The organism is Pseudomonas entomophila (genome assembly GCF_018417595.1).
Lineage (GTDB): Bacteria > Pseudomonadota > Gammaproteobacteria > Pseudomonadales > Pseudomonadaceae > Aquipseudomonas > Aquipseudomonas entomophila_C.
Genome location: NZ_CP070982.1, coordinates 1 through 230,686 on the forward strand (window position 1 = coordinate 1; position 230,686 = coordinate 230,686).

Annotated in this window: 187 protein-coding genes, 3 tRNA genes and 4 rRNA genes (1 of these 194 cut by a window edge); 100 read left to right on the top strand and 94 right to left on the bottom strand. The window is 63.8% G+C overall.

Annotation, left to right across the window (positions count from 1 at the left end):
• Genes dnaA through gyrB form a run of 4 tightly spaced genes read left to right on the top strand, consistent with a single transcriptional unit; the run spans position 1 to position 6,215 of the window.
• Positions 1–1,527 carry a chromosomal replication initiator protein DnaA gene (dnaA, locus tag JYG34_RS00005; protein ID WP_213658976.1) on the top strand — a complete coding sequence of 509 codons (1,527 nt, stop codon included), beginning with the start codon at positions 1–3 and terminating at the stop codon, positions 1,525–1,527.
• A 40-nt stretch (positions 1,528–1,567) separates the two neighbouring features.
• A complete protein-coding gene (gene dnaN, locus JYG34_RS00010) occupies positions 1,568–2,671 on the top strand; it encodes a DNA polymerase III subunit beta (protein WP_011531460.1) in 1,104 nt (367 codons plus the stop codon).
• A 15-nt stretch (positions 2,672–2,686) separates the two neighbouring features.
• The gene (gene recF / locus JYG34_RS00015; protein ID WP_213658977.1) at positions 2,687–3,790 is read left to right on the top strand and encodes a DNA replication/repair protein RecF; all 1,104 of its coding nucleotides are present in this window, start codon (positions 2,687–2,689) and stop codon (positions 3,788–3,790) included.
• Between the two features lie 4 nt (positions 3,791–3,794).
• Positions 3,795–6,215 carry a DNA topoisomerase (ATP-hydrolyzing) subunit B gene (gyrB, locus tag JYG34_RS00020; RefSeq protein WP_213658978.1) on the top strand — a complete coding sequence of 807 codons (2,421 nt, stop codon included), beginning with the start codon at positions 3,795–3,797 and terminating at the stop codon, positions 6,213–6,215.
• A gap of 73 nt (positions 6,216–6,288) precedes the next feature.
• Here the strand turns inward: gyrB and JYG34_RS00025 are convergent, their stop codons facing one another.
• A complete protein-coding gene (locus JYG34_RS00025; RefSeq protein WP_213658979.1) occupies positions 6,289–7,590 on the bottom strand; it encodes a sigma-54 interaction domain-containing protein in 1,302 nt (433 codons plus the stop codon).
• A gap of 246 nt (positions 7,591–7,836) precedes the next feature.
• On the opposite strand from JYG34_RS00025, the gene JYG34_RS00030 reads away from it, so the two are divergent.
• The 3 genes from JYG34_RS00030 to JYG34_RS00040 are packed head-to-tail and all read left to right on the top strand — an operon-like array spanning position 7,837 to position 10,858.
• A complete protein-coding gene (locus tag JYG34_RS00030) occupies positions 7,837–8,721 on the top strand; it encodes an MBL fold metallo-hydrolase (RefSeq protein WP_213658980.1) in 885 nt (294 codons plus the stop codon).
• Positions 8,722–8,762: 41 nt separating this feature from the next.
• Positions 8,763–10,043, top strand: coding sequence for an NAD(P)/FAD-dependent oxidoreductase (locus JYG34_RS00035; protein ID WP_213658981.1), 1,281 nt, complete (start codon positions 8,763–8,765; stop codon positions 10,041–10,043).
• The gene (locus JYG34_RS00040) at positions 10,040–10,858 is read left to right on the top strand and encodes a sulfite exporter TauE/SafE family protein (protein ID WP_213658982.1); all 819 of its coding nucleotides are present in this window, start codon (positions 10,040–10,042) and stop codon (positions 10,856–10,858) included. The genes JYG34_RS00035 and JYG34_RS00040 overlap by 4 nt, the downstream gene beginning before the upstream one ends.
• Here JYG34_RS00040 and JYG34_RS00045 read toward each other — a convergent pair.
• On the bottom strand, positions 10,847–11,734 hold the full coding sequence (locus JYG34_RS00045) for a LysR family transcriptional regulator (RefSeq protein ID WP_213658983.1): 888 nt from the start codon (positions 11,732–11,734) through the stop codon (positions 10,847–10,849). The genes JYG34_RS00040 and JYG34_RS00045 overlap by 12 nt on opposite strands.
• A 251-nt stretch (positions 11,735–11,985) precedes the next feature.
• On the opposite strand from JYG34_RS00045, the gene JYG34_RS00050 reads away from it, so the two are divergent.
• Both JYG34_RS00050 and JYG34_RS00055 read left to right on the top strand, forming a co-directional pair.
• The gene (locus tag JYG34_RS00050) at positions 11,986–13,635 is read left to right on the top strand and encodes a GMC family oxidoreductase (RefSeq protein WP_213658984.1); all 1,650 of its coding nucleotides are present in this window, start codon (positions 11,986–11,988) and stop codon (positions 13,633–13,635) included.
• Positions 13,636–13,732: 97 nt separating this feature from the next.
• Positions 13,733–15,352, top strand: a complete 1,620-nt coding sequence (locus tag JYG34_RS00055) for an MFS transporter (protein WP_213658985.1) — start codon at positions 13,733–13,735, stop codon at positions 15,350–15,352.
• A 219-nt stretch (positions 15,353–15,571) separates the two neighbouring features.
• Here JYG34_RS00055 and JYG34_RS00060 read toward each other — a convergent pair whose 3' ends face one another.
• The 4 genes from JYG34_RS00060 to glyQ form a co-directional block, all read right to left on the bottom strand.
• Positions 15,572–16,342, bottom strand: a complete 771-nt coding sequence (locus JYG34_RS00060) for a lysophospholipid acyltransferase family protein (RefSeq protein ID WP_011531470.1) — start codon at positions 16,340–16,342, stop codon at positions 15,572–15,574.
• A 65-nt stretch (positions 16,343–16,407) separates the two neighbouring features.
• Positions 16,408–16,935 (bottom strand): D-glycero-beta-D-manno-heptose 1,7-bisphosphate 7-phosphatase, encoded by a 528-nt coding sequence (gene gmhB, locus JYG34_RS00065; protein WP_213658986.1) that lies wholly within the window; start codon positions 16,933–16,935, stop codon positions 16,408–16,410.
• Positions 16,936–16,939: 4 nt separating this feature from the next.
• Positions 16,940–18,994 (bottom strand): glycine--tRNA ligase subunit beta, encoded by a 2,055-nt coding sequence (glyS, locus tag JYG34_RS00070; protein WP_213658987.1) that lies wholly within the window; start codon positions 18,992–18,994, stop codon positions 16,940–16,942.
• Positions 18,991–19,938, bottom strand: coding sequence for a glycine--tRNA ligase subunit alpha (gene glyQ, locus JYG34_RS00075; protein ID WP_011531473.1), 948 nt, complete (start codon positions 19,936–19,938; stop codon positions 18,991–18,993). Before glyQ ends, glyS begins: the two co-directional genes overlap by 4 nt.
• A gap of 84 nt (positions 19,939–20,022) precedes the next feature.
• On the opposite strand from glyQ, the gene JYG34_RS00080 reads away from it, so the two are divergent.
• Both JYG34_RS00080 and JYG34_RS00085 read left to right on the top strand, forming a co-directional pair.
• Entirely contained in the window at positions 20,023–20,574 is a 552-nt protein-coding gene (locus JYG34_RS00080) for a DNA-3-methyladenine glycosylase I (RefSeq protein ID WP_213658988.1), read from the top strand.
• A 41-nt stretch (positions 20,575–20,615) separates the two neighbouring features.
• Positions 20,616–21,503: a lysophospholipid acyltransferase gene (locus JYG34_RS00085; RefSeq protein ID WP_213658989.1), complete on the top strand. Its 888-nt coding sequence runs from the start codon at positions 20,616–20,618 to the stop codon at positions 21,501–21,503.
• A 97-nt stretch (positions 21,504–21,600) separates the two neighbouring features.
• Here JYG34_RS00085 and JYG34_RS00090 read toward each other — a convergent pair whose 3' ends face one another.
• From JYG34_RS00090 to def, 5 genes are all read right to left on the bottom strand, one after another.
• Positions 21,601–21,915, bottom strand: a complete 315-nt coding sequence (locus JYG34_RS00090; RefSeq protein ID WP_213658990.1) for a tetratricopeptide repeat protein — start codon at positions 21,913–21,915, stop codon at positions 21,601–21,603.
• An 11-nt stretch (positions 21,916–21,926) separates the two neighbouring features.
• Positions 21,927–23,300, bottom strand: a complete 1,374-nt coding sequence (trkA, locus tag JYG34_RS00095) for a Trk system potassium transporter TrkA (protein ID WP_011531477.1) — start codon at positions 23,298–23,300, stop codon at positions 21,927–21,929.
• Between the two features lie 25 nt (positions 23,301–23,325).
• Complete coding sequence (gene rsmB, locus JYG34_RS00100) at positions 23,326–24,636, bottom strand: 16S rRNA (cytosine(967)-C(5))-methyltransferase RsmB (RefSeq protein ID WP_213658991.1); 1,311 nt, start codon at positions 24,634–24,636, stop codon at positions 23,326–23,328.
• A complete protein-coding gene (gene fmt, locus JYG34_RS00105; protein ID WP_213658992.1) occupies positions 24,633–25,565 on the bottom strand; it encodes a methionyl-tRNA formyltransferase in 933 nt (310 codons plus the stop codon). Before fmt ends, rsmB begins: the two co-directional genes overlap by 4 nt.
• A 63-nt stretch (positions 25,566–25,628) precedes the next feature.
• Entirely contained in the window at positions 25,629–26,135 is a 507-nt protein-coding gene (gene def / locus JYG34_RS00110; protein ID WP_011531480.1) for a peptide deformylase, read from the bottom strand.
• Positions 26,136–26,342: 207 nt separating this feature from the next.
• Between def and dprA the strand changes: the two genes are divergently transcribed.
• From dprA to JYG34_RS00125, 3 genes are all read left to right on the top strand, one after another.
• Positions 26,343–27,440, top strand: coding sequence for a DNA-processing protein DprA (gene dprA / locus JYG34_RS00115; RefSeq protein WP_213658993.1), 1,098 nt, complete (start codon positions 26,343–26,345; stop codon positions 27,438–27,440).
• 39 nt (positions 27,441–27,479) lie between these two features.
• Complete coding sequence (locus JYG34_RS00120; RefSeq protein WP_213658994.1) at positions 27,480–28,037, top strand: L-threonylcarbamoyladenylate synthase; 558 nt, start codon at positions 27,480–27,482, stop codon at positions 28,035–28,037.
• A gap of 450 nt (positions 28,038–28,487) precedes the next feature.
• Complete coding sequence (locus tag JYG34_RS00125; RefSeq protein WP_213658995.1) at positions 28,488–28,805, top strand: DUF3077 domain-containing protein; 318 nt, start codon at positions 28,488–28,490, stop codon at positions 28,803–28,805.
• Positions 28,806–28,931: 126 nt separating this feature from the next.
• On the opposite strand, the gene JYG34_RS00130 is transcribed toward JYG34_RS00125, so the two are convergent.
• Complete coding sequence (locus tag JYG34_RS00130; RefSeq protein WP_213658996.1) at positions 28,932–29,909, bottom strand: NADPH:quinone reductase; 978 nt, start codon at positions 29,907–29,909, stop codon at positions 28,932–28,934.
• 132 nt (positions 29,910–30,041) lie between these two features.
• Between JYG34_RS00130 and hemF the strand changes: the two genes are divergently transcribed.
• Together hemF and aroE are read left to right on the top strand one after the other, a co-directional pair.
• Entirely contained in the window at positions 30,042–30,953 is a 912-nt protein-coding gene (hemF, locus tag JYG34_RS00135) for an oxygen-dependent coproporphyrinogen oxidase (protein ID WP_213658997.1), read from the top strand.
• A gap of 25 nt (positions 30,954–30,978) precedes the next feature.
• The gene (gene aroE, locus JYG34_RS00140; protein ID WP_213658998.1) at positions 30,979–31,803 is read left to right on the top strand and encodes a shikimate dehydrogenase; all 825 of its coding nucleotides are present in this window, start codon (positions 30,979–30,981) and stop codon (positions 31,801–31,803) included.
• A gap of 39 nt (positions 31,804–31,842) precedes the next feature.
• Here the strand turns inward: aroE and JYG34_RS00145 are convergent, their stop codons facing one another.
• The 3 genes from JYG34_RS00145 to betC all read right to left on the bottom strand — a co-directional run bounded on the left by JYG34_RS00145 (position 31,843) and on the right by betC (position 35,998).
• On the bottom strand, positions 31,843–33,408 hold the full coding sequence (locus JYG34_RS00145) for a SulP family inorganic anion transporter (RefSeq protein WP_213658999.1): 1,566 nt from the start codon (positions 33,406–33,408) through the stop codon (positions 31,843–31,845).
• A 134-nt stretch (positions 33,409–33,542) separates the two neighbouring features.
• A complete protein-coding gene (gene choX, locus JYG34_RS00150) occupies positions 33,543–34,466 on the bottom strand; it encodes a choline ABC transporter substrate-binding protein (protein ID WP_213659000.1) in 924 nt (307 codons plus the stop codon).
• 14 nt (positions 34,467–34,480) lie between these two features.
• A complete protein-coding gene (gene betC, locus JYG34_RS00155; RefSeq protein WP_213659001.1) occupies positions 34,481–35,998 on the bottom strand; it encodes a choline-sulfatase in 1,518 nt (505 codons plus the stop codon).
• 109 nt (positions 35,999–36,107) lie between these two features.
• Between betC and JYG34_RS00160 the strand changes: the two genes are divergently transcribed.
• Positions 36,108–37,004, top strand: coding sequence for a choline sulfate utilization transcriptional regulator (locus JYG34_RS00160; protein ID WP_213659002.1), 897 nt, complete (start codon positions 36,108–36,110; stop codon positions 37,002–37,004).
• Positions 37,005–37,165: 161 nt separating this feature from the next.
• Positions 37,166–37,498, top strand: coding sequence for a DOPA 4,5-dioxygenase family protein (locus JYG34_RS00165; protein WP_213659003.1), 333 nt, complete (start codon positions 37,166–37,168; stop codon positions 37,496–37,498).
• Between the two features lie 47 nt (positions 37,499–37,545).
• Here the strand turns inward: JYG34_RS00165 and JYG34_RS00170 are convergent, their stop codons facing one another.
• On the bottom strand, positions 37,546–37,950 hold the full coding sequence (locus JYG34_RS00170) for a hypothetical protein (RefSeq protein WP_213659004.1): 405 nt from the start codon (positions 37,948–37,950) through the stop codon (positions 37,546–37,548).
• 22 nt (positions 37,951–37,972) lie between these two features.
• Here JYG34_RS00170 and JYG34_RS00175 point away from each other — a divergent pair, with 22 nt between their 5' ends.
• Positions 37,973–39,220 (top strand): IS256 family transposase, encoded by a 1,248-nt coding sequence (locus tag JYG34_RS00175; RefSeq protein ID WP_213657248.1) that lies wholly within the window; start codon positions 37,973–37,975, stop codon positions 39,218–39,220.
• Positions 39,221–39,341: 121 nt separating this feature from the next.
• Here the strand turns inward: JYG34_RS00175 and trpA are convergent, their stop codons facing one another.
• A complete protein-coding gene (gene trpA / locus JYG34_RS00180) occupies positions 39,342–40,151 on the bottom strand; it encodes a tryptophan synthase subunit alpha (protein ID WP_213659005.1) in 810 nt (269 codons plus the stop codon).
• Positions 40,148–41,365: a tryptophan synthase subunit beta gene (gene trpB / locus JYG34_RS00185; protein WP_110736082.1), complete on the bottom strand. Its 1,218-nt coding sequence runs from the start codon at positions 41,363–41,365 to the stop codon at positions 40,148–40,150. Before trpB ends, trpA begins: the two co-directional genes overlap by 4 nt.
• 214 nt (positions 41,366–41,579) lie before the next feature.
• On the opposite strand from trpB, the gene JYG34_RS00190 reads away from it, so the two are divergent.
• Entirely contained in the window at positions 41,580–42,476 is an 897-nt protein-coding gene (locus JYG34_RS00190) for a LysR family transcriptional regulator (RefSeq protein ID WP_213659006.1), read from the top strand.
• Here the strand turns inward: JYG34_RS00190 and JYG34_RS00195 are convergent.
• Positions 42,473–42,796: a DUF883 family protein gene (locus JYG34_RS00195; RefSeq protein WP_213659007.1), complete on the bottom strand. Its 324-nt coding sequence runs from the start codon at positions 42,794–42,796 to the stop codon at positions 42,473–42,475. The two genes, JYG34_RS00190 and JYG34_RS00195, sit on opposite strands and share 4 nt — an antisense overlap.
• Before the next feature lie 117 nt (positions 42,797–42,913).
• Here JYG34_RS00195 and JYG34_RS00200 point away from each other — a divergent pair, with 117 nt between their 5' ends.
• Positions 42,914–43,129: a dodecin gene (locus JYG34_RS00200; protein WP_011531496.1), complete on the top strand. Its 216-nt coding sequence runs from the start codon at positions 42,914–42,916 to the stop codon at positions 43,127–43,129.
• Positions 43,130–43,232: 103 nt separating this feature from the next.
• Entirely contained in the window at positions 43,233–43,454 is a 222-nt protein-coding gene (locus JYG34_RS00205; RefSeq protein WP_213659008.1) for a DUF1161 domain-containing protein, read from the top strand.
• Positions 43,455–43,584: 130 nt separating this feature from the next.
• On the opposite strand, the gene JYG34_RS00210 is transcribed toward JYG34_RS00205, so the two are convergent.
• On the bottom strand, positions 43,585–44,580 hold the full coding sequence (locus tag JYG34_RS00210) for an LLM class flavin-dependent oxidoreductase (RefSeq protein WP_213659009.1): 996 nt from the start codon (positions 44,578–44,580) through the stop codon (positions 43,585–43,587).
• A gap of 163 nt (positions 44,581–44,743) precedes the next feature.
• Here JYG34_RS00210 and JYG34_RS00215 point away from each other — a divergent pair, with 163 nt between their 5' ends.
• The gene (locus tag JYG34_RS00215; RefSeq protein WP_213659010.1) at positions 44,744–44,977 is read left to right on the top strand and encodes a DUF1161 domain-containing protein; all 234 of its coding nucleotides are present in this window, start codon (positions 44,744–44,746) and stop codon (positions 44,975–44,977) included.
• A gap of 59 nt (positions 44,978–45,036) precedes the next feature.
• Here the strand turns inward: JYG34_RS00215 and JYG34_RS00220 are convergent, their stop codons facing one another.
• Together JYG34_RS00220 and JYG34_RS00225 are read right to left on the bottom strand one after the other, a co-directional pair.
• The gene (locus tag JYG34_RS00220) at positions 45,037–45,450 is read right to left on the bottom strand and encodes a hypothetical protein (protein ID WP_213659011.1); all 414 of its coding nucleotides are present in this window, start codon (positions 45,448–45,450) and stop codon (positions 45,037–45,039) included.
• A gap of 55 nt (positions 45,451–45,505) precedes the next feature.
• Complete coding sequence (locus JYG34_RS00225) at positions 45,506–45,919, bottom strand: hypothetical protein (protein ID WP_213659012.1); 414 nt, start codon at positions 45,917–45,919, stop codon at positions 45,506–45,508.
• An 88-nt stretch (positions 45,920–46,007) separates the two neighbouring features.
• On the opposite strand from JYG34_RS00225, the gene JYG34_RS00230 reads away from it, so the two are divergent.
• The gene (locus JYG34_RS00230; RefSeq protein ID WP_213659013.1) at positions 46,008–47,078 is read left to right on the top strand and encodes an aminopeptidase; all 1,071 of its coding nucleotides are present in this window, start codon (positions 46,008–46,010) and stop codon (positions 47,076–47,078) included.
• A gap of 33 nt (positions 47,079–47,111) precedes the next feature.
• On the opposite strand, the gene JYG34_RS00235 is transcribed toward JYG34_RS00230, so the two are convergent.
• Positions 47,112–47,762 (bottom strand): HAD family hydrolase, encoded by a 651-nt coding sequence (locus JYG34_RS00235; RefSeq protein WP_213659014.1) that lies wholly within the window; start codon positions 47,760–47,762, stop codon positions 47,112–47,114.
• Positions 47,763–47,863: 101 nt separating this feature from the next.
• Positions 47,864–48,412: a gamma carbonic anhydrase family protein gene (locus tag JYG34_RS00240; protein ID WP_213659015.1), complete on the bottom strand. Its 549-nt coding sequence runs from the start codon at positions 48,410–48,412 to the stop codon at positions 47,864–47,866.
• 66 nt (positions 48,413–48,478) lie between these two features.
• Between JYG34_RS00240 and prlC the strand changes: the two genes are divergently transcribed.
• The 4 genes from prlC (at position 48,479) to JYG34_RS00260 (ending at position 54,109) form a co-directional block, all read left to right on the top strand.
• Positions 48,479–50,566, top strand: coding sequence for an oligopeptidase A (gene prlC / locus JYG34_RS00245; RefSeq protein ID WP_213659016.1), 2,088 nt, complete (start codon positions 48,479–48,481; stop codon positions 50,564–50,566).
• Complete coding sequence (locus JYG34_RS00250; protein ID WP_213659017.1) at positions 50,563–50,844, top strand: YheV family putative zinc ribbon protein; 282 nt, start codon at positions 50,563–50,565, stop codon at positions 50,842–50,844. The genes prlC and JYG34_RS00250 overlap by 4 nt, the downstream gene beginning before the upstream one ends.
• A gap of 130 nt (positions 50,845–50,974) precedes the next feature.
• The gene (locus tag JYG34_RS00255; RefSeq protein WP_213659018.1) at positions 50,975–52,984 is read left to right on the top strand and encodes a M3 family metallopeptidase; all 2,010 of its coding nucleotides are present in this window, start codon (positions 50,975–50,977) and stop codon (positions 52,982–52,984) included.
• A 66-nt stretch (positions 52,985–53,050) separates the two neighbouring features.
• Positions 53,051–54,109, top strand: a complete 1,059-nt coding sequence (locus JYG34_RS00260) for a PA0069 family radical SAM protein (RefSeq protein WP_213659019.1) — start codon at positions 53,051–53,053, stop codon at positions 54,107–54,109.
• 48 nt (positions 54,110–54,157) lie between these two features.
• Here the strand turns inward: JYG34_RS00260 and JYG34_RS00265 are convergent, their stop codons facing one another.
• Complete coding sequence (locus JYG34_RS00265) at positions 54,158–60,736, bottom strand: S8 family serine peptidase (protein ID WP_213659020.1); 6,579 nt, start codon at positions 60,734–60,736, stop codon at positions 54,158–54,160.
• A gap of 204 nt (positions 60,737–60,940) precedes the next feature.
• Between JYG34_RS00265 and JYG34_RS00270 the strand changes: the two genes are divergently transcribed.
• Positions 60,941–61,231 carry a hypothetical protein gene (locus tag JYG34_RS00270; RefSeq protein ID WP_213659021.1) on the top strand — a complete coding sequence of 97 codons (291 nt, stop codon included), beginning with the start codon at positions 60,941–60,943 and terminating at the stop codon, positions 61,229–61,231.
• A gap of 95 nt (positions 61,232–61,326) precedes the next feature.
• Here the strand turns inward: JYG34_RS00270 and JYG34_RS00275 are convergent, their stop codons facing one another.
• The 4 genes from JYG34_RS00275 to JYG34_RS00290 form a co-directional block, all read right to left on the bottom strand.
• Positions 61,327–61,851 (bottom strand): hypothetical protein, encoded by a 525-nt coding sequence (locus JYG34_RS00275; protein WP_213659022.1) that lies wholly within the window; start codon positions 61,849–61,851, stop codon positions 61,327–61,329.
• 186 nt (positions 61,852–62,037) lie between these two features.
• Entirely contained in the window at positions 62,038–63,453 is a 1,416-nt protein-coding gene (locus JYG34_RS00280; RefSeq protein ID WP_213659023.1) for an HlyD family type I secretion periplasmic adaptor subunit, read from the bottom strand.
• Between the two features lie 31 nt (positions 63,454–63,484).
• Positions 63,485–65,611 carry a type I secretion system permease/ATPase gene (locus JYG34_RS00285; protein ID WP_213659024.1) on the bottom strand — a complete coding sequence of 709 codons (2,127 nt, stop codon included), beginning with the start codon at positions 65,609–65,611 and terminating at the stop codon, positions 63,485–63,487.
• Positions 65,612–65,730: 119 nt separating this feature from the next.
• Complete coding sequence (locus tag JYG34_RS00290) at positions 65,731–67,152, bottom strand: TolC family outer membrane protein (protein ID WP_213659025.1); 1,422 nt, start codon at positions 67,150–67,152, stop codon at positions 65,731–65,733.
• 437 nt (positions 67,153–67,589) lie between these two features.
• Here JYG34_RS00290 and JYG34_RS00295 point away from each other — a divergent pair, with 437 nt between their 5' ends.
• Together JYG34_RS00295 and JYG34_RS00300 are read left to right on the top strand one after the other, a co-directional pair.
• Positions 67,590–68,309, top strand: a complete 720-nt coding sequence (locus JYG34_RS00295; protein WP_213659026.1) for a carbonic anhydrase — start codon at positions 67,590–67,592, stop codon at positions 68,307–68,309.
• Positions 68,310–68,498: 189 nt separating this feature from the next.
• Positions 68,499–70,034, top strand: coding sequence for a SulP family inorganic anion transporter (locus tag JYG34_RS00300; RefSeq protein WP_213659027.1), 1,536 nt, complete (start codon positions 68,499–68,501; stop codon positions 70,032–70,034).
• 157 nt (positions 70,035–70,191) lie between these two features.
• Here the strand turns inward: JYG34_RS00300 and JYG34_RS00305 are convergent, their stop codons facing one another.
• On the bottom strand, positions 70,192–70,833 hold the full coding sequence (locus tag JYG34_RS00305) for a hypothetical protein (protein ID WP_213659028.1): 642 nt from the start codon (positions 70,831–70,833) through the stop codon (positions 70,192–70,194).
• Between the two features lie 379 nt (positions 70,834–71,212).
• Here JYG34_RS00305 and coxB point away from each other — a divergent pair, with 379 nt between their 5' ends.
• The 4 genes from coxB to JYG34_RS00325 are packed head-to-tail and all read left to right on the top strand — an operon-like array spanning position 71,213 to position 75,433.
• Complete coding sequence (coxB, locus tag JYG34_RS00310) at positions 71,213–72,340, top strand: cytochrome c oxidase subunit II (protein WP_213659029.1); 1,128 nt, start codon at positions 71,213–71,215, stop codon at positions 72,338–72,340.
• 31 nt (positions 72,341–72,371) lie between these two features.
• Positions 72,372–73,961, top strand: coding sequence for a cytochrome c oxidase subunit I (ctaD, locus tag JYG34_RS00315; protein WP_213659030.1), 1,590 nt, complete (start codon positions 72,372–72,374; stop codon positions 73,959–73,961).
• Between the two features lie 10 nt (positions 73,962–73,971).
• A complete protein-coding gene (locus JYG34_RS00320; RefSeq protein WP_213659031.1) occupies positions 73,972–74,529 on the top strand; it encodes a cytochrome c oxidase assembly protein in 558 nt (185 codons plus the stop codon).
• Between the two features lie 16 nt (positions 74,530–74,545).
• Complete coding sequence (locus tag JYG34_RS00325; RefSeq protein WP_213659032.1) at positions 74,546–75,433, top strand: cytochrome c oxidase subunit 3; 888 nt, start codon at positions 74,546–74,548, stop codon at positions 75,431–75,433.
• An 82-nt stretch (positions 75,434–75,515) separates the two neighbouring features.
• Here JYG34_RS00325 and JYG34_RS00330 read toward each other — a convergent pair whose 3' ends face one another.
• Entirely contained in the window at positions 75,516–75,719 is a 204-nt protein-coding gene (locus JYG34_RS00330; RefSeq protein WP_011531515.1) for a twin transmembrane helix small protein, read from the bottom strand.
• Positions 75,720–75,782: 63 nt separating this feature from the next.
• On the opposite strand from JYG34_RS00330, the gene JYG34_RS00335 reads away from it, so the two are divergent.
• Genes JYG34_RS00335 through JYG34_RS00355 form a run of 5 tightly spaced genes read left to right on the top strand, consistent with a single transcriptional unit; the run spans position 75,783 to position 79,666 of the window.
• Positions 75,783–76,526 (top strand): SURF1 family protein, encoded by a 744-nt coding sequence (locus JYG34_RS00335; RefSeq protein WP_213659033.1) that lies wholly within the window; start codon positions 75,783–75,785, stop codon positions 76,524–76,526.
• Positions 76,492–77,070: a hypothetical protein gene (locus JYG34_RS00340; protein WP_213659034.1), complete on the top strand. Its 579-nt coding sequence runs from the start codon at positions 76,492–76,494 to the stop codon at positions 77,068–77,070. Before JYG34_RS00335 ends, JYG34_RS00340 begins: the two co-directional genes overlap by 35 nt.
• A gap of 9 nt (positions 77,071–77,079) precedes the next feature.
• Positions 77,080–78,153 carry a COX15/CtaA family protein gene (locus JYG34_RS00345; RefSeq protein WP_213659035.1) on the top strand — a complete coding sequence of 358 codons (1,074 nt, stop codon included), beginning with the start codon at positions 77,080–77,082 and terminating at the stop codon, positions 78,151–78,153.
• Entirely contained in the window at positions 78,138–79,037 is a 900-nt protein-coding gene (gene cyoE, locus JYG34_RS00350) for a heme o synthase (protein WP_213659036.1), read from the top strand. Before JYG34_RS00345 ends, cyoE begins: the two co-directional genes overlap by 16 nt.
• Positions 79,034–79,666 carry an SCO family protein gene (locus tag JYG34_RS00355; RefSeq protein ID WP_213659037.1) on the top strand — a complete coding sequence of 211 codons (633 nt, stop codon included), beginning with the start codon at positions 79,034–79,036 and terminating at the stop codon, positions 79,664–79,666. Before cyoE ends, JYG34_RS00355 begins: the two co-directional genes overlap by 4 nt.
• Positions 79,667–79,759: 93 nt before the next feature.
• On the opposite strand, the gene JYG34_RS00360 is transcribed toward JYG34_RS00355, so the two are convergent.
• The 7 genes from JYG34_RS00360 to zur form a co-directional block, all read right to left on the bottom strand.
• Positions 79,760–80,530 carry a MetQ/NlpA family ABC transporter substrate-binding protein gene (locus JYG34_RS00360; protein WP_213659038.1) on the bottom strand — a complete coding sequence of 257 codons (771 nt, stop codon included), beginning with the start codon at positions 80,528–80,530 and terminating at the stop codon, positions 79,760–79,762.
• 64 nt (positions 80,531–80,594) lie between these two features.
• On the bottom strand, positions 80,595–81,266 hold the full coding sequence (locus JYG34_RS00365) for a methionine ABC transporter permease (protein WP_213659039.1): 672 nt from the start codon (positions 81,264–81,266) through the stop codon (positions 80,595–80,597).
• Positions 81,266–82,273 carry a methionine ABC transporter ATP-binding protein gene (locus JYG34_RS00370; protein WP_011531523.1) on the bottom strand — a complete coding sequence of 336 codons (1,008 nt, stop codon included), beginning with the start codon at positions 82,271–82,273 and terminating at the stop codon, positions 81,266–81,268. The genes JYG34_RS00365 and JYG34_RS00370 overlap by 1 nt, the downstream gene beginning before the upstream one ends.
• 176 nt (positions 82,274–82,449) lie before the next feature.
• Positions 82,450–83,157 (bottom strand): PA5502 family lipoprotein, encoded by a 708-nt coding sequence (locus JYG34_RS00375; protein WP_213659040.1) that lies wholly within the window; start codon positions 83,155–83,157, stop codon positions 82,450–82,452.
• Between the two features lie 117 nt (positions 83,158–83,274).
• Positions 83,275–84,057, bottom strand: coding sequence for a zinc ABC transporter permease subunit ZnuB (gene znuB / locus JYG34_RS00380; RefSeq protein ID WP_011531525.1), 783 nt, complete (start codon positions 84,055–84,057; stop codon positions 83,275–83,277).
• Entirely contained in the window at positions 84,050–84,823 is a 774-nt protein-coding gene (znuC, locus tag JYG34_RS00385) for a zinc ABC transporter ATP-binding protein ZnuC (RefSeq protein ID WP_213659041.1), read from the bottom strand. The genes znuB and znuC overlap by 8 nt, the downstream gene beginning before the upstream one ends.
• On the bottom strand, positions 84,820–85,305 hold the full coding sequence (gene zur / locus JYG34_RS00390; protein ID WP_011531527.1) for a zinc uptake transcriptional repressor Zur: 486 nt from the start codon (positions 85,303–85,305) through the stop codon (positions 84,820–84,822). The genes znuC and zur overlap by 4 nt, the downstream gene beginning before the upstream one ends.
• A gap of 18 nt (positions 85,306–85,323) precedes the next feature.
• Between zur and JYG34_RS00395 the strand changes: the two genes are divergently transcribed.
• Positions 85,324–86,277, top strand: coding sequence for a zinc ABC transporter substrate-binding protein (locus JYG34_RS00395; RefSeq protein WP_286089044.1), 954 nt, complete (start codon positions 85,324–85,326; stop codon positions 86,275–86,277).
• 97 nt (positions 86,278–86,374) lie between these two features.
• On the opposite strand, the gene JYG34_RS00400 is transcribed toward JYG34_RS00395, so the two are convergent.
• Both JYG34_RS00400 and JYG34_RS00405 read right to left on the bottom strand, forming a co-directional pair.
• Positions 86,375–87,325: a homoserine kinase gene (locus tag JYG34_RS00400; RefSeq protein ID WP_011531529.1), complete on the bottom strand. Its 951-nt coding sequence runs from the start codon at positions 87,323–87,325 to the stop codon at positions 86,375–86,377.
• A 64-nt stretch (positions 87,326–87,389) separates the two neighbouring features.
• On the bottom strand, positions 87,390–87,680 hold the full coding sequence (locus JYG34_RS00405) for a DUF2782 domain-containing protein (RefSeq protein WP_011531530.1): 291 nt from the start codon (positions 87,678–87,680) through the stop codon (positions 87,390–87,392).
• 74 nt (positions 87,681–87,754) lie between these two features.
• On the opposite strand from JYG34_RS00405, the gene polA reads away from it, so the two are divergent.
• Complete coding sequence (gene polA, locus JYG34_RS00410; RefSeq protein WP_213659043.1) at positions 87,755–90,511, top strand: DNA polymerase I; 2,757 nt, start codon at positions 87,755–87,757, stop codon at positions 90,509–90,511.
• Positions 90,512–90,916: 405 nt separating this feature from the next.
• Here the strand turns inward: polA and yihA are convergent, their stop codons facing one another.
• Positions 90,917–91,549, bottom strand: a complete 633-nt coding sequence (gene yihA, locus JYG34_RS00415; RefSeq protein WP_011531532.1) for a ribosome biogenesis GTP-binding protein YihA/YsxC — start codon at positions 91,547–91,549, stop codon at positions 90,917–90,919.
• Positions 91,550–91,757: 208 nt separating this feature from the next.
• Here yihA and JYG34_RS00420 point away from each other — a divergent pair, with 208 nt between their 5' ends.
• The 7 genes from JYG34_RS00420 (at position 91,758) to JYG34_RS00450 (ending at position 99,055) form a co-directional block, all read left to right on the top strand.
• Complete coding sequence (locus JYG34_RS00420) at positions 91,758–92,060, top strand: c-type cytochrome (protein ID WP_011531533.1); 303 nt, start codon at positions 91,758–91,760, stop codon at positions 92,058–92,060.
• 31 nt (positions 92,061–92,091) lie between these two features.
• Complete coding sequence (locus tag JYG34_RS00425) at positions 92,092–92,709, top strand: c-type cytochrome (protein ID WP_213659044.1); 618 nt, start codon at positions 92,092–92,094, stop codon at positions 92,707–92,709.
• A gap of 174 nt (positions 92,710–92,883) precedes the next feature.
• Entirely contained in the window at positions 92,884–93,519 is a 636-nt protein-coding gene (gene dsbA, locus JYG34_RS00430; protein ID WP_213659045.1) for a thiol:disulfide interchange protein DsbA, read from the top strand.
• Between the two features lie 12 nt (positions 93,520–93,531).
• A complete protein-coding gene (locus JYG34_RS00435; RefSeq protein ID WP_213659046.1) occupies positions 93,532–94,386 on the top strand; it encodes an endonuclease/exonuclease/phosphatase family protein in 855 nt (284 codons plus the stop codon).
• A gap of 85 nt (positions 94,387–94,471) precedes the next feature.
• Entirely contained in the window at positions 94,472–96,451 is a 1,980-nt protein-coding gene (locus tag JYG34_RS00440) for a GGDEF domain-containing protein (protein ID WP_213659047.1), read from the top strand.
• A gap of 108 nt (positions 96,452–96,559) precedes the next feature.
• Entirely contained in the window at positions 96,560–97,336 is a 777-nt protein-coding gene (locus JYG34_RS00445; RefSeq protein ID WP_213659048.1) for an N-acetylmuramoyl-L-alanine amidase, read from the top strand.
• 99 nt (positions 97,337–97,435) lie between these two features.
• Positions 97,436–99,055: an EAL domain-containing protein gene (locus JYG34_RS00450; RefSeq protein WP_213659049.1), complete on the top strand. Its 1,620-nt coding sequence runs from the start codon at positions 97,436–97,438 to the stop codon at positions 99,053–99,055.
• Between the two features lie 120 nt (positions 99,056–99,175).
• On the opposite strand, the gene JYG34_RS00455 is transcribed toward JYG34_RS00450, so the two are convergent.
• Both JYG34_RS00455 and algB read right to left on the bottom strand, forming a co-directional pair.
• Entirely contained in the window at positions 99,176–100,954 is a 1,779-nt protein-coding gene (locus JYG34_RS00455; protein ID WP_213659050.1) for a KinB sensor domain-containing domain, read from the bottom strand.
• Positions 100,951–102,297 (bottom strand): sigma-54-dependent response regulator transcription factor AlgB, encoded by a 1,347-nt coding sequence (gene algB, locus JYG34_RS00460; protein ID WP_213659051.1) that lies wholly within the window; start codon positions 102,295–102,297, stop codon positions 100,951–100,953. The genes JYG34_RS00455 and algB overlap by 4 nt, the downstream gene beginning before the upstream one ends.
• A gap of 475 nt (positions 102,298–102,772) precedes the next feature.
• On the opposite strand from algB, the gene JYG34_RS00465 reads away from it, so the two are divergent.
• From JYG34_RS00465 to JYG34_RS00485, 5 genes are all read left to right on the top strand, one after another.
• Complete coding sequence (locus tag JYG34_RS00465; RefSeq protein ID WP_213659052.1) at positions 102,773–103,057, top strand: hypothetical protein; 285 nt, start codon at positions 102,773–102,775, stop codon at positions 103,055–103,057.
• 43 nt (positions 103,058–103,100) lie between these two features.
• Entirely contained in the window at positions 103,101–103,262 is a 162-nt protein-coding gene (locus tag JYG34_RS00470; RefSeq protein WP_011531543.1) for a DUF1328 domain-containing protein, read from the top strand.
• Between the two features lie 3 nt (positions 103,263–103,265).
• The gene (locus JYG34_RS00475) at positions 103,266–103,736 is read left to right on the top strand and encodes an inhibitor of vertebrate lysozyme family protein (protein ID WP_213659053.1); all 471 of its coding nucleotides are present in this window, start codon (positions 103,266–103,268) and stop codon (positions 103,734–103,736) included.
• Between the two features lie 730 nt (positions 103,737–104,466).
• On the top strand, positions 104,467–105,801 hold the full coding sequence (gene gltP, locus JYG34_RS00480) for a glutamate/aspartate:proton symporter GltP (RefSeq protein WP_011531545.1): 1,335 nt from the start codon (positions 104,467–104,469) through the stop codon (positions 105,799–105,801).
• A gap of 218 nt (positions 105,802–106,019) precedes the next feature.
• Positions 106,020–107,249, top strand: coding sequence for a nucleoside recognition domain-containing protein (locus JYG34_RS00485; protein ID WP_213659054.1), 1,230 nt, complete (start codon positions 106,020–106,022; stop codon positions 107,247–107,249).
• On the opposite strand, the gene JYG34_RS00490 is transcribed toward JYG34_RS00485, so the two are convergent.
• The 9 genes from JYG34_RS00490 to JYG34_RS00530 all read right to left on the bottom strand — a co-directional run bounded on the left by JYG34_RS00490 (position 107,231) and on the right by JYG34_RS00530 (position 117,504).
• Entirely contained in the window at positions 107,231–107,845 is a 615-nt protein-coding gene (locus JYG34_RS00490; protein ID WP_213659055.1) for an ABC-type transport auxiliary lipoprotein family protein, read from the bottom strand. The two genes, JYG34_RS00485 and JYG34_RS00490, sit on opposite strands and share 19 nt — an antisense overlap.
• The gene (locus tag JYG34_RS00495) at positions 107,842–108,780 is read right to left on the bottom strand and encodes an MlaD family protein (RefSeq protein WP_213659056.1); all 939 of its coding nucleotides are present in this window, start codon (positions 108,778–108,780) and stop codon (positions 107,842–107,844) included. The genes JYG34_RS00490 and JYG34_RS00495 overlap by 4 nt, the downstream gene beginning before the upstream one ends.
• A 3-nt stretch (positions 108,781–108,783) precedes the next feature.
• On the bottom strand, positions 108,784–109,575 hold the full coding sequence (locus tag JYG34_RS00500; RefSeq protein WP_213659057.1) for an ABC transporter ATP-binding protein: 792 nt from the start codon (positions 109,573–109,575) through the stop codon (positions 108,784–108,786).
• Positions 109,572–110,705, bottom strand: coding sequence for an ABC transporter permease (locus JYG34_RS00505; protein WP_213659058.1), 1,134 nt, complete (start codon positions 110,703–110,705; stop codon positions 109,572–109,574). Before JYG34_RS00505 ends, JYG34_RS00500 begins: the two co-directional genes overlap by 4 nt.
• Before the next feature lie 179 nt (positions 110,706–110,884).
• On the bottom strand, positions 110,885–111,907 hold the full coding sequence (locus JYG34_RS00510; RefSeq protein ID WP_213659059.1) for a DUF5924 family protein: 1,023 nt from the start codon (positions 111,905–111,907) through the stop codon (positions 110,885–110,887).
• 136 nt (positions 111,908–112,043) lie between these two features.
• Positions 112,044–113,447 (bottom strand): M16 family metallopeptidase, encoded by a 1,404-nt coding sequence (locus JYG34_RS00515; RefSeq protein WP_213659060.1) that lies wholly within the window; start codon positions 113,445–113,447, stop codon positions 112,044–112,046.
• Positions 113,448–113,478: 31 nt separating this feature from the next.
• The gene (locus tag JYG34_RS00520; RefSeq protein ID WP_213659061.1) at positions 113,479–115,137 is read right to left on the bottom strand and encodes a Na/Pi cotransporter family protein; all 1,659 of its coding nucleotides are present in this window, start codon (positions 115,135–115,137) and stop codon (positions 113,479–113,481) included.
• A gap of 216 nt (positions 115,138–115,353) precedes the next feature.
• Complete coding sequence (locus JYG34_RS00525) at positions 115,354–116,124, bottom strand: TerC family protein (protein ID WP_213659062.1); 771 nt, start codon at positions 116,122–116,124, stop codon at positions 115,354–115,356.
• Between the two features lie 72 nt (positions 116,125–116,196).
• Complete coding sequence (locus JYG34_RS00530; protein ID WP_213659063.1) at positions 116,197–117,504, bottom strand: CitMHS family transporter; 1,308 nt, start codon at positions 117,502–117,504, stop codon at positions 116,197–116,199.
• A gap of 268 nt (positions 117,505–117,772) precedes the next feature.
• Between JYG34_RS00530 and JYG34_RS00535 the strand changes: the two genes are divergently transcribed.
• On the top strand, positions 117,773–118,174 hold the full coding sequence (locus tag JYG34_RS00535) for a GFA family protein (protein ID WP_213659064.1): 402 nt from the start codon (positions 117,773–117,775) through the stop codon (positions 118,172–118,174).
• 131 nt (positions 118,175–118,305) lie between these two features.
• On the opposite strand, the gene JYG34_RS00540 is transcribed toward JYG34_RS00535, so the two are convergent.
• The 10 genes from JYG34_RS00540 to JYG34_RS00585 form a co-directional block, all read right to left on the bottom strand.
• Positions 118,306–120,264 (bottom strand): DUF4105 domain-containing protein, encoded by a 1,959-nt coding sequence (locus JYG34_RS00540; protein ID WP_213659065.1) that lies wholly within the window; start codon positions 120,262–120,264, stop codon positions 118,306–118,308.
• Positions 120,261–120,581 (bottom strand): DUF2388 domain-containing protein, encoded by a 321-nt coding sequence (locus tag JYG34_RS00545; protein ID WP_134689020.1) that lies wholly within the window; start codon positions 120,579–120,581, stop codon positions 120,261–120,263. The genes JYG34_RS00540 and JYG34_RS00545 overlap by 4 nt, the downstream gene beginning before the upstream one ends.
• A 33-nt stretch (positions 120,582–120,614) precedes the next feature.
• Positions 120,615–120,908, bottom strand: coding sequence for a DUF2388 domain-containing protein (locus tag JYG34_RS00550; protein ID WP_213659066.1), 294 nt, complete (start codon positions 120,906–120,908; stop codon positions 120,615–120,617).
• Positions 120,909–120,997: 89 nt separating this feature from the next.
• The gene (locus JYG34_RS00555) at positions 120,998–121,315 is read right to left on the bottom strand and encodes a DUF2388 domain-containing protein (RefSeq protein ID WP_213659067.1); all 318 of its coding nucleotides are present in this window, start codon (positions 121,313–121,315) and stop codon (positions 120,998–121,000) included.
• Between the two features lie 298 nt (positions 121,316–121,613).
• Entirely contained in the window at positions 121,614–121,826 is a 213-nt protein-coding gene (locus JYG34_RS00560; RefSeq protein ID WP_213659068.1) for a DUF1127 domain-containing protein, read from the bottom strand.
• A 397-nt stretch (positions 121,827–122,223) separates the two neighbouring features.
• Positions 122,224–123,717, bottom strand: a complete 1,494-nt coding sequence (locus JYG34_RS00565) for an acetyl-CoA hydrolase/transferase family protein (RefSeq protein ID WP_011531562.1) — start codon at positions 123,715–123,717, stop codon at positions 122,224–122,226.
• A gap of 186 nt (positions 123,718–123,903) precedes the next feature.
• Entirely contained in the window at positions 123,904–125,340 is a 1,437-nt protein-coding gene (locus JYG34_RS00570; protein WP_213659069.1) for an NAD(P)(+) transhydrogenase (Re/Si-specific) subunit beta, read from the bottom strand.
• Between the two features lie 2 nt (positions 125,341–125,342).
• The gene (locus JYG34_RS00575; protein ID WP_008097413.1) at positions 125,343–125,657 is read right to left on the bottom strand and encodes an NAD(P) transhydrogenase subunit alpha; all 315 of its coding nucleotides are present in this window, start codon (positions 125,655–125,657) and stop codon (positions 125,343–125,345) included.
• An 11-nt stretch (positions 125,658–125,668) separates the two neighbouring features.
• Complete coding sequence (locus JYG34_RS00580; RefSeq protein ID WP_213659070.1) at positions 125,669–126,790, bottom strand: Re/Si-specific NAD(P)(+) transhydrogenase subunit alpha; 1,122 nt, start codon at positions 126,788–126,790, stop codon at positions 125,669–125,671.
• A gap of 438 nt (positions 126,791–127,228) precedes the next feature.
• Positions 127,229–128,128, bottom strand: coding sequence for a LysR family transcriptional regulator (locus JYG34_RS00585; protein WP_213659071.1), 900 nt, complete (start codon positions 128,126–128,128; stop codon positions 127,229–127,231).
• A gap of 166 nt (positions 128,129–128,294) precedes the next feature.
• Between JYG34_RS00585 and JYG34_RS00590 the strand changes: the two genes are divergently transcribed.
• The 8 genes from JYG34_RS00590 (at position 128,295) to rrf (JYG34_RS00625) (ending at position 136,828) form a co-directional block, all read left to right on the top strand.
• Positions 128,295–129,476, top strand: a complete 1,182-nt coding sequence (locus JYG34_RS00590) for an acyl-CoA dehydrogenase (RefSeq protein WP_213659072.1) — start codon at positions 128,295–128,297, stop codon at positions 129,474–129,476.
• Positions 129,477–129,491: 15 nt separating this feature from the next.
• The gene (locus JYG34_RS00595; RefSeq protein ID WP_213659073.1) at positions 129,492–130,712 is read left to right on the top strand and encodes a CaiB/BaiF CoA transferase family protein; all 1,221 of its coding nucleotides are present in this window, start codon (positions 129,492–129,494) and stop codon (positions 130,710–130,712) included.
• Between the two features lie 728 nt (positions 130,713–131,440).
• A 16S ribosomal RNA gene (locus tag JYG34_RS00600) occupies positions 131,441–132,977 on the top strand.
• Between the two features lie 78 nt (positions 132,978–133,055).
• Positions 133,056–133,132: transfer RNA gene (locus JYG34_RS00605), tRNA-Ile, on the top strand.
• A 6-nt stretch (positions 133,133–133,138) separates the two neighbouring features.
• A tRNA-Ala gene (locus JYG34_RS00610) sits at positions 133,139–133,214 on the top strand.
• A 243-nt stretch (positions 133,215–133,457) separates the two neighbouring features.
• Positions 133,458–136,350, top strand: a 23S ribosomal RNA gene (locus tag JYG34_RS00615).
• A gap of 137 nt (positions 136,351–136,487) precedes the next feature.
• Positions 136,488–136,603 (top strand): 5S ribosomal RNA (gene rrf, locus JYG34_RS00620).
• Between the two features lie 109 nt (positions 136,604–136,712).
• Positions 136,713–136,828, top strand: a 5S ribosomal RNA gene (rrf, locus tag JYG34_RS00625).
• The 16S, 23S and 5S rRNA genes sit together here with 2 tRNA genes alongside, the layout of an rRNA operon.
• Positions 136,829–137,062: 234 nt before the next feature.
• On the opposite strand, the gene JYG34_RS00630 is transcribed toward rrf (JYG34_RS00625), so the two are convergent.
• The 6 genes from JYG34_RS00630 to JYG34_RS00655 form a co-directional block, all read right to left on the bottom strand.
• On the bottom strand, positions 137,063–137,530 hold the full coding sequence (locus JYG34_RS00630) for an SRPBCC family protein (RefSeq protein WP_213659074.1): 468 nt from the start codon (positions 137,528–137,530) through the stop codon (positions 137,063–137,065).
• A gap of 30 nt (positions 137,531–137,560) precedes the next feature.
• Entirely contained in the window at positions 137,561–140,992 is a 3,432-nt protein-coding gene (locus JYG34_RS00635) for an amino acid adenylation domain-containing protein (protein WP_213659075.1), read from the bottom strand.
• A 10-nt stretch (positions 140,993–141,002) separates the two neighbouring features.
• Positions 141,003–141,932 carry a diiron oxygenase gene (locus JYG34_RS00640; protein ID WP_213659076.1) on the bottom strand — a complete coding sequence of 310 codons (930 nt, stop codon included), beginning with the start codon at positions 141,930–141,932 and terminating at the stop codon, positions 141,003–141,005.
• On the bottom strand, positions 141,929–142,705 hold the full coding sequence (locus JYG34_RS00645; RefSeq protein WP_213659077.1) for a DUF3050 domain-containing protein: 777 nt from the start codon (positions 142,703–142,705) through the stop codon (positions 141,929–141,931). The genes JYG34_RS00640 and JYG34_RS00645 overlap by 4 nt, the downstream gene beginning before the upstream one ends.
• Before the next feature lie 579 nt (positions 142,706–143,284).
• Positions 143,285–143,860 carry a hypothetical protein gene (locus tag JYG34_RS00650; protein ID WP_213659078.1) on the bottom strand — a complete coding sequence of 192 codons (576 nt, stop codon included), beginning with the start codon at positions 143,858–143,860 and terminating at the stop codon, positions 143,285–143,287.
• A gap of 68 nt (positions 143,861–143,928) precedes the next feature.
• A complete protein-coding gene (locus tag JYG34_RS00655; protein ID WP_213659079.1) occupies positions 143,929–144,627 on the bottom strand; it encodes a GntR family transcriptional regulator in 699 nt (232 codons plus the stop codon).
• A gap of 268 nt (positions 144,628–144,895) precedes the next feature.
• Here JYG34_RS00655 and lapG point away from each other — a divergent pair, with 268 nt between their 5' ends.
• A complete protein-coding gene (gene lapG / locus JYG34_RS00660) occupies positions 144,896–145,597 on the top strand; it encodes a cysteine protease LapG (protein ID WP_240067204.1) in 702 nt (233 codons plus the stop codon).
• A 10-nt stretch (positions 145,598–145,607) separates the two neighbouring features.
• Positions 145,608–147,554 carry a cyclic di-GMP receptor LapD gene (lapD, locus tag JYG34_RS00665; RefSeq protein WP_213659081.1) on the top strand — a complete coding sequence of 649 codons (1,947 nt, stop codon included), beginning with the start codon at positions 145,608–145,610 and terminating at the stop codon, positions 147,552–147,554.
• Positions 147,555–147,665: 111 nt separating this feature from the next.
• On the opposite strand, the gene JYG34_RS00670 is transcribed toward lapD, so the two are convergent.
• Together JYG34_RS00670 and JYG34_RS00675 are read right to left on the bottom strand one after the other, a co-directional pair.
• The gene (locus JYG34_RS00670; RefSeq protein ID WP_213661087.1) at positions 147,666–148,007 is read right to left on the bottom strand and encodes a tryptophan synthase subunit beta; all 342 of its coding nucleotides are present in this window, start codon (positions 148,005–148,007) and stop codon (positions 147,666–147,668) included.
• Between the two features lie 162 nt (positions 148,008–148,169).
• Entirely contained in the window at positions 148,170–166,424 is an 18,255-nt protein-coding gene (locus JYG34_RS00675; protein ID WP_213659082.1) for an immunoglobulin-like domain-containing protein, read from the bottom strand.
• 350 nt (positions 166,425–166,774) lie between these two features.
• Here JYG34_RS00675 and JYG34_RS00680 point away from each other — a divergent pair, with 350 nt between their 5' ends.
• The 7 genes from JYG34_RS00680 to JYG34_RS00710 all read left to right on the top strand — a co-directional run bounded on the left by JYG34_RS00680 (position 166,775) and on the right by JYG34_RS00710 (position 175,755).
• The gene (locus JYG34_RS00680) at positions 166,775–168,112 is read left to right on the top strand and encodes a TolC family outer membrane protein (RefSeq protein WP_213659083.1); all 1,338 of its coding nucleotides are present in this window, start codon (positions 166,775–166,777) and stop codon (positions 168,110–168,112) included.
• A gap of 44 nt (positions 168,113–168,156) precedes the next feature.
• A complete protein-coding gene (locus JYG34_RS00685) occupies positions 168,157–170,313 on the top strand; it encodes a type I secretion system permease/ATPase (RefSeq protein WP_011531580.1) in 2,157 nt (718 codons plus the stop codon).
• A gap of 7 nt (positions 170,314–170,320) precedes the next feature.
• Positions 170,321–171,679, top strand: a complete 1,359-nt coding sequence (locus JYG34_RS00690) for an HlyD family type I secretion periplasmic adaptor subunit (RefSeq protein ID WP_213661088.1) — start codon at positions 170,321–170,323, stop codon at positions 171,677–171,679.
• 391 nt (positions 171,680–172,070) lie between these two features.
• The gene (locus JYG34_RS00695; RefSeq protein ID WP_213659084.1) at positions 172,071–172,970 is read left to right on the top strand and encodes a TauD/TfdA dioxygenase family protein; all 900 of its coding nucleotides are present in this window, start codon (positions 172,071–172,073) and stop codon (positions 172,968–172,970) included.
• Between the two features lie 18 nt (positions 172,971–172,988).
• The gene (locus JYG34_RS00700) at positions 172,989–174,008 is read left to right on the top strand and encodes an ABC transporter substrate-binding protein (protein ID WP_213659085.1); all 1,020 of its coding nucleotides are present in this window, start codon (positions 172,989–172,991) and stop codon (positions 174,006–174,008) included.
• Positions 174,009–174,014: 6 nt separating this feature from the next.
• Positions 174,015–174,878, top strand: a complete 864-nt coding sequence (locus JYG34_RS00705) for an ABC transporter ATP-binding protein (protein WP_213659086.1) — start codon at positions 174,015–174,017, stop codon at positions 174,876–174,878.
• Between the two features lie 13 nt (positions 174,879–174,891).
• Positions 174,892–175,755, top strand: coding sequence for an ABC transporter permease (locus JYG34_RS00710; protein ID WP_213659087.1), 864 nt, complete (start codon positions 174,892–174,894; stop codon positions 175,753–175,755).
• A 99-nt stretch (positions 175,756–175,854) separates the two neighbouring features.
• Here the strand turns inward: JYG34_RS00710 and JYG34_RS00715 are convergent, their stop codons facing one another.
• Positions 175,855–176,415, bottom strand: coding sequence for a WYL domain-containing protein (locus JYG34_RS00715; protein WP_213659088.1), 561 nt, complete (start codon positions 176,413–176,415; stop codon positions 175,855–175,857).
• A 207-nt stretch (positions 176,416–176,622) separates the two neighbouring features.
• Here JYG34_RS00715 and JYG34_RS00720 point away from each other — a divergent pair, with 207 nt between their 5' ends.
• From JYG34_RS00720 to rsd, 8 genes are all read left to right on the top strand, one after another.
• On the top strand, positions 176,623–177,435 hold the full coding sequence (locus JYG34_RS00720) for a tetratricopeptide repeat protein (RefSeq protein ID WP_213659089.1): 813 nt from the start codon (positions 176,623–176,625) through the stop codon (positions 177,433–177,435).
• A 218-nt stretch (positions 177,436–177,653) separates the two neighbouring features.
• The gene (locus tag JYG34_RS00725; protein ID WP_011531588.1) at positions 177,654–178,091 is read left to right on the top strand and encodes a MarR family winged helix-turn-helix transcriptional regulator; all 438 of its coding nucleotides are present in this window, start codon (positions 177,654–177,656) and stop codon (positions 178,089–178,091) included.
• The gene (locus JYG34_RS00730) at positions 178,088–180,175 is read left to right on the top strand and encodes an FUSC family protein (RefSeq protein ID WP_213659090.1); all 2,088 of its coding nucleotides are present in this window, start codon (positions 178,088–178,090) and stop codon (positions 180,173–180,175) included. The genes JYG34_RS00725 and JYG34_RS00730 overlap by 4 nt, the downstream gene beginning before the upstream one ends.
• Positions 180,172–180,384 (top strand): DUF1656 domain-containing protein, encoded by a 213-nt coding sequence (locus JYG34_RS00735; protein WP_011531590.1) that lies wholly within the window; start codon positions 180,172–180,174, stop codon positions 180,382–180,384. The genes JYG34_RS00730 and JYG34_RS00735 overlap by 4 nt, the downstream gene beginning before the upstream one ends.
• Positions 180,381–181,256: an efflux RND transporter periplasmic adaptor subunit gene (locus JYG34_RS00740; RefSeq protein ID WP_213659091.1), complete on the top strand. Its 876-nt coding sequence runs from the start codon at positions 180,381–180,383 to the stop codon at positions 181,254–181,256. The genes JYG34_RS00735 and JYG34_RS00740 overlap by 4 nt, the downstream gene beginning before the upstream one ends.
• Positions 181,253–182,671, top strand: coding sequence for an efflux transporter outer membrane subunit (locus JYG34_RS00745; protein ID WP_213659092.1), 1,419 nt, complete (start codon positions 181,253–181,255; stop codon positions 182,669–182,671). Before JYG34_RS00740 ends, JYG34_RS00745 begins: the two co-directional genes overlap by 4 nt.
• 214 nt (positions 182,672–182,885) lie before the next feature.
• On the top strand, positions 182,886–183,392 hold the full coding sequence (locus tag JYG34_RS00750; protein WP_213659093.1) for a disulfide bond formation protein B: 507 nt from the start codon (positions 182,886–182,888) through the stop codon (positions 183,390–183,392).
• A 231-nt stretch (positions 183,393–183,623) separates the two neighbouring features.
• Positions 183,624–184,094 carry a sigma D regulator gene (rsd, locus tag JYG34_RS00755; RefSeq protein ID WP_213659094.1) on the top strand — a complete coding sequence of 157 codons (471 nt, stop codon included), beginning with the start codon at positions 183,624–183,626 and terminating at the stop codon, positions 184,092–184,094.
• 1 nt (position 184,095) lies between these two features.
• Here rsd and JYG34_RS00760 read toward each other — a convergent pair whose 3' ends face one another.
• On the bottom strand, positions 184,096–184,761 hold the full coding sequence (locus JYG34_RS00760) for an FKBP-type peptidyl-prolyl cis-trans isomerase (protein ID WP_213659095.1): 666 nt from the start codon (positions 184,759–184,761) through the stop codon (positions 184,096–184,098).
• 224 nt (positions 184,762–184,985) lie between these two features.
• On the opposite strand from JYG34_RS00760, the gene JYG34_RS00765 reads away from it, so the two are divergent.
• Complete coding sequence (locus tag JYG34_RS00765; protein ID WP_213659096.1) at positions 184,986–186,038, top strand: AlgP family protein; 1,053 nt, start codon at positions 184,986–184,988, stop codon at positions 186,036–186,038.
• Here JYG34_RS00765 and JYG34_RS00770 read toward each other — a convergent pair.
• Positions 186,014–186,493, bottom strand: coding sequence for a TIGR02444 family protein (locus tag JYG34_RS00770; protein WP_213659097.1), 480 nt, complete (start codon positions 186,491–186,493; stop codon positions 186,014–186,016). The genes JYG34_RS00765 and JYG34_RS00770 overlap by 25 nt on opposite strands.
• A 50-nt stretch (positions 186,494–186,543) precedes the next feature.
• Between JYG34_RS00770 and JYG34_RS00775 the strand changes: the two genes are divergently transcribed.
• The 3 genes from JYG34_RS00775 (at position 186,544) to JYG34_RS00785 (ending at position 189,831) form a co-directional block, all read left to right on the top strand.
• Entirely contained in the window at positions 186,544–188,454 is a 1,911-nt protein-coding gene (locus JYG34_RS00775) for an ATP-binding cassette domain-containing protein (protein ID WP_213659098.1), read from the top strand.
• Positions 188,454–189,041: a mechanosensitive ion channel family protein gene (locus JYG34_RS00780; protein WP_213659099.1), complete on the top strand. Its 588-nt coding sequence runs from the start codon at positions 188,454–188,456 to the stop codon at positions 189,039–189,041. The genes JYG34_RS00775 and JYG34_RS00780 overlap by 1 nt, the downstream gene beginning before the upstream one ends.
• 157 nt (positions 189,042–189,198) lie before the next feature.
• Positions 189,199–189,831, top strand: coding sequence for a LysE family transporter (locus JYG34_RS00785; protein WP_011531600.1), 633 nt, complete (start codon positions 189,199–189,201; stop codon positions 189,829–189,831).
• 47 nt (positions 189,832–189,878) lie between these two features.
• Here the strand turns inward: JYG34_RS00785 and JYG34_RS00790 are convergent, their stop codons facing one another.
• Both JYG34_RS00790 and JYG34_RS00795 read right to left on the bottom strand, forming a co-directional pair.
• The gene (locus JYG34_RS00790; protein WP_213659100.1) at positions 189,879–190,631 is read right to left on the bottom strand and encodes a slipin family protein; all 753 of its coding nucleotides are present in this window, start codon (positions 190,629–190,631) and stop codon (positions 189,879–189,881) included.
• A 2-nt stretch (positions 190,632–190,633) separates the two neighbouring features.
• Positions 190,634–191,977 carry an NfeD family protein gene (locus JYG34_RS00795; RefSeq protein WP_213659101.1) on the bottom strand — a complete coding sequence of 448 codons (1,344 nt, stop codon included), beginning with the start codon at positions 191,975–191,977 and terminating at the stop codon, positions 190,634–190,636.
• Between the two features lie 96 nt (positions 191,978–192,073).
• Between JYG34_RS00795 and JYG34_RS00800 the strand changes: the two genes are divergently transcribed.
• The 3 genes from JYG34_RS00800 to JYG34_RS00810 all read left to right on the top strand — a co-directional run bounded on the left by JYG34_RS00800 (position 192,074) and on the right by JYG34_RS00810 (position 193,544).
• Positions 192,074–192,532 carry an aminoacyl-tRNA deacylase gene (locus JYG34_RS00800; RefSeq protein ID WP_213659102.1) on the top strand — a complete coding sequence of 153 codons (459 nt, stop codon included), beginning with the start codon at positions 192,074–192,076 and terminating at the stop codon, positions 192,530–192,532.
• Between the two features lie 60 nt (positions 192,533–192,592).
• A complete protein-coding gene (locus JYG34_RS00805; RefSeq protein WP_213659103.1) occupies positions 192,593–192,835 on the top strand; it encodes a DUF2789 domain-containing protein in 243 nt (80 codons plus the stop codon).
• Between the two features lie 70 nt (positions 192,836–192,905).
• Positions 192,906–193,544: an NADH:ubiquinone oxidoreductase subunit N gene (locus JYG34_RS00810; RefSeq protein WP_213659104.1), complete on the top strand. Its 639-nt coding sequence runs from the start codon at positions 192,906–192,908 to the stop codon at positions 193,542–193,544.
• Between the two features lie 3 nt (positions 193,545–193,547).
• Here JYG34_RS00810 and JYG34_RS00815 read toward each other — a convergent pair whose 3' ends face one another.
• The 6 genes from JYG34_RS00815 to JYG34_RS00840 all read right to left on the bottom strand — a co-directional run bounded on the left by JYG34_RS00815 (position 193,548) and on the right by JYG34_RS00840 (position 198,013).
• Positions 193,548–193,985: a CBS domain-containing protein gene (locus tag JYG34_RS00815; protein ID WP_213659105.1), complete on the bottom strand. Its 438-nt coding sequence runs from the start codon at positions 193,983–193,985 to the stop codon at positions 193,548–193,550.
• Positions 193,986–194,156: 171 nt separating this feature from the next.
• Positions 194,157–194,618 (bottom strand): DUF805 domain-containing protein, encoded by a 462-nt coding sequence (locus tag JYG34_RS00820; RefSeq protein ID WP_434011173.1) that lies wholly within the window; start codon positions 194,616–194,618, stop codon positions 194,157–194,159.
• A gap of 21 nt (positions 194,619–194,639) precedes the next feature.
• The gene (locus JYG34_RS00825) at positions 194,640–194,993 is read right to left on the bottom strand and encodes a DUF4190 domain-containing protein (RefSeq protein ID WP_213659106.1); all 354 of its coding nucleotides are present in this window, start codon (positions 194,991–194,993) and stop codon (positions 194,640–194,642) included.
• Between the two features lie 178 nt (positions 194,994–195,171).
• Complete coding sequence (locus tag JYG34_RS00830; RefSeq protein ID WP_213659107.1) at positions 195,172–196,902, bottom strand: dipeptidase; 1,731 nt, start codon at positions 196,900–196,902, stop codon at positions 195,172–195,174.
• Positions 196,903–197,029: 127 nt separating this feature from the next.
• Positions 197,030–197,857, bottom strand: coding sequence for an alpha/beta hydrolase (locus JYG34_RS00835; protein ID WP_213659108.1), 828 nt, complete (start codon positions 197,855–197,857; stop codon positions 197,030–197,032).
• A 79-nt stretch (positions 197,858–197,936) separates the two neighbouring features.
• A tRNA-Arg gene (locus JYG34_RS00840) sits at positions 197,937–198,013 on the bottom strand.
• A 295-nt stretch (positions 198,014–198,308) separates the two neighbouring features.
• Here JYG34_RS00840 and JYG34_RS00845 point away from each other — a divergent pair.
• From JYG34_RS00845 to JYG34_RS00865, 5 genes are all read left to right on the top strand, one after another.
• Positions 198,309–199,058: a GntR family transcriptional regulator gene (locus tag JYG34_RS00845; RefSeq protein ID WP_213659109.1), complete on the top strand. Its 750-nt coding sequence runs from the start codon at positions 198,309–198,311 to the stop codon at positions 199,056–199,058.
• The gene (locus JYG34_RS00850; RefSeq protein ID WP_213659110.1) at positions 199,055–200,779 is read left to right on the top strand and encodes a fumarate reductase/succinate dehydrogenase flavoprotein subunit; all 1,725 of its coding nucleotides are present in this window, start codon (positions 199,055–199,057) and stop codon (positions 200,777–200,779) included. The genes JYG34_RS00845 and JYG34_RS00850 overlap by 4 nt, the downstream gene beginning before the upstream one ends.
• Before the next feature lie 154 nt (positions 200,780–200,933).
• Entirely contained in the window at positions 200,934–201,179 is a 246-nt protein-coding gene (locus JYG34_RS00855) for a 4Fe-4S dicluster domain-containing protein (RefSeq protein ID WP_201167581.1), read from the top strand.
• A 22-nt stretch (positions 201,180–201,201) separates the two neighbouring features.
• Positions 201,202–202,170 (top strand): HEAT repeat domain-containing protein, encoded by a 969-nt coding sequence (locus JYG34_RS00860; protein WP_213659111.1) that lies wholly within the window; start codon positions 201,202–201,204, stop codon positions 202,168–202,170.
• Positions 202,167–202,442, top strand: coding sequence for a DUF971 domain-containing protein (locus tag JYG34_RS00865; protein WP_213659112.1), 276 nt, complete (start codon positions 202,167–202,169; stop codon positions 202,440–202,442). The genes JYG34_RS00860 and JYG34_RS00865 overlap by 4 nt, the downstream gene beginning before the upstream one ends.
• Positions 202,443–202,632: 190 nt before the next feature.
• On the opposite strand, the gene JYG34_RS00870 is transcribed toward JYG34_RS00865, so the two are convergent.
• Entirely contained in the window at positions 202,633–203,496 is an 864-nt protein-coding gene (locus JYG34_RS00870) for an ABC transporter ATP-binding protein (protein ID WP_213659113.1), read from the bottom strand.
• Entirely contained in the window at positions 203,493–205,076 is a 1,584-nt protein-coding gene (locus tag JYG34_RS00875) for an ABC transporter permease (RefSeq protein WP_249746203.1), read from the bottom strand. The genes JYG34_RS00870 and JYG34_RS00875 overlap by 4 nt, the downstream gene beginning before the upstream one ends.
• 298 nt (positions 205,077–205,374) lie before the next feature.
• Here JYG34_RS00875 and JYG34_RS00880 point away from each other — a divergent pair, with 298 nt between their 5' ends.
• The gene (locus JYG34_RS00880) at positions 205,375–206,424 is read left to right on the top strand and encodes an ABC transporter substrate-binding protein (RefSeq protein WP_213659114.1); all 1,050 of its coding nucleotides are present in this window, start codon (positions 205,375–205,377) and stop codon (positions 206,422–206,424) included.
• Positions 206,425–206,461: 37 nt separating this feature from the next.
• Complete coding sequence (locus tag JYG34_RS00885; RefSeq protein WP_213659115.1) at positions 206,462–207,367, top strand: TauD/TfdA dioxygenase family protein; 906 nt, start codon at positions 206,462–206,464, stop codon at positions 207,365–207,367.
• A 144-nt stretch (positions 207,368–207,511) separates the two neighbouring features.
• On the opposite strand, the gene JYG34_RS00890 is transcribed toward JYG34_RS00885, so the two are convergent.
• Positions 207,512–208,426, bottom strand: coding sequence for a LysR family transcriptional regulator (locus JYG34_RS00890; RefSeq protein ID WP_213659116.1), 915 nt, complete (start codon positions 208,424–208,426; stop codon positions 207,512–207,514).
• A gap of 193 nt (positions 208,427–208,619) precedes the next feature.
• Here JYG34_RS00890 and JYG34_RS00895 point away from each other — a divergent pair, with 193 nt between their 5' ends.
• The 5 genes from JYG34_RS00895 to JYG34_RS00915 all read left to right on the top strand — a co-directional run bounded on the left by JYG34_RS00895 (position 208,620) and on the right by JYG34_RS00915 (position 217,350).
• On the top strand, positions 208,620–210,953 hold the full coding sequence (locus tag JYG34_RS00895; RefSeq protein ID WP_213659117.1) for a TonB-dependent receptor: 2,334 nt from the start codon (positions 208,620–208,622) through the stop codon (positions 210,951–210,953).
• A 17-nt stretch (positions 210,954–210,970) separates the two neighbouring features.
• Entirely contained in the window at positions 210,971–212,644 is a 1,674-nt protein-coding gene (locus JYG34_RS00900) for an aryl-sulfate sulfotransferase (protein WP_213659118.1), read from the top strand.
• 327 nt (positions 212,645–212,971) lie between these two features.
• A complete protein-coding gene (gene gabD / locus JYG34_RS00905) occupies positions 212,972–214,414 on the top strand; it encodes an NADP-dependent succinate-semialdehyde dehydrogenase (RefSeq protein ID WP_213659119.1) in 1,443 nt (480 codons plus the stop codon).
• Between the two features lie 183 nt (positions 214,415–214,597).
• A complete protein-coding gene (gene gabT / locus JYG34_RS00910) occupies positions 214,598–215,875 on the top strand; it encodes a 4-aminobutyrate--2-oxoglutarate transaminase (protein ID WP_213659120.1) in 1,278 nt (425 codons plus the stop codon).
• 137 nt (positions 215,876–216,012) lie between these two features.
• On the top strand, positions 216,013–217,350 hold the full coding sequence (locus JYG34_RS00915; protein ID WP_213659121.1) for a response regulator: 1,338 nt from the start codon (positions 216,013–216,015) through the stop codon (positions 217,348–217,350).
• A gap of 959 nt (positions 217,351–218,309) precedes the next feature.
• Here JYG34_RS00915 and JYG34_RS00920 read toward each other — a convergent pair.
• A complete protein-coding gene (locus JYG34_RS00920) occupies positions 218,310–219,299 on the bottom strand; it encodes a GGDEF domain-containing protein (RefSeq protein ID WP_213659122.1) in 990 nt (329 codons plus the stop codon).
• A 139-nt stretch (positions 219,300–219,438) separates the two neighbouring features.
• Positions 219,439–220,623 carry a delta-9 fatty acid desaturase DesA gene (gene desA / locus JYG34_RS00925; protein ID WP_011531626.1) on the bottom strand — a complete coding sequence of 395 codons (1,185 nt, stop codon included), beginning with the start codon at positions 220,621–220,623 and terminating at the stop codon, positions 219,439–219,441.
• A 151-nt stretch (positions 220,624–220,774) separates the two neighbouring features.
• Between desA and dibA the strand changes: the two genes are divergently transcribed.
• Positions 220,775–222,670, top strand: coding sequence for a phosphodiesterase DibA (gene dibA, locus JYG34_RS00930; protein WP_213659123.1), 1,896 nt, complete (start codon positions 220,775–220,777; stop codon positions 222,668–222,670).
• 91 nt (positions 222,671–222,761) lie between these two features.
• Here the strand turns inward: dibA and JYG34_RS00935 are convergent, their stop codons facing one another.
• The 8 genes from JYG34_RS00935 to tcyL all read right to left on the bottom strand — a co-directional run.
• Positions 222,762–223,406, bottom strand: coding sequence for a methionine ABC transporter permease (locus JYG34_RS00935; RefSeq protein WP_125466000.1), 645 nt, complete (start codon positions 223,404–223,406; stop codon positions 222,762–222,764).
• Complete coding sequence (locus tag JYG34_RS00940) at positions 223,396–224,505, bottom strand: methionine ABC transporter ATP-binding protein (protein ID WP_213659124.1); 1,110 nt, start codon at positions 224,503–224,505, stop codon at positions 223,396–223,398. The genes JYG34_RS00935 and JYG34_RS00940 overlap by 11 nt, the downstream gene beginning before the upstream one ends.
• Position 224,506: 1 nt before the next feature.
• Positions 224,507–225,307, bottom strand: a complete 801-nt coding sequence (locus JYG34_RS00945) for a MetQ/NlpA family ABC transporter substrate-binding protein (RefSeq protein ID WP_213659125.1) — start codon at positions 225,305–225,307, stop codon at positions 224,507–224,509.
• The gene (locus tag JYG34_RS00950; RefSeq protein WP_213659126.1) at positions 225,300–226,691 is read right to left on the bottom strand and encodes an LLM class flavin-dependent oxidoreductase; all 1,392 of its coding nucleotides are present in this window, start codon (positions 226,689–226,691) and stop codon (positions 225,300–225,302) included. Before JYG34_RS00950 ends, JYG34_RS00945 begins: the two co-directional genes overlap by 8 nt.
• Positions 226,691–227,872, bottom strand: a complete 1,182-nt coding sequence (locus tag JYG34_RS00955) for an SfnB family sulfur acquisition oxidoreductase (protein ID WP_213659127.1) — start codon at positions 227,870–227,872, stop codon at positions 226,691–226,693. The genes JYG34_RS00950 and JYG34_RS00955 overlap by 1 nt, the downstream gene beginning before the upstream one ends.
• An 85-nt stretch (positions 227,873–227,957) precedes the next feature.
• Positions 227,958–229,199, bottom strand: coding sequence for an SfnB family sulfur acquisition oxidoreductase (locus JYG34_RS00960; RefSeq protein ID WP_213659128.1), 1,242 nt, complete (start codon positions 229,197–229,199; stop codon positions 227,958–227,960).
• Positions 229,200–229,510: 311 nt separating this feature from the next.
• Positions 229,511–230,272, bottom strand: a complete 762-nt coding sequence (gene tcyN / locus JYG34_RS00965; RefSeq protein ID WP_213659129.1) for an L-cystine ABC transporter ATP-binding protein TcyN — start codon at positions 230,270–230,272, stop codon at positions 229,511–229,513.
• Position 230,273: 1 nt separating this feature from the next.
• Positions 230,274–230,686, bottom strand: partial view of a cystine ABC transporter permease gene (gene tcyL / locus JYG34_RS00970; protein WP_011531635.1) — the 3' portion only. The gene runs 256 nt beyond the window's last position; only the last 413 of its 669 coding nucleotides appear in the window; its start codon lies beyond the right edge, outside the window — the gene reads right to left on this strand; the stop codon is at positions 230,274–230,276.

A 230,686-nucleotide genomic window follows, 5' to 3' on the forward strand; every position in this document is an offset into this window, starting at 1 on the left:
GTGTCAGTGGAACTTTGGCAGCAGTGCGTGGAGCTTCTGCGCGATGAACTGCCTGCCCAGCAATTCAACACCTGGATCCGTCCGCTACAGGTCGAAGCCGAAGGCGACGAGTTGCGCGTCTATGCGCCCAACCGCTTCGTGCTCGACTGGGTTAATGAAAAGTACCTGGGTCGTCTGCTCGAGCTGCTGGGCGAACACGGCAATGGCCTCGCGCCCGCTCTGTCTCTATTAATAGGCAGCCGCCGCAGCTCGGCACCGCGCGCCGCCCCCAACGCGCCAGTCAGTGCGGCGGTCGCCGCGACCATGGCGCAGCAGACACAACAGGCCGCGCAGGTCGTGGTTCCGAGTGAACCTATCGTCGTGCCGGTGGCTGAGCCTGTGCTGAACGAGGTAGAAGAGCCGTCCAGCCGGGACAGCTTCGACAGCATGAGCGATACGGGTTCGGCGCCAGCGGCCAGCGGCCGTGCCGAACAGCGCACCGTGCAGGTCGAAGGGGCGCTCAAGCACACCAGCTACCTGAACCGCACCTTCACCTTCGAAACCTTCGTGGAAGGCAAGTCGAACCAACTGGCGCGCGCCGCCGCCTGGCAGGTCGCCGACAACCCCAAGCACGGTTACAACCCGCTCTTCCTTTATGGCGGTGTCGGCTTGGGTAAGACCCACTTGATGCACGCTGTGGGTAACCACCTGCTCAAGAAGAACCCGAACGCAAAGGTGGTCTACCTGCATTCCGAGCGTTTCGTCGCCGACATGGTCAAGGCGCTGCAGCTCAACGCCATCAACGAGTTCAAGCGCTTCTACCGCTCGGTCGACGCACTGCTCATCGATGACATCCAGTTCTTCGCCCGCAAGGAGCGTTCGCAGGAGGAGTTTTTCCACACCTTCAACGCCCTGCTCGAAGGTGGCCAGCAGGTGATCCTCACCAGCGACCGCTACCCGAAGGAAATCGAAGGCCTGGAAGAGCGCCTGAAGTCGCGTTTCGGCTGGGGACTGACGGTGGCCGTCGAGCCGCCGGAACTGGAAACCCGCGTGGCGATCTTGATGAAGAAGGCCGACCAGGCCAAGGTCGAGCTGCCGCATGATGCCGCGTTCTTCATCGCCCAGCGCATCCGCTCCAACGTGCGTGAACTCGAAGGTGCCCTGAAGCGGGTAATTGCCCACTCGCACTTCATGGGCCGCGATATCACCATCGAGCTGATCCGCGAATCGCTCAAGGATCTGCTGGCGCTGCAGGACAAGCTGGTCAGTGTGGATAACATTCAGCGCACCGTGGCCGAGTACTACAAGATCAAGATCTCCGATCTGCTGTCCAAGCGTCGGTCGCGCTCCGTGGCGCGACCACGCCAGGTGGCCATGGCGTTGTCGAAAGAGCTGACCAACCACAGTCTGCCTGAGATCGGCGACATGTTCGGCGGCCGCGACCACACCACCGTGCTGCACGCCTGCCGCAAGATCAATGAATTGAAGGAATCCGACGCGGACATCCGCGAGGACTACAAGAACCTGCTGCGCACGCTGACGACCTGATGGCCGTCTGCGCAGCTAATTGAAGGCAAGGGACTAGACCATGCATTTCACCATTCAACGCGAAGCCCTGTTGAAACCCCTGCAACTGGTCGCCGGCGTCGTCGAGCGCCGCCAGACCTTGCCGGTCCTGTCCAACGTCCTGCTGGTCGTGCAAGGCCAGCAGTTGTCGTTGACCGGTACCGACCTGGAAGTCGAACTGGTTGGCCGCGTTCAACTGGAAGAGCCTGCGGAGCCGGGCGAAATCACCGTTCCGGCGCGCAAGCTGATGGACATTTGCAAAAGCCTGCCCAGCGATGCGCTGATCGATATCAAGGTCGATGAGCAGAAGCTGCTGGTCAAGGCCGGTCGCAGCCGTTTCACCCTGTCCACCCTGCCGGCCAATGACTTCCCGACTGTCGAAGAAGGCCCCGGCTCGCTGACCTGCCAGCTGGAGCAGAGCAAACTACGCCGCCTGATCGAGCGCACCAGCTTTGCCATGGCTCAGCAAGACGTGCGTTACTACCTCAACGGCATGTTGCTGGAAGTGTCCCCCGGCACCCTGCGTGCCGTGGCCACCGATGGCCACCGCCTGGCGCTGTGTGCCATGCAGGCACCAATCGACCAGGCTGATCGTCATCAGGTCATCGTGCCACGCAAAGGTATCCTCGAGCTGGCGCGTCTGCTGACCGATCCGGAAGGCACGGTCAGCATCGTCCTGGGCCAGCACCACATTCGTGCCACCACCGGTGAGTTCACCTTCACCTCCAAGCTGGTCGATGGCAAGTTCCCGGACTATGAGCGCGTACTGCCCAAGGGCGGCGACAAGCTGGTAATCGGCGATCGTCAGGCGTTGCGTGAAGCGTTCAGCCGCACCGCGATCCTGTCCAACGAGAAGTACCGCGGTATCCGTCTGCAACTGGCTGCCGGCCAGCTGAAGATCCAGGCCAACAACCCGGAGCAGGAAGAAGCGGAAGAAGAAATCAGCGTCGACTACAACGGCAGCTCGCTGGAGATCGGTTTCAACGTCAGCTACCTGCTGGACGTGCTGGGCGTCATGACCACTGAACAGGTTCGCCTGATTCTGTCGGACTCCAACAGCAGTGCACTGCTGCAGGAAGCTGGCAATGACGACTCGTCCTACGTTGTCATGCCGATGCGTCTGTAACCCATAGCAGGCGACATGTCCCTTCGACGTCTTTCGGTCACCGCGGTGCGCAACCTGCACCCGGTGACCCTCTCACCCTCCCCCCGCATCAACATCCTTTACGGCGCCAATGGCAGCGGCAAGACCAGCGTGCTCGAAGCCGTGCACCTGCTTGGTCTTGCTCGATCATTTCGCAGCACCCGTTTGAATCCGGTCATCCAGTACGAGCAGCAAACCTGCACGGTATTTGGCCAGGTCGAGTTGGCTGAAGGTGGTACGAGCAATCTTGGGGTATCCCGGGAGCGTCAGGGGGAGTTCACTATCCGCATCGACGGACAGAATGCGCGCAGCGCAGCACAGCTGGCCGAAATGCTGCCTCTGCAGTTGATCAACCCAGACAGTTTCCGCCTGCTCGAGGGTGCCCCCAAAGTTCGTCGGCAGTTCCTCGATTGGGGTGTGTTCCACGTGGAACCACGTTTCATGGCGACTTGGCAGCGCCTGCAGAAGGCCCTGCGGCAGCGGAACTCATGGCTGCGGCATGGTACACTTGACGCCGTTTCGCAAGCCGCCTGGGATCGGGAGTTATGCCTCGCCAGTGCGGAGATAGATGAATACCGCCGCAATTACATCAAGGCCTTGAAGCCTGTCTTCGAGCGAACCCTGAGCGAGCTGGTCGAACTGGACGGGCTAACCCTGAGCTACTACCGAGGCTGGGACAAGGACCGGGAACTCTACGAAGTCCTCGCGACCTCTCTGCTTCGTGACCAGCAAATGGGGCACACCCAGGCAGGGCCTCAGCGTGCTGATCTGCGCCTTCGATTGGGTGCGAACAACGCGGCTGACATTCTCTCGCGGGGGCAGCAGAAGCTGGTGGTGTGTGCCCTGCGGATTGCCCAAGGGCACCTGGTCAGCCAGGTCCGCCGCGGTCAGTGTATTTATCTGGTGGATGACTTGCCGTCCGAGTTGGACGAACAGCATCGCCGCGCCCTGTGCCGCTTGCTTGAAGAATTGAACTGCCAGGTGTTCATCACCTGTGTAGACCACGAATTTCTGAGGGAAGGCTGGCAGACGGAAACGCCAGTCGCTTTGTTCCACGTGGAACAGGGCCGTATCACCCAGACCCACGACCATCGGGAGTGAAGGCATGAGCGAAAATCAAACGTACGACTCCTCCAGCATCAAGGTGCTGAAAGGGCTGGATGCCGTACGCAAGCGTCCCGGCATGTACATTGGCGACACCGATGACGGCAGCGGCCTGCACCACATGGTATTCGAGGTGGTCGACAACTCGATCGACGAAGCCCTGGCCGGGCACTGCGATGACATCACCGTCATCATTCACACCGACGAATCCATCAGCGTCCGTGACAACGGCCGTGGCATTCCGGTCGACGTGCATAAAGAAGAAGGCGTATCCGCAGCCGAGGTCATCATGACCGTGCTGCACGCCGGCGGTAAGTTCGACGACAACTCCTACAAGGTTTCCGGCGGCCTGCACGGTGTAGGTGTTTCGGTGGTGAACGCCCTGTCCGAGAAGTTGGTACTCACCGTTCGCCGCAGCGGCAAGATCTGGGAACAGACTTACGTTCATGGTGTTCCACAGGCACCGATGGCCGTGGTGGGTGAAAGCGAAACTACCGGCACCCACATTCACTTCAAGCCTTCGGCTGAAACCTTCAAGAACATTCACTTCAGCTGGGACATCCTCGCCAAGCGCATCCGCGAGCTGTCGTTCCTGAACTCCGGTGTCGGCATCCTGCTGAAGGATGAGCGCAGCGGCAAGGAAGAGTTCTTCAAGTATGAAGGCGGCCTACGTGCTTTCGTTGAATACCTGAACACCAACAAGACCCCGGTCAACTCCCAGGTCTTCCACTTCAACGTCCAGCGTGACGATGGCGTGGGTGTCGAAGTCGCCCTGCAATGGAACGACAGCTTCAACGAAAACCTGCTGTGCTTCACCAACAACATTCCCCAGCGCGACGGTGGTACTCACCTGGTCGGCTTCCGTTCCTCGCTCACCCGCAGCCTGAACAGCTACATCGAGCAGGAAGGCCTGGCGAAGAAGAACAAGGTCGCCACCACCGGTGACGACGCGCGTGAAGGCTTGACCGCGATCATTTCGGTCAAGGTGCCGGACCCCAAGTTCAGCTCGCAGACCAAGGATAAGCTGGTTTCCTCGGAGGTGAAAACCGCCGTGGAACAGGAGATGAACAAGTACTTCGCCGACTTCCTGTTGGAGAACCCCAACGAAGCCAAGGCCGTGGTCGGCAAGATGATCGACGCTGCCCGCGCCCGTGAAGCGGCGCGTAAAGCACGCGAGATGACCCGCCGCAAAGGTGCCCTGGACATCGCCGGCCTGCCAGGCAAACTGGCCGACTGCCAGGAGAAGGACCCTGCCCTTTCCGAACTGTACCTGGTGGAGGGTGACTCCGCGGGTGGTTCGGCCAAGCAAGGTCGTAACCGCCGTACCCAGGCGATTCTGCCGCTCAAGGGCAAGATCCTCAACGTCGAGAAGGCACGCTTCGACAAGATGATCTCCTCGCAGGAGGTCGGTACGCTGATCACCGCGCTGGGCTGTGGCATTGGTCGCGAAGAGTACAACATCGACAAGCTGCGTTATCACAACATCATCATCATGACCGATGCTGACGTCGACGGTTCGCACATCCGTACCCTGCTGCTGACCTTCTTCTTCCGTCAGTTGCCGGAGCTGGTCGAGCGTGGCTACATCTATATCGCCCAGCCGCCGCTGTACAAGGTGAAGAAGGGCAAGCAGGAGCAGTACATCAAGGACGACGAGGCCATGGAAGAATACATGACCCAGTCGGCCCTGGAAGATGCCAGCCTGCACCTGGATGAGTCTGCGCCAGCCGTTTCGGGCGTGCAGCTCGAGGCGTTGGTGAACGAGTTCCGTGCCGTGATGAAGACGCTGAAGCGTCTGTCGCGCCTGTACCCGGAAGAGCTCACCGAGCACTTCATCTACCTGCCGGAAGTCACCCTGGAGCAATTGGCCAACCAGGCCACCATGCAGGGCTGGCTGACCAAGTTCCAGGAGCGCCTGAACAACAGCCAGAAGTCCGGCCTCAGCTATGTGGCCAGCCTGCGCGAAGACAAGGAGCGCAACATCTGGCTGCCTGAAGTGGAGATCACCTCCCACGGCCTGGCCAGCTATGTCACCTTCAACCGAGAGTTCTTCGGCAGCAACGACTACCGCTCGGTGGTCAACCTGGGCGCCAAGCTTGGCACTTTGCTTGGAGAGGGTGCCTACGTTCAGCGTGGCGAGCGTCGCAAGGCGGTCACCGAGTTCAAGGAAGGCCTTGACTGGCTGATGAACGAGAGCACCAAGCGTCATACCATCCAGCGATACAAAGGGCTGGGTGAGATGAACCCGGACCAGCTGTGGGAAACCACCATGGACCCGACCGTGCGCCGCATGCTCAAGGTGACCATCGAGGACGCGATCGCCGCCGACCAGCTGTTCAACACCCTGATGGGTGATGCGGTGGAGCCACGCCGCGACTTCATCGAGAGCAACGCATTGTCGGTGTCCAACCTGGACTTCTGATTAGCGGGCAGTACAAAAAAGCCAATCCCCAGGGATTGGCTTTTTTTTGCCTGCACAAATGTTCCACGTGGAACTATGAGATTCCCAGTGCCTTCAGCCGACGGTACAACGTGCGTTCGCTCATCCCCAGATGATCGGCCAACTCGCTACGGGAGCCATTGAAGGTTTCCAAGGCATGGGCCAGGTCGGCCATCTCATGCTTGCCCCGCCCCCGTGAACCTACTGGCTTTGCTGGCGGGTACATGTCCTCTGGAAGATGCTCAGGACGGATCAGCCCGTCATCCGCGAACAACCGGGCACGCTCCAGGATGTTCCTGAGCTCGCGTATGTTGCCTGGGAAGGTGTGCAGGTTCAGCCGCTCAAGCGCCTCAGGCGTAACCTTTGGCGGGTGTTTGCCAGCCATTCGTTGCAGCAGACTTTCACAGAGCAATGGCAAATCTTCGACCCGTTCGCGCAGTGATGGCAGGCGGATCGGGAACCCGCTGATACGGTAATAGAGGTCTTCGCGGAAGGTCCCTTCAGCAGCCATTTCTTTCAGTGGCTTGTGCGTGGCCGAGACCAGGCGAAAGTCCGAATGGACCGTACGTGTGCTGCCCACCGGACGAAAGCTGCCGGATTCGATCAGGCGCAGTAGCTTCACCTGCATGGCCAGCGGCACTTCCCCAATTTCGTCGAGGAACAGGGTACCGCCATGGGCAGCTTCGGCCAGGCCGATCTTGCGTTGGGTCGCACCGGTGAAGGCGCCCTTCTCATAGCCGAACAACTCACTCTCGAACAATGACTCGGTCAACCCGGTGCAGTCCACCACCACCAGGGGACCATTGGCGCGTGGGCTGCCCAGGTGCAAGGCACGGGCGAACAGTTCCTTGCCGGTACCAGACTCGCCCTGAAGCAATACTGGGATCTGAGCAGGCGCCGCACGCTGCAAACTGGCCACGGCGGCCTTGAAGGCAGGTGCTCGACCAACCAGGCCCTGTTGTTGCGGTTGAGCTGATGCCAGGGTGACGCTGGTCAGGCGCTCGACGAACGCCACCACCCTGCCCTCGTCGTCGAGGATCGGGCGCAGTTCCACATCGACATGTTCCGGGCCGCGGGGGGTGTGATGGATGTGCAGCACGCGCTCGGGCATCTTGCTGTCCAGCGATTTACGCAGCGGGCAGTGTTCACCGGCCTGGTCGCAGGGTACGGCATAGTGGTGCGAGACCCGATGACACTTGTCGCCAATCGGCGCGTGCTCCTCGTTGCCGAACTGGCGACGGTAGGCGGCATTGGCGGCCAGGATGTTGTAGTCGGTGTCCAGCACAATGCTGGGGAGCACATCGTGTTCGAGGTAGGACACCAGCGCGAGGATCGCGGGATGGGAAGCAGCTAGCATGACAGCACCAGATGAAGGACCTGGCGAGGGTAGCAAGGACTGCCAAACACTGCCATCGGCTGACAGTCGACTGCCAGGAACTGTCACCTTTGGCTGACAGACCGGGGGCTGCTGCGCAGCCCATCGCGGCTCAAGGCCGCACCTACAGGGGGCAGCGGTCGTCGAAAAGGTATGGCATGCATCTTGATAACGCACCCTTCACTGCCTATGCCTTCAAGGAGGCCCGGTGGATAACTGGAGAGTGCAATGATCATCGGTAACAACCTTCACGTCGAAGCGTTCTTCGACAAAGCGACCTGGACCATCAGCTACCTGGTCATGGATGGCGAGACGCGCCAGTGCGCGCTGATCGACAGCGTGCTGGACTACGATCCAAAGTCCGGACGCACCTGCAGCCGTTCAGCGGACCAGTTGATTGCCCGCGTCGAGGCGCTAGGCGCCAAGGTGCAATGGCTGCTTGACACCCATGTGCACGCCGACCATCTGTCTGCGGCGGCCTACCTCAAGCAGAAGCTTGGCGGCAGCATCGCCATCGGTGCGCAGATCACCCAGGTGCAGAAAGTCTTCGGGACCTTGTTCAATGCCGGGCCTGGCTTTGCCCGGGACGGCAGTCAGTTTGATGTCCTGTTCGAAGATGAAGAGGGGTTTCGCATCGGCAACCTGCATGCGCGAGCACTGCACACCCCTGGCCATACACCGGCTTGCATGAGCTACATGGTCGAGGACGCAGGCGAGATCGCCGTTTTCGTAGGCGACACCTTGTTCACACCCGACTATGGCACCGCGCGTTGCGACTTCCCTGGCGCCAGCGCGAGAACCCTGTACCGGTCGATCCGTCGCCTGCTCGCCTTCCCTGACCACACTCGCCTGTTCATGTGCCACGACTACCTGCCCGGTGGTCGCGAGCTGCGCTATGAAACCACCGTGGCCGAGCAACGCGCCGCCAACATTCATATCCATGAAGGTGTCAGTGAAGAGAGCTTTGTCGAGATGCGCGAAGCCCGCGACAAAACTCTCGACATGCCGGTGCTGATCCTGCCCTCGGTGCAGATCAACATGCGCAGCGGCCAATTCCCCGAACCTGAAGCGAACGGCGTGAGCTACCTGAAGATCCCGCTGAACAAGCTGTAAGCGTCGCCGCACCTATAACGAAGATCCAAAGGAACATCGCCATGCCTGCCTTGCTGTCCCCTGCCGATACCTCCCGTGCCGACCACCACAAAGTGGTGATCGTCGGCGCCGGTGCCGCCGGCATCGCCACCGCCTCCAGCCTGATCGCCCGTGACCCGTCGTTGGATATCGCCTTGATCGACCCTGCCGAAGTCCACTACTACCAGCCGGGCTGGACCATGGTCGGCGCGGGTGTGTTCAAGGCACCGAGCACAGCCCACACCATGGCTGCGACCCTGCCCCGTGGCGTGCGCTGGATCAAGGCACGGGTCGAAGGTTTCGACCCCCATGGGCAACTGGTGATGCTCGATGATGGCCGTGCCGTCAGCTATGAACAACTGGTGGTCTGCCCAGGGCTGAAGCTTGATTGGAATGCCATCGAAGGCTTGAGCGAAACATTGGGGCGCAACGGCGTCACCTCCAATTACCGGTACGACCTGGCGCCCTACACTTGGCAACTGGTGCAGAAGCTGAAGCACGGCCGCGCCCTCTTCACCCAACCACCGATGCCGATCAAGTGCGCGGGAGCACCGCAGAAAGCGTTGTACCTGTCCTGCGACCACTGGTTGCGCAATGGCCATCTTGGCAATGTCAGGGCCAGTTTCTTCAATGCTGGTGCCGTGCTGTTCGGGGTAGCGGATTATGTCCCGGCCCTGATGAGCTACATCGACAAGTACGCGGTCGACCTCAACTACCAGCATCGCCTGGTGGCGGTGGACGGCCCGAACAAGCGCGCCACCTTCATGCGTACCCTTCCCGATGGCAGCACCGAGACCCGCGTCGAGGCGTTCGACATGCTGCATGTGGTACCGCCGCAAGTGGCTCCGGATTTCATCCGCCAGAGCCCGCTGGCCGACGCCGCCGGCTGGGTGGACGTCGATCCACATACCCTGCGCCATCGCCAGTTCGGCAATGTCCACGCGCTAGGCGACGTGGCCAATACCACCAACGCCAAGACCGCCGCCGCCGCGCGCAAGCAGGCACCGGTGGTGGCCAATAATGTGCTGGTGGCGCTCGGCCGCTTGTCGGCCCTGGCGCAGTACGACGGCTACGGCTCATGCCCGCTGACGGTGGAGCGCGGCAAGATCGTCCTCGCTGAGTTCACCTACGGTGGCAAGGTGGCGCCGAGTTTCCCACGCTGGCTGCTCGACGGACGCAAACCGACTCGCCTCGCCTGGCTGCTCAAGGCCCGGATCCTGCCGCCGCTGTACTGGAAGGCGATGCTCAAGGGCCGTGAATGGCTGGCGCGCCCGCAACCCCTGGTGGTCGAGGCGCAGCAGTGATCGAGCATCAATTGCTGGGGGCTGGGCTCGGCGCGATCATTGGGGCGGTACTGGCCTTGACCGGTGCTGGCGGTGGCATCCTCGCGGTGCCGTTGCTGGTCTTCGGGCTTGGGCTGAGCATGGTCGAGGCGGCGCCGATCGGCTTGCTGGCCGTGGGGTTGGCGGCGGCGGTCGGTGGTGTGTTGGGTTTGCGCCAGGGCCTGGTACGCTACCGTGCGGCATTGTTCATTGCCGTGATCGGTATCGCCTGCGCACCGTTTGGCCTGATGCTCGCGCACCGTTTGCCCAACGCACCGCTGGCGCTGGTGTTCGCCGGAGTGCTGGTCTATGCCTGCCTGCGCATCTGGCGTAAAGCGGTCCGCGAGTTGCGCGGTGAATCGCCCTGCGGTGATCGGCAGATCATGCCCTGCGTGCTCAACCCGCTGCAGGGGCGGCTGCGCTGGACCCTGCCCTGCGCCCGGGCATTGGCGTTCACCGGTATGTTGTCGGGGCTGCTGTCCGGCCTGTTGGGTGTTGGTGGCGGCTTCGTGATCATTCCGGCATTGAACCGCTACACCAACCTGAACATGAAGAGCATCGTCGCCACTTCGCTGGCGGTGATTGCCCTGGTGTCCACCGGCAGTGTGGTCAGCGCCAGCGTGGCGGGCTTGATGCATTGGCGGGTCGGGGCACCGTTTGCCGTGGGCGCGGTAGTGGGCTTGCTGCTGGCGCGGCCATTGGCGAGCAAGCTGGCCGGCCCGCGCCTGCAACAGCTGTTCGCCGTGGTGGGATGTGGCGCCGCGGTGCTGCTGGCCGGCAAGGCACTACTCGGCTAGCAATTCGTCCTGCTCGGCGGCGCACAGCGCCAGCAGGTAGTCCCACACCACCCGCAGGCGTACCGACTTGTGCAGTTCACGACGGGTGCAGATCCAGTAGCTGCGCTGGATGGTTTCGCTGGGCAGCACGCGCACCAGCTTCGGGTCGTGCCTGGCCATGTAGTTGGGCAGCACGGCGATGCCCAACCCGGCCTGGGCGGCGTGCTGCTGGGCGATCACGCTGGTGCTGCGGAACACCACGTTGGGGGCCCGGCAGAAGCTGTTGAGGAACAGCAGCTCCTGGCTGAACAGCAAGTCGTCGACGTAACCTATCCAGCTGTGCCGGGCCAGGTCCTCGCGACTGTGCAGCGGCGGTGCACGGTCCAGGTAGTCCTGGCTGGCGTAGAGCGCCAGGCGGTAGTCCGTGAGCTTGCGGGTGATCAGCAGGTCGGCGTTGGGGCGTTCCAGGTGAATGCTGATCTCGGCTTCGCGGTTGAGGATGCTGACGAAGCGCGGCACGGCCACCAGTTCCACTTCAAGCCCCGGGTAGCGCTGGAACAAGGCTTTCATGCGCGGGGTGAAGAACATGATGCCGATGCCTTCGGTCACCCCCAGGCGAATCTTGCCCAGCGGCGTGATGGCCTGGGTGATCTCCTCCTGCGCCAGCAAGGCAACGTTCTCCATTGCCTCGGCGTGCTTGAGCAGAGCCTGGCCGGAGGGGGTGAGTTCGTAGCCCTGGGCATGCTGGACGAACAGTGCGGTGCCCAGGTGCTTCTCGATGCTCTCGATATGCCGGGCCACGGTGCTGTGGGTGGTATTGAGGCGCTTGGCGGCGCTGAGCAGGCGGCCGCTGCGCTGCAACTCGAGGAAAAACCGCAGATCGTTCCAGTCGAACATGCTGATCCTTGTGCCGTTCATCGGGCCCTTTCGCTGTAGGAACGGCTTTAGCCGCGATCATCCGCGAAGCAGATGGCAGGCACCGCGGAGGCTGCATCGCGGCTGAAGCCGCTCCTACAGGATTAGCGCCGATCATGGGTGCGGCGCTGTGCTAAAACGCACAACGGCTGCGCGAAATCTCGTGTTTCCTCGGCGAAATTAATCAATAAGATGGAGCGGGACAAGAATAATAATCAGGCGCGAGGTTGCACATGCCATCAGCCGATTCTGTCTACGACTACGTGGTCGTGGGTGCCGGACCCGCCGGTTGCCTGCTGGCCAATCGTTTGTCCGCCGACCCTTCGTGTCGCGTATTGCTGCTCGAGGCGGGTGGGCGCGACAACTATCCCTGGATTCACATCCCTGTCGGTTACCTCTACTGCATCGGCAATCCACGCACCGACTGGTGCTTCAAGACCGAGACCCAGCCCGGCCTGAACGGTCGCAGCCTGGGTTATCCACGGGGTAAGGTGCTGGGGGGCTGCTCGTCGATCAACGGCATGATCTACATGCGTGGCCAGGCCGCCGACTACGACCGCTGGGCCGAGCAAGGCAACGACGGCTGGGCGTGGAAGGATGTGCTGCCGTTGTTCATGGCCAGCGAGAACCACTTCGCCGGCGCCAGCGACAGCCACGGCGCCGCAGGGGAATGGCGGGTCGAACAGCAGCGCTACAGCTGGCCGATCCTCGATGCCTTCCGCGATGCCGCCGAGCAGAGTGGCATCGCCAAGGTGGCTGACTTCAACACAGGCGACAACGCAGGCTGTGGATACTTTCAGGTCAACCAGCGCAGCGGTGTGCGCTGGAACTCGGCCAAGGCGTTTCTCAGGCCTGTCCTCAAGCGATCGAACCTCACCGTCTTGACCGGTGTTCAGGTCGACCAGGTGCTGCTCGACAACACCCGCGCCCGGGCCGTGAAGGCCTTGTGGCAAGGCGCCTGGCATGAGTTCGCGGCTCGCCGCGAAATCATCCTGTGTGCGGGCTCCGTCGGCTCGCCCGGCATTCTCCAGCGCTCCGGTATCGGCCCGCGCAAGCTGCTCGAGGAGCTGGGCATCGGTGTGCGCCACGACATGCCAGGTGTCGGCGGCAACCTCCAGGACCACCTGCAGTTGCGCCTGATCTACCAGATCCAGGGTACCCGCACCCTCAACCAGATGGCCAACAGCCTGTGGGGCAAGCTGGGGATGGGCCTTCGCTATGCCTATGACCGCAGTGGGCCGTTGGCCATGGCGCCCAGCCAGTTGGGTGCCTTCGCGCGTTCGAGCCCCGAGCAGGTGACGGCCAACCTGCAATATCACGTGCAGCCATTGTCGCTGGACCGCTTCGGCGAACCGCTGCACCCGTTCCCGGCCTTCACCGCCTCGGTGTGCAACCTGCGCCCGGCCAGCCGTGGTCGAATCGATATCCGTTCGGCGGACATGAACACCGCGCCGCTGATCGACCCCAATTACCTCAGTGCTCCCGAGGACCTGCGCGTCGCCGCCGATGCCATCCGCCTCACCCGGCGTATCGTCCAGGCCCCTGCCCTCGCCGCCTTCGCCCCCCGTGAATACCTGCCTGGCCCTGCCCTGCAGAGCGAGGAGGATTTGCACCAGGCAGCCGGCCAGATCGGCACCACCATCTTCCACCCGGTGGGCACCTGCCGCATGGGCAGTGGGCCGCTGGATGTTGTGGATAACCAGCTGCGCGTTCACGGCATCCCGGGCCTGCGCGTGGCCGACGCCTCGATCATGCCGCAGATCGTCTCAGGCAATACCTGCTCACCCACGTTGATGATCGCCGAGAAGGCGGCACAACTGATCCTCAAGGGGGCCAATACCCAGACCAACCTCAGCGACGCCAGCGCGATACCGACGCCCTGACCCGGGTGTTTGCAACAGCGGCGGCTTGTGAGCGGAGGTCGCCGGCAGTGGAACAACAAGAATAATCACTGTGGCCTGCGGGCCGAGGACAGCAACGATGTCGGATTACATCCAGGAACAGGGCGCGGCGGCGAGCAGCCCCAGCCGCCGTGAAGAGCGCAAGATCATTTTCGCGTCATCCCTCGGGACGGTGTTCGAGTGGTATGACTTTTTTCTCTATGGCGCGCTGGCTGCTGTCATCAGCAAGCAGTTCTTTGCCGGCGTCAATGACACCACCGCCTTCATCTTCGCCTTGATGGCCTTCGCCGCCGGCTTCCTGGTGCGTCCGTTCGGGGCGCTGGTGTTCGGCCGTCTGGGTGACATGATCGGACGCAAGTACACCTTCCTGGTGACCATCGTGCTGATGGGGTTGTCCACCTTTGCAGTGGGCTTGTTACCGACCTATGCCAGTATCGGCATCGCCGCGCCGATTATCCTGGTGGTGTTGCGCATGCTCCAGGGCCTGGCGCTGGGCGGTGAGTATGGTGGTGCGGCTACCTATGTCGCCGAGCACGCGCCTCACGGCAAACGGGGTTTCCACACCGGCTTCATCCAGTCCACCGCCACGCTGGGCTTGCTGTTGTCGCTGACCGTGGTCCTGGCCAGCCGCTATATCAGCGGTGACCAGTTCGAAACCTGGGGCTGGCGCCTGCCGTTCCTGCTGTCGATCGTGTTGCTGGCGATTTCCACCTGGATCCGCATGAGCATGCACGAGTCGCCGGCCTTCGTGAAAATGAAGGCCCAGGGCAAGGTGAGCAAATCGCCGATCCGCGAGTCATTCACTTCCTGGCCCAACCTCAAGGTGGTGCTCACCGCGCTGTTCAGTATCAATGCCGGGCAGGCGGTGACTTTCTACACCGCGCAGTTCTACGTGCTGTTCTTCATGACCCAGATGCTCAAGATGGACCCGGCCCAGGCCAACACGCTGCTGATCATCAGCGTGGTGATCGGCGCGCCGTTCTTCGTGTTCTTCGGTTGGCTGTCGGACCGCGTGGGGCGCAAGCCGATCCTGATGCTCGGCCTGCTGCTGGCGACGGTGCTGTACTTCCCGCTGTTCAAGGCCCTGAGCCATTACGCCAACCCACAGATCGACGCCGCCAGCCGCCAGGCACCGATTATCGTCACCGCCGACCCCAAGGGCTGCACCTTCCAGTTCGACCCGGTGGGCAAGGCGCGCTTCGACAGCCCGTGCGACAAGGTCAAGACGTTCCTGGTCAAGCAGGGCTTGCCCTATAGCTCGGTGAATGTCGGCGGCAGCGAGGTGATCGTCAGCATCGGTGACAAGACCATCAATGGCTTCGACGAGACGGCCATGCGCAGCGCCATCGATGCGGCAGGTTATCCGGCCAAGGCAGACCCGGCGAACGTGAACCAGGTGATGGTGGTGCTGCTGATCGTCGTCATGATCCTGATCGCCACCATGACCTACGGGCCACTGGCGGCGGTGATGGTCGAGCTGTTCCCCACGCGTATTCGCTATACCTCGATGTCCCTGCCCTATCACATCGGTAACGGCTGGTTCGGAGGCTTCCTCCCGACGGTGTCGTTCGCGTTGGTGGTGTATACCGGGGATATCTTCTACGGGCTGTGGTACCCGGTGCTGATCACCGGGGTGAGCCTGGTGGTGGGGATCTTCTGCCTGAAAGAGACCCGGGATGTGGATATCGACAAGGTGTGAGGCCTGTTCGCCGGCAAGCCGGCTCCTGCAGGTATTCGCACGCCACTGATCCTGAGACACAAAAAAACCGGCGTAAAAGCCGGTTTTTTTATCGCGCAAAAAAACTTATGCACGATTTTCAGAAAAACGTCATACAGAGAAATAAATAGCTAATTCAACAGCTTAGCTATGTTCTGACACCCGTAATCCCAAAATTGCTAACAACTTATCCACAGAACGTCAGGCGTGCTGCTGTTCTGGATTTTCCGCCACCGGCGGCAGTGAACCCATGGCTCGCTGAGCCGCCTCGTTCCACGCCTGGGCGCGGTCGTTGAGCTCGGCAATGGCCCGTGGCCCCGTCCCTTCCGGGTACATCGGCGCGCCAATCACCACCTCGATGGTGCCCGGGCGCTTGCCCCAGCCTTCACGGGGCCAGAACTTGCCGGCGTTGTGGGCGATTGGCAGCACCGGCAGGCCGGCATTCACTGCCAGCGCGGTACCACCGCGGGAGAACTTGCCCATCTGGCCGTGGGGCACGCGGGTGCCTTCGGGGAAGATCAGCACCCAGGTGCCCTGCTTGAGCAACTCGTCACCCTGGCTGGCAACCTGGCGCAAGGCCTCCTTCGGGTTCTTCCGGTCGATGGCGATCGGCCGCAGCATGGCCATGGCCCAGCCGAAGAACGGCACGTACAGCAGCTCGCGCTTGAGCACCTGGCTCAGTGGCGAGAAGTATGCCGACAGGAAGAACGTCTCCCAGGTGCTCTGGTGGTTCGACAGGATCACGCACGGCACATCAGGCACATGCTCGGCACCGGTGATCTTGTAGTCGATCCCCAGGATCGTCTTCACCAGGAACAGCGCGCAGCGGCACCAGTACACGTTGATGAACTTGTAGCGCTTGGGGAACGGCAGGAAAGGCGCGACGAAGAAGCTCAGCGAGCACCACAGCAGCGAACTGGTGCCCAACAGCAGGTAAAAAAGAAAGATTCTGATCGCCTGCAGGATCGACATAGTGGCATATACCGTTGCGGGGCGTGCCCGCCTAATGAAAAGTGCGCCGTTCCTGGCGCACTCATTTAAATAAGTTCTCTGGCGATGGCTGCCAGATCGTCGAAAATCAGTGTAGTTTCCGGGACACCTTTTTCCAGGGTCCTTTCGCCCTTGCCGGTTTTTACCAGCACGGGTTGTGCATCGACGGCCAGGGCCGCCTCCAGGTCACCTTTGCTGTCACCGACGAACCATACGCCGGGCAAAGGCACCTGGTAGTGCTCGGCGATCGCCCGCAGCATGCCGGGCTTGGGTTTGCGGCAATCGCAGCCTTCGTCCGGGCCGTGCGGGCAATGCACGATCAAGCCGACCTCGCCACCCTGCTCGGCCACCAGCGCGCGCAGGCGCGCATGCATGGCCTCCAGCGTGGCCAGCGGGTAGTAGCCGCGGGCAATGCCGGACTGGTTGGTGGCAACAGTCACCGTCCAGCCCGCCTTGCTCAACTGCGCGATGGCCTCGATCGAGCCGGGAATGGGGACCCACTCCTCCAGCGACTTGATGTAGGCGTCGGAGTCGTGGTTGATCACTCCGTCTCGATCAAGAATCAGCAGTTTCAACGACTTACCCCAGCAGCGAGATATCGGCCACGCCCAGGAACAGGCCGCGCAGGCGGCTGAGCAGGGCATAACGGTTGGCGCGCACCTTGGCGTCCTCGGCGTTGACCAGTACCGCTTCGAAGAAGGCGTCTACCGGGTCGCGCAGGGCAGCCAGGCGGGCCAAGGCTTCGTTGTACTGACGCGCGGAGGCCATCGGTTGCACGGCCTGGTCGGCCTGCTGGATGGCCGAGTACAGCGAGAACTCGTTGGCGTTGTCGAAGTACTTGGGCTCGACCTGGTCGGCGATGGCGCCTTCGGCCTTGCCCAGCAGGTTCGACACGCGCTTGTTCGCCGCCGCCAGGGCGTTGGCTTCCGGCAGCTTGCGGAAGGCCTGCACGGCCTGTACGCGCTGGTCGAAGTCCAGGGCCGAGCCTGGTTTCAGGGCACGCACCGACAGGTAGGTGGCGACGTCGATGCCCTCGTCTTCATAACGCGCGCGCAGGCGGTCGAAGATGAACTCCAGCACTTGTTCGGACAGGCCGGCGGCCTTGACCTTGGTGCCGAACTGCTTGACCGCGAAGTCGACTGCGGTGGTCAGGTCGAGGTCCAGCTGTTTCTCGATCAGGATACGCAGCACACCCAGGGCGGCGCGACGCAGGGCGTACGGGTCCTTGCTGCCGGTGGGCAGCATGCCGATACCGAAGATGCCGACCAGGGTGTCGAGCTTGTCGGCGATGGCCACGGCGGCACCGGTGAGGGTCTGCGGCAGCTCGGCGCCAGCACCGCGCGGCATGTACTGCTCGTTCAGCGCCAGGGCGACGTCTTGCGGCTCGCCGTCGTTGAGGGCGTAGTAGTAGCCGGCGATACCCTGCATTTCAGGGAATTCACCGACCATCTCCGAGGCCAGGTCGCATTTGGACAGCAGGCCGGCACGGCCAGCGTTATTTGCGCTGCCGCCGATGTACGGGGCAATGAAGGCGGCCAGTTTCGACACGCGCTCGGCCTTGTCGAACACGGTGCCCAACTGAGCCTGGAACACCACGTTCTTCAGGCGCTCGTTGAAGCTTTCCAGCGGCTGCTTCTTGTCTTGCTTGAAGAAGAACTCGGCGTCGGTCAGGCGTGGGCGCACGACTTTCTCGTTGCCCTGCACGATCTGCTTCGGATCGCGGCTCTCGACGTTGGCCACGGTGATGAAGCGCGGCAGCAGCTTGCCTTCGCTGTCCAGCAGGCAGAAGTACTTCTGGTTGTCCTGCATGGTGGTGATCAGGGCTTCCTGCGGCACCTCGAGGAAACGCTCCTCGAACGAGCACACCAGCGGCACCGGCCACTCGACCAGGGCGGTCACTTCGTCCAGCAGCGCCGGCGGCACGATGGCCGAGCCTTCTTGCTGCATGGCCAGTTCCGCGGTGCGCTTGCTGATCAGCTCGCGACGCTCGGCGAAGTCGGCCAGCACGTAGGCTTTGCGCAGGTCTTCGACGTAGTTGGCCGGGGTGGTGATGACCACGTTTTCCGGGTGGTGGAAGCGGTGGCCACGGGATTCACGGCCAGCTTTTTGCGCGAGGATGGTGCAGTCGACCACCTGGTCGCCGAGCAGCATCACCAGCCATTGCGTCGGGCGCACGAACTCTTCACGGCTGGCGCCCCAGTGCATGCGCTTGGGGATCGGCAGGTCGTTGAGCGAGTCTTCGACGATGGTGGGCAGCAGGCTGGCGGTAGCTTTACCCGGGATGTGCTGCGAGAAACGCAGTTTCGCGCCGCTCTGGTCGATGTCCGACAGCTCCACGCCGCACTTCTTGGCGAAGCCCAGGGCAGCTTGAGTCGGGTTGCCTTCGGCGTCGAAGGCGGCCTGGCGGGGCGGGCCGTCGATGTTGATGCTGCGGTCAGGCTGTTGCACATCCAGCTGGCGAAGCAGCACGGCCAGGCGGCGCGGCGCGGCGTACACCTGCTTGCCGGTGTAGTTCAGGCCGGCGGCCTGCAGGCCTTTCTCGATGCCGGCGAGGAACGCGTCGCCCAGCGAGGCCAGGGCCTTCGGTGGCAGCTCTTCGGTGCCCAGTTCAACCAGGAAATCTTGAGCACTCATTGTGCAGCCTCCAGCTTAGCCAACACTTCGTCACGCAGTTCAGGAGAAGCCATCGGGAAGCCCAGGCGTGCGCGGGCTTGCAGGTAGCTTTGCGCCACGTCACGGGCGAGCGTGCGTACGCGCAGGATGTAGCGCTGGCGCTCGGTCACCGAGATGGCGCGGCGGGCGTCCAGCAGGTTGAAGGTGTGCGAGGCCTTCAGGACCATTTCGTAGGTGGGCAGCGGCAGGTCCAGCTTGATCAGGCGGTTCGCTTCGCTTTCGTAGAAGTCGAACAGCTCGAACAGTTTCTCGACGTTGGCGTGCTCGAAGTTGTAGGTCGACTGTTCCACTTCGTTCTGGTGGAACACGTCGCCGTAGGTGACCTTGCCGAACGGGCCGTCGGCCCACACCAGGTCGTAGACCGAGTCGACGCCCTGCAGGTACATGGCCAGGCGCTCCAGGCCGTAGGTGATCTCACCGGTGACCGGGTAGCACTCGATGCCGCCGACCTGCTGGAAGTAGGTGAACTGGGTCACCTCCATGCCGTTCAGCCAGATTTCCCAGCCCAGGCCCCAGGCGCCCAGGGTTGGCGATTCCCAGTTGTCTTCGACGAAACGGATGTCGTGAACCAGCGGGTCCAGGCCGATGGCTTTCAGCGAGCCGAGGTACAGCTCCTGGAAGTTGGCCGGGTTCGGCTTGAGCACCACCTGGAACTGGTAGTAGTGCTGCAGGCGGTTGGGGTTTTCACCATACCGTCCGTCGGCGGGGCGACGGCTTGGCTGCACATAGGCGGCGTTCCACGTCTCCGGGCCCACGGCGCGCAGGAAGGTGGCAGTGTGGAAAGTGCCGGCGCCTACTTCCATATCGTAGGGCTGAAGCACCACACAACCTTGCTCGGCCCAGTAGTTCTGCAGGGCGAGGATCAGGTCTTGGAAGGTACGCACGGCTGGCGTAGGCTGGCTCACGAAATTCACCTGTATCTGGGGATGCGGATGTAAAGAGCGGGAGTATAACCCGATTCGCCTCGCCCTCTACGTAATTGGAGCCTTATGCCACGCTGCTTTTGGTGTTCCGACGATCCGTTGTACGCGGCCTATCACGACCACGAATGGGGAACGCCGCAGCGCGACCCGGCGTTGCTCTTCGAGATGCTTTTGCTCGAAGGGTTCCAGGCGGGGCTGTCGTGGATCACCGTATTGAAGAAACGTGAGCGCTATCGTGAGGTGCTGCACGGGTTCGACCCGGTGAAACTGGCGCGCTTGAGCGACGAACGCATCGAGGAGTTGATGCTCGACGCTGGCATCATCCGCAACCGCCTGAAGCTCAAGGCCGTGCGCCGCAATGCAGAAGCCTGGCTGGCTGTGGATAACCCCGCCGAGTGGCTGTGGTCGTTCGTCGGCGGGCAACCGAAGATCAACCACTTCGCTTCCCGCGCCGATGTGCCGGCGGTGACCGACGAAGCCAAGGCCATGAGCAAGGCCCTGCAGAAGGCCGGCTTCACGTTCGTCGGCCCGACCATCTGCTACGCCTTCATGCAGGCTACCGGCATGGTCATGGACCACACCACCGACTGCGATCGCTACGCCGCGCTGGCGCGTTGACGGGGTACAATGCGCGCCTTGCTGAAATAAGGAATTCGCCTGTGGAAAAGTTCAAGGGCGCCCTGATGGTCGGGGTGCTGCGCCTGTTTGCCAAGCTGCCCTGGGGCGCTGTGCAGCGTGTCGGCGCCGGTATCGGCTGGTTGATGTGGAAAATCCCCAATGGCTCGCGCAATGTCGTGCGCATCAACCTGGCCAAGTGTTTCCCGGAAATGGACCCGGTCGAGCGCGAGCAACTGGTGGGCCGTGCGTTGAAGGATATCGGCAAGTCGTTCGTCGAGAGCGCCTGCGCCTGGATCTGGCCGCCGCAGCGCTCGCTGGAGCTGGTCAAGGAAGTGCACGGCCTGGAAGTGCTGGAGCAGGCCCTGGCCTCGGGCAAGGGCGTGGTGGGCATCACCAGCCATCTGGGTAACTGGGAGGTGCTCAACCACTTTTATTGCAACCAGTGCAAACCGATCATCTTCTACCGCCCGCCCAAGCTGAAGGCCGTGGATGACTTGCTGCGTGAACAGCGCGTGCAGATGGGCAACCGCGTAGCGCCTTCGACCAAGGAAGGCATTCTCAGCGTGATCAAGGAAGTGCGCCGGGGTGGCCAGGTGGGCATTCCCGCCGACCCGGAGCCGGCCGAGTCGGCTGGGGTGTTCGTGCCGTTCCTGGGTACCCAGGCGCTGACCAGCAAGTTCGTGCCGAACATGCTGGCCGGTGGCAAGGCGGTGGGTGTTTTCCTGCATGCCCTGCGGCTGCCGGACGGTTCGGGCTTCAAGGTGTTCCTGGAGGCGGCGCCGGAAGAAATGTACAGCGAGGATGTGACGGTGTCGGCGGCGGCCATGAGCAAGGTGGTCGAGCGTTATGTGCGCGAGTACCCGAGCCAGTACATGTGGAGCATGAAGCGTTTCAAGAAGCGCCCGGCGGGCGAAGCGCGCTGGTATTGAGGTTTCCACCATCTTCTGTGGGAGCGGGTTTACCCGCGAATGCGTCAGCAAATCCACCATCGCATTCGCGGGTAAACCCGCTCCCACAGGGACTGCATCAGCCTGACGTTTTATTGAGCTTCTTCAGGAACACGGTCATCTCTTTCTCGGCCTGCTTGTCGCCATGGGCCTGCGCCGCGACGATCCCCTCTTCCCAGGCCTTGTGTGCGCCAGCCAGATCGCCGCTGAGCTGATACGCCTTCCCCAGCAGCTTCCACGCCGCCGAGTACTTCGGATCCTGGAGCACACAAGCCGCCAGGTGCACCGCCGCTTCAGCCCCATTGCCCTCGTCCAGCCAGGCCTTGCCCAGCCCGAACCGCAGCAGCGGGTTATCCACACCCTTGGCCAGCATCTTTTCCAGCGATTCACGCATCTCGTCTCTCCCTAGAAGAAACTCAGGCCCACATGGAACAGCTTCTCCACGTCCCGAATCTGCTTTTTATCCACAACGAACAGGATCACATGGTCGCCCGATGCGATCACCGTGTCGTCGTGGGCGATCAGCACTTCCTCGTCGCGGATGATCGCACCAATGGTGGTGCCTGGCGGCAGCGAGATGTCCTCGATGGCCTTGCCCACCACCTTGCTCGACTTCGAATCGCCATGGGCCACCGCCTCGATTGCCTCGGCCGCGCCGCGGCGCAGCGAGTGCACGCTGACGATATCGCCGCGGCGTACGTGGGCCAGCAGGGTGCCGATGGTGGCCAGCTGCGGGCTGATGGCGATGTCGATCTCGCCGCCCTGCACCAGGTCGACATAGGCCGGGTTGTTGATGATGGTCATCACCTTGCGCGCACCCAGGCGCTTGGCCAGCAGCGACGACATGATGTTGGCCTCGTCGTCGTTGGTCAGGGCCAGGAAGATGTCGGCGTCGGCGATGTTTTCTTCGAGCATCAGGTCTCGATCGGACGCGCTGCCCTGCAGCACCACGGTGCTCTCGAGGTTTTCCGAGAGGTGGCGGCAGCGTGCCGGGTTCATCTCGATGATCTTCACCTGGTAGCGGCTCTCGATGGCCTCGGCCAGGCGCTCGCCGATCTGCCCGCCGCCGGCGATGACCACGCGTTTGTTGGTTTCGTCGATGCGGCGCAACTCGCCCATCACTGCGCGGATGTCCTTCTTCGCGGCGATGAAGAACACTTCGTCGTCGGCCTCGATCACCGTGTCGCCCTGCGGGGTGATCGGCCGGTCGCGACGGAAGATCGCCGCCACGCGGGTGTCGACGTTGGGCATGTGGGCACGGATCTGGCGCAGTTGCTGGCCCACCAGCGGGCCGCCGTAGTAGGCCCGGACCGCCACCAGTTGGGCCTTGCCCTCGGCGAAGTCGATCACCTGCAGCGAACCTGGGTGCTCGATCAGGCGCTTGATGTAGTTGGTCACCACCTGCTCGGGGCTGATCAGCACGTCCACCGGGATGTGGTCGTTGTCGAACAGCTCTTCACGGGTGAGGTAGGCCGACTCGCGCACCCGGGCGATCTTGGTCGGGGTGTGGAACAGCGAGTAGGCGACCTGGCAGGCGACCATGTTGGTCTCGTCACTGTTGGTTACCGCCACCAGCATGTCGGCGTCGTCGGCGCCGGCTTGGCGCAGTACCGTCGGCAGCGAGGCGCGGCCCTGCACGGTGCGGATGTCCAGGCGGTCGCCCAGGTCGCGCAGGCGCTCGCTGTCGGTATCGACCACGGTGATGTCGTTGGCTTCGCTGGCCAGGTGTTCCGCCAGCGTGCCGCCCACCTGCCCTGCGCCGAGGATGATGATCTTCATCCGCTACTCCCTACCCTTTTTGTTCTTACCCGCGCGAAGCGGCGATCTTGATCAGTTTGGCGTAATAGAACCCGTCATGGCCGCCCTCCTGGGCCAGCAGCTGCCGGCCGTGGGGCTGGCGCAGGCCGGCTTCGGTGGCCAGGTCCAGCTCGCGGGCGCCGGGGGTGCGGGCGAGGAAGGCGTCGATCACTTCGGTGTTCTCGGTCGGCAGGCTCGAGCAGGTGGCATAGAGCAGCATGCCGCCCACTTCCAGGGTCGGCCACAGGGCATCGAGCAGCTCGCCTTGCAGCGTGGCCAGGGCCGGAATGTCCTCGGCCTGGCGGGTCAGCTTGATGTCCGGGTGACGACGAATCACGCCGGTGGCCGAGCATGGCGCGTCGAGCAGGATGCGCTGGAACTGTTTGCCATCCCACCAGCTGGCGGTGTCGCGGGCGTCGCAGGCGATAAGCTCGGCGTCGAGCTTGAGGCGGTCAAGGTTTTCGCGCACACGGGCCAGGCGCTTGGCTTCCAGGTCGATGGCGACCATGTGGGCCAGGCCAGGTTCGGCTTCCAGCAGGTGGCAGGTCTTGCCGCCCGGGGCGCAGCAGGCATCGAGCACGCGCTGGCCGGGGGCCAGTTCCAGCAGGTCGGCGGACAACTGCGCGGCTTCGTCCTGCACGCTGACCCAACCGTCGGCGAAGCCCGGCAGGCCGCGCACGTCGCAGGCTTCAGCCAGGACGATACCGTCGCGGCTGAACTGGCAGGCGTTGGCCTGAATGCCGGCCTCAGCCAGCAGAGCCAGGTAGGCGTCGCGGCCGTGATGGCGACGGTTGACCCGCAGGATCATCGGCGGGTGGGCGTTGTTGGCGGCGCAGATGGCTTCCCATTGCTCAGGCCAGAAGGCTTTCAGCGACTTCTGTAGCCAGCGAGGGTGGGCGGTACGCACCACCGGGTCGCGCTCCATGCCGGCAAGAAGCTCCTCGCCTTCACGCTGGGCGCGGCGCAGCACGGCATTGAGCAGGCCCTTGGCCCACGGCTTCTTGAGTTTGTCGGCGCAACCCACGGTCTCGCCGATGGCGGCGTGGGCCGGGATGCGCGTGTAGAACAGTTGGTACAGGCCGACCAGCAGCAGTGCCTGTACATCGGCGTCTGCGGCCTTGAACGGCTTTTGCAGCAGTTGCGCGGCCAGTAGGTCCAGACGCGGCTGCCAGCGGGCGGTGCCAAAGGCCAGGTCTTGAGTGAGGCCACGGTCGCGCTCGTCGACCTTGTCCAATTGCGCCGGCAGCGAGCTGTTCAGCGAAGCCTTGCCGCTGAGCACAGCGGCGAGTGCACGGGCGGCGGCCAGGCGTGGGTTCATTGGCCGAGCACCTTGCCACTGGCGAACTTCTCGCGGCGGCTGTTGAACAGGTCGCTGAAGGCCAGCGCCTTGCCACCGGGCAGTTGCAGGCGGGTCAGGCTCAGGGCGCCATCACCGCAGGCGACGACCAGGCCGTCCTTGCTGGCGGAGAGGATCTCACCAGGGGTGCCCTTGCCTGTGGACAAGTTAGCGGCCAGCACCTTCACGCTTTCGCCGTCGAGGGTGCTGTGGCACACCGGCCACGGGTTGAAGGCACGGATCAGGCGCTCCAGCTCCACGGCTGGGCGGCTCCAGTCGATGCGCGCCTCGTCCTTGTTCAGCTTGTGTGCATAAGTGGCCAGGGCATCGTCCTGCACTTCACCTTGCAGGCTGCCATCGGCCAGGCCGACAATGGCCTGCACCACGGCGCCCGGGCCCATGGCGGCGAGGCGGTCGTGCAGGGTGCCGCCGGTGTCCTCGGCGCTGATCGGGGTGATCACCTTGAGCAGCATCGGGCCGGTATCCAGGCCCGCTTCCATACGCATCACGGTGACGCCGCTCTCGGCGTCACCGGCTTCAACGGCGCGCTGGATCGGCGCCGCACCGCGCCAGCGCGGCAGCAGGGAGGCGTGGCTGTTGATGCAACCCAGACGCGGAATATCCAGCACCACTTGCGGCAGGATCAGGCCGTAGGCGACCACCACCATCAGGTCTGGCTTGAGCGCGGCGAGTTCGGCTTGCGCCTCGGCATTGCGCAACGTCTGCGGCTGGTACACCGGGATGTCATGGGCCACGGCCAGCGCCTTCACTGCGCTCGGCATGAGCTTCTGGCCACGGCCGGCCGGGCGGTCGGGCTGGGTGTAGACGGCCACGATCTCGTACGGGCTGTCGAGCAGAGCCTTGAGGTGTTCGGCGGCAAACTCTGGAGTGCCTGCGAAGACGATGCGCATGGAGTTCTCGCTTCCTTGAAAAAGAAAAAGGCTTGCCGGAGCAAGCCTTCTGGAAGGTGGGGATCAGGCTTGCTGGCGGTGCTGCTTTTCCAGCTTCTTCTTGATCCGGTCGCGTTTGAGCTGGGACAGGTAGTCGACGAACAGCTTGCCGTTGAGGTGGTCGAACTCGTGCTGCACGCACACGGCCAGCAGGCCTTCGGCTTCGAGTTCATAGGGCTTGCCGTCGCGGTCCTGGGCCTTGACCCGCACGCGCAGCGGGCGGTCTACGTTTTCGTAGAAACCGGGCACCGACAGGCAGCCTTCCTGGTACTGGCCCATGTCGTGGGTCAGTTCCTCGACCGTGGGGTTGATGAAGACGCGCGGTTCGCTGCGGTCTTCGCTCAGGTCCATCACCACGACCTGCTTGTGCACGTTCACCTGGGTGGCCGCCAGGCCGATGCCGGGGGCTTCGTACATGGTTTCAAACATGTCGTCGATCAGCTGACGCAGGGCGTCGTCGAACTCCGTCACCGGTTTGGCGATGGTGCGCAGGCGCGGGTCAGGGAATTCGAGAATGTTCAAGATGGCCATAGGGGTCAGGCAGTCACTGTGCGGTCGGTTGAAAACTGAGCACACATAATAAAGGGAAATGGGGCGTTCGGCACCTGTGAAGCTTGGCTAGGGTGTGAATGGGCGCTGGAAAGCCCATTTCATGGACAGCTTGTCAAAGTATTATCAACAAAGTTATCCACAGGTTGTGCCACGCCGTTGGCCCCTGTCGATCAAGGAAGATCCTCTATGACCGAACCCCGTTCGTCGCCTTGTTCGCCTGCCGAACTCGAGGCGCGGTTGCGTCTGCATCGCCTTCCCGATGCCGGGCTGCGTCGTTTTCACACCCTTATCGAAGCCTTCGGCAGCGCCTCGTCGGCGCTCAGTGCGCCAGCCAGTGCCTGGCGTGCGTTGGGGCTGCCGGCAGCCAGCGTCGATGCCCGGCGCAGCCCTGAAGTGCGCGATGGGGCATTGGCCGCAATGGCCTGGCTAGAGCGGCCGGGCCAGTATTTACTGATGTGGGACGGGCCTGGCTATCCGGCATTGTTGGCCGAGATAGACGACCCGCCGCCCTTGCTGTTCGTCGCTGGAAACCCCGCTTTGCTGGAGCGGCCGCAACTTGCGATCGTGGGCAGCAGGCGTGCTTCACCTCCGGCGCTGGATACGGCGGGCGCGTTTTCCCGTTGTCTTTCCCTGGCGGGGTTCACCATCACCAGTGGGCTGGCGCTGGGTGTCGACGGCGCCGCTCATCGGGCCGCGCTGAAGGCCGGTGGGCACACGATCGGGGTGCTGGGCACGGGGTTGCAAAAATGTTATCCACAGCGCCATCGAGACTTGGCCAGGATGATGATCGACAGCGGTAGCGCGCTGGTTTCCGAGTACCCGCTGGACGCCGGGCCGCTGGCGGGCAACTTCCCACGGCGCAATCGGATCATCAGTGGCTTGTCGCTGGGTGTTCTGGTGGTCGAGGCGAGCCTGGCCAGCGGCTCGTTGATCACTGCACGGCTTGCTGCCGAACAGGGGCGGGAGGTGTATGCGATACCCGGCTCCATCCACCACCCCGGCGCCAAGGGTTGTCACCAGTTGATCCGTGATGGCGCCCTGTTGGTGGAAAGCGTGGAGCAGATCCTCGACAGCCTGGGCGGCTGGCAAAACCTGCCACCCGCCGTTGTGGATAAACCTGGGCATCCCCTTCTCGCCCTGCTCCATGCCGCGCCCCAGACCAGCGAGGGCCTGGCCCATAGCAGCGGCCTGCCGTTGGCCCAGGTGCTGGCCAGCCTGACCGAGCTGGAGCTCGAAGGCCGGGTCAGCAATGAAGCCGGGCGTTGGTTTGCCCGTGCCGGCTAAGTACACTGCGCGCACGGCGTTTATGCGGAGAGACGGAAAATGGTGAGCAGTTGGCGTGTGCAACAAGCCGCGCGCGAGGTGAAGGCGGGTGCGGTGATCGCCTATCCGACGGAAGCGGTCTGGGGCCTGGGCTGCGACCCGTGGAACGAGGACGCGGTGTATCGCCTGCTGGCGCTCAAGTCGCGGCCTGTGGATAAAGGGCTGATCCTGATCGCCGACAACATTCGCCAGTTCGACTTTCTGTTCGAGGATTTCCCGCAGGACTGGATCGACCGCATGAGCGCTACTTGGCCGGGGCCGAACACCTGGCTGGTGCCGCACCAGGACCTGCTGCCCGAATGGGTGACCGGGCAGCACGACACCGTGGCGCTGCGGGTCAGCGATCATCCACAGGTGCGGGAGTTGTGCGCGCTGGTGGGGCCGTTGATCTCCACCTCCTGCAACCCGGCCGGGCGGCCGGCGGCCAAGAGCCGGTTGCGGGTGGAGCAGTATTTCCACAATGAGTTGGACATGGTGCTGGGTGGGGCGCTGGGTGGGCGGAAGAACCCGAGCCTGATTCGCGACCTGGTGACCGGTGAGGTTGTGCGCCCGGGCTGATACCGCTGGCGAGGGCTTCGCCCTCGTTTCGCGACACAAGGCCGCTCCCACAGGTACAGCGCAGCTCTCAGGCTTGGCGCTGTAACCTGTGGGAGCGGCCTTGTGTCGCGAAAGGGCCGCAAAGCGGCCCCAGAATTCCGCGCCGATTTTTCTGATTTTCACCCAGATGGCTGCCCATTCTGAATTCAGAGAAATATCCTACGCAGTCTGTCGACTGCCATTACCTTCTCAGTGGGAACGCCTGCCTCTAGGCTCCAGACCGTCGCCGAATAACTTGGTGACCGGGTGTGGTAGCCCGGATGCATTCTTTCCATGACAGCCTATGGCGGCTGTGCGCGGGAGGCTTTCGAGCCTGCCTGGATTGGAAAATGCCCGGGTCTACCACCTCGCGTACAGCCGCCACCCATTCACGTGGTAGTGATTGGCAGTGGCTTAGAGGAGCATTTTCCAATGACTAGAAAAATTGTCCCCGATCCACCACTCCCCAATACCACCACCCACCCCTTCGGCCGCTGCGACGCCGGCCACCCTCCACTCTTCACCGTAAACCCCAACATCGAAGCCCACGACGCCCTGGTACACGTAGCGCTCTACCTGCGCTGTGCCTATGACACCGGCATCAAGGCCCTCGACCACCTGCGCGACGAGGGGCGTGTCATGTACTGGTCGAGTCTGCATTCGCTGGAAATGGCGGAGGGGTTGGTGGAGGCGATGCTCGATGGCATCGAGTCAGCGCCAGCACCTGGGAATTCACGGCAGGGCGGTTGATCACGTGTTGGCGGGCAAGTGCAGGGCGATAGTTTTGCAGGGCTCTTGAGATCGAGCGCCGCCCGCGCGGCGCTCGATCTCATAGGCGCCGCAACGCTCACGGCGAACACCCCGCAGGGCTGACCGTCAAGGCAGCAATACCGTCGAGCCAACGGTCCGCCGCGCCGACAACTCCGCCTGCGCCTTGGCCGCCTCGCTCAACGGATACCGCTGCTGGATATCCACAACCAGCTTGCCGCTGGCGATCATCGCGAACAGGTCGTCAGCCATGGCCTGGGTGTTCTCGGCGTTGTTGGCGTAGCTCCCCAGCGTCGGCCGGGTGACATACAACGACCCCTTCTGCGACAAAATCCCCAAGTTGACCCCGCTCACCGCCCCGGACGCATTGCCAAAGCTCACCATCAAACCGCGCGGCCTCAGGCAATCCAGCGAAGTCAGCCAGGTATCCGCCCCCACGCCGTCATACACCACTGCGCACTTTTGACCGTCGGTCAGCTCCAGCACACGCTTGGCCACGTCTTCATGGCTGTAGTCGATGGTCGCCCAGGCGCCGAGGGCCTTGGCCCGTTCGGCTTTCTCAGCAGAGCTGACGGTGCCGATCAGCTTCGCCCCCAGTGCCTTGGCCCACTGGCACGCCAGCGACCCCACACCGCCGGCGGCGGCATGGAACAGCACGAAGTCCCCCGGCTGCACAGCATAGGTCTGCTTGAGCAAGTACTGCGTGGTCAGCCCCTTGAGCATCACCGCTGCCGCCTGTTCGAAGCTGATCGCCTCCGGCAGCTTCACCAGGTTGGCCTCCGGCAGTGTATGCACCTCGCTGTAGGCCCCCAGCGGCCCACCGGCATAGGCCACGCGGTCGCCGACCTTGATCCGGCTGACACCCTCGCCCACCGCCTCGACCACGCCGGCCGCTTCGGTGCCCAGCCCGGAAGGGAGCGCAGGCGGCGCATACAGCCCACTGCGGAAATAGGTGTCGATGAAATTCAAGCCAATCGCATGGTTACGCACCCGCACCTGCTGCGGGCCGGGCGGTGCCGGGTCGAACTCCACCAGTTGCAGGACTTCCGGGCCGCCATGCTGGCTGAACTGAATACGCTTGGCCATCACACACTCCTGTCGTCGAGGGTCGCAAAGGCCTTCTATCGGACGCCTTTGCTTGACCGCCGTCAACTGCGACGCGGCGTCGGCCGGTGGTATGCTACGCGGCGAATTTTCCCGCTCCTTCCAGGTGACCCGATGACCAGCCGCACCGAGGCCGTAAAAGCCTACCTGCTCGACCTGCAAGACCGCATCTGCTCTGCCCTCGAAACCGAAGACGGCGGCGCCCGCTTCGTCGAGGATGCCTGGGTGCGCGATGCCGGTGGCGGCGGGCGCACGCGGGTGATCGGCGACGGCAAGGTGATCGAGAAAGGCGGGGTGAACTTCTCCCATGTGTTCGGCGCAGGCCTGCCGCCATCGGCCAGTGCCCACCGCCCGGAGCTGGCGGGCCGTGGCTTCGAGGCCCTGGGCGTGTCGCTGGTGATCCACCCGCACAACCCGCACGTACCGACTTCCCACGCCAACGTGCGCTTCTTCATCGCCGAGAAAGAGGGTGAAGAGGCGGTGTGGTGGTTCGGCGGCGGCTTCGACCTGACCCCGTACTACGGCAACGAGGAAGATTGCGTGCACTGGCACCGCGTCGCCGAGCAGGCCTGCGCGCCATTCGGCGCCGACGTCTACCCGCGCTACAAGGCCTGGTGCGACCGCTACTTCCACCTCAAGCACCGTGGCGAGCCACGCGGCATCGGCGGCCTGTTCTTCGACGACCTGAACGAGTGGGACTTCGACACCTGCTTCGCCTTCATGCGCGCCATCGGCGACGCCTACGTCGACGCCTATCTGCCGATCATCCAGCGCCGCAAGGGCACGCCGTACACCGCCAAGCAGCGTGAATTCCAGGAATACCGCCGCGGCCGCTATGTCGAGTTCAACCTGGTCTACGACCGTGGCACGTTGTTCGGTTTGCAGTCGGGCGGTCGCACCGAGTCGATCCTGATGTCGCTGCCGCCGCAGGTACGCTGGGGTTACGATTGGAAGGCGGAGCCTGGCAGCGAGGAAGCGCGCCTGACCGACTACTTCCTGCAGGACCGCGACTGGCTCGCCCAGTAAGCCTGTGGATAACCGAGGAGCCCCCATGGACCAGTACGTCGTATTCGGCAACCCCATCGGCCACAGCAAGTCGCCGCTGATCCACCGCCTGTTCGCCGACCAGACCGGCCAGGACCTGGAGTACGCCACCCTGCTGGCGCCGCTGGACGAATTCAGCGACTGTGCCCGTGGCTTTTTCAAGCAAGGCAGCGGCGCCAACGTCACCGTGCCGTTCAAGGAAGAGGCCTATCGCTTGTGCGACAGCCTTACCCCGCGTGCACAACGTGCTGGCGCGGTGAACACCCTGACCAAGCTGGCCGACGGCACCCTGCAGGGTGACAACACCGACGGTGCCGGGCTGGTGCGTGACCTGACGGTGAATGCCGGGGTCACGCTGGCTGGCAAGCGCATCCTCATCCTCGGTGCCGGTGGCGCGGTACGCGGTGTGCTCGAGCCGATCCTGGCGCACAAGCCGCAATCGCTGGTGATCGCCAACCGTACCGTTGAGAAAGCCGAGCAACTGGCGCGGGAGTTCGATGAGCTGGGACCGGTGGTGGCCAGTGGTTTCAGCTGGTTGCAGGAGCCGGTGGACGTGATTATCAACGCCACGTCGGCGAGCCTGTCGGGCGAGCTGCCGCCGATTGCCGATAGCCTGGTCGAGGCAGGGCGTACCGTTTGCTACGACATGATGTATGGCAAGGCGCCGACGCCGTTCTGCCAATGGGCCAGCAAGCTGGGCGCGGCCAAGGTGCTGGATGGGCTGGGCATGCTGGCCGAACAGGCGGCCGAGGCGTTCTTCATCTGGCGTGGGGTACGGCCGCAAACCGGGCCGGTGCTGGATGAGCTGCGTCGACAACTCGCTCGTAGCTGAGAATGTCGGGGCTGCAAAGCAGCCCCAGGATCTGGAAGGTCAATCATCGAACCGGATCGGACACAGCTCCACTCCTTCAAGCTTCTGTAATTCCTCGATCACCTGCGGCCGTGCCCGGTGCAGCGTCAGGCTGCCGCCAAGGCGCATCAGTCGTCGCGCCTCGCGGTGCAACATATCCACACCCGAGTAATCGATGAAGTTCACCTGTCGCGCATCGATCACCACATGCGGCCCCTGGCAGCGCTGTAAACGCACCTGCAGGTAATGCGCCGCGCCGAAAAAGATCGACCCGCCCACCCGCAACACGTCCGCCTCCCCTTCCCGGCTCTGCTGCACCCGCGGCCGCGAAGTGCGCTTGAGGTAGAAGAACAGCGATGCCAGCACCCCGGCGTAGATCGCCGTCTGCAGTTCCAGCAGCAGCGTCGCGGCGGCGGTCAGCGCCATTACCAGAAACTCCGGGCGGCTTACCCGAAACAACGCACGGATGCCGCGATGGTCCACCAGCCCCCAGCAGATCAACAGGATGCTGCCCGCCATCGCCGGGATCGGCAGATGGGCGATCAGCCCGGCACCAGCGACCGCGAACAGCGCCACCCACAGCGCCGAGAACACCCCGGCCAATGGCGAGCGGGCGCCTGCGTCGTAGCTGAGCCCGGAGCGGGTAAAGGAGCCGGAGGACAGGTAGCCGGAGAACAGTGCCCCCACGATGTTCGACAGGCCCTGGGCGCGGATCTCCTGGTTGGCGTCGATCAATTGCTCGGAGCGCGCGGACAGGGAACGGGCGATGGACAGGCTGGTGACCAGGCCGAGCATGCCGACAGCCACGGCACTGGGCAACAGGCGCAGCATCAGTTCCACATCGAGTAACGGCAGTGGGCTGAGCGGTGGCAACTGGCCGATGAAAGCGGGCACGCGTGGTACATGGCCGAACACGCGGGGCAACAGCCAGGCCGCCAGGCTCACCAGCAGCAGACTTATCAACAGCCCCGGCCAGCGTGGGCGCCACAGCTTCAACACCACTCCGATCACCAGGGTGCTCAGCCCCAGAATCAGCGATGGCATGTCCACCTCGCCCACATGGCCGGCCAGTTCCTGCACGGTCTTCAGGGCCGTGGCTTGGCTTGGCAGGCCCAGGCCCAGCAGGTTGGGCAGTTGCCCCAGCGCGATGACGACGGCGGCACCGAGGGTGAAGCCCAGCACTACCGAATGGGAGACGAAGTTGACCAGTGCGCCGAAGCGCAGCAGCCCCAGCAAGAGTTGGAAGATACCGCCGAGAAAGGTCAGCAGCAGCACCAAGGTCACGTAGTCGGCGCTGCCGGCCACGGCCAGTGGGCTGATGCTGGCATAGAGGACGATGGAGATGGCTGCGGTGGGGCCGCAGATCAGGTGCCAGGACGAGCCCCACAGGCAAGCCACCAGCACCGGCGCGATGGCGGCGTACAGGCCGTATTCGGCGGGCAGGCCGGCGATCAGGGCGTAGGCGATCGATTGCGGCAGGGCGAGGATGGCGCCGCTCAGACCCACCAGCAGGTCCTGGCGCAGGCTGCGGCCCGATTGGCGGGGGAGCCAGGTGAGGAAGGGCAGCAGGTGGGTCAGGCGGGGCATGGGGTGTCCTTGATAATGCACGATCTCTGTAGGAGCGGCTTCAGCCGCGATGCAGGCAACGCGGTGTCTGGCACCCACTGCGTGGGTGATCGCGGCTGAAGCTGCTCCTACAGGTGTTGTGGTCGCTTGTTAAGTCATAGTTTGGCCTTTATAGCCTCTTGTGCGTCACGACCGGATTTAGCGGTCACTCCGGCCAGCCATCCTTCCAGTACCTGCGGATGGTCCTTTAGCCAAGCCTTGGCCGCCTCGTCAAAGCTCACTTTCTTATCCACAACCTCGGCCATGATGCTGTTCTCCATACCCAGCGTGAACGTCAGGTTGGCCAGCAGCTTCGCTGCATTCGGGCACGCCTGTGGATATCCCTTGCGGGTCAGCGTGTACACATCGCCTTTGCTCCCAAACCATTTTTCGCCACCCGTGAGGTAGTGCATCTTCAACTTCACGTTCATCGGGTGCGGGGTCCAGCCCAGGAAGGTGATGAACTGCTGCTTCTTCACCGCCCGATCCACCTGGGCCAGCATCGCCTGCTCGCTGGATTCGACCAGTTTCCACTGCCCGAGCTCGAAGTCGTTCTTGTCGATGATCTCCTTCAGCGACAGGTTGGCCGGTGCGCCGGAGCCGATGCCGTAAAGCTTCTTGTCGAACTTGTCGGCGTACTTGTGCAGGTCGGCGAAGTCCTTCACGCCGGTCTCCCACACATAATCGGGCACCGCGAGGGTGAATTCAGTGCCCTCCAGGTTGCGCGCCAGCTGCCGCACGTCGCCATTGGCGATGAACTTGTCATGAAAGCCCTGCTGCGCCGGCATCCAGTTGCCGAGGAAGGCATCCACCCGGCCATCCTTCAAGCCTCCATAGATGATCGGCACGGCCAGGCTGTCGATTTTCACCTGGTAGCCCAGGCTTTCCAGGAGCAGGCGGGCGACGGCATTGGTGCTGGCGATATCGCTCCAGCCGGGGTCGGCCAGTTTCACGGTGCCGCATTGCGCGTCGTTGTCGGTGGCGTGGGCCGTGCCCAGGCTCAGGGCCAGGGCGAGCACGGCGGTGGAGAACTTCTGCATGGCGGCCTCTCTTCTCAATCCAGGGGGGCGGGCTGTGGATAACGTGCCTTGCGCTCGAGGTCGTCGAGATCGATGTGGTTGCGCATGTACTGTTGGCTAGCGTCCACCAGGGGTTGGTGGTCCCAGCTTTTCAGCGTGCCGATGGACAGCGCCTCGGCCACCAGGCGGCGGCGGCGCTGGCTGGCCAGCACTTGCTGGCGCAGGCTGGGGATATCCCAGCGCTGCTTCGCTTCATCGACCCATGCCTGCAGCAGCGCCTGGTGGTCCGGGCTGCCGGTGAGGTTCTCCCGCTCGTACGGGTCGCGGCTCAGATCGTAGAGTAAACAGGGGTCGTCCTCGCTGTACACGAACTTGTAGGCGCCGCGGCGGATCATCATCAGTGGGCCGACCGTGCCTTCGGCCATGTACTCGCCGATCACCTCGTCATGCCCGCCCTGCCCTTGCAGGTGCCCGAGCAGCGAGCGGCCATCCAGGTGCAGGTCTCTATCCACAGTGCCGCCGGCCAGTTCGACCAGGGTTGGCAGCAGGTCGCAGGTGGAAACGCTGGCGTTGATGCGCGCCGGTGCGAAGTGCTTGGGCGCATGGATCAGCAACGGTACCCGGGCCGACATCTCGAACCAGTGCATCTTGTACCAGAGCCCCCGCTCGCCAAGCATGTCGCCGTGGTCGCCGGAGAAGACGATCAGGGTGTCGTCGGTCAGGCCGCAGTCTTCCAGCGTCTGCAGAAGCAGGCCGATATTGTCGTCGATGTAGCTGCAGGCGCCGAAGTAGGCACGACGGGCGTCGCGGATCTTGTTCTCAGGCAGGGGTTTGTCCCACAGGTCGTAGACCTTGAGCAGGCGTTGTGAATGAGGGTCTTGCTGGTCCTGGGCGATCTCGTCGCGGGGCAGCGGGATATCCACAGCCTGGTAGAGATCCCAATAGCGTTTGGGAATGGTGTATGGGTCATGCGGGTGGGTCATCGACACGGTCAGGCAGAAGGGCCGGTCATCGTCTTCGCGGACATGGTCGTAGAGGTACTGGCGTGCCTTGAACACCACCTCCTCGTCGAAATCCAGCTGGTTGGTGCGCACGCACGGCCCGGCCTGCAGCACCGAGGACATGTTGTGGTACCAGCTCGGGCGTTCGTCAGGCGCGTCCCAGTTCACCGCCCAGCCGTAGTCGGCCGGGTAGATGTCGCTGGTCAGGCGCTCCTCGTAGCCGTGCAGCTGGTCCGGGCCGCAGAAGTGCATCTTGCCCGACAGCGCGGTGCGGTAGCCGAGACGACGCAGGTAGTGGGCGTAGGTCGGAATGTCGGCGGGGAATTCAGCGGCGTTGTCGTAGGCGCCGATGCGGCTGGGCAACTGGCCGCTGACCAGGGTGAAGCGCGAGGGCGCGCACAGCGGGCTGTTGCAGTAGGCGGCATCGAACACCACGGCCTGCTCGGCGAGGCGCGCCAGGTTGGGCATCTTGATCGGCGACGGGCTGTAGATCGGCAACAGCGGCGCGGCCATCTGGTCGGCCATGATGAACAGGATGTTGGGTTGCTTCATGGTGCCCTTCCATCGTCGAGGGTTATGGTGAACGCTTGCAATCCAGCATGGTGCTGTGGATAACCTTGGTAAAGCCCACGTCGGGCAATGACTGGGATTAGCCAAGCTTATGTTTGAGCACCTTGCCGACCTGTCCCTCGATGCCTTGCGCGTGTTCGAGGCCGCCGCACGCTTGCGTAGCTTCACGGCTGCGGCCCTTGAGCTGGGCACAACCCAGCCGGCTGTGAGCCAGCAGGTCAAGCGCCTGGAGGCGCAACTGGGGACGCGGTTGTTCGACCGTATCTACCGGGGCATCGAGCTGACCGAAGCGGGCCAGCTGCTGTTCGAGCAGGTACATCAAGGGCTTCAGGCCATGGACGATGGTGTTGCCTTGGCCAGCGGGCGTGGTCAGCGCGAGGTATTGCAGGTGGCCTCTGACTTCGCGTTTGCCGCGTTCTGGTTGATGCCGCGTCTGCAGCGTTTCCATGAGGCTTATCCACAGGTGGATGTAAGCCTGGTGACCGGCGAGCGCAGCCAGGGGATGTTGCGCCCGGACATCGATGTGGCGGTGCTGTTTGGCGATGGGCGCTTCCATCAGGGCGAGAGTCGCTGGTTGTTCGACGAGGAGGTCTTCCCGGTCTGCAGCCCACGGCTGACTCATGGCAAACCCTTGTCAGCCGTGGCTTTGCAACGATTGCCGTTGCTGCATCTGAAGGGTGAGCAGGCTAGTCGCTGGTTCGATTGGGCGGGAGTGTTTCGTGGTCTTGGTGTGGACAGCCCGCCTCCGTCCGGGCAGTTGCGATTCGATAACTACACGCTGCTGATCCAGGCCGCGATTGCCGGGCAAGGAGTGGCGATTGGCTGGGCGCATCTGGTCGATGGGCTGGTCGAGCAAGGATTGTTGTGTCGGCCTATGGAAGGCAGTTTGCGGTCGGCGCGCGGGTATTACGTGGTGCTGCCGCCGCGCAAACGGCGCGGGGCGTTGATCCAGCGGTTCGTAGACTGGCTGGAGCAGGAGCGGTTGTAGGAGCGGCCTTGTGCCGCGAAAGGGCTGCAACGCAGCCCCTACAATGTTTCAGGAATGCTTAAATCTGGGGGCCGCTTCGCGCCCCTTTCGCGGCACAAGGCCGCTCCTGCACGGATGGCGTAGACTTCAAGATGTTCGCATTACCGCAATCAGGAGCTGCCGTGCAAAGGATCAAGGGCTATCACGCCCACGTGTACTACGACGCATCGACCATGGAACAGGCCCGTGAGCTGTGCGAGGAGGCGACGCGCCTGTTCCCCGTGACCATGGGGCGCATGCACCAGAAACCGGTCGGCCCGCACCCGGACTGGAGCTGCCAGCTGGCCTTCGGGCCGGAGGTGGTGGGTGTGGTGCTGCCGTGGCTGGCGCTGTATCGCAAGGGGCTGGTGGTGTTCCTGCATCCTGAGACCGGCGATGAGCTGGCGGATCACCGCGATCATGCGATCTGGATGGGGGCAGTAAGGCCGTTGGATCTGTCGATTTTTCAAGGTTGAACACTGCAAGAGAGTGGTGGCAGGCAGTGCCTGCCACCACTCTTTCGCTATTTTTTATGCACCAAGTTCAAACCGCCAACGACCTCGACATACTGGCAGATGGTGGAACCGTTGACGACTTTCGGGTTTGGGTTTTCGTCGGTTGTCGGTGCCAAGATAAGGTTGGAGACCTTCTGAATGCCTTTGGTACCTTTTTCATCCTCATTAGGTACAAAGCCGTTCCAGCCCGGACCAGCCGTGTATGCATAGCCTGAAAAGTTGTGATCATCAGTGGTAGCCGTGCTGGCCTCAACGATATCCTTCGTAGATGGGCAGTTTGCCGCAACCGCGTTGCCCATCATGAAAAGAGCCAATAGAGTAGTTCCGATCAATCGCATGACTGCTATTCCTTTTGCAGGGTTGGAAGGCTCATCATGCAATGTGAGGGTGTCAGAAATTTTGTGTTCGGGCATAACATGAGTAAGAGGTGCATGTATGCCAACCAAAAAGAAACCCTTGCGTGACCTGCCCAAAATCCCCAAAGAGCTGCTGGAGCAGTTCGGTGAGGGCCTGATGACCGCAGAAGCTATCGAGGATGCCTCTGCGGCGTTCAAGAAGGCCCTGATCGAACGCGCTCTGCATGCCGAGCTTGGCCACCACCTGGGCTATCCGCCGGGCGCGCAGCGCCCAGAGGATGAAACCAACCAGCGTAACGGCAAGAGTGGCAAGACGGTTTTAACGGGGGATGGCCCACTGCGGCTGGAAATTCCTCGCGATCGAGACGGCAGTTTTTCGCCCATTCTGATCCCCAAGCACGAGCGGCGGTACACCGGTTTCGATGACAAGATCATCGCCATGTACGCCCGTGGAATGACGGTCAGAGAGATCCGAGCCTTTTTGTCCGAGCAGTATGGAACAGAGGTCTCACCCGACTTCATCAGCTCTGTGACAGACGAGGTCATGGACGAGATTGGCGCGTGGCAACAGCGGCCACTGGAGCCGATGTACCCGGTCATTTTCTTCGATGCACTGCGGGTGAAGATCCGCGAAGAGGGCCTGGTGCGCAACAAGGCCATTTACCTGGCCCTGGGCGTCCTCCCCGACGGGACGCGGGATATCCTGGGCATCTGGATCGAGAACACCGAGGGCGCGAAGTTTTGGATGAAGGTCTTTAACGATCTCAAGACGCGCGGTGTCGAAGATGTGCTGATTGCCGTGACCGATGGCCTCAAAGGTATGCCAGAGGCTCTCAGTGCCGTGTTTCCAGAGACGACGTTGCAAACGTGCATCGTGCACCTGATCCGCAACAGCCTCGACTTCGCGGCCTGGGACAAGCGGCGGGCTCTGGCCAAGGAGCTGAAGCCGATTTACCAAGCCATTAATGCTGAAGCGGCTGAGCAAGCACTCGATGAGTTTGAGAACGGGCCGTGGGGCGAGAAATATCCAACGGTGGTGGCTGCCTGGAGACGCGCCTGGGATCGAGTGATTCCATTTTTCGTCTTCCCACCGGCCATCAGAAAGGTGATTTACACCACCAACGCCATCGAGAGCATCAACGCCCAGCTACGCAAGGTCATCAAGACTCGCGGGCATTTCCCGAATGATGACGCAGCGACCAAACTGATTTGGCTGGGATTGCGCAACATAACAGCCAATTGGGGAAAACCGGCCCATGATTGGAAAAGCGCGATGAATCAATTTGCGATTCTGTACGGAGATCGGTTCATCAGGCCGACCTGGTGAGAATCAGGGCCTGCCTGACGGCAGGCCGTTACCGGCCCGCACACAAAAAATCTGACAGTCCCTGCAATGTGGAATTTTCCCTACACAACTAGCAAAAATGCTAGGTCACGTCCGCACGTTTTCAGCGACGAGCGCTGCGCACACCCTCAGCCAGCTGCGAGCACAGGCTCAGCACATCTTTCACCGCCTGACCGGCATCCTTGGCCTGGGCGATCTTGTCGACCAGCGCCGAACCGACCACCACACCATCAGCCAGACGGGCGATAGCTGCAGCCTGTTCAGGCGTACGGATACCGAAACCAACACTGATCGGCAGATTGGTATGCCGGCGCAGGCGGGCAATGGCCTCGGTCACATGCTCGGTAGTCGCCGAACCCGCGCCCGTCACACCTGCAACCGACACGTAGTAGACGAACCCGGAGCTGCGCTCCAGCACGCGCGGCAGGCGCGCATCGTCGGTGGTCGGGGTGGTCAGGCGGATGAAGTCGATGCCTGCGGCCTGGGCCGGGGTGGCCAGCTCGGCGTCGTGCTCCGGTGGCAGGTCGACGATGATCAGGCCATCGACGCCGGCCTCTTTCGCCTCGGCGACGAACTGCGCCACACCGAAACGGTGGATCGGGTTGTAGTAACCCATCAGCACGATCGGCGTGGTCTGGTTATCGACACGGAATTCGCGAACCATTTGCAGGGTCTTGGCCAGGGTCTGGCCGGCTTCCAGGGCGCGCAGGGTGGCGAGCTGGATAGCCACGCCGTCGGCCATCGGGTCGGTGAACGGCATGCCCAGCTCGATCACGTCGGCACCAGCCGCTGGCAGGCCCTTGAGGATCTGCAACGAAGCGTCGTAGCCCGGGTCGCCAGCGGTGACGAAGGTGACCAGGGCGGAGCGGCCTTCGGCCTTGAGTTCGGCGAAGCGTTGTTCGAGACGGCTCATGCCTGTTTCTCCTGGGCGGCCATGTGGTTCATCACGGTTTGCATGTCCTTGTCGCCACGACCGGACAGGCAGATCACCATCAGGTGGTCCTTGGGCAGCTTCGGCGCGCGCTTGATCGCTTCGGCCAGGGCGTGGGAGCTTTCCAGCGCCGGGATGATGCCTTCCAGGCGGCAGGTGGCGTGGAAGGCGTCCAGGGCTTCGTCGTCGGTGATGCTGACGTACTCCACGCGCTTCACTTCGTGCAGGTAGGCGTGCTCCGGGCCGATGCCGGGGTAGTCGAGGCCTGCGGAGATCGAGTGGGCGTCGGTGATCTGGCCGTCGTCGTCCTGCAGCAGGTAGGTGCGGTTGCCGTGCAGCACGCCCGGCACGCCGCCGTTCAGGCTGGCCGCGTGCTTGTCGGTGTGCACGCCGTGGCCGCCGGCTTCGACACCGATGATCTGCACGCTGGCATCATCGAGGAAGTCGTGGAACAGGCCCATGGCGTTGGAGCCGCCGCCGACGCAGGCGATCAGGCTGTCGGGCAGGCGCCCTTCCTTCTCCTGCAGCTGGGCGCGGGTTTCCTTGCCGATGATCGACTGGAAGTCACGGACCATCGCCGGGTACGGGTGGGGACCTGCCACGGTGCCGATCAGGTAGAAGGTGTCGTCGACGTTGGTGACCCAGTCGCGCAGGGCCTCGTTCATGGCGTCCTTGAGCGTGCCGGTACCGGCAGTGACCGGGACGATCTCGGCGCCCAGCAGCTTCATGCGGAACACGTTGGCCTGCTGGCGCTCGATGTCGGTGGCGCCCATGTAGATCACGCAGGGCAGGCCGAAGCGCGCGGCGACGGTGGCGGTGGCCACGCCGTGCATGCCGGCGCCGGTCTCGGCGATCAGGCGTTTCTTGCCCATGCGCTTGGCCAGCAGCACCTGGCCGATGCAGTTGTTCACCTTGTGCGCGCCGGTGTGGTTGAGCTCTTCACGCTTGAAGAAGATCTTCGCGCCGCCGCAGTGTTCGGTCAGGCGCTCGGCGAAGTACAGCGGGTTGGGGCGGCCGATGTAGTCGCGCTGGAAGTAGGCGAGTTCTTCGAGGAACTTGGGGTCGGCCTTGGCGGCTTCGTACTCGCGGGCAAGATCCAGCACCAGGGGCATCAGGGTTTCGGCCACGTAGCGGCCGCCGAACGAGCCGAACAGGCCGTTGGCATCGGGGCCGGCGCGGTATTGGGTCTGGGTCATGGGGCGCTCCATAGGCGGTGTAGAGGTTGGGATCGTGTTGGCTTCTTCGCGGGTAAACCCGCTCCCACAGGTACGGTGTGGCGCTCGGCATCTGTGGGAGCGGGTTTACCCGCGAAGGGACCGGCACTGGTCGATGGGCTTTACTCTACCCACGACATGCCCCGCTGAAAACCGATAAGATTGCGCAAACCTGTCAGGAAAACTCACAAGTAAAATGGCCCATGACCTTCCTCCCCTCAACGCCCTGCGGGCCTTCGAGGCGACCGCCCGGCTCAATAGCGTCAGCCAGGCGGCCGAGGCGCTTCATGTGACTCACGGCGCTGTAAGCCGACAGATCAAGGTGCTCGAGGAGCATTTGGGCGTGGCGTTGTTCGTCAAGGATGGTCGTGGCGTCAAACTCACAGATGCCGGTGTACGCTTGCGCGATGCGAGCTTCGAAGCGTTTGACCGTTTGCGCAGTGTCTGCACCGAGCTTTCCCGCGACGCTGACGAGGCGCCGTTCGTTCTTGGCTGCTCCGGCAGCCTGCTGGCGCGCTGGTTCATCCCGCGCCTGGGACGTTTGAAAGCCGACCTGCCAGAGTTGCGCCTGCACCTGTCGGCGGGCGAAGGCGATCTCGACCCTCGCCGCCCGGGGTTGGACGCACTGCTGGTGTATGCCGAGCCGCCGTGGCCGGCGGACATGCAGGTGCACGTGCTCGCCGAAGAGCGCATCGGCCCGGTGATGAGCCCGCACTTCGAAGGCTTCGATCGTTTGAAAGCCGCGCCAGCCGTGGCTTTGCAACGAGAGGCAGTGCTCCACACCACCTCGCGTCCACAGGCCTGGCCGACCTGGGCGCAGCAGCATGGCATCGAGCCTGGCGCGCTGAGTTACGGCCAGGCATTCGAGCATCTGTACTACCTGTTGGAGGCGGCAGTCGCGGGGCTTGGCGTGGCCATCGCGCCACAACCGCTGGTGGCGGACGACCTGAAAGCCGGACGGCTGGCCGCGCCATGGGGTTTCTCCCCCACCCGCGCGGCGCTGGCCTTGTGGGTGCCCCGGCGCGCCGCCGACGGGCGCGCCGAGCAGCTGGCGCAGTGGCTGCGCCGGGCGTTGCAGCAGCAGGCGGGTTAGTCGCGACGGCACATCAGGTAGGCGGCCAGCAGGCCCAAGGCGCCGATGGCCACGCCAGCGGTGGTCCAGGGGTGTTGCTGGGCGTAATCGCGGGTGGCGACGCCGGTCTGGCGGGTGCGGGTCTTTACCTGCGAGTAGGCATCGCTGAGCAGGTTGCGCGAATGCTTGAGGGCGTTCTCGGCATTGCCGCGCAGCGCCTTCATGGTTTTGTGTGATTCTTCCGAGGCATCGTGCTTGAGGTGCTCCAGCGTCTTGAGCAGGCTCTCGATCTCCGCTTCCATGCTTTCCAGCGAGGCGTTGCGCAGCGAGTTGTGGGCCATGGTGACTCTCCTTCGCGGTGGTGGGCTGTAAGAGTTGCGACTGCGCAAGCCGGCGAAAGTGCGATCGGATTTTGCGCTGCTAGGCTCAGTTGACACTTCACCGTTAGGAGAACACTGATGTCCGATCATCACACCTACAAGAAGATCGAGCTGGTCGGGTCCTCGCCCACCAGCATCGAAGAGGCGATCAACAATGCCCTGGCCGAGGCTGGCAAGAGCATCAAGCACCTGGAGTGGTTCGAGGTGGTCGATACCCGCGGGCATATCCGCGACAACAAGGCTGCGCACTTCCAGGTTACGTTGAAGGTTGGGTTCCGGATCGCCAACAGCTGAAACCAGGCTGGGCTAGGCTTGCCCGGCGTGATGGAGTAAACAAGGTGCCAGGGCGCGGGCTTCGCGCCCTTTTCGTCTTTGATCTGTACAAGGAAAGCGATCGATGAAGAAGTTGATGCTGGCTGTGGGGCTGATGGTGTTGGCCGGTGGCGCGATGGCGGCGGGCAAGCCGTGCGAGGAGCTCAAGGCGGAGATTGCAGCGAAACTGGATGCCAAGGGTGTGAAGGGTTACACGCTGGAGATCGTCAAGAAGGGCGAGCCGGCGGGCAAGGTGGTTGGCACCTGCGAGGCTGGGCGCAAGGAGATTGTCTACCGGCGTGGTTGATGTGGTGGATGCTTCGCGGCTAAAGCCGCTCCTACAAAGACACTGCCGTCTGTAGGAGCGGCTTTAGCCGCGATGTAAGCGACGCGGTGATTGGCACCGGCTATGCCGGTGTTCGCGGCTGAAGCCGCTCCTACAGGGCCTGCGCCATCAGTTCATAGGACCTGACCCGGTCGGCATGCTCATACAGGTCGCAGGTGAAGATCAGCTCGTCCGCCCCGGTCTGCTCCAGCAGCACCTCCACCTTGGCCCGCACCTTTTGCGGGCTGCCAATCATCGCCAACCCCAGGAAGCTGCTCACCGCATCGCGCTCATGGGGCAGCCACAATCCGTTCATGCTCTCGACCGGCGGGCGCTGCATCAGGCTCTGGCCACGGATCAGCGCGAGGATGCGCTGGTACACCGAGGTCGCCAGGTACTCGGCTTTCTCGTCGGTTTCGGCCACCACCATCGGGATGCCCAGCATCACGTAGGGCTTGTCCAGCGTCGTCGAGGGTTTGAAGTGGTCGCGGTAGATGCGGATCGCCTCGTGCATGTAGCGCGGCGCGAAGTGCGACGCGAAGGCATAGGGCATGCCGCGCATGCCGGCCAGCTGCGCGCTGAACAGGCTGGAGCCGAGCAGCCACATCGGCACTTCGGTGTCGTGGCCCGGTACGGCGATGACCTTTTGGTCGTCGGTGCGCGGCCCCAGGTAGCGCGACAGCTCCTCCACATCATCCGGGAAGTCGTCGGCGCTGCCGGAGCGTTCGCGGCGCAGGGCGCGGGCGGTCATCTGGTCGGAACCGGGGGCGCGACCCAAGCCTAGGTCGATGCGGCCCGGATAAAGGCTGGCCAGGGTGCCGAACTGCTCGGCGATCACCAACGGTGCGTGGTTGGGTAGCATTACCCCACCGGAGCCGATGCGAATGGTCGATGTGCCACCGGCCAGGTAGCCGATCAGCACGGCGGTGGCCGAGCTGGCGATACCATCCATGTTGTGGTGTTCGGCCACCCAGAAACGGTTGTAACCGAAACGCTCGACATGCTGTGCCAGGTCCAGCGAGTTACGCAGCGACTGCGCCGGGCCGCCGTCGGCGCGCACGGGCACGAGGTCGAGGGTGGATATCTTCAGGTCACGCAGGTGCGTCATCGGAGCCTCCGCAATAAGGGGTTGGCCAGGGGCCTTTGGGACTCTGTATGGGCAGATTCGAAGGATTCAATGCCTGCGTGCATTTGCCCCGAGGCGCAACGGCGGCGGTTTCCTGTAGTCTAACCAGCGTTGGCAGCGTGTCTGCCCTGTCAGGAGCCGTTCCATGATCCGCGTAGCAATCGCCGTGCTGGTATCCCTTCTGGCCACGGCCGCACTGGCAGCCCCCAAGCCGTGCGAAGAACTGAAGGCCGAGATCGAGGCGAAGATCCAGGCGCGCGGGGTCACCTCCTACACGCTGGAGATCGTGCCCAACAGCGAGGTCAGCGACCCGAACATGGTCGTGGGCAGCTGCGATGGCGGGACGAAGAAGATCATCTACCAGAAGAACGATCGGTAGTCCGGTTCGCCGGCAAGCCGGCCCCTACAAAGATGCGTCGTATCCGTAGGGGCCGGTTTTCACGGAATGCAGAACACTTCGCTTGGCTCGTTCACCACCACTTTGCGACTGGCGTCATACAGCAGCACCTGCGGCTGCATCACCGGCGCCCGTGCTTCCAGCCGGTAGCGTTCGCCGGCCTTGAAGTCGTTGAAACGCACGGTGAGGTAGCAGGTGCGTTCGCTGGGATCGGTGGTGAAAAGACCGGAGGACACTTCGAAGTCGAAGCGCACCACCAGTTCGTGCTTGCCGGGCGTCACCTGGAAGTAGCGACCGTCATCCAGGCGCTTGCCATCGAGTCGGTCGGCCATGATGGTGCGGCCAGGGGTGATGGTGTAGAGGTCGACCCAGGCCTTGGACGGGTCGACCGGTGGCAAGGGGCTGGCGCAGGCCCCGAGTGCGCTGATGGCGAACAGCATCATGGGCTGGCGCATGGCGAAACTCCCGCTCGCGGTTCACAGCAAACAAGCATAGCGCCATTTACGGGGTTCAGCTGCGTTGGCAACCTGCCGGTTCGCCTTGGCCGAGCAGTTTCTGCTGCTGGTCGTAGAGCTTGATCCAGGGGCGAAAGCCAATGCTGCCCGCCTGCATCTGGTAGCGCTGGCCGGCTGCGAAGTCCTTGAACGTCAGGTTGAGCTGGCAGTCGCGCCACAGCGGTTCGTCCACCGCGCCGATATTGCTGGGCGTCACGGGGAACTGGTAGCGCACGGTCAGCTCGTGATTGCCGGGCTGCACCTCGAAGTAGCGGGTGTCGGCCCAGTCGCGTTCGTCCACCTGCACCGCGTGCAGCGAATCGTTGTTGCCCGGGGCCAGGTCGATCCAGGCCTGTTTCGGGTCGGGGTCTGGCAACGTGGAACAGCCTGAAAGCAGCACGAGCGTGCTGGCGGCAAACAGAGTACGCATGGCGAAGCTTCCCCTTGGCGAGATAGTCTTGGTCGCATTCGGCCGACGAGCGAGATAGACAGCCTCGATGTTTGGACTTTTTCTTTTCATGCGCTGCAGCCGTCGGGCTCTGGACCGTGTTTTCATCCGGTTTGTTCCCATGGCGGCCGCGTTCCTGCTGAACGGTTGTTCCAGCGTGGGCTACTACGGGCAGCTGGCCGAGGGTCAATGGCAGTTGTTGCGGGCGCGACAGCCAGTGGCGCAGGTGATCGCCGACCCGGCCACACAGCCTGTGTTGCGCCAGCATCTGCAGTTCGCCGAGCAGGCCCGGGTATTCGCCAGCGAGCACTTGAAGCTGCCGGAGAATGGCAGTTACCGGGTCTATGCCGACCTGAGGCGGCCCTACGTGGTGTGGAATGTGTTCGCCACCCCGGAGCTTTCCTTGCAGCCGGTGACCCATTGCTTCCCCATCGCCGGTTGCGTGGCCTATCGCGGCTATTACCGGCAGGGTGATGCCCGTGGCGCAGCGGCGTTGATGCGCCAGGAGGGGCTGGATGTCTACGTGGGCGGCGTGGAGGCTTACTCGACGCTGGGCTGGTTCGATGACCCGATCCTTTCGAGCATGGTCGGCTGGGGGGATGAACGACTGGCCACGGTGATCTTCCACGAACTGGCGCACCAGCGCTTCTACGTGCAGGACGACACCGAGTTCAACGAGTCGTTTGCTACCTTCGTTGAGCAGGAAGGATCGCGGCAATGGCGCATGGCGCGTGGGCTTGCAGCGGTCGAGGACGGGAGCGTGAAACAACGCGAGCAGTTCACCCGGCTGATATTGGCCAGCCGTGAGCGGTTGCAGGCGATTTATGCCGGGCCACTGGACGAGGTGGGCAAGCGGGCGGCCAAGCAGGCAGAGTTCGAGCGGTTGCGCCGGGAATACCGCGAGGTGCGGGATCGGGACTGGGGCGGGAATCGACGGTTCGATGCCTGGGTCTTTGCGCCGTTGAACAATGCCAAGCTGCTGCCTTTTGGGCTTTATGACCAGTGGGTTCCGGCGTTTTCGCAGTTGTTCAAGGATGTTGCTGGGGATTGGGCACTGTTCTATGAGCGGGTCGAGGCGCTGGGGCGGATGCCGATCGAACAGCGCAAGACGGCGCTTGGACGGTTGATGGCAAGGCCTTGAGATAAAGGGGCTGCAAAGCAGCCCCAATAGATGTCAGCCTGTGATGAACGCTTGATGCAGTTCGGCCAGCGTCTCGAAATGGAACGCTGGCGCCTCGGCCTCCAGTTCCTCCCGGCTGCCGAACCCGTAGCCCACCGCTACTGCCTGCAACCCATTGCTGCGCGCGCCGATCAGGTCGTGCTTGCGGTCGCCGATCATCAGGGTCTGCGCCGGGTCCAGCCGTTCTTCATCCAGCAGGTGACGAATCAGCTCGACCTTGTTGGTGCGGGTGCCGTCCAGTTCGCTGCCGTAGATCACCTTGAAGTGCTGGTCGAAGGCAAAGTGCCGGGCGATCTCGCGGGCATATTCCCACGGTTTGGAGGTGGCGATGTACAGGGTGCGGCCTTGGCCGTTGAGGGCTTGCAGCAGCTCCGGCACACCGTCGAAGACCAGGTTCTCGTAAAGCCCGGTCACCTTGAAGCGTTCGCGGTAGAAGTTCACCGCCTGCCACGCCTTGGCTTCGTCGAAACCGTAGAACTGCATGAAGGCCTGCAGCAACGGTGGGCCGATGAAGTGTTCGAGGCGGGCGAGGTCGGGCTCGTCGATGCCCAGCTTGGCCAGGGCGTACTGGATCGAACGGGTGATCCCTGAGCGCGGGTCGGTCAGGGTGCCGTCGAGGTCGAAGAGGATGTTCTGCTGGTGCATGTCGGTGGTTCCACTCGAATCTTGGGTCGACTGCTTCGCGGGTAAACCCGCTCCTACAGGGCCTGGACAAGCCTGTGGGGGCGGGCTTGCCCGCGAATGGGTCATTCCGGTTGGTCGTAGCCTTCGGCCAGGTGCTGGTCCTTGAGCTTCACGTAGTTGCCGGCGCTGTAGGGGAAGAACGCGTGCTCCTGCTCGCTCAGCAGGCGCACCTGCTTCACCGGGCTGCCCATGTACAGGTAGCCGCTGACCAGGCGCTTGCCCGGTGGTACCAGGCTGCCGGCGCCGATGATCACCTCGTCCTCGACGATGGCGCCGTCCATGATCGTGCTGCCCATGCCCACCAGGATGCGGTTGCCCAGGGTGCAGCCATGCAGCATGACCTTGTGACCGATGGTCACCTCGTCGCCGATGATCAGCGGGAAACCGTCGGGGTTGAAGGGCCCGGCGTGGGTGATGTGCAGCACGCTGCCGTCCTGCACGCTGGTGCGCGCGCCGATGCGGATGCGGTGCATGTCGCCGCGCACCACGGTCAGCGGCCAGATCGAGCTGTCCTCGCCGATATCGACGTCGCCGATGACCACCGCCGAACGGTCGACGAAGGCCCGTGCTCCCACTTTCGGCGAGTGTTGCTGGAAGGTCCGGAGGGCCATGATAGTGTTCCTCTGCAATGCCGATAGGCAGGCTGCCTGCTGCGGTCGGCGTCGATTGTAATTAAGATGGTCCCGTGTTTCTCCTGCCAAGGTACCCGAACCGTGAGTGCGAACAACCCGCTGCTGCAGTCCCATGATCTGCCGCCCTTCTCGGCAATCCGCGCCGAGCATGTGCTGCCGGCGATCGAGCAGATCCTCGCCGACAACCGCAAGGCCATCGCCGACATCCTCGAACAGCAGGGCAAGAACCCGACCTGGGCCGGCCTGGTGCTGGCGATGGACGAGCTCAACGACCGCCTGGGCGCCGCCTGGAGCCCGGTCAGCCACCTCAATGCGGTGTGCAACAGCAAGGAGCTGCGCGAGGCCTACGAGTCGTGCCTGCCTGCCCTGAGCGCCTATTCCACCGAGCTGGGCCAGAACCGTGCCCTGTTCGAAGCCTATGAAGCCCTGGCTGCCAGCCCCGAAGCCGCCGGCTTCGACGTGGCGCAGAAGACCATCATCGACCACGCCCTGCGCGACTTCCGCCTGTCGGGCATCGACCTGCCGGCCGACAAGCAGCAGCGCTACGCCGAGGTGCAGAGCAAGCTCAGCGAGCTGGGCAGCCGCTTCTCCAACCAGTTGCTCGACGCCACCCAAGCCTGGACCAAGCACGTCACCGACGAAGCGGCCCTGGCCGGCCTGACCGACTCGGCCAAGGCGCAGATGGCCGCCGCCGCCCAGGCCAAGGGCCTCGACGGCTGGCTGATCACCCTGGAGTTCCCCAGCTACTACGCGGTGATGACCTACGCCAGCGACCGCGCCCTGCGTGAAGAGCTGTACGCCGCCTACTGCACCCGCGCCTCCGACCAGGGCCCGAATGCCGGCCAGTTCGACAACGGCCCGGTGATGGAAGAGATCCTCGACCTGCGTCAGGAATTGGCCAAGTTGCTGGGCTACAAGAACTACGCCGAACTGAGCCTGGCCACCAAGATGGCCGAGTCCAGCGACCAGGTGCTGAGCTTCCTGCGTGACCTGGCCAAGCGGTCCAAACCGTTCGCCGCCCAGGACCTGGAGCAGCTCAAGGCTTATGCCGCCGAGCAAGGCACCCCGGAGCTGGCCAGCTGGGACGCCGGCTACTTCGGCGAGAAGCTGCGCGAGCAGCGCTACAGCGTGTCCCAGGAAGCCCTGCGCGCCTACTTCCCGATCGACAAGGTGCTGTCGGGCCTGTTCGCCATCGTCCAGCGCCTGTACGGCATCGAGATCAACGAGCTCAAAGGCTTCGACAGCTGGCACCCGGACGTGCGCCTGTTCGAGATCAAGGAGAACGGCCAGCACGTCGGTCGCTTCTTCTTCGACCTCTATGCCCGCGCCAACAAGCGTGGTGGTGCCTGGATGGACGGCGCCCGCGACCGTCGCCGCACTGCCGCCGGCAGCCTGCAGAGCCCGGTGGCCAACCTGGTGTGCAACTTCACCCCGGCCGCGCCCGGCAAGCCTGCGCTGCTGACCCATGACGAAGTCACCACCCTGTTCCATGAGTTCGGCCACGGCCTGCACCACCTGCTGACCCGCATCGAGCATGCCGGCGTATCCGGCATCAACGGCGTGGCGTGGGACGCGGTGGAACTGCCGAGCCAGTTCATGGAGAACTGGTGCTGGGAGCCCGAGGGCCTGGCGCTGATTTCCGGCCACTACCAGACCGGCGAACCGCTGCCCCAGGACTTGCTGGACAAGATGCTGGCGGCGAAGAACTTCCAGTCTGGCATGATGATGGTGCGCCAGCTGGAGTTCTCGTTGTTCGACTTCGAACTGCACACCACCCACGGCGACGGCCGCGGCGTGCTGCAGGTGCTCGAAGGCGTGCGCGACGAGGTCTCGGTGATGCGCCCGCCGGCGTACAACCGCTTCCCCAACAGCTTCGCGCACATCTTCGCCGGCGGTTACGCGGCGGGCTACTACAGCTACAAGTGGGCCGAAGTGCTGTCGGCCGACGCCTTCTCGCGCTTCGAGGAAGAAGGCGTGCTGAATGCCGAAACCGGTCGCGCGTTCCGCGAAGCCATCCTGGCCCGTGGCGGTTCGCGCGAGCCGATGGTGCTGTTCGTCGACTTCCGTGGCCGTGAGCCCTCCATCGATGCATTGTTGCGCCACAGCGGCCTCACCGAGGACGCGGCGGCATGAGCGAGGTAGCCGTGAGCAAGAGCAAGCGTCGCTTCATCGCCGGGGCGGTATGCCCGGCGTGCAGCGAGATGGACAAGCTGATGATGTGGAACGATGACGGCGTGCCGCATCGCGAGTGCGTGGCCTGCGGATTCACCGATACCCTCAACGAGCAAGGGTTGTCGGTGCCTTCGGAACTGGGCACGCGGGTCAACCACCTGGCGCCGAAGGCGCCGCCGGCAAAGGTGCAGACCGTGCAGTTCTTCCCCAATCCGAAGCTGAAGAAACCGGCCGAGTAAGGCCGTCATGCGGCCCGGGTGTGGTGCCCGGGCCGCCTGTTCCGCGGCACCGGGTAGTAGGTGTGCAACGCACCCAGCGCCAGGTGGCCGTCCATGCTCGCCAGACCTTCAACTGAGCGAGATGGCCCCCATGTCTTCCGATAACCCCCTCTTGCAACCCAGCGCCACGCCTGTCGACTACGCCGTGGTGACCCTGGCCAATGCCCGCGAGGCGTTTGCCCATGCCCTCACGGCCCACCGCGAAGGCATTGCCCGGATCATCGAGCAGCAGCGTGAACTGCCGACCTGGGATGACCTGGTGCTGGCGATAGATGAGCTGGATGCACAGCTCAATGCCGTGCTGCTGGCGGCATCGCCCCTGGCCTACCAAGGCGACGATTGGGTGAACCTGCTCAACCAATCCTATGGGCAGTTGCTCAGCCGATTCGATGAAAAACTGGCCAGCGCGCAATTGTGCGACCTGTATCAGCAACTGGCAGAGCGCATGGGCATGAACCTCGATGCCCATGAGCGTGCCACCTTGCAGTGGTACCGCGATGCCTTCGTCAGGCACGGCGCGCTGCTGGATGAAGCAGGTAAGCGGAAACTTGCGCAGATCAACGAAAAAATCCAGGAAATTGCCGGCATGTTTGGCGAAAACATGCAGCTGCAAGGCACTCATGTCAGCGATCCCGCCTTGCTGGCGGGGCTGCCTGTCAGGATGCGCGAAGCCTTGGCGGAGCAGGCCAGGCATCATGGCCGGTCGGGTTGGCTGATTGGCGCCGATGTCAGCTCGACCCACGCGCTGCTCGATCAAGCGGCCGACCGCAGCCTGCGCGAGGCGGTCTATCGTCGTCACCATCAGCGCGGCGTCAGCAGCGATGCGCAGCAGGACAATGGCACCCACCTGCTCAACCTGGCCCTGCAGCGTGAAAAGAAGGCGCACTTGTTGGGCTTTACCGACTACCCGGCGCTGAGCTTGCGCGCCAAGAGCGCCGGCAACCCGAAGCAGGTGCGGCGCTTCCTGCATGACCTGGCGGCGCGCATGAAACCGTTGATGATCAAGCGGCGCGAGGCATTGCAAGCGCAGGCAGAGCAGCATGGGCTCGGCGCCTTGCAACCCTGGGATCGGCGCTACGTGCAAACCCTCGATCGGCAGGCCAGACAGCTGCTCACCCTGGATACCTTCCGGGAGTTCTTCCCGTTGCCGAAAGTGATCGACGCGCTGGTCGAGCTGGTGCAGAAGCTGTTCGGGCTGAGGCTGGTCGCCGACGAAACGCCCGGCACAATGGCGGTATGGCACCCAAGCGTCAGAGCATTCGAAGTGTGGCTCGATCATGCGCTGATAGGCTATTTCTACCTGGACGCCGAGCAGTATCCCGGCAAGCAGCCCGACCTGGTGGCGACCCGTTACGTGCGTAACCGACGGGTCGATGCGGAGGGCCGCTTCCACCCCGCGGTAGTGATGGCCTTCAGCGACATCCCGCAGGGCAGCCCTGCCCTGCTCGCACCTACCGACCTGCTCAAGCTGTTCCATGAGTTCGGCCATGCCATGCATCATCTGCTGGTGCGCACCACCACCCATGTGGCTTCGGGGGTGAGCAACCTGGGCGCGGACGGGGTCGAGGTCTTCAGCAAGCTGTTCGAACGCTGGGCGTGGGATACGGACTACCTGGCGGGAATCTCGGCGCACAAGGACGACGGCCGGCCAATCGAGCGCGAGCCTCTGCAAGCCTTGCTCGCCAGTTTGCGCGGCGCGGCGCTCGAGCAAACCGCCAACGACCTGGCCCTGGCCTTGTTCGACCTTGACCTGCACGCCACGCCCAGTGATGGCAGAAGCCTGCGCCAGCGTCTGGACGAAGCGCGTGAGCGTTGCGGCTTCTGGCGGCTGGAGGAACATGAGCACCCGGCGCATGCCTTCGACCATCTGTTAAGTTACTACGACGCCGGGTACTACGCCTATGTCTGGTCGGATGTGCATGCTTTCGATCTGTTCACCCGGTTCCAGCGCAATGGCCTGCTGGATGGCACCAGCGGTGCGGCCTTGCAAGTGGCGCTACTCGACAGCGGTGCTGCCCGTCCGCTGCGCGAAGGTATGCGCGCATTCCTTGGCCGCGAGCCGAACCCTGATGCCTTCCTCGCTTGGCATGGCCTGAGCTGACCGAAGGCGCTGGCCGTTTGCTTGGGCCCCTTGTACTGTATAAAAAAACAGTACAAGGGGCCGCACATGATTCTGCCAGCACCGCAACGAGGCCGTGGCACGGTTCACAACCCGCACAACCGCTTCGCTCCACGCCTGTCGCTGGTGGAGGACGACGGCTGGCACCAGGAAGTTCCGTCCACCCAGGGCACCGAAGTGCGAGTCGAAACGGCCAGGACCATCATCAGCCGCAACACCTCTCCCGACCTGCCTTTCGACCGCGCCATCAATCCCTACCGTGGCTGCGAGCATGGCTGCATCTACTGCTACGCCCGTCCCAGCCACGCCTACTGGGATCTCTCCCCCGGCCTGGACTTCGAGACCAAGTTGATCGCCAAGACCAACGCCGCCGAAGTGCTCGAGCAGCAACTGAGCAAGCCGGGTTATGTCTGCGCGCCGATCAACCTGGGTTCCAACACTGACCCCTACCAGCCCATCGAGCGTGAACAGCAGCTTACCCGACGTCTGCTCGAAGTGCTGCTGCGCTACCGCCACCCGGTAACCATCGTCACCAAGGGCTCGTTGGTACTGCGCGACCTCGACCTGCTGGCCGAACTGGCCAACCAGCGCCTGGCGCGGGTGATGATCAGCCTGACTACCCTCGACGACGAACTCAAGCGCACCTTGGAGCCACGGGCGGCGGCGCCCAAGGCGCGCCTGCGGGCGATCCGCGTGCTGCGCGAGGCTGGGGTGCCGGTGGGCGTGCTGTGTTCGCCGTTGATCCCGATGATCAACGACAGCGAGCTGGAGCATCTCCTGGAGGCGGCCAGGGAGGCCGGGGCGCAGAGTGCGGCGTACATGCTGCTGCGCCTGCCGCTGGAGGTGGCGCCGCTGTTCGAGCAGTGGCTGCAGGACCACTATCCACAGCGCGCCGCTCATGTGCTGAGCCTGATCCGCCAGAGCCGCGGTGGTGAGCTGTACGACAGTCGGTTTGGTGCGCGGATGCGCGGTGAAGGGGTGTTCGCCGAATTGCTGGCACAGCGCTTTCGCAAGGCAGCCAGGCGGCTGGGGTTCGAAGGGCGGGAGGAGTTGGAGCTGGATTGCAGCGCATTCTGCCCGCCAGGCGGGCAGATGGCGTTGTTTTGATCAGGGTGCCAGTTACCTGGAGGCTTGCAAGCCTCCAGGCATCAAGCGTTAGCGCCAGTTGGCAGCGAGCACCGGCTGCAAGGCTTGCGCCTGCGCCGCGTCAAAGCTGGTGGCTGCCGCGCCGGGCGGCGCGAACGCCGCCATGGCCTGGACCAGTTGCTCGACATCGCGGTCCGACAGGCGCTGGCCGTTACCGGCAACAATGTTGCCGGCCCGGGCAGGCGAGCTGGCGTACCAGTCATCCAGGGTGACCTGCTGTTCACTGCCGATATGGCTGATCAGCAGGTCATCGCCCTGGTGCTGGAACCACAGCTGTTCGGGCAGCACGGGCTTGCCGAAGGTCAGGGTGCTCATGTTGCCTTTGAACGCGACTTCGGTACGGCCCTCGCCGACCTTCACGTTGCTCATGCTGCCTGTGACGACCAGGTCGTTGTGGCCCTTGCCCAAGGTGATGTCGGCAAACGAGGAGGATGACACGATGTGGTTGTCGCCATCGCCGACCACCAGTTTGCGCACCGCACCTTTGACGCTGTTGCGGCCGTTACCCAGTGTGATCTCGGCGAACGAACCCGAACTTTCGATCTGGTTGTTGCCATCGCCAACCTGCAGATTGCCGACCTCGCCTTTGACGGTGTTGTGGCCGTTGCCCAGGGTGATCTTGGCGGATGAGCCCGAACTTTCGATGTGGTTGTCGCCATTGCCGGCCACCAGCTTGTCGATCTTGCCCTTGATGGTGTTCTGGCCATTGCCCAGCGTGAGGTTGGAGAACGAGGCCGTGGTTTCGACGAGGTTGTCGCCATGGCCGGCCACCAGCTTGTCGACGCCGCCCTTGACCGTGTTGTTGCCGTCGCCCAAGGTCACCTCGGCCCTGGAGCCTGCGGCGAAGACCTGCTGGTCTTCCTTGCCGAGCAAGGTGGCCGTGGTGCCGTTACCAACCAGCACCAGGTGACGCCCGCCGTTGGCGGTCACCTGGGTGAACGAGTTGCTCAGGTTCACCGCGTACTGGTCGTCGGTCAGGGTCACGCTGTCGAATGTCGGCACGGTCAGCAGCGTCGGCTGGACCATCAGGTGCAGCACGGCGCTGGCTTCGCTGCCGGCATCGACCTTGATGTCGTAGGTCGCGCCGAGGCCGGCCAACGGTATCCCCGTCAACGAAGCCTGGGCGGGATCGAAGCTCATCCAGGCAGGCAGCGGCGAGCCGTCGGCCAGGCTGACCTGGTAAACCGGTGCCTGGTCTTTCAGCTCTTTGCCGAACAGCCCGCTCAAGGCGCCAGCACTCCAAGCCTGGCCGGCGGCGATCAGCTGATAGGCCTGGGCCGGTGAGGCGCTGGCTTGCGGCTTCGGCGCCGGGGTGGAGTCGGAGGACGTGGGGCGCTTGAGGTAGTCGCTGGCACTGATGTCCGGCACCTTGACTTCGAGGTCGCGGTGGTCGATGACCGTCGGCTTGATGTCGGGGATCTCGACAGGCCGGGTCGGAACGCTCGGATGGTCATCGAGGCGCTTGCGCAATTCCTCCATGCGGCGGTCGCTTTCCGCCATGATCTGCTCGCGCCGGCGCCTCGCTTCTTCGAAGATCGCGTCGATATCGGTGCTTGGGCGCAGGTCGACCGCAGGTCGGTCAGGGATTCTGACCTCCGGGGTTTCGATGGGCGTTGGCCGAATGTCAGGGATCTCGACCGGCCGGGTCGGTACGCTCGGGTGGTCATCGAAGCGCTTGCGCCAGTCGTCCGTGCCGCGATTGAGCAGGTCGTTCAGATCCGGGATCCGGTGGTCCGGAATGCTGAAGTCCGGAACCCGGGTATCGGGAATCTTGATATCAGGCCGCTCGATGATCGGCGTGAGCCGGTCGGGGATCTCGATAGGCTTGACCCGGTCCGGCAGCGACAGGTCGATCCCCGGCAGGCGGGTCGGCGGCAGCGCGGGCTGGCCGGTCTCCACCGGCAGGTGGGCGCTGGCGAAGATGAAGTCGCCGGCATCGAGCTGGGCCACTTCGATGGCGTCCAGGTAGGCCAGGTTGACCGGCTGAGCCGCGCCACGCAGCACGTTGGTGCTCAGTTCCACGCCATGGATCTGCGACAGGCCATTGATGGTGCCGCGGTTCTTCTGGACGATGCTCAGCTCTTCGAAACGGGTGACGCCGACCTGGCTCAGGTCGATCTTGTCGATGCCATGGCGGAAGCCGCGCAAGGCATTGTGGTAGTCACTGGCATTGAGCTGGTGGCTGATGACGAAGCGGTCCGAGGTGGCGCTGTCGTGGCTGTACACCTTGCCGGCCAGCGCGGCGACCAGTTGGCCGTCGGCGCCGCTGCTGAAGCTTACGCCCTGGCCACCGCCGTTGAGCACCACGGTACCGGCGCCGGTGCCGGTGTCCGCGTTGGGCCGGCTGCTGTCGACATAGTTGGCCGGGGCGACGAAGCGGTCCTGGAACTGGAAGTTCGCCGCACTGATGTTGCCCAGCGACTGCCCGCTCAGCAGGATGTGCTGGCCGTTGCCCAGGTCGACGCGGACATCCGCGCCCTGCTGCTGCAGGGCCAGGTCGGCGAAGGTCTTGCCGGTGAAGCCGACCAGGTCGATGACCTCCCCTTTCGCTGCCTCGAAGCGGTGCACGGTGTCCTGGCCGCCCTCGCGGCGATGGACCACGAAGAAGTCCTTGCCGCTGCCGCCGGTCAGGCTGTTGTTGCCTCGGCCACCGTCGAGCAGGGCATCGGCGTTGCCGGCCACCAGGGTGTCGTTGCCGTCACCGCTGATGAGGTTGTGCACACCGTTCGGGTTGCGCAAGGTCAGCGCCGCGCCGCCGATGCTGGCGACGCCGGTGGCCAGGTTGACCTGGACATCGCCGCTGACCGCTGCGGCGTTGAGGGTGTTGCGCCCGCCCGCGATGCCGTTGCCGGCGTCATCCAGCACGCCACGGCTGGCCTGGCCCTGCACCGCCTTGAGGTACTCGTCGGTGTAGAAGTAGCTGTCGTCCGCGCCAGCCTTGCTGCCATACAGGCGCAGGGCCCAGTTGTTGAGGGTCACCGGCTGGCCGTTGCTGGCGTCCTTGACCTCGAGGGTCCAGGTGCCGGCCGAGCGTTCGCCCCAGTCGCGAGTACTCATGAAGCTGTACTTGAAGGCGCCGGAGCGTGTGCTGCCCATGTCGGCGTCGCTGGCGCCGGACATCCCCTGCGGCACCTTGCCGGTGCGGTCGAGCAGGATGCTGCGGGTGCCATCGGGCGATACCAGGGTGACCGTGAGGTCGCCAAGGCGACCGACGCTGGCGTCCAGGTCGATCTCCACGTGCTCCACGTTCAGCCCGGCATCCATCTGCAGCGAGGTGCTCAGGCTGCCACCACCGCTCAGGGTCTTGCCCAGGGCACCGCTGCTGGCGCTGAACACGCTTTCGTCGGCGCCGGTGCTGCGGGTCATCCAGCTTTCGGCCAGGCGCACCGCGGCGCGGGCGTCCACTTCGCCAAAACCGTAGTCGTGGCTGGTGTGCATGCCGCCGCCGTTCCAGTTGCGCGCACCGTTGTCGTCCCAGCGGGTGGCACTGTCGTTGACCCGGCGGGCCGACAGCGCAAGGATCTGCTGCACGTCGCGGTAGCCCAGGTTGGGGTTGGCTTCGAGCATCAGTGCGGCCACGCCGGAGACGATCGGCGCGGCGAAGCTGGTGCCTTGCATGCTGGTGTAGTCGTTGCCGAAGGTCGAGCCGCGCTCGGTCTCCACCAGGCGGCTGGTGGACAGCACGTTGCTGCCCGGGGCCGAGACCAGCAGGCTGGCGCCGGGGTTGGAGAACGGCGTCGAGCCGATCTGCAGGGTCGACAGGTCGCCCTGGGCGTTGATCGCGCCCACTTCGATCGAGAAGCGGTTGTTGTTGGTCAGCGAGCCTTGGGCGCTGCCGCCGTGGGCGCGCTGGTTGCCGCCTGCGGTGACGATCACCGTGCCAAGGCCGCCGCGACCGTTGTGCGCGGCATAGCGGGCGTTGGCCGCCAGGGCGCTGGCGGTGTCGATGGCGCCGTTCTGCAGGTTGCTGATGGCGAAGTCGTTCTGGAAGCCCCAGCTGTGGTTGGCGACGTCGTAGTTGACCATGTTGCCCAGGCCGGTCAGGTCGTCGCCCTTGTTGGCCAGGTAGAAGCCACTGAGCTTGGCGTCATAGGCCACGCCCACGCCGCCCTGGTCGTTGCGCCCGGCCACCATCACCCCGGCGACCATGGTCGCGTGGTTGGAGGCCAGCTCCGGCAGCACGCCCTTGTCGCGCTGGGTCTTGAGCCAGGCCTGGTCGACGTTGGCGGCCAGGTCCGGGTGCTGGATGTCGAAGATTTCCGGCGCCGTGGCGAACTCGCCACCGGGCTCGAACATGGCGATGCGCACGCCCTTGCCGGTGTAGTCGTGCCACACCGGCAGCACGTTGGTGTCGCTCAGGTACCACTGCTGGGCGGCCAGCGGGTCGTTTGGCATGCCGGCATCGAGCAGGGTCACGCTGGCGCGCATCGGCGCGGTCTGGCCGCTGCCCAGGTCGACCACCGAGGCCGACTTGTTGCCCTGGGCATCGATGATGCCGTACTTGAAGCCCATCATGCCGGTGTAGCCGGCCAGCGGGGTGAACAGCACGTCACCTTGGGCGGTGAGGCTGACCGAGCCGCCGGTGGCATCGCCGACGTTGTCGATGCGCAGGCCGCCCTTGCTGTCGAGCAGCAGATCGTTGGCCAGCAGGCTGGAGGCGGCGATCAGGTGCGTGCGCTGGCGGTCGAAACGCAGGCCGTCCTTGTCCAGGCGCAGCACGTCGGCCACCGGCATGGCATTGGGGTTGGACAGGTCGACGGCGGAGATATCGGCGAAGTTGAGCTTCTGGATATTGCGCAGTTGCACGGTACCGTCGCGACCGGTCACGTTGTCGGCTACCTGGTAGCCGTTGCTGGTATGGGTGATGCGGTACTCACCGTACTTGCCGTGCAGGGTGACCAGGTTGGTGCCGCCGCCGCCGTCGATCTGTGCGTTGCCGTGACCGACCTCGATCACATCGTCAGCCGCACCGCCGTGGATGACATCGTTGCCGCCACCGGCGTGGATGATGCTGCCGCCTGCGGACGCGTAGATCAGGTCGCCGTTGGGCCCTGCATAGATCACCGCCTTGCCACTGCCGCCGATGAGCGTGTTATGGCCGCTACCGCCGACCAGTACATCGTTGCCGGCGCCGCCGATCAGGGTGGCATTGCCCTCCCCGCCCTTGATGAACACGCCGGCGCCACCGCCGCTGCGGATCACATCGTCGCCGCGACCACCCTGGGCAATGGTCAGCCCGGCCTTGGCCATGTTCAGCTCCACGCCCTGGTCACCGACGATCAGCGCCGTGTCGCGGCCACCGTTGCCGTGGATGTTCTGTGGGTTGTCGCTGGCGCTGATGACGAAGACGTCGTCGCCGGCACCGCCGATGTAGGTATTGCTGCCAGCACCACCGACCAGCCAGCTGCCGCCGGCCGCCGCAGTGAGTTGGTCATTGCCGCTGCCGCCATACAGGTTGTTCACCCCAAGGGTCGTGGCGTCCAGCTGTTCGCCCTGGTTGCTGGTGCTGCTGTAGGCGATGGTGGTGGCGCCGTCGCTGCTGGAGACCACGCGGATGCCATCGCCCTGGCGGGTGGTGGTGCTGCTTACCGGGTCGCCCAGGAAGTCCACGGCCAACGCTTCCCGGCTGGCGCCGCCGATCGTGAACGAACCCCGGGCCAGCACACGGCTGCCATCGCGGGTCTCGCCCGGCGTGCCAGAGGCGCGCACGTTGATCTGGGTGATGCCCAGTTCGGCCAGGGTCTTCAGCTCACCGCCGTCGACACGGGCGTCATGGCTGGCATCCACCCACACACGCAGCTGGTTCCAGATCGGGTCGCGGGCATCGATGATGCCATCGCCGTTGCCATCCTCGCTGGCCAGCGCGGCAAAGCCGTCTTTGAAGCGGGCCTCGCCAGCCGCGCCGTTCACGCCGGCCTTACCCTTGTAGTACTCGGAGAACATCTGGCTGACGTCCTTGACCTGGCCGCTGCCGTCGTCGATCACCAGCATGCCGGTCTTGCGGTCAGCCCAGGCGCTGCGCTTGAGCGTGCCGCTGTGGTCGGTGTCGAACAGTACCGCGTCGCTCAAGTCGGTCATGCGCACGCCTTCGCCACCCAGGTCGAGCAGCAGTGGGTCGACGTAGGTGTTGCGGGTGGTCATGGCCGACAGGCCGTTGAGGGTCACCGCGTTGCGCAGGCTGAAATCGAAGCTGCTGGTGCTGGGCTGGTCGAGGTAGAACTTCGACAGGTGGCTGTTGGGGCGGGCGTTCGGGTCCAGTTGCATTTCGCCAGGGCGGATGCCGCCGGAGGTCAGGCTGGCCATTTGCGTGGAGGCGAAGTCGGTCTTGTTGAGAATGCCGCCGAGGGCGAACACGTTGTGGGTCGCGGCGTTCTGCACATAGCCGTTGCTCACGTCCTGGCGTGCCTGGTCTTCGCCCTGGATGTGTTGCTGTGGCTTGGGCGAGGCGTCGATCTGGATCTGGATCGATTGGTTGGTGGCGGGTTGGGTGGGGGTGTCCTCACCGACGCCGAACCATTGGAAGACTTTATAGCGATTATCGGCGGCGTAGCGCTCCAGCTCTCGGGCGTACTTCCAGGTGGGAAGCATGTCCAGCTCCGTGAAACTGGACAGATACCGACTGAGCCCTGCGGCATTCTGCATGACGGCAATGGTGATGTTTTTCGCATACTCCGCGCCGTCGCCTGGAATTTGCACGAAGTCGCGACCTAGGCCGAATGCTTTAATGGGGAGTAGGTCAGCTATGGTACCGGCCCAGTTCCAGTCTTTGAGTTTCAGGTTGTGAACTGCCGATTGGACGTCAGCCTGAATGATCTCGTTGACCTCGGGGAATCCGCGCTTTTTGATAATGTGTGTGGCTACATCAATTGCCAATTGATCGGATGCTTTTTGGAAGTCGGCATCTGTCAGTGGCCGGCCGTTGGTCGCGGCAGCAAAGGCCATGGAACCACGCACCATCTCATTGAACATGGAGCCATCATTAGAATTTATCTGGCTCGCGGTTTTCAGCCAGTTGGCGGCGATCGTAAAATCTTCTTTAAGTTGCAAATCACTCGTCGCTGCCTTCTCCTGATCGACAATTGACTTCAGGTAGAGGTACATGGCGGGAAACTTACCCGTATCTCTTAGGCGTTGTACTTCAGCCAACTGGCTCTCGGAAAGATTGATTACGCTCATGCTCAGTCCTTATGTATGAGGATGCGTTCTACGAAAACTCGGACGAACTCATCGATTTCCTTGAAATTGGAAAATCTTTCATCGTACTGATACATAATCAATACGCCGTTCTGCATTCGATGCGCTAGCCACGTATAGCCCCGCTTTCGAACAATTACCCTTGAATTGTCACTGCCGTTGAAGACGTAGTTATCTTCGTTGGCGATGTTGTATACATCGTAATTTTTATCGCTTCTGCGATAACTGTTACTGTCAATCTGTGCATTGAAATCGTACCGCTCGGTCACGTAGTAGAGCCGCACATCAATAATTTCCCCTTTCCATCCAGAACCCACCGCCTGCCCCTGTGGATAGCTCAGCTGGATAGGAATTATGAGCCCGCTGATATACGAAATCGTGCGGCATTGGTCATCTGGCAAGTTGAGGTGGTAGGTAAAATCGTTTCTAGAGTCGTGCAGTGTGCAAGAAAGACAGCTATTCACCCACGCTATTGCTAAGGCGGGTATCAACCTATGAAAAAGCGTCATGGCGCGCCCTCTTTATAAAACGTGCTGCTCAAAATGATATTGGCCAGTTCTAAGCTCTAAGTTAGTGATTTGGCGTGAAACGCTGTATCCGTTTTCCAGTGTGCAAGTGCACCGATAAGTCGAAACAAGAAATTCGACAGCGTGGCTGAGACAGGCTTCGCTCACTTTGTTCCTCGTGTTCGACCATTACCGTTCCCGCAAACTCTCTTGCGCATGCTGTTGCAACGGGCTCAGGAAGTAATCGATCACCGTCCGCTGATCGGTCTTGATCTCGGCGCTCACCGCCATGCCCGGTGTCAGCGCCACGGCCTGGCCGTTGACCTGCAGGTGGTCGCTGGCCAGGCGGATGCGGCTGCTGTACACCAGCCCGCGGCGTTCGTCCTCGATGGCGTCGCGCGACACGCTCAGCACTTCGCCCTGTACCGTGCCGTAGCGGGTGTAGGTGAAGGTCTCGACCTTGACCGTCACGGCCTGCCCGACCTGGACGAAGCCGACGTCCTTGTTCTCCAGCAGTGCCTCGACCTCCACCGGCTGATCGCCGGGCACGATGACCATCAGTGCCTGGGCAGGGGTTACCACGCCGCCGACGGTGTGCACCGCCAGTTGCTGGACAGTGCCGTCGACCGGGGCCAGCAGTTGTGTGCGGGCTTCCTGGTAGCGCGCCTTGGCCAGCTCCTGGCGCAGGCTGGCAACTTTCTGCCCGGCGGTCTGCTGCAGGTCGAGCAGGCTGCGCCGGGCCTGGGCCACCACGCCTTCGCGGCGGCGGCGGGCCTCTGACTGCGCGGCGGTCGACTGCAGCACGCTGGCTTGCTGCACCTGCAGTTGGCGCTCCAGGTCGAGGCGGGCCTGTTCCTTGTCGAGGTATTCGTGGCGGGCCACGTACTGCTGCTCCAGCAGGCTCTGGTAGTCCCGGGCCAGCTGTGTGGCGATCGGCAGGGTCTTGCGCAGGCTCGCCACCTGCACCTGGGCGGCCTGGATTTCGGCGCCGCGCTGCTGGATCTCGGCATCGACCTGGTCGAGGTTGTTGCGGTATTCCTGGTACTGCCCCTGCAACCAGCGTTCGGCATCCTGCACCTGCAGCGCATCGGCATGCTCGATGTCGCCTTGCAGCCCCTGCGGTGGCTGGCCGCTGGCGATGGCCTGGAGCATCGCGCTGCTGCGCGCCACGTCGATGCGCGCGGCCAACAGTTCGCTTTCGCTGCGACGCACATCGGCGTCGGCGGTGGTCGGGTCGAGTTCGAGCAGCAACTCGCCGGCCTTCACGCGCTGGCCATCGCTGACGTGGATGGCCTTGACCACTGCTGTCTCACTGGGCTGGACCAGCTTGGTGCGCCCGCTCGGCACCACCTTGCCCGTGGCCACCGCGACCACGTCGATATGACCGAGGCAGGCCCACAGCAGGGCCAGGGCGGCAAAGCTCATGATGCTCCAGACGAACACCCGCGGCGCCGGATGCGGTGGGCGCTCTTGCAAGGCCAGGGCGGCGGGCAGGAATTCGATTTCGTGGGCGGCACGCGCAGGCGCATCGAGCGCCTTGCGTTGACGCCAGGCGTGCTGCCAGGCCTCGCGGTAGCGCTGCCAGAGGCTGGAATAGGCGGACATGGCCTCTCCTTGGTATGGGGTGGTGAGAGGATCAGCCCTGTTGCAGGCGGTGCAGCCTGGCGTAGTGCCCGGCCTGGTGCGCGAGCAGTTCGGCGTGGCTGCCTTGTTCGACGATCTGGCCGCGGTCCACCACGACGATGCGGTTGGCATCGCGCACGGCGGACAGGCGGTGGGCGATGATGATCACCGTGCGCCCCTGGCAGATCGAACGCATGTTCTGCTGGATGATGCGTTCGGACTCGTAGTCCAGCGCGCTGGTGGCTTCGTCGAAGATCAGGATGCGTGGGTCGCCGATCAGCGCCCGGGCAATGGCGATGCGCTGGCGTTGCCCGCCCGAGAGCGAGGCGCCGTGCTCGCCCACCATCGTGTCGTAGCCTTCGGCGAGTTCGAGGATGAAGTCGTGGGCACCGGCCAGGCGCGCCGCCTGCATGACGGTTTCCAGCGGGGTGCCGGGGTCACTGAGGGCGATGTTCTCGCGGATGCTGCGGTTGAACAGCAGGTTGTCCTGCTGCACCACGCCGATCTGCCGGCGCAGCGAGGACGCATCGGCCAGGGCCAGGTCCATGCCGTCGACCAGCACCCGGCCGCGTTCGGGCACATACAGCCGCTGCAGCAGGCGGGTCAGGGTGCTCTTGCCGGAGCCGGAGCGGCCGACCACGCCGATCACTTCGCCCGGCGCGATGCGCAGGCTGACCCCGCGCAGGATCTCCGAGCCATCGGCACGGTAGCGGAAATGCACTTGGTCGAACTCGATGCCACCTTGCAACGGCGGCAGTGCGCTGCGGGCCGAGGATGACAGCTCGGTGCGGGTGTTGAGGATATCGCCCAGGCGCTGCACCGACACGCCGGTCTGCTGGAAGCTGGTCCACAGCTGGGCCAGGCGCATGATCGGCTGGGCCACGCGCCCGGCCAGCATGTTGAAGGCGATCAGCTCGCCGACCGTGAGCTGGCCGTCGATTACCAGGCGCGCGCCGAGCCAGAGGGTGGCGACGGTCACCAGCTTGCCGATCAGGCCGACGCTTTCGTTGGCCAGGGTGGACAGGGTCTGGGTCTTGAAGCCCGCGGCGACATAGGCCGCCAGCTGGTTGTCCCAGCGCCGCAGGACTTGCGGCTCGACGGCCATCGACTTGAGGGTGTCGATGCCGTTGACCGTCTCGACCAGGAACGCCTGGTTTTCGGCGCCACGGTTGAAGCTGTCCTGCAGGCGCTGGCGCAGCACCGGTGTGATCAGCAGCGAAACCAGCGCGTAGAGCGGCAGCGACGCCACCACCACCAAGGTCAGCCAGCCGCTGTAGTAGAACATCACGGCGATGAACACCACCGAGAACAGCACGTCCATCACCAGGGTGATGGCGTTGCCGGTGAGGAAGTTGCGGATGTTCTCCAGCTCGCGCACCCGCGCCACCGAGTCACCGACCCGGCGCGCCTGGAAGTAGGCCAGCGGCAGGTGGATCAGGTGGTGGAACAGGCGTGAGCCCAGTTCGACGTCGATGCGGCTGGCGGTGTGGGCGAAGACGAAGCTGCGCAGGCCGCTCAGGGCGGTTTCGAACAGCATGATGCCCAGCAGGCCGATGGCGATCACGTCCAGGGTGGTCAGGCCGTGGTGCACCAGGACCTTGTCCATCACCACCTGGAAGAACAACGGTGTCAGCAGGGCGAAGATCTGCAGCACGAAGGACACCAGGGTCACCTCGCCGAGCAGCTTGCGGTGCTTGACGATGGCCGGGATGAACCAGGTGAAGTCGAAGCGCGAGGTTTCGCCGGCTACCGAGGCTTCGCTGCGAACCAGCAGCAGCTCGCCGTTCCAGCGTTGCTCCAGGGCGGCCAGGTCGATGACCTGGGGCCGTTCGGCACGCGGATCCTGGATCAGCACCTTGCCTTGGTCCATGCGGGCGATGATGAAGAAGCCGCCGTCTCGGTCCGCGGCGATTGCCGGCAGTGGTGTCTGTGCCAGGCGTTGCGCATGGGTGTCGACGCGCTTGGCCTTGAGGCCGAGCTTGCGCGAAGCCAGCAGCAGTTGAGGGGTGGCGAAGGCTTGCTGGCCATCGGTGAATTCGTGGGCCAGTTGTTCGCCGGAAGCCGCCACGTTGTGGAAACGGGCCAGCATCAGCAGGCAGATCAGCCCGGTGTCCGGGGTGTCTGTTGGGTGTTCACTCATAACGCGTCCATGCAGGCCGGGCGGCCTGGTAAAGCTACCTATTTCAGTAGGTTAGCGTACTTGGTAAGAATTTGTAATCATTTTGCCATCATCTAATGATTAGTATTTCACTCGATTGTTTAACTGGCGGCGGGCTGCCGGGCCCTGGCCTCGGGTGGCAGGAAGTCACGGTCCGGGTCGTAGTCGCGGCTCAGGTAGTGCGACAGGTCGAGCAGGTCCTGGGGGGCCAGGCTGCCGGCAGCCTGCTTGAGCTTGAGCGAATCGATGATGTAGTCGTAGCGGGCGTCGTTGTACTCGCGCACGGCCCGGTACAGCTGGCGTTCGGCGTTGAGCACGTCGGCGGTGTTGCGCGAGCCGATAGCCCGGCCCACCTGGTTGGCCTTGAGCGATGCCTGGCTGGAGCGAATGCTCTGCTGGCGTGCCTGTACCTGCTCCACGTCGGCATTGACCGCGCGGTGAAGATTGCGGGTTTGCAGTACCACTTCGCGGCGGCGATCTTCACGCTCGTCCTCGCTCTGGGCCAGGCGCTCGCGCGTTTCGCGTACCTGCGAGCTGGTCAGCCCGCCGGCATAGAGCGGGATGTTCAATTCGAGGCCCAGGGTGCCCTGGGCGATGTCGTCGCGGTAGCCGTTGCGCCCGAAATCGGTGGGATTGCTGTAGCCGAAGCGATCGTTGTCGCCCTTGCGGTAGGACGCCACGGCATCGAGGGTCGGGGCATGCCCGGCCTTGCGCTGGCGGTTGGCCTGTTCGGCGGCATCGACTGCCTGGCCGCTGGCCAGCAGTGCGAGATTGCCTTGCACCGCCTGGTTGACCCAGGTGCTGGCGTCGTTGGGCAGCGGCGGCTGGACCGGCAATTGATGGGCAATGCCGGCGATTTGCGCATAATCCTGGCGCGTGAGGCGCTGGAGCGCCTCGAAGGCGTCCTCGACCTTGCGTTGCGCCAGCTTGCGGTTGGCGCTGGCGTTGTCGAAGGCGGCCTGCGCATCGAGTACATCGGTGATGCTCGAGGCGCCATTGTGCAATCGCCCTTGGGCCTGCTCCTGCTGGCGTGCGAGTGCTTTCTCCTCAGCTTTCGAGGCGGCCAGCGCGTCGAGTGCGCGCAGGGTGTCGAAATAGGCTTCGGCGGTTTGCAGGATCAGCGCCTGTTCCTTCGATGCCAGCTCCAGGCCTGCCTGGGCTGTGCCGGCCTCGGCGGCCTTGAGTGCGTACCAGCGATCCAGGCGCAGCAAGGGCTGGTTGAGGTTGGCCTGGTAGACCATGCCACTGCGGGTGCGGGTAAGGGCGGGCTCGTCACGCTGCAGGCGGGTGCTTTCGAAGGTGGCCCCGGCATTGAGGCTGGGTAGCAGGCCTGCCCGGGCTTGCGGCACGCGCTCACTCAGCGCCTGGTACTCGTGGCGAGCGGCGCTCAGGCGAGCGTCCTGCTCCACTGCATGGCGATAGACATCCAGCAGTTCGGCGCGGTGGGGGTCGGCGTGCAGTGCGGTGGAGCAGAACAGGCAGGTCAGTAGGGTGGCGCGGGCAAAGGCGGTACTGCGGGGCATGACGATCCGTGTCTGGCATTTGTAAAAGAGGGCGCATCCTATACTGGCAAAGTGCTTTAAATAAATCGGAAGAGCGACATGTTGTTTGTCTGAACACTCGTAGTAGAGCGGCTGAAAGCAGATTGGCCGGCCGTCGACCTGGTCACGCAAGAGCGCCCTCGCTATGTTCAGCCAGGCTAATCGACGCCATTATTTTCACTCATGCCTCTTGGCACCTGATGTAATTTTGCTATTATCGAAAGCCCGCCAAGATCTTCTGGAACGCCCGTTCTAGAGCCTCCGGAATTAAGTTTCAGTTAAGATTTCTCCGCTAGCGTAGGAATCCAGTCCACAGCGACTGTGATCATTTGCCTGTGCGTGTCATCTAAATCCCCGCATAGCCAGAATCTTTCCCCGGTAAACTGGAACTTACCTTCAAACCGTCAAGAGGATGAATCATGCCCATCAAGGACCCATCCAAGGTTGTCCCGGCCGCACCCGCCGAAAGCGCCGATGCCGCCCTGAAGCATATCGTCGACGGCTTCCTGCGGTTCCACACCGAAGTCTTCCCCGAGCAGCAGGAGCTGTTCAAGAAGCTGGCCACCGCGCAAAAGCCGCGGGCCATGTTCATCACCTGCGCCGACTCGCGCATCGTCCCCGAACTGATCACCCAGAGCTCGCCGGGCGACCTGTTCGTCACCCGTAACGTCGGTAACGTCGTGCCGCCGTATGGCCAGATGAACGGCGGTGTTTCCAGCGCCATCGAGTACGCCGTGCTGGCCCTGGGCGTGCACCACATCATCGTCTGCGGCCACTCCGACTGCGGCGCGATGCGCGCAGTGCTCAACCCGCACTCGCTGGACAAGATGCCGACCGTTTCCGCCTGGTTGCGCCATGCCGAAGTCGCGCGCACCGTGATCGAGGACAACTGCTCCTGCGGCAGCGAACATGAAAGCATGCAGCTGCTGACCAAAGAGAACGTCATCGCCCAGCTGCACCACCTGCGCACCCACCCTTCGGTCGCCTCGCGCCTGGCGGCCGGCCAGTTGCACATCCATGGCTGGATCTACGACATCGAAACCAGCCAGATCGAAGCCTACGATGCCGCCAGTGACCGCTTCCTGCCACTGACCGCAGGCGAGCCGATCCCCTCCGCTACTCCGAGAGGCCGCTACTAAGCGACCCGAACACGCTGAAACGACCTTGATAGCCGGCTGCACCCGATGGGTGCGGCGCGGTCTTCGCCTGCCTTGAATTTCCCTGGACACCTTGCCGGCAAGCCCGCTGGCGGCCCGCGCCTGCGCGCGATTCAGGGATCCCCGTGCCTGCGGCCAGAGGAATGGCCGTGAACTTGAGAAAGGAGCGTCATGGTGAACAAGACACAGATCAAAGCGGCATTGCCGCGTGAGTTGCTGGCCTCGGTGGTGGTATTCCTGGTGGCCCTGCCGTTGTGCATGGGTATTGCCATCGCCTCCGGCATGCCCCCGGCCAAAGGACTGATCACCGGCATCATCGGCGGCATTGTGGTGGGCTTCCTGGCGGGCTCGCCGTTGCAGGTGAGCGGCCCGGCGGCGGGCCTGGCGGTGCTGGTGTTCGAACTGGTACGCCAGCATGGCATGGCCATGCTCGGGCCGATCCTGTTGCTGGCGGGGTTGCTGCAATTGTTGGCCGGGCGCCTGCGACTGGGTTGCTGGTTCCGGGTAACGGCACCGGCAGTGGTGTACGGCATGCTTGCTGGCATCGGCGTGCTGATCGTGCTGTCCCAGATACATGTGATGTTCGACACGGCGCCGCAGCCGTCGGGTGTGGATAACCTGCTGGGCTTCCCGGCCACGCTGGCTTCGGCCGTACCGCTGGAAAGCGCGGGCAGTGGCTGGCAGGCCGGCGTGCTGGGCCTGGGCACTATCGCCATCATGTGGGGTTGGGAGCGGTTTCGCCCGCAACGCCTGCGCTTCATTCCTGGCGCCCTGCTCGGGGTCGCGACGATGACGGCCATCAGCTTGTGGCTGGCCCTGCCGGTCAATCGCGTGCAGGTGCCTGCCGACCTGTCTCAAGCCATCGACTGGCTGCGCCCCGACGATTTGCTCAAGCTGGCCGACCCCACGCTGCTGGTGGCAGCTTTCGCCCTCGCATTCATCGCCAGCGCCGAGACCCTGCTGTCCGCGGCCGCGGTGGACCGCATGCACAGCGGCCAGCGCTCGGACTTCGACCGTGAACTGTCGGCGCAGGGTATCGGCAACATGCTCTGCGGCGTGCTTGGCGCGCTGCCGATGACCGGGGTGATCGTGCGCAGCTCGGCCAATGTGCAGGCCGGCGCGCAGACCCGGGCTTCGGCGATTCTGCATGGCGTGTGGTTGCTGGCCTTCGTGGTCGCGTTGAGCAGCGTGCTGCAGCAGATCCCGGTGGCCAGCCTGGCGGGCGTGCTGGTGTACACCGGCGTGAAACTGGTGGACTTCAAGGCGTTCCGTGGCCTGGGCCGCTATGGACGGATGCCGATGTTCACCTATGCCGCCACGGCACTGGCAATCGTCTTCACCGACCTGCTGACCGGTGTGCTGCTGGGCTTTGCCCTCACCTTGCTGAAGCTGGCGTTCAAGGCGGCGCGGCTGAAGATCAACCTGGTGGCGCTGGAAACGCCAGGGCACATGGAACTGCGCCTGAGCGGGGCGGCGACGTTCCTCAAGGTGCCGGCACTGACCCAGGTGCTGGAGACCGTGCCGGAAGGGACGACGCTGCATGTGCCGTTGGGCAACCTGAGCTATATCGACCATTCCTGCCTGGAACTGCTGGAGGACTGGGGGCGTAGCGGCGCGGCCAAGGGCACGCGGCTGGTGTTGGAGCAGCGGCGGTTGAAGCGGCGGGTCGAGGGTCGGCTGCGAACTACGGCGGGCGTTGGGGCCTAGCCTGATCTGAGGGGCCTGGGGCTGCTGCGCAGCCCTTTCGCGACACAAGGCCGCTCCCACAGATACAGCGCAGAAATTGAATCATGCACTGAACCTGTGGGAGCGGCCTTGTGTCGCGAAAGGGCCGCATAGCGGCCCCGGCGATTTCGAATGTTACTCAGGCCGACTGGCTCAGCTCGACCCCGAGCTGGCGCGACAGGCACGGCCAGCGTTTCCACGCCGCGCCGGTTTCCGGGCTCGACAGCTTGTCGCGATAAGCCTCTACCGATTCAGCGGCAAAACTCTCGTCATCGAGCATTTCATCCACTGAATGATGCACCACCTCGTCCAGCTGGTTGGCGAAGGTCTCGCCGATCAACTGGTGGGCGATCAGGTTGGCCACCGTGGTATCCACCGGAATCAGCGGCTGCTGGAAATGGCGGATGTACAGGTCGTTGACCTCCTCGACCAGGCGATGCGCCAGGTAGGCCTCGTCCAGCAGGCAGTCGAGACCGACATGCCCGGCCATCACGCTGGGCGGCTGCAGGAAGTAGGCTTCGGCGATCTTCAGCACCGGTTTGATCTGCGACTCGATGCCGGCCTCGAGCGCCACGTTGTGCGCGGCCTCGAGCAGTTCCGGAACCTCGTTGATGTAGGCGCCGACGAAGCGCGCCAAGGTACCCTGGGCATCCTGCTGGGGTAGTTGGATCGAGGGATGCAGGTGTGGCAGTTGCAGTTCGAGGCGGGCTTTCAGTTGGCCTGTGCGGCTCTCATGTTGATGGGCGGTTTCGATCTGCTCGCGTACAGCAGCGATGTTCATGACAACTCCAGGGACAAGGCGTTACAAACGGAAGACACTAAGTTAGCTTGCTTACGAGAATGCCTAAGACGCATTTGTTATATCTCTGAGGCACGTGTAGGAAATTGGCTATATCAATGTGCCATCATTGTGCCCCGCCCCAGTGTCCATGCGTCTTCCAGCGCAAACGTTTGGATTGGTTAATATCATTTAAAACCCTTCATTGCGCACCATTGGTCGGTGTCTATACTCCGCTTGAAACGTGATTCGTTGATGAGGCCCGACTGCCGTTTGCAGGGGGCTCGGTCGTCGAAGCCAGGCAGTCTTGGCCACCGTTCCCCCCTATGTCGTAAGGTCGTCCGCGCCTCCGGGACTACAAGAACGATAAGGGGAACCCGCAATGATGCGACATCCACATGTCTGGATGGGCCTGTTGCTGTGGTCAATGTTTGGTCAGGCACAGGCGGCATGGACCGTGAACATGGCTCCCGGGGCGACGGACGTCTCCCACGCCGTGTTCGACCTGCACATGACCATCTTCTGGATCTGCGTGATCATCGGCATCGTGGTGTTCGGCGCGATGTTCTGGTCGATGGTCATCCACCGCCGCTCCACCGGCCAGCAGCCCGCGCATTTCCACGAGCACACCTGGGTGGAGATCCTCTGGACCGTCGTCCCCTTCCTGATCCTCGTGGCCATGGCCATCCCGGCCACCAAGACCCTGATCGACATCTACGACGCCAGTGAGTCCGACATCGACATCCAGGTCACCGGCTACCAGTGGAAGTGGCACTACAAGTACCTGGGCCAGGACGTGGAGTTCTTCAGCAACCTGGCCACCCCCGCCGACCAGATCCACAACAAGGCGCCCAAGGACGAGCACTACCTGCTCGAAGTCGACCAGCCGCTGGTGCTGCCGGTGGGGGCCAAGGTGCGCTTCCTGGTGACCGCCGCCGATGTCATCCATTCCTGGTGGGTGCCCGCCTTCGCGGTCAAGCGCGACGCCATCCCCGGCTTCGTCAACGAGGCATGGACCCGTATCGAGAAACCCGGCATCTACCGTGGCCAGTGCACCGAGCTGTGCGGCAAGGACCATGGCTTCATGCCGGTGGTGGTGGAGGTGAAGTCCAAGGCCGACTACGAGACCTGGCTGGGCGAGCGCAAGGCCGAGGCGGCCAAGCTCAAGGAACTGACCAGCAAGGACTGGACCCTGCAGGAACTGGTCGAGCGCGGCGACAAGGTCTACCACACCACCTGCGTGGCCTGTCACCAGGCCGAGGGCCAGGGCTTGCCGCCGATGTTCCCAGCGCTCAAGGGCTCGAAAGTCGCCACCGGGCCGAAGGAGGAGCACCTGAGCGTGGTCTTCCATGGCCGCCCCGGCACCGCCATGGCCGCCTTCGGCAAGCAGCTCTCGGAAGTCGACATCGCCGCGGTGGTCACCTACGAGCGCAACGCCTGGGGCAACAACAAGGGCGACATGGTCACGCCGAAGGACGTGCTGGCGCTCAAGCAGGCGCAAAGCAAATGAACCGGTGCCTTAGGGTTGCAGGAGACAGGACATGAGTGCAGTGATCGACGACCACGCCCACGGCCATGAACACGCCCACGGCCCGGCCAAGGGCCTGATGCGCTGGGTGCTGACCACCAACCACAAGGACATCGGCACGATGTACCTGTGGTTCGCCTTCACCATGTTCCTGCTCGGCGGCTCGTTCGCCATGGTGATCCGCGCCGAGCTGTTCCAGCCCGGGCTGCAGATCGTCGAGCCGGCGTTCTTCAACCAGATGACCACCATGCACGGGCTGATCATGGTGTTCGGCGCGGTGATGCCGGCGTTCGTCGGGCTGGCCAACTGGATGATCCCGTTGATGATCGGCGCCCCGGACATGGCCCTGCCGCGGATGAACAACTTCAGTTTCTGGTTGCTGCCGGCGGCGTTCCTGCTGCTGGTCTCGACCCTGTTCAGCCCCGGCGGCGGGCCCAACTTCGGCTGGACCTTCTACGCGCCGCTGTCGACCACCTACGCTCCGGCCAGCGTGACCTTCTTCATCTTCGCCATCCACCTGATGGGCATCAGCTCGATCATGGGCGCGATCAACGTGATCGCCACCATCCTCAACCTGCGCGCCCCGGGCATGACCCTGATGAAGATGCCGCTGTTCGTCTGGACCTGGCTGATCACCGCGTTCCTGCTGATCGCGGTGATGCCGGTGCTGGCCGGCGTGGTGACCATGATGCTGATGGACATCCACTTCGGCACCAGCTTCTTCAGTGCCGCCGGTGGCGGTGACCCGGTGCTGTTCCAGCACGTGTTCTGGTTCTTCGGCCACCCCGAGGTGTACATCATGATCCTGCCGGCTTTCGGCGCGGTCAGCTCGATCATCCCGGCATTCTCGCGCAAGCCGCTGTTCGGCTACACCTCGATGGTCTACGCCACCGGCGCGATCGCCTTCCTGTCGTTCATCGTCTGGGCCCACCACATGTTCGTGGTCGGTATCCCGGTGGTGGGCGAGCTGTTCTTCATGTACGCCACCATGTTGATCGCCGTGCCCACCGGGGTGAAGGTGTTCAACTGGGTCAGCACCATGTGGGAGGGCTCGCTGACCTTCGAGGCGCCGATGCTGTTCGCCATCGCCTTCGTCATCCTGTTCACCATCGGTGGGTTCTCCGGGCTGATGCTGGCCATCGCCCCGGCGGACTTCCAGTACCACGACACCTACTTCGTGGTGGCGCATTTCCACTACGTGCTGGTGCCTGGGGCGATCTTCGGCATCTTCGCCTCGGCGTACTACTGGCTGCCGAAGTGGACCGGCCACATGTACGACGAAACCCTGGCCAAGCTGCATTTCTGGCTGTCGTTCGTGGGCATGAACATGGCCTTCTTCCCCATGCACTTCGTCGGCCTGGCCGGCATGCCGCGGCGGATCCCCGACTACAACCTGCAGTTCGCCGACTTCAACATGGTGTCGTCGATCGGTGCGTTCATCTTCGGCGCCACCCAGGTGTTCTTCCTGTTCATCGTCATCAAGTGCATCCGCGGCGGCACGCCAGCCCCGGCCAAGCCCTGGGATGGCGCCGACGGGCTGGAGTGGACGGTGCCGTCGCCGGCGCCCTACCACACCTTCCAGACCCCGCCGGACGTGAAGTAGGAGCCCTGCAATGGACGGCCTTTCGCTCAAACGCCTGGTCACTCGCCTGCTGATGCTGACGGTGGTGATGTTCGCCTTCGGCTTCGCCCTGGTGCCGATCTACGACGTGATGTGCAAGGCCTTCGGCATCAACGGCAAGACCGGTGGGCAGTACGAGGGCAGCCAGGTCAGCGACCCGTCGCGCTCGGTGCGGGTGCAGTTCATGTCGACCAACGCCGGCGACATGAGCTGGGAGTTCCACTCCAGCGCCGACCAGCTCGAGGTCAACCCGGGGGCGGTGAACCAGATGATCTTCATCGCCCGCAACCCCACCGACAAACCCATGAGCGCCCAGGCGATCCCCAGCATCACCCCGGCCGAAGCCGCAGCGTACTTCCACAAGACCGAGTGCTTCTGCTTCACCCAGCAGGTGCTGCAGCCGGGCGAGCGCATCGAGATGCCGGTGCGTTTCATCGTCGACCGCGACCTGCCGGAGTCGGTGAAGCACCTGACCCTGGCCTACACCCTGTTCGACATCACCGCTCGCCACCCCCCGGTCGCCCATGTCGCGACCGAGGCCGCCCGTTGAGGGAAGGAGATCAACCATGGCAAGCCACGAGCATTACTACGTCCCGGCGCAGAGCAAGTGGCCGATCATTGCCACGATCGGCATGTTCATCACCGTGTTCGGCCTGGGTACCTGGTTCAACGACCTCAAGGCCGGCCACCCGGAGTCCCACGGGCCGCTGATCTTCTTCGTCGGCGGGTTGTTCCTGGCGTACATGTTGTTCGGCTGGTTCGGCTCGGTGGTCAGGGAAAGCCATGCCGGGCTGTACAGCGCCCAGATGGACCGCTCGTTCCGCTGGGGCATGAGCTGGTTCATCTTCTCCGAAGTGATGTTCTTCCTGGCGTTCTTCGGGGCGCTGTTCTATGTGCGGGTGCTGGCCGGGCCGTGGCTGGGGGGCGAGGGGCACAAGGGCGTGGCGCACATGCTCTGGCCCAACTTCGAGTTTGTCTGGCCACTGCTGCACACGCCCGATCCGAAACTGTTCCCGCCACCGAAGGAAGTGATCGACCCGTGGCACCTGCCGTTGATCAACACCATCCTGCTGGTGAGCTCCAGTGTGACCGTGACCATCGCCCACCATGCCTTGCGCAAGGGGCATCGCGGCCCGCTGAAGCTGTGGCTGGGGCTGACGATCCTGCTGGGGCTGTCGTTCCTGGCGTTGCAGGCCTACGAGTACCACGAGGCCTACACCAAGCTGGGGCTGACGCTGGGGTCGGGGGTCTATGGCGCGACGTTCTTCATGCTCACGGGCTTCCATGGCGCGCATGTGACGCTGGGGACGGTAATCCTGTTCGTGATGTTCTGCCGGGTGCTGCGGGGGCATTTCAACCCGGAGAAGCACTTCGGGTTCGAGGCGGCGAGTTGGTACTGGCACTTCGTCGATGTGGTGTGGGTGGGGTTGTTCATCTTTGTTTATGTGTTGTAGGAGCGGCTTCAGCCGCGAAGCGTGGCACCCGCTTCGCGGGTGATCGCGGCTGAAGCCGCTCCTACAGGGGATGGTGGGGATTTCAGAAGGGGGCGTGCGACACCAACTGGCCGCTGATGAAGCCCCAGGCCACCAGCCCGATGGTCAGGGCCGCCAGGGTGACACGCACGGTCAGGGCCTTGAGCAGGCGGGTCGAATGGTCGTCGTCCTTGACCAGGAATACCAGGCCACTGAACAGGCTGGCGACCGTGGCCAGCAGCATCAGGACTATCGCGGCCTTGAGCATGGCGCTACTCCGGGGGGATGCGGTGATGAGAACAAGTATAGCGGTTGCCCCGACGAGGCCCCGATGAGGCCGTTTCGCCCGGGCTGGATTCCGACCCTGGTGGTGCTCGCGCTGCTGCCGGGGCTGCTCTCGCTTGGCTGCTGGCAACTGCGCCGCGCCGACGAAAAGCGCGCCCTGCTCGACACCTACACCGAACGCCAGATCGAGGCACCGGTGGCCGCCGCGCAATTGCGCCAGTTGCCGGATCCCGCCTTCTACCCCGTACACCTTTACGGCCGCTTCGACGCCGAGCACAGCCTGCTGCTGGATAACCAGATGCGCGATGGCAAACCCGGTGTCGAACTGCTGCAACCCTTCCACGACCAGGCCAGCGGGCAGTGGCTGCTGGTCAATCGCGGCTGGTTGCCTTGGCCGGATCGTCGCGTGCCGGTGCGTTTCGACACCCCTGACCAGCCACTGGCGCTGGAGGCCTCGGTGTATGTCGCGCCCGGCAAGACGTTCCAGCTCCACCCCGACTCGACCGAAGGCCGGTGGCCGCACCTGCTCACCGCCATCGACCCGGCCGCGCTCTGGCAACAACTGGGCCGGGATGGCTTCGCCCATGAACTGCGCCTGCAGCCGGGCCCGGCCAGCTACCGGCTGGACTGGCCGGTAGTCGCCATGGGGCCCGAAAAGCACCTGGGCTATGCCGTGCAGTGGTTTGCCCTGGCGACGGCATTGCTGCTGCTCTACCTCTATTTCGGCTGGCATCACAACGACAAGGAGAACCGCCATGGCCGCCGCCACGAGTCCATTGCACGCACCTGAAGGCCGCAAGGCCCGTGGGCGTTTGCAATTGCTGCTGATCCTGTTCGTCGTGCTCGGGCCGATGATCCTCGCCACCAGCATGTACAAGTTGCAGTTCTGGGTGCCGGACGGGCGCAGCTACCACGGTGTGATGATCGGCAACGGCCTGGGCCGCGCCGACATCGGCATCGATGCCCAGGATGAACGCTGGCAACTGCTGGTCAGTGCCCCCGAGGCCTGCGCCGAAGACTGTCGGCAGTTGGTGTACCTGGCCCGGCAGATCCAGATCGGGTTGGGCCGCGACGCCAGCCGCGCCAGCCATGCCCTGGCCTCGGCCCAGGCGTTGGATGGCGATTACCAGGGCGTGCTCGACCGTGAGTACCCGCAGTTGCAGCGCTATCCGCTGGATGCCCAGCGTTACCGGCAAAAGGTCAGTGAGCCAGGCCCGCAGCTGTGGATCGTCGACCCCCACGGCAACCTGGTGCTGCGCTATGACGCGAAGGTCAACGGCAAGCAGGTGCTGGACGACCTGCGCCATCTGCTCAAGCTGTCCAACATCGGCTAGGAGGCCGCCATGGCCAGACCCGGATTCCGCCTCGCTGTGTTCGCCACCCTGCTGGCGCTGCTGGTCGTGCTGCTCGGCGCCTACACCCGGCTGACCCACGCCGGCCTTGGCTGTCCGGACTGGCCGGGCTGCTATGGCTTCATCAGCGTGCCCAAGACCGATGCGCAGCTGGCCCATGCCGAGCTGCATTTCCCTGAGCATCCGGTCGAGGAAACCAAGGGCTGGGCGGAAATGGTCCATCGCTATTTTGCCGGGACGCTGGCGCTGGTGATCGCCCTGCTCGCCTTCCAGGCCGTGCGCCGGCATGCCCGCGATGGCCAGCCCTATCGCTTGCCGCTGTTATTGCTGGGGGTCGTGCTGGCCCAGGCGGCGTTCGGCATGTGGACGGTGACCTTGAAGCTCTGGCCCCAGGTAGTTACGGCGCACTTGCTCGGAGGCTTCACCACGGTCAGCCTGCTTTTTCTGCTATCCCTGCGTCTATCCCGGGCCTTTGCGCCGTTGCCGAAACTGCCCCTGAGCCTGCGCCGTATCGCTGCGTTGGCACTGCTGGTGGTGATCGGCCAGATCGCCCTGGGCGGCTGGGTCAGTTCCAACTACGCGGCGGTGGCCTGCATCGACCTGCCTACTTGCCATGGCCAATGGTGGCCGGCCGCGGACTTCAGCAATGGGTTCCACCTCACCCAGCACGTCGGCCCCAACTACCTGGGCGGGCAGCTGGACAGCGATGCGCGCACGGCGATCCATATCAGCCATCGCCTCGGTGCCTTGCTGGTCACGTTGGTGCTGCTGATGCTCAGCTGGAAACTGCACCGCAACGGCCTGACCGGCCTGGCGTGCCTGGTGCTGCTGGCGCTGGCGCTGCAAGTCGGGCTGGGCGTGAGCAACGTGCTGCTGCACCTGCCGCTGGCCGTGGCTGTGGCCCACAACGCTGGCGGCATCCTGTTGCTGCTGAGCATGGTGCTGGTGAACTACCGCATCCGCGTGGCCGACAAGGTGCGTGTCGGCCTTGGTTGGCGCCTCACTCCGGTGAGCAACGTCGGGCTCTCCCATCACATGAGGAATGATTCGTGGCGACGCTTCTGAGCACGGAACGCCCACGCGCCGGCTGGCGCGACTACATGGAGTTGACCAAGCCCAAGGTGGTGGTGCTGATGCTGATCACCTCGCTGGTGGGTATGTTTCTCGCCACCCGCGCCGGCGTCGCCTGGAGCGTGCTGCTGTTCGGCAACCTGGGGATCGGCCTGTGCGCAGGGGGTGCGGCGGTGGTCAATCACGTGGTGGACCGGCGCATCGACGCGCTGATGGCCCGCACCCACAAACGCCCGCTGGCCCAGGGCCGGGTCGCGCCGCTCCCGGCCCTGGCCTTCGCCTTGCTGTTGGCAGTGATGGGCCTGGCTTTGCTGCTGGCGTTCACCAATACCCTTACCGCCTGGCTGACGCTTGCCTCGTTATTGGGTTATGCGGTGCTCTACACCGGCTTTCTCAAGCGTGCCACGCCGCAAAATATCGTGATCGGCGGCCTGGCCGGCGCGGCCCCGCCGTTGCTGGGCTGGGTGGCGGTAAGTGGGCATGTGGGTGCCGAGCCGCTGTTGCTGGTACTGATCATCTTCGCCTGGACCCCGCCGCACTTCTGGGCCCTGGCCATCCACCGCAAGGCCGAGTACGAAAAAGCCGATATTCCAATGCTGCCGGTGACCCATGGCGAGCGTTACACCGCGCTGCATATCCTGCTCTACACCCTGATCCTGCTGGCCGTCAGCCTGTTGCCCTACGCCATCCACATGAGTGGCCCGCTCTACCTGGCCAGTGCCCTGGCCCTGGGCCTGCGCTTCCTGCACTGGGCCTGGGTGTTGTACCGTGGCACCCGGCCGCACGCGGCGATCAAGACGTTCAAGTACTCTATCGTCTACCTGTTCGCCCTGTTCATCGCGTTGCTCGTTGACCACTACCTGTTGCTGAACCTATGACCCGAACCCAGAAAACCGTCTTCATCCTCGTTGCCCTGGTCGCGCTGATCATGGGCCTGACCGTCAACAAGGTGCTCAGTGACCGCGGTCAGCTGAACCCCACCGAACTGATCGACGCCGGCATCATCCTGCTGCCTCAGAGCCGCACGGTGCCGGATGTGAAGATGACCGACCAGAACGGTCAGCCCATCGAGCTGGACCAGCTCAAGGGCAAATGGTCGCTGTTGTTCTTTGGTTACACCTACTGCCCGGACATCTGCCCGACCACCCTCGCCCAGCTGCGCCAGGTGAAGAGCGAGCTGCCCAAGGAGGCCATCGAGCGCCTGCAGGTGGTGCTGGTGAGCGTGGACCCGAACCGTGACACACCGAACCAGCTCAAGCAGTACCTGGGCTATTTCGACAAGGATTTCGTCGGGGTGGCGGGGTCGATCGAGGATACGCAGAAGCTGGCCAACGCCCTGAGCATCCCGTTCATTCCGGCCGACACCAGCAAGCCGGGGTACACCGTGGACCACAGCGGCAACCTGGCGGTGGTCGGGCCGGATGGGCGTCAGCGCGGGTTCATTCGTGCGCCGTTCAACAACCAGAAGCTGGTGGCGCAGTTGCCGGGGCTGGTCAAGCGCGATTGAGCACGTTGGGCCTGCTATGCAGGCCATCGCGGCACAAGGCCGCTCCTACAGAAGATCGCATGCCTCTGTAGGAGCGGCCCCGAGTATTTCAGATCAGAACGCCGGAATCACCGCGCCCTTGTACTTCTCGGTGATGAACTGCTTCACCTCAGGCGAATGCAGGGCCGCGGCCAGCTTCTTCATGGCATCCGCGTCCTTGTTATCTGGGCGGGCAACCAGGATGTTCACGTAAGGCGAATCGCTACCCTCGATGACCAGGGCGTCCTTCTCCGGGTTCAGCTTGGCTTCCAGCGCATAGTTGGTGTTGATCAGCGCCAGGTCGACCTGGGTCAGCACGCGCGGGATGGTGGCTGCTTCCAGCTCGCGGAACTTCAGCTTCTTGTCGTTGCCGGTGATGTCTTTCACGGTCGACAGGATGTTCTTGTTGTCCTTGAGCTTGATCACGCCGGCCTTGTCCAGCAGCAGCAGGGCGCGGCCGCCGTTGGTGGCGTCGTTGGGGATGACCACGGTGGCGCCGTCAGCCAGCTCGTCGAGCTTTTTCAGTTTGCTCGAGTAGGCGCCCAGGGGCTCCAGGTGCACGCCGGTGACACTGACCAGCTGGGTGCCCTTGGCCTTGTTGAACTCGTCCAGGTATGGCTGGTGCTGGAAGAAGTTGGCGTCCAGGCGCTTTTCCGCGACCTGTACGTTCGGCTGGATGTAGTCGGTGAATTCCTTGACCTTGAGTTCCACGCCTTCTTTGGCCAGCTGCGGCTGGACGAACTTGAGGATCTCGGCGTGCGGCACCGGGGTGGCGGCGACGGTCAGGGTCTCGGCGTGGGCCGAGAAGGCCGCGACAGCGGCGACAACAGCAAGCAGCTTCTTCATTGATCACTCCTTGTGAGGGCCGCGACGGCCCCCGAACGGGTCGGCCAGGCCGACCCCATTGGGGTTACTTACGGGAAAAGTGCACGACCAGCTTGTCGCCGGCGCTCTGCAGCACCTGCACCAGCACCAGCAGCAATACCACGGTGACCACCATCACGTCGGTCTGGAAGCGCTGGTAGCCGAAGCGGATGGCCAGGTCGCCCAGGCCGCCCGCGCCCACCACGCCGGCCATGGCGGTGTAGGAGACCAGGGTGATGGCGGTGACGGTGATCGCTGCAAAGATGCCCGGACGGGCCTCGGGCAGCAAGGCGTTGGTGATGATCTGGCGGGTGGTGGCGCCCATCGACTGGGTGGCTTCGATGATGCCGCGGTCCACTTCGCGCAGGGCGGTCTCCACCAGGCGGGCGAAGAACGGCGTGGCACCCACCACCAGCGGCGGGATGGCACCGGCGACGCCCAGCGAGGTGCCGGTGATCAGCACGGTGATCGGGATCATCACGATCAGCAGGATGATGAACGGCAGCGAGCGCAGGATGTTCACCACCAGCGACAGCAGCGCGTACACGCCCTTCTGCTCGAACATCTGGCGTGGCCCGCAGAGGAACAGCAGCACGCCCAGCGGCAGGCCCAGCAGCACGGTGAAGAACAGCGAGCCGAACAGCATGATCATGGTGTCGACGGTGGCCAGCCAGATTTCGGCCCAGTCGACGTTGGCGAAGAAATTCAGGGCGTCCATCAACGCAGTACCTCCATATGTACGTCAGCTGCCTTGAAGCGGGCGAACGCCGCTTCCATGTCACCGCCGATCAGGGCGAGGGTGAGCTGGCCGTAGGGGACATCCTTGATGCGGTCGATGCGCCCGGCGAGGATGCTGTAGTCCACGCCGGTCTCGCGGGCCACGGTGCCCAGCAGCGGCGCGTAGGTAGCGTCGCCCTGGAAGGTCAGGCGCACGATGCGGCCCGGCACGTGGGCGAAGTCGTCACGTTGCTCGCCTTCGTCGACCTGCTCGTCTTCCTGGACGAAGCGCTTCGTTGTCGGGTGCTCGGGGTGCAGGAACACCTCGGCGACCGGCCCCTGCTCGACGATCTTCCCGGCGTCCATCACCGCCACGCGGTCGCAGACCCGGCGGATCACGTCCATCTCGTGGGTGATCAGCACGATGGTCAGCTTCAGCTCGCGGTTGATCTCGGCCAGCAGTTGCAGCACCGAGGCGGTGGTCTGCGGGTCGAGGGCGCTGGTGGCTTCGTCGCACAGCAGGATCTTGGGGTTGGTGGACAGCGCGCGGGCAATGCCGACGCGCTGCTTCTGCCCGCCCGACAGCTGTGCCGGGTACTTCCTGGCGTGGTCCTGCAGGCCGACGCGGGCCAGCAGTTCGGTGACGCGCTTGTCGATTTCACCGCGCGACAGCTCGCCAGCCAGCACCAGCGGCAGGGCGACGTTGTCGGCGACGGTCTTCGAGGCCAGCAGGTTGAAGTGCTGGAAGATCATCCCGACCTGCTGGCGGAAGCGGCGCAGCTGGTTGGCATCGAAGGCGGTGACGTCTTCGCCGTCGACGATGATCTTGCCGCCGCTGGGGGCCTCGAGGCGGTTGATCAGGCGCAGCATGGTGCTCTTGCCGGCACCGGAGTGGCCGATCAGGCCGAACACCTGGCCATCTTCGATGGTCAGGCTGGTCGGGTTCAGGGCCGGGATATCCCTACCGTCGACACGGTAGGTCTTGTGGACATTTTGAAACTCGATCACTGAGCGAACCTTGTGGGGCGCATGGAATGTGGGCCAGCGGTTAGCCGGGGTCGCGCATTTTAGCCTTTTCCAATAGCTGTACTTATCATTTATTTCTGATTCGTCCAATCAATTGGGCATAACGCGACGATTGGTGCGCCTGATCGAAGGCAATCGCGGGCTTGCCCCGCGATTGATCATTGCTGATGAGGAACCAGCACCACCTGCGCGGGCAACGAACGCTGGATTTCATGCTTCTGCTGCAGCGCGAAGCCGCTGTCGAGCTTGCGCACGCGCTTCTCCAGCAGGGTCTTGAGCCACGGGGCGTCTTGGGTGCGGGGCACCTGGAACACCACGTCGCACTGGTAGTTGACCACGTCCAGGGCGATGTCATCGAGCTGGCGACGCAGGGCGCGGCTGTCGGTGGTCTTGAGTGCGACAACGGTGTTCGGCGCAGTCGGATCGATCAACCGAGCCCGTGGTTGCTTCTCCGCAGCCTTGAGCGCTGCTTCGGCTTTTTCCAGCTCAGCCTTGCGGGCATTGGCCATGGCATCGCCACCCGTCAGCGCAGGGGCTTTGGGCATCAGCGCGCGAGCGCGGGCCAGCGCGGTGGCGGCGGCATTGACATCGCCCTTCTGCAGGACGATCTGGCTACGGCGCAGATACGCTTCAGCCAGTTGCCGCTGGTGGGGCTCCAGGCGCGCGTCGTCAGGCGATTGCGCCTGCAGCGCGGCGAGCTGGTCCTCGGCGGTGGCCAGCTCGTTGGCGGCAATGGTTTGTTCCAGCTGCTGCCAGGCATCCGGTTGGACAGGCGCCACCGGCTGTTCGGCAGGCTTGCTGGAGCAGGCGGCCAGGAACAGGGAAAACGCGGCAACAAGCAGATAACGTGAGGCGAACGGCTTCATTCCTGCGACTCTCTATTTGCGCAAAAAGCGAGCAAGTCTACACCCAGGTGCGCACGCTCGAAAACAGGCCATACAGACCTTGTGCCCATGGAAAGGTTGCGTGCGCCCCCTGAATTTTCAGCGTTTGGGCAACGCCAGGCTCAGCAAGAATAGCACCGCCGCGCAGACCACGATCGACGGCCCGGCCGGTGTATCCTTGAACCACGACATGGCCAGGCCACCGCATACCGCGGTGACCCCCAGCAGGCTGGCGCCCAAGGCCATCTGCTCGGGCGAGCGGGCGTGACGTTGTGCCGCGGCCGCCGGGATGATCAGCAGCGAAGTGATCAGCAGCACGCCGACGATCTTCATCGCCACCGCGATCACCACGGCGATCAGCAGCATCAGCGCCAGGCGCAGCCCGGCCACCGGCAGGCCCTCGACCATCGCCAGTTCCTCGTGCACCGTGACTGCCAGCAACGGGCGCCAGAGTGCGGCCAGCAGCACCAGCACCAACGCGCTGCCACCAAGGATCCAGGCAAGGTCGGTGGTGCTGATCGCCAGCAGGTCGCCGAACAGGTAGGCCATCAGGTCGATGCGTACATCGTGCATGAAACTCAGCACCACCAGGCCCAGCGACAACGTGCTGGGGGCGAGGATGCCGAGCAGTGTGTCGGAGGCCAGCGGCTGGCGCTGCTGCAAAGTCACCAGCAGAATCGCCAGCAACAGGCAGCCAACGGTTACCGCCAACGCCGGGCTGACGTCCAGGGCGAAGCCCAGGGCCACGCCCAGCAGTGCGGCATGCGAGAGGGTATCGCCGAAATAGGCCATGCGCCGCCAGACCACGAACGAACCCAGCGGGCCGGCGACAAGGGCCAGCGACAGGCCGGCAAGCAGGGCGTAAAGAAGAAAATCAGCCATGCTTGCAGTGCTCTCCGTGGACATGGGTGCCGGGGGCGATCACCGAGCCGTGAAGGTCGTGGCTGTGATCGTGATGGTGGTGGTAGACGGCCAGGCTCTTGGCGTTCTGGCCGAACAGCTCGACGAAGGCTGGGTCGTTGCTGACCTGTTCCGGATGGCCCGAGCAGCAGACGTGACGGTTGAGGCAGACCACCTGGTCAGTGGCGCTCATCACCAGGTGCAGGTCGTGGGAGACCATGAGCACGCCGCAACCATGGCGGTCGCGCAGGCGAGTGATGAGGTTGTACAGCTCGGTCTGGCCGACCACGTCGACCCCTTGCACCGGCTCGTCGAGCACCAACAGCTCCGGCTCGCGCAACAGCGCGCGGGCCAGCAGCACCCGCTGCATCTCACCGCCGGAAATGGTCTGGATCGGGCTGTCGATCACCTGCTCTGCACCGACCTCCTGCAATGCCGACGAGGCTGCCGCGCGGTCTACACCGGGCACCAGGCGCAGGAAGCGTAGTACCGACAGCGGTAGCGTGGCGTCCACCTGGATTTTCTGCGGCATGTAGCCGATGCGCAGCTTCGGCTTGCGCCATACCTTGCCGCGATGCGGCTTGAGCAGGCCGAGCACGGCGCGCACCAGGGTGGTCTTGCCGGCGCCGTTGGGGCCGATCAGGGTGACGATCTGGCCGGGCGCGACCGCCAGGTCGATGCTGTCGAGCACCGCTTCACCGGCAAAGCTGACCCCGACCTGCTCGAGGCGGATCAGTGCGTCGCTCATGCCTTGCCCCGGCAGTTGCCGCACAGGCCGACTACTTCCACGGTCTGCGTTTCGACGGCGAAGCCGACGGCCTTGGCGCTGTCGACGATGGCATTGCTGATGCTGTCCTGCTCCAGTTCGATGGCCACGTGGCATTCACGGCAGATCAGGAACTGGCCCTGGTGTGCGTGCTCGGGGTGGCTGCAGCCGATGAAGGCGTTGAGCGAGGCGATGCGGTGCACCAGGCCGTTTTCCAGCAGGAAGTCCAGCGCACGATAGACGGTCGGTGGCGCGGCGCGACGGCCGTCCTGCTCGCTGAGCACGGCGAGGATGTCGTAGGCGCCCAGCGGTTTGTGGCTCTGCCACACCAGCTCCAGCACCCGGCGGCGCAGGGCGGTCAGGCGCAGGCCCTGACGGTTGCACAGCGCGTCGGCCTCGGCCAGCGCGCTGTGGACGCAATGGGAATGATCGTGGGGGCGGTGGGCCAGCGGCGTGATGGACATGGGCAGCGACGGTTCAGGATGGAGACGTTATTATGTTACCTGTTTCTGACGACCCGAGTATCCACCGTGTCCCGATTCCTTGTCCTCTTTGTCGCTTTCATCGCCTGCTCGGCCCAGGCCGACGTGCGCGTGCTGACCAGCATCAAGCCCCTGCAGCAGATCGCCGCGGCCGTCCAGGACGGTGCCGGCAGCCCTGACGTGCTGTTGCCGCCGGGCGCCTCCCCGCACAACTACGCGCTACGCCCGTCCGACGTGCGCAAGGTGGGTGATGCCGACCTGCTGTACTGGATCGGCCCGGACATGGAAGGTTTCCTGCCTCGCGTGCTGGCCAGCCGCGGCAAGCCCAGTGTGGCGGTGCAGTCGCTTCCAGGCCTGCAGTTGCGCCACTTCGGTGAGGACAGCCACTCCCACGAAGAAGACCACGACGACCATGACCATGACCACCGCCCGGGCAGCCTCGATGCGCACCTGTGGCTGTCGTCGGCCAATGCCCGGGTGATCGCGGCGAAGATGGCCGCTGACCTGGCGGCAGCCGACCCGGCCAATGCCGCGCGTTATCAAGGCAATCTGAAGCTGTTCATCGAGCGGATGGACGCCCTGGATGGGCGGATCAAGCAACGTGTGGCGGGGATTGCCGGCAAGCCGTACTTCGTGTTCCACGAAGCGTTCGATTATTTCGAAGCCGCCTATGGCCTCAAGCATACGGGCGTGTTCAGCGTGGCGTCGGAAGTGCAGCCGGGGGCGCAGCATGTGGCCGCGATGCGCAAGCGCCTGCAGGAAGTGGGCAAGACCTGTGTGTTCAGCGAGCCGCCGCTGCGGCCGCGCCTGGCCGAGACGCTGACGGCGGGGTTGCCGGTGCGCCTGGCGGAGCTGGATGCGCTGGGCGGGACCGATCCGGTGGATGCCAGGGGCTATGAGCGCTTGCTGGAGAAGCTGGGCAGCGACCTGACAGGTTGCCTGGAACAACTGTAGGAGCGGCTTCAGCCGCGAAGCGGGCGCCACGGTGTGTGGCACCCGCTTCGCGGGTGATCGCGGCTTAAGCCGCTCCTACAGGTTTTGTCATCGTCCGTTAGAGCGCGAATGGCAGTTTCAACGCCACCTGCTGGCGCTGCACCAAGCGCACTTCGAACTCGCTCGGGTCGTGGATCATCACATCCATCCCGGCAAATGCCTGCGCCGCGATCAATCGCGACAACCAGAAACGCACGCACGCCACCCGCAGCATCACCGGCCACAGCTCGGCTTCAGCTGCAGTGAATGGCCGCAACGCCGCGTAGGCGCCCAGCAGCGCCTGGGCCCGCGGCAGGTCGATGCCGCCCTGTTCGTCCAGGCACCAGTCGTTCACGGTGATGGCCACGTCATACAGCATCGGCCCGGAGCAGGCGTTGTAGAAATCGATCACGCCGGTCAGGTGGGTGCCTTCGAACATCACGTTGTCACGGAACAGGTCGGCGTGCAGGTTGGCCTTGGGCAGGGCCAGGATCTGCGCCTTGTGCGCGGTGATCTCATCCAGTGCCGGCTTCAACAGTTCGGCTTGTGCGCTGTTCAGGCCGGACAGCAACTCAATGCCAGACGCCAGCATCCAGTCCAGGCCGCGGTCGGTGCGGCGCTCGATGATGCGCTCGCGGGTGGCCAGGTGGATGTGCGCCAGCAGTTCGCCAACCTGGGCGCAGTGCTGGTTGTTCGGCGCCTTGATGTGCTTGCCGGACAACCGTGGCTGCAGCAGCGCCGGTTTGCCGCACAGCTCGCGCAGGCCGTTGCCGTCGCGGTCACGCACGGCGTAGGGCACCGGCATGTCGGCCTCATGCAGCACATCGAGCAGTTCGATGAAGAACGGCATGTCTTCGGCCGGCCCGCGCTCGATCAGTGTGAGGACGAACTCCCCTTGCTCCAGGCTGACGAAGAAATTGCTGTTCTCGGTACCGGCGGCAATGCCCTGGAAGTCGAGCAGACGGCCCAGTTCGTACGGCGCCAGAAAGGTTTCCAGCTCAGGCCGGGACACAGGGGTGAAGACTGACATGTTGAAAAATTGCCCATGCGGGCACTTCCGCCGGGAAGTGCCTGGTTGATGTGAACGGTACGCGCTACTTCCACTCGAAGATTTTCCAGGAGGGGATCAGCATGTCTGGCTGGTCTGAGCGAATGAAGTTGGCGTCAGTACCATCGGCGCGTACCAGGAAATAAGGCTTGCCACCTTTAGGGGTGACCTTGATCGCATACAGGAAGCCATTCTGCCGGTATTCCTGGATGGTTTTGTCGCCTTCCGTGCGAATGGTCACATCGGGATCTGCCGATGGGGCGTCGTCCGCCGCCAGGGTGACGGCTGGCAGGGTGGCCAGCAGACCGAGCAGTAACAGGCGATTGGGTGTACGCATGATAACCTAGTCCTTTTGTCGTCATTGATCCGGCTATTCTAGCTCCGGACCCGCCGAAAAGGTTGATTCTCCTCATGAGCCAAGCACCCCTCGTCCTGGTGGACGGTTCCTCCTACCTCTACCGCGCCTTTCACGCGCTGCCGCCGCTGACCACCTCCAAAGGTATGCCGACGGGCGCGGTCAAGGGCGTGCTGAACATGCTCAAGAGCCTGCGCAAGCAGTACCCGGACAGCCTGTTCGCGGTGGTCTTCGACGCCAAGGGCGGCACCTTCCGTGATGCCATGTTCGCCGAGTACAAGGCCAACCGCCCAAGCATGCCCGATGACCTGCGGGTGCAGGTCGAGCCGCTGCACGCCAGCGTGCGTGCCCTGGGTTACCCGCTGTTGTGCGTCGAGGGTGTGGAGGCCGACGATGTGATCGGCACCCTGGCGCGCAGCAGCGCGGCGGCCGGCCGCCCGGTGATCATCTCGACTGGCGACAAGGACATGGCCCAGTTGGTGGATGGTCACGTCACGCTGGTCAATACCATGACCGGCAGCGTGCTGGATGTGGCTGGCGTGCACGAGAAGTTCGGTGTCGGCCCTGAACACATCATCGATTTCCTCGCGCTGATGGGCGACAAGGTCGACAACATTCCTGGCGTGCCGGGTGTTGGCGAGAAAACCGCCGTGGGCCTGCTGACCGGCATCGGTGGCGGCCTGAGCGACCTGTACCAGAACCTCGACAAGGTTCCGGGCCTGGCCATTCGTGGCGCCAAGACCCTGCCGGCCAAGCTCGAGGAGCACCGCGACGCGGCCTTCCTCTCCTATGAGCTGGCCACCATCAAGTGCGATGTGGAACTGGATGTCGAGGTCGACGCCCTGGTCTGTGGCGAACCGGACCGTGAAGCGCTGCTGGCGTTGTACACCGAGATGGAGTTCAAGAGCTGGGTCGCCGACGTGCAGCGCAGCGCGCCCCGCAAAGTTGATGGCGAAGCCGCCGTTGCATCCGAGGAAGCGCCCACGGTCAAGGTCGAGCCCAAGTACGAGACCATCCTCGACCAGGCACGTTTCGACGCCTGGCTGGAAAAGCTGCGCAAGGCGCCGCTGTTCGCCTTCGACACCGAGACCACTGGCCTTGATGCCCAGCAGGCCAGCATCGTCGGCCTGTCGTTCGCCGTCGAGCCCAATGAAGCCGCCTATGTACCGCTGGCCCACGACTACGAAGGTGCTCCGGCCCAGCTGGACCGTGAAGCCGTGCTGCTGGCACTCAAACCCCTGCTGGAAGACCCGGCCAAGGGCAAGATCGGTCAGAACGCCAAGTACGACATCAATATCCTGGCCAACGGCAACCCGGCCATCCTGATGCGTGGCGTGGCCTACGACACGATGCTCGAGTCCTATGTGCTCGACTCCACCGCCACCCGCCACGACATGGACAGCCTGGCGCAGAAGTACCTGGACCACACCACCATCGGGTTCGAGGACATCGCTGGCAAGGGCGCCAAGCAACTGACCTTCAACCAGATCCCGCTGGAGCAGGCCGGCCCCTACGCCGCCGAGGACGCCGACATCACCCTGCGCCTGCACCACGCGTTGCAAGCGCGCCTGGCGAAGACCCCCAGCGTGCTGCCGGTGCTGATGGACATCGAGATGCCGCTGGTGCCGGTGCTGGCGAAGATCGAGCGCCAGGGTGCGCTGGTCGATGCCGCGCTGCTCGGCGTGCAGAGCGGTGAGCTGGGCGCGAAGCTGGTCGAGCTGGAGCGCGAGGCTTACGCGCTGGCCGGCGAAGAATTCAACCTGGGTTCGCCGAAGCAGCTGGGCGCGATCCTCTACGACAAGCTGGGCATGCCGGTGCTGAGCAAGACCGCCAAGGGCCAGCCCTCCACCGCCGAGGCGGTGCTCGACGACCTGGCCGAGCAAGGTTATCCGCTGCCCAAGGTGCTGATGCAATACCGCAGCCTGAGCAAGCTCAAGAGCACCTACACCGACAAGCTGCCGGGGCAGATCAACCCACGCACCGGGCGTATCCACACCTCCTACCAGCAGGCAGTCGCCGCTACCGGGCGGCTGTCGTCCAGCGACCCGAACCTGCAGAACATCCCGGTGCGCACCGCCGAAGGCCGGCGGATACGCCAGGCCTTCGTCGCCAGCCCCGGCTACAAGCTGCTGGCGGCGGACTACTCGCAGATCGAGCTGCGCATCATGGCCCACCTGGCCAAGGACGAAGGCCTGCTGCATGCCTTCCGCAACGACCTGGACGTGCACCGCGCCACCGCCGCCGAAGTGTTCGGCGTCGCACTGGCGGACGTCACCACCGACCAGCGTCGCAGCGCCAAGGCGATCAACTTCGGCCTGATCTACGGCATGAGCGCGTTCGGCCTGGCCAAGCAGATCGGCGTCGACCGCAAGCAGTCCCAGGATTACATCGACCGCTATTTCGCCCGCTATCCCGGCGTGTTGGCCTACATGGAGCGCACCCGCGCCCAAGCCGCCGAGCAGGGTTTCGTCGAGACCCTGTTCGGCCGCCGCTTGTACCTGCCGGACATCAACGCCAAGAACCCGGCCCTGCGCAAAGGCGCCGAGCGCACCGCGATCAACGCCCCGATGCAGGGCACCGCGGCGGACATCATCAAGCGCGCCATGGTGGCGGTGGACAACTGGCTGGTCGACAGCGGGCTGGATGCCCGGGTGATCCTGCAGGTGCACGACGAACTGGTGCTGGAAGTGCGTGAAGACTTGGTCGAGCAGGTGAAAGATGAAATTCGTGGCTACATGAGCGGTGCCGCGGAACTCGATGTGCCGCTGCTGGTGGAAGTGGGTGTTGGCTCGAATTGGGACGAAGCTCACTAAACGCCGTGTGAAAGCTGTGTAGGATCTGCGGCGTAGTGTCGCGGATCCGCACTGGCCGCAGGCCATTAGATCCGGGGTTTCATGAAACTATCGCAAATAGTTTCGAGGGGCTCGGAACTAAATCGGTGAAGCGCTACTCAGAGGTACTGAATGGCTGGTGAAGCCTTTCGATGCTCCTATGTTGTGTTAAGTGTTGGCAGATATCTGGACCCCGCCCTAGCGGTCCGGACTTGAACCCCGAACTTCCCCCTCCCCATATGAAGTCCGGGGTTTTTTTTGCCCGGAATTCAGGATTGCACCGGTCCTTGTAGGAGCGGCTTCAGCCGCGATCACCCGCAAAGCGGGTGCCACGTACCGAGGTGCCTGTTTCGCGGCTGAAGCCGCTCCTACAGGTTCCGTGGCGATTCAGGCCACCGGCTTGTCTTCCAGCTCCATCCAGTCCGCCAGCACGCGGTAGGCTTCTTCCAGCCCCAGGCGCTTGGGCGCCGAGAACAACTGGATGGTCGTGCTATCGCCCCAACCCTTGCGAATCTCCGACTGCACCTTGAGCAGGGTGTTCTTGCCCGCGCCGTGGGTCAGCTTGTCGGCCTTGGTCAGCAGGATGTGCATGGGCATGCCGCTGGCCCGGGCCCAGTCGAGCATCATCTTGTCGAAGTCGGTCATCGGGTGGCGCACATCCATCATCAGGATCACCCCGCGCAGGCACTCGCGGCTGCCGAGGTAGGCCTCCAGGTGCTTCTGCCAGTGTTGCTTGAGCGGGATCGGCACTTTTGCATAACCGTAGCCCGGCAGGTCGACCAAACGCCGTTCATCGTCCAGACTGAAGAAATTCAGCAGTTGGGTGCGGCCGGGAGTCTTCGAGGTGCGTGCCAGGCTGGCGTGGGTCAGGGTGTTGAGGGCGCTGGACTTGCCGGCGTTGGAGCGGCCGGCGAAAGCCACCTCGTAACCCTGGTCTTCCGGGCATTGTTCGACCTTGGCGGCGCTGAGGGCGAATGTGGCTTTCTGGCAGAGGCCGAGGATGGGGTTCTTGACTTGCATGGGATATCCGATGTGGGTGTTGCCCAGCTCTGGAACGGTTGGCCCAGGCGCGGCAAGCGGTGTCGTTTCCGTTTGGATGGCGGAAGTATATAATGCCCCAGATTTTGTGTGCTCATTCTCCCAGCGAAGGCGGATGAGCATGGGGTGTCGAACAATAGCTCGCGCAACAGAACGCAGCGCGGCCCCCAACCCTGTCAGGTCGTTCCGCATGGCGAAATGGCTACTAGCTGTCGGTTTGTTCCTACCGTTTTTCAGCGCACAGGCTACACAGGATCCCGAGGCGTTGTACAACCGCAGCTGTGCGGCCTGTCACGCCGGACAGTTGCCACAGGCACCCAGGCAGGGTGACCGGGCAGCCTGGGAACCACGGCTGGCGCAAGGCATGGAGCAACTGGTGGTACATGTTACACAGGGTTTCAAGGCTATGCCGCCGCGTGGATTGTGCATGGACTGCAGTGCCGAGGACTACCGATTGGTCATTCTCTGGATGAGCGGCAGTCCCGATACATAACATTTCACCCTTAGCCGTGTTGGATTAGCTGATGAACAAACTATTCGTGAGTCTGCTGTTGACCATGGGGGTCGCAGGTGCGGCAAGTGCTGCGGAACCCATCAAAGGCGATGCTGCTGCCGGTCAGGCCAAAACCGCTGTCTGCGGGGCCTGCCACAACCCTGACGGCAACAGCCTGGCACCGAACTTCCCCAAACTCGCCGGCCAAGGCGAGCGGTATCTGGAAAAGCAGCTGCACGACATCAAGTCCGGCAAGCGCACCGTGCTGGAGATGACCGGCATGCTGGCGAACTTCAGTGACCAGGACCTGGCCGACATCGCCGCCTACTTCTCCAGCCAGAAGGGCAGCGTCGGCGCCGCCGACCCGAAACTGGTCGAACGTGGCCGCGCCCTGTTCAATGGCGGCGACCTCGAGAAGGGCATGCCGGCCTGTACCGGTTGCCACTCCCCCAATGGCGCAGGTCTAGCCCTGGCCGGCTTCCCTCACCTGGGCGGCCAGCACGCGCAGTATGTCGGCAAGCAGCTGACCGACTTCCGCGAAGGCAACCGCACCAACGACGGCGACGCCATGACCATGCGCACCATCGCCGGCAAGCTGAGCAACAAGGATATCGAAGCTCTGTCCAGCTACATCCAGGGCTTGCACTGATCCTGACGGTCTGGGCGTTAACACTCGGTTAATGCTTCAGCGCTAAAGATGAAAAGGGCAGCCCAGGCTGCCCTTTTTTCCATCCGTAGCCGTTACACTACAGAACTCGAGCCCTTCCCGACCTGTCTCACCAAGGTCGCGTCGAGGCGACCAAAGACTGCTCAGGAGTAAAGCATGCGTAAACTGATTCTCAGCGCTGCGCTGGTCGCCGCCAGCGTATTCGGTATGGCCGCCGTGCAGGCCGCGGAGCCTGCAACCGCCGGCAAGGAATATATCGAGCTGAGCAACCCCGTCCCGGTGTCCGTGCCAGGCAAGATCGAAGTCGTCGAGCTGTTCTGGTACGGCTGCCCGCACTGCTACCACTTCGAACCGACCATCAACCCTTGGGCTGAAAAGCTGCCAAAGGACGTCAACTTCAAGCGCGTCCCGGCCATGTTCGGTGGTCCGTGGGATAAACACGGCCAGATGTTCCTGACACTGGAAGCCATGGGTGTCGAGCATAACGTTCACGCCGCCGTCTTCGATGCCATCCAGAACAAGCGCATGAAACTGATGGAGCCTGGGGAAATGGCTGACTTCCTCGCCACCCAGGGCGTGGACAAGGACAAGTTCCTGGCCACTTACAACTCCTTCGCCATCCAGGGCCAGGTCAAACAGGCCAAGGAGCTCGCCAAGAAGTACGAGATCACCGGTGTTCCGAGCCTGGTGGTCAACGGCAAGTACCGCTTCGACCTGGGTACCGCTGGCGGTCCTGAAGGCGTGCTGAACGTCGCCGACCAGCTGATCGCCAAGGAGCGCGCCGCTAAGTAAGCGGCGACCGCCATGGGCCGGATCCGCTCGACACGTGGTATCGGCCTGCACCAGCCGCAGGTCAACGAGCGTCACCTGCAGGCCCCTGGCCTGCCGGAGGACGGTCGCCTGCGGCTGCTGAGCTTCAATATTCAGGTGGGCATCAGTACCGAGCGTTACCGCCATTACCTGACCCGCAGCTGGCAGCACCTGCTGCCGCATGCCGGCCGGTCCGGCAACCTGCAGAAGATCGGCGATCTATTGGGCGATTTCGACCTGGTGGCCCTGCAGGAAGCCGACGGCGGCAGTCTGCGTTCGGGCTACGTCAACCAGGTCGAGCACCTGGCGCAACTGGGGGCCTTCCCCTACTGGTACCAGCAGCTCAACCGCAACCTCGGGCGTTTCGCCCAGCACAGCAATGGTGTGCTCAGCCGCCTCAAGCCCCAGCAACTGGAAGACCATCCCCTGCCCGGCCCGGCCGGCCGCGGTGCGATCCTGGTGCGTTTCGGTGAGGGCGAGGATGCGCTGATCGTGGTGATGATGCACCTGGCGCTGGGGGCCAAGACCCGCGCCCGGCAGTTGGCCTATATTCGCGAGCTGATCGGCGGCTACCGGCACCAGATTCTCATGGGTGACATGAACACCCATGCCACCGACTTGCTTGATCACTCGCCGCTGCGCGATCTGGGCCTGGTCGCGCCCCAGGTCGAAGCCACCTTCCCCAGCTGGCGGCCGCAGCGCTGCCTGGATCACATCCTGCTCAGCCCGAGCCTGACGCTGGAGCGCGTCGAGGTCCTGGCACAGCCAATTTCCGATCACCTGCCCGTCGCCGTCGAGATCCGATTGCCTGAAGCCTTGACTGTGGATACGCTGCCGGTCCTGAGCTAGCGCCTGCAGCACTCAAGTCTTCGGTCTGTTCGCCGAAATCGAGTCATTACGGGACTAGATGCGATCACCGGATGCGGATCCTGGCATGACCGAAGAAGCCGAGCGCTGGAAAGAAAAATACCTTAAAAGCATCGAACAGCAGGAAAAGCTCGAGCGGCGCTGGGCCGCCCGTCTCGACTTGCTGCGTCGTGGCCTGGTGCGCAGCACCCTGGCGGCTGAAGGTAGCGACAAGATCGTTGACCAGTGCATGAAGGAAATGCGCGAGGTCATCCGCAGCGACAATATGGACGCCGGGCTGGCTGGGCTGATTCCACGCCTGGAAAAGGCCGTGCTCGACTCCGAGCAGCGTCGTGAAACCCGCATGACCCAAGTCAGCGATGCGTTGACCGCGCTGGTCACCCAGTTGCAGACCCTGCCCCTGCCCGGAGAAGTGGCGCGCCCGCTGAAGAAGCTGGCGAAGAAACTGGATGGCGGCGTCAGCCAGTCCCGTGAACTGCCCCCGCTGCTGGGCGAGCTCAGTGGCTTGCAAGGGCGCGCCCTCAACGCGGTGCAAAAGCCTGACGAGGAAGCCAGGCCTGGGTTTCTCCAGCGCCTGTTCGGCGGGCGTGACGAGCCTCAGGCCGAGATGGCCACGGCGGCTGTCGCCGTGACGTCCCCAGCGCTAGCGCCGGCCCCGGCCGAGGCACCCGCGGTACAACCTGCCCTGCCTGATGATGCGGACGAACTGCATGCCCTGAACACTGTGCCTGCGCCTGCGGTGGAGGAAGCGCCCGAACCTGAGCCGGACATCGAGGTACCGGGCCCCGCGTTGGTCGAAACCGTCGCGGTGATTCCTGTCGAGTCCGCGCTTGCGCCCGAGCCCGCCCCGGTAGTCGAGGAGGCACCAGCGCCTGAACTTGCCAGTGTCGAGCCCGAGGAACCACCCGCCGAAGAAGTTGAGCCGGCACAACTCCCCGCGCTCGCGGACATTGTGGAAGGCGAGGACGGCCCCTACGCCCTTCCTGATGCAGTAGAGCCCCCCTACAGCCAGGTGGCGGCCCATATCGAGCAGACCCTGATCGGCCTGCTCGACGACCTCAGCCTGCCCGAACGCCACAAGGCCCAGGCCCTGGAGATGCGCGAACGCGTTGCCCGCGGCCTCAACTGGTACGAGCTGATCCCGGTGCTGGACGACCTGGCCGTGCTCATGCTGGCCATTACCGACAGCGGCCAGCACGAGTTCGAAGCCTATCTGCAGCAACTCAACGAGCGCCTGGAAACCTTCCAGAGCCACCTGCACGAAGCCAGTGCCGGCCACGCGGACAATAGCTCCGCCGCCCGTGAGCTGGACAACCAGTTGCGCGAGCAGGTCGATGGCCTGCAGAGCAGCGTCCAGGGCGCCGCCGACGTGGACAGCCTCAAGCACATCCTGGAGAACCGCCTCGAGGGTTTGCTGGTGACCATGGATGAACACCAGCATGAGCGTGACCGTCGTGAACAGGAGCTGGCTGGCCGTCTGCAAGGGTTGGCCGAGCGGGTAGCGAGCATGGAGCAGGAAGCCCTCGGCTACCGCGAGCACCTCGAGGAGCAGCGCCAGAAGGCGATGATCGATCCGCTCACAGGCCTGCCCAACCGTGCCGCCTGGTCGGAGCGGGTCGAACATGAAGTACTCGACTGGCAGGAGAACGGTGGTCACCTGGCCATGGCGATTCTCGACCTCGACCACTTCAAGCGCATCAACGACGGCTACGGCCACCTGGCCGGCGACAAGGTGCTGAAGATCGTCGCCGACCAGTTGCGCAAGCGCCTGCGCGGCCGCGATTTCATCGCCCGTTTTGGCGGCGAGGAATTCGTCCTGCTGCTGCCGCAGACTTCGCCACCCGCGGCGGTGCAAGTCGCCGAGACGCTGCGCGCGGCGATCGAGGCCTGCCCGTTTCACTTCAAGGGCGAGCGTGTGGTGATTACCGCGTCCATCGGTATCAGCGCCTTCCGCTCCGGTGAGCGTGGCGACCAAGTGCTCAAGCGCGCGGACGACGCGCTGTATCGGGCCAAGGATAGAGGGCGTAATCGCATCGAACAGGGATAGCTGGACTGCGGGGGTGCGTAACAAGGCGTTGCGCATTCACTGCGATATCCCGCCCTTAGCACGTTATACTGTAGCGCTGTTGTCGCTTACCCTGACGTGCGTCCTGCAATGAAAAAACTCATCACCGCCCTGCTTCTACTCACCCTTGCTGGTTGCTCCAGTGGCCTGCGCATCGATCGCAGCCACCCTTCGGCCAACCAGGACAGCCGTATCCAGTTCGTCGTCCTGCATTACACCAATGCGTCGCTGGAGCGCTCCCTCGCATTGCTTACCCATGGCGAAGTCAGCAGCCACTATCTGATCGGCGATGGACCGGCGACGGTCTATCAACTGGTTGATGAAAACCGCCGTGCCTGGCATGCCGGCGACAGCCAGTGGCAGGGGCGTACCTGGCTCAATTCCAGCTCCATTGGCATCGAGATCGTCAACCAGGGCTATACCGACACGCCGAACGGGCGGGTCTGGCACCCCTACAGCGAGGCGCAGATCCAGTCGTTGATCGCCTTGCTCAGGGACATCGTCAAGCGCAACAACATCGACCCCCGGCACATCATCGGGCACAGCGACATCGCCCCGTTGCGCAAACTTGACCCGGGCCCATTGTTCCCCTGGAAGCGCCTGGCCGACGCCGGCCTGGGCATCTGGCCCGAGGCTGGCGCGGTGGCGCGGCAGCAGGCGTATTTCGAGGCCAACCCCCCCAGCATTGGCTGGTACCAGCAGCAACTGGCACGTTTCGGCTATGCCATCGAGCAGACCGGTACCCTGGATGTGGCGACCCGCCATGTGATCGCGGCGTTCCAGATGCGCTTCCGCCCACAGCGTTTCGATGGCATGCCGGACGCCCAGACCGCCGCGATGCTGCAGGTGCTCAACCGCAAGCGCTGACCTTGTCTTGAGGGGCTTGCCCCTCGAGTGTTGCGCCAAACGGCCAGGCCGATCGTCCATTCCGTTGCTATACCTTTGGTAATCAACCGGATGCCGCGCATGTCTGCCCTGATCGCTTCGATGCGCCAATTTTTTTACCATCCGTGGCTGCTTGCCGTGATCGCGGCACTGGCCAGCGCCGCCCTGTTGCTGGCCGCCAGCGTCGGGCTGACCCTGCAACAGATGAAGCAAAGCGAGATCGAGCAGATGAACGCGCGGGGTGAGCGTTTCCTGGATCGTCTGGAGCAAGTGTTCGGCCAACTGCGTGAAGGGGTCGACCAACTCGAGGGGCAAAACCTGCGCGGCTGTGGCCCGGCGATGCTCGAGCAACTGCAGCAGGTGGCGCTGAAATCGCGTTTCATCTATGAGGCGGCTTACGTGGATGGCCGGGACAGCTGCTCCAGCCGAGGCGCAGACCGACAGGTCGACGCCTTGCGAAAGCCGGATATCCGCGGGCCCACCTACAGCTACTGGCTGAATACCACCACCGAACCCAATGACAACCTTGCCGCACTGATGCTTGGGCGCGGCAGGTTCCTGGTGTCCACTTCCCGGGGCCATCTTTCCGATGTGGTCGACCTGCCTCCCGGTGGCAGCCTGCTGGTGGTGCTCGATCGCGGCAACCGTGCGATCCCGGTGCTGGGCCCGGAGCAGCGCTGGCCTCCGACCGCAGACTGGCCGCCGCCCTTGCACAAGCCGTTGCTCGAATTGCCTGACCGGCTGGTGTACCTCATGTCGACCAAATCGCCGGACTACCAGTTGGTGCTGATCGCCCCTCGTGCCAGCCTGCCATTGAGGCTCAATGGCCTGCTCTGGCTGCTGTTTCCCGGCAGCGTGGTGCTGGCCGGCTGCATTGGCTGGCTGGTGCTGCAACTGATCCAGCAGCGCCGCTCGATGAGTTCGGAGCTGCAACAGGCTCTTCGCCGGGGCGAACTGCAGGTGCTCTACCAGCCGATCTTCGAACTGGACAGCCGCCGCTGCGTCGGTGCCGAGGCACTGGTGCGCTGGCGGCGTCCGGACGGCAGCCTGACCAGCCCGGAGTTGTTCATCCCGCTGGCGGAGAACACTGGGCAGATCCGCGAGATCACCGATTTCGTGCTGCAGCGGGTGCTCGAGCAGCTGGGGCAGCTGCTGCGCGCCAACCCACGACTGTACATCTCGGTGAACCTGGCGGCCTGCGATGTCATGGAGCCGCGCATTGGTCGCGTGGCCCAGCGACTGCTGGCCCAGCATCGGGTGGCGGCCAGCCAGATCGCCTTCGAGGTCACCGAGCGTGGCCTGATCGATGTGGTGGTGGCGCGGGACAACCTGCAGACCTTGCGTGCCGTGGGGCACCAGGTGCTGATCGATGACTTCGGTACGGGCTACTGCAGCCTGGCCTATCTACAGACCCTGCCAGTGGATTGCCTGAAGATCGACAAGGCCTTCATCGACGCCCTGGGGCACGATGCCGCCAGCAGTGGCGTGGCGCCGCATATCATTCGCATGGCCCATGACCTGCATCTGCGGGTGATCGCCGAAGGGATCGAGTCGGAGGACCAGGCGGAATTGCTCAACAGCGAAGGGGTGAACTACGGGCAAGGATGGCTGTTCGCCCACCCGCTCAACGCCCGCCAGTTCGTCGAGCTGATCACCCGCGGGCGCCGGGTGGCGGGGCGGCGGATCGATGATGAGCCGTGAATAGAGACTCGCCCGTAGGAGCGGCTTGAGCCGCGATCACCCGCGAAGCGGGTGCCATACAGGGTGATGCCTGCATCGCGGATAAATCCGCTCCTACAGAGGAGTTTGCTGCCTGTGGGATCAGACAGGCAGCGCCATGTAGAACTGCGTCCCCTGCCCTGGCCGCGAGAACACGCCCATGCGGCCGCCATGCAGCTGCACGATCTCCTTGCACAGTGCGAGCCCCAATCCGGCCCCGCCCTTCTTGCGGCCGACCTGTACGAACGGCTCGAAGATCCGTCCCTGCTGCCCATAGGCGATGCCTTCGCCGTTGTCCTCGACGCTGATGATCACCCGCTCGGCATGGCGCCGCGCATGCAGGCGGATACGCCCGCCGATGGCGGTATGGCGGATGGCGTTGTGCAGCAGGTTGTCCAGTACCCGGTCGAGTTGCGCCGCGTCGGCCTGGATGCGTGGCAGGGGCGGTTCCAGCTCGCGGAGCAGTTCGATCTGCTTGTTCGCCGCCTGTTCGGCGAAGCGGGTCTGTGCGCGCTCGAACAATTCATCGAGGGCGCAGGGGGCCAGTTCCAGCTTTTGCAGGCCGCTCTGGTAGCGAGAGAAGTTCAGCAAGTCATTGATCAGCTGGGTGAGGCGCTGCATTTCCTCGGCGATGGTGTCGAGCAGGTCGTTCTCCCGGGCACCTGTCGGGAAGCTGACGCGCTCGCGCAGCAGGCCGAAGGCCATGTGCATCCCCGTGACCGGCGTGCGCAGCTCATGGGACGCACGCAGGACGAACTCGCTGCGTACACGCTCGAAGGCGCGTTGCTCGGTGACATCGTGCAGCACCATCACGGCACCGAGGATAGGTCCCTGGGGGTGGCTGACCGGGGTCAGGCTGTAGGTCAGCAGACGGCTTTCCTCGTCCACTTCCAGGTTCAGGTCGTCTGGTGGCCGGTCCAGGCTGCCGCCACGCAGCACCTGACGCAGTTGCTGTTCCAGCTCCGGACGTTGCAGGGCCTCGGCCAGGCTTGCACCCAGGCGGCTGGGGTCCCAGCCAAGCTGGCGCTGGGCCACGGGGTTGAGGTGTTCCAGGCGGCCCTGGCGGTCGATGATCAGCAGGCCGTCGTCGATGCTGTCGAGCACTGCCTGCAGGCGCTGCTGGCCGGCCAGCAGTTCGTCGATATTGGTGGCCTGGTGCTTGCGCAAGGCATCGGCCATCAGGCCGAAACGGCGGGTCAGCTGGTTCAGTTCGGTGGCTTGGGTGACCGGTAGGGTGACGTCGAAATTGCCCTGGCCGACTTGGTCTGCTGCCTTGGCCAATGCCTCGATCGGTTGGCCGAAGCGGCGTGCAATGTTATGCGCGGTGATGAAGCCCAGCACCAGCACGGTCAACCCCATCAAGCCGAGCAGGCCGCTGACCAGCAGCGCGTGGTCGCGGGATTTCTCTTCGCTGCGGATGATGTGTTCCAGTGCCTGCCGGTGGGAGTCGAGCAAGTCGGCGCGCACCTGGTTGAACGCAGCGCCCAGCGGCTGCTCCACTCCCATGCTGCGGGCGGGGGCCGGGCTCTCACGGTAGGCCTGGACGAACGCCTGGTAATTGCTGGCAGCCTTGCTGAAGCCTGTGCGCTCGCCACCTTGCTCCAGGCCCTGGTTGAGCAATGTCTGGAACTGCTCCTGCAGGGTGACCAGGTTGTTCGGGTTGGTGTCCTCGTCGAGCATCAGGTTCAACTGCTCGCCCAGGTTCTGTCGCAGCCTCAGGCCCAGGTCCAGCGAGTGCGTGGTGTCTTGGACCAGGCGCTGTTGCTGGGTGGCCATCTGCATCACGCTGACCAGGCCCAGCAGCAGCCCGAGCAGCGCCACCGTGATCAGCGCCGAGATGCTGAGGAACAGGCGCGTGCGCAGCTTCATCGGCCATTTCATAAGTTGTACTGCTTGCGTTTGCGGTACAGCGTCGAAGCGTCGATACCCAGGGTCTTGGCAGCCTGGTCGAGGGTGTCGCTGGTGGCCAGCACCGCGCCGATGTGGGCGCGCTCAAGTTCTTCCAGGCTCAGGGCTGCGCCGACCCGTGGCGTGTTGCCGGCAGGCTGTTCACCCATGCCCAGGTGGCTGATTTCCACCCGTTCCTGGGGGCAGATGATGCTGGCGCGCTCGACCACGTTGCGCAGTTCGCGGATGTTGCCGGGCCAGCGGTAGTTGAGCAGCGCCGCGCGGGCCTCGTCACTGAAGCCTTTGGCTGGTCGCGAGTACTCCTTGACGAAGCGGGCCAGGAAACGATCGGCCAGGGTCAGGATGTCCTCGCTGCGCTCGCGCAAGGGCGGCAGATGAAGAGTGATGACGTTCAGGCGGTAAAGCAGGTCCTCGCGGAAGCGGTTTTCGCGGACCATTTCCTCGAGGTTGAGGTTGGTCGCCGCGAGGATGCGCACATCGGCGCGGCGGGTGACTGGGTCACCGACCCGCTCGTATTCCTTGTCCTGAATGAAACGCAGCAACTTTGGTTGCAAGGTTAGGGGGAAGTCGCCGATCTCGTCGAGAAACAGCGTGCCACCGTCGGCCTGGCTGACCCGTCCCAAGGTGCTTTCGCTGGCGCCGGTGAACGCCCCGCGAGTGTGGCCGAACAGTTCGCTTTCCATCAGCTCGGCGTTGAGCGATGGGCAGTTGATGGTCACGCAGGCCTTGCGGGCGCGCTTGCTCCAGCCATGGATGGCGCGGGCCAATTCCCCCTTGCCGGTGCCAGACTCGCCGAGGATGAGGATGTTGGCGTCGGTGGTCGCTACCTGCCGGGCGGTTTCCAGCACGGCCATCATGGCCGGGCTGTGGGAGTCCAGCCCGTCCTTGGGTTTGCGCACTTCGCCTTCGAGGGCTTCCAGGCGCGCCGACAGCTGCCGCACTTCCAGTTGCTTGGCGGTGGCCAGGCGTAGCTGGTCGGGGCTACAGGGTTTGACCAGATAGTCGGCGGCGCCGGCCTGGATGGCGTCGACTGCGGTGTCGATGGCCGAATGCGCGGTGACGATCACCACCCGCATCCAAGGGGCCTGGATGCGCATCTGTGCCAGGACGTCGAGGCCATTGTCCTCGCCCAGGCGCAGGTCGAGGAAGCACAGGTCGAATACCTGGCGTTGCAGCAGGGTCTCGGCCTGGGCGGCGCTGTTGGCGGTGGCCACGCTGTAGCCTTCGTCCTCGAGGCAGTAGCGGAACGTGCGCAGGATCGCGGACTCGTCGTCCACCAGCAGGATGCGGCCTTGGTTGTCCTGGGCTGGTTCCATTTCCTACGCTCCTTTGGGGTTGGTCTCAGTTAGTGTCGGAAAAATCGGGCAAGTTGCATGGTCGATTCTGATTGATTCATCGATATGCATGCTAGCCGCTTGCCAGGATGATGACCAAGTGCCTGAAAATCATGGGGTTGTGTGCTTTGTGGGCGGGGTGTTTGGAGAAATGGCGCTGCTGCGCAGCGCATCGCGGATGAATCCGCTCCTATAGGCACGGTAACGTTGATTCATCCGCGATGCGCCGCATCAGCGGCGCTCGATCTTACAGGCGCTGCAACGCCTGAAGACAGGGACGTGAATCGTGCAAAGTGCACGGCGTACAGAAGCGCATCGTGCAGGATACGTCCCAGGCGGCCACTTAACAAATGCATAAATTATTGATTTAAAAGCATTTTTATTTGCGCGAAAGACTGGCACGCCAGCTGCACCTACCTGTTCAAGACAGACAACAGGTCCAGCAGGAGGAGCCGGCATGAATCGCCAACCCGTCAACCGCACGCAGAGTTTCACCCTGCCCCTGCGCCAGCTGCTGTTCCTCGCCATGGCCGTGCTGCTCACCTTGGCGGCCGGGCAGTTCTACTACAGCCTGCAGACCGCTCGCCTGGCCGAACAGGTGGCGATGCAGACCGCGCTGTTGACTCAGTTGAAGGCCAGTCATGCCAGCACCCTGGTGAAGGCGGCCGAACCACTGCCCGCCGCCGACGCCACGCCTGCTGCCGTCGAGAACATCGTGCCTCAGGACCGCTGGGTGTTCTGAACCCCGGACAACGATCGATTTCGCACAAGAAAGGAGAGACATCATGCTGAGTTGGGCCATCACCTTCCTGATCATCGCCATTGTCGCCGCGGTACTGGGCTTCGGTGGTATCGCTGGCGCAGCGACCGGTATCGCGAAGATCCTGTTCATCATCTTCCTGGTGCTGTTCGTGGCTTCTTTCTTCTTCGGACGCGGCAGGGGTTGAACCATGAGCCGGATGCTTTGCACTGCCCTGGCCGGCGCCCTGCTTCTGGGCGCCGGAACGGTGGCAATGGCGGCCAATGACGGCCAGGTCCGTGCCGACCAGTTGCTGGGCACGGACCCCGAATACCGGGAAACCTGGCAGGACACGATCAAAGGTGAGGAGCGCCTGCCCGAGTGGGTGATCAACCTCAGTGGCAGCGCACCGCTACAGATGTCCGCGGTGACCGAGGACGGTGACAAGTACCTGGTCGGCCCGCTCTGCGAGTCGCAGGGCAACTGCACCTACAAACGGCTGATCGTGGCTTTCAGCTGGGACAAGGAACATGCCTACGGGATGCTCGTGGAAGTGCCCGAGGGGCTGCCTGCCGACAAGTCGCCCACCCGCCATGCCGAGTACCGCTGGCTCGGCAAGCCGGACGACGGCATGCAGGCGCTGCTGCGCGAGCAGCTCAAGCGCGACCCGAACTGGTACTGACCAGCGGTCACGCTCTGTAACGCAATGGAAGCTGAACCTTTTTATCGTTCTGGCTTCTATGTTGCGCGGCCCCGAGGACGGGCCGCGCATGACCAGGGGGCCGGGCCGTTCTGACTGTTGCAGGGTCGGAGTGGCCTAGGGGTACAGGGAGTGCCTCCGCGATGGGCCGGGTCAGGCGAGGGTGGCATCGGAAGCTGCAGATCGGCCGTGTCGAGCACGATGCGCTGACCGGTCTGGCTTCCGAAGCGCCTCTTGTAGGAATTCTTCCTTTTGTATGCACGACTTTTTACCAAGACACATTTTGTCTCGACCGTATATCGAAATTTTTTGGGCTGTCCGATAGGTCAGGTCAGATGGCATTTCAGCCATTCGGATTGTCGAACACGCCATTCGAACCCCCGCATGCATACCTCTAAATCGGCCTAAAAATGGCGCTTTGGTCTTGTTCGGAAATCCGAACGTTGAAAATCAAGGCTTTGGCGATGCCCGATTTGCAGGTTGAGTCTCATGCCGATTCGGCATAGGGTAGTCGTTTCCGGCATTAGACTGCCCTCCTTCCCATCGCAATAGTTGCCGCCTTTTTCCCTGACCCGAGCACCTGAAACATTCGCTCGCGGTGTCCTTACATGGGGTCACCGGACGGCAAGCTCTGCAACCAAAATGCTGTTAACAGCTCTGGAACGCGGCTTTCCGCTTGGTGCCCGTGACCACTACAACAAAGGGTAATGACATGAAGAAGGCAAAACTGAGCCTCGCCTGGCAGATCGTGATCGGTCTGTTGCTGGGCGTTGCAGTCGGCGCGCTACTGAATCATTTCAGTGCGGAAAAGGCATGGTGGATCAGCAACGTCCTCCAGCCCGCTGGCGACATCTTCATTCGCCTGATCAAGATGATCGTCGTCCCGATCGTGATTTCGTCGCTGATCGTGGGCATCGCCGGGGTTGGCGACGCGAAGAAACTGGGCAGCATTGGCCTGAAGACCATCATCTACTTCGAGGTGGTGACCACCATCGCCATCGTCGTCGGCCTGGTTCTCGCCAACGTGTTCCACCCGGGCGCCGGCATCGACATGAGCACCCTGGGCACCGTCGACATCTCCAAGTACCAGGCCACCGCGGCCGAGGTGCAGCATGAGCACGCGTTCATCGAGACCCTGCTCAACCTGATCCCGTCGAACATCTTCGCGGCGCTGATGCGTGGCGAGATGCTGCCGATCATCTTCTTCTCGGTCATGTTCGGCATGGGCTTGTCGAGCCTCAACGCCGACCTGCGCGAGCCGCTGGTGCGTACCTTCCAGGGCGTGTCGGAGACCATGTTCAAGGTCACCCACATGATCATGAACTACGCCCCGATCGGCGTGTTCGCCCTGATCGCCGCCACCGTCGCCAACTTCGGTTTCGCCTCGCTGCTGCCGCTGGCCAAGCTGGTACTGCTGGTGTACTTCGCCATCGCCTTCTTCGCCTTCATGGTGCTGGGCCTGGTGGCGCGCGTGTTCGGCTTCTCGGTCATCAAGATCATGCGCATCATGAAGGACGAGCTGATCCTCGCCTACTCCACCTCCAGCTCCGAGACCGTGCTGCCGCGCGTGATCGAGAAGATGGAGAAGTACGGCGCGCCGAAGTCGATCTGCTCGTTCGTGGTTCCGACCGGCTACTCGTTCAACCTCGACGGCTCGACCCTGTACCAGAGCATCGCGGCGATCTTCATCGCCCAGCTGTACGGCATCGATCTGTCCTGGAGCCAACAGCTGTTGCTGGTGCTGACCCTGATGGTCACCTCCAAGGGTATCGCCGGCGTGCCGGGCGTATCCTTCGTGGTACTGCTGGCCACCCTGGGCAGTGTGGGTATTCCGCTGGAAGGCCTGGCCTTCATCGCCGGCGTCGACCGCATCATGGACATGGCCCGTACCGCGCTGAACGTGGTGGGCAACGCCCTGGCCGCCGTGGTCATCGCCAAGTGGCAGGGTATGTACGACGCCGAGAAAGGCGAGGCGTACTACAAGTCGCTGGTGCTGGACAAAGGCAAGAGCGAGGCCGTGGTGGCGGGCAAGACCGTCAACCAGTAAGCCTTTGCGCTGAACGAAAAGCCCCGACTTGTCGGGGCTTTTTGCATTTTGAACTCAACGCGCCCCACTGTGGGAGCGGGCTTGCCCGCGAACACCGGCAAAGCCGGTGCCATCCATCGCGCAGGCCACTTCGCGGGCAAGCCCGCTCCCACAGGCAATGCATGTGTCGGAGTGATCATGCGCTATCATTCGGGCATTTTTCACGGGGGAACATACGGATGCTCAACGGCCTGTGGCTCGGCTTTTTCCTGGTGGCGGCCATCTCCGCCCTGGCCCAGTGGCTGGTGGGTGGCAACGCCGGCATCTTCGCCGCCATGGTCGAGAGCATCTTCGCCATGGCCAAGCTGTCGGTGGAGGTCATGGTCCTGCTGTTCGGCACCCTGACCCTATGGCTGGGCTTCCTCAAGATCGCCGAGAAGGCCGGCATCGTCGAATGGCTGGCCAAGGTACTCGGCCCCTTGTTCGCCCGGTTGATGCCGGAAGTTCCTCCCGGTCACCCTGCCCTGGGCCTGATCACCATGAACTTCGCCGCCAACGGCCTGGGCCTGGACAACGCCGCCACGCCCATTGGGCTCAAAGCCATGCGTTCGCTGCAGGAGCTCAACCCCAGCAGCACCACGGCGAGCAATGCGCAGATCCTGTTCCTGGTGCTCAACGCCTCGTCGCTGACCCTGCTACCGGTGACCATCTTCATGTACCGTGCCCAGCAAGGCGCGGCCGACCCGACCATGGTGTTCCTGCCGATCCTGCTGGCCACCAGCTGCTCGACGCTGGTCGGGCTGCTGTCGGTGGCGGTGATGCAGCGCCTGCGCCTGTGGGACCCGGTGGTGCTCGCCTACCTGATTCCCGGCGCCCTGCTGCTGGGCGGCTTCATGGCCTTTCTCGGCACCCTGTCGGCGGCCGCGCTGGCCAGCCTGTCGTCGATCCTTGGCAACCTGACGCTGTTCGGCGTGATCATCCTGTTCCTGGTGATCGGCGCGTTGCGCCGGGTGCAGGTGTACGAGGCGTTCGTCGAGGGCGCCAAGGAAGGCTTCGACGTGGCCAAGAGCCTGCTGCCATACCTGGTGGCGATGCTGGTGGCGGTCGGTGTGCTGCGCGCCTCCGGTGCCCTCGAACTGGCCCTGGACGGTATCCGCCATGCGGTGAACTGGATGGGCCTGGACACCCGCTTCGTCGAGGGCCTGCCCACCGCGCTGGTCAAGCCGTTCTCCGGCAGCGCGGCGCGGGCCATGCTGATCGAGACCATGCAAACCCAAGGCGTGGACAGCTTCCCGGCGCTGGTGGCGGCGACCATCCAGGGCAGCACCGAGACCACCTTCTACGTGCTGGCGGTGTATTTCGGCGCGGTGGGTATCCAGCGGGTACGCCACGCGGTGGGTTGCGCATTGCTGGCCGAGCTGGCCGGGGTGATCGCGGCGATCTTCGTCTGCTATTGGTTCTTCGGCTGAGCCTGGCTGATGGTCCAGTCGATCACCTGGCGCGCCAGCTGGTCGCTGGCCGTGCCGAAGCCGGCGACTACCGCTGGCACCTGCTGTTCGCCTAGCGGCTGGCGCACCTCGAAGCGCTTGCTGGCGAGGATGCGCTGGCTGCGCCCCTGCACCAGCCGCGCGTCATAGCGGATCACCACCTCCACGCTTCCTCCAGGCCGATACTCGGTTTGGAAGGATTGCAACTCCCCCCCCAGCTCATAGTCGGCCTGCAGGTTGCTGTCGTCGGCGCTCAGGCGCTGTACCCGGCCGTCGCGCTGGAATCCATCGAGCAGGCGGTTGCGCACCAGCATCGGCACCGGGTCGCTCCAGCGCGCGCCCTTGTAGCTGCTGATCACATCACCCTGGGGAATCACTGCGATGCGTGGCCCGGCCAGGGCTTCGCTGGCCAGGGGCTTGTTCAGGCGCAACGACCATTCCTGCGGGGACGCGCCGCGGGCTACCTGGCTGACCGGCAGGCGATAGATATCCACAGGCTCGCCCTGGGGCAGGATCGAGCAGGCTGACGCCAGGCTCAGGGTGGCGGCGAGCGCGGCCGGGCGCAGGGACGGCTTCATGGCTGGAACTCCTTGTTGTTGTCGCGGCCCAGCAGGTAGCCGCTGGGGTCGGCCTCCAGGCGCCGGGAGATGCCCTTGAGCGAGTTGAGGGTCTCGCGTAGCTCGCGGATCGCCGGGGACAACTGGTTCAGGCCCTGGGCGCCGTCGTCGATGGACTGGCGGTTGTCCTGCAGCAGGCTGTTGAGGGTCGCGGCGCTTTCGGCCAGCGCTTGCATGGCCTGCTCGGCACTGCCGATCGCCTGCTTGCCCTGGTTGCCCAGCAGGCCGTTGGCGTTGTGCATCAATGCTTGGGTTTCGGCGAGCGTGGCGTTGGCCTGCTTGCCGACCTGGGCCAGTTGTTCGATGGCTGCGGAAATCCCGCCCTTCTGGTTGGCGAAGGCGCCGGTGGTCTGTTCCAGGTTGGCCAGGGTGTTGCTCAGCCGCTCGATGTTGCCCTCGGAGAACATCTGGTTGGCGTTGTGCAGCAGCAGGTTGATGTTGGTCACCAGGTCGCTGCTGTCGTTGAGCAGGCGCGAGATCGGAGAAGGCGAGGCGACGATCACCGGCAGCTTGCCGTCCTTGCCCTTGAGCTCGGGGCTCTGTGGGGTTCCGCCGCTGAGCTGGATGAACGCGTTGCCGGTGACGCCGGCCAGCGTGAGCTTGGCCTGGGTGTCCTCCTTGACCGGCGTGTCACCGCTCAGGCGCACGCGGGCCAGGACCCGGCGCGGGTCCTTCGGGTCCAGGCGCAGGCTGCTGACATCGCCGACCTTGATGCCGTTGTATTGCACCGGGCTGCCACGGGACAGCCCCGACACCGCCTCGTTGAACACTACTTCGTAGTCCTTGAAAGCCGTGTCGACGCTGGACTTGGTCAGCCACAGGCCGAACAGCATGGCGCCAGCCACCACCAGCACGGTGACCAGGCCGATCAGGACATGATGAGCTCGGGTTTCCATCGTTCAGCGCTCCTGGCGGGCGCGCAGGGCGGCGTCTTCGGCCGCCCGGCCGCGCGGGCCGTGAAAGTATTCGTGAATCCACGGGTCGTCGGCCTGCTCGACTTCGCTGAGCGGCCCGGCCACCAGCACCTTCTTCTGCGCCAGCACCGCCACCCGGTCGGTGATGGTGTAGAGGGTGTCCAGGTCGTGGGTGATCAGGAACACCGACAGGCCCAGGGCGTCACGCAGGGTGAGAATCAGTTGGTCGAAGGCGGCGGCGCCGATCGGGTCGAGGCCCGCGGTGGGTTCGTCGAGGAACAGGATGTCCGGGTCCAGGGCCAGGGCGCGGGCCAGGGCGGCACGCTTGATCATGCCGCCGGACAGCGACGCGGGGTATTTGTCGGCGGCGCTGATCGGCAAGCCGGCCAGGGCCAGCTTCACCCCGGCCAGGTGCTCGGCGTCGGCTCGCGACAGCCCGGCGTGCTCGATCAACGGCAGGGCGACGTTCTCGGTGACGGTCAGTGACGAGAACAGCGCGCCCTTCTGGAACAGCACGCCGAAGCGCCGCTCCACCAGCGAACGCTGCGTTTCATCCAGCGTGGCCAGGTCCTGGCCGAACACCTTTACCTGGCCTTCATTGGGCCGCCGCAAACCGATGATGCTGCGCAGCAGCACCGACTTGCCGCTGCCCGAACCACCGACCACGGCGAGAATTTCGCCACGGTACAGGTCCAGGTCGAGGTTTTCATGCACGCTCTGGCTAGCGAAACGGTTGCAGATGCCCCGCGCCTCGATCACCGCTTCCCGGCCCGTCACCAGCCCATCTCCATGAAGAACAGCGCGGCCACTGCGTCCAGCACGATGACCACGAAGATCGACTGCACCACGGCGGAGGTGGTGTGTGCACCCACCGACTCGGCGCTGCCGCTGACCTTGAAACCTTCCAGGCAGCCGATGGCGGCGATCAGGAAGGCGAAGAACGGCGCCTTGGCCAGGCCCACCAGAAAGTGCTGCACGCCGATGTCGCTCTGCAGCAGCGAGAGGAACATGGCCGGCGAGATATCCAGGGTCAGCGCGCAGACCACTGCGCCGCCGATCATGCCGCAGAGCATCGCGACGAAGGTCAGCAGCGGCAGCGCGATCAGCAGTGCCAGCACCCGCGGCACCACCAGCAGTTCGATGGGGTTCAGGCCCAGGGTGCGGATGGCGTCGATCTCTTCGTTGGCCTTCATCGAGCCGATCTGCGCGGTGAAGGCGCTGGCAGTGCGACCAGCCATGAGGATGGCGGTCAGCAGCACGGCGAATTCGCGCAGGAAAGAGAAGGCCACCAGGTCGACGGTGAAGATCGTCGCACCGAACGCGGCCAGCACGGTGGCGCCGAGGAAAGCCACCACGGCGCCGACCAGGAAAGTCAGCAGGGCCACGATCGGCGCGGCGTCGAGGCCGGTCTGCTCGAGGTGCGCGACCACCGGGGTGACCCGCCAGCGGTGGGGCTGGAACAGGCGCAGCAGCAAGGTTTCGAGGATCAGGCCGATGAAGCCCAGCACTTGACGGGTGTCCTGCCACAACTGGTCGACCGCCCGGCCGATGCGTGCCAGCAGCAAGAGCAGCACCGGCTGCTCGGGCTGCTTGACCGGGATGCAGTAGTCCTGCACCGAGCAGTAGACGTTCTTGAGCAAGGCTCGGCTGGCGTCGGGGAGGCCGTCGGTGCAGCGCGACAGGCGTTCGGAGCCCAGCAGCTCGGCCAGCAGCGAGGCGCCAGCGGTGTCCAGGCGACCCAGCTGGCTGAGGTCGACCTGGGTGTCATCGCCGTATTGGCTGCCCAGGCGCTCGCACTCGCGCTTGAGGCTGGTGTAGTGGGCCAGGGTCCAGTCGCCGGTGATGTGCAGGCGGGTGGGCTGCTGCTGGGTGTCCAGGGTAGCGCTCGGGGCGGTCATAGGCTCCATGCATCTGACTGGGGGCATAGAGGCTGATCATAGCGCACTCTCATGGAGCAAAATCCAACCCTTTGACCAGACACGTCCACTGTAGGAGCGGCTTGAGCCGCGATCACCCGCGAAGCGGGTGTCCTGAGCCCGCGTCGCCTGCATCGCGGCTAAAGCCGCTTGTACAGGTGAACAGGGCCCTATTTCGGCGCGGTATCGTCCACCACCTTGAACCGCAATACCCCGATCACCTGGCCATCCTCGGTCAGCACCCGCACCTGCCACTTGCCCACCGGGTTGGGCGGGAAGTTCTGCTTGTGGGTCCAGGCGCGGTAACCCTCCTTGCGCCCGCCATGGATATCCAGGGCGATGCGGTCGACCTCTTTGCCGTTGAGCTGCCACACATGGTAGATGCGCTCGTTCAGCCCGCGCGGCGCATTGATCGCGGTATAGGCGTACAGCCCGCCGCTGCGGATGCGGCTGGCGGCGACTTCGTCCAGCGATGCGCCTGGCTGGCGGTTGAGCACTTCGGTGCTGATCGCCACGTCGGTCATCCACAGGGTGGCCGGCGGCACCCAGGAGCGCAGCAGCCAGCCACCGCCCCCCACTGCCAGGGTGACCAGCACCAGCCCCACGCCACGACGCCAGTTGTTGATCGGGAAGCTGCTGGCCAGGCTCGGGAACGACAACGCCATGGCGGCCACCAGCGCCAGCTTGAAGCTCTGCGCGGTGGTCAGGTTGAGGATGATCGGCAGCGCCGTGAGCATGGCGGCGAACAGCGTCAGGGTGTGCAGCGCCAGGAACAGCCAGCGCCGCGGCGCCAGCCACTTGTGGTACAGCGGGTCGACGATCGAGATCAGCCCGGCGGCGCCGAGCAGGCCGGTGAACACCAGCTGGCCACTGTTCCAGGTGGTGGTTATGAAGAAGAACGGCAGGACGAAGAACAGGCTTTCCTGGTGGATCATCTGCGTCGCGAAACGCAGCAGCGGCTGCGGGATCTCGCGCTTGAAGGTGCGGGCGAACAGCTCGGTGAGGGTGTTCTCCAGCATCAGCCAGACCCAACTGATCAGCATGGCGATGGCAATCCAGCTGGCCAGGCCGGCCTGGCGGTCGACCAGGATGAAGCTGCAGATCCCGGAGACGAAACCGTAGAGCGCGATGACGCCGGGGTAGCGCTTGAGCAGTTCGATCACGCGCAGGACGAAGTTGGGTAGTGGGGGCATGGGTCTACAACAGGATGGATGGGTAACTGCGCCGGTCTCATCGCGGATAAATCCGCTCCTACAGGATTCGCGGTGAAGGAATCCTGTAGGAGCGGATTTATCCGCGATAAGGTCGACACAGGATACCGCCGAATCACTACTCCCGAGTAGCACCGCTGGGGCGATTCGCCATCACGCGGCGTCGGCGGATCAGGCCGATGGCCAGGAGTACACCCAGTAACAACGCCAGCAACCCGTACAGCTCGTCATACCCCAGCAGCGGTTTCTCGATCCGCAGGTAGCCCGGCTCCTTCAGTAGCTCGCGCAAAGCCGCGTCGGCCTCTTTCAGGGTGACCTGGCGCAGCTTGCGCATCGGGTCGCTGAAGCGCCCGTTCTCATAGTCGTTGAGCGCCCCCCAGTAATAGTCGGCCAGTGCCGTGTTGCCCTGGGTGCTCCAGCTTTCGCGGGCGATCGCCGCTTCCTTGATCCGGGCGAAGGTGTCTGGGTCAAGGCCATGCTTGCGCAGATGGTCGAACAACTGCGCGAGCACTTTTACCGCGGTGTCGATGTCCTGGCGTTCGAGGTCGGCGTTGAGGCTGAGCATGCCACTGTCGCCGAAGCTCTCGCGCTGCGCCGAGGGGCCGTAGGACAGCCCGTGGCGCAGGCGCAGCTGGTCATACAGCGCCCAATCCAGGTAGCGCGAGAGCAGTTCCAGGGTCTGCTCGTGGCCGGTGTCCAGGGTAGGTTCTATGAACAGCCAGTGCAGCTTGATGCTGTCGCCCAGCCAGCCGCGGGTCAGGTCGCGGCGCTGCTCGGCCTGCTGGCTGATGCTCTCGAGATTGCGCCGTTCCTCCGGCTCCGTCGCCGGCAGCTCACCGAAAGTCCGTTCAAGATAGGCCGGCAGCAGGCGGTCGAGGCCGCCGACGACGATCAGGGTCATGTTGTTGGCGACATACCAGTGCTCGCGCAGGTGCTGGACCTGCTCGAGGGTCATGTCGTCGACGTCGGAGCGCTCCTTGCACTTGAGGCCCAGCTCCGTTGCCAGTTGCTCGCTGGCCGGGTGGCCAACCTCCTGGCGATCGAGCCAGCGTTGCAGGTGACCGTAGTGGCCGCCATCCTCGCGCTCGATGATCTTCTTCGCCGTGGCCAGGGCCTTGGCGTCGATGCGCGTGTCACGCAGCAATGAGAGCAGCAGGTCGAGCACCTTGCGCTGGTTGCGCGCCGGGGCCTCGATGACGAACGTGGTGTCGGCGCTGCTGGTGAAAGCATTCCATTCCCCGCCCAATGCCTGGATGCGTTCTTCCAGGCCGCCCTCCCCGGTCTCATCGATGCCGCTGAACAGCAGGTGCTCCAGCAGGTGCGGCAGCTCGCGCTGGTCGCAGCCGAAGTCGTCGAGGCCTACGCCCACTACCAGGCGGATCGAGACATGGTCACGTTCGTAGCCGGACTTGAGGATCACCTGCAGGCCGTTGGGCAACAGGTAGCCTTCGACCCGCGAGCGATCGAGGGCGAGGCTGGGCAGGCTGCAGATCAGCAGGCAAACGAACATCAGGCAACGCATGGGCGAGCTTCGGTCTCCGGGGTGGGTGAATTCAGGGTTGGCGGGCTTCGTCCGGCACGCTGTCGAGCATCAGCCCGCCAGTATCGGTGCCGCCCAGTACCACATAGGCACTGCTGCAGAACAAAGAGTTCAACCGTTTCATGTCGGCGATGAGCTCCAAGTGTAGCGAACTGGTCTCGATACTCTGCACCACTTTACGTTGCAGGCGGCTGACATGGGCGTGGGCCAGGCGCCGCTCCTGGGCGCGGAAGCGGCGCTTTTCCCGCAGCAACTGACGCGCGCTTTCCGGGTCGGCCGTGAGAAACACCGACAAGCCCAGGCGCAGGTTGGCCAGCAGTTGCTCCTGCAGGCCGGTCAGTTCTTCCAGGCCGACCTGCGAGAATTCCCGGCGCTGCGAGGTCTTCTGCTGCTGCACCTTGCGCAGCATGCGCTCGATCAGGTCACTGGCCAGCTTGAGGTTGATCGCCAGCTCGATGATTTCGGCCCAGCGCCGGTTGTCCTGGTCGCCAAGGTCTTCGCGCGGCATCTGCGCCAGGTACAGCTTGATGGCGTTGTACAGGGCCTCGGCGTCCTCGCTCAAGGCCCGCACCTGTTGCGGCATGGCGGCCTGGGTGCCACGCAGGGCACTGAGCATGGCGCCCAGCAGGCTGTCGACGATGTCGCCCAGGCGCAGGGTTTCACGCACGGCATTGGCCAGGGCCAGTGTGGGGGTGGTCAGGGCGGTCGGGTCGAGGTGGCGGGGTTGATGATGGCCATTGCCACTCTCCCGCTCGGGCAGCAGGCTATCGCATACGCGGCCCATGAGCTTGGTCGTGGGCAGCATGAGCAGGCAGCGCAGGGTGTTGTAGAGCAGGTGGAAGCCGATCACCAGCTCCTGCGGGCTGAAGCTCAGGCTGTCCATCCACTCCACCAGCGGGTGCAGCACCGGAATGATCAGCACCAGGCCGATCATCTTGTACAGCAGGCTGCCCAGCGCCACCCGCCGCCCGGCGCTGTTCTGCAGGCTGGTGGTGAGGAAGGCGAGCAGGCCACTGCCGATGTTGGCGCCGATCACCAGGCCGATGGCCACCGGCAGGCTGATCACCTCGGCCCCGGCCAGGGTGGCGGTGAGCAGCACGGCGGCGAGGCTGGAGTAGGAGATCATCGCGAACAGTGCGCCAACCAGGGCATCGAGCAGGATGTCGCCGGTCAGCGAAGCGAACAGCACCTTCACCCCCTGGGCGTGGGTGATGGGGGCGGCGGCGTGCACGATCAGCTGCAGTGCCAGGATGATCAGGCCCAGGCCGATGCCCACCCGGCCGAGCTGGCCGGCGCGGGTCTGCTTGCGCGAAAGAAAGAAGATGACCCCGAGGAAGATCAGCAGCGGCGACAGCCAGGACAGGTCGAAGGTCAGCACTCGGGCCATCAGCGCCGTCCCGACGTCGGCCCCGAGCATGATCGCCAGGGCCGGGGTCATGGCCATCAGCCCTTGGCCGACGAACGAGGTGACCAGCATGGCGGTGGCGTTGCTGCTCTGCACCATGGCGGTCACGAGGATGCCGGCGACGAATGCCAGCGGGCGCTTGTTCATGTTCTGGCTCAGCACCCGGCGCAGGTTCGCGCCGAATACCCGCAGGATGCCGGTACGCACGATGTGCGTGCCCCAGACCAGCAGGGCGACGGCGGATAGCAGGTTGAGCAGGGTCAGCATGTTCGGGGCCCCCTTCTGTCTTGTGCCCCAGCGCGGGACCAATGGGTGGAGCGGCGAGCCTGGCCCGGGGGTGGGCGGTTTTTTCAGTGCTCACTGAAGCTTTAGTTGTTTTGCGCGGCAGGTGCCAGCTTGGCATGGCCGAAACATATTTGAAACCTGTAGGAGCAAATGACAGAGGGCCCCGAAGGGCCCTCTGTCTTGCTGCGCTGCCCGATCTTACTGACCCGGAATATCCTTGCGCAGTTTCACCGGGTCATGCTCCTTGCCCTTTTTACGCGCCATCGCCGTGCGCATGCGGATGTTGATCGCCTCCACCGCCAGCGAGAAGGCCATGGCGAAGTACACATAGCCTTTCGGTACATGCACGTCGAACGATTCGGCGATCAGCACGGTACCGACGACGATCAGGAACGAAAGCGCGAGCATCTTCAGCGAAGGGTGCTTGTCGATGAAGTCGCTGATGGTGCCGGCGCAGAGCATCATCACCAGCACCGCGACGATGATCGCGGCGATCATCACCGGCACGTGGGAGACCATGCCCACGGCGGTGATCACCGAGTCCAGGGAGAACACGATGTCGATGATGGCGATCTGGATGATGGTGTAGAAGAACTTGCCACCCGCGCCTTTTGGCTCGTCCGCGCTTTCGTCCTCGCCTTCCAGGCCGTGGTAGATCTCCTGGGAGCTTTTCCACAGCAGGAACAGGCCGCCGAAGAACAGGATCAGGTCCCGCCCGGAGATGCCCTGGCCCAGCACATGGAACAGGTCGTCGGTCAGGCGCATGACCCAGGTGATCGACAGCAGCAGCATGATCCGCGTGACCATGGCCAGGGCCAGGCCGAAGATCCGCGTACGCGGTTGCATGTGCTTGGGCATGCGGCTGACCAGGATCGAGATCATGATGATGTTGTCGATCCCGAGCACGATCTCAAGAGCCGTGAGGGTGAAAAAGGCAACCCAGATTTCCGGGCTGGTCAGCCATTCCATGTGTATTCCTTCGAGCGGTAAAGGCAAAGCGCCCGGGCATTGGGCGCTTTGCGGTGGAGTGATGCGGTTGTCTCAGAGTGTGCTGAACAGCGGGAACGTCCCCAGGGCCAGCGCGCCGAACATTATGCACAGGCACACCAGCACTGCCCACTTGAGGGTGAAGCGCTGATGGTCGCCGAACTCGATGCCGGCCAGGGCCACCAGCAGGTAGGTGGAGGGTACCAGCGGGCTGAGCAGGTGTACCGGCTGCCCGACGATCGACGCACGGGCCATTTCCACCGGGGTGACGCCATAGTGGCTGGCGAACTCCGACAGCACCGGCAGTACGCCGTAGTAGAAGGCGTCGTTGGACATGAAGAAGGTGAACGGCATGCTGACGATGGCGGTGATCACCGCCATGTACGGGCCGAACGCCTCCGGAATCACCGCCAGCAGGCTCTTGGACATGGCGTCGACCATGCCGGTGCCTGACAGGATGCCGGTGAAGATGCCCGCAGCGAAGATCAGCCCGCTGACGGCCAGCACGCTGGAGGCGTGGGCGGCGATACGGTCCTTCTGCTGTTGCAGGCACGGGTAGTTGACGATCATGGCGATACTGAAGGCGATCATGAACAGCACCGGCAGCGGCAGCAGGCCGGCAATCAGTGCGACCATCAACGCCGCAGTCAGGGCGCCGTTGAACCAGATCAGTTTCGGGCGGCGGGCCTCAGGGAACTGCGACACGCTGATTTCGCTGTGGTCGATGTCGTCGGTCGGCAGGTGCAGCTCGCCGAGGCGGGCGCGCTCGCGCTTGCCGTACCAGTAGGCGATGGCCAGGATCGCCGCCACACCAAAGGCCATGGCCGGGATCATCGGCACGAAGATGTCCGACGGGTCCACGTGCAGGGCGCTGGCGGCGCGAGCGGTGGGGCCGCCCCACGGGGTCATGTTCATCACCCCGCCGGCGAGGATGATCAGGCCGGCCATGATCCGCGGGCTCATCCCCAGGCGGCTGTAAAGCGGCAGCATGGCGGCGCAGCAGATCATGTAGGTGGTGGCGCCGTCACCGTCGAGGGACACCACCAGGGCCAGCACGGCGGTGCCGACCGACACTTTCAGCGGGTCGCCCTTGACCAGCTTGAGGATCTTGCGCACGGCCGGGTCGAACAGGCCGGAGTCGATCATCAGGGCGAAATACAGAATGGCGAACATCAGCATCACGCCGGTGGGCGCGAGTTTGCTGATGCCTTCGAGCATCATTGGGCCGATCTTGGCGGAAAAGCCGCCGAACAGGGCGAACAGGATCGGTACCAGGATCAGGGCGATCAAGGCCGACAGGCGCTTGGTCATGATCAGGTACATGAAAGTGATGACCATGGCGAAGCCGAGGAAGGTCAGCATGGCGGTACTCCAGGCGTGGCGCGGCGAAAGGAAGGACGATTCGGGCGGATCAGCGCGTCAGGCGCTGCGCGAGGAGCAGGCGGAGGGGTACTGCGAAAAGGCGGGCACAGGAAAACATCAGAATCACCATTGTTGTTGTTGATTGGGCCGGGCGCGGAAGTTTCCGGGGGCCCTGGCTGACCGGTCTGCTGCCGGTGGTGGCGCTATCCTATGTGGGCAAGCTTTCAGCCAGCTTTCGCCAGGTACGAGGCGACGGGAGGTCGATTCGATGTCGAATGTCGAGGAAGGCGGCTGCCATTGCGGCGCGCTGCGGTACCGATTGGAGGGTGAGCTGGGCGATGTCGCCCATTGCCATTGCTCGATCTGCCGGCGGGTCAGTGGTGGCACTCTGGTGACCTGGGTCAGCGTGCCCCTTGAGGGCTTCCAGTGGTTATCGGGGTCGCCGCAGCGCTATGTGGCACCCGCCAGCTGCAGCCGGTATTTCTGTGGGCTTTGTGGCGCGCATGTGGCATTGGTGACCACTCTCAGCCCGCAGACCATCGATGTGACGGTGGCGACGCTGGATCATCCGGAACGGGTGCGGCCGAACCGGCATATCTGGGTGGGTAGCCGGTTGCCGTGGTTGAAGGTGGATGACGGGTTGCCTGCGGAGGACGAAGAGCACCTGTAACGTCGCTGTCTGTGTCCCGTACTTCCCTGTAGGAGCGGCTTTAGCCGCGATCACCCGCCAAGCGGGTGCTGGACCGCGGTGTCCGCTTCGCGGCTGAAGCCGCTCCTACAGGGGGCCGGTGCGATTCAACATCAAGGTAGCTGCAGGCCCCCGGCGGCCTTGTGCAGCGCCCGCAGGTGCTCGCCCACCTGCTTGATATTGGCTTCCACCGCCTTGATTTCCCGGCCCCGCTCCGGCCCCAGCAGCGCCCTCACCTGCTGGTCCAGGTCGGTGCTCAGGCGCAGCAGCTGTGCCTGGCGCTCGCTGCTCACCTGCTCCAGCTGCTTGCGCTCTTCAGGTTGTGGCAAGCCATAGCCACCGGCCCCCAGCAACTCAGCCGGGCGGCTGAGGAAGCCGCTGTTGGCCAGCATCGCCTGCAGGGTTTCGTTGGCCTTGTCGAAGCTACCGTCCTTGAGCGCACGGCCATTCAGGTAGCGTTGCTTGACCTCGTCCTGGGCCAGCAACAGCTGGCGCCGCAGACTGGCCTGCTCGAGCAGCAGCAAGGCGGCGCTGGTGCGCAGGTCGGCGCGGTCGAACCACTGCCTGCGTTGTTCGGCGTCCAGTGCCAGCCAGTCTTCCACGGCGGCCTGCTTGATCGGCAAGTGCTTGCGCAGCACATCGAACATGGCCTGGTAGCGGTCGCGGTAGGAGTCGAAGCGATAACCCAGGCGCAACGCCTCCCGAGGGTCGTCCAGCACACTGGTGTCGGCCAGCCCCCTACCCTTCATGACCTCGAGCAGGCCATTGGGCATGATGCTGTCCAGGTCGTTGAAGCGGGGGTTGCCGGTGCCGCTGCGCAGCAGCTTCAGCGATTCCACCGCGCAGTTGTTGGACAGGAAGTAGTAATTGCCGTCGTAGCTCCAGTGCATCTCGGCGGCCTGGCGCACCAGGTTCTCGATTTCATCGCGGTTGAGCTTGATCGGTACCGAGGCCAGGCTGCGCAGTTCGGTCTTGGTGTACTCGTCGATCACCTGCCCCAGCGGCAGCACGAACAGGCGCGAGGGGTAGGCGCCGACCAGGCCATCCCAGCTGGACAGTTGCACATCGTTGACGAAGGCGCGGTACGACAGCACCAGGTGCTGGTCGAGGTCGAGCCGGCATGCTGGGCCACGGGGGCGGCCGGGGGCGCAGATCACCAGGCGCAGCATGCTGTGGCCCCAGCGGCTGACCCAGTTCTGGTTGGCTTCGGCGAGCAGGTAGTCGACTTCGTAGACGCGCTCCGGGTCGATCTCGCCGAGCGGCTGGCGGGCGAAGTCGTTGCCAGCGTTGAGGAACGGCAGGCCTTTGGCGCATGCGTCTTGTCGCGGCGCCCAGCCGAAGTGGTCGCGCAGGTACTGGTTCAGTGCCGGGCGGCGGCAGCCATAGCTGGGGTCTAGTAGAAAGTACTCCATGTTGACCGCAATGAACTCTTTCGGGCTGCTCAGCTCGTAGCTGTCAGGGCTGCGCACGAGTTGACCGTTGTGCTGCTCGCGCTCGCCACGGCGGCCGACGTATTGCGGCCAACCGGCCAGGTCGAGCAGGCGCGGGTCGTCACTCAAGGTGAAGCGGCGTTCTGCCTGGCCTCGGCAGTCTTCCGGCAGACCTATCTTGCCGAGCGCGCCCTGCTGGCGCTTGCAGCGCGAGATCACCTGGCGCTCGGGCGCCGGCCACAGGCGGGCGCGGTCGTAGATGTGGGTCAGTTCATGCAGGACCGTGGCCAGCAGTTCTTCGCGAACCGTGCCGTGGGGGCGATTGGTCTTCTCGCGGGCAGCGCTGCCGTCGGCAAGGCTTGGCAGCAGGCGGCGATTGAGGTCCAGCGTGGCGACCGGCGAAGCCTGGCCGTAGGCGTCCTCGGGCATGCGCTCGCTCCAGCTGACCAGGATGCGGCGGTCCAGCTGTTGCTTGAAACGCGGTGGCAGCTTGGCCATGGCTTCGTCGAGCAGCGCCTGGCTGGCCTGTTGTTGATGTGGGTCGAGGCCGTCCGCCTGCAGCACCAGTTGCAGGTCGGCCAGGGCGGGCGTGCCGAGCAGCGTCAGGACGCAGCCGAGCAGCCAGGCACGCGCGCGCTTCACAGGGCGAGGATGGCTTCGGCCAGGACCTGGTCGCTGGCGTCGCGTGCTTCAGGCACGCGGGCGCGCAGGGTGCCGAAGGCGGCTTCGAGTTGGGCGCCGCGGATATCGCCGTTGCTGGCGACGAAGCTGGCGGCGTCGTCATGGGCTTCGCGCACGACCTTCGAGTCGCGGATCGAGGTGGTGGTGTCGGAGGTGAAGTCGATCGAACGGCCGAAGGCACGGACGATGATGTTGCTGGTGGCCACCAGGGTGTGGGCCTGGGCAAGGTCGGCCAGTAGCAGCATGCCGAGGGTGGCGGCGATCAGCGGTTTACGCATGGAGCATCTCCGGGAATACGAGGAGTGGTGTGGTTATTGGACGAGAATCGCTTCGGCCAGTTCAAGGTCGCCGACGGAGTGCCGCGAGCAGCCCTGGCGCAGTGTGTTGAGCGCCGCCTGCAGGCGGGCTCCGCGGATCAGGCCGTCACTGGCGACGAAGGCTGCGGCATCGTCTCGAGCGCCTGCGACCAGCTTGCGGTCGAAGGGCGCGCTGGTTACCTGGCTGGTGACGAAGCCGGTCAGGAACGGTGCCTGGGTGGTGGCGTCCATGGCATGGGCGCTTCCCACGCCGGCGAGGGCGAACAGCAAGGGCAACAGATAACGCATGGGCTTTCTGGGGCGATGATCTCGGGCTGTGAAGGCTACTCCGGATTCCCTGGGCAGGGCCAGTGAATCCGGGTGTGGAGCCGGCTCTATCAGAGGGCGAGGATGGCGCGTGCCAGTTGTGCGTCGCTGGCTTGCAGCTCGGGCAGTTGCTGGCGGATGTGCATGAATGCGCTTTCCAGCTTGGCGCCGCGGATCGCGCCTTCGCTGCCGACGAAGCTGGCGGCGTCGTCGCGGGCGGCCTGGACGATCTTGTCGTCACGGAACGACGAGGAAATGTCGGACGTGGCGTCGGTGGTGGCAGCGACGGCGCCCACCACGGCATCGGTGGTGACGACGAAGCTGGTGGCATTGGCTGCGCCGGCACAGGCCAGCAACAGGGCGGCGCCAAACAGATGATTACGGGACATGGTCGAGGGACTCCTGCACAGGGGCTGGGTGGATCTGCTTATCGGACGCTGCCTGGGTTCGTCGCGGTACGTTTTCTTCCAGGCGTGTAGGACAAGCGTAACACGCCGTGGTTCTGCCGCTCGGGGCGGAGAAACATCACAATTCGTAACTGTACTTGCCGATATTTGTTAATGCAAAACTGTTATGGTTTCTGTTGTGACGCGTCTAATACGGGCCATACAAACAGAAAACCCGTCGCAGTTGCCTGCGACGGGTTCTTCTGAATTCGCGGTGCCGACGCCGGTCGGCGACCGAAGCTTAGCGCCAGAACGGCTTGCTCAGCTCTTCGTAGCGCTGCGACTCGCTGATACCAGCGTCGGCCAGCAGGCGCGAGTCCAGGCGCGCCAGTTGGCGGCGGCTGGCCATGCGGCGCTGCCACAGTACCAGAGTGGACAGGACGCGCAGCGGCAGGGGGGCGTTAGAGGCTTGGGCGTTTTCGAAAACCAGGTCGGAACTGAGGGTACGTTCCATGATGTGTCATCCTTCCGCTTGTGGCGGCATTAGGGAGTGATTTAACTGGTGCCCATCTTCCTCCTCTGTTGTCCATAACAGTAGATACAGTTCTGCTGTAATACGATGGCTCAGTTAACTGTGTAACCCTACTGTTACACTCGAAAGTGACGTAACTGTACTGGTCTGCACGATAATGGTGCGTTTCTTGATGAAATGAGGAAGTTGCGCGGCAGGAAGGGTGACTTTTACCAGTACAGTAGAACAGTTTTTAATGTTTGCTGCGGCCTCTGTAGGAGCGGCTTTAGCCGCGATTACCCCGCGAAGGTGTTGCCTGCATCGCGGCTAAAGCCGCTCCTACAGTATTCATGACGCGGGGCAGGTCTTGGCCTGCCCCGCGATGGATGCACCTGGTGGATCAACCGACGAGCATGCGCCCGGTCTCTTCCAGGTTCTCGTGCCAGCTCAAGGCCTCGCGCAGGATGTGCGGGGTATGGCCGCCGCGCTGGCAGGCGCGCTCGAAGTAGTCGTTCAGCGCGGCGCGGTAGTCTGGGTGCACGCAGTTGTCGATGATCACCCGGGCGCGCTCGCGCGGCGCCAGGCCACGCAGGTCCGCCAGGCCCACCTCGGTCACCAGGATGTCCACGTCATGCTCGGTGTGGTCGACGTGGCTGACCATCGGCACCACGCTGGAAATCGCGCCGCCCTTGGCGATCGACTTGGTGACGAAGATCGCCAGGTGGGCGTTGCGGGCGAAGTCGCCCGAGCCACCGATGCCGTTCATCATCTTGGTGCCGCAGACGTGGGTCGAGTTGACGTTGCCATAGATGTCGAACTCCAGCGCCGTGTTGATGCCGATGATCCCCAGGCGACGCACCACTTCAGGGTGGTTGGAGATCTCCTGCGGGCGCAGCACCAGCTTATCCTTGTAGCGCTCCAGGTTGCCGAACACATCGGCGTTGCGGCGGCTCGACAGGGTGATCGAACTGCCCGAGGCGAAGCTCAGCTTGCCAGCGTCGATCAGGTCGAAGGTCGAGTCCTGCAGCACTTCGGAGTACATGGTCAGGTTTTCGAACGGCGACTCGATCAGGCCGCACATCACCGCGTTGGCGATGCTGCCGATGCCGGCCTGCAGCGGGCCGAGGTTGTTGCTCATGCGGCCGGCGTCCACTTCGCCCTTGAGGAAGGCGATCAGGTGGTCGGCGATGCCCTGGGTCTCGTGGTCGGGCGGCAGCACGGTGGACGGCGAGTCCGGCTGGTCGCTGATGACGATACCGACGATCTTGGCCGGGTCGATCGGGATGGCGGTGCTGCCGATGCGGTCGTCGACCTTCACCAGCGGGATCGGGGTGCGGGTCGGGCGGTAGGTCGGGATATAGATGTCGTGCAGGCCTTCGAGGTTGGCGTTGTGCGACAGGTTGATCTCGACGATGACCTGCTTGGCGAAGATCGCGAAGCTGGCCGAGTTGCCGACGGAAGTGGTCGGCACGATGTGGCCCTGTTCGGTGATCGCCACCGCTTCGATGACCGCGATATCCGGCAGGGTGAGCTGTTTGTTGCGCAACTGCTCGACGGTTTCCGACAGGTGCTGGTCGATGAACATCACCTTGCCGTCGTTGATGGCCTTGCGCAGGGTGCTGTCGACCTGGAACGGCATGCGCCGCGCCAGCACGCCGGCTTCGGTCAGTTGCTTGTCCAGGTCGTTGCCCAGGCTGGCGCCGGTCATCAGGCTGATCTTCAGCGGCGACTGTTTGGCGCGCTCGGCCAGTGCATGGGGCACGGCCTTGGCTTCGCCGGCGCGGGTGAAACCGCTCATGCCGACGGTCATGCCGTCCTGGATCAGGCCAGCGGCATCAGCCGCACTCATTACCTTGCTGTGCAGGGAGGACAAGCGGATACGATCACGGTACATGGATTGTTATCTCGGGCTACTGAGGCTACTGGAAGCGCAGTCTAGAGATTTCGCCTGGTGCCGTCCCGCGACCATGGTCGTAGGCGAAGGCCGGAAATAGAGCCGTTGATCTGGATCAAGCAAACGAAAAGGCCCCCGGGAATATCTCCCGGGGGCCTTATGCGCTTCTATATATAGAAGGGCTGATCAGTCCACCGCCTTGACCATGTCCTCGATGACCTTCTTCGCATCACCGAACACCATCATGGTCTTGTCCAGGTAGAACAGTTCGTTGTCCAGGCCGGCGTAACCGCTGGCCATGGAGCGCTTGTTGACGATGATGGTCTTGGCCTTGAAGGCTTCGAGGATCGGCATGCCGGCGATCGGCGACTTCGGATCGTTCTTCGCCGCCGGGTTGACCACGTCGTTGGCGCCCAGCACCAGCACCACGTCGGCCTGGCCGAACTCGGCGTTGATGTCTTCCATCTCGAACACCTGGTCGTACGGCACCTCGGCCTCGGCCAGCAGCACGTTCATGTGCCCGGGCATGCGCCCCGCCACCGGGTGGATCGCGTACTTCACGGTCACACCGTTGTGGGTCAGCTTCTCGGTCAGCTCCTTGAGCGCGTGCTGGGCGCGGGCCACCGCCAGGCCGTAGCCGGGGACGATGATCACGCTGTCGGCGTTGCTCAGCAGGAAGGTGGCGTCGTCTGCCGAGCCGGACTTCACCGGGCGCTGCTCCTTCGAACCCTGTGCCGCACCGGCATCGGTATCGCCGCCGAAGCCACCGAGGATGACGTTGAAGAACGAGCGGTTCATCGCCTTGCACATGATGTACGAGAGGATCGCACCGCTGGAGCCCACCAGGGAACCGGCGATGATCAACATCGAGTTGTTCAGCGAGAAGCCGATACCGGCCGCTGCCCAGCCCGAATAACTGTTGAGCATCGACACCACCACCGGCATGTCGGCGCCGCCGATCGGGATGATGATCAGCACGCCCATGACGAAGGCCAGGGCCAGCATCAAGATGAAGGCGCTGTAGTGGCCGGTGAAGGTGAACAGCAGCCCCAGGGCGATGGTCGCCAGGCCCAGGATCAGGTTCAGCTTGTGCTGGCCGGCGAACTGTACCGGTGCGCCCTGGAACAGGCGGAACTTGTACTTGCCCGACAGCTTGCCGAAGGCGATCACCGAACCCGAGAAGGTGATGGCACCGATGGCCGCGCCCAGGAACAGCTCCAGGCGGTTACCGGTGGGGATCGGGTCGCTGATGCTGGCGACGATGCCCAGCGATTGCGGCTCGAGCACCGCGGCGATGGCAATGAACACCGCCGCCAGGCCGATCATGCTGTGCATGAAGGCGACCAGCTCGGGCATCTTGGTCATCTCGACGCGCTTGGCCATGATCGAGCCGGCGCTGCCGCCGACCAGCAGGCCGACGATCACATAGCCGATGCCGGCGGTAGCCAGTTCGGCGCCGAGCTTGTAGATGAGCCCGACCGTGGTGAGGATCGCGATCCCCATGCCGATCATGCCGAACAGGTTGCCGCGGCGTGAGGTGGTCGGGTGGGAGAGGCCCTTGAGCGCCTGGATGAAGCAGATCGAGGCGACCAGGTACAGAAGCGTTACCAGATTCATGCTCATGCTTACTTCTGCGCCTCGTTCTTGGTTTTCTTCTTGAACATTTCCAGCATGCGGCGGGTGACCAGGAAGCCACCGAATACGTTGACCGCGGCCAGCGCCACGGCCAGGGTGCCCATCACCTTGCCGGCCGGGGTGACGGTCAGCGCGGCGGCCAGCATGGCGCCGACGATGACGATCGCGGAGATGGCATTGGTGACCGCCATCAGCGGCGTGTGCAGGGCTGGGGTGACGTTCCACACCACGTGGTAGCCCACGTAGATGGCCAGCACGAAGATGATCAGGTTGTAGATCCCGTGGGAAATCAGCATGTCTTCCATTGTCGTGCTCCTCAGCCGTTCTTGCGCACGACTTGGCCGTCGCGGCACATCAGGCACGCGGCGACGATGTCGTCTTCGAGGTTGATGACCAGGTTGCCGTCCTTGTCGAACAGCAGCTTCATGAAGTCCAGCAGGTTGCGGGCGTACAGCGCCGAGGCGTCGGCGCCGACCTGGGCCGGCAGGTTGGTCGGCCCGACGATGATCACGCCGTTCGACTGCACCACCTGGTCGGCGACGGTCAGCGGGCAGTTGCCGCCCTGGGCCGCCGCGAGATCAATGACCACCGAGCCGGGCTTCATTTGCGCCACGGTCTCTGCGCTGAGCAGGGTCGGCGCCTTGCGCCCGGGAATCAGCGCGGTGGTGATGACGATGTCGGCCTGCTTGGCGCGTTCGTGCACGGCCTGGGCTTGGCGTTGCATCCAACTGGCGGGCATTGGCCGGGCATAGCCACCGACACCTTCGGCGCATTCGCGTTCTTCATCGGTTTCGTAGGGTACGTCGATGAACTTGGCCCCCAGCGATTCGATCTGCTCCTTCACCGCCGGGCGCACGTCGGACGCCTCGATCACCGCACCCAGGCGCTTGGCCGTGGCGATGGCCTGCAGGCCGGCGACGCCGGCGCCGAGGATCAGCACGCGGGCGGCCTTCACGGTACCGGCGGCGGTCATCAGCATGGGCATGAAGCGCGGGTAATGATGGGCGGCCAGCAGCACGGCCTTGTAGCCGGCGATGTTGGCCTGGGACGACAGCACGTCGAGGCTCTGGGCCCGCGAAGTGCGTGGCGCGGCTTCCAGGGCGAAGGCGGTGACGCCGCGTTCGGCCATCTTGCCGATCAGTTCGCTGTTGAAGGGGTTGAGCATGCCCACCAGCAGGCTGGCGCTGTTGATCAGCGCCAGTTCCTGGTCATTGGGCGCGACCACCTTGAGCACCAGTTGCGCGCCGAAGGCGTCGGCGGCTTCGCCTAGCGTGGCGCCCACGGCTTCATAGGCACTGTCCGGAATGCTGGCGTTGAGCCCTGCCCCCCGTTGCACGGTGACCTGATGGCCCTGGCCTACCAGTTTCTTGATGGTTTCCGGGGTCGCGGCGACCCTTGTCTCACCCGTCTGCGTCTCGAGAGGAACACCAATGTGCACGACTATGTCTCCTGCGGTGACCTTTATTTTTATGGAAACCAGCGCACTTCGGGTGGTGCGGCTGGGCGGCCGTAGAGCACGACTCCGCCTGATTCGGGGGCGGGGGAGGCATTTTGCAGACGAACCCGAGGGCCTTCAACCGGTTCTGAAGCGAAACGAAGTTAAAACTACAAGTCACCCTGTGACCCTATGTCGCAACGAATCGGTAAGAAGCCGTCAAACTCGCGCTATCCGGAGCTTAGGAGAAATTTTGAAATTTTTTCAGCTGTTTTCGTCAACGGCTTGGTGAATGTCGCAAAATAAGCCGCAAAGCCGCGTGGTTACTAGGGTTGATGCGGATTTTTCCGCATAGTGGAACAGATTACGGATTTGCGACAAATCCATATATCTGTAGGTGTTCAAAATAATTGACTACGGGGTCAGCTTCCATGTTTCCCGTTAGTTCGTCGCCGCATATTGATGCGCCTGGGCCACCAGCCAGTCGCGGAAGGCCCGCAATGACGCAGACTCGACCTTTCGCTCGGGAATCATCAGATGGTAGGCCTTGTCGCTGGCCAGGGCATGCCTGTTAGCGACCACCAGCCTGCCCTCCTCCAGCTCGCGCTGAATCAGGAATGGCGGGATCAGCGCGACCCCCATCTCATGCATGGCCGCCTGGGCCAGCATGGAGAATAGTTCATAGCGCGGGCCGGTCATGTCGCGCTCCACGCTCATGCCGAGACCGTCGAACCATTGCCGCCAGGCGTAGGGCCGGGTGGTCTGCTGCAGCAGAGGCAGCTCGGCGATCTGTCCCGCGCCGAGGTCGCCCTGCCCGCCTAATAACATCGGGCTGCATACGGGCATCGGGTTCTCGCCCATCAGCCTGTGCGCCTGGGTACCCGACCAGTCTGCGTCGCCGAAGTAGATGGCGGCGTCGAAGGGTGTATCAGCGAACAGGAACGGGCGGGTGCGGTTGGTGAGGTTGACCGTGACTTCCGGGTGGCGCTGCTGGAAGTCCTTGAGGCGAGGCAGCAGCCACTGGGTGCCGAAAGTCGGTACGACCGCCAGCTCGATCACATTGGCGCCCTGCTGACGCATCACCGACAGCGTGTCGCGCTCCACCGCGTCCAGCTGCGAGGCCACCTGGCGACTGTAGGACAACCCGGCTTCGGTCAACTTCACGCCCCGCCGCGAGCGACGGAACAGTTCCACATTGAGGAAGGCTTCCAGCCCACCGATCTGCCGACAGACGGCGCCCTGGGTCAGGGCCAGCTCCTGGGCGGCCTTGGTGAAACTCTCGTGCCGGGCGGCCGCTTCGAAGCAGACCAAGGCCGTGGTGCTGGGGATCTTGCGGCGCATGTACGTCAACCTCACTTATTTGCCGTGTAATGCGGCTTTTGACTGATCACGGAGTGAGAAAATATCACTAAACCGTGCGCAATCCTCGTTTGTCCCGACGGCTGAACAGGCCTAGGATCAATGCAACAAGAACATCCGTCCCCACCTTCTCTCGAGGCATCCACACATGGCCGGTAAAGCAAGCTTCAACTGGATCGATCCCCTGCTGCTTGATCAGCAGCTCACTGAAGAAGAGCGCATGGTGCGTGACAGCGCTTATCAGTTCGCCCAGGACAAGTTGGCGCCACGTGTGCTCGAAGCCTTCCGCCATGAACAGACCGATCCTGCGATCTTCCGCGAGATGGGCGAAGTCGGCCTGCTGGGCGCGACCATCCCCGAGCAGTACGGTGGCAGTGGCCTCAACTATGTGTGCTATGGCCTGATCGCCCGCGAGGTCGAGCGCATTGACTCCGGCTACCGCTCGATGATGAGCGTGCAGTCGTCGCTGGTGATGGTGCCGATCAACGAGTTCGGTACCGAAGCCCAGAAGCAGAAGTACCTGCCCAAGCTGGCCAGCGGCGAGTGGATCGGCTGTTTCGGCCTGACCGAGCCCAACCACGGTTCCGACCCAGGCTCGATGATTACCCGTGCGCGCAAGGTCGAGGGTGGCTATCGCCTGACCGGCTCGAAGATGTGGATCACCAACAGCCCGATTGCCGATGTGTTTGTGGTGTGGGCCAAGGATGATGCCGGCGACATTCGCGGTTTCGTCCTGGAGAAAGGCTGGGCGGGCCTTAGTGCACCGGCGATTCACGGCAAGGTCGGCCTGCGCGCTTCGATTACCGGCGAAATCGTCATGGACAACGTGTTCGTGCCGGAAGAAAACATCTTCCCGGATGTCCGCGGCCTGAAGGGCCCGTTCACCTGCCTGAACTCGGCACGCTATGGCATCTCCTGGGGTGCGCTGGGCGCCGCCGAAGCTTGCTGGCACACCGCGCGCCAGTACACCCTCGACCGTCAGCAGTTCGGTCGCCCATTGGCCGCCAACCAGCTGATCCAGAAGAAGCTGGCCGACATGCAGACTGAGATCACCCTCGCCCTGCAAGGCTGCTTGCGCCTGGGGCGGATGAAGGACGAAGGCACCGCGGCGGTGGAGATTACCTCGATCATGAAGCGCAACTCCTGCGGCAAGGCGCTGGATATCGCCCGAATGGCCCGTGACATGCTGGGCGGCAATGGCATCTCCGACGAATTCGGCGTGGCCCGCCACCTGGTCAACCTCGAGGTGGTCAACACCTATGAAGGTACCCATGACGTGCATGCGCTGATCCTGGGGCGTGCGCAAACCGGCATCCAGGCGTTCTATTAATAGAGGAGCCAGGCCATGGGTGCGCTTTCCCATCTGCGGGTGCTGGATCTTTCCCGAGTACTGGCCGGCCCATGGTCTGGCCAGATCCTGGCCGACCTTGGCGCGGACGTGATCAAGGTCGAGCGTCCGGGCTCGGGTGACGACACCCGTTCCTGGGGGCCGCCCTTCCTGCGTGATGCCCAGGGTGAGAACACCAGTGAGGCGGCCTACTACCTGTCGGCCAACCGCAACAAGCGCTCGGTGACCATCGACTTCACCCAGCCGGAAGGTCAGCGCCTGGTGCGGGAACTGGCGGCGAAGTCGGATATCGTCATCGAGAATTTCAAGGTCGGCGGGTTGGCTGGCTATGGGTTGGATTACCAGAGCCTGAAGGCCGTCAATCCGAAGCTTATCTATTGCTCGATCACAGGCTTTGGCCAGACGGGGCCGTATGCCAAGCGTGCGGGCTATGACTTCATGATCCAGGGGCTGGGTGGGCTGATGAGCCTGACCGGGCGTCCGGAGGGTGAAGAAGGTGCCGGTCCGATGAAGGTAGGGGTTGCCTTGACCGACATCCTCACCGGGCTGTATTCCACCGTGGCTATCCTGGCTGCCCTCGCTCACCGCGACCAGGCCGGTATTGGCCAGCACATCGACATGGCACTGTTGGATGTGCAGGTGGCCTGCCTGGCCAACCAGGCGATGAACTACCTCACCACGGGTACTGCTCCGCGCCGGTTGGGTAACGCGCATCCCAATATCGTGCCTTACCAGGACTTTCCGACGGCGGATGGCGACTTCATCCTCACCGTGGGTAACGATGGGCAGTTCCGCAAGTTCGCCGAGGTGGCTGGTCAGCCGCAGTGGGCGGATGATCCGCGGTTTGCCACTAACAAGCAGAGGGTGGCCAATCGGGCCGAGCTGATTCCGTTGATTCGCCAGGCCACGGTGTTCAAGACCACGGCGCAGTGGATCGGGGAGCTGGAGAAGGCGGGCGTGCCTTGTGGTCCGATCAATGACCTGGCGCGGATGTTCCAGGACCCGCAGGTGCTTGCGCGTGGGCTGGCGGTGAAGATGGATCATCCGTTGGCGGGCAGCGTGCCTCAGGTGGCCAGCCCGATCCGGTTGTCGGAGACGCCGGTGGAGTATCGACAGGCACCGCCGTTGCTGGGAGAGCATACCGAGGCAGTGTTGGGGGATGTGCTGGGGTTGGATGCTGAGGCGGTGGAGCGGTTGCGGGTTGCTGGGGTGCTGTGAAGCTATATAGAGAGAGCGGGGAGGCCGACGGGCCTCCCCGCTTTGCTTTTGGGACTTCATAGATAGCGTTGTGGCTGGCAGGTGCCTGTCTTTAGATGGTGTTGGTTTTGAGAGGTGCCCGCCTTGATTTCTGTGGCGCCTATCAGATCGAGCGCCGCACGGCGGCGCTCGATCCCAACGGCGGTGCAGGTGCTGAGTGCACGCCTGGCGGCCCTGATGCGGTCTTTTCGCTAATTATTTGAAATTATTGAAATTAAAGGTTGACGGTGTTTCAGATCCCCTTATAATGCGCCCCACTTCCAGCGACAACGGAACGCGAAACTCCTTGAGAATCAACGAGTTAAGCGAGTTCGAAGGTGCTGGAAGGGCTTCGGTTTCAGATCGAAAGCGGTGAAAAAGGTGGTTGACAGCAGGTTGTAACGCTGTATGATTCGCCTCCCGCTACGAGAGATCGCAGCGAGTCAAGTGTTTGAAGTTGAACGAAAAACTTCGAAAATAACGCTTGACACGAAATGAGGTTAGCGTAGAATGCGCGCCTCGGTTGAGATGAAAAGCTCTTAACCAATCGCTCTTTAACAAATTGAATCAAGCAATTCGTGTGGGTGCTTGTGAGTACGGACTGATAGTCACAAAGATTATCAGCATCACAAGTGACCATGCGAGAAATCACATAGTCATTTGAGATTGCTGAGCCAAGTTTAGGGTTTCTTAAAAACCCAAGCAGTATTGAACTGAAGAGTTTGATCATGGCTCAGATTGAACGCTGGCGGCAGGCCTAACACATGCAAGTCGAGCGGATGACGGGAGCTTGCTCCTTGATTCAGCGGCGGACGGGTGAGTAATGCCTAGGAATCTGCCTGGTAGTGGGGGACAACGTTTCGAAAGGAACGCTAATACCGCATACGTCCTACGGGAGAAAGCAGGGGACCTTCGGGCCTTGCGCTATCAGATGAGCCTAGGTCGGATTAGCTAGTTGGTGGGGTAATGGCTCACCAAGGCGACGATCCGTAACTGGTCTGAGAGGATGATCAGTCACACTGGAACTGAGACACGGTCCAGACTCCTACGGGAGGCAGCAGTGGGGAATATTGGACAATGGGCGAAAGCCTGATCCAGCCATGCCGCGTGTGTGAAGAAGGTCTTCGGATTGTAAAGCACTTTAAGTTGGGAGGAAGGGCAGTAAGTTAATACCTTGCTGTTTTGACGTTACCGACAGAATAAGCACCGGCTAACTCTGTGCCAGCAGCCGCGGTAATACAGAGGGTGCAAGCGTTAATCGGAATTACTGGGCGTAAAGCGCGCGTAGGTGGTTCGTTAAGTTGGATGTGAAAGCCCCGGGCTCAACCTGGGAACTGCATCCAAAACTGGCGAGCTAGAGTATGGTAGAGGGTGGTGGAATTTCCTGTGTAGCGGTGAAATGCGTAGATATAGGAAGGAACACCAGTGGCGAAGGCGACCACCTGGACTGATACTGACACTGAGGTGCGAAAGCGTGGGGAGCAAACAGGATTAGATACCCTGGTAGTCCACGCCGTAAACGATGTCAACTAGCCGTTGGAATCCTTGAGATTTTAGTGGCGCAGCTAACGCATTAAGTTGACCGCCTGGGGAGTACGGCCGCAAGGTTAAAACTCAAATGAATTGACGGGGGCCCGCACAAGCGGTGGAGCATGTGGTTTAATTCGAAGCAACGCGAAGAACCTTACCAGGCCTTGACATGCAGAGAACTTTCCAGAGATGGATTGGTGCCTTCGGGAACTCTGACACAGGTGCTGCATGGCTGTCGTCAGCTCGTGTCGTGAGATGTTGGGTTAAGTCCCGTAACGAGCGCAACCCTTGTCCTTAGTTACCAGCACGTTATGGTGGGCACTCTAAGGAGACTGCCGGTGACAAACCGGAGGAAGGTGGGGATGACGTCAAGTCATCATGGCCCTTACGGCCTGGGCTACACACGTGCTACAATGGTCGGTACAGAGGGTTGCCAAGCCGCGAGGTGGAGCTAATCTCACAAAACCGATCGTAGTCCGGATCGCAGTCTGCAACTCGACTGCGTGAAGTCGGAATCGCTAGTAATCGCAAATCAGAATGTTGCGGTGAATACGTTCCCGGGCCTTGTACACACCGCCCGTCACACCATGGGAGTGGGTTGCACCAGAAGTAGCTAGTCTAACCTTCGGGGGGACGGTTACCACGGTGTGATTCATGACTGGGGTGAAGTCGTAACAAGGTAGCCGTAGGGGAACCTGCGGCTGGATCACCTCCTTAATCGACGACATCAGCCTGCTGATGAGCTCCCACACGAATTGCTTGATTCAGATGTAAAGACGATCAAGACCCAATACTAGGTCTGTAGCTCAGTTGGTTAGAGCGCACCCCTGATAAGGGTGAGGTCGGCAGTTCAAATCTGCCCAGACCTACCAATATGCGGGGCCATAGCTCAGCTGGGAGAGCGCCTGCCTTGCACGCAGGAGGTCAGCGGTTCGATCCCGCTTGGCTCCACCACTTTCGCAGTTGTGTCACTTGATCAGAACTTAGAAATGAGCATTCGTTGATGAATGTTGATTTCTGGCTTTTGTCAGATCGTTCTTTAAAAATTCGGATATGTGATAGAAATAGACTGAATGCCAGTTTCACTGCTGGTTATTCAGGCTAAGGTAAAATTTGTGAGTTCTGCTCGAAAGAGCGACGTGCGAATTTTCGGCGAATGTCGTCTTCACAGTATAACCAGATTGCTTGGGGTTATATGGTCAAGTGAAGAAGCGCATACGGTGGATGCCTTGGCAGTCAGAGGCGATGAAAGACGTGGTAGCCTGCGATAAGCTTTGGGGAGTCGGCAAACAGACTGTGATCCAGAGATCTCTGAATGGGGGAACCCACTCAGCATAAGCTGAGTATCTTGTACTGAATACATAGGTGCAAGAGGCGAACCAGGGGAACTGAAACATCTAAGTACCCTGAGGAAAAGAAATCAACCGAGATTCCCTTAGTAGTGGCGAGCGAACGGGGACCAGCCCTTAAGCTGGTTTGAGATTAGTGGAACGCTCTGGAAAGTGCGGCCATAGTGGGTGATAGCCCCGTACACGAAAATCTCTTGCCAGTGAAATCGAGTAGGACGGAGCACGAGAAACTTTGTCTGAACATGGGGGGACCATCCTCCAAGGCTAAATACTACTGACTGACCGATAGTGAACCAGTACCGTGAGGGAAAGGCGAAAAGAACCCCGGAGAGGGGAGTGAAATAGAACCTGAAACCGTATGCGTACAAGCAGTGGGAGCCTACTTTGTTAGGTGACTGCGTACCTTTTGTATAATGGGTCAGCGACTTATATTCAGTGGCGAGCTTAACCGAATAGGGGAGGCGTAGCGAAAGCGAGTCTTAATAGGGCGCTTTAGTCGCTGGGTATAGACCCGAAACCGGGCGATCTATCCATGGGCAGGTTGAAGGTTAGGTAACACTGACTGGAGGACCGAACCGACTACCGTTGAAAAGTTAGCGGATGACCTGTGGATCGGAGTGAAAGGCTAATCAAGCTCGGAGATAGCTGGTTCTCCTCGAAAGCTATTTAGGTAGCGCCTCATGTATCACTGTAGGGGGTAGAGCACTGTTTCGGCTAGGGGGTCATCCCGACTTACCAAACCGATGCAAACTCCGAATACCTACAAGTGCCGAGCATGGGAGACACACGGCGGGTGCTAACGTCCGTCGTGAAAAGGGAAACAACCCAGACCGTCAGCTAAGGTCCCAAAGTCATGGTTAAGTGGGAAACGATGTGGGAAGGCTTAGACAGCTAGGAGGTTGGCTTAGAAGCAGCCACCCTTTAAAGAAAGCGTAATAGCTCACTAGTCGAGTCGGCCTGCGCGGAAGATGTAACGGGGCTCAAACCATGCACCGAAGCTACGGGTATCACCTTTGGTGATGCGGTAGAGGAGCGTTCTGTAAGCCTGTGAAGGTGAGTTGAGAAGCTTGCTGGAGGTATCAGAAGTGCGAATGCTGACATGAGTAACGACAATGCGAGTGAAAAACTCGCACGCCGAAAGACCAAGGTTTCCTGCGCAACGTTAATCGACGCAGGGTTAGTCGGTCCCTAAGGCGAGGCTGAAAAGCGTAGTCGATGGAAAACAGGTTAATATTCCTGTACTTCCAGTTATTGCGATGGAGGGACGGAGAAGGCTAGGCCAGCTTGGCGTTGGTTGTCCAAGTTTAAGGTGGTAGGCTGAGATCTTAGGCAAATCCGGGATCTCAAGGCCGAGAGCTGATGACGAGTGCTCATTAGAGCGCGAAGTGGTTGATGCCATGCTTCCAAGAAAAGCTCCTAAGCTTCAGATAACTGGGAACCGTACCCCAAACCGACACAGGTGGTTAGGTAGAGAATACCAAGGCGCTTGAGAGAACTCGGGTGAAGGAACTAGGCAAAATGGCACCGTAACTTCGGGAGAAGGTGCGCCGGTGAGGGTGAAGCACTTGCTGCGTAAGCCCACGCCGGTCGAAGATACCAGGCCGCTGCGACTGTTTATTAAAAACACAGCACTCTGCAAACACGAAAGTGGACGTATAGGGTGTGACGCCTGCCCGGTGCCGGAAGGTTAATTGATGGGGTTAGCGCAAGCGAAGCTCTTGATCGAAGCCCCGGTAAACGGCGGCCGTAACTATAACGGTCCTAAGGTAGCGAAATTCCTTGTCGGGTAAGTTCCGACCTGCACGAATGGCGTAACGATGGCGGCGCTGTCTCCACCCGAGACTCAGTGAAATTGAAATCGCTGTGAAGATGCAGTGTATCCGCGGCTAGACGGAAAGACCCCGTGAACCTTTACTATAGCTTTGCACTGGACTTTGAGCTTGCTTGTGTAGGATAGGTGGGAGGCTTTGAAGTGGGGACGCCAGTTCTCATGGAGCCATCCTTGAAATACCACCCTGGCAACCTTGAGGTTCTAACTCAGGTCCGTTATCCGGATCGAGGACAGTGTATGGTGGGTAGTTTGACTGGGGCGGTCTCCTCCCAAAGAGTAACGGAGGAGTACGAAGGTGCGCTCAGACCGGTCGGAAATCGGTCGTAGAGTATAAAGGCAAAAGCGCGCTTGACTGCGAGACAAACACGTCGAGCAGGTACGAAAGTAGGTCTTAGTGATCCGGTGGTTCTGTATGGAAGGGCCATCGCTCAACGGATAAAAGGTACTCCGGGGATAACAGGCTGATACCGCCCAAGAGTTCATATCGACGGCGGTGTTTGGCACCTCGATGTCGGCTCATCACATCCTGGGGCTGAAGCCGGTCCCAAGGGTATGGCTGTTCGCCATTTAAAGTGGTACGCGAGCTGGGTTTAGAACGTCGTGAGACAGTTCGGTCCCTATCTGCCGTGGACGTTTGAGATTTGAGAGGGGCTGCTCCTAGTACGAGAGGACCGGAGTGGACGAACCTCTGGTGTTCCGGTTGTCACGCCAGTGGCATTGCCGGGTAGCTATGTTCGGAAGAGATAACCGCTGAAAGCATCTAAGCGGGAAACTTGCCTCAAGATGAGATCTCACTGGGATCTTGAATCCCCTGAAGGGCCGTCGAAGACTACGACGTTGATAGGTTGGGTGTGTAAGCGCTGTGAGGCGTTGAGCTAACCAATACTAATTGCCCGTGAGGCTTGACCATATAACACCCAAGCAATCTGCACACGAAGCAGATTGTGGTGGTGAAGACGATACGAACCGAAAGTTCGCAACGAACCACAAAGATCACATATCCGAATTCGCTGGAGTATCCATCTGGATCTTCTGGCAACAGAATTTCTTGACGACCATAGAGCATTGGAACCACCTGATCCCATCCCGAACTCAGCAGTGAAACGATGCATCGCCGATGGTAGTGTGGGGTTTCCCCATGTGAGAGTAGGTCATCGTCAAGATTCATTTCGCAAAACCCCTATCTGCGCAGGCAGGTAGGGGTTTTGTCTTTAAGTAGAGAGTACAGAGATTCGCTGGCACGTCCCACGGACGGACCGGCACACAGAATTTCTTGACGACCATAGAGCATTGGAACCACCTGATCCCATCCCGAACTCAGCAGTGAAACGATGCATCGCCGATGGTAGTGTGGGGTTTCCCCATGTGAGAGTAGGTCATCGTCAAGATTCAATTCCGAAGCCCCTGATCGCAATGCGGTCAGGGGCTTTGTCTTTTCCGCTGCGTAGAAACCGTACCCATTGATTGGGCACGACCTCTGTAGGAGCGGCTTTAGCCGCGATCAGCCGCGAAGCGGGTGCCAGGCACCGCGTTGTCCGCATCGCGGCTAAAGCCGCTCCTACAAATTTCCAGCAGGCACAAAAAAGCCGCTCCAAGGGGAGCGGCTTTTTGTTACGGGTAGATCAGCTCAGCAGGTTCTTCACATTCCCCATCGCCTCATCGGCAAACCCCTGGAGAAACGCCTGGAAGCCCGGCAGCGCCTCGGGGCCGCCCTGCCAAGGCTCGGCCTGGATGGTCCAGGTCGCGCGGCTGTGGTTGGCGTCGATCGCTTGCACCTCCATCGCAGCCCACAGGTTTCCGATGTTCAGGCTGGTGTAGATCAGGCTCCAGGTCATATGCATGGCCTGGTCATCGCGGGAATTGAGCTGCTCGATGACCACGTTGCCATCCTTGAACAGTTTCTTGCGCAGCGAACGCACACCGCTGCCGGTCATGTCGATGTGCGCGAGCGCGGGGATGAACACTGGGAACCCGGCGAAGTTGCCGACGATGTTCCACACGGCGGCGGCGGGCGCGGTGATTTCCACGCTGGAGACCACCTCGCACCCTTCAGGGTTGCGGATCAGGGTATCGGGTTTGAGTGCTTGCATGCTGTGTTGCTCCTGTTGTGTGAAAAGGGGTCATATGAAGCCGATGTCGGCCAGGTACTGGCAGCCGCGGCGCAGCAGTTCGGGGTTCTTGCTGGGGTACTGGGCGCCCATGCGCCTCACCCCGTCACGGGCGTTGGCATGGGCAATCCCGGAGATGTCGCCGATGTCTTCCTCGAAACCATCCAGGTAGAAGCCCAGGACGTCGTACAGCGCGTTGTCGCGGTCGACCCGGCGCAACTGGCGCTGCCACTGCTCGATGCTGACCAGCTCGAAGGCATGGCCCTGTTCACGGAACGAAGCCAGGTAGTCGCGCCAGCGCAAAGGCTCGGGGTTGTGCAGGTTGAACACGCATTGCCCGGCCTGGTGGCGGCTGCTGTGGAAAGCAATGAAGCGCGAGAGGAAGTCCACCGGCATCAGGTCGAAGTCGATTTCCAGGCCAGGTACCTGCCCCAGTTGCAGCGAACCCTTGAGCATCAGCATCAGGCGATTGCGCTGGGGCTGGCAGGCGCCGGTACGGCTGTCGAAGGTGATGTTCCCCGGGCGGAACAGGTTGACCCACACCCCTTGCGCGCGGGCGCGACTGAGGATGCGTTCACCGACCCACTTGCTCAGGTTGTAGCCGTTGCGGATGTAGATTGGCGGGGTGCTCGCCGGTTCGTCCTCCAGTACCTGGCCATGGCTGTCCACGGCACTGCAGGCGGAGAGGGTGGAGACGAAGTTGAAGATCTTCTTGCGCCGGCCCTCGCACAGGCGCAGGCACTCGAACAACGGCTCGATGTTGTCGGCGGCCAGTACCTGATAATCGAGCACATGGTTGACCTGCGCAGCGTTGTGCAGCAGGGCGCCATAGCCTTCGTCCAGGTAGTCGTAGTCGGCCTGTGACAGGCCCAGACGTGGCTTGCGCAGGTCGGCCTCGAAGACCTTGATGCGTGAGAGGTCGAGGGTGAGGTGGTTGTCACGCAACGACCGGGCAAAGCGTTCGGCGGCATCCACACCCTCGGCACTGCGCACCAGGCAGGCCACCTCGGTGGCCCCCCAATCCAGCAGGGCTTCGACCAGGTGCACGCCGAGGAAGCTGTTGGCCCCGGTGACGATCACCTTGTGCACATCGCCCAGGCGCTCGACAGGCAGTACCTGCAGGGCGAGGTCGCGGTTGGCGTCCTGCTCCAGGCGCTCCAGCGAGTGCTGTTGCGCCGTGTCGTCACCATCGAGCAAGGCACCCAACCGCTGCAGGGTCGGTTGTTCGATAAAGCGATTGATCGCCACGCCCTGGCCGAAGCCATCACGCACCGCCAGCAGTAACCGCGACAGCAGGATTGAATGGCCACCGAGGTTGAAGAAGCTGTCATCGATGGAAATGTCTGCTTCCGGCAGTTCCAGCAGTTCACTCCACAGGCCACGCAAGCGATGTTCGGTGGCGGTGCCCGGTTGCAGGCAATGGCGGGTGGGCAAGGCCAGTGGTCGCTGCGACAGCGCCTGGCGATCCACCTTGCCATTGGCGGTGTAGGGCATCTGCTCCAGCTCCTGATAGAACATCGGGCGCATGTAGTCAGGCAGGTGCTGCTCGGCGTGCGCGCGTAGTTGCTGTTCGGCATCTGCGCCGTGGCCATGGGCGACGAACGCAAGCACGCGGCGCTGGGCATCGATCACGACCGCCACCTGGGCGAACAACAGGCTGTCACGCAGGCAGTGTTCGATCTCTTCCGGCTCAACGCGAAAGCCGCGGATCTTCACCTGGTTGTCACGCCGACCGCACAACTCGATGCCCTGGGGGGTCCACTTGCCGATATCGCCCGTGCGGTAGGCACGTAGCGTGCGGCCGTCGGGCAGGTACACCTCGACGAAGCGTTCGGCGGTCAGCGCCGGGTTGTTCAGATAACCGAGTCCGACACCGGGGCCGGTGATGTAAAGCTCGCCTGCAGTCTGCTGCGTGACCGGGCGCAGGTCTTCGTCGAGGATCAGCACCTGGGTGTTGGCGATGGGCAGGCCGAGGTTGCGGTTGCTGTCGCCGCTGGCAAACACCCGGGTAGTTGCCAGCACGGTGGTTTCGGTCGGGCCATAGATGTTGTGCATCCGGCATTGCCCGGACAGCCGGGCGATGACTTCCGGTTCGCAGACATCGCCGCCAGTGACCAGATGCTCAAGGCCCAGCGGCATATCGCGCGGAAGGATGCTCAACAATGCCGGCGGCAGGAACGCATGGCTGACGTCCTGGCTGTGGATAAGTCGCGCCAGCTGTTGCGGGTCACGGCGCTGGTCTTCGCTGGGCAGCACCAGTTCGGCACCGCAGGCGAAGGTGGGCAGGATATCCAGCAGGGAAGCGTCGAAGCCGATGGTGGAGAACTGCAGCACTCGGCTGTGCCGGTCCAGTGCCACGTGCTCGCGATACCAGGCCATGAAGTGCGCCAGGTTGCCCTGGCTGAGCAGCACGCCCTTGGGCAGGCCCGTGGTACCGGAGGTGTAGATCGCCACGCAGGCCTGGCCGGCGCAGGCCGGGCGCTGTGCCAGTGTGGGCAGGTGGGCGTCCTCGGCTTCCGGCAGCGCGCGTACATCCAGGTGCCGTATATCCACGGCTTCTTGGCCGTCGTGCAGCAGCACACAGGCATTGGCGTCCGCCAGGATGCGTTGACGACGTTCGACCGGGGTCGCCGGGTCCAGGGGTAGGTAAATGGCCGAACAGCCCAGGATCGCCAGCAAGCTGGCATAGAGCTCGGGCGACTTGGCCATGCACACGGCGACCACCGGAGGGTGCTCGCCAGCCTCTGGCAACAGCGGCAGTAGCGTACGCTGGATCGCCACGGTGCGGGCGTGCAGCTGCCGATAGCGGTAGCGCTGGCCGTCGCGATTCAACGCTGTGCGTTCGGCGTGTTGGCGCAGGCTGTGCTCCAGTTGCCCGATCAAGCCGGTCTCGGCCTGTTCCAGGAGGTCGGCGCGCAGCGTGCGGTTGAACGGGTGCCGGTAGGCCAGCGCCTCCAGCCAGTCCAGGCCATGTTCGCGCTCCTGCACGCCGGGGCTGACAGCGGGTGCGTCCTGCAGGTACTGCGGGTTGCGGGCGTAGCGGGTGACCTGCAGGGCGAGCAGGTCGTTCAGGGCTTGCAGGGTGTCCTCACGCAGTTGCTGGCCGTTGCCGGAGGCAGGCGACGGTACGGGCAGGCGTTCGATCAGCCGCTGGGCGCTGGCACTGCCGCACCAGCACAGGGTCTCGAGGCGTGGCAGGGTTTCGGCGAAGCTGGCACCCAGGCGCAGCCTCAGCAGGGGCGTCGCGTCCAGCGATTGCCAGTCGCTGCTGTTCAGCACCAGGCTGCCGTCCTCCACCACCAGGTGCGGGCGGGCGATCAGTTGTCGGCGCAAGGCGTCGGCGTCGTTGGCGGTGGTGATGCCATGGCCGTGTTCGTCGAGCCGCTGGGCCAGTTGCCCCAGGGCGGGGCTGTGGCCCACCAGGAGTATGTCGAGGCGTCTCATCAGGGTGTCCTCAGGGCAGGTAGTCGCGCAGGGCCTGCTGTACGCAGGCCGACTCAAGCATCGAACTGGCACGGAAGAAGCGCAGGATGTTGCCCAGCAACGGATGTTGGTGGTTGATCGGGTAGGCCAGCCCTTGAGCTTCTTCGCGCAAGGCCTGGCGCAGCGTCTCGGTCACCGGCAGTGCGGCGATAAGGGCACGGTCGAAGGCTTGTTGGATGTCGTTGGTCAGGTACTGGCGCAGGAACACCGGCAGCACCTCGGCGATCGCCTGGCGGTCGGCTTCGGCTGCCGCCTGCCAGTAGATCCGCGTCAGGCGTGCCCAGAAGCTCGAGTGACGGCCCTCATCGAGCAGGTGGTCGGCCATCAGGCCTTTCACCGAGGGCTTGACCGAGTCGTCGCGGGCGAACGCCGCCACATCGTCGGTCAGGGTGTTCTCGGCAATGCCCACGCAGATCAGCTCCACGGCATCGCGCAGGCCCTCGGGTACCTGCGCCAGGGCCGCCGGGATGGCCCGGCTGAGCTCGATCTCCTGGGGCAGGGCGATCGGTTCGATACCGGTCAGGGCGACGGTCTGCTGCAGGAAGTCCATGGCCACCAGGGCGTGGTAGTCCTCGTCCACCACCACGGTCATGGCGTCGTAGCGGCAGGCGAACGGGAAGCGCACGGCGAAGCGGTCCTTGGCGATGCGCCGTGCGGTACGGTCGACGATCTCGGTCTCGAAGATCACCACGTCGTTGATGAACTTGTAGAGGCTCTGCACCAATACGAAGTCGCGCAACTGCGGGCACTCGCGCTGGAAGGTGGCACCCAGCACCAGGGGTTGGCGGCTGAGCGGGTAGATCAGCCGCTGGTCGTCCTCGACCAGGCGCCGGGGCCGGGTGCGGATGGTGGCGCGCTCTTCCCAGACCTCGGCGAAGGAGCGGTATTCATGGGCGTTCATGGGGTGACCTCGGCGACAGGGGTTTGCAGCGAGGCGCGCAGGCGGTCCCACAGGGCCATGCGGCTGTCCACCGCGGCGATGGCGGCGGCGTAGACGTCCTCCTGGCGTACCGGGTCGTGATCGACCAGGCGTGCCAGCAACTGCTCGGCGGCCGGGCCGTGGTCTTCGGAGTCGACCTCGATATGCCGTTGCAGGTAGTAGCGGAAGGTGGGGGCCTGCTCGCTGTCGATGCCCCATTCGTCGAGGATCTGCTGGAACATCATCGGGATGACGCTTTCACGGCCGTGCAGGAAGGCGGCGGCGACGCGGTGCGCGGGGGCTTCCAGGGCCACTTCGAGGGTGTCGCGCACGAAGTGCTGGGCCGCTTCGCTGGCTCCAGCGCGGGGCAGGGCGCTCAGCGCGTCGACGCCCTGTTGCTGGAGGCTGATGAAGCGTTCGATCGCCTGGGTGCAGGCGCCGACCTCGCGCATGGCGTCCAGGTACAGCTCGAAGTGGCTGTAGTGACCGTGGTCGAGGCGGTCGTCGGATTCCTCGCCCAGCACGATCTCGTTGATCAGGCGGGCAGCGGCCGGGTCTGCCGGGGGCAGCCAGGGCAGGCTGACGCAGGTCAGCTCCTGTTGCAGGCGTTTGGTCAGTGACATGAAATCCCAGACGGCAAAAACGTGGGTTTCCATGAAACGACGCAACGTGTCGAGCGAGTCGATCTCGGAAAACAGCGGGTGCCGGGAAAGTGCGATCTTCTTGTTGGAAAGTGTGCTCTTCAATGTGCTCATGATGATGTCCGTTGTGGGCATTTGAGGGATTGTTATTTCACTGCGGGTTGTTCGCTTTGCCATATTCGAGGTGCACGAGGCCCTCGAAGCAAAATCGATATTGATGAACCTGCAGAGGCCAGGGGCGCGGTTGTTACAGGTTGTCGGCGCCTGGCGATATAAAAGTTAGAGCAACTTCAAAGTTGTCGGCAAATGTTTTTTTAATTATTTTAAGTTTGTGTTTTTTACGAGCAAATAGAGGGTATATAAAACTTTCTGGTAAGCTTTATTTAGGCAATAAGTGCCCCTTCCGATAATTAACTATCAGAAAAGAATACGACGGAGTGAATGCCTCACTCGGAGCACTGATAAACGGAGTCAGGGGAGGTTTGACTATTAAGGGGCGGCTGATCGCTTGCGGTCCTTGCCCCGGTACCACACTCCTTCTTCTGGTGGATAAAGTGCAGCCGACCAGGCCCGTCGGGTGATCAGCGGTCGGCGCGGGGACTAGAGTGTGCCCAAAATGCTGGCACTGCCATGGCTTGCGGCAGCCATGACAACGCAAATGGATGTTTCTGGAGGGGGCGTAAGCGTGCGTGGCTACAAGCTGAGCAGGCCGAGGTGGGTGTTGATGATGCGCACCAGGCGCTGGTTGAGCAGTGAGGTGTCGACCGATTGCGCGGGCAGCTCGATCAGCTCAAGGCCCTGGCGGGCAAGGCTGTGCCAGCCAAGCATGGCCGGCAGCGAGCCGGGAAGGTACAGCACGGTCATCGGCACCTGGATGGCCTGGCGGGTGGTGATGTCCAGGCGGGGGGAAGGGCTGTCATAAGTGGAAACAAAGAGATGGCGAGTCTGCCCAGGATGATGGTTCTGCGCCAACTGGGTCAGTGCCACCGCCACATGCGCGCCAAGGCCCTGGCCGAAGATGGCATGGGGGTGGGCGAGGTAGGGCTGGAGTTTGTCGAGCAACGCACGGGCGAGGGGGCAGGGAGGTTGCGCGGGGTCGAACCCATCCAGTCGGACAGAGGGAGGGACATCCGCGGCAATCAGTTCGATGGGATCGCACAGGGTCTGGGCCCAGGTGCGGTACTGCATGAGCTGTTGTCGGTCGTAGGCCAGGCAGATCAGGCGGATCCGGGCAGGTGGTTCGATTGTTGTTCCCTGTAGCGTCTGCACGTGCACTGGCGTTCCTTATGCCGGATGACGTTCCTTGCCGACCCAGCCACGACCGTGGCTGCGGGGTGTCACTGATCGGCTGTCGACTGTCGGTCGAGGTACTTCCTGATGGTGCGGGCGGCATTGTTCAGGTGGGCTTCGAGCAACTTCACGGCATCATCCACCAGTTTGTCGCTGGCCGCATCCACCAAGGCGATATGGTCGTCCTGTGTCAGCTTGCCCAGCCCCATCGACGACAGGTGGAAACGCAGGAAGCGCTCCTCTTCGTTGAGCTCGATCTCGATCATGCGCAGCAGCTTCTGGTTGTGCGCCTTGCTGTAGAGGGCCATGTGGAACAGGCGGTTGAGGCGACCGATCTCGGCGTGACGGGTTTCGTTTTCCAACTGCTGGATATAACCACGGGCCTGGGCGATGTCATTGGCATCGAGCAGGGGAATCGATTGGCGCAGGGCCTCGGTCTCGAGGATGACACGCAGCGCGTAGGTGTCGACCGCGTCCTCGCCGATCAGCGGCGCGACCACGGCGCCTTTATGCATGACCACCTGCAGCAGCGATTGCGCTTCGAGCTGGCGCAGGGCTTCGCGCACCGGCATGCGGCTGACGCCGAAGAGGCTGGCCAGCTCCTGTTGGCGCAGGGCGGTGCCCGGGGGCAGGCGGCCATCGAGGATGGCACTGCGCAGGCGCTCTTCGATGACGCTGCGGGCGAGGTGCGGCGGAACTTGCTCGCTGCCCAGCACGGTGCTCAGGAGTTTGGGTTTCTCAGCCACGCGGGTTCAGCCTCGGCAACATGAAGATTGGATCCAATAACCCTAGTGAGGGACGGGGCCGCTTGTCAAACGGCAAGTGGATGTGGGCCTGTGCCCGTTCATCGAACGCGGCTATCGTGAAGGAAGTCGGCTGCCAAGGGAAGTCGCGGGCCTCCTTGCATGGTCTTTGTGGAGCAGGTTTGCCGACGGCTGGCAGCATGATCGCAAGGTGCCATTGTCTTTTGCACCGCCAGCCCGCACCATCGCTGCTTTCGAATGATCTGAACAGGTGTCCGCAGTGGCGATACCTTGGACTCTCAATACGACCCTGCGCCGCTTCGGCCTCGCCGTGCTGCTCGGCGGCCTGTTGCTGGGCGTCACGCAGGCGGATTGGGACTTTTCCCAGATCAGCCGCCGTGCCCAGGCGCTCTATGGGCCGTTGGGCGAGGGCCAGAAGCGCATCGATGCCTGGCAGCAACTGCTCGCCACGCAGAAGCAGGGCAGCGAGCTGGAGCAGTTGCAGGTGGTCAATCGCTTCTTCAACCAGCAGTTGCGCTATGTCGAGGATATCGACCTGTGGCATGAGGTCGACTACTGGGCCACGCCGGTGCAGTCGCTGATCAAGGGGGCGGGGGATTGCGAGGACTATGCCATCGCCAAGTACTTCAGCCTGCGGCGCATGGGCATCCCGGCCGAGAAGCTGCGCATCACCTACGTCAAGGCCCTGCGCCAGAACCGTGCGCACATGGTCCTGACCTATTATTCAAGCCCACAGGCCCAGCCTCTGGTGCTCGACAGCCTGATGGACGCGATCAAGCCCGCCAGCCAGCGCACCGACCTGCTGCCGGTGTACGCCTTCAATGGCGAAGGCCTGTGGCTGACCGGCGCTGCTGGCAACAAGAAAGTCGGCGACACCAAGCGCCTGTCGCGTTGGCAGGATCTGCTGAAGAAAATGCAGGCCGAAGGGTTCCCGGCCGAACCGGTTTACTGAAGGAGCACAGATGTCACTGTTCAAACAATTGCTGCTAGCCATTTGCCTGTTCCTGGTGGTCGCCTTCAGTGGCAGCTTCATGGTCAGCCTGGAGAGCTCGCGCAGCCAGTACGTCAACCAGTTGCGCTCCCACGCCCAGGACGCGGCCACCGCGCTGGCGCTGTCGCTCACACCCAACATCGACGACCCGGCGATGGTCGAACTGATGGTCAGCTCGATCTTCGACAGTGGCTACTACACCAGCATCAAGGTCATCGACCTGGGCTCCAATGCCGTGCTGGTCGAGCGCCATGCCGAGCCTGACAGCGGTGGTGTGCCGGGCTGGTTCATCCACCTGATCGGCCTGGAGCCGGCCGGGGGCGACGCGATCGTCAGCCGTGGCTGGCAGCAGGCGGCGCGGGTCGAGGTGATCAGCCACCCGATGTTCGCCCTCGCCAAGCTCTGGCAGAGCGCCTTGGGCAGCCTTGGCTGGCTGCTGCTGTGCGGCGCGGTGAGCGCGGTGCTCGGTGCGCTGCTGCTGCGCCGGCAGTTGCGGCCGCTGGACTACATGGTGGCGCAGTCCCACGCCATCGCCCGCCGCGAATTCCTCAGCCTGCCCGAGCTGCCGCGCACGCCGGAACTGCGGCGGGTGGTGCAGGCGATGAACCAGATGGTCGAGAAGCTCAAGGCGCTGTTCACCGAACAGGCCGAACGCAGCGAGAAACTGCGCACCGAGTCGTACCAGGACAGCCTCACGGGCCTGGCCAACCGCCGCTACTTCGAGATGCAGCTCAATGCCCGGGTCAGCAACCTGGAGGAGGCGCGCGCCGGTTACCTGCTGCTGCTGCGGGTCCAGGACCTGGCTGGCCTCAACGCGCGGCTGGGCGGTCAGCGCACTGACCAGTTGCTGCAGGCGGTGGGAGAACAACTGCGCCGCACGTGTGCCCACTACCCGGAAACCAACGACCTGATCACCCGCAGCCGGGGTGGCGAATTTGCCGTGTTGGCGCCGGGCATGGTCCATGACGAGGCGATCCAGCTGGCCCAGGCCCTGGCCACGACGTTGCAGAGCCTGCACGAAACCGGTGCCAGCGATGTCGACCCGGTGGCCTGCATCGGCCTGGCACCCTACAACCCAGGCGATGTCCCCCAGGACCTGCTCAAGCTTGCCGACGAAGCGCTGGCCCGCGCCGAGAGCCAGCCGCAACCGGGCTGGGTGTGCCTGGAGCAGGGGGCCGCGGCCGATGCCGCCGACAGCCATCATGCCTGGCATATGCGCCTGGACCAGGCGCTCTCCAAAGGGCAGTTCGAGTTGTTCTTCCAGCCGGTGGTGGATTGCCGGGCGACAGATCGGGTGCTGCACTACAAGGTCATCTCGCGCTTGCACGACGAGCAGGGCAAGGCCCTGGCGGCGGGGCGCTTCCTGCCCTGGCTCGAGCGTTTCGGCTGGATGGCGCGGCTGGACCTGCTGGTGCTCGAGAAGGTGCTCAAGCACCTGCAGGGGCATGGCGAGTCGCTGGCGCTGAACTTGTCGGCGGCGACCCTGGCTGACCCCAAGGCGTTGCAGCGGGTCTTCGAGCTGCTGGGCCAGTACCGCGCCATCGGGCCGCGCCTGACCTTCGAGATCGGCGAAGAGCAGTTGCCCGAACAATCGATGCTCGAGCAACTGACCCGTCGCTTGCGCGGGCTGGGGTTCAGCCTGGCGCTGCAGCGTTTCGGGGGCCGCTTCAGCATGATCGGTAACCTGGCGCACCTGGGCCTGGCCTACCTGAAGATCGATGGTGGCTATATCCGCAACATCGACCATGAGCGGCACAAGCGGCTGTTCATCGAAGCCATCCAGCGGGCGGCGCACAGCATCGACCTGCCGTTGATCGCCGAACGGGTGGAGACCGAAGGGGAATTGAAGGTGCTGCGCGAGATGGGGGTGCAGGGGATCCAGGGACAACTGGTGGGTGAGCCTGCGCCTTGGCGTTGAGCCTGCTCGCTCTGTAGGAGCGGCTTTAGCCGCGATCACCCGCGAAGCGGGTGCCGCACACCGCGATACCTGCATCGCGGCTGAAGCCGCTCCTACAGCGAACGGGGCCGTTCAGATCAACCCGCCTTCCTCTTCTTCCTCGATCAGGTTGTTCAAACCGCCCAGCGCCTTGCGCGCGGTGGAGCGGCTTAGCAGCTTGGCTTGGGCGCCCGGCGGCAGGTCGGTGATGCTGAACACCCCCTTGGCCGTCAGCACTTCGATCAGGTCTTCGAGCACCCGGATCATGTCCAGGTCGCTCTGCTTGAGCTGCTTGAGGCTGTTCTCGACAACGTCGTCGGCGAACCATTCCTGGATCTCGGCATTGTCTGCCGGGACCATGTCGGTAAAACCGTCAAACGCGGCGGCTTCCACCCGCAGCAACTGGCCCTCGGCGTCGCGTTGCACGTAGAACATGGCGGCGTCCCTCGTCACGATGAATCCTTTTTGGTAGTCAGCAGCATAGGCAAAGTTCACCGGGCATGTAAGCCCGGCGCACGAGTATGCGCGTGAAGGGATGGCTGGGAAAGCCCGCGCCCCCGACGGCAGCCCTTGCGGGCCGCCGTAGAGAGGCAGGGATCAGCTGTTGGAGTTGTCGATCTTGATGGTCGGGTCGGCGCCGCTGATCAACGAGTTGATCGTGGTGTTCGACCAGTTGACGCCTTCGAGCTTGATGGTCACGTCGGCATTGGCCAGGCCGCCGGCGGCGTTGAGCTTGCCTTCGGTGCTGACTTGCAGGGTCGACTCGCCATTGACCGTGGTGAGCTTCAGGAAGTTGTCGATGGTGCTGGCGCGCTCGCCCTGGAGCAGGTCGCTCAGGTCGAGGCGATCACCTTCGCTGGCCTTGAAGTCCTTGATCACGTCGTTGCCCAGGTCGCCGGCCTTCCACACGAAGGTGTCGGCGCCGGTGCCACCGGTCATGATGTCGTCGCCCTTGCCGCCGATCATCAGGTCGTTGCCGGCACCGCCGAACAGCAGGTCGTTGCCTTCGCCGCCGAGCAGGGTGTCGTTGCCGGTCCCCCCGAGCAGGATGTCGTTGCCCTTGCCGCCGTCGATGTAGTCGTTGCCACCCTGGCCGAAGATGATGTCGTTGCCGTTGCCACCCAGCAGGGTGTCGGCACCGTCATTGCTGCGCGAGACATCGAACTCGGTGTAGTGCTCGTTGATGTACTTGTGCATCGTCCGGGCATCCACGTCGCCCGCGTCGACGCCCAGCTTGCCGGCGACGAACGCCTGGATCGCCTCGACACCCGTGCCGGCGATACCGTCGAAGGTGACCAGGTCGCCGAAGATGATGTCGTTGCCATCGCCGCCATTGACCGTGTCGTTGCCCGGCTGGGTGACTTCGGTGTGGCCGAGGATGGCTTCGGCCAGCTTGCTCGGGTCGATGTTGGTCTGCGGCGTGCCGTCGGAGTCGAACGGTTTCAGGTCGCTGGTGTTCACACCGTTGTTCAGGCCGATCGCCTCGACGTTGGACAGGCCCGAGAGCAAGGTGAAGCTGCTCAGCGAGTTGTTCCAGGTGGCATCGTCGGTGTAGCTGCCACGGCCTGCCTGGTAAGACAGTTCGTAGGTGCCGTTGCCTTCCGGGTGAAGTTCGCCGGAGACGCCGTACTTCCAGTTCCTGCCGCTGATGTACTGCACCTGCAGGTTGCCGGCATTGTCGATGCTGACGTAGTTGGTCCTGCTGCTGTCGATGTAGTCGTTGAACGCCATGCCTGGCTTGTAGTTGATCGAGGCCAGGAAGGTATCCAGGGTGATGCCCGAGGTACCCAGTGTCGGGTTGCTGTTCTCGCCCGCCTGGTAGAACGTCGGCTTGCCGTCGGTGATGAAGAACGTCTGGTTGCTGCCGGTATTGCCGCCGTCCTTGAGGTTCTGGAACCAGTTGGCGGTGGTCTTGAACGCATCTTCGTAGTTGGTGCCGCCATTGGAGTTGAGGGTGTTCAGGGCACTGAGCAGCTTCTGCAGGCCGGCATCGTTCAGGGTTACCGAGACACTGCTCTTGACCTGGCTGGCGAAGTCCACCAGAAGGATGTTCACAGTACCCGCCTGATCGCCCTTGACGCTGGCGGCCAGGGTCTTGAACACCGACTCGAGGGATTTCTTCGCCGCATCGACGCCCGACGAGCCCATGCTGCCGGAGGTGTCGACGATGAAGGCGAGGTTGTAGTTCTGCCCGGGTACCACGTGCAGCCCGCTGACGTCCGCCACCACCACGTCGTTGCCGTCGGTGCCGGTGATGTTGTCGCTGTCCGAGGACAGGTTGCTGGTGCTGTAGGTCTGCGGGTAGACCGTGACCTTGATGGTGCCCTCGGTGGTGGCGGTGCTGCCGCCGACGCTCTCGGTGGAGGTCGAGCTGACCTTCACGTCGAACTGGCCGTAGTAGTAGGCCGGCGGCTTGATGGTCAGGCTGCCCAGGTTCCAGCCGGTGACGTCCACCGCGGACGCGCCGACGGTGAAGGTGTGGCCGGCATTGTCAGCGATCACCGAGCCTGCCGGGATGCCGCTGAGCTTGATGCTGAGGGTCTCGGAACCGTCGGTGTCGGTCAGGTTGGTGCTGATGCCCACCAGCTTGACCGGCGCGCCGTTCTCGCTGCCTTCGTTGAGCTTGTAGCCGTCGTAGTAGCCCTGGCCGTTGCTGCCGTGCAGGTCGGAAACGGTGACGCCGGCGTTGGCCAGGTCCTTGACGCTCGGGTACATCGGGATGTTCGAGCTGTTCAGGTCCATCGCCGTGCCATTGTTGACCCGGATGTTGACGTCCAGGCTGCCTGGGCCGGCCTGGTTGGCGTTGTAGATCTCCAGGGTGTAGTAGCCGCTGGTGGTCGGGGTGAAGCTGCCGGAGATGGCGCCGCTGCCCGAGCCCCAGATGCCGCTGGCGACGTTCTTGCCGCCGACCACAATCTGCAGGCTGTCATCGGCGGTGCCGGTGAAGGCGTAGGTCTTGCCGGCTTCCAGGTAGATCAGGCCGGAAGTCTTCGAGCCGCTGCCTGGGGTGACGTTGCTGGTCGAGTCGACGCCGGTGACCGTCTCGGTCTTGCTGGCATTGCCGGAGTTGGAGAACACGTTCTTCAGTGTATCGCCGGAGATGCCGTTGCCGTTGTTGCCCAGGCCGGTGAGGCTGTTCCAGGTTTCCTTGACCAGGCCGATCGAGTTGACGTTGTTGTTGCCGATGTTCAGGTCGGGCTTGTCGGCTACCGGCCGGATATCGACCTTCATGGTCGCTTCGCCGCCCAGGTTGGTGCCATCGTTGGGCTTGTACTTGATCTGCGCGTAGTCGGCCTGCTTGTTGCCCACGCCGGTGCCGCCATAACCGTCGATGCCCGACTGGTTGGCCAACGGCACGAACTTGAGCTTGCCGGCGGCGATGTCGGCCTGGCTGATGTTCTGGTTCAGCGTGACATCGACCCACGCGGTGCCGTTGAAGAACTTCAGGCTGCCAAGGTCCGGCAGTTTGCTGATGGTCACCGACAGGCCGGTGTTGCCATCGGCGTCGGTGACGTTGAAGTCGCCCCAGCCGAACACGTAGTCGGTGTCTTCGTTGCCGGTCACGGCGCCACCAGTCGACACCGGCACGTGGTCGTTGTCGAGGATGGTGGTGGTGACGCTGGACTTGCCGGCATCGACCTGCAGGTTCTCGAAGTTGCCGCCGCTGACGCCGCTGATCTTGACCGTGAAGTTCTCCGAGCCTTCAACGAGCTGATCGTCGATGGTCTTGATGTCGAAGGTCGTGCCGTTGCTGTTGGCCGGGATCTTGACGGTGACCACGCCGGTGAAGTCCTGGCCGTTGGTGGCGGTGCCACTGTAGGTCAGGGTGACGGTTACTTCGCTCTTCGAGGTGTTGCTCAGGGTCAGGGTGTAGTGGGCGGTATCGCCTTCGGTCACCGAGGTGTCGCCGCTGATGCCCACGGTGGTCAGGTCGCCCTGGCCGCTTGGCTCGTCGGTGACGCTGGTAGTGACGGTGTTGCTGCCCAGGGTCAGTTTCTCGAAGTTGTCGCCGCCGGCGACCGATTCGATCTTGTTGACGATGTTCGGCTGGCCACCGACGTACACATCATCCTTGGCGGTGATGGTGAAGGTGCCGCTGGCGCTGCCGGCCGGGATGGTGACCTTGGTGCCATCGGTCAGGGTGAAGGTCAGGCCGTTGTGGCCGGTGACCGACAGGCCCTGGGCGTTGGTCAGGGTGACGGTGTAGGTGACCTGGCCGCCTTCGGTGACGGTGGTCTTGTCCGCCGTCAGGGTGGCCACGACTTCGCTGGTGGTGTCGCTGATCTGCACGGTGGCCGCGCCGCCGAGTTCCAGGTTCTCGAAGGTCTTGCCGGTGACGGCGGCGTTGCTGATGCCCACGGTCAGGGCGCCGGCATCCTTGAACACGTCGTCGCCCTGGGCCGCAGCCTTGTAGATGGCCTCGGTCTGGCCGGCGACGATGGTCACCTTGGCGCCGTTGGACAGGGTGACGGTGAGGTCCTGCTCGAGCTTCTGGCTGACCTTGACGGTGAACGATGGTTGCTGGTCTTCGGTGACATTGCCATTGCTGACGATGGTGACGGACACCTTGTCGCCCTGGTTGCCGGTACCGGTGCCCGTGCCGCTGCCCGGTTCGTCGGTCACGGAAGTGGTGACGGTGTTGCTGCCGAGGGTCAGCTTCTCGAAGTTGTCGCCACCGGCGACCGACTCGATCTTGTTGACGATATTCGGCTGGCCGCCGACGAACACGTCATCCTTGGCGGTGATGGTGAAGGTGCCACTGGCGCTGCCAGCCGGGATGGTGACCTTGGTGCCGTCGGTCAGGGTGAAGGTCAGGCCATTGTGGCCAGTGACCGACAGGCCCTGGGCATTGGTCAGGGTCACGGTATAGGTGACCTGGCCGCCTTCGCTGACGGTGGTCTTGTCGGCGGACAGGGTTGCGACGACCTCGCTGATGGTGTCGGTGATCTGCACCGTGGCGTTGCCGCCGAGCTCCAGGTTTTCGAAGGTCTTGCCAGTGACCGTGGCGTCGGTGATGCCGACGGTCAGCGAGCTACCATCCTTGAACACATCGTCGCCCTGAGCGGCCGCTTTGTACTCGACCTGGGTCTGACCCGCTGGAATGGTGACCTTGGCACCGTTGGACAGGGTGACGGTGAGGTCCTGGTCGAGCTTCTGGCTGACCTTGACGGTGAAGCTGGGCTGTTGGGTTTCGTTCACGTCGCCATTGCCGACGATGGTCACGGAAACCTTGTCGCCCTGGTTGCCGGTACCGGTGCCCGTGCCGCTGCCTGGTTCGTCGGTGACGGTGGTGGTGACGGTGTTGCTGCCCAGGGTCAGTTTCTCGAAGTTGTCGCCACCGGCGACCGATTCGATCTTGTTGACGATGTTCGGCTGGCCACCGACGAACACGTCGTCCTTGGCGGTGATGGTGAAGGTACCCGAGGCGCTGCCGGCCGGGATGGTGACCTTGGTGCCATCGGTCAAGGTGAAGGTCAGGCCGTTGTGGCCGGTGACCGACAGGCCCTGGGCGTTGGTCAGGGTGACGGTGTAAGTGACTTGGCCGCCTTCCGAAACCGTGGTCTTGTCGGCGGTCAGGGTCGCGACAACCTCACTGATGGTGTCGGTGATCTGAACCGTGGCGTTGCCACCCAGCTCCAGGTTCTCGAAGGTCTTGCCGGTGACAGTGGCGTCGGTGATGCCGACGGTCAGCGAACTGCCATCCTTGAACACGTCGTCACCCTGGGCGGCCGCTTTGTATTCGACCTGGGTCTGGCCGGCCGGAATGGTGACCTTGGCGCCGTTGGACAGGGTGACGGTGAGGTCCTGCTCGAGCTTCTGGCTGACCTTGACGGTGAAGCTTGGTTGCTGGGCTTCGTTCACGTCGCCGTTGCCGACGATGGTGACGGAGACCTTGTCGCCCTGGTTGCCGGTACCGGTGCCTGTGCCGCTGCCCGGCTCGTCAGTCACAGAGGTGGTGACGGTGTTGCTGCCGAGAGTCAGTTTCTCGAAGTTGTCGCCACCGGCGACCGACTCGATCTTGTTGACGATGTTCGGCTGGCCACCGACGAACACGTCGTCCTTGGCGGTGATGGTGAAGGTACCCGAGGCGCTGCCGGCCGGGATGGTGACCTTGGTGCCGTCGGTGAGGGTGAAGGTCAGGCCGTTGTGGCCGGTGACCGACAGGCCTTGGGCGTTGGTCAGGGTCACGGTGTAGGTAACCTGGCCGCCTTCGCTGACGGTGGTCTTGTCGGCGGACAGGGTCGCGACGACTTCACTGACGGTGTCGGTGATCTGCACCGTGGCGTTGCCACCCAGCTCCAGGTTCTCGAAGGTCTTGCCGGTGACAGTGGCGTCGGTGATGCCGACGGTCAGCGAACTGCCGTCCTTGAACACGTCGTCGCCCTGGGCCGCCGCTTTGTATTCGACCTGGGTCTGACCGGCCGGAATGGTGACCTTGGCGCCGTTGGACAGGGTGACGGTGAGGTCCTGCTCGAGCTTCTGGCTGACCTTGACGGTGAAGCTTGGTTGCTGGGCTTCGTTCACGTCGCCGTTGCTGACGATGGTGACGGAGACCTTGTCGCCCTGGTTGCCGGTACCGGTGCCCGTGCCGCTGCCCGGCTCGTCAGTCACAGAGGTGGTGACGGTGTTGCTGCCGAGGGTCAGTTTCTCGAAGTTGTCGCCACCGGCGACCGATTCGATCTTGTTGACGATGTTTGGCTGGCCACCGACGAACACGTCGTCCTTGGCGGTAATGGTGAAGGTGCCACTGGCGCTGCCGGCCGGGATGGTGACCTTGGTACCGTCGGACAGGGTGAAGGTCAGGCCATTGTGGCCGGTGACCGACAGGCCCTGGGCATTGGTCAGGGTGACGGTGTAGGTGACCTGGCCGCCTTCGGTGACGGTGGTCTTGTCCGCAGACAGGGTCGCGACCACCTCGTTGGTGGTGTCGGTGATCTGCACGGTGGCCGAGCCGCCGAGCTCCAGGTTCTCGAAGGTCTTGCCAACCACCGAGGCGTCGGTGATGCCGACGGTCAGCGGACCTGCATCCTTGAAGACGTCTTCACCTTGAGCCGGCGCTTTGTACTCGACCTGGGTCTGACCGGCCGGAATGGTGACTTTGGCGCCGTTGGACAGGGTAACGGTGAGGTCCTGGTCAAGCTTCTGGCTGACCTTGACGGTGAAGCTGGGCTGTTGGGTTTCGTTCACGTCGCCATTGCCGACGATGGTCACGGAAACCTTGTCGCCCTGGTTGCCGGTACCGGTGCCCGTACCGCTGCCCGGTTCGTCGGTGACAGAGGTGGTGACGGTGTTGCTGCCGAGGGTCAGTTTCTCGAAGTTGTCGCCACCGGCGACCGATTCGATCTTGTTGACGATGTTCGGCTGGCCACCGACGTACACATCATCCTTGGCGGTGATGGTGAAGGTACCCGAGGCGCTGCCGGCCGGGATGCTGACCTTGGTGCCATCGGTCAGGGTGAAGGTCAGGCCGTTGTGGCCGGTGACCGACAGGCCCTGGGCGTTGGTCAGGGTCACGGTGTAGGTGACCTGGCCGCCTTCGCTGACGGTGGTCTTGTCGGCGGACAGGGTCGCGACGACTTCACTGATGGTGTCGGTAATCTGAACTGTGGCGTTGCCACCCAACTCCAGGTTCTCGAAGGTCTTGCCAACTACCGACGCATCGGTGATGCCGACGGTCAGCGAGCTGCCGTCCTTGAACACGTCGTCGCCTTGGGCCGCGGCCTTGTAGATGGCCTCGGTCTGGCCGGCGACGATGGTCACCTTGGCGCCGTTGGACAGGGTGACGGTCAGGTCCTGGTCGAGCTTCTGGCTGACCTTGACGGTGAACGACGGTTGTTGGTCCTCGGTGACATTGCCATTGCTGACAATGGTCACGGAAACCTTGTCGCCCTGGTTGCCGGTACCGGTGCCTGTGCCGCTGCCCGGTTCGTCGGTGACGGAGGTGGTGACGGTATTGTCGCCGAGGGTCAATTTTTCGAAGTTGTCTGCACCGCTAACCGACTCGATCTTGTTGACGATCGAAGGCTGGCCGCCGACGAACACGTCGTCCTTGGCGGTGATGGTGAAGGTGCCGCTGGCGCTGCCGGCTGGAATGCTGACTTTGGTGCCGTCGGACAGGGTGAAGGTCAGGCCGTTGTGGCCGGTGACCGACAGGCCCTGGGCGTTGGTCAGGGTCACGGTGTAGGTGACCTGGCCGCCTTCCGACACGGTGGTCTTGTCGGCGGTCAGGGTCGCGACCACTTCGCTGATGGTGTCAGTGATCTGCACGGTAGCGCTTCCGCCGAGCTCCAGGTTCTCGAAGGTCTTGCCTACAACCTGTGCGTCAGTGACGCCAACGGTCAGCGAACCGCCGTCCTTGAACACATCGTCGCCTTGGACGGCGGCTTTGTACTCGACCTGGGTCTGGCCAGCCGGAATGGTGACTTTGGCGCCATTGGACAGGGTAACGGTGAGGTCCTGGTCGAGCTTCTGGCTGACCTTGACGGTGAAGCTTGGCTGCTGGGCTTCGTTGACGTCGCCATTGCCGACGATGGTGACGGACACCTTGTCGCCCTGGTTGCCGGTACCCGGCGTGCCCGAGCCCGGTTCGTCGGTCACGGAGGTCTGTACTTCGCCCTGACCCATGGTCAGTTTCTCGAAGTTGTCGGCGCCGCTGACATTCACCAGCTTGTTGCTGATGGTGGCTTGGCCGCCCACGAAGACATCGTCCGGTGCGGTGATGGTGGCGGTACCGGTGGTGCTGCCGGCCGGAATGCTGACTTTGGTGCCGTCGGACAGGGTGAAGGTCAGGCCGTTGTGGCCGGTGACCGGCAGGCCCTGGGCGTTGGTCAGGGTCACGGTGTAGGTGATCTGGCCACCTTCCGACACGGTGGTCTTGTCGGCGGTCAGGGTCGCGACGACCTCACTGACGGTGTCGGTGATCTGCACGGTGGCGCTGCCACCGAGTTCCAGGTTCTCGAAGGTCTTGCCGGTGACAGTGGCGTCGGTGATGCCAACGGTCAGCGAGCTGCCATCCTTGAACACGTCATCGCCTTGAGCCGCGGCCTTGTAGGTGGCTTCGGTCTGCCCGGCAGTGATCACCACCTTGTCACCGTTGGACAGGGTCACGGTCAGGTCGCGGTCCAGCGGCTGGTTCACCTTCACGGTGAAGGTTGGTTGCTGGGCTTCGTTGACGTCGCCATTGCTGACGATGGTGACGGCGACTTTGTCGCCTTCGTTGCCAGTGCCGGGGGTACCGGTACCTGGCTCGTCGGTGACGGTGGTGGTGATGGTGTTGTCGCCGAGGGTCAGCTTCTCGAAGTTGTCGCCACCGGCGACCGATTCGATCTTGTTGACGATCGAAGGCTGGCCACCGACGTACACGTCATCCTTGGCGGTGATGGTGAAGGTGCCACTGGCGCTGCCGGCCGGGATGGAAACCTTGGTGCCGTCGCTCAGGGTGAAAGTCAGACCATTGTGGCCGGTGACCGACAGGCCCTGGGCGTTGGTCAGGGTCACGGTGTAGGTGACCTGGCCGCCTTCCGACACGGTGGTCTTGTCGGCAGTCAGGGTTGCGACAACCTCACTGACGGTGTCAGTGATCTGCACGGTGGCGCTACCACCGAGTTCCAGGTTCTCGAAGGTCTTGCCGGTGACAGTGGCGTCGGTGATGCCAACGGTCAGCGAGCTGCCATCCTTGAACACGTCATCGCCTTGAGCCGCGGCCTTGTAGGTGGCTTCGGTCTGGCCTGCGGTGATCACGACCTTGTCGCCATTGGACAGGGTCACGGTCAGGTCGCGGTCCAGCGGCTGGTTCACTTTGACGGTGAAGGTTGGTTGTTGGGCTTCGTTGACGTCGCCATTGCTGACGATGGTGACGGAGACCTTGTCGCCTTCGTTGCCGGTGCCCGGGGTACCGGTACCTGGCTCATCGGTGACGGTGGTGGTGATGGTGTTGTCGCCGAGGGTCAGCTTCTCGAAGTTGTCCGCACCGGTAACCGATTCGATCTTGTTGACGATCGAAGGTTGGCCACCGACGTAGACGTCATCCTTGGCGGTGATGGTGAAGGTGCCGCTGGCGCTGCCCGCAGGCACGGTGACCTTGGTGCCGTCGGACAAGGTGAAAGTCAGGCCATTGTGGCCGGTGACCGACAGGCCCTGGGCATTGGTCAGGGTCACGGTGTAGGTGACCTGGCCGCCTTCGCTGACGGTGGTCTTGTCGGCAGTCAGGGTCGCGACGACTTCGCTGACCGTGTCGGTGATCTGCACGGTGGCCGAGCCACCGAGCTCCAGGTTCTCGAAGGTCTTGCCGGTGACGGTGGCATCAGTAATGCCGACGGTCAGCGAGCTGCCGTCCTTGAACACGTCATCGCCTTGAGCCGCAGCCTTGTAGGTCGCTTCGGTCTGACCGGCAGTGATCACCACCTTGTCGCCGTTGGACAGGGTCACGGTCAGGTCGCGGTCCAGCGGCTGGTTCACTTTGACGGTGAAGGTCGGTTGTTGGGCTTCGTTGACATCGCCGTTGCTGACGATGGTGACGGAGACCTTGTCGCCCTGGTTGCCGGTACCCGGGGTACCGGTACCTGGCTCATCGGTGACGGTGGTGGTGATGGTGTTGTCGCCGAGGGTCAACTTCTCGAAGTTGTCCGCCCCAGTAACCGATTCGATCTTGTTGACGATCGAAGGTTGGCCACCGACGTACACGTCATCCTTGGCGGTGATGGTGAAGGTACCGCTGGCGCTGCCGGCCGGAATGTTGACCTTGGTGCCGTCGGACAGGGTGAAGGTCAGGCCGTTGTGGCCGGTGACCGACAGGCCCTGGGCATTGGTCAGGGTCACGGTGTAGGTGACCTGGCCGCCTTCGCTGACGGTGGTCTTGTCGACAGTCAGGGTTGCGACGACTTCGCTGACCGTGTCGGTGATCTGCACGGTGGCCGAGCCACCGAGCTCCAGGTTCTCGAAGGTTTTACCCTGGACGCTGGCATCGGTAATGCCAATGGTCAGCGAGCTGCCGTCCTTGAACACGTCATCGCCTTGAGCGGCGGCCTTGTAGGTGGCTTCGGTCTGGCCTGCGGTGATCACGACCTTGTCGCCATTGGACAGGGTCACGGTCAGGTCGCGGTCCAGCGGCTGGTTCACTTTGACGGTGAAGGTCGGCTGCTGGGCTTCGTTCACGTCACCGTTGCTGACGATGGTCACGGCGACCTTGTCGCCTTCGTTGCCGGTACCTGGGGTGCCGGTGCCTGGCTCGTCGGTGACGGTGGTGGTGATGGTGTTATCGCCGAGGGTCAGCTTCTCGAAGTTGTCGCCACCGGCAACCGATTCGATCTTGTTGATGATCGAAGGTTGGCCGCCGACGTACACATCGTCCTTGGCGGTGATGGTGAAGGTGCCCGAGGCGCTGCCGGCCGGGATGCTGACCTTGGTGCCGTCGGACAGGGTGAAGGTCAGGCCGTTGTGGCCGGTGACCGACAGGCCCTGGGCGTTGGTCAGGGTCACGGTGTAGGTGACCTGGCCGCCTTCGCTGACGGTGGTCTTATCCGCGGTCAGGGTTGCGACAACCTCACTGACGGTGTCAGTGATCTGCACGGTGGCCGAGCCACCCAGTTCCAGGTTTTCGAAGGTCTTGCCAGCGACTGCGGCGTCAGTGATGCCGATGGTCAGCGGACCTGCATCCTTGAAGACGTCTTCACCTTGCGCTGGCGCCTTGTACTCGACCTGGGTCTGACCAGCCGGAATAGTGACCTTGTCGCCGTTGGACAGGGTGACGGTCAGGTCCTGGTCGAGTTTCTGGCTGACCTTGACGGTGAACGAAGGCTGCTGGGCCTCGTTCACATCGCCGTTGCCGACGATGGTGACGGCGACTTTGTCGCCTTCGTTGCCGGTACCCGGGGTGCCGGTGCCTGGCTCGTCGGTGACGGTGGTGGTGACAGTGTTGTCGCCGAGGGTCAACTTCTCGAAATTGTCCGCGCCGGAAACGGATTCCAGCTTGTTGACGATCGAAGGCTGGCCGCCAACGTACACGTCATCGGGCGCATTGATGGTGATGGTGCCGGTGGCACTGCCCGCAGGCACGTTGACCTTGGTGCCATCGGACAGTGTGAAGGTCAGGCCATTGTGGCCGGTGACAGACAGGCCCTGGGCGTTGGTCAGGGTGACGGTGTAGGTGACTTGGCCGCCTTCGCTGACGGTGGTCTTGTCGGCGGTCAGGGTCGCGACAACCTCACTGACGGTGTCGGTGATCTGCACGGTGGCGGAGCCACCGAGCTCCAGGTTTTCGAAGGTCTTGCCGGTGACGGTGGCATCGGTGATGCCGACGGTCAGCGAACTGCCGTCCTTGAACACGTCATCGCCTTGAGCCGCAGCCTTGTAGGTGGCTTCGGTCTGGCCTGCGGTGATGACCACCTTGTCGCCATTGGACAAGGTGACAGTCAGGTCGCGGTCCAGCGGTTGGTTCACTTTGACGGTGAAGGTCGGTTGCTGGGCTTCGTTGACGTCACCGTTGCTGACGATGGTGACGGCGACCTTGTCGCCTTCGTTGCCGGTACCTGGGGTGCCGGTGCCTGGCTCATCGGTGACGGTAGTGGTGACAGTGTTGTCGCCGAGGGTCAGCTTCTCGAAGTTGTCCGCACCGGTAACCGATTCGATCTTGTTGACGATGCTCGGTTGGCCACCGACGTAGACGTCATCTTTGGCGGTAATGGTGAAGGTGCCCGAGGCGCTGCCGGCCGGGATGGTGACTTTGGTGCCATCGCTCAGGGTGAAGGTCAGGCCATTGTGGCCGGAGACCGAGAGGCCCTGGGCATTGGTCAGGGTCACGGTGTAGGTGACCTGGCCGCCTTCCGACACTGTGGTCTTGTCGGCGGTCAGGGTCGCCACGACCTCGCTGACGGTGTCGGTGATCTGCACGGTGGCGCTGCCACCGAGCTCCAGGTTCTCGAAGGTTTTGCCCTGGACGCTGGCATCGGTAATGCCGACGGTCAGCGAGCTGCCGTCCTTGAACACGTCATCGCCTTGAGCCGCAGCCTTGTAGGTGGCTTCGGTCTGGCCTGCGGTGATGACCACCTTGTCGCCATTGGACAAGGTGACAGTCAGGTCGCGGTCCAGCGGTTGGTTCACTTTGACGGTGAAGGTCGGTTGCTGGGCTTCGTTGACGTCACCGTTGCTGACGATGGTGACGGCGACCTTGTCGCCTTCGTTGCCGGTACCTGGGGTGCCGGTGCCAGGCTCATCGGTGACGGTGGTGGTGATGGTGTTGTCGCCGAGGGTCAGCTTCTCGAAGTTGTCGCCACCGGTAACCGATTCGATCTTGTTGACGATGCTCGGCTGGCCGCCGACGTACACGTCATCCTTGGCGGTGATGGTGAAGGTGCCCGAGGCGCTGCCGGCCGGAATGTTGACCTTGGTGCCGTCGGACAGGGTGAAGGTCAGGCCATTGTGGCCGGTGACCGAGAGGCCCTGGGCGTTGGTCAGGGTCACGGTGTAGGTGACCTGGCCGCCTTCCGACACGGTGGTCTTGTCGGCAGTCAGGGTTGCGACAACCTCACTGACGGTGTCAGTGATCTGCACGGTGGCGGAGCCACCGAGCTCCAGGTTCTCGAAGGTCTTGCCGGTGACGGTGGCATCAGTGATGCCAACAGTCAGCGAGCTGCCGTCCTTGAACACGTCGTCGCCTTGAGCCGCGGCCTTGTAGGTGGCTTCGGTCTGACCGGCAGTGATCACCACCTTGTCGCCGTTGGACAGGGTCACGGTCAGGTCGCGGTCCAGCGGCTGGTTCACTTTGACAGTGAAGGTCGGCTGCTGGGCTTCGTTCACGTCACCGTTGCTGACGATGGTGACGGCGACCTTGTCGCCTTCGTTGCCGGTACCTGGAGTACCTGTACCTGGTTCGTCAGTGACGGTGGTGGTGATGGTGTTATCACCGAGGGTCAGCTTCTCGAAGTTGTCCGCACCGCTAACCGATTCGATCTTGTTGACGATCGAAGGTTGGCCGCCGACGTACACATCATCCTTGGCGGTGATGGTGAAGGTGCCCGAGGCGCTGCCGGCCGGGATGGAAACTTTGGTGCCATCGCTCAGGGTGAAAGTCAGGCCGTTGTGGCCGGTGACCGAGAGGCCCTGGGCATTGGTCAGGGTCACGGTGTAGGTGACCTGGCCGCCTTCCGAAACCGTGGTCTTGTCGGCGGTCAGGGTCGCGACGACTTCACTGACTGTGTCAGTGATCTGCACGGTGGCCGAGCCACCGAGCTCTAGGTTCTCGAAGGTTTTGCCCTGGACGCTGGCATCGGTGATGCCAACGGTGAGCGAGCTGCCGTCCTTGAACACGTCATCGCCTTGAGCCGCACCCTTGTAGGTGGCTTCGGTCTGGCCGGCGGTGATCACCACCTTGTCGCCGTTGGACAGGGTGACAGTCAGATCGCGATCCAGCGGCTGGTTCACTTTGACAGTGAAGGTCGGCTGTTGGGCTTCGTTGACATCGCCGTTGCTGACGATGCTGACGGACACCTTGTCGCCTTCGTTGCCGGTACCTGGGGTGCCGGTGCCAGGCTCATCGGTGACGGTGGTGGTGATGGTGTTGTCGCCGAGGGTCAGCTTCTCGAAGTTGTCCGCACCGGTAACCGATTCGATCTTGTTGACGATGCTCGGCTGGCCGCCGACGTACACATCGTCCTTGGCGGTGATGGTGAAGGTACCACTGGCGCTGCCGGCTGGAATGCTGACTTTGGTGCCGTCGGACAGGGTGAAGGTCAGGCCGTTGTGGCCGGTGACCGACAGGCCCTGGGCGTTGGTCAGGGTCACGGTGTAGGTGACCTGGCCGCCTTCCGACACGGTGGTCTTGTCGGCGGTCAGGGTCGCAACGACTTCGCTGACGGTGTCGGTGATCTGCACGGTGGCCGAGCCACCGAGCTCCAGGTTCTCGAAGGTCTTGCCGGTGACGGTGGCATCAGTGATGCCAACAGTCAGCGAGCTGCCGTCCTTGAACACGTCGTCGCCTTGGGCAGCCGCCTTGTAGGTGGCTTCGGTCTGACCAGCCGTGATCACCACCTTGTCGCCATTGGACAGGGTGACAGTGAGATCGCGATCCAGCGGCTGGTTCACTTTGACGGTGAAGGTCGGCTGTTGGGCTTCGTTGACATCGCCGTTGCTGACGATGCTGACGGACACCTTGTCGCCTTCGTTGCCGGTACCTGGGGTGCCGGTGCCAGGCTCATCGGTGACGGTGGTGGTGATGGTGTTGTCGCCGAGGGTCAGCTTCTCGAAGTTGTCGCCACCGGTAACCGATTCGATCTTGTTGACGATGCTCGGCTGGCCGCCGACGTACACGTCATCCTTGGCGGTGATGGTGAAGGTGCCCGAGGCGCTGCCGGCCGGAATGTTGACCTTGGTGCCGTCGGACAGGGTGAAGGTCAGGCCATTGTGGCCGGTGACCGACAGGCCCTGGGCGTTGGTCAGGGTCACGGTGTAGGTGACCTGGCCGCCTTCCGACACGGTGGTCTTGTCGGCAGTCAGGGTTGCGACAACCTCACTGACGGTGTCAGTGATCTGCACGGTGGCGGAGCCACCGAGCTCCAGGTTCTCGAAGGTCTTGCCGGTGACGGTGGCATCAGTGATGCCAACAGTCAGCGAGCTGCCGTCCTTGAACACGTCATCGCCTTGAGCCGCGGCCTTGTAGGTCGCTTCGGTCTGACCGGCAGTGATCACCACCTTGTCGCCGTTGGACAGGGTCACGGTCAGGTCGCGGTCCAGCGGCTGGTTCACTTTGACGGTGAAGGTCGGTTGCTGGGCTTCGTTGACGTCACCATTGCTGACGATGGTCACGGCGACCTTGTCGCCTTCGTTGCCCGTGCCAGGCGTGCCAGTACCAGGTTCGTCCGTCACTTCGGTCTTCACTTCATCCTGACCCAGGGTCAGCTTCTCGAAGTTGTCGGCGCCTGTAACGGATTCAAGCTTGTTGGTGATGGTCGGCTGGCCGCCAACATAGACATCATCTGGCGCATTGATGGTGAAGGTGCCAGTGGCGCTGCCCGCAGGCACGGTGACCTTGGTGCCATCGCTCAGGGTGAAGGTCAGGCCGTTGTGGCCAGTGACCGACAGGCCTTGGGCATTGGTCAGGGTGACGGTGTAGGTGATCTGGCCGCCTTCCGAAACAGTGGTCTTGTCGGCGGTCAGGGTCGCGACAACCTCACTGATGGTGTCGGTGATCTGAACCGTGGCGTTGCCACCCAGCTCCAGGTTCTCGAAGGTCTTGCCGGTGACAGTGGCGTCGGTGATGCCGACGGTCAGCGAACTGCCATCCTTGAACACGTCATCGCCTTGAGCGGCGGCCTTGTAGGTGGCTTCGGTCTGACCGGCAGTGATGACCACCTTATCACCGTTGGACAGGGTGACAGTGAGATCGCGATCCAGCGGCTGGTTCACTTTGACGGTGAAGGTCGGCTGCTGAGCTTCGTTCACGTCACCGTTGCTGACGATGGTGACGGCGACCTTGTCGCCTTCGTTGCCGGTGCCCGGAGTGCCGGTACCTGGCTCATCGGTGACGGTGGTGGTGATGGTGTTGTCGCCGAGGGTCAGCTTCTCGAAGTTGTCGCCACCGGCGACCGATTCGATCTTGTTGACGATCGAAGGCTGGCCACCGACGTACACGTCATCCTTGGCGGTGATGGTGAAGGTACCGCTGGCGCTGCCCGCAGGCACGGTGACCTTGGTGCCATCGGACAGGGTGAAGGTCAGGCCGTTGTGGCCGGTGACCGACAGTCCCTGGGCGTTGGTCAGGGTCACGGTGTAGGTGACCTGGCCGCCTTCGGTGACGGTGGTCTTGTCGGCGGTCAGGGTCGCGACGACTTCACTGACCGTGTCAGTGATCTGCACAGTGGCCGAGCCACCCAGTTCCAGGTTCTCGAAGGTCTTGCCCGGGACGTTGGCATCGGTCACGCCCAGGGTCACCGAACTGCCGTCCTTGAATACGTCGTCGCCCTGGGCCGGCAGGCTGTAGGTCGCCTCGGTCTGGCCCGCGGCGATAACCACCTTGTCGCCGTTGGACAGGGTGACAGTCAGGTCATGGTCGAGCTTCTGGCTGACCGAAACGGTAAAGGTCGGCTGCTCGGCCTCGGTCACATTGCCATTGCTGGCGATGCTGACCGTGACGGTGTCGATGCTGTCGCTGACGACGGTCTGCGCTGGCGTCGGGTTCGGCACCAGATTCTCGAAGTTACCGCCCGTTGCCCCCGTGATCGTGGTGCTGACGGTGCTGCCGTTGACGAACACATCGTTGGCGGGCGTCTGGAAATCGACGCTGGCGGACGACTTGCCCGCTTCGATGGTGACGGTCTGGCCGTTGGACAGGGTGACGGTCACCGGCGTCTGCGCCGGGTTGGTCAGGGTCACGGTGTAGGTGATGACGCCGCCTTCGGTCACGCTCGGGGTGGCGGTCAGCGTCGCGGTGGTGGTGTCGACCGAATCATTGACGACGGTCTGCGCTGGCGTCGGGTTCGGCACCAGATTCTCGAAGTTACCGCCTGTTGTGCCCGTGATCGTGGTGCTGACGGTGCTGCCGTTGTTGTAGACGTCGTTGGCCGGGGTCTGGAAATCGACGCTGCCGGAGGACTTGCCCGCTTCGATGGTGACGGTCTGGCCGTTGGACAGGGTGACGGTCACCGGTGTCTGCGCCGGGTTGGTCAGGGTCACGGTGTAGGTGATCACACCGCCTTCGGTCACGCTCGGGGTCGCGGTCAGCGTCGCGGTGGTGGTGTCGACCGAGTCATTGACGACCGTTTGCGCTGGCGCCGGGTTCGGCACCAGATTCTCGAAGTTGCCGCCCGTTGCCCCCGTGATCGTGGTGCTGACGGTGCTGCCATTGTTGTAGACGTCGTTGGCCGGGGTCTGGAAATCGACGCTGCCGGAGGACTTGCCCGCTTCGATGGTGACGGTCTGGCCATTGGACAGGGTGACGGTCACCGGCGTTTGCGCCGGGTTGGTCAGGGTCACGGTGTAGGTGATCACACCGCCTTCGGTCACGCTCGGGGTCGCGGTCAGCGTCGCCGTGGTGGTGTCGATGGTGTCGGTGACCTGGGTTACGGCCGGCGTAGTGCTCGGGGTGACGATCAGGCCGTTGCCGCCGGTGGTGCCGGTGATGGTGGTGGAGATCTGGCCGCCATCGTTGTACGGCGTGTCGTTTGCCGGGATGTTGACGTTGACGGTGCCAGTGGTCTGCCCGGCCGGAATCACGATCACCGCGCCGTTGGACAGGGTGACGGTGAGGTTGCTCAGCGGTGCCTGGCCGACGGTCGCGGTATAGACGATCACGCCACCCGCTTCAGTGATCGAAGGGGTGGCGCTGAGGGTGAGGCCAGTGCTGATCGGCGTGTTGGCCGTGGTGTCGGTGCTCGTCGTGTCCAGCCCGCCGATTTCCTGGTTGCCCAGCCCGTTGGCGAAACCGATCGGGCCGGTGGGGAAGCCGATGTTCGGGTCGACCGCCCCGGCCGTCTCCTCGAGCAGCACGAAGCTGTGACCGCCGCCGACGGAGCCGCCCCCTGCCGCGGCCGGGCCGGCTGCGGTGGCTTCCAGCTCGGTGGTCGGGTCGGCACCCGCCGCGATGGCTTGCTGCAGTTCTTCGACCGAGGGCGCTGCCTGGGCGGTGGCCTGGCTCAGGTCGGTGCTGCTGTCGGGCGCGTCGGCGCTCCATTGGGTGTCGCGGCCCAGGTCGAGCAGGCGGCCGTCGGCCAGCTCCAGGGTGACCGCGCCGCCCGCGCCGGTGTCTACCTGTTCGCCGGCGAACAGGCGGTCGCCTTCGATGAGTACGCGCCGGATGCCTTCTGGGGAAACTGCGATGACTTGGCCAACAATGCTTTTGACGATGGCAACAACAGTGCTCATTGGACTCTCCGGACTACCCGTTCAGTTGGCTTCCATGCCTGGCCGGCATGCGAAGGCGGCGACTGATGGAATGTTTCAAAAATGATTTTGACACACCAAAGTGTCAATTTTACGTCTATAACTATTGGCGATTTACTTTATGCCAAACTATTGACCTTCTGGCTGCCATCCTAAACAATCGCCAACGTAATGTCACATTGATATTTGGCCATCCACAGCCCTTTCTTTCGTATTAATCGCACTGCCTATTCGGAAGCTTCCTATACACAGGATCGGGGTTTGCCATTTTCCAAGGCAGGCACAGCTTCGGCTGTGATTTGGGACAACAGCTCTCTCGGGAACCAGTAAAAATGCGTGCGTCACTGTTCACCGCTCTTCCTTTCGCGCTTGCCGCCACCTTCGTTCAAGCCCAGACCCTGCCCGAAGCCATGCAGAAGGCCCTCGAGGTGCACCCGGAAATCCAGGCCGGCGTGAATGCCCGCATGGCTGCGGATCACCAACTGCGCGCCGCCAAGGGCGGCTATTTGCCGCGGGTCGACGTGACCGCCGGCTATGGCCGTGAGGGCACCGACAGCCCCAGCACCGGCAACCGCTGGGAAACCCTCAACCGTGGCGAGTCGGCCCTGCGCCTGCGGCAGATGGTCTTCGACGGCTTCGCCACCTCCAGTGAAGTCGGCCGCCAGCAAGCCACCGTCAACGCCCGCGCCTATTCCCTGCTGGGTACTTCCGAACGCACCGCGCTGACCGTGGCCCAGGTCTACCTGGATGTGCTGGCCCGCCGCGAAATGGTACGCCTGGCCGAAGACAACCTGCGCAACCACGACCGCATTCTCGACCAGATCAAGCTGCGCACCAGCCGCGGCGTAGGCCGCATGGCCGACCTCGACCAGGCTGAAGCGCGCCAGGCCCAGGCCCGCAACAACCTGATCACCGAGCAGACCAACCTGGCCGACGCCAACACCAACTACCTGAGCGTCGTCGGGCAAATGCCGGACGAGTTAAGCACGCCAGCGCCATTTGTCGACCTGCTGCCAGCGACCCTCGACGAAGCCCGTCACCAGTTGATCGAAGATAGCCCGATCCTGCGCTCGGCCGAGTCCGACATCGCCGCCGCCGAAAAGCAATATGAAGCCGCGAAGTCTACGTTCTATCCACGCTTCGATGCCGAACTCGGACGAACGGCCGACAACAACCTCGACGGCGCGGTCGGCCACAACAATGAATGGCAGGCCATGCTGCGGATGAACTTCAACCTCTACGCCGGTGGCAGCAACAAGGCGGACCTGGAGTCGAAGTCGTACCTGGCCAACCAGGCCCTGGACATTCGCAACAACGCCTTGCGCCAGCTCAATGAGGAGTTAGGCTTGGCATGGAATGCTCTGGACAACGCCAACGCCCAGGTACCGATCGCCCAGCAGTACGTCGATCACAGCCAGCGCGTGCGCAGCGCCTACCAGCAGCAGTTCGGCCTGGGCGAGCGCACCCTGCTCGATTTGCTCGACAGCGAGAATGAAACCTTCACCGCCCAGCGCCGTCTGGTAGAGGTGAAGAACACACAAATGTTTACTCAATACCGAATCAAGGCGACCATTGGTCAACTGCTCAAGAGCCAGGGTGTCGTAGCCCCCATGGCATCCGTTGTGCAGAACGACCTGAAACCCAAGGTGAACCTGCCAGGCATGAACTGACAGGCGCGCCTTGCCCCTACCCGCAAGGATGAAGAGAGCGCCGCGTGGAATCCGAAGTCAGTCGAGTCCAACTCAGCCACGATCCACGCAGTCAGCATGACGACCCGTTGCTGGACAGTCTGCTGACCCTGTGTGTCCTGCACCAGAAGCCCGCCAGCCGGGCCATGCTGACCACCGGGCTGCCCTTGCCCTCGCAGCGCCTGACCGCCGAGCTGCTGCCCCGCGCCGCCGCCCGGGCGGGCCTGCAGGGCCGCCTGCTGCAGCGCAAGCTGGAGCAGATCCCGAGCATCGCCATGCCGGCGATGGTGCTGCTCAAGGAGGGCCGCTGCGCCGTCCTGCTGGGTTGGGAGAACGAAGACACCGCCCGCCTGCTGCTCAGCGAGAGCGACGGCGGCGAGGTGCATGTCACCCGTGAAGCGTTGCAGAGCGACTACAGTGGCAAGGTGTTCTTCGCCCAGCCGCAGCACAAGTTCGACGTCAACCATGGCAACCTCATCCCGCGCGCCCGCTCCTGGTTCCGCGACACGCTGCTGCGCAGCAAATGGCTGTACATCGACGCCATCGCCGCCAGCCTGGTGATCAACCTGATCGCCCTGGCCGCGCCGCTGTTCGTGATGAACGTGTACGACCGCGTGGTGCCCAACCAGGCCACCTCGACCCTGTGGGTGCTGGCCATCGGCATTGCCGGCGCCTATGTCTTCGACCTCATCCTCAAGGGCCTGCGCAGCCTCTGCCTGGACCTGGCCGGCAAGAAGACCGACCTGATCATCTCGGCGACGCTGTTCGAGCGCATCGTGGGGATGTCGATGAAGTACCGCCCGGCGCGGGTCGGCAGCTTTGCCCAGAACATCCACGAGTTCCAGGGGCTGCGCGACTTCCTCGCCTCGCTGACGCTGACCAGCCTGATCGACCTGCCGTTCACCCTGCTGATCCTGATGGTCATCGCCATCATCGGCGGGCACCTGGTGTGGATCCCGATCCTGGCCTTCCCGCTGGCCCTGGGCATCGGCTACGCCCTGCAGAAGCCGTTGATGGCGACCATGGAACGGACCATGGCCCTGGCCTCCGAGCGCCAGTCGAGCCTGATCGAGACCCTCGCCGGGCTGGACGCGGTCAAGGTCAACAACGCCGAGAGCGAACGCCAGTACATGTGGGAGCAGACCCTCGGCACCCTCAGCCGCCTGGAACTGCGGGTCAAGGTGCTGTCGGGCCTGGCCATGAACATCACCCTGCTGATCCAGCAGCTGGCCGGCGTGGCGATGATCTGTGTCGGCGTGTACCTGATCATCGACGGCAACCTCAGCATGGGCGGCCTGGTGGCCTGCTACATGCTTAGTGGCCGTGCCCTCGGCCCGCTGGGCCAGCTCAACGGCCTGCTGGCCCGCTACCAGCAAGCCAAGGTGACCATGGTGGCCACCGACCAGATGATGGAGCTGCCGCAGGAGCGCAACTTCGAGGAGCGCCCGCTGAGCCGCCAGGTGCTGCAGGGCGCGGTCGAGTTCCGCGGGGTCGAGTTCACCTACCCGAACCAGCAGAACCAGGCGCTCAAGGGCATCAACCTGACCATCCGCCCGGGCGAGAAGGTCGGCATCATCGGCCGCAGCGGCTCGGGCAAGAGCTCGCTGGCCAAGCTGATCGTCGGCCTCTACGAGCCGGACAACGGCTCGCTGCTGGTCGATGGCGTGGACATCCGCCAGATCGACGTCAGCGAGCTGCGCCACAACATCGGCTATGTGCCCCAGGACATCCAGCTGCTGGCCGGCACCCTGCGCGACAACCTGGTCAGCGGCGCCCGCTACATCGAGGACGAGCTGATCCTGCAGGCCGCTGAACTGGCGGGTGTGCACGAGTTCGCCCGCCTGCACCCGGACGGTTACGAGCTGCAGGTCGGCGAGCGTGGCCAGAACCTCTCCGGCGGCCAGCGGCAGAACGTCGCCCTGGGCCGGGCCTTGCTGCTCAACCCGCAGATCCTGCTGCTGGACGAGCCTACCAGCGCCATGGACAACACCGGCGAGGAGCGCCTCAAGCAGCGCCTGGCCGCAGTGATCGAAGGCAAGACCGTGCTGCTGGTCACCCACCGCGCCTCGTTGCTGTCGCTGGTGGACCGGTTGATCGTCATCGATCGTGGACAGATTGTCGCGGATGGCCCGAAAGCCGCCGTCATGGATGCGCTGAAGAAGGGGCAGATCAGTGTTGCATAAGCTGGATATGGGGCGTTTCAAGGACAACCTGCGCCGTTACTTCAAGGGCTCCGAGTCCCTGGCCGGGCAGCCGCTGCCCGAGGTCAACAAGGCGCTGATCGAAGATGCGCCGCGCATCGTGCGCCTGACCATCTGGGGCGTGATCGCGTTCTTCCTGTTCATGATCGTCTGGGCCAGCGTCGCGCCCATCGACGAAGTGACGCGCGGGGAGGGCAAGGCCATCCCGTCGTCCAAGGTGCAGAAGATCCAGAACCTCGAAGGCGGCATCGTCGCCGAGATCTTTGCCAAGGAAGGCGAGATCGTCGAGGTCGGCCAGCCGCTGCTGCGCCTGGACGAGACCCGCTTCGCCTCCAACGTCGACGAAACCGAGGCCCTGCGCCTGGCCATGGCCCTGCGTGTGCAGCGCCTGAACGCCGAGGTCGAGGACAAGCCGCTGCAGATCGACGAGGAGCTGCGCAAGGCCGCCCCCAACCAGGCTGCCAACGAGCAGTCGCTGTACCAGAGCCGTCGTCAGCAGTTGCAGGACGAGGTGGCGGGTTTGCAGCAGCAACTGGTGCAGAAGCAGCAGGAGCTGCGCGAGTTCAACTCCAAGCGCGCCCAGTACGCCAACAGCCTGCAGTTGCTGCGCCAGGAGATCGCCATGTCCGAGCCGCTGGTGGCCCAGGGCGCGATCTCCCAGGTCGAAGTGCTGCGCCTGCGCCGCGCCGAGGTCGAGAACCGTGGCCAGATGGACTCAACCAGCCTGGCCATCCCGCGGGCCGAGGCGGCGATCAAGGAAGTCGAGAGCAAGATCGAGGAGACCCGTGGCAAGTTCCGCAGCGAGGCGCTGACCCAGCTCAACGAGGCGCGCACCGAGCTGAACAAGGCCACCGCCACCAGCAAGGCGCTGGATGACCGGGTGAACCGCACCGTGGTCACCTCGCCGGTGCGCGGCATCGTCAAGCAGCTGCTGGTCAACACCATCGGCGGGGTGATCCAGCCGGGTAGCGACATCATCGAAATCGTGCCGCTGGATGACACCCTGGTGATCGAGGCGAAGATCCTGCCCAAGGATATCGCCTTCCTGCACCCGGGCCAGGAAGCCACGGTCAAGTTCAGCGCCTACGACTACACCATCTACGGCGGCATGAAGGCCAAGCTCGAGCAGATCGGTGCCGACACCATCACCGACGAAGACAAGAAGACCACCTACTACCTGATCAAGCTGCGCACCGACAAGAGCCACCTGGGCACCGACGAGAAGCCGCTGCTGATCATCCCGGGGATGGTGGCGACGGTGGACATCATGACCGGCAAGAAAACCATCATGAGCTACCTGCTCAAACCAATCATCAAGGCCCGCAGCGAGGCGCTGCGTGAGCGGTGATGGTAGGCGGTAAGCTGTGGGAGCAATGGTGTCGTGCTGACTGCACTGGCCCATTCGCCGGTAAAGCCGGCTCCTGCCGGTGAGATGCTGGTCTTTGGGTTGGCGCGGTTCCTGTGGGAGCGGGTTTACCCGCGAAAGCGTCGGCGGCCTCACCCTTGCATTCGCGGGTGAACCCGCTCCCACAGGGATCTGCTGCGCGGCGTATCGAGCGCCCCTTCATATGGATATGCCGTAACGGTATTTAAAGTATCGTTCTTATGACTTTATAGTCACTCTCACTGCGTACCCGCCGACCAATCGGCGCGCCGCACGACTCGAACCCACACGGGCAAACCCCGTGCGTTTCCGATCGTTGCGCGCCCTGAAGTCGCGCACTGCGTGGGAGTGACCAATGCTAGCCGCCTCGAACGCCTTGTCGTCCATCGACAGCGCCCTGCCGCAAACCTTCGACATCCGCCCGTTCCCGGGTGCCGTCGGCGCCGAGATCGTCGGCCTCGACCTGGCCCGACCGGTCAATGTCGAGGATTTCAGCCGAATCCACCGCGCCCATCTGGACCACCATGTCCTGGTGTTCCGCGACCAGCGCATCAGCCCCGAACAACAAATCGCCTTCAGCCGCCGCTTCGGTGAGCTGCAGATCCACGTGCTCAAGCAGTTCCTGCTGGCGGGCCACCCCGAGATCCTGATCGTGTCCAACATCGTCGAGGACGGTCGCAACGTCGGCCTGGGCGATGCCGGCAAGTTCTGGCACTCCGACCTGTCGTACAAGGAACTCCCCAGCCTGGGTTCGATGCTGCATGCCCAGGAGCTGCCCAGCGAGGGCGGCGACACCCTGTTCGCCGACATGCACAAGGCCTGGGACGCGGTGCCCGTCGCCCTGCGCAAGGTCGTCGAGGGCCGCGTCGCCGCTCACTCCTATACCGCCCGCTACGCCGAGACCAAGTTCGAAGGCAACTGGCGCCCGACCCTCACCGCCGAGCAGCTGGCCCAGGTCCAGGAAGTCATCCATCCCGTAGTGCGCACCCACCCGGAAAACGGCCGCAAGGCGCTGTTCGTCAGCGAGGGCTTCACCACCCGCATCGTCGGCCTGCCGGAAGACGAGAGCCGTGATGTGCTGCGTCAGCTTTACGCCCTGAGCGTGCTCGAGCAGCACATCTACCGCCATCAGTGGCAGCCCCGTGACCTGGTGTTCTGGGACAACCGCTCGCTGATCCACTTGGCCGCCGGCTGCCCCGCGCACCTGCGGCGCAAGCTGTACCGCACCACCATCCAGGGCGACGCCCCGTTCTGACGACTGAGGAAATTCATCATGCGCATATCCATCAGCCGCCTGGCGGCCAGCATTGCCCTGGGCGCCAGCTTGGGTCTAGGCAGCCTCGTGGCGCCCACCGTGGCCCACGCCGAAGGGCAGATCCGCATCGCCGAGCAGTTCGGCATCGTCTACCTGCTGCTCAACGTGGTGCGTGACCAGCAACTGATCGAAAAGCACGGCAAGGAGCAGGGCATCGACATCAAGGTCGACTGGGCCCAGCTTTCCGGCGGCGCGGCGATCAATGACGCACTGCTGTCCGGTTCGGTGGACATCGCCGGTGCCGGTGTCGGCCCGCTGCTTACCGTGTGGGATCGCACCAAGGGGCGGCAGAACGTCAAGGCCGTGGCTTCTCTGGGCAACTTCCCGTACTACCTGGTCAGCAGCAACCCGAATGTGAAGAGCATCGCCGATATCGGTGACAAGGACCGCATTGCCGTGCCGGCGGTGGGTGTTTCGGTCCAGTCGCGTTTCCTGCAGTACGCCGCCGCCCAGCAGTGGGGCGACAAGGAATACAACCGCCTCGACAAGTACACCTTGGCCGTGCCGCACCCGGACGCCACCGCGGCGCTGCTGGCCGGTGGCACCGAGCTCAACGGACACTTCTCCAATCCGCCGTTCCAGGACCAGGTGCTGGCCAACAAGAACGTGCATGTGGTGCTCAACAGCTATGACCTGCTCGGCCCCAACTCGCCGACGCTGCTGTTCGCCACCGAGAAGTTCCGCAACGACAACCCGAAGACCTACAAGGCCTTCGTCGATGCCCTCGCCGAGGCCGCCGACTTCGCCCAGAAGGACAAGGCCGCCGCCGCCGACACCTACATCCGCGTGACCCAGGCCAAGATCGACCGCGACGCGCTGATCAAGCTGATCGACAACCCCCAGTACGAGTTCACCGTCACCCCGAAGAACACCTACAAGCTGGCCGACTTCCTCTACCGGGTCGGCGCGATCAAGAACAAGCCGGCGTCGTGGAAGGACTACTTCTTCCAGGATGAACGCCCGCTGCAGGGGAGCTGATCACCCATGACCGCCCCATTGCCAGGCCACACGGCCAGCAACCTGAGCCCTGTCGCCACCCCACCGCTGCTGGCGGTGGACAACGTGAGCCTCGAGTACCGCACCGCCCAGCGCGTGGTGCGGGCCACCCACCAGGTCAGCTTCGAAGTCGATCGCGCCGACCGTTTCGTGCTGCTTGGCCCGTCCGGTTGCGGCAAGTCCACCTTGCTCAAGGCTGTGGCCGGCTTCATCGCGCCGCGTGAAGGACAGATCCTGCTTCAGGGCCAGCCGGTACGCGGTCCCGGGCCGGACCGCATCGTGGTGTTCCAGGAGTTCGACCAGCTGCCACCGTGGAAGACGGTAAAGCAGAACGTGATGTTCCCGTTGCTGGTATCCGGGCAGCTCAAGCGTGCCGAAGCCGAGGAGCGGGCGCTGCACTATCTCGACAAGGTTGGTTTGGCGGCCTTTGCCGACGCCTATCCCCATACATTATCCGGCGGCATGAAGGCCCGCGTGGCCATCGCTCGGGCACTGGCCACGCAACCGAAGATCCTGCTGATGGACGAGCCATTCGCCGCGCTCGACGCGCTTACCCGGCGCAAGATGCAGGAAGAGTTGCTGTTGTTGTGGGAAGAGGTGCGTTTCACCCTGCTGTTCGTCACCCACTCCATCGAGGAGGCGCTGGTGGTCGGCAACCGCATCCTGCTGCTGTCGCCACACCCTGGGCGGGTGCGGGCCGAGGTGCATAGCCATCAATACGATCTCGGCAGCCTGGGTGGCGGCGATTTCCAGGCCAGCGCCAGGCGGATTCACCGCCTGCTGTTCGACGAGGCCGATGCCCCGGAGCAAGCGGCTGATCTGGGCTTCAACGACATCCGTATCGCCTACTGACAGGAGCCAGGCCATGACGACGACACCTGTACGCCAGGAATACGAAGTGCAGCTGCAACCCCTGCCCGGAGTGCCGCTGGAGCGTGAGCTGCCGGTGGTGCAACGGCTGTGGCGGCAGGGCTGGTTGCGCAAGGTGCTGATCCTGGCGCTGCTCGCCGGCATCTGGGAGGCGGTGGCCCGCTATACCGGCAACGACCTGCTGCTGCCCAGCTTCCTGCAGACCGCCACGGCACTGTGGGATGGCCTGGCCAGTGGCGAGCTGCCGGCCAAGGTCGGTGTTTCGCTGGTGGTACTGCTCAAGGGCTATGTGCTGGGTATCGTCCTGGCCTTCGGCCTGACCAGCCTGGCGGTCTCGACGCAGTTGGGGCGTGACCTGCTGGGTACCCTTACCTCGATGTTCAACCCCTTGCCGGCCATCGCTCTTTTACCACTGGCGTTGCTGTGGTTCGGCCTGGGCGACAACAGCCTGATCTTCGTGCTGGTGCATTCGGTGCTCTGGGCGCTGGCGCTGAACACCTACGCCGGTTTTCTCGGGGTATCCGAAACCCTGCGCATGGCGGGGCGCAACTATGGTTTGCGCGGCTTGCGGCTGGTACTGCACATCCTGGTGCCGGCGGCGCTGCCGTCGATCCTGTCGGGGCTGAAGATCGGCTGGGCGTTCGCCTGGCGCACGCTGATCGCCGCCGAGCTGGTGTTCGGCGCCAGCAGCGGCAAGGGTGGGCTGGGTTGGTACATCTTCCAGAACCGCAACGAACTGTACACCGACAAGGTGTTCGCCGGGCTGGCGGTGGTGATCCTGATCGGCTTGCTGGTGGAGGGGTTGGTGTTCAATACCCTGGAAAGGCTGACGGTGAGGCGTTGGGGGATGCAGCGCTAGCCGCAGGGCACAGGGCCTCTGTAGGAGCAGCTTTAGCCGCGATGCAGGCAACGCGGTATCTGGCACCCGCTTCGCGGGTGATCGCGGCTGAAGCCGCTCCTACAGGCCTTGGTACTGGGCGGCGGCGGCGGCCAGTGTGCGGGCGATTTCCTCGCGCAATGTGCTTGGCAACTCCACCACCAACCCTTGTCCCTGGCTCAGCAGCCACCAGCGCAGCGGCCAGCCATCGACCACCGTTGCCCGCAACCGATGCCCCTGCTCCAGTGCGGTCAGCTGCATGTCCCCGGTCAACGGCGACTCGCGCAGTTGGCGGGCCAGGTGGTCGCTGACCCACGCCTGCAACTCGACCCCTTCACCCACGACAGGCTGTAGCGAATCGCCCCGCAGATAGCCCTGCAGGTCGAAGTTCCCCCGCAACTCGCTTCCGGCGCTGGCCGACCAATGCCAGCCAAACGGAATGCTCTTGTCATTGCGCTCCAGCGGAAAGATCAGCGACAGCTCGTTCAGGTCCCGCTCCACCGTGCGCTTGCTGACACTGAAGCCCACGTCACGCAGGCGCCACACCAGCTCGGCACTGGTGATCCCGGGGGAGCGGCTGGGCAGCTGGCGCAGCAAGGCCCATTGGCGGCTGAGGGTGGCGCGGGTGGTGGCGAACGGCAAAAGGAAACGTCCTTGTCTAGGCTATGCCGCCATAGGATGGCGACACGGGTGGGGCATGGCAATTGGCCACGGCCTGCTCAGATCAAGGAACAGGCAAATGGTTGCCAGGGATCGAATCGTTCGCGACAGGTTTTGTCGTGGCATCGCGCAGAATCACGCCTCATCACAGTCGTGGTCGGTGCTGTGGGTCGTTCAATGAGGATGAACATGTCTGCTGCCAGCAATATCCATTCGCTGCTCGCGCGGCTTCTACCCGAGCGGATCGTCCCGGCGCCGGCGCGCCCGGGGCAGCGCCACCGGCTGTTCGCCGGGATCGGCATGCCGAGCCAGCAGGCGCTGGCGGGCGAGCGCTTCGGCCTGGTCGACCGCCTGGATGAAGCGGTCGACTTGCAGGCGATCTACGCCGACCTCTGCCGTCAGGCACTGCTGGGCAACGTGGCGGTGCTCAACGACCTGGGCTGGATCTGGCTCAATGGCAAGTACTGGCGCGGCGACACGGTGCTGGCGGGGCACCTGCTGCGCATGGCGGCGTTGCAGGGCAATGCCGCGGCCTGGTTCAACCTCGGGCAGCAGCACTACTTCGGCAAGGGTGTGGATATCTCCTATGCCAACGCCGCCGAGTACTACCGGCATGCCTTCGAGCGCGGCATGCCCCTGGCCGCCGCGGCGCTGGGGGACCTGTACGAGGAAGAGGTCTGTGACGGCGGCCAGGACTGGCAGGTCGACCCCTGCGAAGCCTACCAGTGGTTCCTGCGCGGGGCCCGGCAGGGCGAGACGCGCTGCCGTTTCGAGGTGGGCTATCGCCTGTTGCATGGGCTGTATGTGGACCCGGATACCAAGGCCGCGCTGTATTGGCTCGAGCTGGCGGCGGCGACCGGGGTGATGCAGGCGGCTGAAGAGTTGGCGGTGCACTTCAGCAGTCGTGACGCGGCGCGCTACCTGGGGTGGCGGGACCTGGCGATCAAGCTGGGCAGCAACCTGGCGTTGACCATGAAGCTGGAAGATCAGATCCAGCCATAACCCATTGATTTGAAGAGTCCTCTGTAGGAGCGGCTTCAGCCGCGATCACCCGCGAAGCGGGTGTCAGGAAACGCGTTAACCGCATCGCGGCTGAAGCCGCTCCTACAGGTTCATGAACAACCTTTCAGCCAAACCTGCCCTCGCCCCCGGTTGACGACAGGGGGAGGGCAGGGCGTATATTGATAGTTAGCAAACTATGAATATCCTCGGTTCCCTTTATGTCCCTTGACGCACTGCACCTGAAGATCAGCAGCGGCATGGTCGTGGCCGCCCGGCATTGGCGTCGCCTGTGCCAGGGTGCGCTGACCGGCTATGGCATTTCCGAAGCCTGTGCCGTGCCGTTGCTGATGATCGTGCGCCTGGGCGACGGCGTGCACCAGGTGGCGGTGGCCCAGGCCGCCGGGTTGGAGAGCCCGTCGCTGGTGCGCCTGCTCGACCAGTTGTGCAAGGCGGGCCTGGTGTGCCGCAGCGAAGACCCGCTGGACCGCCGCGCCAAGGCCCTGAGCCTCACCGCCGAGGGCCGCGCCCTGGCCGAGTCCATCGAGGGTGAATTGGTGCGCCTGCGTCGCGAAGTGCTGCACGGCATCGACCAGGCCGACCTGGAAGCCACCCTGCGGGTGATCCAGGCCTTCGAAGCGGCGGGCGCGCTGCCATGAACGGTTTCTTCAGCTCGGTGCCCCCGGCCCGCGACTGGTTCTATGGTGTGCGCACCTTCGCCGCCTCGACGATCGCCCTGTACATCGCCCTGCTGATGCAGTTGCCGCGCCCGTACTGGGCGATGGCTACGGTGTACATCGTCTCCAGCCCGTTCCTCGGGCCGACCACCTCCAAGGCACTGTACCGCGCCCTCGGCACGCTGCTGGGCACCGGTGGGGCGATCTTCCTGGTGCCGCCGCTGGTGCAGTCGCCCCTGCTGCTGAGCATCGCCATCGCCCTGTGGACCGGCACCCTGCTGTTCCTCTCGCTGAACTTGCGCACGGCCAACAACTACGTGCTGATGCTGGCCGGCTACACCCTGCCGATGATTGCCCTGGCCGTGGTCGACAACCCGCTGGCGGTGTTCGACGTGGCCTCGTCCCGCGCCCAGGAGATCTGCCTGGGCATCGTCTGCGCGGCGGTGGTCGGCGCGGTCTTCTGGCCCCGGCGCCTGGCGCCCGTGGTGGTCGGCGCCACCGGCAGCTGGTTCAACGAGGCGATCCGCTACAGCGACACCTACCTCGCCCGCGAGGCCAGCGCCGACAAGCTCGGCGGCATGCGCGGCGCGATGGTCGCCACCTTCAACTCGCTGGAGATGATGATCGGCCAGCTCGGCCATGAAGGCGCCGGCCCGCACACCCTGAAGAACGCCCGCGAGTTGCGCGGCCGCATGATCCACCTGTTGCCGGTAATGGACGCGCTCGACGATGCCCTGGTCGCCCTCGAAGGTCGAGCCCCCGTCCAGTTCGCCCAGTTGCAACCGGTGCTGGAAAGCGCCCGCGAATGGCTCAAGGGCACCGCCGACAGCGCCTCGGTGGCACGCTGGACAGCCCTGCACGAGCAGATCGACCGCCTGCAACCTGGCGCCGCGGCCATCGACCAGCGCGCCGAGTTGCTGCTGTCCAACGCCCTCTACCGGCTGACCGAGTGGGCCGACCTCTGGCAGGACTGCTGCACCCTGCAGCACGCCCTGCGCACGGATGACGCCAAGCCCTGGCGCGCGGTGTACCGCCACTGGCGCCTGGGCCGCCTGACACCGTTCTTCGACCGCGGCCTGATGCTCTACTCGGTGTTCTCCACGGTCACCGCCATCGTCGTCGCCTGCGGCCTGTGGATCGGCCTGGGCTGGAACGACGGCGCCAGCGCGGTGATCCTCGCCGCCGTGTCGTGCAGCTTCTTCGCTGCGATGGACGACCCGGCACCGCAGATCTACCGGTTCTTCTTCTGGACGTTGATGTCGGTGATCTTCTCCAGCCTGTACCTGTTCCTGGTGCTGCCCAACCTGCACGACTTCGCCATGCTGGTGCTGGCCTTCGCCGTGCCCTTCATCTGCGTCGGTACCCTGACCGTGCAACCGCGTTTCTACCTGGGCACCTTGCTGACCATCGTCAACACCTCGACCTTCATCAGCATCCAGGGCGCCTACGACGCCGACTTCTTCACCTTCATCAACGCCAACCTGGCCGGCCCCGTGGGGTTGCTGTTCGCCTTCATCTGGACCCTGGTCGTGCGCCCGTTCGGCGTGGAGCTGGCGGCCAAGCGCATGACCCGCTTCGCCTGGCGCGACATCGTCGAGATGACCGAGCCGGCAACATTGGCTGAGCACCGCCAGGTGGGTGTGCAGATGCTCGACCGCCTGATGCAGCACCTGCCGCGCCTGTCGCAGACCGGCCAGGACAGCGGCGTGGCCCTGCGCGACCTGCGCGTGGGCCTGAACCTGCTCGACCTGCTGGCCTACATGCCCCGTGCCGGCAACCAGGCCCGCGAGCGCCTGCGTACCGTGGTCGAGGAAGTCGGCGGCCACTACGCCGCCTGCCTGCGCGCCAACCAGCGGCTGCACGCCCCGGCGGCGCTGCTGCGCAACATGGAGCGCGCGCGCCTGGCACTGAACCTGGACGAACTGTACGAACGCGGCGATGCCCGCACTCACCTGCTGCATGCCCTGGCTGGCCTGCGCCTGGCGCTGCTGCCGGGGGTCGAGGTGATGCTCGAGCCTGCCGAACAAACGCAACTGCCCCCCGGCCTCGATGGAGCGCCTCTGTGATCGGTGAACTGGATATCAGTGGGGTGTTCCTGCCCACGCTGCTGGTGATGATGTTTGGCACCTACCTGTTGTACCTGGGTGTGCACGCGGTGCTGGTGCGCCTGCATTTCTACCGCCTGGTCTGGCACCGGGCGTTGTTCAACGTTGCCCTGTATGCCGTGCTGCTTGGCGCGGTGGACCACTTTTGCCGAAGCCTGATGCTGCCATGAAAAAACCTTTGCTGACCCTGGGCCGCGTGGTCCTGACCTTGCTGGTAGTGACTTTCGCCGCCGTGCTCGTGTGGCAGATGGTCGTGTACTACATGTTCGCGCCGTGGACCCGCGACGGGCATATCCGCGCCGACGTGATCCAGATCGCCCCGGATGTCTCCGGGCTGCTCCAGAAGGTCGAGGTGCGCGACAACCAGACCGTCAAGCGCGGCGACGTGCTGTTCACCATCGACCAGGACCGCTTCACCCTGGCCCTGCGCCAGGCCAAGGCGACCCTCGCCGAGCGCCAGGAAACCCTGGCCCAGGCTTCGCGCGAGGCCCAGCGCAACCGCAAGCTGGGCAACCTGGTGGCAGCCGAGCAACTGGAAGAGAGCCAGTCCCGCGAGGCCCGCGCGCGCTCGGCGGTCAACGAAGCCCAGGTACAAGTCGATGTCGCCCAGCTCAACCTCGACCGCTCGGTGGTGCGCAGCCCTGTGGACGGCTACCTCAACGACCGCGCCCCGCGCGCCCACGAGTTCGTCAGCGCCGGGCACCCGGTGCTGTCGGTGGTCGACAGCGCTTCCTACCACGTCGATGGCTACTTCGAAGAAACCAAGCTGGGTGGCATCCACATCGGCGACGCCGTGGAGATCCGCGTGATGGGTGACAACACCCGCCTGCGCGGCCGCGTGCAGAGCCTGGCCGCCGGCATCGAGGACCGCGACCGCAGCAGCGGCGCCAACCTGCTGCCCAACGTCAACCCAGCGTTCAGCTGGGTACGCCTGGCCCAGCGGATCCCGGTGCGCATTGCCTTCGACGAAGTGCCGGAAGACTTCCGCATGATTGCCGGACGCACCGCCACGGTGTCGATCATCGAGGACAAGCGCCCATGAAACACCTGATCCTGGCCGGGCTCAGCCTGTCCTTGGGCGCCTGCATGATGGTCGGCCCGAACTACGAGGTGCCCAAGGACGCTGCCGTGCAACGCGCCGACCTCAACGGCCCGCTGCGCCAGGACGCCGACAGCGTGGTGTCGGCACCGGTGGCCGAGGACTGGTGGCAGCTCTACCAGGATCCACGACTCGACGCGTTGGTGCGTCAGGCACTGAGCGCCAACACCGAACTGCGCGTGGCCGCCGCCAATATCGCCAAGGCCCGTGCCCAGGTCGAAGTGGCCGAATCCCAGGGCGGCTTCAACGGCGGTATCAAGGCGGGCGCCCAGCGCCTGCAGGAGTCCGGCGAAGCCTTCCTGCTGCCGGAGAAGGTGCCGGTGGCCAACATCGGCGAGGCGATCATCAGCGCCAGCTACCAGTTCGACCTGTGGGGCACCTTCAAGCGCGGCACCGAGGCTGCGAAGGCCAACGCCGACGCGGTACAGGCGGCTGCCGACACCGCGCGCATCACCCTGGTGGCCGATGTGGTCAAGGCTTACACCCAGGTGTGCTCGGCCAACGAGGAATACCACATCGCCCGCGAGTCGCTGGACCTGCAGGAGCAGAGCGTGCAACTGACTCGGCGCCTGCGTGATGCCGGCCGCGGCGACGAGACCCAGGTCACCCGTTCGCAGACGCAGTTCAAGTCGCTGCGTGCCGAGCTGCCGCGTTTCAAGGCCGAGCGTGAGGCCGGCCTGTACACATTGGCTGCATTGCTGGCCAAACCTGTCGAGCAACTGCCTGCGGGCACCGCCGATTGCGCCGAGCTGCCGCAGCTGGCGCAACTGATCCCGGTGGGTGATGGCGCCGCGCTGCTCAAGCGCCGCCCCGACGTGCGTCAGGCCGAGCGCCAGCTGGCGGCGGCGACCGCCTACATCGGCGTGGCCACAGGCGCGTTGTACCCGGACATCAGCATCGGTGCCCAGGTGGGTACCATCGGCCTGCTGAAGAACCTCGGCGAGCCTTCGACCAACCGTTGGGGCTTCGGCCCGCAGATCAGCTGGAACATCCCCACCAACGGCACCCGCGCGCGCATTCGCGAGGCAGAGGCTTCCACCCAGGCGGCATTGGCGCACTTCGACGGCGTGGTACTCAATGCCATTCGCGAAACCCAGACCCGCCTGGCCCAGTACAGCGCCTTGCTCGACCGCCGCGATGCCCTGGCCGACGCCGAGCGCTCGGCCAGGGAATCGGCGGACCAGACGCACCTGCGTTACCAGGTAGGGCGTGAGTCGTTCCTCGCCGACTTGCAGGCAACCCGCACCTACACCGATGTGCGGGCACAGTTGGCGGCGGCGAACAGCCAGGTGGCGATGGGGCAGATAGGCGTGTTCCTGGCCTTGGGCGGGGGCTGGAAAGGCGCGGCCCGGCAATAGCGAAGTACTTATCCACAGGCTCCAGCGCGGGTTGGAGCCTGCCTTACAGCGCCGCGTCGAAAAATCCTCTTGCTCCATAGGAATGTTCCTACTTGCATTAGAAGCGTTTCCTTGCCAATCAGCGACTTGTCCGCGCCGTAGCGCCTTGATACAAAGCGCTCCTTTCCTCTACCGTTTCCAACCACTTTCCCCACATCGCGGACATTCATCACCCATGTCGCTGGCCTGCCTGCGCAGCTTTTTCCTTCCCGCCCTGCTGGCCTCGATGGCTGTGCTGGTGGCGTCGTTCCACCTGGAGTCGGTCGTCGGCCTTGTGCCTTGCGCGCTGTGTTTCAGCCAGCGCCTGATGCTGGGGGGGTACGCGCTGGTATGCCTGGCCGCGCTCGTGCATTCACCCGCTGCTCGAGGGCGACGTGCCTATGCAGGTTTGGCGCTGGCGAGCGCGTTCGGCGGCGCGCTGCTGGCAGGCCGGCATGTCTGGTTGCAGGGCGACCCTCAGGTGGTCGACGGGTGTCACCTGCCGGTCGAGCAGATCCTGCAGCGCCCGCTGGACGAAATCCTGCAGATGTTCCTGCTGGGCAGCCCGGATTGTGTCTCCATCAGCTGGAGTTTCCTCGACCTGACCTTGCCCGAATGGAGCTTGCTGGCGTTCTTGCTGCTGGCCGCGATGCCCCTGTCCTGGCTGGTGGCGTATCGTTTCCGCAAACGCGCGATGGCTTGATCCAGAGCAATGCCCTGGGCATTGCTCGACCAGCGGCAGGTGGGAACGGGATTAAACGCTTGTATGAACTTTGTCCACTGCGTACCTTGAAGGGCAGGTCGCGCGGGAATAATCTCGCAGCACGCATACCCAAAACACACCTGTTCGATGCCGTCCTGCTGATGTCACCTTTGTGCCACGGTGTTGTGTCGCGAGGTGCAGCGGCATCTATCCAGAAGGGAAGAGATCGCCATGCTCGATAGTTGCCAGAACGCCCAGGAACGCTGGGGCGGTGTTCACAAGCTGATCGATCGTTGGCTGGAGGAGCGCCAGGAGCTGGTGCAAGCCTTCCGCACACTGCGCGATGCCAAACCGGCCTTTGCCGACAAGGACAAGAACCGCGATTTCTGCGCGCTACTGGTCGATTATGTCTCGGCATGGCACTTCGAAGTCAGCGAGCAGTTGGTCAGCGAAGCCAAGGCCTTTGGCGATACCAAGGCCCTGGAACTGGCCACGCAGATCAACCCCCGTATCGATGACAGCACCCAGATCGCGCTGGCCTTCAATGACCATTGCGAGAAGGGCGAGTGCACTGACCCCGAGCGCTTTGCGGACAAGCTGGGCAAGCTGGGCGGCCTGTTGCGCGAACGCTTCGAGCTGGAGGACTGCCTCATCGAAGTGCTGCACACCGCGCACAAGGAAGAGGACGCGGTGCAGGCTTGACTCAGTCGGCCACCGCCAGCAGTTCGATCTCGAACACCAACGGGGTGTAGGGCGCGATCAGGTCGCCCGCGCCGTCGGCGCCATAAGCTTGCGCCGACGGTATCACCAGCCGCCATTTCGACCCCGCCTTCATCCTGGGCAGCGCCACCTGCCAGCCTTCGATTACCGAGTCCAGCTTGAACCATTGCGGTTGCTGGCTCTGGTCGAACACCGAGCCGTCAGGCAGTTTCCCCACATAACGCACCTGCACGCTGCCGGTGGCCTTGGGCTGCGCGCCGTTGCCGCTGGCCAGTTCGCTGTAGAGGATGCCCTCCGGCAACTCATGGACGCCGGCGCGTGCGCGCTCGGCGGCCATGAAGCGCTTTTCCGCGCTCAGCAGGGTGTCCACCCGCGCCTGTTCGGCGGCGGCATTGGCCTGCTCTTCATGCTTTTGCAGGATCGCCTCCATCTGTGACTTGGCGATCCGTGGCGGCTGGCCCTGATAGGCCTGGCGCAGGCCTTCGACCAGGGCATCGAGTTGCAGGCCAGGCACTTCCTGGCGCAGGCGCTCACCCAGGCTGGCGCCGAGGCTGTAGGCCAGGTCGCTGTCGTTGCCGGGTGGGGACTCGGGGTTGGCCAGCGCCAGTGGGGCCACCAGGCACAGGCCGAGAATCAGGTAACGAGGCATCGTCGACTCCTGCTGCAAAGAGCGCGAAGTATGCCAGCGTTGTCGAACAAAGATGTGCAATTGTCGGCAAGGAATTAACAGGCAACTACACTTGCTTCCAGCTGCAAGACAACAACTTTGCCCAGGCATGCAACGCGGCGCTACTGATACTGTCAACATGCCCTAGCGGCAGTAGCAGCAGAAGCATAGTATGAGTCGCACTCTCGTCAGCCAGGAGGTAATCCATGTCGGCCAAAAAGAAAGCAGTCAGTACGCCGTTGCACCTGCTCCAGCAACTTTCGGGCAGCCTGCTCGAACATTTGGAAGATGCCTGCTCCCAAGCATTGGCGGATGCCGAGAAGCTGTTGGCCAAGTTGGAAAAACAACGTGGCAAGGCGCAGGAGAAACTGCACAACGCGCGCCTGAAGTTGCAGGACGCGGCCAAGGCTGGCAAAGCCAAGGCACAAGGCAAGGCGCAGAAAGCCGCCGGTGAACTTGAAGCCCTGCTCGATGCGCTCAAGGACCGCCAGGCTCAGACCCGTACTTATATCCAGCAACTCAAGCGTGACGCCCAGGAAAGCCTGAAGTTGGCCCAGGGCGTGGGCAAGGTACGCGAGGCCGCGGCCAAGGCGCTGCACTTGCGCTCCGAAGCACCGAAAGCCGCTGCAAAGCCGGCCGCCAAGCCAGCTGCAACAAAGACCCCGGCCAAGACCGCCACTGCGAAACCTGCAGCCAAGCCTGCCGCCAAACCCGCTGCCGCGAAGGCTCCGGCCAAGGCCGCCGCTGCGAAACCTGCAGCCAAGCCCGCCGCTAAACCTGTCGCTGCTAAGGCTCCGGCCAAGACCGCCGCTGCGAAACCTGCAGCCAAGCCCGCCGCCAAAGCTGTCGCTGCGAAGGCCCCGGCCAAGACCGCCGCTGCGAAACCTGCAGCCAAGCCAGCCGCCAAAGCTGTCGCTGCGAAGGCCCCGGCCAAGCCCGCCGCTGCGAAACCTGCAGCCAAGCCAGCCGCCAAAGCTGTCGCTGCGAAGGCCCCGGCCAAGACCGCCGCTGCGAAACCTGCAGCCAAGCCTGCCGCCAAACCTGCCGCCGCAAAAGCCCCGGCCAAGCCCGCCGCTGCGAAACCCGTAGCCAAGCCAGCCGCTAAACCTGCTGCCGCAAAAGCCCCGGCCAAGCCCGCCACCGTCAAGGCTCCAGCCACGCCAGCCGCCAGCACCACGCCGGCTCCGGTGGCCAGCCCGGCAGCGCCAGCCCCCGCAGCGGCCAGCACCCCGGCTCAGTCGCCTTCCTCGGCCTCCTGACGCCTCCGGGCCACGGCGCGCAGCGTATGCAGCGCGTCGTGACCCCGGGCCTGGTCCGGTGCCAGCCGGGCCAGCCAATCTTCCGTCTCGTTCTGTTCGGCGGGCCACTCGCGGGCCAATGTTTCCAGGCGCTCAAGCAGCGTGCGTTCAGCCTGAAGCTCCAGGTTCTTCACTTGCTCACGCAGCCCGCTCAAGTTCGGGTCGGCCAACGCCTGCTCGCGCCACTGCTGGCGCAGCGTGCGCAGTGGGGTGACCACGTCCCGCTGCCAGGGGCAGGCCAATGCTTGAAGGGCCTGTATTCGTAATTCATTCGGTGCTACCTGGCGTGCCTGCAGCCAGGTGCCGCAGAGCAGCAGGCAGACGTCGCCGCCCAGCGCCTGGAGGGCCAGGCAGGCGCCTTCGACACCTGGCCGTGCGTACAGGGCCAAGGCATGGTTCCACAGGTCGGTGTGCATGGTTTCACTCGCGCCAGTGATCGGGGAAGCTGGTAGACTCCGCGACCATCATGATCAGACTATCGAACCTCACTTTACAGCGTGGTCCACAGCGCCTGCTAGAAGGCGCCGAGATGACCCTGCACACCGGTCACAAGGCCGGCCTGATCGGTGCCAACGGCGCCGGCAAATCCAGCCTGTTCGCGCTGCTGCGCGGTGAGCTGTCGCCCGATGCCGGCGACTGCCTGCTGCCCGGCGACTGGCGCATCGCCCACATGCGCCAGGAGGTCGACACCCTCGACCGTATCGCCGTGGACTATGTGCTTGATGGCGACGCCCGCCTGCGCAAGGTCCAGGCCGACCTGGCCGCCGCCGAGCAGGCCCATGACGGCACCGCCCTGGCACGCCTGCACAGTGAGCTGGACAGCGCCGACGGCTACACCGCCGATGCCCGCGCGCGCAAGCTGCTGGCCGGGCTTGGGTTCACCAACGAGCAGATGGACCGCCGCGTCGGCGACTTCTCCGGTGGCTGGCGGATGCGCCTGAACCTGGCCCAGGCACTGATGTGCCCGTCCGACCTGCTGCTGCTCGACGAGCCCACCAACCACCTGGACCTCGACGCCATCCTCTGGCTCGAGGACTGGCTCAAGGGCTACCCGGGCACGCTGCTGCTGATCTCCCACGACCGCGATTTCCTCGATGCCGTGGTCGACCATGTGCTGCATGTCGAGCAGCGCAAGCTCAATCTCTACAAGGGCGGCTACAGCGCCTTCGAGCGCACCCGCGCCGAACGCCTGGCGCAACAGCAGCAGGCCTACGAGAAGCAGCAGGCGCAGCGCGCGCACATGGAAAAGTACATCGCCCGCTTCAAGGCCCAGGCCACCAAGGCCCGCCAGGCGCAGAGCCGGATCAAGGCCCTGGAGCGCATGGAGGAGCTGTCGGCGGCCCACGTCGACTCGCCGTTCGACTTCGTCTTCCGCGAGTCGGAGAAGATCTCCAGCCCCTTGCTCGACCTCTCCGAAGGCCGTCTGGGCTATGGCGACAAAGCCATCCTCGAGAAGGTCAAGCTGCAGCTGGCGCCGGGTGCGCGCATCGGCCTGCTCGGCCCCAACGGCGCGGGCAAGTCGACCCTGATCAAGAACCTGGCCGGTGAGCTGCAGCCGTTGTCCGGCCGCCTGGTGCGGGGTGAGAACCTTGCCGTCGGCTACTTCGCCCAGCACCAGCTCGACTCGCTGGACGACAAGGCCAGCCCGTTGCTGCACCTGCAGCGCATCGCCCCCGGCGAGCGTGAGCAGACCCTGCGCGACTTCCTCGGTGGTTTCGACTTCCACGGCAACCGCGTCGACGAGCCGGTGGTCAATTTCTCCGGTGGCGAGAAGGCCCGCCTGGCCCTGGCGTTGATCGCCTGGGAGCGGCCAAACCTGTTGCTGCTCGACGAACCGACCAACCACCTGGACCTGGAGATGCGCCTGGCGCTGACCATGGCCCTGCAAGAGTTCGCCGGCGCCGTGGTGGTGGTATCCCACGACCGTCACCTGCTCAAGAGCACCACCAACGACTTCCTGCTGGTGGCCGATGGCAAGGTCGACACCTTCGACGGCGACCTGGACGATTACAGCCGCTGGCTGGTCGAGTACCGTCAGCGCAACGCGCCGGCCAGCAGCACGCCAGTCAACCCTGACAAGACCGACAAGAAGGCTCAGCGCCAGGCCGCCGCGGCCTTGCGCCAGCAGTTGGCGCCGCACAAGAAGGCGGCCGACAAGCTGGAAACCGAACTCAACCAGGTCCACAAGGCACTGGCCGAGATCGAAGCGGCCCTGGGCGATGGTGGCGTGTACGAGGCCTCGCGCAAGGATGAACTGCGCGACCTGCTGGCCCGCCAGACCAAGTTCAAGCAGCGCGAAGGCGAGCTTGAAGAGGCCTGGATGGAAGCCCTGGAAACGCTGGAAAGCATGCAGGCCGAGCTCGAGGCGCTGGGCTGATGGAGCAACTGCGTTCGCTGCTGCCAGGGCAATGGATGGACACGTTCTGGTTGGGGCTGCAGATCCTGCTGATCCTGATCGCCGCGTTCATCCTGCAGCGCATGGTTGCCCGTGGGCTGAGGAGCCTGGGCGAGCGTTATCCGCTGCCGCACGAGTTGATGGTGCCGGTGCGTGGCGCCCTGCGCTGGCTGATCATGGGCAGCGCGCTGCTGTTCGTGCTGGAGCGCATGGGGGTGTCGGCCACGGTATTGTGGACGGCGCTCTCCGGTTTCGTCGCGGTGGCGGCGGTGGCCTTCTTCGCCATCTGGAGCGTGCTGTCCAATCTGCTGTGCGCGGTGCTGATCTTCACCGTCGGGCCGTTTCGCATCGGTGATGTGGTCGAGCTGGTCGATACCCTCGACAAACCAGGGGTCAAAGGCCGGGTGATCGCCATCAACCTGCTGTACACAACGCTGATGGAGACGCCCGAGGCGGGTGGGGCGCTGGTACAGGTGCCCAACAGCCAGTTCTTCCAGAAGGCGGTTCGGCGTTGGCGGGGGGCTGAAGTGCCTGCTCCAGGCAAGGACCCGGCCATCGGGGCCGATTAACGCCGCTCCTACAAGGAACGCACAAGGTTGGCACGGTCGGAGTGGGAGCGGGTTTACCCGCGAAGAGGCCCTCACCGACACTGCAAAAACCACTGGTTATTTTTTCGCCAGCACCGTAGCTTAACGTTTTGCAATAAATGTTCGAGCGAGGTGTGCGATGTCGATGGAAACGTGGTTGGCCTTCTTTGCCGCGTGCTGGGTGATCAGCCTGTCGCCGGGCGCCGGGGCGATTGCCTCGATGTCCAGTGGCCTGCAGTATGGCTTCTGGCGTGGCTACTGGAATGCCCTGGGCCTGCAACTGGGCCTGATCGTGCAGATTGCCATCATCGCCGCCGGTGTTGGCGCCATCCTCGCCGCTTCGGCCACCGCCTTCCAGATCATCAAGTGGTTCGGTGTCGTCTACCTGGTCTACCTCGCCTACAAGCAATGGAAAGCCTTGCCGATGGACATGAGCGACGAGTCCGGCGTGCGTCCGATCGGCAAGCCGCTGAGCCTGGTGTTCCGAGGTTTCCTGGTCAACGTCAGCAACCCCAAGGCGCTGGTGTTCATGCTCGCGGTGCTGCCGCAGTTCATCAACCCCCATGAAGCGCTGCTGCCACAGTATGTGGCGATCACCGTGACCATGATCAGCGTCGACATGCTGGTGATGGCGGGCTACACCGGGCTGGCGTCGCGGGTGCTGCGCCTGTTGCGCACCCCTAAACAGCAGAAGCGCCTGAACCGCACCTTTGCCGGGCTGTTCATCGGCGCGGCGACGTTCCTCGCTACCCTGCGCCGGGCGCCGATCTGATTGATTGTGCCGGTCCATTCGCGGGCAAGCCCGCGAATGCCGCACCGCTATTTCTGCTTATCCATCAACCCCTTGAGCAGATCCACCGGCAACGGAAAGACGATGGTCGAGCTCTTGTCCCCGGCAATCGCACCCAGCGTCTGCATGTAGCGCAGTTGCATCGCCCCAGGCTCCTTGCCCAGCATCTGCGCCGCCTGCATCAGTTTTTCCGATGCCTGCAGCTCGCCTTCGGCATGGATCACCTTGGCCCGCCGTTCGCGCTCGGCCTCGGCCTGGCGGGCGATGGCGCGGACCATCGACTCGTTGAGGTCGACGTGCTTGATCTCGACATTGGCCACCTTGATGCCCCAGGCGTCGGTCTGTGCGTCGAGCACGGCGCGGATGTCGGCGTTGAGCTGCTCGCGCTCGGCCAGCAGCTCGTCGAGCTCGTGCTTGCCAAGCACCGCGCGCAGGGTGGTCTGGGCCAGCTGGCTGGTGGCGCTGAGAAAATCCTCGACCTGGATGATCGCCTTCTGCGGGTCGAGCACGCGGAAGTACACCACGGCGTTGACCTTCACCGAGACGTTGTCGCGGGTGATCACGTCCTGGGGCGGCACGTCGAGTACCACGGTGCGCAGGTCAACCCGCACCATCTGCTGGATCCCCGGGATCAGGATGATCAACCCCGGGCCCTTGACCTGCCAGAAGCGCCCGAGCTGGAACACCACCCCGCGCTCGTACTCGCGCAGGATGCGCAAGGCCGACAGCAGCAACAGGGCCAGCAGCACCAGCAGGGTGCCGAAACCGAACTGCATGAACATCTTCACTCTCCTTGCGCCGTGGGCGCGGTGGCGCTGACCTCGAGCGTCAAGCCGTTACGGGCGATGACCCTGACGTGCTGGCCGGGTTGCAAGGGGGTCGCGCACTGCGCCTGCCACTGTTCGCCCTGGGCCTGTACCGAGCCGAGGAACGGGTTGTCCTGGTGTACCACGGTCACGGTGACCAGGCTGCCCACCAGCCCGGCGTCGCCGCTGACCAGCGCCCGCCGCCGCGCCCTGAGCGCCATGCCCAGCACGCCACCGAGCAGCAGTGCCGAGACCACGGCGAGGCTGATGATCAGCGCCAGGGGAATGCCGAAGCCGGGGGCATCGGTGTCCATCAGGATCAGTGCGCCAACCACGAAGGCGACGATGCCGCCGAAGCCGATCACGCCGAAGCTGGGCAGGAAAGCTTCGGCAATCATGAAAGCGATCCCCAACAGGATCAGCGCCACGCCGGCATGGCTGACCGGCAACAGTTGCAGGGCGTACAACGCCAGCAACAGACTGATGCCGCCGACCACGCCTCCCGCGCCGGTGCCAGGGTTCATGAACTCGAACAACAAGCCGTACACGCCGATCATGATCAGGATCAGCGCCACGCTGGGGTTGGTGATCACTGCCAGCAGGCGTGTGCGCCAGTCGGGCAGGTGCTCCACCACGGCAGCGTCGGCGGTGCGCAGTTGCACGGGCTGGCCGGCGACCTGCACGGTGCGGCCATCGAGCTGGCGCAGCAGTTCAGGCAGGTCGCTGGCGACCAGGTCGATCACCTTCAGGCGCAGGGCTTCGCTGGCCGAAAGACTCACGGCCTCGCGCACCGCCTTTTCCGCCCAGTCGGCGTTGCGCCCGCGCAACTCGGCCAAGCCCCGGATATAGGCGGCGGCATCGTTGACCTGCTTGCGGGCAAGGGTGTCGTCCTCCTTGTTGGCGGGCGGTTTGTCGCCCATGCCGGGCGCGCCGATCTGCACCGGTGTCGCCGCGCCCAGGTTGGTACCAGGTGCCATTGCCGCCACATGGCTGGCATAGAGGATGTAGGTGCCGGCGCTGGCCGCCCGGGCGCCGCCGGGAGCGACGAAGGTGACCACCGGCACGGGGCTGGCGAGGATGGCCTTGATGATCTGGCGCATGGCGCTGTCCAGGCCGCCGGGGGTGTCCAGACGGACCACCACCAGTTGCGTACCCTGCGCCTGTGCTTGTTCAAGGCCGCGCAGCAGGTAGTCGGCGCTGGCCGGGCCGATGGCGTCGTCAACGCTCAGCAGCCAGACATCCGTGCCCGGCGCGGCCTGGCCGCCTGGGGCGAGGCCAAGCAACAGTGACAGCAGCAACACGCGCCAGCAGTGAGCGATCACCTGTCGTCACCTCGTGCGGACCTGTTCCTGAAGTTTAGTCGTGCCCGACCGACCACGGCCTAAACTTGAGGGTGGGGGCTAAACCGGAGGTGCATCATGCGAATGGCCAAGACCCTTCAGCAGCGCCTGGACCAGGCCAACTGCGACTACGACATCGTTCCCCATCCACATTCGGCCACCAGCCTGGAGTCGGCGCGCACGGCCGGCGTGCCCGCCGAGCGGGTCGCCAAGTCGGTGATGCTCGACGACCGCCATGGCAACTACATCATGGCCGTGCTGCCGGCCAACCGGCACCTGGACATGACCGAGGTGCGCATGACCGGCGCCTGGCAGCTGACCCGCGAGAGCGCGTTGCCCAGCCTGTTCGGCGATTGCGAGCGTGGCGCGATCCCGGCGCTTGGGGATGCCTACAACATCCCGATGCTGCTCGATCGCACGCTGACCCGCCAGGGTGATGTCTATCTCGAGGCGGGTGACCACGATCATCTGATCCACATGAGCATGGAGCAATACTTGAAACTGGTGCCGCACGCCGAAGTGCGCGAATTGAGCTGATGCTCGCAACCACCGCCGGGCTGGCGTCGTGGACGACCGGCCCGGCCGAAGGAGTGAACCATGGAAGCGCCGATCCACAAGTTTTCCGAACTGTTCAAGCAGCTGGGGCTGCCGGACGATCCGCTGGGCATCGACCAGTTCATCACCAGCCATTCGCCGCTCAAGGGCGATGTGAAACTGGTGGATGCGCCTTTCTGGACCGATGGCCAGCGGGCGTTTCTGAGGCAAAGCATTGATGACGATGCCGATTGGGCGGAGCTGTTCGATCAGCTCAACGAAGCCTTGCGTCGCCCACGAAAATAAAGCGCCGAGCGGCACCTGATGGGTGATCGGGCCGTTGCTATGCTCAGGAAAAACAACAGGGGATGGCGCGATGAAAGATCCCTACGCACCGGGTTTCTGGTGCTCCGTGACGATCCTGGGCACCCTGACCGCCGGCTACTTCTACGGTATCCGGCACACCCAGCAGATGAACCAGGCCGTGCAATTTCTGTATGCCGCCGCCGCCGTCACCGCGGCGGTGTCGTTGTGCGGGCTGGCATGGATCGCCTGGCAGCAGTTGCACCTGAACCGTCGCGAAGTGGCTCAGGGGCGAACGCTGCTGACCATCTGGAACACCAAGGTTGCCCTGCGCCGGGTCGAGACGGTGTTCGACCGATATTTCTGGGGTAGTTACTGGCATTCCGGGCGGACGTTCGAAGAGGTCATGGGCGAGCTCAAGGGCACGCCCCTGGAGCAAAGCCTGGATGCCCTCAAGCGCCAGTGCCGGGAGCTCGACCGGGAAGTGCATGATCACCACCATCACTGGCTGGCCAATGCCCGTGATCTGTCTAGCGTGGCCACCGCGATGGCGCGCGAGCGCTACCAGCTGGACCTGTGCGATGCACCAGTGCGCGAGGGTGGCAACACCGCGGTGCTCAATCGTGACCTGGAAGTGCTGGTGTACACCTGGTCGGCGCGGCTGCGCAGCTTCGACCATCAGCTGGACGAGCTGGAGCGCGCCTACCACTGAGGGTTAATCGCCGCGAATGTACTGCTCCAGCTGGAGGATGAGGTTGGCCTGCTCGGCGATGGTCTCTTTCACCAGGTCGCCGATCGACAGCAGCCCGAGCAGTTGGCCGTTATCCACTACCGGCAGGTGACGCAGGTGGCGGTTGGTCATCAGGTTCATGCAGTACTCGAGGTTTTGCTTGGGGTCGACGGTGACCACCGGCGAACTCATGATTTCGCGTACGGTCGTGAACGGTGAAGAGCGGCCCTTGAGCACCAGCTTGCGAGCGTAGTCGCGTTCGCTGACGATCCCGACCACCTGGCCGTTCTCCACCACCGGCAGGGCGCCGATGTTTTTCTCCGCCAGCAGCTTCAAGGCATCGAGCACCGAATCATCAGGCGCGATGGTATAGACGGTCTGAGGTTGCGACTTGTTTTTCAGGATCTGTTCGACGTTCTTCATACGGGCCTCAGTGGGTGGGACGGCGATGTGTCGGAGTAAATAAAGCATCCGGCACGGCGCTCTGCACGGCAATGCAGGAAACGGCATGGAGGCGATTGAAAAACGTCATGTGTGGGCCGCATGAAAAAAGGCGGCCCGAAGGCCGCCTTTCCATTCACGCACAGGCTGCGCTTACACCAGGCCTTTGGGGCTCGGGCCGAAGCGGTTGTTGCCTGGGGTGCCGTCCTTGATCAGGAACACCAAGCCGACGATAGGTACCAGCAACCACCAGCCGCTGTGGTCATTGTCGTGCACACGACGAACAGCAACGGCGATGCTCGGGATCATGATCGCCAGGTTGTACACCAGGCCCAGCAGCGGTTTGGTGCCGATAGCGTTGTCGACGAAACCGATAGCGATCGTGATCAGCAGGTTGAAGAGCACGAACATCCAGTATTCCTTGCGGCGCGCACGGCCCTTGAATACGGCGTACTTCTTCATCACTTCGAGGTAGGCATTGCCACTGCTCACGGCAGTGGCACCCGCGATTGTGCCGTTGCCGGCAGTGGCGGCCTGGGGTGCGCCGCAGCCCGGGCAGCTCAGGGCCGATTGATGGATCTGTTTGGCGCAGCCGCGGCAGAACACCATGCTCATTTGTTTTCCCTCACGTTTTGATTAGCTAGCAGATAGACCGATGAAGCACAGCAGTGAAATGACTGCCATGACCACGCCGGCGATGGCCATGCCGTTACCGGGCTTCTTCTGGCTGATGCTGACGATGCCCAGGACCAGGCCCGCCATTGAAAGCATGACCATCCCAAGGAGGGTTTCACCATCCCAGTCAGCGTCATCGAACAGCGTCAGTACACAGAGGATGCCGAGAATCAGGGAGACGATGCCCATCCACGGCGATTCGCCGCTGACCGGGTTCGTGGGGGAGATTGCGTGCTGTGGAGCACCGCATTGTGGGCAGGTGGGTGCCGTTTCGTGCAGCTGTCTGGCACAGCCGCGGCAATAGACCATCGCCATCGCAATTCCTTTTGTAGCGTTCGTCGAACGCGTCCCTGTTCGCATAACGTGTCACCCGAACGGGTGGCCGGCGCGAAGGTTACCAAACATTTCATGGGTGGCGAAACAGTGGCGCCAGAAAATCCACACGTAAACGAGAAAGGCGCCCGCAGGCGCCTCCCGTCTTTACAAGCGTGCCTCAGAGTTTCGGCATCTGCCCGATCCGCGCCACCATCTCGCTGACGATCTGCAAGTCGAGCATGAACTGCTCCACGGTCTTGAACTCGTTGTCGTTGTGGCCGGTGTACTTCACATCCGGCATGGCCAGGCCGAACTGCACGCCGTTGGGCAGGTCGTGCACCGAGGTGGCGCCGGCGGAGGTACCGAACTCGTGCTTCATGCCCAGGTTCTCGCTGGCCACGGCCAGCAGGGCCTTGACCCACTCGCCTTCGGGGTTGCGGTACATTGGTTCGTCGAGGGTGTAGTCGAAGGCCACCGAGGTGTGGCTGGTACGCGCCCACTCACCGAGTTTGCCGGAGATCTCCGACTTGAGAGTCTCGAGCGACTTGCCCTTGGGAATGCGCAGGTTCACCGCCAGCTTCAGCGCCTTGTCATCCAGGCCGACGAAAGTCAGCGAGGTGGTCAGCGGGCCCATGAAATCGTCCTTGAAACCCACGCCGAGCTTGTTGCCCAGGTAGTCCAGGCCCCAGTTGTCGGCGGCGTAGCGGGCAGCGTCGGTGATGTGGTTGTGCTTGAGCGGCACCTGCTTCTGCACGCCGTTGAGGAAGTCGAGCATGCGTGCCACCGGGTTGACCCCGGACTCAGGCTCGGAGGAGTGGGCCGACACACCGGTCACGGTCAGCAGTACCTGCTTGCCGTCGGCCTTGGCGTCGATGCTGAAGTCGCCGCTGTGTTGCTTGACGTACTCGGCGCCAGCTTTCTCCAGCGCCTTGGCCAGGTCCGCGGGTTTGTCGCTGATCAGCGTCGCCACCGAGCTGCCGGGGATCTGGTTGGTGGCCAGGCCGCCGGTCAGCTTCACCACCTCGGCGCCTTTACCGGTACCGGCGCGCTTGGTGAAGGTGGCCATGACGGTGCCGTAGCCTTTCTCGGCGATCACCACCGGGTAGCCGCCGTCCAGCGCCAGGTTGTAGTCGGGGGTGGCGTTGCGCGCGAAGTAGTAGGGGATCGCGTCGCCGGTGGTTTCCTCGGTGGTGTCCACCAGCAGCTTGAACTGGCGGGCCAGGGGCAGTTTCTCGTCCTTGGCCACTTTCAACGCGTAGAGCGCGACGACGATGCCGTTCTTGTCGTCCTCGGTGCCACGGCCGTACATGCGGTCGCCCACCAGGGTGACCTTGAACGGGTCGAGTTGGGTGCCGTCCTTGAGCTTCCAGTTTTCCGGGGTTACCGGCACCACGTCGGCGTGGGCATGGATGCCGATCACTTCCTTGCCTTCGCCGAGGGTGATTTCGTAGACACGGTTGTCGACGTTGCGGAACTGCAGGCCGAAGCCCTCGGCCAGGGCCTTGATCTTGTCGGCGATCTTGAGGAATTCCGGGTTCTCGTGCTGCTCAACACCCTCTTTGCGTACCGTCGGGATCTCCACCAGTTCGCGCAGGGTCTGCTTGGCGGCCTCGCCGTACTTGATCCGGGTATACAGGCCCAGCAGGCGGTTGATCTCGTCCTGCTGCTCAGTGCTCAGCGGCTTGCCGGCCAGGTACAGTTTGAGGGTGTCGCCGAGCTTGTCGGCCTTGGCCAGGTCGCTGCCGGCCAGTTTGCCGAGGAACTGCTTGAAGTCGGCCGGGTTGCTGCCGTCGTAGGCTTTGATGATGGCGGCGGACTGTTGCTGGGAGAGGTTGGCGTGGGCCGGGATCGAGAACATCGCCAGGCTGGCCAGCATCACGGAAGCGGCGGAAAGCTTGGAAAATGGCATGGGTGTGCGCATTCCTTTGCAAGGGTGGGTGGTGCCCGTTTACGCAAACGGGAAGATGCCCACGCTAACACCAATGCACGCCCCCTTGGGAGAGGTGGCACCGTGCATTCATGCACAATTTCGCCAGCTAGTGTTCGCGTCCGCAGCGCGCCGGTTCGGCGAGCAGGCCTGGCCAGCGCGCCGCCCAGTCACCCCCATGGCCTATCCCGGGAACCGCGCGGACGTGCGTGCAGTCGCCGGCCACAGCCTGGGCGAATCGTTCGGCGATCACACCAGGCACGACGCGGTCGGCGGTGCCATGGAAGTGAATCTGTGGCAGCGCGCGCAGCCTGGCCGCCTGGTCGATCGGGTTGAGCGACTCGGGCATGGGGGTGGTCCTGTGCAACCGGTTGAATTCGGCGACATCGAGATTGCCCGCCACGGTGCGCAGGCTGGCGATGTCCACCCGACGCGCCGCCAGCAGCGCGGCGATGGCGCCACCGCCGGAGTAGCCGACTAGATGCAGCGGTTGCCCGGGCACTTGCCGGGCATAGTGATCGACCGCCTGGTCCATGGCCTGCACCACCTCTTCGGCGAACCGCTTGCCGGTCCAGTACGCCACGGCGCAGCGCGGGTTGTCGGCGGCGTGGGCGAACTGGCAGGGGCGGGCGAGGTAGAGCACGTTGGCGGCCGGGTCCGCCGCTGCCAGGGCCAACCCCACCGGGTTGAGCGGCGTAGGGTCGTCCGAGGGTTGCGAGCGGCTGCGGAAAGCCAAGCCGTCGCCTTCGATGTAAACCGTCAACGGCAGGTCCGGGCGTTCGATGCGTACGTAACTGGTCAGCAGGAAGGCATCGGTGCGCACCTGCTCGCGCATCAAGTTCACGGTGCTGGCCAGCGCGTCCGCCTGTTGGCTGCGCTGCTGCGGCAAGGGCAAGGTCGCGCAGCCATGCAGGCCAAGGCAGACAAGCAGCGCCACAGTGGTCCCGCAGTTGGCTTTCACGCTACCGGTGCCCTGAAACGAAAAAACCCCGGAAGCATTCCGGGGTTTCAGAAGATGGCGCACTCGGCGGGATTCGAACCCACGACCCCTGCCTTCGGAGGGCAGTACTCTATCCAGCTGAGCTACGAGTGCAACGGGCCGCATGATACCCATCAATGCCGATGGCGTCCATCGCCTTGATATGAGGCTGTTTTTCCCTGTGGATTGCCTTCTGCAGGAGCGGCTTCAGCCGCGATCATCCGCGAAGCGGATGCCAGGTGCCGCGCTGCCTGCATCGCGGCTGAAGCCGCTCCTACAAGGAAATGGCCGGTACGGCCGGCAAAAATGTCTATTCATATGCAATATCGATATTTCCTCTCGCTGCCTTATGCCCGCTATCTTCTGGTTACAACTTGTTATAACAAGTCAGCCAACAGCGAAGACAACCATGGCCGAACTGCTCCCCCTCTCTCCCGTACCGCTCTACACCCAGCTCAAGGAGCTGCTGCGCGAGCGCATCCTCGACGGCAGCTATCCACCCCACAGCCGCATGCCTTCGGAAAACGAACTGGGCAAGGTGTTCGACGTCAGCCGCATCACCGTGCGCCAGGCGCTGGGCGACCTGCAGAAGGAAGGGCTGATCTTCAAGATCCATGGCAAGGGCACCTTCGTCGCCAAGCCCAAGGCGTTCCAGAACGTCAGCACCCTGCAGGGCCTGGGCGAGTCGATGACGCAGATGGGCTACGAAGTGCTCAACCGCCTGCGCAGCTTCCGCCATGTGCCGGCCAGCGCACTGGTGGCGGCGCGGTTGCAGGTCGAGGAAGGTGCATGGGTCACCGAGATTCGCCGCGTTCGCCTGATCAACCGGGAGCCGGTGTCGCTGGAACTGACCTGGCTGCCGAAAAGTGTCGGTGAAAAGCTGGAAAAGGCTGACCTGGTGACCCGTGACATCTTCCTGCTGCTGGATAACGACTGCGGCATCGCCCTCGGCCACGCGGACCTGGCCATCGACGCGGTGCTTGCCGACAGCGACCTCACTCAGGCCCTGGAGGTGGAGGAGGGCTCGCCGATCATGCGCATCGAGCGCCTGACCCATGCCGCCGACGGTACGCCGCTGGACTTCGAACACCTCTACTACCGTGGCGACGCCTTCCAGTACCGCCTGCGCATCGACCGCCAGAGGGGCTCCAAGGTATGAACATCCAGCCTCAGGACTACGACATCGTCGTCATCGGTGGCGGAACCGCCGGGCCCATGGCCGCGATCAAGGCCAAGGAGCAGGACAAGCAACTGCGTGTGCTGGTGCTGGAGAAGGCCAACGTCAAGCGCAGCGGCGCCATCAGCATGGGCATGGATGGCCTGAACAACGCCATCGTTCCCGGCCACGCCACACCCGAGCAATACACCAAGGAAATCACCGTCGCCAATGACGGCATCGTCAACCAGGCCACCGTGCATGCCTACGCCACCCGAAGTTTCGAGACCATCGAGCAGCTCGATCGCTGGGGGGTGAAGTTCGAGAAAGACGAGACCGGCGACTACGCGGTGAAGAAGGTGCACCACATGGGGGCCTACGTACTGCCGATGCCCGAGGGCCACGACATCAAGAAGGTGCTCTACCGCCAACTCAAGCGCGCGCGAGTCGAGATCAGCAACCGCATCGTCTGCACCCGCGTGCTGCTCGATGACCAGGGTGCCGCGGCTGGCGTGCTCGGCTTTGACTGCCGCACGGGTGAGTTCCGGGTGATCCGCGCCAAGGCGGTGATCCTCGCCTGCGGCGCGGCCGGGCGCCTTGGCCTGCCGGCGTCGGGCTATCTGATGGGCACCTATGAGAATCCCACCAACGCGGGTGACGGTTATGCCATGGCCTACCACGCCGGCGCCGAGCTGGCGAACCTGGAGTGTTTCCAGATCAACCCATTGATCAAGGACTACAACGGCCCGGCCTGCGCCTACGTCACCGGCCCGCTCGGTGGCTACACCGCCAACAGCAAGGGCGAGCGCTTCATCGAGTGCGACTACTGGAGCGGGCAGATGATGTGGGAGTTCCACCAGGAGCTCGAAGGCGGCAATGGCCCGGTGTTCCTCAAGCTCGACCACCTGGCCGAGGAAACCATCCAGAACATCGAAGAGATCCTGCACGGCAACGAGCGCCCCAGCCGTGGCCAGTTCCACGCCGGGCGCGGCACCGACTATCGCCAGCACATGGTGGAGATGCACATCTCGGAGATCGGCTTCTGCTCCGGGCATTCGGCTTCTGGGGTGTGGGTCAACGACAAGGCCGAGACCAGCGTCAAGGGCTTGTACGCCGCAGGCGACATGGCCGCGGTGCCGCACAACTACATGCTCGGCGCCTTCACCTATGGCTGGTTCGCCGGGGTGAATGCCGCGCAGTACGTGGCCGGGCGCGAGTTCGCCGAGGTCGATGCCGGGCAGGTCGAGCGCGAGCAGGCACGGGTGTTCGCGCCGCTGCATCGCGAGCATGGGCTGGCGCCGGCCCAGGTCGAGTACAAGCTGCGGCGCATGGTCAATGACTACCTGCAACCGCCGAAGGTGACGAAGAAGATGCAGATCGGCCTGGCGCGCTTCGCCGAAATCGAGCGGGACCTGGCGCAGATGAAAGCCAGCAACCCCCACGAACTGATGCGGGCGATGGAGGTCACGGTGATCCGCGACTGCGCCGAGATGGCGGCGCGGGCGTCGCTGTTCCGTGAAGAGAGCCGTTGGGGGCTTTATCACCACCGGGTCGATTTCCCTGAGCGCAACGATGGCGAATGGTTCTGCCATTGCCACCTGAAAAAAGGTGAGAACGGCGAAATGACCAGTTTCAAGAAGGCGGTCGAGCCGTACCTGATCCCGCTGGATGCCCAGGAACAGAGCGCCTACGACCGCTTACGGGTAAAAACCAACGCCGCCTAGGCGCCACAGATTCCTGTAGGAGCGGGTTTACCCGCGCATGCGTCCGCCAGGACGACGACGTTGCTCCTGCTGACGCCTTCGCGGGTAAACCCGCTCCTACAGGGAATGTGGACACCTTCGATCAAGAGGGCCTCAGGCCCCGAGGATTTGTGAAATGGCCCACCAACCCCAGGAAATCTTCTTTCGCAGCAGCGCCCCGGTCACCATCGATGAAGACAAGTGCATCGCCGAAAAAGGTTGCACGGTCTGCGTCGAGGTCTGCCCCATGGACCTGCTGGCGATCAACCCGGCCACCCAGAAGGCCTACATGGCCTTCGACGAGTGCTGGTACTGCATGCCCTGCGAAAAGGATTGCCCGACCGGCGCGGTCAAGGTCGACATTCCCTACCTGCTGCGCTGAACCCTGCGCCAAGGATCGCCCCATGACAGAACGACACAGCGACAACCCCGATATCCTGGCATTGCTGCCACGCCTCGGCGATGCCGATGCCGGCGTACGGCGCATCGCCTTGATCGCCCTGGCCGATCTGGAAGAACCGGACGGATTGCCATGGCTGACCGATGCCCTGCTGGCCGACCCTGCCGAGGAGGTCCGCGCCGAGGCTGCGCGCCTGCTGGAAGCCTGGGAGGACGGCGAAGCGGTCCAGGCGCTTTGCGCCGCTCTGGCTGACGCCGCCGAACCCGTGCGGCTGGCCGCCGCGCAGAGCCTGGCCGAGCTCAAGAGCCTGGAGGTTGGCCACCTGATCTTGCCATGGGCCATGCACGCCGATGCCTTCGTGCGCGCCAGTGCCTTGCGCGCCCTGCGCGAGCTGCGTCTGGAGGAGGCTGCCGCGCCTGCGCTGCTGGCGTTGCACGATCCGGACGCCGCCGTGCGCCGTGAGGCCGTGGGCATCCTCGGGTGGCTCAAGCATGTCGCCGCCTTGCCCGACCTGGCGCGACTCGCCGTCGAGGAGCCGGACACCGACGTGCGCCGTGCCGCTATCGGTGCCTTGGGCCTGGCCCGCGATGCCAGTGTGCTGCCGGGCTTGATCACCGCGCTGGCCGATCCTGCGTGGCAGGTACGTGAAGAGGCTGCCACCACATTGGGCAAAGTGGGCCAGGCCGACGCGGGCCTGGCCCTGGTCGAGGCCCTGACGGACGGCTACTGGCAGGTACGCCTGCGCGCGGCGCGCTCGCTCGGGCGCTTGCGCCATGGGGCGGCGCTGGAACCATTGGCTGGCCTGCTGGGGCATGCCATCGCCAACCTGCGCAAGGAGGCTGCCCTGGCCCTTGGCGAACTGGGACTGGCGCAGGCCCTGCCGGCGTTGCAAGCGGCGCAGGCCGACGCTGATCCAGAGGTGCGCAAGGCGGTGCGTATCGCACTGGCGCAGTTGCAGGGCCTGGGCCGATGAGCGTGCCGAGCGCGGTGCGCAATCTGCCGGGGGCCGGCGAGCTGCAGGTGCAGTGGCCGGAAGGGCCGCAGCTGCTCGGCCATGTTCGCCTGCGCGGCGCCTGCCCGTGTTCGACGTGCCGGGCGGCGAGGTTGAAAGGGGCTGTCGCTCTGGTTGCGCAGGATGTTCGGATAGTGCGTGTCGTGCCCCAAGGCTACGGCCTGCAGCTGGTGTTCAGCGATGGGCACGAACGCGGCATCTTCCCCTGGAGCTATTTGCGCGGCCTGGGTTGAAAAGGGTGGTATCGCCTTGGCACCTGATGCACCAAGAGGCGAGGGCTTCGCGAGGTGCCACGACCTGCCGGGGGGGCCGGTGTCCGACCTGCGCATTGGTCAGCCATTCGTGCGCATGGCCCATGCCGAGCAGGTGGGGCAAGCCCCCTGGGGCGAGCGATTCTTCCCGGCTGCGCAGTGGTGCTGACCGCTACAGCGCGATGAGCTCCGGGCGCAGCCCTTCCACGCGCAAGGGCGCAGGCTTTATGCAGGCCTGGCCACCGGTGATCTGATGCAGGACCTTCTCCCGCAGCCCGTGCAGCGCCACGCCGGTACGTTGGCGTGGATGCGGCAGGTCGATCGGCACCACGGACTTGATCCGCCCGGGGCGTGGCTCCAGCACCACCACCCGGTCGGCGAGGTAGGTGGCCTCTTCGGCATCATGGGTCACCAGCAGGGTGGTGATGCCAGAGCGCTCGCGGATCGCCAGCAATTCGTCCTGCAGTTGCTGGCGGGTCAATGCATCCAGTGCGCCGAACGGCTCGTCCAGCAACAGGATCCGTGGGCTGGCCACCAAGCCGCGGGCGATGGCCACGCGCTGGGCCATGCCGCCGGACAACTGGTGCGGGTAGGCCGATTCGAAACCGGTTAGTCCCACCAGCTGCACGTATTCATGCACGCGTCGGGCGCGTTCACCCTGGGTGAGGTGTTCGTTGACCAGGCCCAGGGCGATGTTCTGTTCGACGGTCAGCCAGGGGAACAGGCGGTGCTCCTGGAACACGATGCCGCGCTCGCCACCGATACCCGTGACCGGCTTGCCGTCGACCCGGATGCAGCCGCTGTAGTCGCTGTCCAGCCCCACCAGCAGGCGCAGCAGGGTGGACTTGCCGCACCCCGACGCACCGACGATGGCGATGAACTCGCCCTCGTCGATCGCCAGGTTGAAGTCGCGGATGGCCTCGAAGGCCTGGCCGTCGACGCTGAAAGTCTTGCCGACCCCTTCGAAGCTGACCAGCGGTTGGGTGGCGTCGGGTTGGTTGGCCGCGTGCAGGGCCGGGGCTATGAAAGCATTCATGCGGATCTCCAGCGCGTGGCGCGCGATTCGAGGCGTTGGCCGAGCTGGCCGAGCAGGGCGCCGACCAGGCCGATCAGGACCATGGCGGCCATCACCTGGTCCATGCGGAACAATTGCTGGGCACCGATCATCAGGCTGGCGATACCACCGTCCGAGGGCATGAAGTACTCGGCGCCGATGGTACCGAGCCAGGCATAGATCAACGCCAGGCGCAGGCCAGCGAAGATGGCCGGGGCGGCGCCGGGCAGCACCAGCAAGCGCAGGCGGTGGGGCAGGTCCAGGCGCAGGGCCTGCGCTGCCTCGCCGAGTTGCGGCGAGAGGCTGGCGATGCCGCGCTGGGTGGCGATCAGTAGCGGGAAGAACGCCGCCAGGCCGACGAACACCAGCTTGGCGCCTTCGCCCAGGCCGAACCAGGCGGTCAGCAACGGTACCCAGGCGAACAGCGCCACTTGGCGCAACGCCGACAGGCTGGGGCCGAGCAGGCGTTCGGTGGTGTGCGACAGGCCCAACAGCAAGCCCAGGGCGAAGCCCGCGCCGCCGCCGATCAGCAACCCGGCGAGTGTGCGTTGCAGGCTCAGGCGCAAGGCCTCGGGCAGCGAGCCGCTCATCAGCCCGTGATACAGACTGCGCAGCACATCCAGCGGTGAACTGAGGATGTTGGCGTCGACCCAGCCAAAGCTGTTGGCCGCCTGCCACACCACCAACACCACCGCAGGCAGCAACAGGCTCTGCCAGCTGTTCGTGGCGTTGCCGCGCGCCTGTTGGCCCATGGCCGGTTGAGGCCAGAACAGCAGGCGGCGTTCCAGGCGCGAGAAGCCGCGATCCATCAAGGCGCCGACCAGGCCGATCACCAGTATGCACAGGAACACCAGGTCGAGCATGAACAGCTGGCGCCCCCAGACCATCAGGTAGCCGATGCCCTCGCTGGAGGCCAGCAGCTCCACCGCCAGCAAGGAAGTCCAGCCGGTCGCCAGGGCCAGGCGAACCCCTGCGAGGAATGCCGGCAGGGCGGCCGGCAACAACAGGCGCAGGAATACCAGGTGGGCGGGCAAACGCAGGGTGGCGGCAGCTTCACGCAGCTTGGGCTGGGCATCGCGCACACCGACCAGGGTGTGCAGGGTGACCGGCACCACCACGGCCTTGACCAGCACCACCAGCTTGAGCAGCTCGCCGATGCCGAAGAACAGCATGAACAGCGGGATCCAGGCCAGGGTCGGGATCTGCGCCAGGGCGATGAAGGTTGGCAGCACCAGCGTCTGCGCTCTCTGCGACGCGCCAAGCCAGGTCCCCAGCAGCAACCCGCTGGCGATCCCCGCCAAAAGTCCCCAGATCAGCCGTTGCAAACTTATCCACAGATGCCCCCAGAGCTCTCCGGAGCCGAATTCCAGGGCGCTCTGCCAGACCAGCGACGGCGCGGGCAGGATCTGCTCGCTCATCCAGTGTTCACGGCTGGCGATAATCCACAATGCCACCACCGCCAACGGCACAATCCACGGTACGCAGGAGCGGCCTTGTGCCGCGAAAGGGCTGTGTAGCGGCCCCAATCGACGGCGCTGGCCTACGCTCAAGACTTCGCTCATCAAGGCACCTCTCAAACCATTCCTTGTTTATTCGTTTATGGAATTAAAAATTCTCACAAGCGATATTCAAGAGATAAGAGCATGCGCCCGCTGCATGCGAAAGCCCCAAGCCATTGCGTTTTCCTCATATTTTCCATGCGTGCACTGCAAGTCATCCGCCGGCCCGCATGACGTCTGGTTTATGTCTTCTGGTTACTAAAAAATGAAGTTTTGATCTTTGTAGGTTCTAACTCGACCTGCCTAGCTTCTGGCCAAAGCGCCGGCCATCGCCGGTGGCAGCCTGCCCAGGAGCCTCGCCATGAAGACCCGATTCCGCCACCTGCTCACCCCCCTGCTGGCCGGCCTGCTCAGTGCCTTGCCAGTGGCTGCCCACGCGGTCCAGCCCGAGGTCATTCGTATCGCCGTCCCGGACCTGAGCGCCGGCAGCAAGCCCAGCGCCGGAGGCGTGGTCGACGTACTGCGCGCCCAGCAGCTGCTTGAGAAGGCGTTTGCCAAGGACGGCATTCGCATCGACTGGCACTTCTTCAAGGGCGCAGGCCCTGTGGTCAACGAGGCACTGGCCAACGGCCAGGCCGATTTCGCCTACCTCGGTGACCTGGCCGCGATCATCGGCAAGGCCAACGGCCTCGACACCCGCGTGTTGTCTGCCGGGGTGCGCGGCGTGAAGAGCTACCTTGGCGTGGTGCCGGGCTCGGGCATCCACAGCCTGCAGGACCTCAAGGGCAAGCGCGTTGCAGTGTTCCGGGGTACCGCCAACCAGCTGTCGTTCGCCAGCGCCCTGGCCAGCCAGGGGTTGTCCGAGCGTGAGCTGAAGGTGATCAACCTGGACTTCAACGCCGCCAACGCCGCACTGGCCGCCAAGCAGATCGACGCCACCTGGGGGCTGTCCAACTTGCTGTCGCTGCGTGAGCGTGGCCTGGTCGAGCTGCCGGTCAACTCCCGCGACCTCAAGGGTGCCGGCGGCACCCAGTCCGTGCTGATCGGCACCGGTGAGTTCATCCGCCAGCACCCCGACCTGGTGCAGCGCCTGGTCACCGCCCAGCAGCAGGCGGTGAAGTGGTTGCAGAACGAACACAACCGTGACGCCTACGTGGACTTGGTGTCGACCCAGGCCAACTGGCCACGGGCGATCCTGCGCGACGACCTGGCCCAGGAAAACCTGGCCCGTTACTTCGACCCACGCCTGGATGCCGAATTCGTCGGCCTGCTGCAGCAGGGCGTCGACCTGGCCGCCAAGGAGCGCCTGATCCGCCGTGGCTTCCAGGTCGCCGACTGGATCGAGCCTCGCTTCCTCGAAGCCGCCCTGCAACAGGACCAGGCCACCCAGGCCACCCAGGCCGCCCGCTGAATCCGAACCCCGACAAGAAACCGTGAGGAGCACGACCATGAGCAACGCCGCACTGGCCACCACGCCGCAAGCCCTCGAACTCGACATCCAGCCCGTTGCCGGACGCATCGGTGCTGAGATCCGAGGCATCAAGCTGTCCGCCGATCTGGACCCCGCCACTATCGAGGCCATCCAGGCCGCGCTGGTGCAGCACAAGGTGATTTTCTTCCGCGCCCAGGACCACCTTGACGACCAAGGCCAGGAGGCCTTCGCCCAGTTGCTCGGCGAGCCCATCGCCCACCCCACCGTGCCGGTGGTCGACGGCACGAGTTACCTGCTCCAGCTCGATGGTGCCGAAGGCCAGCGGGCCAACTCCTGGCACACCGACGTGACCTTCGTCGATGCCTACCCCAAGGCCTCGATCCTGCGTAGCGTGGTGGCCCCGGCCTCGGGTGGCGACACGGTATGGGCCAACACCGCCGCGGCTTATCAGGAATTGCCTGAGCCACTGCGCGAACTGGCCGACAAGCTGTGGGCGGTGCACAGCAACGAGTACGACTATGCCAGCGTCAAGCCGGATGTCGACCCGGCCAAGCTCGAGCGCTACCGCAAGGTGTTCACCTCGACGGTGTACGAGACCGAGCACCCGGTGGTGCGGGTGCATCCGATCAGTGGCGAGCGGGCGTTGCAGCTGGGGCACTTCGTCAAGCGCATCAAGGGTTACTCGCTGGCGGATTCGCAGCATCTGTTCGCGCTGCTGCAGGGGCATGTGACACGCCTGGAAAACACCGTGCGCTGGCGCTGGCAGGCAGGTGACGTGGCGATCTGGGATAACCGCGCCACGCAGCACTACGCGGTGGATGACTATGGTACCCAGCCGCGCATCGTGCGCCGGGTGACCCTGGCCGGGGAAGTGCCGGTGGGGGTGGATGGGCAACTCAGCCGAACGACCCGCAAGGGCTGATGCCAGCGTAGATCTTTGTGGGAACAACCTTGGTCTTGAGGTTGGCGCGGTCTCTGTGGGAGCGGGCTTGCCCGCGAATACGATGGTGGCTTCACCGCCGCTTTCGCGGGCAAGCCCCGCTCCCACAGGTTGAGTGAAAACCCCTCAGATTTCGGCATCGCAGGCCACCAGTTGCCTGACCAACCCCTGCGCCAACGCCGACAACCCATACCCCACCCGGCTCACCACGCCATATCGCGTGTAGAACGCCTCTTCCTGCTCCGGCGCCAAGTCCGCCAGCTCGAGCGCCACCAACCCCCGCTCCCCCTGGTACGGCCGCAGGTTCGCGTTGCAGGCGATGCCGATGGTGTCCGAGTGCAGCACCACATTGAGCAGCGCATAGCCGTGCTCGCATTCCACGCTGGGTAGAAAGTCCTGCCGACCACTGAGATCACTGAGGATCTTGCGGATGTTCGGCGGGCGAAACGTGGTGGCCAATGGGTATTCGAACAGGTCCCGCGCCTGTACTTCGGCATGCTCGGTCAGCGGGTGGCTGGCACGGCAGCAGAAGTGCCAGCGCTGTGGCTTGAGTTTGAGCACCTGATAATCCGGATCGGCCTCGAACTGGCGAGTATCGGCCACGAAGAATTCGATTTCCTCGGCGACCAATCGCCGGTTCAGTGCCTGCCAGTTATCCACCTGGAAACAGGTGCGCGCCGCCGGGTATTCGGCAACGAATCGCGCCACCGCGCGAGGCACCAGCCCACCGGCTGGCGCCGGTCCCGAGCCGAAGCGCACCACGCCTGTGGTCGCGCCATTGAACTGGTTGATCTCGTTGGCCAGGTTGTGCGCCCCATGCACCAACCGCCGCGCATGCTCCAGCACCAGCAGCCCCTGACGAGTCGGCGCCAGCTCCTTGCTGGCGCGGTCGACCAGGCGGCAGCCGACGTTGTGTTCCAGCGTCTGGATGCTGCGGCTGAAGGCCGATTGCGAAAGGTTCACCGCAGCCGCCGCAGCCACGAAGCTGCGGTGTTCGACAAGGGCGATGAAGTGGCGGAGCTGGCGCAGGTCGATATGCATTTTCTACATGGAAACTTTCGGTGGAATGCAATTGCTGGGAAGGGTTGGGAACCTTATAAAGGGACTTACTTATTCCACAAAATATGAATTAAAAATATTTATATCTCTTAAAAGAATATAAGCCCGTCCGACCGCGATTCGGTTCCGCCAACGGAAATGCTCGCCAGGGCCCATGCCTTCAAGGAGCATTTGCATGTCCCGACTTTCCCGTTGGCCCGCGCGCATATCGTTGTTCGCCTTGCAGCCCTTGGCAGCCGGTGTGTTGCTGGCCGCCGCCGGCGCCACGTTCGCCGAAGAACCCACTCCAGCGCCTGCTGTCGAGCAGGACGCCAAGCTCGGTACTGTCACCGTCAATGCCCGGCGCCGTGAGGAAACCGCCCAGAGCGTGCCCACGCCGATCAGCGTGCTGAGCAGCGAAACCCTGGAAACCCAACGCATTTACCGGGTGCAGGACCTGCAGCAACTGGTGCCGAGCACCAACGTGTCCTACGTGCACGCCCGCCAGTCGAGCATTTCCATCCGTGGCCTGGGCAACAACCCGGCCAGCGATGGCCTGGAGGGCAGCGTCGGTGTGTACCTGGACAACGTCTACCTGGGCCGCCCCGGCATGGCGGTGTTCGACCTGCTCGATGTCGAGCAGCTGGAAGTGCTGCGCGGCCCGCAGGGCACACTGTTCGGCAAGAACACCACCGCCGGGGTGCTGAACATCACCACGCGCAAGCCGACCTTCCACCAGGAAGGCAGCGTGCAGTCTTCCCTCGGTGAGGATGGCTACTGGCAGACCCTGGGCAGTTTCTCAGGCCCCCTCACCGACACCCTCGCCGGGCGCATCAGTGCCTACCACACCGAAGACGACGGCTATGTGAAGAACATCCACGACGGCCACGACCTCAACGGCGGCAAGCGCCAGGGCTTTCGCACGCAGTTGCTGTTCAAGCCCAACGAGACGTTCAACTTGCGCTGGATCGGCGAGTACAACGAGGAGAACTCCGACAACGGCATCCTCAGCCTCTACAGCACCGGCCCGACCATCAACGGTGTGAACCGCTACGAAACCCTGGCCGCCCAGGCCGGGGCGACCCTGGTGTCGGGCAAGGACCGCAAGGTCAACTTCGACGCCGACCAGATGGTCAAGGTATTCCAGGGCGGCACGTCGATAGAGGCCAACTGGACGCTGCCCAACGACTTCACCCTCACCTCCATCAGCGCCTACCGCTGGTGGGATTTCACCCCGCGCAACGATGACGGCCTCAACGTGCCGGTGTTCTACAGTGCCGGGGTGTCGGTGCGGGACAAGCAGTATTCGCAGGAAATTCGCCTGGCCTCGCCCACCGGCGGCTTCTTCGACTACGTGCTGGGCGCGTACTACTTCAAGCAGGACCTGGACAACAAATCGTTCACTTACTATGGGCCGCAGGCCGATATCTGGAACCTGACCCCGGCCGGTGCCCTGGCCAATGTGAATACTATTGGCAATGGCCACATCGACACGGACAGCTATGCGCTGTTCGCCCAGGGCACCTGGCACCTGACCGAACGCTTGGACTTCACCGCCGGAGTGCGCGGCACCTACGAAGAGAAGAGTGCCTGGGTTACCCGCGATGCGCCCTACGGTGGTGCCGCGGTGGCCGGTGCTGCGGCCACGGCCCGACAGGGCCGGGTGGGCGCTTACGATTCGGGCGACCTCAACCAGTACAGCTTCGCCCCGTCCGGCCTGCTCAGCCTGAGCTACCGCTTCACCGACGACCTGCTGGGCTATGCCAGCCTGTCCCATGGCGAGAAGTCCGGGGGCGTCAACCTGACCGTCGGCGCCGCGCCACGGCTGGGCACCGATTCGCTGCTGGTGGGCACCGAGCGCGCCAACAACGCCGAACTCGGGCTCAAGAGCACCTTGTTCGACAACCGTCTGCAACTCAACACCAACCTGTTCTGGACCGAAGTGCACGGCTACCAGGCCAACGTCTACGACGAAGCCAACCGCGTGCAATACCTGGCCAACGCTGGCAGCGTGCGTTCGCGTGGCCTGGAGTTCGAGGCCACGGCCCTGCCGATCCGTGGTCTTACGGTGAACTTCAACGGTTCATGGAACGACGTGCGCTACACCGACTACAAGGACGCGCCGTGCCCGCCCGAGGTGAGCCTGGCCAACCCCGCGGCCACCTGCGACCTGTCTGGCCACCAGGTGGTTGGCGCCTCCAAGTACATCGCCAACCTCAACGGGCAGTACAAGTGGCAACTGGCCGAGCGCATCGAGCCCTACGTCACCGCCAGCTATGCCTTCCGCTCCAAGGCGGTGGGCACCATCGACGACTCCGACTACGGCCAGATCCCCAGCTACGCCATCGTCAACCTCTCCACCGGCGTGCGCCTGGACCAGGGCGACGGCGTGCTCGACCTGTCGCTATGGGTGAAGAACGCCGGCGACAAGACCTATTTCACCAGCCTGTGGAACTCCGCCAACGGCGGCTATGCCGGCGTGCTGGGCACCCCGCGCACCGTGGGCGCCACCGCCCGCTACGACTTCTGAGCACAAGGAGCTTTGCCATGAATGCCAAGACCCAACCCCATGAACTGCCCGAAGGCGCCTGCCTGACTGCCAAGGTGCCTGATCGCGACGAAGCCCTGCTGGGCGACGTAGTGGTCAACCCCTACCGCCTGGCGCCGCTGACCGCGATCATCCGCGATGGCGGTCGCGCCATCGGCAGTGCCCATGTGCGGGTGCTGGGGCGGAGCGAGCGCGGTGTCGACATCACCTATGACGTCTCCGACCGTTCGCTGTGGACCTACGGCGGCATCCCGGTGTTCGGCCTTTATCCGGACCACGTCAACCAGGTCGAGGTCAGCTACAAGCTCGACGGCGAGCGTATTCGCCAGCGCTATGAGATCTATGCCCCGGCCGTACGCCTGCCGGTGGTGGCGAAACAGACTGCGGCATTGCCTGAGGTGGAGCCGATCAAGGTCGCCCCTGGTTTCGAAAAGCGCCTGTACCTGTTCAACCACCTGCTGGCCGAGATCCCCGGTGGGCGTGCCTTCAAGTGGAATGGCCTGGGTGGTGCCGCCGAGTGGGATTCGGTGGGCAACAACTGGATCGCCGACAGCAATGGCGATGTGCGCTGGTACCTGGATATCGAGCAGATCCACGATTCCAACCGCCGCGACGGCCTGGGCGGCACCATGGGCTTCCACCAGACCCGCGACGGCAAACTGATCTGGGGCCAGGGCCAGACCTACTCCAAGTACGACCTGCTCGGCCGGCAGGTGTGGCAACGCAGCCTGCCGGACAAGTTCGCCGACTTCTCCCACGAGATCCGCGAGACGGTAAACGGCACCTACCTGCTGCGGGTGGGCACCAGCGACTACCGCCGCCCCGACGGCAAGCGCGTGCGTTCCATCCGCGACCACATCATCGAGGTCAACGAAGCAGGTGACGTGCTGGACTTCTGGGACCTGAACCAGATCCTCGACCCGTATCGCGGCGAGCTGCTGGAGACCCTGGGCAAGGCGGCGATCCAGCTGCCAGAGGGCGTGCAGAAACAAGACGACCGTCTGGCCAACGAGCTGGCCGAAGGCGACCTGCCGTTCGGTGATACCCCCGGCGTCGGCACCGGGCGCAACTGGGCTCACGTCAATGCCATCGACTACGACGCCGATGACGACAGCATCATCGTTTCAGCACGTCATCAGGGTGTGGTGAAGATCGGTCGCGACAAGCAGGTGAAGTGGATCCTCGCCGCACCGCAAGGTTGGCCGGCACGTTTGCAGGACAAAGTGCTCAAACCGGTGGGCGAGGGCTTCGAGTGGTCCTGGACCCAGCACACCGCCTGGCTGACCGGGCGTGGCACATTGAACGTGTTCGACAATGGCTGGGGCCGTGACTTCGGGCCGACCAAGCTGGCCGGCAACTACAGCCGGGCGGTGGAATACCGGATCGACGAGGCCAAGGGTACGGTCGAGCAGGTGTGGCAGTACGGCAAGGAGCGCGGGGACGAGTGGTACAGCCCGATCACCTCGGTAGTGGCGTACCGGGCGGATACCGATACCCAGTTCATCTATTCGGCCTCGGTGAACTTCCTGACACCAGAGAAGCTGACGACCACCGTGCTCAATGAAGTGCGTCGTGGCACCCAGGAGGTGGCGGTGGAGCTGAAAGTGCACAGTCGCCAGCCGGGCAGCGTGGGTTACCGGGCGCTGGTGATCGACCTCGACAAGGCGTTCTGACTCGATCCTCCCTCCGACAGGTTATCGGCTAACCTGTACCGGCCTCTTCGCGGGTAAACCCGCTCCTACAGGTTCACCGCCGACCCTGTAGGAGCGGGTTTACCCGCGAATGGGGCGACGCGAATTTCAGACAGGGTGTTCAACCATTCGTTCTTTTTTTCGAACAGCCTATTGTCCAACACCCCAACCCCCGCTTAGCATTCCGTTTGAGATTTCAAACGCTCAGCACCCAGGCGTCGAACACCCTGGTGCACGAATTTCTGACGGCCGCCCCCTTTTGGGGGCGCCTTTTCAACAATCAATAATTCGCAGTAAAGGGAAGCCGACATGCAGCTCAAAGACGCTCAGTTGTTCCGCCAGCAGGCCTTCATCAACGGTGAATGGCTGGATGCGGACAGCGGCCAGACCATCAAGGTGACCAACCCGGCCACCGGCGACGTGATCGGTACCGTGCCGAAGATGGGCGCCGCCGAGACCCGCCGCGCCATCGAGGCCGCCGACAAGGCCCTGCCGGCCTGGCGCGCACTGACCGCCAAAGAGCGTGCCGGCAAGCTGCGCCGCTGGTTCGAGCTGATGATCGAGCACCAGGACGACCTGGCCCGCCTGATGACCACCGAGCAGGGCAAGCCACTGGCCGAAGCCAAGGGCGAGATCGCCTACGCTGCTTCGTTCATCGAGTGGTTCGCCGAAGAAGCCAAGCGCGTGTACGGTGACGTCATCCCCGGCCACCAGCCCGACAAGCGCCTGATCGTCATCAAGCAGCCGATCGGCGTCACCGCTGCCATCACCCCGTGGAACTTCCCGGCCGCGATGATCACCCGTAAAGCCGGCCCGGCCCTGGCCGCCGGTTGCACCATGGTGCTCAAGCCCGCTTCGCAGACCCCGTACTCCGCCCTGGCCCTGGTCGAACTGGCCACCCGTGCCGGCATCCCGGCTGGCGTGCTGAGCGTGATCACCGGCAGCGCCGGCGAAGTCGGCAGCGAACTGACCGGCAACTCCCTGGTTCGCAAGCTGTCCTTCACCGGCTCGACCGAAATCGGTCGCCAGCTGATGGAAGAATGCGCCAAGGATATCAAGAAGGTTTCCCTGGAACTGGGCGGCAACGCGCCGTTCATCGTGTTCGACGACGCCGACCTGGACAAGGCGGTCGAGGGCGCGATCATCTCCAAGTACCGCAACAACGGCCAGACCTGCGTCTGCGCCAACCGCATCTACGTGCAGGACGGTGTCTACGACGCGTTCGCCGAGAAGCTCAAGGCCGCTGTCGCCAAGCTGAAGATCGGTAACGGCCTGGAAGAAGGCACCACCACTGGCCCGCTGATCGACGGCAAGGCTGTCGCCAAGGTCCAGGAGCACATCGAGGACGCCGTTTCGAAAGGCGCCAAGGTGCTGTCCGGTGGCAAGCTGATCGAAGGCAACTTCTTCGAGCCGACCATCCTCGTCGACGTACCGTCGAGCGCCGCCGTCGCCAAGGAAGAGACCTTCGGCCCGCTGGCGCCGCTGTTCCGCTTCAAGGATGAGGCCGAAGTCATCGCCATGTCCAACGACACCGAGTTCGGCCTGGCCTCGTACTTCTATGCCCGCGACATGAGCCGCGTGTTCCGCGTCGCCGAGGCCCTGGAGTACGGCATGGTCGGTATCAACACCGGCCTGATCTCCAACGAAGTCGCGCCGTTCGGCGGCATCAAGGCCTCCGGCCTGGGCCGTGAAGGTTCGAAGTACGGTATCGAGGACTACCTCGAGATCAAATACCTGTGCATCAGCGTCTGATCGCCAGGTAAACGGTTTTACCTCTGCCAGCGGGGCGCGAGAGCGACGTCTCGCTGGCCTTTTTGACATAGCGGTACCTGGTGGCCAGGGCAGGCGTGGCAGTCGATCAACGAATACTGTGCACGTCTGCATCCAGCCACCCCCGAATAAAAGCGCCGCAGAACCGGCGTAATTGAGGGCACTATGAGCAAGACCAACGAATCCCTGATGCAACGCCGTATCGCCGCCGTCCCACGTGGCGTCGGCCAGATCCACCCGATCTTCGTCGATACCGCGAAGAACTCGACGGTGATCGACGTTGAAGGCCGCGAACTGATCGACTTCGCCGGCGGCATCGCGGTACTGAACACCGGCCACCTGCACCCGAAAGTGGTCGCGGCCGTGCAAGAGCAGCTGACCAAGGTCAGCCACACCTGCTTCCAGGTACTGGCCTACGAGCCCTACGTCGAGCTGTGCGAAAAGATCAACGCCCGCGTGCCAGGCGACTTCGCCAAGAAGACCCTGCTGGTCACCACCGGCTCCGAAGCCGTCGAGAACGCCGTGAAGATCGCCCGTGCCGCCACCGGCCGCGCTGGCGTGATCGCCTTCACCGGCGGCTACCACGGCCGTACCATGATGACCCTGGGCCTGACCGGCAAGGTCGTGCCGTACTCCGCCGGCATGGGCCTGATGCCAGGCGGCATCTTCCGCGCCCTGTTCCCGAGCGAGCTGCACGGCATCAGCGTTGATGACGCCATCGCCTCGGTCGAGCGCATCTTCAAGAACGACGCCGAGCCGCGCGACATTGCCGCGATCATCCTCGAGCCGGTACAAGGCGAAGGCGGCTTCCTGCCAGCGCCGAAAGAGCTGATGAAGCGCCTGCGCGCCCTGTGCGACCAGCACGGCATCCTGCTGATCGCCGACGAAGTGCAGACTGGCGCAGGCCGTACCGGCACCTTCTTCGCCATGGAGCAGATGGGCGTCGCGCCTGACCTGACCACCTTCGCCAAGTCCATCGCTGGCGGCTTCCCGCTGGCCGGTGTGTGCGGCAAGGCCGAGTACATGGACGCCATCGCCCCAGGTGGCCTGGGTGGCACCTACGCCGGTTCGCCGATCGCCTGCGCCGCGGCCCTGGCCGTGATCGAAGTGTTCGAGGAAGAGAAGCTGCTGGAGCGTAGCCAGGCTGTTGGCGAGCGTCTGACCGCTGGCCTCAAGCAGATCCAGGCCAAGCACCCGATCATCGGCGATGTCCGTGGTCTGGGTTCGATGATCGCAGTGGAAGTCTTCGAGAAAGGCACCCACACCCCGAATGCCGCCGCCGTTGCACAGGTCGTGGCCAAGGCGCGCGACAAGGGCCTGATCCTGCTGTCCTGCGGTACCTACGGCAACGTCCTGCGGATCCTGGTGCCGCTGACCGCCGAAGACGCACTGCTGGACAAAGGCCTGGCAATCATCGAAGAGTGCTTCGCTGAACTGGCCTGATAGATGTGACACGCATCAGAAAAAAACCCGCTTCGGCGGGTTTTTTTTATGCCGCTTGTGGCCATCAGGCGCTAAGGTTGTACGAGGATTCCGCGGAAGCTGCGAAGGAACGCGCGTCATTGCCTGGAGAAATGCCCATGAGCGCTGTCGATCCCGTCCCCCCTTGCGTGCTGATCGCCGAAGGCGATCCCTGGGTACGCGACATGCTCAGCGAAATGCTGCTCAGCGTGCGCTGCGACGCCCGCCTGCAGGTCTGTGCCGATGGTTCCCAGGCGCTGAGTGCATTGTCCGCCAAGCCTGACCTGATCATCGCGGCCCGTGAACTGTCCGGGCTCGATGGCCTCGACCTGCTGCGTAAAGTGCGTGGCAAGGGCGGCCAGCCTGGCCTGCCGTTCATCCTCATGAGTGAACGCACCGACAGTGCCAGTGTGCGTGAGGCGCTGCCACTGCACCCCACCGCCTATCTGAGCAAGCCGCTCGACCTGGATAACCTGCGCAAGCGCCTGGAAAGCCTGTTGTTGGAAGTGGGCGAGCAGATCGCCTGCCCAGTGCCGCCCCTGCAAGCCGGGGTCAAGTTGCCGGCGTTCCTCGAGCAACGCCGTGCCACGGCCGATGGCGGCCCGTTGTTCGCCGACGTGCAGGTGGCGATCAAGCGTGCCCTCAACCCCCAGGGCCTGAACCTGCGGGTGCTTGAGGAGGAGGTGCGTGACGACCCGCAGATCACCGGCGTGCTCATCGCCGCCGCCAACAGTGCCGCGCTGCACAGCGAGTCGCCGGTACAGACCCTGCTGCAGGCGCTGAACAAGCTCGGCAGCACCCAGAGCATGAACCTTATCCTTGGCCTTACGCTCAAGCGCAGCGCGCGCTTGAGCGATCCGCTGCTGGCCCGCTACGCCACGCACTACTGGAACCTTTCCCTGCACACCGCGGATTACGCCCGCACCCTGGCACGCATGGTCGAGGTGGACGAGGGCCTTTGCTACTGCGCTGGCCTGTTGCATTGCCTGGGCGACCTGGCCGTTCTGCGTACCCTGCAGGAGTGGCGCCTGGCCGGCGGCGAGCTGGACGAGGACCAGGTGGAACTGTCGCTCAACGAGTTCGGTGCCCCGTTCGGTTCGGCGCTGCGCACCCGCTGGCGCCTGCCGCTGAACCTGCGCGAGCTGATCGCCTCGGTGTATCAGCTGGGAGGTGGTGTGTACTCCCGCGAGATCCTGGCCATGAACCTGGCTGGGCAACTGGCACGGTTGAGGCCCAGCGCAGGGCTGGAGAAGGTCGCCAGCAGCAAGACGGCGCGGTTGCTCAAGCTTGGGTTGCCGGAGCTGACGCGGCTGCGCAAGGTGGACCCGGAGGCGTTGGCGCGCGAGGAGGCCGAGCGCCAGGCGGCACAGGAGGCCGCCGACGAAGCGGCAGCCACCTTGATCGATCCGGCACTGGCAGAAACCCCGCCCGAAGCAGACGAGGAGCGTCCGGCCTGATCTGATCATTGCTGTAGGCGATTCAGTCTTGGGATTGGTCCTACAGGGTTTGCAGACGGTTGTTCGTATCCAGGCAAGTCTCCCAGGCGTAGCTTTCCCTCCACTCCACCAATGGAATGGCAGGAAGGTTGCGGCTGAAGATGAGCACGTACAGACACCGTGGTCTGCGCTATCAGGTCTATCGATCTCAAGCACGAATACTCGCCCACGAAGCATTCTCCACCGGTGCCTGCTCGCCGGGTACAGAGATTGATGCTGCCACGGTACGGTTCGAACCTATCGGGCATGGTGCTATTGAAGCCCTCCAGTTCTGGGGCAGGCAAACTCACCACTTTCCATGGGAGGAAGTGCCACGTTGGACCGATCGGGATCTCAAGGGGCTCGACGTCTCGTTGTGGTCTTCCCACGAGCTTTGCGGTCTCTGTTATGCCAGTCCCCGAAGGAGCAGCCACTGCATCAAGATAATTCTGCTGGAGGGTAACCCAGGCCCGACGAATCCATTGAGGGGGCTAGTGGCATCACTATCGCTGTTAGCGGTCATTGAGTACGCCAGGATGCTTAAGTGCGCGCAAATCGAAGTTCAGCAACCTGCCCCGGGCGCTGAACCCTTGTATCTATCGCTTGGTTGCGCCCGTGACCCAGCTGGGCGTCTTGTAATGCCGGTAGGGGCGCTTAATCCACAAATCACTGTCCAGATATCAGAGGTGTCCATGCAATATCCGACAAGCCCGAGGAAGGCTGCATTGATCAAGCGACACACTGCCGAGGCGATCGCCCTGGCAGGTGGAATCACGGACCAACAGCGGCATATTCTCGATGTTGCATTCAAGGAGGGTCGGGAAAAAGAGCCTGAGGGGATACTGGCCGGGCCACGTAGCGGCCCGATCGACTATGAGTGGAGTACCACCGCCTTGAAGTGAAACGAGCTGCTTGCTACGCCTGAACCGTGAGTAATCCGCTCAGCCTTTCACGATCTGGTTCTTGCCCTGGCGCTTGGCCCGGTACATGGCTGCATCCGCTCGAGCGAACAGGCTATCCAGCGTCTCGTCCTCGTCGGTGAGCCCGGTCAAGCCCTGACTCACGGTTACGCCGTAGGTCTGCTCGCCATGGTTGAAACTCAGGCGCTGGATCTCCCGTTGCAGGCGCTCAGCGATCTGCTCGGCCATCTGTGCCGTGCAGCCGGGGAACACCGCCGCAAACTCCTCGCCACCAATACGCCCGAACTGGTCGCCACGCCGCAGCACGGCCTTGCCGGCGTCGGCGATGCGTTGCAGCACCTGGTCGCCTTCCTGGTGGCCGTAGCTGTCGTTGATCTGCTTGAAGTCGTCGATATCCAGCAGCAGGAAAGCCAGCGGCGTGCCGTCCTCACGGGCGCTGTCGAAGGCTTGCTGGGCGCAGTCGAAGAAGTGCCGGCGGTTGCTGCTTTGGGTCAGTACATCGGTAGTGGCCAGGCGCTGCAGCTCGCTTTCGAGCCGCTTCTTCTCGGTGATGTCCTCGGCGATACCCACGATGATCACCCGCTGGTCACCCTCGCGTGTTTGATTGATGTAGCACTTGTCACTGATCCAGCGTACTTCGCCGGCGGCGTTGAGGATGCGGTACTCGCGGTTTTCCACGGTACCTTTGACCAGTACCTGGGCAAGGCTGCGTTCGGCGTACTCGAGGTCGTCCGGGTAGATCGCGTCGCGCCACTCGTTGTAGTCGGCGAGCACCAGGCTGGCCGGGCGACCAAAGATGCGCTCGTAGGCAGGGCTGACGTAGAGCACCTGGCGTGTCTCCCAGTCGAACGCCCACAGCACCGCGTTGACGCTGTCGAGCAGAGAGCTGTACAGCTGCTCGCGTTCGCTCAGGCGTGCCACTTCACCCTGGGCGTGGAGCAGGGCCAGCAGGGTCTGTGCGGCTTCGGGGCGGGGTGTGCCGGTGTGCGTGGGTGGGAGTTCTTTGGCCATGAGCACGGAGCGGTTCTCGACGATAGGCGTGCGGCCACGGTCAGGCCCGCCACGCGGGCGATATGTCGAATTTGAGCTGTGTGCGAAGGGTAAGTTCCGGTCGGCACGCTCCATTGCGGAGCGTGCCGATCAACGGCGGTCAGGCCGTGGCGGGGCGTAACGAGTAGGTTTTGAGTTGTGCGGCGAAGTCGCGCAGGGAATGGATACCGCTGGCTTCCGCCTCGTGCACCCACTCCTTCATGGCGGCGAGCATATCGTGACCGTTGGCACTTGTGCGGGCCCAGATCTGCTGCAGCGCCAGGCGTTTTTCGTAGATGGTCTTGAGGGCCTGGCTGTGGGCGAGCATCGATTCGATGCGTACGTGATGGCGGTCTTGCAGCAGGCTGGTTTCGCGCGAGAGCAGGCGCTTGGCGCGGCGGAAACGGTGGCGTACCGAAGCGTCGACCTTGTCCAGTTCCTGCTTCACCAGCGGGGCAATCACCAGCTTGCGGTACTGGGCCATGATCTGGAAGCGGTTGTTGAGGATGGCCATGGCGGTGTCCATGTCCAGCGAGGCCTTGCCCTCGACCCGGTGGGCGATGGGCGCGACCCGCTGCACCTTGGCCAGACGCAGCAGGCTCAGCAGGCGGATCCACATCCAGCCCATGTCGAATTCCCAGCGGCGCACCGAGAGCTTTGCCGAGTTGGGGTAGGTGTGGTGGTTGTTGTGCAACTCCTCGCCGCCAATGATGATGCCCCAGGGCACCAGGTTGGTGGCCGCGTCGCGGCATTCGAAGTTGCGATAGCCCACTGCGTGACCCAGGCCGTTGACCACGCCAGCGGCCCAGAACGGAATCCACATCATCTGGATGGCCCAGATGGTGATGCCGATGGTGCCGAACAGCAGCAGGTCGATGACCGCCATCAGGGCGATGCCACCGAGCTTGTAGCGGGTGTAGAGGTTGCGCTCGATCCAGTCATCGGGGCAGTTCTTGCCGTAGATGCGCAACGTCTCTTCGTTGCGTGCTTCTTCGCGGTACAGCTCCGCGCCCTTGCGCAGCACCGTGCCCAGCCCTTTGTGTACCGGGCTGTGCGGGTCGTCCGGGGTTTCGCACTTGGCGTGGTGCTTGCGGTGGATGGCGGTCCACTCGCGGGTGTTCTGCGCGGTGGTGAGCCACAACCAGAAACGGAAGAAATGCTTGAGGCCCGCGTTCAGCTCCAGGGCCCGGTGGGCCGAGTAGCGGTGCAGGTAGATGGTGACGCTGACGATGGTCAGGTGAGTCATCAGCAAGGTGACCGCGACCAGTTGCCAGGCCGACAAGTCGAGCAGACCGTAGTACCACATAACGGGAAAGACCCTCGAAAACACAGGGGGAACAGCGCTCGCATTATCCCTTGGCGGGGAAATAAAACCAGTCGCCCTTTTTGATAGGAAGTCACAGGGTGTTTCAGCCCCTATAATGCCCCTTCCTTTTCCATGGGCTAATCCACCCGACATGTCTGTTTCCGTTCGCGACGCCTTGCGCATGGCCGGGCTCTATGTGGTGCTTTCGATTCTCTGGCTGGCGCTGTCCGAGCTGGTCCTGCATGGCATGACGGAGGACCCGTTGGCGCTGACCGTGGGGCGGCAGATCAACGTCGTGGTCTGGGTACTGCTCAGTGCCCTGCTGATCTTCGTCTCGCGCGCCCGTCTGCTGAATTTCATCGGTGTCGGCGCCCGCCTGCGCAGCGAGGACCGCGAACGCTTGCGCATGGCCGCCGCGGTGTTCGACAGCACCCTGGAGGGCGTGCTGGTGACGGATCGCAACGGCCTGATCGTGCACGTCAACCGGGCGTTCATGCGCATCACCGGGTACCAGCAGGACGAGGTGGTCGGCCAGCGGCCGAGCAAGTTCAAGTCGGGCCGCCATGGCGCGCCGTTCTACCAGCAGATCTACGCCGCGCTGGCGGAAAAGGGCGAGTGGAGCGGGGAAATCTGGAACCGTCGCAAAAGTGGCGAGATCTACCCGCAATGGCAGACGATCTGCGCCATTCGCGACGACAGCGGCGAGCTCAGCCACTATGTAGCGGTGTTCAGCGATATCAGTGCGATCAAGCACACGGAGGAGGAACTGGCCTACCTCGCCCACCACGACCCGCTCACCGGTTTGCCCAACCGCCTGCTGTTCAACGACCGCGTCGAGCAGGCCCTGGCCTCGGCCCAGGCCAACAAGCGTGGCTGCGCCCTGCTGCTGCTCGACCTGGACCACTTCCAGAGCATCAACGATGGCCTTGGCCATACCATCGGCGACCAGTTGCTCAAGCTGGTCGGCGAACGCTTGCGTGAGGTGCTTGGCAACGGCGTGACCCTGGCCCGCCTGGGCGGTGACGAGTTCGGGCTGCTGGCGGAGAACTGCCAGCAAGTCGGCCTGGCCGGCAAGCTGGCGCAGACCATCATCGAGCGGCTGAAAGAACCGTTCAGCTTCGAGGGCAACCGGCTGTTCATCAGTGCCAGCATTGGCATCAGCCTGTTCCCCAGCGACGCGCTGAGTGCCGAGCAATTGCTGCGCAATGCCGACTCGGCGCTGTTCAAGGCCAAGGGCAATGGCCGGGCCTGCTACGCGCTGTACACCGAAGAGCTCACCGCCCATGCCCAGCAGCGGGTCGAGACCGCCGGCGAGTTGCGCCGGGCGCTGGAGCAGCAAGAGCTGCGGGTGTTCTTCCAGCCGGTGCATGACTTGTTCACCTCGAGGATGATCGGGGTGGAGACGCTGGTACGCTGGCAGCACCCCACGCGTGGGCTGGTCCCGCCTGGGGAGTTCATCCCCATCGCCGAGCGCACCGGGCTGATCGCCGAGATCGATGCCTGGGTGCTGGGGCAGGCCTGTCGGCAGATGGTGCAGTGGCAGACCGAGGGGCGAGTGCTGGAGTTCGTCGCGGTGAACATCTCCAGCCGGCTGTTCAACCAGCGCGAGTTGTACCGGCAGGTGGCCGATGTGTTGCACGACACCGGCCTGAATCCGGCCCTGCTGGAACTCGAGGTCACCGAGAGCGCGGTGATGGAGGACCCGGAGGTGGCGCTGGAGCAGATGCACCGGTTGCGTGAGCTCGGGCTGAGCCTGGCCATCGATGACTTCGGTACGGGCTACTCCTCGCTGCTGCGGCTCAAGCGCTTGCCGGTGCAGAAACTGAAGATCGACCAGGGCTTCGTTGCCGGCTTGCCCCATGACGACGATGACATCGCCATCGTGCGGGTGATCATTGCCCTGGCGCGCAGCATGGGCATGCAGGTGCACGCCGAGGGGATCGAACAGGCCGAGCAGGCGCGCTTCCTGTTGGAGCAGCAGTGCCAGATGGGGCAGGGGTACTGGTTTGGCAGGCCGGTGCCGGCTCAGGAATTGCGCTGGGTGTAGGAGCGGCCTGGTACCGCGAAAGGGCCGCAGGGCGGCCCTGCTATTCTCCTGGCAGCAAGACAATTAGGGCCGCTCCTGCATGGCGAATGGCTCAACGCTTGTTCAACCCTTTCGCCAGGCGATCCCCGCCCAGCTGGATCACCGCCACCAACGCCACCAGCATCACGATCACGGTCAGCATGATTTGGCTGTCGAAGCGCTGGTACCCATACCGATAGGCGATGTCTCCCAACCCCCCGGCACCGATCGCGCCAGCCATGGCCGACGAGTTGATCAGCGTCACCAGGGTGATGGTGAACCCACCGACGATTCCCGGCAGCGCCTCGGGCAGCAGCACATGCCAGACGATGTGCCAGCGCCGGCAGCCCATGGCCTGTGCCGCTTCGATCAGGCCATGGTCGACCTCGCGCAGGCTCACCTCGGCAATCCGCGCGAAGAACGGCGTCGCCGCGATGGTCAACGGCACCACCGCCGCCCACACGCCATAGGTGGTGCCGACCACCAGGCGGGTGAAGGGGATCAGCGCGACCATCAGGATCAGGAACGGGATCGAGCGGAACAGGTTGACGATGGCGCCCAGCACCCGGTTCAGCGCCGGCGCCTCGAAGATCCCGCCCTTGTCGCTGGTGACCAGCAGCACCGCCATCGGCACGCCGACAAGCAGCGCGACCAGCGACGACACGCCGACCATCAGCAAGGTGTCGAGCAGGCCTTGCAGCAAGCGATCAATCCACATGGCCAAGCACCTCCACGTCCGCAGCCCAGCGACGGGCGCGCTCCAACAATTGACGGGTGTCCAGCGGCGAGCCGCGCACGGACAGGATCAGTTGCCCCAGGGCATGCTCGCCGATGGTCTCGATGCCGCCCTGCAGCAGGCGCACCCGCCCACCCAGGTCAGCGAACAGGGTGCTCAACTCTGGCTCGCCCAGCAGATTGAGCCTGAGCACCACGGCCGCGTCGCGGCTGGCTGGGCTGGCGCGCAGGCCGGCCTGCAATGCTTCGGGGAGTCGTGTCTGCAAGGGTGCCAGCAGCGTGCGGGTGACCTCATGGCGCGGTGCGCCAAACACCTGCCAGACCTCGCCCTGCTCGACCACCTCGCCACGCTCCAGCACCACCACACGGTGGCAGATATCGCGGATCACTGCCATTTCATGGGTGATCAGCACCACGGTCAGGCCCAGGCGCCGGTTGATGTCGCGCAGCAGCTCAAGGATCGAGGCGGTGGTTTCCGGGTCCAGCGCCGAAGTGGCCTCGTCGCACAACAGGATCTCGGGGTCGTGCACCAGCGCCCGGGCGATGCCGACGCGCTGTTTCTGCCCGCCCGACAGTTGCGCGGGGTACACATGATGCTTTTCCGAAAGACCCACCAGATCCAGCAGCTCGCGCACCTTGCGCTGGCGCTCGGCCTTCGCCACCCCGGCCACCTTCAGCGGCAGCTCGACGTTCTGCCACACGGTCTTGGCCGACATCAGGTTGAAGTGCTGGAAGATCATGCCGATGCGCCGACGCAGGGCCACCAAGTGGTCTTCGTCGAACGGCGCGATATCCACCTGGTCGATCAGCACCCGGCCCTGGCTGGGTTGCTCCAGGCGGTTGATGGTGCGCAGCAGTGACGACTTGCCGGCGCCGCTGCGGCCGATGATGCCGAAGATCTCGCCGCGGCGAATGTTCAGGTCGATGCCGTGCAACGCCGGCTGGGCCTGGCCCGGGTAGGTCTTGCCCAGGCCGATGAAGCGCACGTGGGCCTGGTTCACGTCCGGGCGCAGGGCCTGCTCCGTGGCCTTGTGCGGTGCGGCGGGCGGGACGGGCGCCCTGAGGGCGCTGGCCTGGGCCATGTCAGCCTTCCCATCCGGCCTGGTAGAGCTTGCCGTGGGCTTTGTCCAGGGCGGCGCGCACGGCGGGCGAGTGCTGGTAGATGTCGACGAACTTGGCCAGGCGTGGGTCGTCCTTCTCCTGCGGACGGATCACGAACTGGATCACGTATTCCTTGTTCTCCAAGCCGTCGAACAGCAGCGCCGAGGTGGCGTCGAAGCTGTTGGCCAGGCGGATATAGGCCGGGTAGCCCTGGACCAGGTCGGCGTCGTCATAGGCGCGCACCAGTTGCACCGCTTCAACCTGGAGAATCTTGATCTTCTTCGGGTTGGCGACGATGTCGTCCTCGGTGGCCTTGTAACCGACGCCCGGCTTGAGGGTGATCAGCCCGGCCTTGGCCAGCAACTGCAAACCGCGGCCGCTGTTGATCGGGTCGTTGGCGATGGCCACGCTGGCGCCCTCGGGCAGCTCGGCGAAGCTTTTGTATTTCTTCGAGTAGAGGCCGACGTTGTTGATGATCCCCGGCGCGTAGGGCACCAGGTTGAAACCAGCGGCGGCCTTGGCGTTTTCCAGGAACGGGATGTGCTGGAAGTAGTTCACGTCGATGTCGCCGCTGTTGAGGCTGACGTTCGGTGCGATCCAGTCGCTGAACTCGATCAGCTTCACTTCCAGGCCTTGTTTGTGGGCCTCTGCCACGGCCGCTTCCAGTGGGATGGCGAAGGCTGCGGTGGTGCCGATCTTCAGTGGTTCGGCGGCGAACGCGGCGGCGGACAGGCCGAGGCCCAGGGCGATGGCCGCGACGGGCCGGAACAGTTTCTCAAGCATGGTGCAGGGCTCCAGTCGGGGCAGGGACATGTGGGTTGCGGTAGGCGGCGCCGGGGTGGTCGGCGGGCAGGTGGGCGTGGGGGGTGGCGAACAGCTTCTGGCGCAGGCTGCCGTCTGTGTAGGCGGTCTTGTAGCGGCCGCGGCGTTGCAGTTCGGGGATCACCAGGTCGATGAAGTCCTCGTAGCTCTCCGGGGTGACGGTGCGCGCCAGGTTGAAGCCGTCCAGGCCGGTTTCGTCGATCCAGGCGATCAGTTGCTCGGCCACTTGCTCCGGGGCGCCGACCAGGGTCACGTAGCGCCCGCCAAGTGCGTGCTGCTCGAGCAGGCGGCGGCGGGTCCAGGCGCTGTCCTGCAACTGGCGGGTGGCGGACTGGATGGCGTTGCCCTTGGCGAAGCCGATGGGTTCGTCCAGTTCATAGCGCGAGAAGTCGATACCGGTGGAGCTGGCGAAGTGCGCCACGCCCGCCTCGGCGCTGGCGTGGCGCAGGTACTCGGCGTGCTTGGCACGGGCCTGCTCCTCGGTCGGGGCGACGATCACGGTGAGGCCCATGAACACCTTCACCGCCTGGGGATCGCGCCCGGCCGCCTTGGCCGCCGCGCGCACCTTGTCGACCTGGGCGCGGGTGGACGGCTTGTCCTGGCCGCTGATGAACACGCATTCGGCATGGTTGCCGGCGAACGCCAGGCCGCGCGCCGAACTGCCCGCCTGGAACAATACCGGTGTGCGCTGGGGTGAGGGTTCGCACAGGTGGTAGCCCTCGACCTTGTAGAACTCGCCGTGGTGCTCGACCTTGCGCACCTTGTCCGGGCGCGCATACACGCGCTGTTCGCGGTCGGCGACCACGGCGTCGTCGTCCCAGCTGCCTTCGAGCAGCTTGTACAGCACCTGCAGGTACTCGTCGGCCTGGTCGTAGCGGCGGTCATGCTCGGGCTGTTGCTCCAGGCCCATGGCCCGGGCGGCACTGTCGAGGTAGCCGGTGACGATGTTCCAGCCGACCCGGCCGTTGCTCAGGTGGTCGAGGGTGGAGAGGCGCCGGGCGAACAGGTAGGGCGCCTCGTAGGTCAGGTTGGCGGTGAGGCCGAAGCCCAGGTGTTTCGTCACTGCGGCCATGGCCGAGACCAGCAGCAGCGGGTCGTTGACCGGCAGTTGGATGGCCTCCTTCAGTGGCACGTCCACCGACTGCCCGTAGACGTCGTAGGTGCCGACGATGTCGGCGATGAACAGGCCGTCGAACAGCCCGCGCTCCAGCAGGCGGGCGAGGTCGGTCCAGTATTCCAGGGTCTTGTACTGGGTCGAGGTGTCCCGTGGGTGGGTCCACAGGCCATGGTTGATGTGCCCGATGCAGTTCATGTTGAAGGCATTGAGCAGGATCTGGCGGGCCATCAGATGGTCCCCCGGCGTGGTGGTTTCTCGTCGTTGAGGTAATAGTTGCCGATGGCGTGGTACTTCCAGCGTACCGGGTCGTGCAGGGTGTGCACGCGAGCGTTGCGCCAGTGGCGGTCGAGGTTGTGCTCGGCCAGGGTGGCCTGGCTGCCGGCCAGTTCGAACAGGGTGGTGCCAGCGGCGAGCGAGATCTCGGTGCTGATCGCCCGGGCCTCGGCCACGGCGATGGAGGCGGCGGCCAGGGTTTCGGCGTTGCTGTCGGCCTGGGCGATGTCGAGGATTTCGCCGGCGCGCTCCAGCAGGGCCTCGGTGGCATGCAGGCGGATCGCCAGGTGGCCGAAGCTTTTCAGGGTGAGCGGGTCGTCGCTGGCCTTGTCGAGGCCGGAGTCGATCCAGGGCCGGCTGCGGCTGCGCACGAAGTGCAGGGCGTCCTCGAAGGCGGCGCGGGCGATGCCGGTGTCGATGGCGGCGTGGAGGATCTGCGCCAGCGGGCCGACGGTGGTCGGGCGATCGAAGGCGCTCTGGAACGGCACCACGTCGTCGGCATGAACGAACACGTTGGTGAATACCACCGAACCGCTGCCGGTGGTGCGCTGGCCGAAGCCGCTCCAGTCGTCGATCACCTCGATGCCCGGAGTGTCGGCGGGCACGAAGGCCAGGTGCGACACGCCTTGTTCGTCGATCACCAGGGTCGGGATGCGTTGGGCATAGAGGGCCCCGGTGCAGTAGAACTTGCGGCCATCGATGCGCAAATGGTCGCCGTCGCGGGTCAGCCGAGTGGTGCGCTCATGGGCGTTCTTGGTACCGATCTCGGCCAGGGCGTTGCCGAAGCGGCGGCCGGCGAGCACTTCCGCATACAGGCGCTTCTGTTGTTCCGGGGTGCCGTTCACCCGCAGCACTTCCAGGGCGTAGAAGTGGTTCTGCGGGATCTGCCCGATCGAGGCGTCGGCCTGGGCGATCCGGGCGATGACCTTGGCCAGGGTAGCGCTGGACACACCAGCGCCGCCGTAGGCCTTGGGCACGCTGATGCCCCACAGGCCGGTCTGCACGAAGTGGTCGAGTTCGGCATGGGGCAGGCGGCGCTCGCGGTCGCGCGCGGCGCTGTCGTGGCGCAGTGATTGGGCGATTTCTTCGGCGACGGCCAGGGCTTGGGCGTCGCTGGTGATGAGGGATGCAGTCATTGTGCTCTCCACAGGGGCTGTTCGCCGGCAAGCCGGCTCCTACGGGGATTGCGTAGGGGCCGGTTTGCCGGCGAAGGGCCTTGAATCAGATCCAGGAATGGCGGGCAGGCAGGGTGCCGTTGAGGTAGTAGGCGCCGACGGCGTGGTACTTCCAGCGCACCGGGTCGTGCAGGGTGTGTACCCGGGCGTTGCGCCAGTGCCGGTCGAGGTTGAACTCGGCCAGGCTGGCGCGGCTGCCGGCCAGCTCGAAGAGTTTCTCGCTGGCCTGCAGCGAGATCTCGGTGGTGAGCACCTTGGCTTCGGCCACGGCGATCGACGCCCGCGCGGCGGCGGTGTCGTCGACGGGGCCGGCGTTGACCTCGTCGAGCACCTGCGCGGCCTTGCGCAACAGCGCTTCGGCGGCGTGCAGGTCGAGCTTGAGGCGGCCGATGTCGGCGATCACATAGGGGTCGTCGCTGTTGCGCTCGACCTTGGCTTCGATCCACGGCCGCGATTTCTCGCGCACGAACTGGATCGCGTCGTCGATGGCCGCTTCGGCGATGCCGGCGTCGATGGCGGCCTGGATCAGTTGCGAGGCCGCGCCCTGGGTGCTGGGTTGCTCCCGGTGGCGCCAGTTGTCGATGACCAGGTCGGCCTCCACCGGCACCTGGTCGAGCAGCACGGTGCCGCTGGCGGTGGTGCGCTGGCCGAAGCCGGACCAGTCGTCGACGATGCGCAGCCCCGGGCTGCCCCGACGAACCAACGCCAGGCGCTGACGCCCCTCGTCGTCCAAGGCCTTGACCGCCACCCAATGGGCGAACAGGGCGCCGGTGGAATAGAACTTCTCGCCGCTGATGCGATAGCCATCGCCGTCGCGGGTGATGCGGGCCTTGAGCGTGAGCGTGTCCTTGGTGCCACGTTCAGGGCCGGCATTACCGATGCGCCAGCCGTCGAGCACGGCACGGAAGATCGCTTCCTGCTGCGCTTCGGTGGCCGTCAGGCGTATCAGTTGGAGAATGCCGAACTGGTTCTGCGGAATCTGCCCCAGCGCAGGGTCCGCTGCACTGATCAGGCGGAAGACTTCGGCGATGGTTGCGTAGGAGACCTCAGGGCCGCCGAAGGCCTTGGGCACGCTGATGCTGCCCAGGCCGCTGCGGGTGAACTGTTCGATCTCGGCCCACGGCAGCTTGCGTTGCTGGTCCCGGCGCGCGGCCTGTTGGCGGGCCACCTGGGCCAACTCGCGGGCGGCTTGCAGGGCCTCCTCGTCATTGCTCAGCACCTTGGCCGGCAGCAGCAGCGGCGAGCTGTCGATATCGCTGTGGAATTGGGTAGTTGGCTGGCTGGACATCAGTACCGCTCCTTGGCTGCACTCAATGCCCTGGCGTTGGCCACTGGGGTGATTGTGATCCTGACCATTCCTTACCTCACAAAGTTGAATGTGCCGCCTCAGCTGATGGCGACAGACGTTTGCTGGTCCGGTGGTCCGGTGGATATACCCTATTCGTTTATAAAAGTTTTATGAACTAACTCTTTGGAATATCCATAGAAGTCGGAATCGGCTTCGGATGTGCGAAAGCATTCGCGGGTAAACCCGCTCCTACAGGTTCAGCAGCGATCCTGTAGGAGCGGGTTTACCCGCGAAGAAGACAACGCCGGATTTCAGTCTTGCGCGGCGGCGGTCCCGAGGAACTTGCGCAGGAACTGCCGGGTGCGTTCTTCTTTCGGATCGGCGAACAACGCCTTGGCCTCGCCCTGTTCGACGATCACGCCCTTGTCGAAGAAGATCACCCGGTTGGCCACGTCACGGGCGAAACTCATCTCGTGGGTGACGATGATCATCGTGCGTTTCTCCTCCGCGAGGCCGCGGATGGTCGCCAGCACCTCACCCACCAGTTCGGGGTCGAGCGCCGAGGTGGGTTCGTCGAACAGGATCACCTCCGGCTCCATGGCCAGGGCACGGGCGATGGCCACCCGTTGCTGCTGGCCACCGGACAGCCGCCGGGGGTAGGCGTCTTCCTTGCCCGCCAGGCCGACCTTGGCCAGCAGGCGCCTGCCCAGTTCGACGGCCTGCTCGCGGGGCGTCTTCTTGACGATCACCGGCCCTTCGATGACGTTGTCCAGGGCGGTACGGTGGGGGAACAGGTTGAAGTTCTGGAACACGAACCCGGCCTGCTGGCGCAGGCGGCGGATCGCACTCTGCTGGCCACCCAGCGGGCGCCCGGCATCGATGGTGATGTCGCCGATCTGGATACGCCCGGCATCGGGGGTTTCCAGCAGGTTCAGGCAGCGCAGGAAGGTGGTCTTGCCCGAGCCGCTGGGGCCGATGATGGCCACCACTTCGCCGGGCTGCACGGTCAGGTCGATGCCGTTGAGCACGGTCTGGCCCTTGAACCGTTTGGTCAGGCCCTCTACTACGATCATCTCAGTGCTCCTGGTCGTGCTGGTTGACCCGCGCTTCCATGCGGTTCTGGAAGTGCGCCAGGATGCTGCAGAGGATCCAGTAGACCACCGCGACAGCCAGGTACATGGTGAAGACTTCGAAGGTCCGGGCGGTGATCAGCTGCGCCTGGCGGAACAGCTCGGGCACCTGGATGGTCGCCGCCAGGGCGGTATCCTTGACCAGCGAGATGAAGCTGTTACCCAGCGGCGGCAGTGCAGTGCGCAGGGCCTGCGGCAGGATCGCCCGGCGCATGGCCTGGGTGCGGGTCATACCGATGCTGGCCGCGGCTTCCCACTGGCCACGGTCGATCGAGGATATCGCGGCGCGGAGGATTTCGCAGATGTACGCCGCCATGTTCAACGACAGGCCGATCAGCGACGCCGGGATCGGGTCGA

Bases quoted from the DNA above. Each gene is read 5' to 3' on its own strand.
- dnaN (WP_011531460.1), top strand. From the start codon at position 1,568: ATGCATTTCACCATTCAACGCGAAGCCCTGTTGAAACCCCTGCAACTG.
- recF (WP_213658977.1), top strand. From the start codon at position 2,687: ATGTCCCTTCGACGTCTTTCGGTCACCGCGGTGCGCAACCTGCACCCG.
- gyrB (WP_213658978.1), top strand. From the start codon at position 3,795: ATGAGCGAAAATCAAACGTACGACTCCTCCAGCATCAAGGTGCTGAAA.
- JYG34_RS00025 (WP_213658979.1), bottom strand. From the start codon at position 7,590: ATGCTAGCTGCTTCCCATCCCGCGATCCTCGCGCTGGTGTCCTACCTC.
- JYG34_RS00030 (WP_213658980.1), top strand. From the start codon at position 7,837: ATGATCATCGGTAACAACCTTCACGTCGAAGCGTTCTTCGACAAAGCG.
- JYG34_RS00035 (WP_213658981.1), top strand. From the start codon at position 8,763: ATGCCTGCCTTGCTGTCCCCTGCCGATACCTCCCGTGCCGACCACCAC.
- JYG34_RS00045 (WP_213658983.1), bottom strand. From the start codon at position 11,734: ATGTTCGACTGGAACGATCTGCGGTTTTTCCTCGAGTTGCAGCGCAGC.
- JYG34_RS00050 (WP_213658984.1), top strand. From the start codon at position 11,986: ATGCCATCAGCCGATTCTGTCTACGACTACGTGGTCGTGGGTGCCGGA.
- JYG34_RS00055 (WP_213658985.1), top strand. From the start codon at position 13,733: ATGTCGGATTACATCCAGGAACAGGGCGCGGCGGCGAGCAGCCCCAGC.
- JYG34_RS00060 (WP_011531470.1), bottom strand. From the start codon at position 16,342: ATGTCGATCCTGCAGGCGATCAGAATCTTTCTTTTTTACCTGCTGTTG.
- glyS (WP_213658987.1), bottom strand. From the start codon at position 18,994: ATGAGTGCTCAAGATTTCCTGGTTGAACTGGGCACCGAAGAGCTGCCA.
- JYG34_RS00080 (WP_213658988.1), top strand. From the start codon at position 20,023: ATGCCACGCTGCTTTTGGTGTTCCGACGATCCGTTGTACGCGGCCTAT.
- JYG34_RS00090 (WP_213658990.1), bottom strand. From the start codon at position 21,915: ATGCGTGAATCGCTGGAAAAGATGCTGGCCAAGGGTGTGGATAACCCG.
- trkA (WP_011531477.1), bottom strand. From the start codon at position 23,300: ATGAAGATCATCATCCTCGGCGCAGGGCAGGTGGGCGGCACGCTGGCG.
- rsmB (WP_213658991.1), bottom strand. From the start codon at position 24,636: ATGAACCCACGCCTGGCCGCCGCCCGTGCACTCGCCGCTGTGCTCAGC.
- fmt (WP_213658992.1), bottom strand. From the start codon at position 25,565: ATGCGCATCGTCTTCGCAGGCACTCCAGAGTTTGCCGCCGAACACCTC.
- def (WP_011531480.1), bottom strand. From the start codon at position 26,135: ATGGCCATCTTGAACATTCTCGAATTCCCTGACCCGCGCCTGCGCACC.
- dprA (WP_213658993.1), top strand. From the start codon at position 26,343: ATGACCGAACCCCGTTCGTCGCCTTGTTCGCCTGCCGAACTCGAGGCG.
- JYG34_RS00120 (WP_213658994.1), top strand. From the start codon at position 27,480: ATGGTGAGCAGTTGGCGTGTGCAACAAGCCGCGCGCGAGGTGAAGGCG.
- JYG34_RS00125 (WP_213658995.1), top strand. From the start codon at position 28,488: ATGACTAGAAAAATTGTCCCCGATCCACCACTCCCCAATACCACCACC.
- JYG34_RS00130 (WP_213658996.1), bottom strand. From the start codon at position 29,909: ATGGCCAAGCGTATTCAGTTCAGCCAGCATGGCGGCCCGGAAGTCCTG.
- hemF (WP_213658997.1), top strand. From the start codon at position 30,042: ATGACCAGCCGCACCGAGGCCGTAAAAGCCTACCTGCTCGACCTGCAA.
- aroE (WP_213658998.1), top strand. From the start codon at position 30,979: ATGGACCAGTACGTCGTATTCGGCAACCCCATCGGCCACAGCAAGTCG.
- JYG34_RS00145 (WP_213658999.1), bottom strand. From the start codon at position 33,408: ATGCCCCGCCTGACCCACCTGCTGCCCTTCCTCACCTGGCTCCCCCGC.
- choX (WP_213659000.1), bottom strand. From the start codon at position 34,466: ATGCAGAAGTTCTCCACCGCCGTGCTCGCCCTGGCCCTGAGCCTGGGC.
- betC (WP_213659001.1), bottom strand. From the start codon at position 35,998: ATGAAGCAACCCAACATCCTGTTCATCATGGCCGACCAGATGGCCGCG.
- JYG34_RS00160 (WP_213659002.1), top strand. From the start codon at position 36,108: ATGTTTGAGCACCTTGCCGACCTGTCCCTCGATGCCTTGCGCGTGTTC.
- JYG34_RS00170 (WP_213659004.1), bottom strand. From the start codon at position 37,950: ATGCCCGAACACAAAATTTCTGACACCCTCACATTGCATGATGAGCCT.
- JYG34_RS00175 (WP_213657248.1), top strand. From the start codon at position 37,973: ATGCCAACCAAAAAGAAACCCTTGCGTGACCTGCCCAAAATCCCCAAA.
- trpA (WP_213659005.1), bottom strand. From the start codon at position 40,151: ATGAGCCGTCTCGAACAACGCTTCGCCGAACTCAAGGCCGAAGGCCGC.
- trpB (WP_110736082.1), bottom strand. From the start codon at position 41,365: ATGACCCAGACCCAATACCGCGCCGGCCCCGATGCCAACGGCCTGTTC.
- JYG34_RS00190 (WP_213659006.1), top strand. From the start codon at position 41,580: ATGGCCCATGACCTTCCTCCCCTCAACGCCCTGCGGGCCTTCGAGGCG.
- JYG34_RS00195 (WP_213659007.1), bottom strand. From the start codon at position 42,796: ATGGCCCACAACTCGCTGCGCAACGCCTCGCTGGAAAGCATGGAAGCG.
- JYG34_RS00200 (WP_011531496.1), top strand. From the start codon at position 42,914: ATGTCCGATCATCACACCTACAAGAAGATCGAGCTGGTCGGGTCCTCG.
- JYG34_RS00205 (WP_213659008.1), top strand. From the start codon at position 43,233: ATGAAGAAGTTGATGCTGGCTGTGGGGCTGATGGTGTTGGCCGGTGGC.
- JYG34_RS00210 (WP_213659009.1), bottom strand. From the start codon at position 44,580: ATGACGCACCTGCGTGACCTGAAGATATCCACCCTCGACCTCGTGCCC.
- JYG34_RS00215 (WP_213659010.1), top strand. From the start codon at position 44,744: ATGATCCGCGTAGCAATCGCCGTGCTGGTATCCCTTCTGGCCACGGCC.
- JYG34_RS00220 (WP_213659011.1), bottom strand. From the start codon at position 45,450: ATGCGCCAGCCCATGATGCTGTTCGCCATCAGCGCACTCGGGGCCTGC.
- JYG34_RS00225 (WP_213659012.1), bottom strand. From the start codon at position 45,919: ATGCGTACTCTGTTTGCCGCCAGCACGCTCGTGCTGCTTTCAGGCTGT.
- JYG34_RS00230 (WP_213659013.1), top strand. From the start codon at position 46,008: ATGCGCTGCAGCCGTCGGGCTCTGGACCGTGTTTTCATCCGGTTTGTT.
- JYG34_RS00235 (WP_213659014.1), bottom strand. From the start codon at position 47,762: ATGCACCAGCAGAACATCCTCTTCGACCTCGACGGCACCCTGACCGAC.
- JYG34_RS00240 (WP_213659015.1), bottom strand. From the start codon at position 48,412: ATGGCCCTCCGGACCTTCCAGCAACACTCGCCGAAAGTGGGAGCACGG.
- prlC (WP_213659016.1), top strand. From the start codon at position 48,479: ATGGTCCCGTGTTTCTCCTGCCAAGGTACCCGAACCGTGAGTGCGAAC.
- JYG34_RS00250 (WP_213659017.1), top strand. From the start codon at position 50,563: ATGAGCGAGGTAGCCGTGAGCAAGAGCAAGCGTCGCTTCATCGCCGGG.
- JYG34_RS00255 (WP_213659018.1), top strand. From the start codon at position 50,975: ATGTCTTCCGATAACCCCCTCTTGCAACCCAGCGCCACGCCTGTCGAC.
- JYG34_RS00260 (WP_213659019.1), top strand. From the start codon at position 53,051: ATGATTCTGCCAGCACCGCAACGAGGCCGTGGCACGGTTCACAACCCG.
- JYG34_RS00265 (WP_213659020.1), bottom strand. From the start codon at position 60,736: ATGCTTCCCACCTGGAAGTACGCCCGAGAGCTGGAGCGCTACGCCGCC.
- JYG34_RS00275 (WP_213659022.1), bottom strand. From the start codon at position 61,851: ATGACGCTTTTTCATAGGTTGATACCCGCCTTAGCAATAGCGTGGGTG.
- JYG34_RS00280 (WP_213659023.1), bottom strand. From the start codon at position 63,453: ATGTCCGCCTATTCCAGCCTCTGGCAGCGCTACCGCGAGGCCTGGCAG.
- JYG34_RS00285 (WP_213659024.1), bottom strand. From the start codon at position 65,611: ATGAGTGAACACCCAACAGACACCCCGGACACCGGGCTGATCTGCCTG.
- JYG34_RS00290 (WP_213659025.1), bottom strand. From the start codon at position 67,152: ATGCCCCGCAGTACCGCCTTTGCCCGCGCCACCCTACTGACCTGCCTG.
- JYG34_RS00295 (WP_213659026.1), top strand. From the start codon at position 67,590: ATGCCCATCAAGGACCCATCCAAGGTTGTCCCGGCCGCACCCGCCGAA.
- JYG34_RS00300 (WP_213659027.1), top strand. From the start codon at position 68,499: ATGGTGAACAAGACACAGATCAAAGCGGCATTGCCGCGTGAGTTGCTG.
- JYG34_RS00305 (WP_213659028.1), bottom strand. From the start codon at position 70,833: ATGAACATCGCTGCTGTACGCGAGCAGATCGAAACCGCCCATCAACAT.
- coxB (WP_213659029.1), top strand. From the start codon at position 71,213: ATGATGCGACATCCACATGTCTGGATGGGCCTGTTGCTGTGGTCAATG.
- ctaD (WP_213659030.1), top strand. From the start codon at position 72,372: ATGAGTGCAGTGATCGACGACCACGCCCACGGCCATGAACACGCCCAC.
- JYG34_RS00320 (WP_213659031.1), top strand. From the start codon at position 73,972: ATGGACGGCCTTTCGCTCAAACGCCTGGTCACTCGCCTGCTGATGCTG.
- JYG34_RS00325 (WP_213659032.1), top strand. From the start codon at position 74,546: ATGGCAAGCCACGAGCATTACTACGTCCCGGCGCAGAGCAAGTGGCCG.
- JYG34_RS00330 (WP_011531515.1), bottom strand. From the start codon at position 75,719: ATGCTCAAGGCCGCGATAGTCCTGATGCTGCTGGCCACGGTCGCCAGC.
- JYG34_RS00335 (WP_213659033.1), top strand. From the start codon at position 75,783: ATGAGGCCGTTTCGCCCGGGCTGGATTCCGACCCTGGTGGTGCTCGCG.
- JYG34_RS00340 (WP_213659034.1), top strand. From the start codon at position 76,492: ATGGCCGCCGCCACGAGTCCATTGCACGCACCTGAAGGCCGCAAGGCC.
- JYG34_RS00345 (WP_213659035.1), top strand. From the start codon at position 77,080: ATGGCCAGACCCGGATTCCGCCTCGCTGTGTTCGCCACCCTGCTGGCG.
- JYG34_RS00355 (WP_213659037.1), top strand. From the start codon at position 79,034: ATGACCCGAACCCAGAAAACCGTCTTCATCCTCGTTGCCCTGGTCGCG.
- JYG34_RS00360 (WP_213659038.1), bottom strand. From the start codon at position 80,530: ATGAAGAAGCTGCTTGCTGTTGTCGCCGCTGTCGCGGCCTTCTCGGCC.
- JYG34_RS00365 (WP_213659039.1), bottom strand. From the start codon at position 81,266: ATGGACGCCCTGAATTTCTTCGCCAACGTCGACTGGGCCGAAATCTGG.
- JYG34_RS00375 (WP_213659040.1), bottom strand. From the start codon at position 83,157: ATGAAGCCGTTCGCCTCACGTTATCTGCTTGTTGCCGCGTTTTCCCTG.
- znuB (WP_011531525.1), bottom strand. From the start codon at position 84,057: ATGGCTGATTTTCTTCTTTACGCCCTGCTTGCCGGCCTGTCGCTGGCC.
- znuC (WP_213659041.1), bottom strand. From the start codon at position 84,823: ATGAGCGACGCACTGATCCGCCTCGAGCAGGTCGGGGTCAGCTTTGCC.
- zur (WP_011531527.1), bottom strand. From the start codon at position 85,305: ATGTCCATCACGCCGCTGGCCCACCGCCCCCACGATCATTCCCATTGC.
- JYG34_RS00395 (WP_286089044.1), top strand. From the start codon at position 85,324: ATGGAGACGTTATTATGTTACCTGTTTCTGACGACCCGAGTATCCACC.
- JYG34_RS00400 (WP_011531529.1), bottom strand. From the start codon at position 87,325: ATGTCAGTCTTCACCCCTGTGTCCCGGCCTGAGCTGGAAACCTTTCTG.
- JYG34_RS00405 (WP_011531530.1), bottom strand. From the start codon at position 87,680: ATGCGTACACCCAATCGCCTGTTACTGCTCGGTCTGCTGGCCACCCTG.
- polA (WP_213659043.1), top strand. From the start codon at position 87,755: ATGAGCCAAGCACCCCTCGTCCTGGTGGACGGTTCCTCCTACCTCTAC.
- yihA (WP_011531532.1), bottom strand. From the start codon at position 91,549: ATGCAAGTCAAGAACCCCATCCTCGGCCTCTGCCAGAAAGCCACATTC.
- JYG34_RS00420 (WP_011531533.1), top strand. From the start codon at position 91,758: ATGGCGAAATGGCTACTAGCTGTCGGTTTGTTCCTACCGTTTTTCAGC.
- JYG34_RS00425 (WP_213659044.1), top strand. From the start codon at position 92,092: ATGAACAAACTATTCGTGAGTCTGCTGTTGACCATGGGGGTCGCAGGT.
- dsbA (WP_213659045.1), top strand. From the start codon at position 92,884: ATGCGTAAACTGATTCTCAGCGCTGCGCTGGTCGCCGCCAGCGTATTC.
- JYG34_RS00435 (WP_213659046.1), top strand. From the start codon at position 93,532: ATGGGCCGGATCCGCTCGACACGTGGTATCGGCCTGCACCAGCCGCAG.
- JYG34_RS00440 (WP_213659047.1), top strand. From the start codon at position 94,472: ATGACCGAAGAAGCCGAGCGCTGGAAAGAAAAATACCTTAAAAGCATC.
- JYG34_RS00445 (WP_213659048.1), top strand. From the start codon at position 96,560: ATGAAAAAACTCATCACCGCCCTGCTTCTACTCACCCTTGCTGGTTGC.
- JYG34_RS00450 (WP_213659049.1), top strand. From the start codon at position 97,436: ATGTCTGCCCTGATCGCTTCGATGCGCCAATTTTTTTACCATCCGTGG.
- JYG34_RS00455 (WP_213659050.1), bottom strand. From the start codon at position 100,954: ATGAAATGGCCGATGAAGCTGCGCACGCGCCTGTTCCTCAGCATCTCG.
- algB (WP_213659051.1), bottom strand. From the start codon at position 102,297: ATGGAACCAGCCCAGGACAACCAAGGCCGCATCCTGCTGGTGGACGAC.
- JYG34_RS00465 (WP_213659052.1), top strand. From the start codon at position 102,773: ATGAATCGCCAACCCGTCAACCGCACGCAGAGTTTCACCCTGCCCCTG.
- JYG34_RS00470 (WP_011531543.1), top strand. From the start codon at position 103,101: ATGCTGAGTTGGGCCATCACCTTCCTGATCATCGCCATTGTCGCCGCG.
- JYG34_RS00475 (WP_213659053.1), top strand. From the start codon at position 103,266: ATGAGCCGGATGCTTTGCACTGCCCTGGCCGGCGCCCTGCTTCTGGGC.
- gltP (WP_011531545.1), top strand. From the start codon at position 104,467: ATGAAGAAGGCAAAACTGAGCCTCGCCTGGCAGATCGTGATCGGTCTG.
- JYG34_RS00485 (WP_213659054.1), top strand. From the start codon at position 106,020: ATGCTCAACGGCCTGTGGCTCGGCTTTTTCCTGGTGGCGGCCATCTCC.
- JYG34_RS00490 (WP_213659055.1), bottom strand. From the start codon at position 107,845: ATGAAGCCGTCCCTGCGCCCGGCCGCGCTCGCCGCCACCCTGAGCCTG.
- JYG34_RS00495 (WP_213659056.1), bottom strand. From the start codon at position 108,780: ATGGAAACCCGAGCTCATCATGTCCTGATCGGCCTGGTCACCGTGCTG.
- JYG34_RS00505 (WP_213659058.1), bottom strand. From the start codon at position 110,705: ATGGAGCCTATGACCGCCCCGAGCGCTACCCTGGACACCCAGCAGCAG.
- JYG34_RS00510 (WP_213659059.1), bottom strand. From the start codon at position 111,907: ATGCCCCCACTACCCAACTTCGTCCTGCGCGTGATCGAACTGCTCAAG.
- JYG34_RS00515 (WP_213659060.1), bottom strand. From the start codon at position 113,447: ATGCGTTGCCTGATGTTCGTTTGCCTGCTGATCTGCAGCCTGCCCAGC.
- JYG34_RS00520 (WP_213659061.1), bottom strand. From the start codon at position 115,137: ATGCTGACCCTGCTCAACCTGCTATCCGCCGTCGCCCTGCTGGTCTGG.
- JYG34_RS00525 (WP_213659062.1), bottom strand. From the start codon at position 116,124: ATGGAATGGCTGACCAGCCCGGAAATCTGGGTTGCCTTTTTCACCCTC.
- JYG34_RS00530 (WP_213659063.1), bottom strand. From the start codon at position 117,504: ATGCTGACCTTCCTCGGCTTCGCCATGGTCATCACTTTCATGTACCTG.
- JYG34_RS00535 (WP_213659064.1), top strand. From the start codon at position 117,773: ATGTCGAATGTCGAGGAAGGCGGCTGCCATTGCGGCGCGCTGCGGTAC.
- JYG34_RS00545 (WP_134689020.1), bottom strand. From the start codon at position 120,581: ATGCGTAAACCGCTGATCGCCGCCACCCTCGGCATGCTGCTACTGGCC.
- JYG34_RS00550 (WP_213659066.1), bottom strand. From the start codon at position 120,908: ATGCGTTATCTGTTGCCCTTGCTGTTCGCCCTCGCCGGCGTGGGAAGC.
- JYG34_RS00555 (WP_213659067.1), bottom strand. From the start codon at position 121,315: ATGTCCCGTAATCATCTGTTTGGCGCCGCCCTGTTGCTGGCCTGTGCC.
- JYG34_RS00560 (WP_213659068.1), bottom strand. From the start codon at position 121,826: ATGGAACGTACCCTCAGTTCCGACCTGGTTTTCGAAAACGCCCAAGCC.
- JYG34_RS00565 (WP_011531562.1), bottom strand. From the start codon at position 123,717: ATGTACCGTGATCGTATCCGCTTGTCCTCCCTGCACAGCAAGGTAATG.
- JYG34_RS00570 (WP_213659069.1), bottom strand. From the start codon at position 125,340: ATGAGCATGAATCTGGTAACGCTTCTGTACCTGGTCGCCTCGATCTGC.
- JYG34_RS00575 (WP_008097413.1), bottom strand. From the start codon at position 125,657: ATGGAAGACATGCTGATTTCCCACGGGATCTACAACCTGATCATCTTC.
- JYG34_RS00585 (WP_213659071.1), bottom strand. From the start codon at position 128,128: ATGCGCCGCAAGATCCCCAGCACCACGGCCTTGGTCTGCTTCGAAGCG.
- JYG34_RS00590 (WP_213659072.1), top strand. From the start codon at position 128,295: ATGGCCGGTAAAGCAAGCTTCAACTGGATCGATCCCCTGCTGCTTGAT.
- JYG34_RS00595 (WP_213659073.1), top strand. From the start codon at position 129,492: ATGGGTGCGCTTTCCCATCTGCGGGTGCTGGATCTTTCCCGAGTACTG.
- JYG34_RS00630 (WP_213659074.1), bottom strand. From the start codon at position 137,530: ATGCAAGCACTCAAACCCGATACCCTGATCCGCAACCCTGAAGGGTGC.
- JYG34_RS00635 (WP_213659075.1), bottom strand. From the start codon at position 140,992: ATGAGACGCCTCGACATACTCCTGGTGGGCCACAGCCCCGCCCTGGGG.
- JYG34_RS00640 (WP_213659076.1), bottom strand. From the start codon at position 141,932: ATGAACGCCCATGAATACCGCTCCTTCGCCGAGGTCTGGGAAGAGCGC.
- JYG34_RS00645 (WP_213659077.1), bottom strand. From the start codon at position 142,705: ATGAGCACATTGAAGAGCACACTTTCCAACAAGAAGATCGCACTTTCC.
- lapD (WP_213659081.1), top strand. From the start codon at position 145,608: ATGTCACTGTTCAAACAATTGCTGCTAGCCATTTGCCTGTTCCTGGTG.
- JYG34_RS00670 (WP_213661087.1), bottom strand. From the start codon at position 148,007: ATGTTCTACGTGCAACGCGACGCCGAGGGCCAGTTGCTGCGGGTGGAA.
- JYG34_RS00675 (WP_213659082.1), bottom strand. From the start codon at position 166,424: ATGAGCACTGTTGTTGCCATCGTCAAAAGCATTGTTGGCCAAGTCATC.
- JYG34_RS00680 (WP_213659083.1), top strand. From the start codon at position 166,775: ATGCGTGCGTCACTGTTCACCGCTCTTCCTTTCGCGCTTGCCGCCACC.
- JYG34_RS00690 (WP_213661088.1), top strand. From the start codon at position 170,321: ATGGGGCGTTTCAAGGACAACCTGCGCCGTTACTTCAAGGGCTCCGAG.
- JYG34_RS00695 (WP_213659084.1), top strand. From the start codon at position 172,071: ATGCTAGCCGCCTCGAACGCCTTGTCGTCCATCGACAGCGCCCTGCCG.
- JYG34_RS00700 (WP_213659085.1), top strand. From the start codon at position 172,989: ATGCGCATATCCATCAGCCGCCTGGCGGCCAGCATTGCCCTGGGCGCC.
- JYG34_RS00705 (WP_213659086.1), top strand. From the start codon at position 174,015: ATGACCGCCCCATTGCCAGGCCACACGGCCAGCAACCTGAGCCCTGTC.
- JYG34_RS00710 (WP_213659087.1), top strand. From the start codon at position 174,892: ATGACGACGACACCTGTACGCCAGGAATACGAAGTGCAGCTGCAACCC.
- JYG34_RS00720 (WP_213659089.1), top strand. From the start codon at position 176,623: ATGTCTGCTGCCAGCAATATCCATTCGCTGCTCGCGCGGCTTCTACCC.
- JYG34_RS00725 (WP_011531588.1), top strand. From the start codon at position 177,654: ATGTCCCTTGACGCACTGCACCTGAAGATCAGCAGCGGCATGGTCGTG.
- JYG34_RS00730 (WP_213659090.1), top strand. From the start codon at position 178,088: ATGAACGGTTTCTTCAGCTCGGTGCCCCCGGCCCGCGACTGGTTCTAT.
- JYG34_RS00740 (WP_213659091.1), top strand. From the start codon at position 180,381: ATGAAAAAACCTTTGCTGACCCTGGGCCGCGTGGTCCTGACCTTGCTG.
- JYG34_RS00745 (WP_213659092.1), top strand. From the start codon at position 181,253: ATGAAACACCTGATCCTGGCCGGGCTCAGCCTGTCCTTGGGCGCCTGC.
- JYG34_RS00750 (WP_213659093.1), top strand. From the start codon at position 182,886: ATGTCGCTGGCCTGCCTGCGCAGCTTTTTCCTTCCCGCCCTGCTGGCC.
- rsd (WP_213659094.1), top strand. From the start codon at position 183,624: ATGCTCGATAGTTGCCAGAACGCCCAGGAACGCTGGGGCGGTGTTCAC.
- JYG34_RS00760 (WP_213659095.1), bottom strand. From the start codon at position 184,761: ATGCCTCGTTACCTGATTCTCGGCCTGTGCCTGGTGGCCCCACTGGCG.
- JYG34_RS00765 (WP_213659096.1), top strand. From the start codon at position 184,986: ATGTCGGCCAAAAAGAAAGCAGTCAGTACGCCGTTGCACCTGCTCCAG.
- JYG34_RS00770 (WP_213659097.1), bottom strand. From the start codon at position 186,493: ATGCACACCGACCTGTGGAACCATGCCTTGGCCCTGTACGCACGGCCA.
- JYG34_RS00775 (WP_213659098.1), top strand. From the start codon at position 186,544: ATGATCAGACTATCGAACCTCACTTTACAGCGTGGTCCACAGCGCCTG.
- JYG34_RS00780 (WP_213659099.1), top strand. From the start codon at position 188,454: ATGGAGCAACTGCGTTCGCTGCTGCCAGGGCAATGGATGGACACGTTC.
- JYG34_RS00785 (WP_011531600.1), top strand. From the start codon at position 189,199: ATGTCGATGGAAACGTGGTTGGCCTTCTTTGCCGCGTGCTGGGTGATC.
- JYG34_RS00790 (WP_213659100.1), bottom strand. From the start codon at position 190,631: ATGTTCATGCAGTTCGGTTTCGGCACCCTGCTGGTGCTGCTGGCCCTG.
- JYG34_RS00800 (WP_213659102.1), top strand. From the start codon at position 192,074: ATGCGAATGGCCAAGACCCTTCAGCAGCGCCTGGACCAGGCCAACTGC.
- JYG34_RS00805 (WP_213659103.1), top strand. From the start codon at position 192,593: ATGGAAGCGCCGATCCACAAGTTTTCCGAACTGTTCAAGCAGCTGGGG.
- JYG34_RS00810 (WP_213659104.1), top strand. From the start codon at position 192,906: ATGAAAGATCCCTACGCACCGGGTTTCTGGTGCTCCGTGACGATCCTG.
- JYG34_RS00815 (WP_213659105.1), bottom strand. From the start codon at position 193,985: ATGAAGAACGTCGAACAGATCCTGAAAAACAAGTCGCAACCTCAGACC.
- JYG34_RS00820 (WP_434011173.1), bottom strand. From the start codon at position 194,618: ATGAGCATGGTGTTCTGCCGCGGCTGCGCCAAACAGATCCATCAATCG.
- JYG34_RS00825 (WP_213659106.1), bottom strand. From the start codon at position 194,993: ATGGCGATGGTCTATTGCCGCGGCTGTGCCAGACAGCTGCACGAAACG.
- JYG34_RS00830 (WP_213659107.1), bottom strand. From the start codon at position 196,902: ATGCCATTTTCCAAGCTTTCCGCCGCTTCCGTGATGCTGGCCAGCCTG.
- JYG34_RS00845 (WP_213659109.1), top strand. From the start codon at position 198,309: ATGGCCGAACTGCTCCCCCTCTCTCCCGTACCGCTCTACACCCAGCTC.
- JYG34_RS00850 (WP_213659110.1), top strand. From the start codon at position 199,055: ATGAACATCCAGCCTCAGGACTACGACATCGTCGTCATCGGTGGCGGA.
- JYG34_RS00855 (WP_201167581.1), top strand. From the start codon at position 200,934: ATGGCCCACCAACCCCAGGAAATCTTCTTTCGCAGCAGCGCCCCGGTC.
- JYG34_RS00860 (WP_213659111.1), top strand. From the start codon at position 201,202: ATGACAGAACGACACAGCGACAACCCCGATATCCTGGCATTGCTGCCA.
- JYG34_RS00865 (WP_213659112.1), top strand. From the start codon at position 202,167: ATGAGCGTGCCGAGCGCGGTGCGCAATCTGCCGGGGGCCGGCGAGCTG.
- JYG34_RS00870 (WP_213659113.1), bottom strand. From the start codon at position 203,496: ATGAATGCTTTCATAGCCCCGGCCCTGCACGCGGCCAACCAACCCGAC.
- JYG34_RS00875 (WP_249746203.1), bottom strand. From the start codon at position 205,076: ATGAGCGAAGTCTTGAGCGTAGGCCAGCGCCGTCGATTGGGGCCGCTA.
- JYG34_RS00880 (WP_213659114.1), top strand. From the start codon at position 205,375: ATGAAGACCCGATTCCGCCACCTGCTCACCCCCCTGCTGGCCGGCCTG.
- JYG34_RS00885 (WP_213659115.1), top strand. From the start codon at position 206,462: ATGAGCAACGCCGCACTGGCCACCACGCCGCAAGCCCTCGAACTCGAC.
- JYG34_RS00890 (WP_213659116.1), bottom strand. From the start codon at position 208,426: ATGCATATCGACCTGCGCCAGCTCCGCCACTTCATCGCCCTTGTCGAA.
- JYG34_RS00895 (WP_213659117.1), top strand. From the start codon at position 208,620: ATGTCCCGACTTTCCCGTTGGCCCGCGCGCATATCGTTGTTCGCCTTG.
- JYG34_RS00900 (WP_213659118.1), top strand. From the start codon at position 210,971: ATGAATGCCAAGACCCAACCCCATGAACTGCCCGAAGGCGCCTGCCTG.
- gabD (WP_213659119.1), top strand. From the start codon at position 212,972: ATGCAGCTCAAAGACGCTCAGTTGTTCCGCCAGCAGGCCTTCATCAAC.
- gabT (WP_213659120.1), top strand. From the start codon at position 214,598: ATGAGCAAGACCAACGAATCCCTGATGCAACGCCGTATCGCCGCCGTC.
- JYG34_RS00915 (WP_213659121.1), top strand. From the start codon at position 216,013: ATGAGCGCTGTCGATCCCGTCCCCCCTTGCGTGCTGATCGCCGAAGGC.
- JYG34_RS00920 (WP_213659122.1), bottom strand. From the start codon at position 219,299: ATGGCCAAAGAACTCCCACCCACGCACACCGGCACACCCCGCCCCGAA.
- desA (WP_011531626.1), bottom strand. From the start codon at position 220,623: ATGTGGTACTACGGTCTGCTCGACTTGTCGGCCTGGCAACTGGTCGCG.
- dibA (WP_213659123.1), top strand. From the start codon at position 220,775: ATGTCTGTTTCCGTTCGCGACGCCTTGCGCATGGCCGGGCTCTATGTG.
- JYG34_RS00935 (WP_125466000.1), bottom strand. From the start codon at position 223,406: ATGTGGATTGATCGCTTGCTGCAAGGCCTGCTCGACACCTTGCTGATG.
- JYG34_RS00940 (WP_213659124.1), bottom strand. From the start codon at position 224,505: ATGGCCCAGGCCAGCGCCCTCAGGGCGCCCGTCCCGCCCGCCGCACCG.
- JYG34_RS00945 (WP_213659125.1), bottom strand. From the start codon at position 225,307: ATGCTTGAGAAACTGTTCCGGCCCGTCGCGGCCATCGCCCTGGGCCTC.
- JYG34_RS00950 (WP_213659126.1), bottom strand. From the start codon at position 226,691: ATGGCCCGCCAGATCCTGCTCAATGCCTTCAACATGAACTGCATCGGG.
- JYG34_RS00955 (WP_213659127.1), bottom strand. From the start codon at position 227,872: ATGACTGCATCCCTCATCACCAGCGACGCCCAAGCCCTGGCCGTCGCC.
- JYG34_RS00960 (WP_213659128.1), bottom strand. From the start codon at position 229,199: ATGTCCAGCCAGCCAACTACCCAATTCCACAGCGATATCGACAGCTCG.
- tcyN (WP_213659129.1), bottom strand. From the start codon at position 230,272: ATGATCGTAGTAGAGGGCCTGACCAAACGGTTCAAGGGCCAGACCGTG.